Source organism: Streptomyces sp. NPDC005408 (genome assembly GCF_040606445.1).
Taxonomy (GTDB): Bacteria; Actinomycetota; Actinomycetes; order Streptomycetales; family Streptomycetaceae; genus Streptomyces.
Genome location: NZ_JBEXEX010000001.1, coordinates 114112 through 344797 on the forward strand (window position 1 = coordinate 114112; position 230686 = coordinate 344797).

The following is a 230686-nucleotide window of genomic DNA, read 5'->3' on the forward strand; positions in this document are numbered from 1 at the left end:
AGGAGACGCTGCTGCGGATGTTGAAGCTCACCGAGGAGGTGGGTGAGGTGGCCCAGGCGATCATCGGGGCCACCGGCCAGAACCCCCGCAAGGGCAGCACGCACAGCTGGCGGGACGTCGAGTCCGAGCTCTGCGACGTGATCATCACGGCGATGGTGGCGCTGAGGACGCTGACGCCGGAGGCGTCGGAGGTCTTCGGGGCGCATCTGCGCGGCGTGGCGGAGCGCTCGCTGAAGGCCGCGTCGTAGCGGAACGCCGCGTCATGGAGCAGGAGGCTCCCAGGGCAGCGCCTCGACCGTGCCCAGCGGCCAGCGGTGATCCCGCTCTCTCGACGGATCGTAGGCTTCCGCCTCACTCGCCTGCTGTTCCCGCCACCGCACCTGTTCGTAGTGCAGCGCGGGCCTGGACAGTCTGCCGACCGACGAGTGGCAGGCACCGATGACCAGCGCCAGTACGAGCGCGGCTTCCGCGTCGCTGCCGGGGCTCCCGGGCCGGTCGTGAGGTACTCCGTACCACTCGGCGACCGTCTCCAACGCCCGGCCGCCGGACCGGAAACGATCAACATGCCGGTCCAGGATCAGCGGGTCGCAGACCGGAAACAGCCCTCCGGGGCCTCGGTCGGACAGCGGTCGCAGCCCGTGGCGCAGCAACTCGGACTCGAGGAAGGTGAGTACGTACGGGGCGTGCCAGGCGACCAGCGGGTTCTTCGTCGCCAGCTGCCCCGCCAGAACCGTGGCCAGCTCGTCCAGTGCCCGGTCCACCGGAACGCCGTGAGCGGCTGCCTGGTCCAGGGTGATGCCATGCGTCCTGCCCGCGGCGATCGTGAGGCCCGGGCCCGGGTCGATCAGCCAGTCCTGGTTGTCTCCGTCGGTGGTGCGTACGGCCGCGGCGAGGATCCGGTCGGTCGCGGTGCGATTGCCTGTCGTCGCGATGTCCACGGCCATGAGGCGACGGCGGTGCCATCCGGGGTGCGTGCCGCGGGGTGGCGGAGCGGGCTCGCGCGCATGCTCGGGGTGGTAGACCTCCCAGCCGCCGTGTGCGCCGGGCTGCAGGATCCCCTCTCCTGCGGGCACGGCCCGGCCGCACACGAGGCACGAGTCCTCGTAACGGTTGGTCCGGCCTGAGGGATTCACAGGGCGCGCCTCTGTCCCGGTCGGGGGGGCGGCAGACGAGCTGGGCTGTACGCCGGGTTCTGTGCCCCGGGACCTCGCGGTCGTCGGGGCGACGGCCATCCATCTAGGACCGGCGTTGCCACCGGCCTCGTGCGGTCTACCCGCGGACTCGGGCGGGCAGCCCTCGAACGTCCGCGCAGAGCCGCCTTTTACAGCGGCTCCTCTTGACCTTGCTCCAGGTGGGGTTTACCTAGCCGCCTGAGTCACCTCAGGCGCTGGTGGTCTCTTACACCACCGTTTCACCCTTACCGAGGACCGAAGTCCCCGGCGGTCTGTTTTCTGTGGCACTGTCCCGCGGGTCACCCCGGGTGGCCGTTAGCCACCACCCTGCCCTGTGGAGCCCGGACGTTCCTCGGGGAGATCCGTGAGGATCTCCACGCGGCCGTCCGCCCGGCTCGTCTGCCGTGGCGACCATGCTACCCGGCGTGGACGGGGCACGACGCCTACGCGGGTGCGAACTGCACCTTCGCCGTCCCCGGGTCCGCCTGCGTGAGCCTGACCCGCAGCCGCTCCCCCAGGGGCAGCGCATCGCCGCCGGCGATCCTCGCCACCACCGCCGGGTCCTCCAGATGGACCGTGCCGACGGCCGGTTCGCCCTCCTTCACATCCACCACGTACGCGTCGAAGACCTCGCCGACCCGTTCCTTCAGAAGCGCCGCCTCGACGATGTCGACGCACTCGCGCTCCACCGTGTTGGCGCGGCGGGAGCCGTCCGCCATCTCCTTGGGGAGGTCGTCCAGTGCGGCCAGTACCCACTCCGGCACCCCCTGCCCGGCGCAGAAGGCCACGCACAGTTCGCCCGCGTACCTGTCAACGAGCCGCCGCAGCGGCGCCGTGCAGTGCGTGTACTCGTCGGCGACCGCCGCATGGACGGCGGGCGAGGGCAGTTCGCCGCCCGTGAAGGAGCTGTAGCCCGCGCCGCGCAGCAGGCTCGTGCACTCCTGCAGGAAGGCGGCATGGCGGGCGTTGTGCGGGTCGAGGGAGCGGACCACGTCGGCGTACGAGACATGGTGCGGCCAGTCGATGCCCAGGGCCTTCGCCGAGCGGCGCAGCCGTGCCACCGCGCCGTCCGGGGCGGTGGGCAGGGTACGCAGGATGCCGGTGCCCGCCGCGATCATGAGGTCGGCCGCGGCCATGCCGGTGAGCAGCGAGATCTGCGCGTTCCAGGAGTCGGCGGGGAGCGCGGCGCGGTATGCGAGGAAGTACGCGCCGTCCCGCTCGACGACCTCCTGCTCGGGGACGTTGAGGGAGATCCCGCCGCGTTCGCGCTCCAAGTTCTCGCGCAGCAGCCCGATCTCCTTGAGCAGCGCCAGGGGTTCCTCGGCGGTGCCCGCGTCGATCTGCCGCTGCACGCCTTCGTAGTCGAGCTTGGCCCGGCTGCGTACGAGTGCGCGCCGCACGTCGGTCGCGACCGTCCGGCCCTCGGCGTCGAGGTCGATCTGCCAGAGCAGCGCGGGCGCGGTCTGATCGGGCAGCAGGCTGGCCGCGCCCTCGGAGAGCACGGCCGGATGCAGCGGAGTTTTCTCGTCCGGGAAGTAGAGGGTCTGGACGCGGCGGTGGACCTCGGCGTCGAGCAGACCGCCGGGTGCGACGAAGGCGGCGACGTCGGCGATCGCGTACTGCACCCGGAAGCCACCGTCGCGGCGCGAAAGGTACATCGCCTGGTCGAGGTCGACGGAGGTCGGCGGGTCGATGGTGAAGAAGGGGACATCGGTGGCGTCGCGGTCCGGCAGGCGCGGGGACCCGGCGGCCGACTCCGCCTCGGCGACGACCTCGGGCGGGAAGTCCTCCGGCACGTCGAGCGTCGTACGCAGCTCTCGCAGGGCGGCCCGCAGCGGAGCCTCGGCTGCGCCGGTCACATGCATCTTGCGACGGGGCATGGACCGAGCGTATGGCCGGGTGCGGACGTTGGCACCCCGTACGCTGGCGCGGGGGCCGCACCCCCCACCCCCGTACGTACGAAGGAGTTGTGCCGTGCTCGTGCTGTTGCCGCCGTCGGAAGGTAAGGCCGCTTCCGGGCGCGGGGCTCCGCTGAAGCCGGAGTCGCTGTCGCTGCCGGGTCTGGCCGGGGCGCGCGCCGCGGTGCTGGACGAACTGGTCGAGCTGTGCGCCGCCGACGAGGACAAGGCGCGGGAGGTGCTCGGGCTGAGCGAGGGCCTGCGTGGCGAGATCGCGAAGAACGTGGAGCTGCGGACCGTAGGGACCCGGCCGGCCGGGGAGATCTACACGGGCGTCCTGTACGACGCGCTGGGCCTCGCGACGCTCGAGCCGGACGCACGGCGCCGGGCGCGGCAGTCGCTGCTGGTGTTCTCGGGGCTGTGGGGTGCGGTGCGGATCGCCGACCGGATTCCGCCGTACCGCTGCTCGATGGGCGTGAAGCTGCCGGGGCTCGGGGCGCTGGGGGCGTACTGGCGAGGGCCGATGGAGTCCGTCGTGCCGGAGGCGGCGGGCGACGGTCTTGTACTCGATCTGCGGTCCTCGGCGTATGCGGCGGCGTGGAAGCCGAAGGGCAAGGTGGCGGGGCGTACGGCGACCGTGCGGGTGCTGCATACGCAGATGGTCGACGGGGTCGAGAAGCGGTCGGTGGTCAGCCACTTCAACAAGGCGACGAAGGGCCGGCTGGTACGGGACCTGCTGACGGCGGGCGCGAAGCCGTCCCGTCCTGCTGAGCTGGTGGAGGCGCTGCGGGATCTGGGGTACGTGGTGGAGGCGGAGGCGCCGTCGCGTGCGGGGCGGGCGTGGGCGCTGGATGTGGTGGTCACGCAGATCCACTGATTGCACCCTCTGCAACGATCGTTGCGTCACGTGTGGCCGCCCGGCAGGATGGGGCCATGACCTCCGTCCTGGACCTCGCGCCCGTCGTTCCCGTCGTCGTCATCGAGGACGCCGCCGATGCCGTACCGCTCGCGCGGGCGCTGGTCGCGGGCGGTCTGCCCGCGATCGAGGTGACCCTGCGGACGCCCGCGGCCCTGGACGCGATCCGCGCGATCGCCGCCGAGGTCCCGGACGCGGCGGTGGGCGCGGGCACGGTGATCTCGCCGGAGGGCGCGGACGCGGCGGTCTCGGCCGGGGCACGGTTCCTGGTGAGCCCCGGCTGGACGGAGAGGCTGCTGGACGCGATGAAGGCGTCGGGCGTGCCGTTCCTGCCGGGGGTCTCGACGACGTCGGAGGTCGTGGCGCTGCTGGAGCGCGGGGTGAGCGAAATGAAGTTCTTCCCGGCCGAGCCGTCGGGCGGCACGGCATACCTCAAGTCCCTTGCGGGCCCGCTCCCCCAGGCCCGCTTCTGCCCGACGGGCGGCATCTCACTGGCGTCGGCGCCGTCGTATCTGGCACTGCCGAATGTGGGCTGCGTCGGAGGTACGTGGATGCTGCCGCCGGCCGCGATCGCGGCCGGCGACTGGGCGCGGGTCCAGTCCCTGGCCGCGGAGGCCTCGGCACTGCGCGACCGGGTCTGAGAGCGCGGGGGTGCGGGGCACCCCGTCGACTCCCGGAAACCGCGCCGCCCTCAGCTTCGCGCCGCAGGCCGGGCGGACGCGGCCCCTGCGTTCGGCGCGGCCGCCCCCTCGTCGTCAGCGCAGGTGCGACGTGTCGTTCAGCAGGCGCACCGATGCGTTGCCGTCGCCGTAATACGCCACCGCCGAGATCGACGCCGCCGAGAGTTCCATCCGGAACAGCGATTCCGGCGGGGCTCCCAGGGCCAGGCGGACCAGGGTCTTGATCGGTGTCACATGGGTGACCAGCAGGACCGTACGGCCCGCGTAACGCTCGGTCAGTCTGTCCCGCGTCGCCGCCACCCGGCGGGCCACCGTCGCGAAGCTCTCGCCGCCGCCCGTCGGTGCCACCTTCGGGGAGGCAAGCCAGGCCGACAGGTCGTCGGCGTAACGCTCCTGGACCTCCGCGAAGGTCAGGCCCTCCCATGCGCCGAAGTCCGTCTCGCGCAGGCCGTCCTCGATACGGACGTCGAGGCCCAGCCGGGTCGCGACCGTCTCCGCCGTCTCGCGGCAGCGCTTCAGCGGGGAGCTGACGATCTCCTGGACCGTGCCGCGCGCGGCGAGGGCGGTTGCGACCGCCTCCGCCTGGCGCTGGCCCGCCGGGGACAGGGACGGGTCGGTGCCGCCGCTGCCCGAGAAGCGCTTCTCCGGGGTGAGCGGCGTCTCGCCGTGTCGCAGGAGCACGAACGTCGCCGGCGTACCCAGGTCGGCGGGCCCCCACCCGACCGTCGGCGCCGCCGCGGAAGGCGCGGCCACCGCGTCGTCCGCAGCGCCGCGGCCCGCAAGCGCCGCCCTCGCCTTCGCCGCTCCCGCCGTCGCGTCGCCGACCACCCGCGCCGCCTCGGCGTCGCGCGCGTCAAGGGCCGCGGTGGAGCGCGACGGCTCCCACTGCTTGCCCTTCTTGCCCGCGTCCATCGCCTCGTTGGCCAGCCGGTCCGCGTGCTTGTTCTTCTCGCGCGGGATCCACTCGTACGTGACCTGCGAGGACGGGAAGATCCGCGCAGCCTCGGCCGCCAGCGGCTTCATGTCCGGGTGCTTGATCTTCCAGCGGCCCGACATCTGCTCGACGACGAGCTTGGAGTCCATCCGGACCCGGACAGAGGCATCGGGATCAAGAGCCTTCGCGGCCTTCAGCCCCGCGATCAGGCCCTTGTACTCGGCGACGTTGTTCGTCGCGACACCGATGTACTCGGCCGCCTCGGCCAGCGTCTCCCCCGTCTTCGGGTCGATCACCGCCGCGCCGTACCCCGCGGGGCCCGGATTCCCCCGGGAGCCGCCGTCCGCCTCGACGACGAACTCCCGCATTACAGACCCGACTCGGAGGTACGGACCAGAATGCGGCGGCAGTTCTCGCAGCGCAGCACCGTGTCCGGGGACGCCGCCTTGACCTCGTTCACCTCGGTGATGTTCAGCTCCAACTGGCAGCCCTCGCACCGGCGCTGGTAGAGGCGCGCCGCGCCCACCCCGCCCTGCTGGACACGCAGCTTCTCGTACAGCTTCAGCAGGTCGGCCGGCACGGAGCCCGCCACGACCTCGCGCTCCTTGGTGAGCGAGGCGATCTCGCCGTCGATCTCCTCCTGCGCGGCGTCCCGGCGCGCGGTGGCGTCGTCGACCTTGGCCTGGACGGAGGAGACCCGCCCGGTCAGCTCGGCGACACGTTCCTGCGCGGACTCGCGGCGCTCCATGACCTCCAGGACGACGTCCTCCAGGTCGCCCTGGCGCTTGGCCAGCGAGACGATCTCGTGCTGCAGGTTCTCCAGGTCCTTGGGCGAGGTGACCGCGCCCGAGTCGAGGCGCTGCTGGTCGCGTACGGCGCGCTGGCGGACCTGGTCGACGTCCTGTTCCGCCTTGGTCTGCTCGCGGGCGGTGTCGCTCTCCTCGGTGTGCGCGGCGACCAGCAGGTCGCGCAGCTGCGTGAGGTCCTTGGTGAGCGACTCGATCTCGGCGTGCTCGGGCAGCGACTTGCGCTTGTGGGCGAGCTGCGACAGCCGTACGTCGAGTGCCTGGACGTCGAGAAGTCGGATCTGGTCGGCGGGCGCGGCGTTCAGTTGGGGGCTCCAGGAGAAGAGTGGTGGGAGGACCAGGGGTCGGTGACCGTGTGCGAGACGTGGACCCGAAGGCCCCAGCCGTGCCGGTCGGAAATCGCGTCGAGCTGGGCGGCCGCCTGCTCGCACCAGGGCCATTCGGTGGCCCAGTGCGCGGCGTCGACCAGCCCCAGGGGTGAGTGCTGGGTGGCCTCGGAGGCCGGGTGGTGGCGCAGGTCCGCGGTGAGGAAGGCGTCCACGCCCGCGGCCCTTACGACGTCGAAGAGGCTGTCGCCGGAGCCGCCGCTGACCGCGACCCTGCGCACCAGGGCGTCCGGGTCGCCCGCGATGCGGATGCCCTGCGCGGTGGCGGGCAGTCGCTTGGCGGCGCGTGCCGCGAACTCGGCGAGGGTTTCGGGATGGTCGAGCTCACAGATCCGGCCGAGGCCGGTCTCGGGTACGAGGGGGCCGGTGACCCGCAGGTCCAGCGCGCCCGCGAGGGCGTCGGAGACGCCGGGATCGGCGGTGTCGGCGTTGGTGTGCGCGACATGCAGGGCGATGTCGTGCTTGATCAGGGTGTGTACGACCCGGCCCTTGAAGTGGGAGGCGGCGACCGTCGTCGTACCGCGCAGATAGAGCGGGTGGTGCGTGACGATCAGCTGGGCCCCGAGCCCGATCGCCTCGTCGGCGATCTCCTGGACCGGGTCCACGGCGAACAGGACGCGGGTGACCTCGGCGTCGGGGTCGCCGCAGACGGTGCCGACGGCGTCCCACTGTTCGGCCCGCTCGGGGGGCCATAGGGCGTCGAGCGCGGCGATGACTTCAGACAGACGGGGCACGCAGACAGGTTACCTGCGCTCCGTGCCCCGGTGGCCTGGGCTCCTGGGCCCGCTGTGTGACCCTCGGCTGCTTCTGCGCCTCTCGGGGCTGGTCGGGTGCCTGCGCGTACACCTCAGGCACCGGATTCCCGCTGAGCACACTCGCCCCCTGCCCCTCAGGCGAATCCCGGCTTGGCCACCCTTATGTGTGAAGTGGGCGGTCTCGTGTTGTTCGGCAGGAAGTGCGATACCTAGCTTCGTGGCCGGAGGTGACGAGCCGATGACAGTCTGTGCCATTGAGACCGCCGCGGAGGACGGAGCCGTGGCGAGTACGGGGTTCACGATCACCGCAGGCGGGTCCTACGCAGCCCGGCTGGCGGGGGCCGGTGAGGCCCTGTTCCCGGAGCGGTGGACGCTCGACGGGCCCGAGCCCTATGCGGTACCCCTGCCGCTGGGGCAGCCCGAGGAGCGGGACGCCGAAGTGCTGCCGATGGCCGACGGGCGGGTGCTGATCCGGCGGCGGGTGGAGCGGCGGCACGCGTTCTCGCTGCTGTATCCGACCGGCCCCGGGACCGGTGAACTGCCGCTCGGCGGGGTCGAGTCGGCGGAGCTGACCCTTCTTCCGCCCGCGCCGGACGGTGTGTGCGCCTACGCCCTGGCGCCGGGCGCGAAGTCGACCGCGATCTGGCTGGTGGCGGGCGGGGCGTTCGGTCCCGAGCAGGTCGCCGAGGTGCCGGGGCGCTGCTCCGGCGGGGTGTGGCTGGACCGTACGGGCCGGCTGCTCGCCCTGGACCGGCAGGTGGACGACGGCCCGGTCAAGGCGGTGGCGGTCGACCTGGAGCGGGGCGGGGAGGTGACGCCGCTGCTCCAGATCACCGAGGACAGCGACGACCGGCTGCTGCTGGCCGACCCGGACAGCGGCCTGCTCCTGATCCGCTCGAACGCGCCGGGCCACGACCGGCTCGGCTGGGGTGTACTGGGCAGCCTGCGTCCGGTGCGCTTCCCGGAGTGCCTGCGGCTCGCGGACTGCGCGGTGACGCCGTTCGCCGTGCAGCCGGGTCAGGTGCTGATGCCGGAGAGCTGCGGCGTGGCGCTGCGGATCGACGGGGCGGCGGGGAGCTGGCTGGGCATCTGGCGCCCGTCGGGGCGGCGGCTGCACCAACTGGCCGCGCCGGACGGGTGGTTGGCGGGTGCCGGGCTGTGGAGCCGGGAAGGGGTACTGCAACTGCCGTACGCGACGGGGGCGGTGCCGTGCGGGGTGGCACGGATCGACGCGTCGGCGCTTGCGCACGAGGTGATCACGGAACCGGCACAAGCGGAATGCGCAGGTGGGGAACCGTCCGGGGGTGCGGGGACTCCTGTTGTGCGCAAGCCGGTTCCCTTGCAGCAGGCGCCTCTCACCGGGCGTACGGCCGCTGGTTAAACTCTGCGGCCGGGGCGGCCGGTGCCGGGTTGTGACCGGGGCCTTGTGACACGAAGTCAGCGATATCAACGGGGTGAACGTTCCACATGTCTGAAGCCCGAACCGACACGGCGACGAGCCAGGAGCGTCCGCGACCGGCGGGCGGCGGCGCCGGGGGCGAAGCCGGCGGCGCCGGAAAGCACCGGGGTGGTGCGGCCACGACGGAGGACTCTGCGACTCCGTCGCACGGCAAGCACCGGCGGCCGGAGGGGGGCCGCCGGGGCTGACGCGGGTTCTGGGGTGGGGTCGCCTGCGGCGGGCCTGCCCCCACCCCGCCTGAACTGGGGCTCCGCCCCAGACCTCGCGCCTCAAACGCTGGCGGCCTCCCCCCGCTTCAGGCCCAGGACCTCCGCCGCCGCGAAGGTCTCGCCCGCCGGCCGTTCCGCGTAATACGCGCCCAGCACCCCCTCCAGCTCCTCATAGCTGAACGCCTCCTTCGACGTGTCGAACTTCGCCGCCACCCTGGGGCGTTCCACAACCGCCACCATCCCGCCGTGCACCACCAGCAGCTGGCCGTTGACGTTTCCCGAAGCCGGGGAGGCGAGGTAGCCCACCAGTGGGGCGACATGCTCCGGTGCCAGCGGGTCGAGGCCGCCGTCGACCGGTTCGGCGAAGCCCGCGAAGACGTCTTCCGTCATACGCGTACGAGCCCTCGGGCAGATCACATTGGCGGTGACGCCGTACTTGGACAGCGCCAGGGCCGTGGACGTGGTCAGGCCCACGATGCCGCCCTTCGCCGCCGCGTAGTTCGGCTGGCCCGCCGAGCCCGCGAGGAAGGCCTCGGACGAGGTGTTGACGATCCGGCCGTAGACCGGGCCGCCCGCCGTCTTGGAGCGTTCGCGCCAGTGGACCGACGCGAAGTGGGTCGTGTTGAAGTGGCCCTTGAGGTGGACGCGGATCACCGAGTCCCATTCGCTCTCGGTCATCGAGAAGACCATCCGGTCGCGCAGGATGCCCGCGTTGTTGACCAGGATGTCGAGCTTGCCGTACGTCGTGACGGCCAGCTCGACGAGGGCGCGCGCCGACTCGAAGTCGGAGACGTCGCCGAGGTGGGCCACGGCCCGGCCGCCGGCGGCGCGGATCTCCGCGGCCACGTCCTCCGCGGGTGCGGCGGACGCCTCGCCCGAGCCGTCGCGGCCCGGGCGGCCGTAGTCGTTGACGACGACGGCCGCGCCGAGCCGGGCGAGTTCGAGGGCTTCCGCCCGGCCCAGGCCGCGGCCCGCGCCGGTGACGATCGCGCTCAGGCCCTCAAGTGGGAGTGACATCAACGTCCTCTCAGATCTCGATGCAGGTGCGCAGCGCCTCGCCCGTACGCATCTGGGCCAGCGCGTCGTTGATCTCCGCGAGCTGTACGCGGTGGGTGATGAGGCCTTCGAGGTCGATTCGGCCCGCCCGCCACAGGACGATGGCCCGTTCGTACGAGGTGAGCACGTCCCCGCCCCCGTACATGGACGGCAGGATCCGCTTCTCGTCGAAGAAGAGCTCGAACATGTTGAGCTGGAGGTAGTCGTCCATGGCGCCCGCGCCGACGATGCACAGGGTGCCGCCGCGCCGGGTCGTCTCGTACGCGGTGCGCGCGGTGGCGGACTTGCCGACGACCTCGAAGACGTAGTCGAAGCCCTCGCCCGCGGTCACGCGCTGCTTCGCGTCGGCGAGCTCGTCGGGCGAAACAGCCTCCGTGGCGCCGAACTTCAAAGCGGATTCGCGACGCGTCGCCACGGGGTCGACCGCGATGATCTGGGCCGCGCCCTTGAGCCGCGCGCCCTGGATCGCCGAGATGCCGACGCCGCCGCAGCCGATGACGGCGACCGACGAACCCGCCTCCACATCCGCGGTGTTGATGGCCGCGCCGAGGCCCGTGGTCACTCCGCAGCCGATGAGCGCGGCGATGTCGTAGGGCACGTCGTCGGGGATCGGCACGGCGCATCCCGCGTCGACGACGACTTCCTCGGTGAACGTTCCGGTGCCGGCGAAGCCGAACAGATCGCCGCCGGGGCGCTTGAAGTTGGGGGTGCCCGCGTTCATGAATCCGGCGAGACACAGTTCGGTCTGGCCGCGCTTGCAGGCGGGACAGACGCGGCACGCGGGCAGCCAGCACAGCAGCACCCGGTCGCCCTGGCCGAGGCCGTCCACGCCGTCGCCGACGTCGATGATCTCGCCCGCGCCCTCGTGCCCGGGGATGAAGGGCGCGGGCTGCGGCAGTACGCCGTTCATGGCGGAGATGTCGGAGTGGCACAGTCCGGTGGCCCGGACCCGGATCTTGACCTTGCCGGGGCCGAAGCCCACCGCCTCGACGTCGTCGAGGACTTCGAGCTTGTCCTGCCCTATCTCGTGCAGTACGGCTGCGCGCACGGTGCGGCTCCTCTCGGAAGAACTCGGAAGGACTCAGAAATGTTCGACGACGGTGTCGGCGAGGACGGGCGCGTCGTCCCTCTCGACGGCGGTCACCGCCACCTGGACGCGGCCCTCGTCGGCCCACATCCGGATACGCAGGGTCTCGCCGGGGAAGACCACCCCGGCAAAGCGTGTGGTGTACGAGCGGACCCGGCCGACGTCCCCGCCGAGCACGGTGTCGACGACCGCCTTGAGCGTCATTCCGTACGAGCAGAGCCCGTGCAGGATGGGCCGGTCGAAACCGGCGCGCGCGGCGAACTCGGGGTCGGCGTGCAGAGGGTTGTAGTCGCCGGATAGCCGGTAGAGCAGCGCCTGGTCCTCGCGGATGCCGCGTTCGACGGTCTTGTCGGGCTCGCGCTCCGGCTGCTCCACGCGTACGGAGGGTCCGCGCTCGCCGCCGAAGCCGCCTTCCCCGCGTACGAAGATCCGGGAGTCGTTCGTCCACAGCGGCCCGTCGTCGTCGGCCGCCTCGGTACGCAGCACGAGGACCGCGGCCTTGCCCTTGTCGTAGACGGCGGCGACGCGCGAGGTCGAGACGGCCTTCCCCTCGACCGGGATCGGCCGGTGCAGCCGGATCGTCTGTCCGCCGTGGAGTACGGATGCCAGGTCGATCTCGAGTCCGGGGCCGCTGAGTCCGCCGACGACGCCCTGGCCCGCGCCCGCGACGGTGGCGAAGCTCGGCAGCACATGCAGCTTCGATTCGAGGGTGTAGCGCAGTTCATGGGGGTCGGTGGCGGGGATGCCCGCGCCGAGGCCGAGGTGGTAGAGCTGGACGTCCTTGCGGTCCCAGCGGATCTCGGCGCTGCGGGGTTCGGCGGCGACGGCCTTGGCGGCATCAATGGGCATGAGGAGGCTGCTCCTTGATGAGTGGAAGACCTCGGCGCGGCCGTCCGCACCGTCGGCCGCACCGAGGTCGTACGGGACCGGCCCGGCGCCTGTTCTAGAACGCGTTCTAGGGTCGGTGGCCCCTATGTATAACGCAGCGCCCAATACTTGTGAAGACTGCTGACGGCATGTCAGAAGCACTGGCCCACCTGCCGGGTGACCTGCTGAGCCACCCAGGACATTTGTCACTGCGGAGTCCGTACATGCGCATCTGCCGGGACCCGCCGCCCGCTCCGTAGCGTGATCCACATGACGCAGACAACAGACCGCGAGACGGCGGTGAACTTCGCCGGGGCGGCCAAAGCCTTCGGCGATGTACGCGCCGTCGACGGCATCGACCTCGGCATCCGGCGCGGCGAGACGGTCGCCCTGCTCGGCCGCAACGGCGCGGGCAAGTCCACGGCCATCAGCCTGATGCTCGGCCTGAACGAGCCCGACACCGGCCGGGTCGAGCTCTTCGGCCGGGCCCCCGAGCACGCGGTCGCCGCGGGCCGGGTCGGCGCGATGCTCCAGGACGGCCGCCCGATCCCCCGTGTGACCGTGCGCGAGGTGGTCACCTTCGTGACCCGCACCTACCCGCGACCGCTGCCGGTCGCCGAGGCGCTGGAGCTGGCCGGGCTCACCGATCTCGCGGACCGCCGCGCCGACCGGCTCTCGGGCGGCCAGGTCCAGCGCGTCCGCTTCGCCATCGCGCTGGCGGGCAATCCGGAGCTGATCATCCTGGACGAGCCGACCGCCGCCCTCGACGTCGAGGGGCGGCACGCCTTCTGGAAGTCCATGCGCGGATACGCCGCCCGCGGCAACACCGTGCTCTTCTCCACCCACTATCTGGAAGAGGCCGACGACAACGCCGACCGGATCGTCGTCGTCGACCGCGGCCGGATCGTCGCCGACGGCAGCGGCGATCAGCTCAAGCGCTCGGCCGGCGGCAATCTCGTCTCCTTCGATCTGGCGGGCCGGGGCACCGAAGGGCTCACCCTGCTCCCCGGCGTCACATCGGTGGAGGTCCGCGGCGACCGTGCCCGGCTGCGTACGGAGGACTCCGACGCGACCGTCGTCGCACTCGCCGGGCTCGGCGCGATCCGCTGCCTCGAAGTCGCCCCGGTCTCACTCGAAGACGCCTTCCTCGCCCTCACCTCGGCCTCCGACTCGCCCGAACTGGAGACAGCACGATGATCACCGCGTACGTGACCCTGGAAGTCCGCCGCACGCTGCGCGACACAGGATTCGTCGTCTTCGGCATCGCGATGCCGGTGATGATGTACCTGCTCTTCACCAACCTCGGCGAGAACGCATCCGAGTGGAAGACCGCCTCCATGGTCGGCATGGCCGCGTACGGGGCGGTCGGCGCGGCCCTGTCCACCGGCGGCGGGGTCGCCGAGGACAAGGCTCTCGGCTGGCTGCGGCAGCTGCGGATCACGCCGATGAGCCCGCGCCAGGTCGTCACCGGCCGTGCGATCACAGGCTCGGTGACCGTACTGCCCTCGATCATCGGCGTCCTCGCGGCCGGCGGTCTGCTCAACGGCGTACGGCTGGACCTCTGGCAGTGGCCGGCGCTCACCGTGCTCCTCTGGCTCGGCGCACTCCCCTTCACGCTGCTCGGGCTCGGCAACGGCTACCGGCTCTCCTCGCAGACGACGGGCGTGGTGAACATGGCCTGCAACCTGGGGCTCTCGGTGGTCGGCGGACTGTGGTTCCCGGTGGAACTGTTCCCCGGCTGGCTGCGCTCGCTGTCGCAGTACACCCCGGCCAACCGCTTCGCGGACCTGGGCTGGTCGACGACGAACGGCAGCGCTCCCGGACTGACCACGGTGGCTGTGCTGGTTGCCTGGCTGCTGGCGTTCGGCTCGTACGCGGTGATCTCATACCGTCGGGCCGCGAGGACGGCGTGACAGGAGTGATCATGCGCTGGCAGCACAAGAGCCGCACCCGCCGGACGGGCGCCTTCACATGGGAGTGGAAGGCGGACTGGCCTGGGCGCAAGGCGGAATGGCGCGCCATGGGGAACAGGCGCAAGGCGGGCGGGCGCGCTCCCGAGGAGATGGGCCCGCCCAACGGCTTCGCGCTGCTGCCGTGGCTGCTGATGGGGATGGGCGCGTTCTCCAACCTCCTCCAGGGCAAGACCCCCAACCCCTGGATCGGCGGCCTCGGTCTGCTGGTCTTCAACTCCCTCTATATCTCCGTGGTGTTCCGCGCCTTCCATAAGGAGGCGCGTGAGGCGCCCGCCACCCGCCGGCTGCTGGTGGCGATGACCGCGGTCACCTGCGGGCTCGCCATCGGCTACGGCGGCACCTGGCTGCTCTTCTTCCCGCTCCTCGGCCTGGCCGTCGGCTCGGTCGTACGAGGGCGGCGGCTCGGCCCCACCGTGCTGGGGCTGAGCGCCCTGGCCGGGGTGATCGCCGGGGTGCGGGACGGCTGGGGCGCAATCAACGTGGCGTACGGGACGTTCATCTCCGGCATGGTGACCGCCGCGATCCTCGCCCTGTCCGAGACCGTGCGGGAACTGCGGGAGACCCGGCAGGAACTGGCCCGAACCGCCGTCGAGAAGGAACGGCTGCGCTTCTCCCGCGATCTGCACGATCTGCTCGGCCACACCCTCTCGGTGATCGTGGTCAAGTCGGAGGCCGCGCGCCGCCTCGCCCCGCGCGACATGGACGCCGCGCTGGTGCAGATCACGGACATCGAGTCGGTGGGCCGCCAGGCCCTGACGGAGATCCGCGAGGCGGTGACCGGCTACCGCGAGGGCAGCCTCGCCACCGAACTCGACCGGGCCCGCTCGGCGCTCACGGCCGCGGGCATCGAACCGGTGGTGCGCCAGTCGGGCCCGCCGCTGGAACCGCAGACGGCGGCGCTGCTGGGCTGGGTGGTCCGTGAGGCGGTGACCAATGCGGTACGCCACAGTGGCGCCGCCCGGTGCGAGATCACCCTGGAGGGCACGCCGGAGCGGGTGCGCCTCACCGTCAGCGACGACGGGCGCGGCGCCGATGTGGTGCCCACCGCCGGCGGCAGCGGTCTGAAGGGGCTCACCGAGCGCCTCGCGGCCGCCGGCGGTTCCCTGGAGGCGGGTCCGTCGCCGAGGGTCGGTTTCCGGGTACGGGCCCAACTCCCCGTGGACGCACTCCAGTCGGCGCCGAGCTGCTGATCGTCCCCGCGCCGGGACCGCGTTGACCTGCTACGCCGGGCCGCCGAAACCCGCGATCCGCCATACGCTTACGCCGTGGAAGAGATGCCCCAGGATCACCGGCCCGCCAAGTCCGTACGTGTACTCCTCGCCGAGGACCAGGGCATGATGCGCGGCGCGCTCGCGCTGCTGCTCGGCCTCGAGCCCGACATCGAGGTCGTCGCCCAGGTGGGCCGGGGCGACGCCATCGTCGATGCCGCGCTCACCTCGCGGCCCGATGTGGCGCTCCTCGACATCGAACTGCCCGGCCGCAGCGGCCTGGACGCGGCCGCCGACCTGCGGGACGAGGTGCCCGACTGCCGGGTGCTGATCCTCACCACCTTCGGGCGCCCCGGCTATCTGCGCCGCGCAATGGAGGCCGGGGCGGCGGGCTTCCTCGTCAAGGACGGGCCCGTCGAGGAACTGGCCGCGGCGATCCGCAAGGTCCTCACCGGCGAGACGGTGATCGACCCGGCCCTGGCCGCTGCGGCCCTGAGCGCGGGCCCGAGTCCGCTGACGGCGCGGGAGCGGGATGTGCTGAACGCGTCGGTGGACGGGGCGACGGTCGCGGACATCGCGGGGACGCTGCATCTGTCCGAGTCGACGGTACGGAACTACCTGTCGTCGGCGATCGGCAAGACGGGCACGCGCAACCGCATGGAGGCGGTGCGCTCGGCACGCCAGCAGGGCTGGCTGTAGGCGGTGCGGGGGCGCCTGCGGCGGGCTTCACCCCACCCCGCCCTCCCCCTACGGCCTGGCGGCCGTGGGAGGTACCCCCATCCCGGCTGTGACATTTGCGGCTCCGCCGCGTGGGGCGGCAAGCCCCCAGACCCCGTACGCGCTTCGCGCGTGTCCTCAAACGCCGGACGGGCTGAAGAATTCCCCCGCGATCCCTACGCGTCCCGCCTCCCCGGCAGCCACAACAGCATCAGCACCGCCGCTCCCACCAACACACCCGCCCCCACCCGGAACGCCAGCCCGTACCCCGACGCCAGCGCCTCCGCCCCCGTGCCCCCCGCCGTGCGCGCGGCCGCGACCGTGGAGAGGATCGCGAGGCCCAGCGCGCCGCCCATCGTGCGCGAGGTGTTGATCAGGCCCGACACCAGGCCCGCGTCCCCCGGCGCCGCGCCCGACGTGGCGAGGGCGGCGAGCGGGGTGGCCGCGAGGCCGACGCCCATCATCATCAGGATGCCGGGGCCGAGGATCGCCGTGAGATACGTGCCGTCGGCGGTCATCGTCGACTGCCAGCCGAAGCCGGTCGCGGCGACGAGCGCGCCGAGGACCGCGACGTTCCGCGCACCGGCCCGCACCATCATGCGGGGCGCGAGCTTCGAGCCGACGATGACGCCGGCCGAGCTGGGGATGAGCGCGAGGCCCGCCTCGAGCGGGGTGTAGCCCAGCACGTTCTGCGCGTACACCGTCATGAAGAACCACATCGCGAAGGACGCCGAACCGCACACCAGCATGGCGGTGTTCGCCGCCGAGACGGCCCGCGAGCGGAACACCTTCAGCGGCATCAGCGGTGCCCCGGTCCGCGCCTCGACCGCCACGAAGAGGCCGAGCACCGCGAGCCCTCCGAACAGCGGCAGCAGGGTGGCGGGCGCGCTCCAGCCGGACTCCTCGGTCTGCACGATTCCGTACGCGACCGCCGCGAGGCCGCCGGTGACGAGCACCGCCCCCGGCAGGTCGAGCCTGCGCCCGTCACCGTCGCGGCTCTCGGTGAGCCAGATCGCCGCGCCGACCAGCACCAGCGCCCCCACCGGGACATTGATCAGCAGCACCCAGCGCCAGGACAGCAGGTCGGTGAGCACACCGCCGACGAGCCCCCCGGCCGCGCCGCCCGCCGCGCCCACGGCCGTCCAGGTGCCGATCGCCCGGGTCCGCGCGGGGCCCGGCGGCACGGCAGCCGTGACGATGGTGAGGGTCGCGGGCGCGAGCACCGCCGCGCCGAGCCCCTGGACGGCCCGGGCGACGAGCAGCTGCCAGCCCTCCTGCGCGAGCCCGCCCGCGGCGGACGCGGCGGTGAACAGGCCGAGCCCGACGAGGAACATCCGCTTGCGCCCGAAAATGTCCGCGGCCCGCCCGCCGAGCAGCATGAACCCGGCGAAGGCGATGGAGTACGCGTTCAGGACCCACTGCAGGCCGGTCGTGGAGAGCCCGAGGCCGGTGCGCATCGAGGGCAGAGCGACATTGACGACAGACACATCGAGCACGACGAGGAACTGTCCGGCGCACGCGGCGAGAATGACCGCCCAGGTCCGCGCGGACCGGGCGGTGGCTGTCGGTATGAGGGACTGGCGGGCGTCTGACGGGGCTTGGACCATGACCGTCATGGTCGCAGCCACCGAGTGGTCCGTACATCCGAAAATCGATGTACGCGGCAGACGCCCAGGCCCTAGGACTACCGCAGGAGGGTGACCACCGCGGCCCCGCCGAGCCCGATGTTGTGCGCGAGTCCCACTCGCGCGTCGGCAACCTGCCGCGGGCCGGCCTCGCCCCTCAACTGCCGGACGAGTTCGGCTGCCTGGGCCAGCCCGGTCGCGCCGAGCGGATGGCCCTTGGAGATCAGACCGCCGGAGGGGTTGACCACCCACCGCCCGCCGTAGGTCGTCGCCCCGCTCTCCACGAGCTTGCCCGACTCGCCGTCCGCGCACATGCCGAGCGCCTCGTATGTGAGCAGCTCGTTGATGGAGAAGCAGTCGTGCAGCTCGATGACGTCGACGTCCTCGATGCCGAGCCCGGAGGTTTCGAAGACCTGCCGCCCGGCGGCCCGTGACATCGGCTTGCCGACGACGTCGATGCAGGACCCGGAGGCGAAGGACTCCTCGGTGTCGGTGGTCATGGACTGGGCGGCGATCTCCACGGCCCTGTCGTGCAGACCGTGCCGGACGACGAAGCGCTCGGACACGACGACGGCCGCGGCCGAGCCGTCGGAGGTCGGTGAGCACTGGAGCTTGGTCAACGGCCGGTGGATGGTCTTCGCGGCGAGGATCTCGTCGACCGAGTACACGTCCTGGAACTGAGCGTCGGGGTTGTTCGCCGAGTGCCGGTGGTTCTTGGCGCCGACGGCGGCGAGCTGCGCCTCGGTGGTGCCGTAGCGCTCCATGTGCTCGCGGGCGGCGTTGCCGAAGATCTGGGCGGTGGGCGGACTCATCTCGAAGCCGTGCGCGGCCGCCATGACCCCGTAGTGACGGGCGACGGGAGACGTTTTGCCCCCGACATCAGCGGCTCCGCCGCGGGCGCCGCCGTCGGCGCCCGCGCCCAGCGCCCCGCGCGTCATCTTCTCGAAGCCGAGCGCCAGTACGCAGTCGCTGATGCCGCCCTCGACGAACTGCCGCGCCATCATCAGCGCCGTCGAGCCGGTCGCGCAGTTGTTGTTGACGTTGTAGACGGGCACCCCGGTCAGGCCGAGTTCGTACGCGGCGCGCTGGCCCGCCGTCGAGGCCTGGAAGCAGTACCCGACGGGCACCTGCTCGACGAGGTCGTACAGGATCCCCGCGTCGGCAAGCGCCTGCGTCCCCGCCTCCTTCGCCATGTCCCAGTACTGCCAGTCCCGCGTCTCGGGCTTCTCGAACTTCGTCGTACCGACCCCGACGATGTACGCCTTCATGTCTTCCTCTCAGTCCCTGGGCAGGCCGAGGATGCGCTCGGCGACGACATTGAGCTGTACCTGCGTGGTGCCGCCCGCGATGGTCAGGCAGCGCGACATGAGAAAGCCGTGCACGGCCCGCGCGCCTGCTCCTTCGCACAACGCGCCCTCCGCCCCGAGCAGTTCGAGGGCCAGCTCGGCGGTCTTCTGCTGGTGCACGGTCTGGACGAGCTTGCGTACGGACGCACCCGCGCCCGGTTCGAGCCCGGACACCTGTCGCATCGTGGTCCGCAGGCCGATGCAGGCGAGGGCGTGCGCCTCGGCGGCCAGCGCCCCGATCCGCACCCGGTCCGCGCCGTCCAGGCCGGTCGCCCGCGCGAGCAGCGCCTCAAGGCCCGTGTCGAAGGTCAACTGGTCGGCCATGTGGACGCGTTCGTTGCCGAGAGTGTTGCGGGCGACCTTCCAGCCTTCGCCGATCTGCCCAACGACGGCGTCGCCGGGCAGCAGCGCACCGTCGAAGTAGACCTCGTTGAACAGGGCGTCGCCGGTGATCTCCTTCAGCGGCCGGATGTCGATTCCGTCCGTCCGCTTCATGTCGACCACGAAGTAGGTGAGCCCTTTGTGCTTGGGCGCGTCGGGGTCGGTCCGGGCGAGCAGGATGCCGTAGTCGGCCTGCTGGGCGGAGCTCGTCCACACCTTCTGGCCGCTGATGAGCCAGCCGTCCCCGGTCTTCTCGGCCCTGGTGCGCAGACTCGCCAGGTCCGATCCGGCGCCCGGCTCGGAGAACAGCTGGCACCAGCGCAGATCGCCGCGCAGGGTCGGCCGCAGGTATCGCTCCTGCTGGGCGGGCGTCCCGTACGCGATGAGCGACGGCACCACCCAGGTCGCGATGCCGAGATCGCTCACCTGCACCCCGGCGGCCGTCAACTCCTCCTGTACGACGAGCTGCTGGACCGCTCCCGCGCCCAGGCCGTACGGCTCCGGCAGATGCGGGGCGGCATACCCGGTGGGTGCGAGCTCTCGGCGTACGGCGGCCGGGTCGAGCCCTCGTACGCTCATCGCCGCCGCCCGGGCGGGTCCCCGGTAGGCCGCGGCCTCGGTCGGCAGCTCCAGCCTCAGCTCCCGCCGCGCCCCGCCCGCCGCGAGCCGGACCGCCCGCAGCCGGTGGCTGTCGCCGGGTCCCAGGAGCTGGCGCGCGACAAGGGCCCGGCGCAGATACAGGTGCGCGTCGTGCTCCCACGTGAAGCCGATCCCGCCGAGCACCTGGATGCAGTCCTTGGCGCAGGAGTACGCGGCGTCCAGCGCGACGCCCGCCGCCAGCGCGGCCGCGAGTCCGCGCACCTCGGCGCTCTCGTCCACCGCGCGTGTCGCGTCCCATGTCAGTGCGCGCGCCTGCTCGACGCGCACCAGCATGTCGGCGCACAGATGCTTGACCGCCTGGAACTGCCCGATGGGCCGCCCGAACTGCTCGCGCACCTTCGCGTACTCGGCTGCGGTGTTCAGCGCCCAGGATGCGGTCCCGCACGCCTCGGCCGCGTACAGCACGCAGGCGAGGTCCCGTACGAGCGCGGTGTCGATGTCCAGTACGCGGCCCCGGGGCACGGTCACACCGTGCGCGGTCACCTCGGCGGTGGGCCGGGTCGGGTCGGCGCTCTCGTGCACTCGGACGGTGAGCTCGTCCGCGTCCACCGCGATCCAGCCGGTCCCGGTTTCGAGTACGAGCAGATCGGCCTGCCCGGCGCCGAGCACGGGCGGCGCGGTGCCGTCGAGCCGGTAGCCGTCCTGGGTCTCGGTGACGGCGAGCGTCCCTGGGCCGAGCGCGACGGCCCCGATGCGCTCCCCGCCGGCGAGTGCGCTCGCCAGGTCCCCCCGGCCGGCCCGTGCCAGCACGGCGGATGCGAGGACGCTGGGCAGATACGGCCCCGGCAGCGCGGCCCTCCCCGTCTCCTCCAGCACGACGGCGAGGTCGGGCACCGTCCCGCCCCCGCCGCGCTGCTCTTCGGCGAGGTGGACGCCGAGCAGCCCCTGTTCGGCCGCACCGTCCCAGTAGCCGGGCCGCCCGGTCCCGTCGCCGGGCGCGTCGAGCAGCTTCCGCACGGCCTCGGGCGGTACGGCCCGCGCCAGCCAGCCGCGTACGGCCTGAGCCAACTCCCGTTGCTCGTGCGTGATTCCGATGCCCATGAGCCCAAGACTAGAACACGTTTCAATCTGACGGTAGGTCAGATACTGGCTGAAGGATCGATACAGCTACACCCGTTCGAGTGGGTGGCACATCACGTGACGTCCACAGGGGAAGCGGACAGAGGGTCCGAAGCCCACACACGAATGGACGCTCATGCGACTTCGCAAGACCGTGGCCGCCGCCGTCGGCGCCCTCGCGCTCGCACTGCCTGCCCGCCTCCTCGGCCAGTGCCGCCACAGGGGAGTTCAACTACACCTACCTTGATGAGGACGGCGAACTGCAGACCACCACATTCGGCGACCCGGAGAGCGGGGCGTGCATCACCCTGCCGGAGGTGGCGGACGACGAGGTCCCGCCCGCCCAGGCGCCCAAGAACCGCACGGACGCGACCGCAACCGTCTTCCTCGACGCGTACTGCGACGGCGGCGTCTACTACACCCTCCGGCCCGGCGGTGGTGCCGGCGATCGGCTCAAGCTGCGCTCGGTGGTCTTCTCCTGAGCGCTGCTGCTGTCCATTCCGCCCCGGTACGAGCCAGAACCGGGGCGGAGCTTGTCAGAGACCGCCGTGGGCGGCAGCAGCGACGAATGCCGCGAAGGCGGCCGGGGTGACGGCGAAGGCGGGGCCGTCGGGGTTTTTGGAGTCACGGACGGCGATACGGCAGGGCTGGGCGGCGACCTCGACGCAGTCGCCGCCGGTGTCGCCGCTGTAGGACGACTTACGCCAGTCGGTGGCGCCGAGGGGGGCGCACTCGATGCACTGGCCGCCGGTGTCGCCGCTGTACGACGACTTACGCCACCGCGCGCCCGTCAGGTCCTGGTTCGTGGCCATAACGCTCCTCCATTACGCGGGCGATCAGTGCCGCCGAATCCTCCACGGGGAGCGCGGCGGCCTGCAACCGGCACCCGGCGGCAAGACGATGTGGTTCGAGTGCGACGCGTGAGGCACGATGGGCGGCCGGACACCCCGTACGACCTGGAGGAACCATGGCCGCCGCGCCCAAGCCGGAGACCCTCGCCGCCTTCGAGGCCGCCAAGGGCTTCATGCCTGTACGGGAGGGTCTCGCCCTGTACGCCGCCGCGACGGAGGCGGGCGCGCTCGGTCTGCCGCTCCTTGAGGTCGGCACGTACTGCGGGCGTTCGACGATCCTGCTCGCCGACGCCGCGCGTGAGGCGGGCACGACGGCCGTCACGGTCGACCACCACCGGGGCAGCGAGGAGCAGCAGCCGGGCTGGGACTACCACGACGAGACCGTGGTCGACCCGGAGGTGGGCAGGATGGACACCCTGCCGACCTTCCGCCGCACCCTGCACAAGGCCGGCCTGGAGGACCACGTCATTGCGGTCGTCGGCCGGTCACCACAGGTCGCGAAGGTGTGGGGTACGTCACTCGGACTTGTCTTCATCGACGGCGGCCACACCGACGAGCACGCGGGCGGGGACTACGAGGGCTGGGCGCCGCATGTTGCCGACGGCGGCCTGCTGGTGATCCACGACGTGTTCCCGGACCCGGTCGACGAGTGGACCGGCCAGGCCCCGTACCGCGTGTACCTGCGGGCACTGGCGTCCGGCGCGTTCACCGAGGTCTCCGCGACGGACTCCCTGCGCGTCCTGCGCCGTACGGGAACGGGGATCTGAGCGGCCCAGCTAGGTCCTGTCCGGTCGATCAGGCCGGATCAGTGAGCGGGGTCTGGCGTGGTGCATCGCAAGGCGGAGGAAGGAGCCGACGCGGAGCGTCGGCGACTGACGACAACGCAGCGAGGTGCCGTGCCAGGGCACGCGAACCCGGCAAGACCGGCCGGACAGGGCCTAGCATCGCGAGGGTGTCGTACGACGAGAACGAGCCCTCCGCCCGGCCGCGCCGCATCGGTCGCGGCAATCTCACCATCGCGATCGCCGCGCTGGTGCCGACCGCGCTGGCGGGGTGGCTGGTCTGGCAGACGATGAGCGGCCCGGACGAGAACGAGCCGCCGAAGGTGCTGCCGCTGCCGAGCGGGCAGACCACGGCGGGCAAGCCGGGCGCGACGGCCTCCGGGCCTGCGTCCTCCCCCGGCACCTCGCCGTCGACGTCGCCCGCGAAGTCTCCCTCGGCGGGGAAGAACAGCGGGGCGAGGCCGCTGGCCGGGAAGGTCGTGGTCGTCGACCCCGGGCACAACCCCGGCAATTTCAAGCACACGAGCGAGATCAACAAACTCGTGGATATCGGAACCAATCGCAAGGAATGCGACACGACGGGCACGGCGACCGCCGACGGTTACACCGAGGCCGAATTCACCCGCGATGTTTCACAACGTCTTCGCACGCTCCTGGAAAAGCAGGGCGCAACGGTCACATTCACCCATGACAACGACCGGGCGTTCGGTCCGTGCGTCGACGAGCGGGCCAGGATCGGCAACAAGGCCGGAGCCGACGCCATCATCTCCATCCACGCGGACGGCGCGGCAGTCGGCGACCGAGGCTTCCATGTCATCCTTCCCGCCCTGGTCAAGGCAGGTGCGGCGGACACCACGAAAATCGTCGGCCCCTCGCGTGAACTGGGCGAGCGCATCGCCGGACGCTTCGTGTACTCGACCGGCAGCGCACCCTCCAACTACGTCGGCGACGGAACCGGGTTGGACGTACGCAAGGATCTGGGCGGCCTGAATCTGTCCACCGTGCCCAAGGTGTTCATCGAATGCGGCAATATGCGTGACCCGCTGGACGCTGCCCTGCTGAAAAACTCGGCCTGGCGCCAACAAGCCGCGCAGGGAATGGCGGACGGCATCACCGGCTACCTCGTGGGGTAACACCAGCCACCTCGTGCGGTAACTGCGATACCCGGCAGACGGCCGGATCGGGCAGACGATAGATTCACCTCTACGATGGGGAGTCACCCCCGAGCTCCGCGCCGTGCACACCGCCGCACCGGCGGCAGCGACGACCGCCCCGATGAGACGACCGACGAAGGACTTTTACGTGAACATCCGCTCCCTCACTCGAGGCGATGGCGTGGTGATCGGAGCAGCGGTGTTGCTGTTCATCGCCTCGTTCCTCGACACGTTCGACTGCTCCGGTTCCAACTGCGGCGACGTGCCGACCGCCTGGGACAACGGGTCCCTGCTCCTGGGTGTCTACTTGGCGGGCATCATCGGCGCGGCACTGATCGTCACCTCCCGTGCGCTGCCGCAGCCGCCGAAGGTCATCGGTCTCGACCTCGGCCAGCTCGGTGTCGCCTTCACCCTCTTCACGGCCTGGAGCTCGCTCGGCGCGATCTTCGACCCGGCGGGCTCCCTGGACGTCGGCAGCAGCGTCGACGCGGGCACCGGCCTCATCCTCGGCTTCATCGCGGCGCTCGCGCTCGCGGCGGGTGCGGTCTGCTCGCTGCTCGTCCCGGCCTTCAAGGCTCCGCTCGTCGGCGCCCCCAAGCCCGCCGCGGCCCCGTACGGCGCGCAGCCGGGCGTCCCCGGCGGCTACGGCTACCCGGGCGCCCAGCAGCAGCCCTACGGTGCGCAGCCGGGTCAGCCCCAGCCGTACGGCGCCCAGCCGCAGCCGGGTCAGCAGCAGCCGGCCCCGGCCGCGCCGCAGCAGGCCGGCGGTCCGGCCGACTTCACGCCGTTCTGGTTCGCGGTGCCGGTGGCCCGTCCGCTGTTCGGCGAGGACGGTGCGCCGACCCCGATCGCCGAGCTCGCGCCCGGCACCTGGTACCTCGCTGTCGAGCAGCGCGGTCCTGGCCTGGTGGCCCAGACGCAGGACGGCCGTCGTGGTGTCCTGCAGGACACGAGCGGCATCCAGCGCGGCTGACGCACTGAGTACCGCGGCCCCTCGCCCTTCCGGGCGGGGGGCCGTTGTCGTACAGTCGCTTGCCTGACTGACGCACCGTCAGAAACGTACTGGAGGGGACCTGGTATGCGACTCGGACTCGCCCTCGGCTACTGGGGCCGCGGCCCGGACCCCGCCCACTTGGAGCTCGCCCGCGAGGCCGAGCGCCTCGGCTACGACTCCGTATGGACGGCGGAGGCCTGGGGCTCCGACGCCTTCACCCCGCTCACCTGGATCGCTGCGCACACCTCCCGGATCCGCCTCGGCACGGCGGTCGCGCAGATGGCCGCCCGTACGCCGACGGCCACCGCCATGCACGCGCTCACCCTCGACCATCTCTCCGGCGGCCGGATGATGCTCGGGCTCGGTCTTTCGGGACCGCAGGTGGTGGAGGGGTGGTACGGACGCCCGTTCCCGAAGAGCCCGCTCACAGCGACGCGTGAGTACGTCGACGTCATCCGCCAAGTCCTCAGGCGGGAGGCCCCCGTTGAGCTGGCGGGCCGCTACCACTCCCATCCGTACCGCGGCGACGACGCCACCGGCATCGGCAAACCACTCAAGCCGATCACGCATCCCCTGCGCGCCTCGCTGCCGCTGCTGCTGGGCGCGGAGGGCCCGAAGAACATCGCCCAGACGACGCGCATCGCCGACGGCTGGCTCCCGCTGTACTGGTCCCCGCTGCGGACCGATGTGTACGAGGCGTCGCTGACCGGATTGCGCGAGGGCTTCCTGATCGCCCCGATGGCCCGCGCCAAGGTCTGCGACGACGTCGCCGAAGGGCTGCTGCCGGTCAAGGCGATGCTCGGCTTCTACATCGGCGGCATGGGGCATGCGGCCCGTAACTTCCACGCTGACCTGATGGCGAGGATGGGATACGAGTCGGAGGCCAGGCACATCCAGCAACTGTTCGCCGAAGGCCGCCGCGAGGAAGCGGTGCTGGCGGTGCCCGACGCCTTCGCCGACGAGATTTCACTGGTCGGGCCGCGCGGGCGGATCGCGGAACGGCTGGAGTTGTGGCGCAAGGGCCCGGTCACGGACCTGCTGGTGACGGCGCCGGACCCGCACACGCTGCGCGTACTGGCGGAGCTCAACTCCTAGCCTCAACTCCTAGCCTCAACTCGAAGGCTAGCCGCCCAGTTGGGACGTGCTCGGCACCTTGTCGGTGACCACGGCGCCCGCGCTCTTGCCCGCGTCCTTCACGTTGGTGATGACGTCCTCGAAAGCGCCGACGTCGGCGGCGCTCGCGTCGCCCTTGCGGAGTTTCGTACCGAGGCTCTTCAGCGACTCGATACCCGCGGTGAGCGGGGCGACCGCCTTGGAGAGCAGCGGGTCGCCCTTGGCGTTGTTCACGGCCGCCTTGAGCCTGTTGTACGCGAACGTCCCCGCAAGCCCCGCCTTCACCAGGGCGAACGTCCGGCCGTCCGCGCCCTTCTTGAACTTGCCTGCGCGGTACGGCTTCACGATCCACTGGTACGTCGCCCCGGCGGCGAGACCCGCGTTGGCGACGAACCTGGTCTTGGCGAACTTCTGCGCCTGCGCGGAGCCGGTCGGGGTCGCGGCCGAACTGCTGCTGTCGTTTCCGCAGGCCACGGCCCCGCCGAGCAGAGCGCAGCACATCAGCAGCGCGATCAGGGCGCGGCGTATCGGACCGGAACCGGACATGGCAGACCTCCCTGATACATGTGGCGCCAGCCTCGCCCGGGGCGGGGCGTTGCGCCACTCGGGCGAGCCCGAACGGGTGACGCAGGTCCGCCGGTCCTGGTTTCACAGGCTCACAATCGGCAACCCGATGCGTATGAGCCCAAGTCATCGCAACGGAACGCAGCAGGCCGCGAAGGTCATCACGATCGTGGCCGATGTCATGGCCGTCATCCTCGGCCTCTGGATCCTGATGTACCTGCTCGACGCCAACCGCGCCAACGACCTGGTGGGTTTCATCCAGGACGCGGCCCGCTGGCTGGCCGGCTGGTCCTACGACCTGTTCACGTTCGACGAGGCGTGGGCGAGGGTGGTGGCCGGGTACGGCCTGGCGGCGGTGGTGTATTTGGTGGTGGGGCACGGGGTGGCGGGCCGGTTGCGCAGGTAGTGGGGTTGCCGCTGCGCAGCCCTAGCAGCAGTCCGGCGTCAGCCCCCGCGGCAACCGCTCCCCGCCGAACACCGCAACCGTCGCCTCGTCGCCCCCGAGGGCCGCCACCGCCAGCAGCAACGCCCCCGCAGTCCACGTCGTGACCTCCTCCGGCCACACCGCCCTGTTCCCCTTGAACACGTACCCCGTCCAGTACATGCCCCCGTCCGCGCGCAGATGCTGCACGGACTGCAGGATCTCCAGCGCCCGGTCGGACTCCCCCATCACCCACAGCGCCAGCGCGAGTTCACAGCTCTCGCCACCCGTCACCCAGGGATTGGGCAGCACACACCGCACCCCGAGCCCGGGCACCACGAAGTCGTCCCAGAGCTCTTCGATCCGCGCCTTCGCCTCGGGACCGGAGAGCGCACCACCGAGAACCGGGTAGTACCAGTCCATCGAGTACCGGCTCTTGTCGAGGAAGCGCTCCGGGTGCCTGCGGATCGCATGCGCCAGGGCCCCTGCCGCCAACTCCCAGTCCGGCTGCGGCTCTTCACGCTCCTCGGCGATCGCCAGCGCGCACCGCAGCGCCTGGTGCACCGACGAACTGCCCGTCAGCAGCGCGTCGTTGACCGGGGTCCCGTCCGCCTCGCGCTTCCAGCCGATCTGGCCGCCGGGCTGCTGCAGCCCCAGTACGAACTCGATCGCCGCGAACACGGCAGGCCACATCCGGTCGAGGAACACCTCGTCACCGGTGGCCAGATAGTGGTGCCAGACGCCGACGGCGATGTACGCGCAGAAGTTGCTCTCGCGGCCACGGTCGGTGGGCCGGTCCGCCTCGCCGTCGTGGTATGCCGCGTACCAGGACCCGTCCGGGTTCTGGTTCCGCAGCAGCCACTCGTACGCACGGGCCGCGGCCTCGTGCTCACCGGCCGCGTCCAGCGCCATGGCCGCCTCGGTGTGGTCCCACGGGTCGAGGTGGTGCCCCCGGAACCAGGGGATCGCACCATCCTCGCGCTGCACCGCGCGTATGCCGGCGACGGTCTCGGCGGCCTGCTCGGCGGTGAGCACCCCGGGCAGGACAAGGTGTTCCGTTCGCCCGGGAGACGTCACTTGGCAGCCACCGCGGGCAGATGCGGCTTGGTCGCGTACGCCACGAAGCTCTTGCCGACGACCGGGTTGAGCGCCTGCTCCGCGAGCCGGGTGACCAGGGGCTTCTTCATGATGTCCCAGACCAGCAGCTTGTGGTACGCGCGGACGGGCAGGGCCTTGTCGTTGTCCACGCCGAAGGCGCACTTGAGCCACCAGTACGGCGAGTGCAGCGCGTGCGCGTGGTGCGTGCCGTACGGCTTGAGACCGGCTTCCTTCATCTTGCCGAGCAGCTCGTCGGCCTTGTAGATGCGGATATGGCCGCCCTCGACCTCGTGGTACGCGTCGCTGAGCGCCCAGCAGATCTTCTCGGGCCCGTAGCGGGGCACGGTGACGGCGATGCGTCCGCCGGGCTTGAGCACCCGGACCATCTCGGCGAGTACGCCCTTGTCGTCGGGGATGTGCTCCATGACCTCGGAGATGATCACGACGTCGAAGGACTCGTCCGGGAAGGGCAGATTGAGGGCGTCGCCCTCCATGGCGGTGGCGGTGGCACCCTCGGGGGCCTCACCGGCCTCCTTCATGGCGGCGAACCACTTGGCGACCTCGCGGATCTCCTCGCCGTTCTGGTCGAGGGCCACGACCTGGGCGCCGCGCCGGTAGCACTCGAACGCGTGCCGCCCGGCGCCACAGCCGAGATCGAGCACGCGGTCGCCTGCGGCGAGCGGGAAGCGGGAGAAGTCGACGGTCAGCACGTGGACCTGCTTTCGCGGTCGGGGGCGGTTCGAGTTGCGGGGGCCGCGGCCGAGCACGCCCGGGGCTTGCGGCCCACATCCGTGGCCGCGGAGGGGCCGGGATACGGGGCCGCGGAGCGGGCAACGCCGACGGGGCGCCGGGCACCTGCTCGGGCCGTGGGCCTCCGGCCCACCTCGGTGGCCGCGGAGCGGCCGGGAAGCGTGACCGCGGAGCGGCCGGGAAGCGTGACCGCGGAGCGGGCAAAGGTCACCGAGCGACCCCCCGCACCGAACGGCCCCGCGCCGCGATCGCCTCGCGGTACAGCTCCGCCGTGCCCTGCGCGGCCCTCGCCCAGGTGAAGCGCGCCAGTACCCGCTCCCGGCCCGCCGCCCCCAGCCGGGACCGCAGTTCGGGATCACCGAGCAGCCGCCCGAGAGCGGCCGCGAGCGCACCCGCGTCGCCCGGCGGCACGGCGAGGCAGGTCTCCCCGTCCGGCCCGGAGACCTCCGGGATCGCGCCCCCGGTCGTGGCGACGAGCGGCGTCCCCGTCGCCATCGCCTCGGCGGCGGGCAGCGAGAAGCCCTCGTACAGCGATGGCACGCACGCGATCTGAGCGCTGCGTACGAGATCGACGAGCTCGGCGTCCGTGATGCCCTTGACGAACCGGACCGCGTCCTTCAGCCCGTACCGCTCGATGAGCTGCGCGACCGGCCCGTCCTCCGCCCGCTTGCCGACGACGACGAGGTGCGCGGCCGGGTTCTCCGTACGGAGCTTCGCGAGCGCCTCGACCAGGTGCACGAGGCCCTTCAGCGGGACGTCCGCGCTGGAGGTGGTGACGATGCGCCCCGGCACTTCCGCCACCGCCGGATTCGGCGAGAAGAGATCGGTGTCGGCCCCGATGTGGACGACCTGGATGCGCTCCGGCCGTACACCGAGGTGGTCGACGATCTCCTGCTGTGAGGAGCCGGAGACGGTGAGTACGGACGGCAGCCGCCGCGCGACCCGCTTCTGCATCCGCGTGAAGCCGTACCAACGCCGTACGGAGGCCCGCCGCTTCCAGCCCTCCGCGGCGTCCAGTTCCAGCTGCCGGTCGACGGTGATGGGGTGGTGGATCGTGGTGACCAGGGGCGCACCGAGGTCGCCGAGCAGCCCGTACCCCAGGGTCTGGTTGTCGTGGATGACGTCGAACTCGCCGCGCCGCGCGGCCAGATGACGCCGCGCACGCAGCGAGAAGGTCAGCGGCTCGGGAAAGCCCCCGGTCCACATCGTCGCGACTTCGAGGCCGTCGATCCAGTCGCGGTACTCGCCGCGCCTGGGCGTGCGGAAGGGGTCCGGGCTGCGGTACAGGTCGAGGCTGGCCAGCTCGGTGAGCGGCACGCCCTCGTCCAGTACGGGATAGGGCTGTGCGCCGATCACTTCGACACTGTGCCCGAGGCGGGCGAGTTCACGCGAGAGGTGGCGTACGTAGACGCCCTGACCGCCGCAGAAGGGGTTGCCCTTGTAGGTGAGGAGCGCGATGCGCAGCGGCTCGTCACCGCCGCCGGACCGACCCGTACGAGGGCCGGCCTCTATGGCCTCAGCGGTCACTCACGGCCCCCTTCTCACTGCGTTTTCGCCGGAGCGTAACCGCTCACGCTAATCTAGAACAAGTTTCAGACTTGATCGTTCAAGGAGCTTCGAATCTACCGGCAGGTAGCGCCGCTGTAAGGGCCGGATCAGGTGATTCGCGCCACGACGGGCACGCTGCCATGCTGTGCGATCCGGACTCGCGCATGGAACGGGACATATGACAGCGGAAGCCAAGTCGGCGGGGCCTGCGTCGGCGCCCCTGACAGAACGCCAGGAGGCGCGCCGCCGTCGCATCCTGCACGCCAGTGCGCAGCTGGCCAGCCGCGGCGGCTTCGACGCGGTGCAGATGCGCGAGGTCGCCGAGGCCGCAGGCGTCGCGCTGGGCACGCTCTACCGTTACTTCCCGTCCAAGATCCATCTGCTGGTCGCCACCATGCAGGACCAGCTCCAGCACATGCACACGACGCTGCGCAAACGCCCCCCGGCCGGTGACAGCGCGGCGGAACGGGTCTCCGAGACGCTGATGCGGGCCTTTCGCGCGTTGCAGCGCGAGCCGCATCTCGCGGACGCGATGGTGCGGGCGCTGACCTTCGCGGACCGCAGCGTCAGCCCCGAGGTGGACACGGTCTCGCGGCAGACGACGGCGATCATCCTGGACGCGATGGGCCTGGAGAACCCGACGCCGGAGCAGCTCTCAGCGGTCCGCGTGATCGAGCACACCTGGCACTCGGCGCTGATCACCTGGCTGTCGGGGCGTGCGTCGATCGCCCAGGTGAAGATCGACATCGAGACGGTCTGCCGCCTGATCGACCTGACGAGCGTGCCCGCCGCGGGACCCGCCGCGGGACGAGGGCCTGCTGCGGGACGAGAGGTCAGGCGCCGTCCAGCGTGATGTCCGCGGTGGCCACCCAGTAGCCGGTGAGAGCACCTGCGGTGATCCGGACCATGGCACGTCCGTTGATGAAGGCACGGCGGCCGAAGGGTGCGTTGGAGTTGTTGGCGAAGCGGACGGTCCTGGTGCTGGTGACGGTGCCGTCGGCGGCGAACTTGTAGCAGGTGACCGTGACGTTCGCGGGGAATGTCGCGGTGCGGTCCGGACGGTAGACCGTGGTGCAGTACTCCCCGCGCAGGTAGACCCTCGGGAAGCTCTCGGTGACCCACCAGCCCGCATACGCACCGGAGTTGATCCGGTAGCAGATCCCGCGCCCTCTGATGCGGCGGCGCACACTGGACGGCAACTGCGTGGCGCTGGAGAACGTCACGGTCCGCTGGGCCAGTTGTGCGTCGTTCCGGGGCTCGGACCAGCCGTAGCCCGGGGCGCCGAGCGTGTCGAACCGGTAGAGCGTGTGCGAGCCGGAGGCGAAGGCGATGACTCCGGACGTGACCGGCGGGGGAAAGTCGTCGAGGAGCTGGTCGTGCTGCCGGGCGATGGCGGTGCTGCCGGTCTGCCAGTGCGCCTGACGGAAGACATTGATGTGGTGCTGGTGGTAGGTCGGCGTCGGAATCCGGTGGGTGTTGCAGTAGTACGAGTACCAGCGGGGGTTACGGATCCGGGGGAAGTAGTCCCGGATCGTGGTGAGCCCACCGTCGTACAGCTGCTCCGCCAGCGGATTGCCGGTCGCTACGAAGTAGTCCCAGAGCCCGAACATGGCGAAGACCATGCCGTTGTAGGTGTAGTCCGACGTGCCCGGGGCGTCGATCGGATACACCTGGATCCACACGTATCCACCGGCATCCTGGTTCACCACCCACGGCTTGCCGTCGTTGGCGAGCAGCAGCGAGGCGAAGGCGCCGTCGGCAGCCGTCCTGTAGAGCGCGCGCTCCTGCGCCGTGATCCCGGCGAGCTGCGAGAGCTGGAGGAAGAGGCTGATCGCTTCACCCTGCGCCATTCCCGAGTACCAGGGCGCCTTGTAGGAGATACCGCTGTGGGTGCCGTGCGTGAAGTCGAACGGGTACGGGAAGTACCAGGCGCCGCGGGCCTCCACGCGCTTGTCGATCAGGCGGCCCGCCTGCGCCTTGGCGCGGGTGAGGAAGAGCGCCTTGCGCGTGGGGTCCGTCTCGGTGCGGTAGGAGGCCACGCAGCCGAGCCCGAACTGCGCCTGGGTGACCGGCTGGTCGTACCCTGCCGTGGTCCTGCTCTGCCGGTACTGGATGACGCCCTGGGCATCGAGGTAGGTGTTCTCGGTGTTCGGCGTGATGTCCGCCCACTTGACGGGGCGGTCACGCCACGGCCGCATGGCCTCGGGCAGGTCGGTCACGCACCGGAAGCCGGACGTCCTGAAGTCGAACGGCAGATCCTCCGGCACGGCTTCCCGGACGGCCTGCGGGTTCACCGGCCTGTCGGCGTACGGGATCACCGTGCCGGGGGCGGGCCTGCAGATCGTGCCCTCGGCCAGCTGCTCCGGCAGCGGCGGGAGCGGCAGCGGCACCGGCGGCTCGATGCCGCCCGGAGTCCCGGGCAGACTCAGCACGAGCGAGCGCGGCATGCCGTCCGCGACGGCGGGGGGCGCGCCGCTCCCCGCAAGGGCGACCCCGGCGAAGGTGCCGGCGGCGGCACGCATGAGTGCTCTGCGGCCAACGCCCGAACGCCTGTCTCCAGCCATGACTCAAACCCCCGTGATATAGGGCATATCGCCGAACGGGGGTGATCCTTGCACAGACCCGCCGTGCCGCCGTGGCGGCGTACGGCGAGTCCGCAAAGAAATAGCGCCGGGGGACTACCCCTCGGGACCAGTGCGCGGGATTACCGCGCAGGACTGGCGCACGGGACTACTCCTCGGGCGGGAAGACCGGCTCCCCGCTCTCCAGCAGCGTGATCGCGATCGCCTCGACCGGGCAGTTCTCGGCGGCCGCGAGAATGCGCTCATTCGCATCGGTGTCGTCGGCCCGCGGATGCGACTGCCGCCCCGAGTCGAGCTTGAAGCCGTCCGGGGCGTGCCCCACACACATCCCGGAGCCGATGCACACGCTCCGGTCGACCTCGACGTGCCAGCGGTCCCCCATCAGTTCTCCCCATATCCGGCGGGCAGGTGGATCATCTTGTGCTCCAGGTACTCGCCGTACCCCTCGGGCCCGAACTCCCGCCCCAGACCGGAGTTCTTGTAGCCGCCGAAGGGCCCGAGCATGTCGAGACTGAACGTATTGATGTTGTACGTCCCCGTCCTGACCTGCCGTGCGAAGTCGATACCGCGCTCGACGTCGGCCGTCCAGACGCTGCCGCTGAGCCCGTAGTCGGAGTCGTTCGCGATCTTCACGGCCTCGCTCTCGTCCCCGTACGGCAGCAGACAGATGACCGGTCCGAAGATCTCCTCGCGGGCGATACGCATGGAGTTGTCGACCCCGCCGAAGAGGGTCGGCTCGACGTACCAGCCCTGGTCGAGACCGGCCGGACGCCCGCCGCCGGTGAGGATCTTGGCGCCTTCCTCCTGGCCGATCCGGATGAAGTCGAGCGAACGCTGCTGCTGGCGCCGGGCCACCAGCGGCCCGACCTGGGTCGCCGGGTCGAGCGGATCGCCGACCACCAGCGCGGAGGCGGCGGCCGCGAAGGCCTCGGCGATCTCGTCGTAGCGGCTGCGCGGCGCGAGGATACGGGTCTGGGCCACGCACGCCTGCCCGTTGTTCATCCAGGCGGCGGGCACGATCCCGGCGACCGCCGACGCCAGATCCGCGTCCGGCAGGATGACGGCCGCCGACTTGCCGCCGAGCTCCAGAGTGACACGGGTGAGATTGCGCGAGGCGACCTCCATGACCCGCTTGCCCGCGGCGACGGACCCGGTGAAGGACACCTTGTCGATCCCGGGATGCCCGACCAGATACTCACTCACCTCGCGGTCCGCGGGCAGGATCGACAGAACGCCCTCCGGAAGCCCGGCCTCCCTGGCGATCTCGCCGAGGATGTACGAGTCGAGGGGCGACTCGGGCGAGGGCTTGAGCACGACGGTGCACCCGGCCAGCAGCGCGGGCCCCAGCTTGGCGGCGGCGGTGAACTGCGGCACGTTCCACGGCACAACGGCCGCCACAACCCCAACGGGCTCCCGCCGCACCAGAATCGGCCCGAGCACCCCGGCCCGCCGCTCCTCGTGCTCGTAGCCCCGCGCGACGGTGATGGCGGCGTCCCAGACCATCATCGCGCCGAGCGCCTGGGCAAGCACGCTCCAGGAATACGGGGAGCCGTTCTGCGAGCTGATGGACCGGGCGATCTCCTCGTGCCGTACGGCGATCGCGTCCTTGATCCGCGAAACGACGCCGATCCGCTCGTCCAGGCTCATACGCGGCCAGGGCCCATGGTCAAAGGCCTCGCGCGCGGCGGCCACGGCCCGGTCGACATCCGCGCGGGAGGCGTGCGGCACGCGCCCGATGACCTGCTCGGTGTGGGGCGAGACGACCTCGATGGCGTCCCCGCCGAGGGGATCGGCCAACTCCCCGCCGATGAACAGCTTTCCGTGTTCCACAAGCTCGGTCATGGCTGCTGCCTCCCGCTGCCCGGCGCTTTCTGACACTGTTTCAGAACTGATATCAGTTCTAGTTCAAGTAGTCCACGGCAGTGACCGAAGAGCCCCCGACCAGTGGTTTCCCCACCAGCCTCAGCCCGCCATCGGCGCGTTCGGCGGCTGGGCGGCCCAGTCCGGCCGACTCCCCATGAATAACGGTCGACTTGGGCGACTATTGGAACCAGTTCTAGTTATAGTTGGCCGATGGCCGTGCCGCCGAAGAGAGATGAGAGCCTCATGACGCAGGTGATCGACCACGGCGGTGGCGTCTGGTCCATCGAGGTGCCCATCCCGGACAATCCGCTCGGCCACACCCTCGTCCATCTGCTCGACACCGACCGCGGCGCCGTCCTCATCGACACCGGCTGGGACGATCCGGCCTCCTGGGACACGCTTGCCGCCGGGCTCGGGTCCGTCGGGGTCGCCGTCGCCGAGGTGCACGGCGTGGTCATCACCCACCATCACCCCGACCATCACGGTCTGTCCGGGAAGGTCCGCGAGGCGTCCGGTGCGTGGATTGCGATGCATGCCGCCGACAGCGCGGTGGTGCGGCGTACACGCGAGGCCGAACCCGGGCTCTGGCTCGACTACTTGGCCGGCAAGCTCACCAGAGCCGGGGCGCCCGAGGAGCACATCGCCCCGTTGCGTGAAGCCCGCGCATCGGGGCGGATGCGTACGTTGCCCGGGCTGCGCGCGGCAATGCCCGACCGGGAGATCGTGCCCGGTGAGCTGCTCGATCTGGCGGGGCGGCGGCTGCGGGCGATCTGGACGCCCGGGCATACACCCGGACATGTCTGTCTGCATCTGGAGGAGGATCATCCGGCGAACCGGCCCGGGAACGGCAGGCTGTTCTCGGGTGACCATCTGCTGCCCGAGATCACCCCGCACATCGGCCTGTACGAGGACCCGGACGACGCCACCGTCACCGACCCGCTGGGTGACTATCTCGATTCGCTGGAGCGCATCGGCCGCCTCGCCCCCGCGGAAGTGCTCCCGGCGCATCAGTACGCCTTCGCCGACGCCGCCTCCCGGGTACGGGAGTTGCTCGCCCACCACGAGGAGCGCCTCGCTGGTCTGCTCGCGCTGCTGGCCGAGCCGCTCACGCCGTGGCAGGTCGCCGAGCGGATGGAGTGGAACCGGCCCTGGGACCAGATTCCGTACGGATCACGGAACATCGCGGTCTCGGAGGCGGAGGCGCATCTGCGCAGGCTGGTGAAGCTGGGGAGGGCGGAGGTGCGGACGGACGGCGTCCCCACGTCGTACGTCGCAGTCTGACCTCGCCCGTCGCATCACACGCCCGGCGCTCCCTGCGAACGGCTTTCCGCGCGGCCGTGCGCCGGGGGATGCGCCCCTCAGGGTGCCGGTGACCGGCCGGTAGAGTGTGCGAGTCGTCATCACACCCGTACGGGGGGAAGCCGGTGCAAATCCGGCACTGACCCGCAGCCGTGAGCCGCCGTCGCAGGCGGTGAGTCGGAATGCCCCGTGCACCGGTGTGACCGGCTCGTGCCACCGGCAGCCCGCCGCGTGGCCGGCACCGTCGAGGTATACGGAGCCGGAGCCTGGTACCTGAGCGTGCCTGCGTCCGGCTCCCCAGTGGAGAGGCACCGCCCGCCATGACCGTTCGCCGCAGCGCAGCCGCGCTCGCCGCATCCGCCGTGCTCTGCGTGGCCGCCGCCCCTGCTGCCTTCGCGGCGCCCACCCCGTCGCCGACGCCGTCCGCCGTGCAGCCGTCCGGCCTGTACGGCACGGGCGACCCGACCTACGACGGCGTCTGGCGGCAGTCCCTCGCCCTGCTCGCGCAGGACACGGTGGGCGTGAAGCCCGCGGCGAAGGCGGTCGACTGGCTGGCCGGGCAGCAGTGCGACGGCGGGGCCTTCCCCTCGTACCGCGCGGACGCGGCCAAGCCGTGCGACGCCAAGCTGCCGCTGGACTCCAACGCCACCGCCGCCGCGGTGCAGGCGCTCGCCGCGCTCGGCGGTCAGGACGCCGCCGTGAAGAAGTCGGTGGGCTGGCTGAAGTCCGTACAGAACGCGGACGGCGGCTGGAGCTACAACCCCGGCGGGGCCAGCGACGCCAACTCCACGTCGATCGTGATCGGCGCCCTCGCCGCGGCGGGCGAGAAGCCGGACGGCGTGAAGTCGAAGGGCGGCAAGACGCCGTACGACGCGCTGCTGACGTTCGCGCAGCCGTGCGGCGGGAAGAACAGCGGGGCGTTCGTCTACCAGCCGAAGCAGCCGGGGATCGTCGCGGACTCGACCTCGGCAGCGGTGCTCGGGGCGCACGGCAAGGAGCTTGTGGCGACCGCCGGAGCCAAGGACACGAAGGGCGCGGCCTGCGAGAAGGCGACGACGGTCGAGGGCGCGGCGCACAACGGCGCGGCGTTCCTCGCGACGGCGCTCGCCAAGACCGGTCATCTGGACACGCCCCCGATGCCGGGCGCAACCGACCCGAAGCCGCAGCCGGACTTCGGGAACACCGCCGACGCGGTCGTGGCGCTCAGCGCGCAGGGCCTGGGCGACCAGGCGAAGAAGCCGCTGGAGTGGCTGGAGCAGAACTCCGCGGCGTGGGCGAAGGGCGCGGGCCCGGCGGCGTACGCCCAGCTGATCTTCGCGGCGCATGCGGCCGGGGCCGACCCGAAGACCTTCGGGGGTACGGACCTGGTGGCGGGCCTGAACGCGACGGGCCCTGCGCCGGAGAAGGCGACGCAGAAGGCAGCCGCGGAAAACGACTCCGACTCGGGTGACGGAGTGTGGTGGATGGTTGCCCTCTTCGCCGCGAGTGCGGGCGTGGGCATCCTGATCAGCGGCCGCCGGAAGAACCAGCAGCGCTGATGCGTACGCGACTTCTCTCGCTGGCCCTCGCGCTCGGCGCCGCGCCGGCGTTGCTGGGTGCGGGGCCGGCGCAGGCGGCCGGTTACCGCTACTGGTCGTTCTGGCAGAGCAGTGGCGCTGCGTGGACGTACGCCACAGAGGGCCCGGCGACCGCGAGGCCCGAGGACGGTGCGGTGAACGGCTTCCGCTTCTCGGTGAGCGCGGACAGTGCGGACTCGGCGCAGCCGCGCAGGGCGCCGGACTTCAAGGCGATCTGCGCCGGTACGCCCCCGAAGGCGGACGCCAAGAGGATCGCCCTGGTCATCGACTCCGGCACCCCGGCCGACGCCCCGTCGGGCGAGACGCCGCCCGCGCTGCGCGTGGTGTGCGCGCAGGTCCCGAAGGAGGCGACGAGCGCGGAGGCACTGGCGTCGATGGCGAAGCCGCTGCGCTACAACAGCCAGGCGCTGCTGTGCGCGATCTCCGGTTACCCGAAGTCGGGTTGCGGCGAGCAGGTCGCCGCGTCCGAGCCGAAGCGCTCCACCGGGAGCGAGGACGGCGGCGGCCCGTCGCTCGGCATCATCGCGGGCATCGCGGCGGTGCTCGCGCTGGGCGCGGCGGCGCTCTGGCAGTCCCGCCGCAGGCGATGACGACGAACCGCGGCCTGCGGCCGGGCCCGGCCTTCCGGTGGGCGCTGCCCGGCCAGGGGGTGTTGACCGCTGCTGCCCGGTGGACGGCCTCGTGTACCGGCCCCCGCACCGCGGACGCCAAGGCCCGGCGGCTCAGGCTGCGCGCGCCCGAAGCAAGCCGCAGCAACGCGCTGCACGCCGGGGCATGGTGGCTGTGGGCACTCGGGCTCGCCATTGCTGCCTCCAGGACCACCAATCCACTCCTCCTCGGCCTCATCGTCGGCGTCGCCGGGTACGTCGTCGCCGCGCGCCGTACCGACGCCCCCTGGGCCCGGTCCTACGGAGCCTTCGTCAAGCTCGGGCTCGTCGTCATCGGGATCCGCGTCCTCTTCTCCGTCGTCCTCGGGTCACCCATCCCCGGTACGCACACGCTCCTCACCCTCCCCGAAGTCCCCCTCCCCGACTGGGCGCGCGGCATCCGTATCGGCGGCCGGGTCTCCGCCGAGCAGCTGGTCTTCGCGCTGTACGACGGGGCGAAGCTCGCCACCCTCCTCATCTGCGTCGGCGCCGCCAACGCCCTCGCCAACCCCGCGCGCCTCCTCAAGTCCCTCCCGGGCGCCCTGTACGAGGCCGGTGTCGCCGTCGTCGTCGCCATGACCTTCGCGCCGAACATGGTCGCCGACGTCGTGCGCCTGCGTACCGCCCGCCGGCTGCGCGGCCGCCCCACCGGCGGGATCAAGGCGCTCGTCCAGATCGGGCTGCCCGTTCTGGAGGGCGCGCTGGAGCGCTCCGTCGCCGTCGCCGCGTCGATGGACGCGCGCGGATACGGGCGCACCGCCCACGTGCCGCCCGCCGTACGGCACACCACGACCGTCCTCACCCTCGGCGGGCTGCTCGGCGTCTGCGCAGGGTCGTACGGACTACTGGCCGCCGCGGGCGCCTCGTACGGGCTGCCCTTCCTCGTCGCCGGGCTGATCGCCGCCCTCGCGGGTCTTCGCCTCGGCGGGCGCCGCTCCGTGCGCACCCGCTACCGCCCCGACCACTGGGGCCTGCGGGCCTGGCTCGTCGCGGGCTCCGGCGCGGCGGTCGCGGCCCTGATGATCTGGGCGAACGCGTACGACCCCGAGGCCCTGCACCCCGGCGTCGTACCGCTGACCGCGCCCACACTTCCCCTCTGGCCCGCGGCAAGCGTCCTCATCGGCCTGCTGCCCGCCTTCGTCGCCCCCGTCCACGCTTCGCAGGAGAAACCGTGATCCGCTTCGAAGACGTGTCGGTGACCTACGGCGACGCGGACGCGCCCGCGATCCGCGGCGTCGATCTGACCGTCCCCGAGGGCGAGTTGGTGCTGCTGGTCGGCCCGTCGGGCGTCGGCAAGTCGACCCTGCTCGGCGCCGTGTCCGGGCTCGTCCCGCACTTCACCGGCGGCACCCTGCGCGGGCGCGTCACCGTCGGCGGCCGCGACACCCGCACCCACAAGCCCCGCGAACTCGCAGACCTCGTCGGCACGGTGGGCCAGGACCCGCTCGCGCACTTCGTCACCGACACGGTCGAGGACGAGCTGGCGTACGGGATGGAGTCGCTCGGCCTCGCGCCGGAGGTGATGCGCCGCCGTGTCGAGGAGACGCTGGACCTGCTCGGCCTGGCCGAGCTGCGCGACCGGCCGATCGCGACGCTCTCCGGCGGTCAGCAGCAGCGGGTCGCGATCGGCTCGGTGCTGACCCCGCACCCCAAGGTGCTGATCCTCGACGAGCCGACGTCGGCGCTGGACCCTGCGGCGGCGGAGGAGGTGCTGGCGGTGCTGCAGCGGCTCGTCCACGACCTCGGTACGACCGTGCTGATGGCCGAGCACCGGCTGGAGCGGGTGGTCCAGTATGCGGACCAGGTCATCCTGCTGCCCGGGCCCGGCGCGGTCCCGGTGGTCGGGGCGCCCGCCGGGATCATGGCCGTCTCCCCCGTCCACCCCCCGGTCGTGGCGCTGGGGCGGCTGGCGGGGTGGGACCCGCTGCCACTGTCGGTACGGGATGCGAGGCGCAGGGCCGGTGGCTTGCGGGGGCGCCTGGCGGGTTCTTTCCCCCACCCCGCCCCTCCCCATAACTGGGGCTCCGCCCCAGACCCCGCCGGGGCTCCGCCCCGGACCCCGTTCCTCAAACGCCGGAGGGGCTGGATCTCGCGGACCGCGACCGAGGAGACCCGCACCGGACCGCTCGCCGAGGTCACCGCCCTCGCCGTCCGGCATGACCGCGTCGAAGCACTCCGTGACGTCACTCTCACCGTCGCCCCCGGCGAGGCCATCGCCCTCATGGGGCGCAACGGCGCGGGGAAGTCCACCCTCCTCGCCGCCCTCGTCGGGATGATCGAGCCCACCTCCGGCACCGTCCTGGTCGGCGGGCACACCCCCCACCGCACCCACCCGCGCGAGATGGTCCGCCGGGTCGGGCTCGTGCCGCAGGAGCCTCGGGATCTGCTGTACGCGGACACCGTGGCCGCCGAGTGCGCGGCGGCCGACGCCGACGCGGGCGTCTCCCCCGGCAGCTGCCGCGCCCTGGTCGGCGAGCTGCTGCCCGGTGTGGCGGACGCCACCCATCCCCGCGATCTGTCCGAGGGGCAGCGCCTCGCGCTCGCGCTGGCCGTCGTGCTGACCGGGCGGCCCCCGCTGCTGCTGCTCGACGAGCCGACCCGCGGCCTGGACTACGCGGCGAAGGCCCGGCTCGTCGCCGTACTGAAGGGCCTCGCCGCCGAGGGGCACGCCATCGTCCTGGCCACGCACGACGTGGAACTGGCCGCCGAGCTCGCGCACCGCGTGGTCATCCTGGCCGACGGCGAGGTCGTCGCGGACGGCCCGACCGCCGAGGTCGTGGTCTCGTCCCCCGCCTTCGCGCCCCAGGTCGCCAAGATCCTGGCCCCGCAGCCGTGGCTCACCGTGACCCAGGTCCGGGAGGCCCTGTGAGCGCCCGCCCGGTCAGGCTGGGCCCCCGCGCCATCGCCGCCCTCGCGCTCATCAGCGGGACCGGCGTGATCGCCTTCGGCTGGCCGCTGCTCGCCGACGCGGCCTCCGGGCTCGCCCACTCCGCCGACGCCCCGTGGCTCTTCGCCGCGCTGCTGCCGCTTCTCGTCGCCGTCGTCGTTGCGACGATCGCCGACAGCGGCATGGACGCCAAGGCGGTGGCGATGCTCGGCGTACTGGCCGCGGTGGGTGCCGCGCTGCGCCCCCTCGGCGCGGGTACCGCGGGCCTGGAGCCCATGTTCTTCCTGATGGTGCTGAGCGGCCGGGTCCTCGGCCCGGGCTTCGGCTTCGTACTCGGCTCGGTCACGATGTTCGCGTCCGCCCTGCTCACGGGCGGTGTCGGCCCCTGGATGCCGTTCCAGATGCTGTCGATGGGCTGGTTCACGATGGGCGCCGGGCTCCTGCCGGGCGCGGACCGCCTGCGCGGCCGCGCGGAACTGCTGATGCTCGGGGTCTACGGAGCCGTCGCCGCGTTCGCGTACGGCACGGTCATGAACCTGCAGGGCTGGACGTACATCGGCGGCCTCTCCTCCGGTGTCTCCTTCCATCCCGGCGATCCCGTGCACGAGAACCTGGTCCGCTTCCTGGCCTACTGCGCGGCGACCTCCTTCGGCTGGGACCTGGGGCGCGCCGCGCTCACCGTCGTACTGACCCTCACCATCGGCTCCACCGTCCTCAAGGCGCTGCGCCGTGCCACACGACGCGCAAACTTCGAGGCGCAGGTCACATTTCAGGCCCCTGGGAGGGTCCCTCCGGGGTGAGGCGCCCCACAGGACCTTGGTCCCGTACTAAGCGGAATAGGAGCCGTCCGACACTCCGGACAAACCCTCCCATTGTCTGCGCGACCTGCACGAATGCGTCTCGTCAAGACCCCCGGGCATTTCGCCCCTGGTGCGATCTCCACTAGTAACAACGCTCGTTGCCACGGCCTGTTCGGCTCGCTACAACTGTTCACGTCGCAAGGCGCAGCCAGTGCTCGTCGCAGAGCAGCAAGCGCCACTCAGGCGGCCGGAATCCCTCTCGTACGTACGAGAGTCCGGCACGCCCGGGCGACCGCCCTGTTCCCGACGTTAGGACTCTCTGTGTCCCGCTCGATCATCCGCCGCATCGCCAACCGTCCGAAGACCGCCCTGGTCGGCTCCGCCCTCGTGGTGAGCTCCGCCGCCATGGTGCTGGGCGCCAACCCGGCCTCGGCCGCTGCCGCCCCCACCGCTCAGACGGGGTCCGCGAAGGTGATCGCCCAGCAGATGATCAAGGACGACGCTCAGTTCCAGTGCTTCAGCAACATCGTGTCGCACGAGAGCGGCTGGGACGCCGGCGCTTCCAACCCGTCCTCCGGTGCGTACGGCCTGGTCCAGGCGCTGCCGGGCAGCAAGATGGCCTCGGCCGGTGCGGACTGGAAGACCAACCCCAAGACGCAGATCAAGTGGGGCCTGGACTACATGAACAGCCGCTACGGCAGCCCGTGTGGCGCCTGGTCCTCGTGGCAGGCCCAGGGCTGGTACTGATCCAGCCCGACACCCTTCGGGTGCGTACTCGATCGCCGGACGGGCTCCATGTGGAGCCCGTCCGGCGATCGGGCGTTTCCCGGTCTACAGCCGCTGAATGATCGTGCCCGTCGCCAGTGCACCCCCCGCGCACATCGTGATCAGCGCGAACTCCTTGTCCCTGCGCTCCAGTTCATGCAGAGCCGTCGTGATCAGCCGCGCCCCCGTGGCCCCCACCGGGTGCCCGATCGCGATCCCGCCGCCGTTGACGTTGACCTTCTCCAGGTCCTGCTCGAAGACCTGCGCCCAGCTCAGTACCACTGACGCGAACGCCTCGTTGACCTCCACGAGGTCGATGTCCCTGAGCGACATCCCCGCCTTGCCCAGCACCGCCCGTGTCGCGTCGATCGGGCCGTCGAGGTGGTAGTGCGGGTCCGCCCCGACCAGCGCCTGGGCGACGATCCGCGCGCGGGGCTTCAGCTTCAGCGCACGGGCCATCCGCTTGGACGCCCACATGATCGCCGCGGCGCCGTCCGAGATCTGTGAGGAGTTGCCCGCCGTGTGCACGGCGGTCGGCATGACCGGCTTCAGCCTGGCCAGCGCCTCCATGCTGGTGTCGCGCAGCCCCTCGTCGCGGTCGACGAGCCGCCACATGCCCTGGCCCGCGGCCTGTTCCTCCTCCGTCGTGGGCACCTGCACGGCGAACGTCTCGCGCTTGAAGCGCTCCTCGGCCCAGGCGACTGCGGCCCGCTCCTGCGACAACAGCCCCAGGGAGTCGACCCGTTCGCGGGTGAGCCCGCGATGGCGCGCGATGCGCTCGGCGGCCTCGAACTGGTTCGGCAGATCGACGTTCCACTCGTCGGGGAAGGGCTTTCCGGGCCCGTGCTTGGACCCGGATCCCAGCGGCACGCGCGACATCGCCTCGACACCGCAGCTGATGCCGATGTCGATGACCCCGGCCGAGATCATGTTGCCGACCATATGACTGGCCTGCTGCGAGGATCCGCACTGGCAGTCCACGGTCGTGGCCGCGGTCTCGTACGGAAGCCCCATCGCCAGCCAGGCGTTGCGCGCGGGGTTCATGGACTGTTCGCCGGCGTGGGTGACGGTGCCGCCCACCACCTGCTCGACGCAGTCGGCGTGGATGCCGGTGCGGCCGAGTAGTTCGCGGTAGGTCTCGCCCAGAAGGTAGGCGGGATGGAGGTTGGCGAGCGCGCCTCCGCGCTTGCCGATCGGTGTGCGTACTGCTTCGACGATGACGGGTTCCGCGGCCATGAGCTCGTCCTCTCCTCACACAGCCGCTGGGCGTCCCGGCGCCTCGCAGCTGGAACTAGTACGCGTTCTAGTTCTCAGTGCAGTCTTATGAGAGTTACCCCCGGTACGCAAGACTCTTGCACGCCTCTGCTGCACCCGCCGGACGCAACAGATCCCGCCACGACCCTTGCCACTTGTAGAACTCGTTACTACCTTTCGGTCAACTTCTGATGGGTCGTCAGACAAATCCGTGTCACCGACACCGCCGCCAGACCTGGAGTTGCCGATGTCCTGCCCCCATCTGCCCGAAGGTTTCGACTTCACCGATCCCGATCTCCTCCAAGCCCGTATCCCGCACCCGGAGTTCGCCGAGATGCGGCAGACCGCCCCGGTCTGGTGGTGCGCGCAGCCGGCCGGTATCTCCGGTTTCCAGGACGAGGGCTACTGGGTCGTTACCCGGCACGCCGACGTCAAGCACGTCTCCACACACCCCGAACTGTTCTCCTCCAACACCAACACCGCCGTCATCCGCTTCAACGAGTCGATCAGCCGCGACCAGATCGAAGTCCAGAAGCTGATCATGCTCAACATGGACCCGCCGGAGCACACCCGCGTACGCCAGATCGTCCAGCGCGGCTTCACCCCGCGGGCGGTCCGGTCCCTGGAACAGGCCCTTCGCTCCCGCGCGCGCAGCATCGTCGAGACCGCGCTGGCAGGCGCGAAGGACGACGGCACCTTCGACTTCGTCACCAACATCGCCGTCGAGCTCCCGCTCCAGGCGATCGCCGAACTCATCGGCGTACCGCAGGAAGACCGCGCCAAGATCTTCGACTGGTCCAACAAGATGGCGGCGTACGACGATCCCGAGTACGCCATCACCGAAGAGATCGGCGCCGAGGCGGCGATGGAGATCGTCTCGTACTCGATGAACCTCGCCGCGGCCCGTAAGGAGTGTCCGGCCAAGGACATCGTCAGCCAGCTGGTCGCAGCGGAGGACGAAGGCAACCTGTCCAACGACGAGTTCGGCTTCTTCGTGATCCTGCTGGCCGTGGCGGGCAATGAGACGACGCGCAATGCCATCAGCCACGGCATGCACGCCTTCCTCACTCACCCCGAACAGTGGGAGATCTACAAGCGCGAACGCCCGGAGACCACAGCCGAGGAGATCGTGCGCTGGGCGACGCCCGTCGTCTCCTTCCAGCGCACCGCCACCCAGGATCTCGAACTGGGCGGTCACCAGATCAAGAAGGGCGACCGGGTCGGGCTCTTCTACTCCTCGGCCAATAACGACCCCGAAGTCTTCGATGCACCCGGGCAGTTCGACATCACCCGCGACCCGAACCCGCACCTCGGCTTCGGCGGCGGAGGCCCGCACTTCTGCCTCGGCAAGTCACTCGCCGTCATGGAGATCAACCTGATCTTCAACGCGATAGCGGACGTTCTGCCCGATCTCCGCCTGGCGGGCGACCCCCGCCGACTGCGCTCGGCCTGGCTCAACGGCATCAAGGAGCTCCAGGTCAGCCACGGCTGACGAGCCGAGCCGTGGGAGGCAGGGGCTCCGACCCCCACGCCCCGCCCCTGCCTCCCGCCGGGACGTCCACCAGCCCGTCCGTCCGCCAAGTGGCGGAACCGGCGCCGGGGGCGGATCCTGACAAGAACGCGACGATCCACCCCAGGGGGTGCGGGACTTCCCGTACTCCCTGGGGCCACGCGTGTTCGCGTCGTGTTACTTCGGCGCGGCCGCGACCGGCTCTTCCGCCTGCGCGGCGGCGCCTGCCCTCGCGTGCGGCAGCGCGCCTCCCGGCAGCCTCAGCTGCCGCCGCCCGGCCAGCAGATACGTCAGGCCGAAGCCCGCGCCGACGACGGCCGCACCGCCCGCCGCGTCCAGAACCCAGTGGTTCGCCGTGGCCACGATCGCGCAGACCGTGAACAGCGGGTGGAGCAGGCCGAGCAGCTTCATCCACAGCTTGGGCGCGAGGACGACGATGACCAGCCCGCACCACAGGGACCAGCCGAAGTGCAGCGAGGGCATCGCCGCGTACTGGTTGGTGACCGCGGTCATCGCGCCGTAGTCCGGGTTGGCGAGGTCCTGCGGGCCGTGCACCGTGTCGATGAACTCCATGCCGGGCATCAGACGCGGCGGGGCCAGCGGGTAGAGCCAGAAGCCGAGCAGCGCGAGGAGCGTGGCGAAGGCGAGGGAGGCGCGCGCCCAGCGGTAGTCGGCGGGGCGGCGGACGTACAGGACACCGAGGATCGTCAGCGGCACCACGAAGTGGAAGGACGTGTAGTAGAAGTTGAAGAAGGCCTTGGCCCACTCCGCCTTCAGTACCGCATGGTTGACCCACTGCTCGATGTCGATGCCGAGCGCCTGCTCGATGGCGACGATCTGCCGGCCGTGCTCCTCGGCAGCGGCGACACCGCCGGTCGCGGCGGCGCGGATGTGCGAGTAGGCGGAGTAGCCGACCCGGATCACCAGGAGTTCGAGCAGCAGGTTGGGGCGGCTGATCACGCGCCGCCAGTAGGGCAGCAGCGGCACCCGGCTCCAGCGGGCCGGGGCTGGGATCGCGTACCGCGTCGGGACGGGCCGGCGGAAGTACGGCGAGGTGCGCGGCAGGAAGGGCACCGCGCAGGCCGCGGCGACGGCGGCGATCAGCAGGACGTTGTCGCGTACGGGATAGAGCACAGCCACGTTGGGCACCAGCATCTTCCCGGGCAGCGTCATCGCCAGGATGATCAGGACCGGCCACAGCATGCGGTCGGAGGCGCGCTTGCCGACGCGGCCGACGACCGCGAGGAGCACCCACAGGAGCTGGTGCTGCCAGGCGGTGGGTGAGACGGCGACGGCCACGCAGCCGGTGAGGGCGACGGCGAGAAGGAGCTGGCCGTCCTGGGCGTAGCGGACGGCGCGGCGCAGGCCGAAGTAGCAGACGGCGGCGGCGAGCGCGACGTAGAGGGCGATCTCCAGCGGGCCCTGGAGGCCGGAGCGGAGCAGCGCTCCGTGGAGGGACTGGTTGGCGAGGCTGTCCGGGCGGGCACCGAGCCCGGCGCCCGCGACATGGTGCACCCAGTACGTCCAGGAGTCGCTGGGCAGCGCGGCCCAGGCGAGCGCCGAGCAGGCGGCGAACGTGCCCGCAGAGGTGACGGCGGCGCGTCTGCGCCCGGTGAACCAGAGCAGGGGCGCGAAGAGCAGCACGGTGGGCTGCAGGGCCGCGCCGACACCGATCAGTACGCCGGAAGATCTCTCGCCGCGGGCGGCGAAACAGCCGAGCAGGACGAGCAGGACCGGGATTATGCTGGTCTGCCCGAGGTAGAAGCTGTTGCGCACGGGCAGCGACAGCATCAGCAGGCTGATGGCGATGGGCGCTGCGAGCAGGCCGCTGCGGCGCGAGACCGGGCCGGGCAGGGCGCGGGCGACGACCAGGCCGAGGCCGACGACCAGCAGGAGTGTGCCGAAGGTCCAGGCGACGCCGAGGCTCTGCTCGGCGGAGCGGGCGAGTGGTTTGAGCACCAGTCCGGCGAAGGGCGTACCGGTGAACTTGTCGGCGTCGTAGAGCGAGCCCTTCACATGCAGGACGCCGTTCTCGCCGATCCAGGTCTCCAGGTCGGTGAGCCGCTCACCGGGTGGCTGCCGGAGCACCGCTGCCGTCTGCCGTATCGCGAGTACGGCGGCTACGAGCCACAGGGCGGCCCTGGCCGCGCCCATCCTCGAGTCCGTCGTTGCACTCCCGCTCACGCTGTGCTCCGCGTTCGCCACGTCGCGCCGAGCCTCCCCTGCGTTGTGTCGTCCCGGATCGTTGTGCCGTCCGGGATTTGTGGTCCGTTGAGGGTCGCACTGCTCCATGAAGGAGACTCAGGCAACCCCCTCTTCGCCTGAGTGTCACCCCGTTTTGACTGAATATCTCGCTGAGCGGCGCTGGAACCGTGTGATCCACGGCGTCGTCAGAGCAAGCATGCGGGGGAACATACAAGACTTCAGGCGTGGCCACATACCGGGTCGTAAGCGGCAGAAGATTCTGTTGGTGGTGCTGGCACTGCTGGCCCTTCAGCTCGGATCGCTGATCAGCCCGGCGTACGCCTGCGGCTGCGGGGCGATGGTCCCGGACAGGGGGTCCCACATGGCCGTCGACCGGGAGACATCGGTGGTCGGCTGGGACGGCCGTACGGAGCAGATCGTCATGCGCTTCACGGTTGACGGGGACGCCCCGAAGGCCGCGTGGATCATGCCCGTGCCCAGCCGGGCGACGGTGGAGCTCGGCGACGGAGCACTCTTCGACGAGCTGGAGACGCTCACCGGGCCCGAGCACCGCAAGCGGTACCACTTCTGGCCACGGGACAAGGACTGGCCCTTCGCGGGCTCGGACACGGACAGTGCGGGCGCTCCGGCGCCGAGCGCCGGGGCCCCGGTGGGCGTGGTGGGGCGCGAGCGCCTCGGCGATTTCGATGTCGCACGGCTGACGGCGACGGACCCTTCGGCGCTGCGAAGCTGGCTGGAGAAGAACGGCTTCGAGCTCCCGGACGGGCTGGCCGCCGAGCTGAAGCCGTACGTGGCGCAGAAGTGGGAGTACGTCGCCGTGCGGCTGGCGCCCGAAGCCGAGGGCGCGGTGCTGCGCGGCACGCTCGATCCGCTGCGGCTGCGGTTCGCAAGCCAGAAGCTGATCTACCCGATGCGACTGTCGCGGCTCGCGAAAACCGCGCAGTCGCTCGGCCTCTACGTGCTCGCGCCGCACCGGATGGAGCCACAGAGCTGGATCGGCGGGAACCGGCCGGTGGTGACATACGCGGGCAAGGTCGAGACGGACGGGCCGCTGGCCGGGCTCGCGGGCAGCGGGGAGACCTTCCTGACGGCGCTGGACCAGAGCTTCCCCGAGCCGAAGCGGATCGACGGCGACCATGAGCTGCGGGCCTCGGACGCGGACACCCCGTTCCGGCGCGTGGTGTACGAGGACGAGCTGCTGACGGCGGGCGGTGTGCCGGTATGGCTGCTGACGGTGGGCGGGAGCCTGGCGGTGCTCGTGGGCGCGGGGGTGTGGCGGGCGACGGCATGGCGAAGGAGGCCGGTGGTGCCGCCTCCGCCGGTTCACGCGCCGCCGCCGTTGTCCTGAAAGCCGCGCTTGCCTGAAATAGCGTGGACGTATGACCCAGGAGCAGTGGAACGCAGTCGACCGCTATGTCACCGATCTCCTCGTACCCGCCGACGAAGCGCTGACCGCGGCGCTCGCGGCGAGCGAGGCGGCCGGTCTCCCCGCCATCAATGTCGCGCCGAACCAGGGCAAGCTGCTGCATCTGCTGGCCGGGATCCAGGGGGCGCGAACCGTGCTCGAGATCGGCACGCTGGGCGGCTACAGCACGATCTGGCTGGCCAGGGCGCTGCCGGAGGACGGCAGGCTGATCTCCCTGGAGTACAACCCGGGCCACGCGGAGGTCGCCCGTGCGAACCTCGCGCACGCGGGCCTCGACAAGATCGCCGAGGTCCGCGTGGGCCCGGCCCTGGAGACCTTGCCGAGACTGGTCGCCGAACCGGGCGCGGGGCCGTTCGACCTGGTCTTCATCGACGCGGACAAGCAGAGCAACCCGCAGTACGTGGAGTGGGCGCTGAAGCTCACCCGCCCCGGCAGCCTGATCATTGTCGACAACGCGATCCGGGGCGGCGCGGTGGCGGACCCGGAGAGCACGGACCCGGGGGTCGTGGGGACGCGGCGGATGTACGAGCTGGTGGCGCGGGAGGCGCGGCTGGAGGCGACAGCGGTGCAGACGGTGGGCGTCAAGGGCTGGGACGGCTTCCTGCTGGCGCGCGTGGTCGCCTGATGCGCTCAGGCCCTGTCCGGTCGGGACCGGACAGGGCCTGTGTTGTGTGACCCGGCCCGGGGACGGGGGCGACCCCGGGCCGGGAGTTCAGGCGCCGCTCTCCGCGTCGGCGCGAGCCTGCTCGTCGATGCGCCGCTTCGCGTCCTTCCAGGAGATCGGCAGCTCCTCCACCGGCACCTCCCAGAACGTGAACGTCGATCCGCTCATCGTGGACCGCAGGCCGGTCATCACGCTCTTGTGGGGCTCGGTCCGCGCGTACCTGTACAGCGCGTCCCTGTCCTCCCACGCCGAGAGCGTGAAGAAGACCCCCTTCAGGAGCCGGGCCTCCAGGGACGCCCCGAGCGCTCCCGGCGCGGAGCGCACCTGGCCCCAGGCGGAGAGGGACTTCAGGAAGAAGCGCGGCACGTGTTTCTTGGACTTCACCTCAAGACGCGAGGCCATCACGAAGGCGCGGGTGTTGGGTCGGGCAGGGTTCGGCGTCGTCCAAGGAAGAGTCGGCACGGTATCCTCGCATCCACAGTTGGTGAGTGGCAGTATCTATATTAGACAGTAGGGCTGCCCAATTGCCAGTGGGAAGCGGGATCAGGTGCGAATTTCCGAGTTGAGCCGCCGCAGCGGGGTGTCCACTGCCACGATCAAGTACTACCTGCGCGAAGGGCTGTTGCCGCCAGGCCGGCCCACGGCCGCGACCCAGGCAGAGTACGGAGAGTCGCATGTCCAGCGGCTCCGGCTGATCCGCGCTCTGATCGGGGTGCGCGGACTGACCGTCAGTGCCGCGAAGGACGTACTCGACGCCATCTCCGAGGTCGAGACCGACACCCATGAACTGCTCGGGCTCGTCTTCGGCGTCTGGCCGGTCGCCGGCGCCAAGGACGAGGACCCCGACCCCGACAACTCCGAAGTGAGCGCGCTGCTGGCCGAGATGGGCTGGAAGGTCACGGAGCACAACCCGGCCCGGCATGTCATAACCCAGACACTGCACACCCTCAGATCGCTCGGTATGGACTACGACTGGCAGTCCCTCATCCCCTACGCACAGCTCGCCGGGAAGACCGCCGCCCTGGACCTCGATCAGCTCCAGGATCCGGCCGATCCGATCGAAAAGGCCGAGCGTGCCGTCCTGTTGACGTTCCTCCTCGAGCCGGCGCTGCTGGCCCTGCGCCGGCTCGCGCAGGAAGCCGAGTCAACCGTCCGGTACGGCGGCTGACCGCTCCCCGCGAGGAGCTTGTGCCGACCACTTCACCACGCCGCGCCCGCGCGTACGTGAGTGATCAGTACTCACTTGGCTGGAAAGTCACGTGCCCCGAGCGACGCCGCACACCCCGGTCGGGGCGGCGAAGGTGAGTACCCGCGACTCAGGCCCGGCCTGCCGCCCGGGTGGTCTGCTCGTGAGCTGAACGCAGCACGGCGAACGCCGTGGACAGCGCACGGGGAGGCAAGAGCATGCAGTTCCGGATTCTGGGCTCGCCCGAGTTGTACGACGAGAAGCGGCACCGGCGCATACCGCTGACCAGTCCCAAACAGAGACTGCTGCTGGGCACCCTGCTCTCCCGCCCCAACTCCCCCGTACCCAGGGAGCGGTTGATCCGGGAACTGTGGGGCGCACTGCCGCCGCTGAAGGCTCGCAACACGCTCAACGCCCATGTTTCCGGGCTCCGCAAGGCCCTCCTCGATGTGGAGCCCGAGCGGGCCGGCGCACCGCGCCTGGTGGCCCGGGCCGCCGGCTATCTCCTGGAGGCCCGCCCGGCGGAGACCGACAGTGGCCGGTTCTGCCTGGCGGTGGCACAGGCCCAGCGCATCGCGCCGGACGATCCGCAGGGCGCGTACGACTCGCTGCGCAGGGCGCTCGGGCTCTGGCGCGGTACCGCACTGGAGGGCGGCTCCCACGGTCCCGTCTGCGCGGCGCTGGTCGCCCGACTCGAGGAGGAGCGGCTGCAGGCTCTGCAGATCCTCTTCGACTGCGCCCTGCGCGCCGGGGAGCACCGTCGCATCATCCCGGAGCTCGAGGAACTGACCGCCGCCCAACCGCTGCGCGAGCGCTTCCACGACCAGTTGATGCTGGCACTGTGCCGCTGCGGGCGCGGGGCCGACGCGATCCGTGTCTATACGCGGGCCCGTCAGCGGCTCACCGCGGCGCACGGCGGTACCCCGCTGCTGACCGCCCGCCTCGAGCAGATCAGTGTGCAGGCCCCCGCGTTGTTCGCCCCGGAGAGGGAGGGGCCGGACGGCTGGGCACGCGCTCATGTGCCGGCGCCCTCGGAGGGGAGAGGGGAAGTCGCCCGGCTGCGACGGGAGATGAACCAGATCGAGGCGGAGCAGCAGACGGCCCGGTCGGTCGTCGGCTATCTGACGAACATTCTCAGCGGGCAGGCTCTGCGCACCGGCGGCGCGTGATCCCCCACGCACAGAGCGCCCCTGTGTACCGGATGCGGTACGCAGGGGCGCTTTGTGTGTCGAGCGATCAGAGTTCGCGGATGAGCTGGGCCGCGATCTCCATTCCGGAGGAGTAGCCCGCCTCGTGGGAGCCGATCTGGTCAACGCCGTGCCGCTTGGCGTGGAAGTAGGACCCGCACAGCTTCACGCGGGTGCCCTCGTTCACGTTGTAGATGTCGTTCTGCATTTCGCGCACATCGACATTGATGATCGGGTGGGTGTAGGGGAATTCGGCGATCACCGTGTCCGGGTCGACCTCTCCCGGATAGTCGAGCGTGACGAAGTAGTCCTTCTCGGCCGTGAATCCGTGCAGCTTGTTCATGTAGTACGCGACGTACGTCTTGGGCTGTCCGCCGACCTCGACCTTGCCGTAGTTCCAGGCCTCCCAGCGGCTCTTGTCCTCGGGCACCACCGAGGGGTCCGTGTGCAGGATGACCGTGGAGGAGTTGTACTCCACCTTGGAGAGCACCTCGTGCTGGCGCTCGGTGGGGTTGTCGAGCATCGCGAGCGCCTCGTCCGCGTGGGCGCCGACCACGACGTAGTCGAACTTCTCGCTGCCCTTGTCCGTGGTCACCGTGACGCCGTCGGCCTCCTGGTGGATACGGCTGACGGCCTCGCCGGTGCGGACCTCGGGGCCGATCGCGGCGATCGCCTTGCGTACGTAGGAGACCGAACCGCCGCCGACGGTGCGCCAGTCCACGTGCCGGCCGCCCAGACCGCCCTCGTCGTGCCCCATGAAGAAGGCGATCGCGGTGCTCGCGGGCATCTCCCAGATCAGCTCGGCGGGAATCGACCAGACCGCCGAGCAGAGCAGGATCACATACGAGTGACGGAAGGCCTGGCTGTATCCGCCGCGGTCGAGGTATTCGCCGAGCGGAATGTCGGCCCGCTTGCGGACGAAGTCCTTGCGGCCCTCGGTGTGGAAGCGCCTGGCCTCCTGCCAGATGGTCAGGAACTCCTCGGAGTAGCGCCCGGCCACCTCCTCCTCACTCAGGCCGAGCTCCTTCGTGCCGTACTCGAGACCGGAGTCCAGGTCGAAGAAGTTGAAGGCCCCGCGGTGCTCGACCGCCTCGACTCCCAGCTCGTCGAAGAATTCGCAGAGGTTGGTGTAGGCGGGACGGTTGAAGACGACGAACGCCGTGTCGATACCGAGGATCCTGCCGTTCTCCTCGACCTCGACGGTGTTGGCGTGTCCGCCGAGGCGGTCCTCCCGCTCGAAGACGGTGATACGGGCGCGGTCGCGCAGGTGATACGCGGCGGAGATGCCGGCGACGCCGGCACCGACGATGGCGACACGTGGGGTGGTGGGCTGCGGCATGAGCTTGTCCTTCATGGTCGGTCTCATACGTACGAGATGTCGGAGAGCGAGGAGTCGAAGAGCGAGAGGTCATAGAGGTCTGTGCGGCGCAGGGCTCCTGGCCGCCCGTCCTCTGTGGCGACGGCCAGGACGTGCCCCGGGCCGGGATGGAGCAGGTCGAACCACCAGCGGGCATCGGTCCCCGCCGGCTGCTCCGGGTCGTGAACGGCGATACGGTCCGCGGCGCGGGGCGCGAAGGAGAATCCGCCGAGGCTCCGGGACAACCCGGTGCCCAGGGCCTTGAGATACGCCTCCTTCAGCACCCAGAACTCACCGGCCAGGGCCGCGCGGACGCCGGGAGCGGCGGCGGCGAGCTCCGCGCGTTCGGCGGGGGCGAGCCGGTGGCCGAGATGGGACACCAGCTCGGCCCGCGCGGGAGTGGGGCCCACGTCGACACCGCATGCGCGCCCCTGGGTGACGACGCAGGCGATGAGGCCCTCGGTGTGGGAGAGATTGAACCTCACGCCCTCCTCGTCCGGTTCGGGTTCGGGACGCCCGAAGCCGCCGATACGGAAGCGCCACCGGTCCAGTGGACGGCCGGTGCGGGCGCTGAGCGCGTAACGGCACAGCAGCCGCGCACCGAGGTACCGGCGCCGCGCACCCGCAGTCAGCCGTCGTTCCATCGCGGCCTGCTCCTGCGCCGTGAGCAGCCGTGTGCCGCCCAGCGCCGCGGCGAAGTCGTCCACGGCACGCTCGGGCAGGAGCCACAGGAACGTCGGGTCGGGATGCATGGGCGTCGGTCCCCGGCCGGTCAGAGTCGCGTTGCGGCGGCGTCGACGGTGCGCTCGGCGAGCGGGAACTGCCAGTGCGAGAAGAGCAGGTTCTCGCGATGCAGATGACGCAGTACGCGCATCACCTCGTCGATGACGGACTGGTCGGTGACGGACTCCTGCGGGTAGAGGTGCTTGCGCAGCCGTTCCAGCTGGAGCAGCAGAAGAGCGCCGCTGGGCAGCGGGTCCTCCAGCGCGTCGTGCGAGTGGACGAAGGTGAGCACGCAGGCCGCGGTGGCGTGGAGCAGGCAGTACTCCTTGGACAGCTCGAACAGCTCGGTCGACTGGGCGTAATCGCGGCCCAGTTCGGCCTTGAGCGCCGCGGCGCGCTCCGCCATCGTGCCGGCCCGGCCGAGCAGTTCGCCGGCCACGTCGGCCGCCTTCAGCAGCCAGTCGCGCTCATTGCCCTTGACGTCCTCGGCCAGGACGCGCAGGCTGCGTACGCCGTCGGGTCCGGCGAGGACCGCGTCGTCGAGCCCGCGGCTGAACATCTCCTGCTTCACCGGCTCGTACGGCGGCAGGCCGCTGTCCATGCCGAAGAGGGTGGCGGCGTTCTCGGCCGATGCCTGAAGGACCTCGGGGGCGGCACTGCCGGCGCTGGTCAGCAGAGCGTTCAGCTGCTGGCCGATGTTGCGCAGGTTCACCACGGTGTTGCCGTCGGCGAAGTTGGCGACCATGAGGTCACGCAGCATCTTCTGGTGCATGCCGTAGTGCGGGTGGTCCCGCAGGAAGAAGCGGGCCCCGAGGACCACGTTCAGCTGCGACATGGTCTTTTCCAGCAGCGTCGGCACCAGGTACTTGACCACCGACGACCACACGCTGATCTGCTCGGGCGCCGCCTGCAGTGCGCGCACCGCGCCCAGGCTCACCGCGTCGGCCAGCATCAGATCGGCGAAGGCCTCCGTCAACTGGCGGCGGCTGTAGGGGACATCGCTGACCGTGCCGCCGAACAGCACGCGGACCTCGGTGAAGTCCAGGACGAGCCGCAGCGCCGTGTCGGTGGCCGACATCGCGAAGCTGCTGATCACGGCGCGTGCCAGCTGGCCGGACTTGAGTGCGAGCTCCAGGCCCTGGCCCTCGGCTCCGATCCGCGCCGAGTCGGGGACGAAGGCCCCCTTCAGGCGCAGCCCGCTGAGGTCGAGGGCGCGCAGCCCGTGCAGCTTCTCGACGGGCAGTTCCTCGACCGTTTCGGGGTCGAGGAGCCACTTGTCCACCATGAGGATGGTGTGGGCGGCCGGGCCGCCGCGCTTGCCGGTGCGGGCGTGGACGGCGACCTTGTCGCAGACGGTGGCGTTGCCGATCAGCCACTTCTCGCCGGTCAGCAGATAGCCGCCGTCGACCTTCTCGGCGGTCACCTCGTTGGCGAGCAGATCGCTGCCGTGTTCGCGTTCCGTCAGTCCCCAGGACAGTCCGCGGCCGCGCTGCATCTCCTCGATCAGACCGCGCTTCTGCTCGTCGGTGCCGCCCACCCACGCGGGCAGGAAGCCGAGGACGTTGATGACCAGGGCAGTGGCCGTCGTGACATCGCGGCGGGCGACGAGCCGCATCAGGTTGAAGCCGGTCTCGATGTCGTCGGCCTTGGCGCCGTGTGCGGCAGGAAGGGTGTGGTCGAGGACGCCCCAGCGGCGGAGCTGGTTGACGAAGGCGTGCGGGTACTCCTGGTTCTCGTCGTGGTCCAGCACCCGGGTGAAGGGGATCCGGCTGCCCGCGTCGTGCGGGTCGCCGAGGTGTTCCTCCAGCCGCGCGGCCAGCGCGGTCAGGTCGGCCTTGGACATGAAGAACTCCTATCGGGTGGTGGCCAGTCGGACGGGCAGGGCGGAGAACAGCCGGTCGGTCTCCCGCAGCGCCACGACGGCGTCGAGCGCAGGTGTCAGTACGGCCCCGTGCCGACGGGGGTCCACACCGTCGGCACGGGCGAGGAGGTAGCCGAGCGTCGCGCCCAGCCAGCCGGCGGAGCCGGGCTCGGTGTCGTACAGCGACCGGTCCCGGTTGGCCCACCACAGGTGGACGCAGGACGCGGCTGCGTGCAGCCAGGCGTACCGCTCGGCGGCGTCCACCAGCGCGTTCGGGTCGGCGCCGCGCTCCCGTGCGGCCCGGGTCAGATCGCCGAGCCCGGCCACGGCCTCTGCCAGCTGCCCGACCAGCTCGACGACCGGGGCCGCGCTCTGGTCGTCGTCCAGGGCATCGGACACGTCCGTGGCGGCGTCCGGGAGTCCGGCGAGCACCGGATCGACACCGCGGGCGAACATGTCGAGCCTGGCGGGTTCGTACGCGGGCAGCTCCGCGTCGAGCGAGTAGACCGCGGCCACGGCTGCCGGGTCAGGTTCCCCCGCACCCTCCGTCAGCGTGGGCAACTGGCCTGCAAATGAACGGAGGTTGGCCTGGGTGCTCGCGTCGATCACCCGGACCACCGCCGAGTCCCGCTGGAGCTTCTGGAACAAGCCCGCCCCCCGCTCGCCCTCACGCAGGACCGAGCGGGTGGCGAGCACTGTGCCGCAGCGGCGGATCAGCTCGTCGGTAGCCTCCGCCACTACGTGTTTGGCGGCCAGTGCCCAGACGCTGAACGCCTCGGGCACCACATGGACACCGCGGGCGGCGGTCAGCGCCACCACGTCCGCTGCCAGCAACGCCGAGGCGGCGACGGCCAGTTCACGCCGGGGGTGCGGCGACTCGGTGAGGACCGCGCGGCCGATCGTGCGGGTCGTGGCGAAGTCCAGCGCGAGCCGTACCGCCGTGTCGGCGATGCCCAGGCTGCCCGCCATGCTCATCAGCCGTACGGCCTGCTGGGCCTTGACGGCCGCCTCAAGTCCCTCGCCCTCCTTGCCGACCAGCGCCTTCTCGGGCACCATCAGGCCGTTGAAGCGCAGCCGGGCGAGGTCGATGCCGCGCATGCCGCCCGTACGGACGGCCGGAGTGCGCTCCAGCTGTCCGTCGGGGATGTCCGCCAGGTCGAGGAGGACCGCGGAGAAGGCGCCGGGGCCGCGCTCACCGGTGCGGGCGATCACGTACACCGCCTCGCAGCTCATGCCGAGGCCGACCATCCACTTCTCGCCGTTCAGCTCCCCTTCCGGGGTCAGCCGGACCTCGTTGGTGAGCAGGTCGCTGCCGTGCTCCGCCTCGGTGAGCGCGAAGGCCACGGCACCGCCGCCGGTCAGGATCTCCGCCGCCCGGCGCTGCTGCTCCGGTGTCCCGTGCAGTTGCAGACAGGTCGCGGCGATGATGCTGAACATCGTGCCGGGCATGATGTTGACGTCCCGGCGGGCGGCGGCCCGTACCAGGGTCAGACTGCGGTCGAAGGACTCGAGCGCGCCGCCCCACTCCTTGGGCAGGTAGTTGAGGTGGAAACCGGCCCGGCGCAGCAACTCGCAGAGCGCGGTGGGGAATTTGTCGCGCTCGTCGCGCTCGACGGCGGCGGCGAAGCCGTACGGATTGGTGTTGTCGCCGGGGTCGCCGAGCAGCGCCTCCAGCTCCTCCGGGGTGAGCAGGGTCATCGCATACCCGCCGGGGAGCCGTGCGCCGGGGTCTCCAGCGGCACCGGGCGGTAGTCGCCCGCCGTCGACGGAATGTGCACACCCGCGCTGCGCAGCTGGGCGAGCCGGGTGTGGAAGGCGGCGCCGAGCATGAGGTGGTGGGCCACATCGGCCACCCGCCGGTTGCCCGGGGTCTTCAGATAGCTGCCGGTCACCCAGTCGTTGAAGCTGCCCATCGCCGGGCCGCACCAGATCTGGTAGTCCATGGCGCGGTCCTTGTCGCCGACGACCGCCCAGCGCGACGACATGCCCAGGTACCAGCGGAAGACCAGCGCCATCCGGCGCTTGGGGTTGCCGGCGGCGCGGGTGAGCTGCTCCGGGTCGCGCCGCTCGAAGTAGCCGACGCACTCCTGCCAGACGTCCTCCAGCGGCCGCCGGAAGACCTGCTGCTCCAGCTTGGCCCGGTCGGCGGCGGGGATCGACTCGAGGCCGTCGTACGCCTGGTAGATCTGGTAGAGCCGACGGGCCCGCATCGGGAAGAGCGTGCCCTTCTTCAGGACCTGGAGGTCCACCCCCATCTCGAACATGTCGGCGGCCGGCGCCATGTCGACATCGGCAATGCCCGCCTCGGCGAGCATCGCCTTGGACTCGGTGGACGCCCCGGACTCCAGGCAGGACTGGTTGACGGAGCCGGTGACGACATACGCGGCACCCATCGCGAAGGTCGCGGCGACCGCGACCGGTGTGCCGAGGCCGCCGCCGGCCCCGACCCTGATCGGCACGGCGTAACGGTGCTCGCGCTGGACGGTGTCGCGCAGCCGCAGGATCGTCGGCAGCAGCGCGGGCAACGGGCGCCGGTCGGTGTGGCCGCCCGAGTCCGCCTCGACGGTGATGTCGTCGGCCAGCGGCACATGGTGGGCAAGTGCGGCCTGGTCGTGGGTGATCAGGCCCTGCTCCAGCAGGGAGCTGACCAGGGTGGCCGGGGCCGGGCGCATGAAACGCTCGGCGGTCTCGGAGCGGGAGATCTTGGCGATCAGCCGGTTCTCGGCGACCACCCGGCCGTCCTGGTCCGTGCGCAGTCCGGCCAGCCGGTAGCGGACGACGTGCGGGGTGAGGTCCATGAAGGCGGACGCCTCCACGCATCGCACGCCGTGGCGCAGGAACAGATCCACGGCCTCCCGCTCGAGACGGTCCTCGCTGGGACTGTGAATGAGATTGACGGCGTACGGAAGTCCCGGGATCTCGGCGGCGAACCTGCCGAGCGCCTTCTCGATGGTCTCGGGCAGCAGCCCGGCCGCACCGTAGGAGGCGAGGAAGCCCTCGCGGGCGAGGGCGATCACCATGTCGGCCGAGGCGATCCCGCCGGCCATCGCACCCGCCATGTACGGCTGGCGCACCCGGTGGGCGGCGAGGAAGGCGGCCGAACCCAGCCGCTGCGGCGGCAGCGGCTGGGCGGCGGCGAGCAGCGGCAGGCCGTCGCCGCCGCCGGTCACGGAGCCGCCGGAGACGGCACCGATCCCGTCCGGGGTGACGACGACGAAACAGGGCTGGTCAAGGTCGGCCAGCGCGTTGTAGATCCCGGCCGGGTCGGTGCTGGGGTACCGCTCTCCGGTCCACCGGAGAGGGGTCTCGCGAATATCCATGGGGAAACGAAGCTCCTTGGGCTGCGCGGGGCGCGGGCGGGCCGTCAGGCGGTGGTGGAACGGACCTCGATGGCCACGTCGGTGAGTTCGTAGATGCGCAGGCCCGGCTTCGAAAGATCCGCGTCGGCAATGATCAGCAGGCGGTCCGCCTCGCGCCGGACCTCCTTGATGTGCACGTCGAACTGGAGCTCGCGGTCGTGGCGCAGGATCTGGCCGCGGTACTTCCAGGACATCTCCACATCGGTGGCCAGCGCGAAGCGGGGCTGCTCGATGCCGTCGGCGAGCTTCTGGTCGATCACGAAGAGACGCATCGCCTGGAGGATCGCCTCGACGCCGAGCGAGCCGGGCATCACCGGGTCGCGGTGGAAGTGGCAGTCGAAGTACCACTCGTCGGGGCGGATCTCGCGGTACCCGTGCAGATAGCCGTGGCCGTGCCGGCCGCCGTCCTCGACGACGTCGACCTGGTCCACGAGCGCGAACCGGCCGCCGGGCAGTCGCAGACGGCCGCCGTTCGGGTCGGTGAACGCCGGCGCGCCTTCCGGCAGTTCGATCCGGCGGACCCTGGACGCGTCGACGTTCTCGGTCTCGATCCACGGAGCGACGTACGTGCCGTTGTCGAGGCCCACCTGGTTGGCGAGGGCCGCGTCGCTGAAGTAGCCGAACAGCGACTCGCCGGTGTAGAAGACCTCGCCGTCGGCGGAGAGTTCGTAACTGAAGTTCTGCAGGACAGCACCGGAGACGGCGCTGGTCATCAGCAGCTTGGAGTGGTGCCGGATGGTCTTGCCGCGCAGGTCGATGTCCTTGACCAGGGTCGCGCGGCCGTCCAGGTTGCGGATCGCGTACTGCTCGTCGGGCCGGGTGAGCGTGGCACCGAGGTAGTAGCCGAGGAAGATCGCCGCCTGGAGGGAGCTCTCCATGTAGACGGCGTTGGGCATGTGCGGGTGGGAGTTCTGCTCGTAGTACCAGGCGTCGGCCGGGGAGTCGTACTCCGTGACCATCTCCGAGCCGGGGCTCAGATCGCCGCGGGTGCCCTTGAGGGACATGACGCGGTCGACGAACTGGAAGGCTCCGTTGGGGATGTACGGTGCGCGGCTGTTGCGGTAGACCTCGAACTCCGGTCCCATCGCCATGTCCAGCTGTCCCTTGGCGGCGTGCGCCAGGTGCAGCTCGTTGATCATCGCCGCTTCGCCGTCGCGGTTGCGGCGGCCCAGGAACTTCGGCACTCCGCCGGCCTCGGGGCGGTAGGGCGTGCCCTCCTTCTCGCGGACCTGGAGGCCGAGGCCCTTCATCTTGATGACCGGCTTGTCGCCCAGGTAGATCAGCACATCGGCGATCACCGTGGCGCGCGGCAGGAGCGTGAGCTCCATGACCTCGACCTCGTAGCGGATCTCCTCGTGCGCCTGGGTGATCTGGCCGCGGACCTGGACCTCGATCGGGACGTCGGTCACGCACTGGAAGGCCGCGTCCGGCAGCGTCAGATGCATGCCTTGGTGCATCAGGTAGATCTGCAGCAGCTGCACCGCGCCCTCGGCGACCAGCGAGCCCGCGAGGACATGGTCGTCCGGGAAGTGGCATGTGAAGTACCAGGCGTCGGGCGTGAGCTTCTTGATCGCGCTGAGCGTGCCGAGGCCGCGCGGGCCTGCCTTGCGGTCGATGGTGACCTCGTCGACCATCCGCAGCTTGGCGTCGGGCAGCCGGATCGCCGGGTTGATGCCCGGGTCCTGGGCATGGTCGGGGCCGAAGACCTCGCCGATGCGGCCCTGGGCGAGCAACTCCAGGTCCGCGGAGGTCAGATGGTTCTTCTCGGTGTACGCGAGCGGCTTGAACCAGCCCTTGGTGAGCTTGGCCCGTTCGGCCTTCTCCTTCTCGGTGATGACGACGCCGAGCGGGGTGTCGAGCTCCGCCTGGCTGAAGAACCCGGCGCAGGCGTCGTGGAGTTCGAGGATCAGCTCACCGTCGGCGTAGCACTTGTAGCTGAAGAAGAAGAGCGTGGTGTCGCCCTGGTGGACGAAGCGGTCGATGGAGATGTCGTAGCGCAGGGTCTGGCCGACGCGGGGCAGATTGCCGCGGAAGATCAGCGTGCTGTCGAGCAGCCGGTAGACGCGCTCGCCCTTGTTGCGGAAGTCGATACCGAGGTAGCTGACGAGCAGCAGGTCGCACTGACCGGCCTCGACGGTCACGGCCGGCGGCACTCCGCCGTCCACGGCGTACCAGGCGTCCTCGGGGACGTCGTACTCGGTGGTGATGGTGGCGGGCTTGAACTCGCCCGTCGTACCGCTGAGTTCGGTGACGCGGGTGACGAAGTGATACGGGGGTGCGGGCAGCCGGACGCGCTTGGCGTACCCGTCGATGACGCCGAACTCCGGGCCGAAGACCTTGGCGACGGAGCCGACGGCGAACTCCAGCAGATCCGCCTCGTCCCAGATCACGCCTTCCTTGATCACGCCCTCCTTGACCTCCCGGTCGGCGGGTGAGGCGGGCGCGGGCGGGGCCGGAGGCGTGGCGGAGCCGCCGGACGCGGAGAGCGCCGCGGGGACGGCGGGGGCCGCCGGAGGCAGGGCCGGGCGGACGGCCTGGTCGGATGCGGCCGCCGTCAGGGCGGGCTGCTGTGCGACGTCGGCGGTGCGCGGGGCGGGCGCCGGGGCCGTGGTGGTTCCGTCGAGCAGCGCCTCCATCCGGCCGAGCGTGGCGCCCTGGAGGATGCGCTGGGTCTCCATCACCACCGAGTGGGTGGCGACCATCTGCCGGCGGATCTCACGGACCAGCTCGGCGGCGGGATCAGCCGAGACGGCGGATGCGGTGGCGGGCGCAGCAGTGGCAGCGGCGGCGGGCGTCGCGGGCGACTGGGGCACGGCGGCGACGGGCACGGCGACAGGCGCCGCGGGCACGGGGCCGGAGGCAGCGGGCCCGGCTGCTCCGGGCGCCGAAGGAGCCCACGGCAGGAAGGAGATCGGGGTGCCGTCGAAGGCGATGACCTCCGCGTCAGCGAGAGTCGGGTCGGCAGGCATGACGGGGTCCTCCGGCGGTACGGACGGGACGGGCACGGGCTGGACAGGGACGTGGGCGGACGGGACAGGGGCGGATGCGGCGGGCGCTGACGTGGGCGCCGTGGCGGAGACGGGCTGGGGTGCCTGAACCGGCTCGGCCACGGGCCGGGTGGCCGCGATACCCCGGGCGACGCGCGCGGGCACCGGGTCACCGCCGCCGACCCGGAACCGGGAGGCGCGGGCGGACCTGGCCGGGGCCTCGTCGGCGGTGCCCAGCAGCGGGCTCAGATCCAGCTCCAGACCGTGGCCGACCAGACGGGCCACGAGCTGGGCGACGGACTTCGTGGCCGGCGCCCCGCGCCGGTCCACGGGCAGCGCGACATGGGCCGCGTCGCCGAGCGTGTCGTGGATCCAGCGCGAGCAGGTCGCGCTGGGGCCGACCTCCAGGAAGTAGCGGAATCCACGGTCGTGGGCGCCTTGCACAAGACGCGGGAAGTCGATCGGGGAGCGCAGGGTGTGGGCGATGCGCCGCGCGATCTCCTTGCGGTCCAGGCCGGGAAGCGCCTCGTAGTCGTAGGCGCTGAACAGCTCCAGATCGCCGAACGAGCCGGTGGGGTAGTCGTTCAGACCGGCCAGGCCGCCGACTTCGGCGTCCACGACCGGGCAGTGCATGACCGCGTTGACGGGAGAGCGCGCCGCGGGGCAGCCCAGTTCCTTGACGAGGGCCTTGCACTGGGCCGGATCTCCGGCGATCACCAGCTCGTTGGGCGTGTTGATGTGCGTGAGGTGGACCCGGTCGTACCGGGTCAGCGCGTCGCGCACGGTGTCCGCGTCGGTGAGCAGCACATGGCTGGCCCACACCTCGCCGTCGGGGACGGACTCGGGCAGATCCCAGTACTCGCGCACCGTACGCTTCGGTCCGCACAGCCGGTGCTTGAAGATCGGCGTATCGCTGATCAGCTCGTCGCGGCGGCTCTCGGGCAGCCAGCCGCGGGTGGCGAAGAGCATGCTCGACTCGCCCAGGCTGTAGCCGAATCCGCCGTGCGCTTCGACGCCGAGCACCTCCCGGACCAGGTCCGTGTAGAGGATCGCGAAGCTGGTGCCGGTGGCGAGCATGAAAGGGATGTCCTCGCCCAGTCCGGCCTCAAGGCCCATCAGTTCACGCCGCCCGGGGGTGATCTGGGTGCGCGGGTAGAGCGAGGGCGAGCGCAGATGCCGCGCGGGCTCGTCCGCCAGGCTCTCGAACCGGTCGAGGAGCCCCGGGAAGGCCCGGAAGAAGTCCTGGCCGAGCCCGGGGTAGGAGTTGAACGCACCCGGGTAGACCAGGGCGACCTTGCCGTCGGGGCCGATGGGCCGGGCGGTGAAGAAGCTCCCGGCCGGGGTTGCCCACTCGCCGCCCTCGGCGTTCACGGCGGGCAGATCCCGTACGGCGAGCGCCAGTTGGGCCCGCAGCTCGGCGCGGCCCCGGCCGACGAAGACCGCGCGCAGCTTCTTCCTGCCCGCCAGCTCCTTGGCCGCCTCGCGGGCGAGAGCGTACGGATCGGCGACTTCCAGCAGCTCCACATGCTGCTCGATCGAGGCGTGCAGCGCCTCGAAGGAGTCGGCGGCGAGGGGCAGTACGACGGGGCCGCCCGCGCACTGCCAGTCCGACTCCGTGGCCCTGCCCCGGGTGGCGTCGGCGGAGAGCACGAGATGGCCGTGCGCGCCGGAGGCGCCGATGAAGCTGACCGCCGCGTACCGGCGGGCGTCCTTGGTCTCGCGCAGCCACGGACGGGACGCGTCCGGGACGTACAGCGCGGAGGCCGCGAAGTCGTCGGCCAGCTCACCGTCGGGGCGGCTCCAGCCACTGGTGCCGGGCAGGTAGCCGTGGTGCAGGCAGAGCACGGACCGGATGAGCCCGGCCATGGTCGCCGCGCAACCGGCGTCGCCGATCTGCGCCTTGGCGCTGCCGAGGGCGACACTGCCGCCGTCGGCCGGGTAGACCCGGGCCAGGGCGGCGATCTCGGCACGGTCCTGGAGCTCGGTGCCGCCCGCGTGAGCCTCCAGGTAGCCGATGTCCGCGGCCGTGACACCCGCGGCGGTCAGTGCCGCTTCCGCGGCGGCCGTCAGGGTCGCGGCGTCGGCCTCGGGCACCGCACCGTCCACCGGTGCGGCATGCCGGATGGCGACCGAGTCGAGGCGCGCGTACACCGGTGCCTGGGACTCGCCGGGCCGGGTGACGACGATCGCGCCGGCACCTTCGCCGATACGGCGGCCTCGGCTGCCCTCACCGAAGGTCAGCCCCGCCTCGGCGACCACGTCGGGCCGCAGCAGCAGATTCTCCGCCGAGCCCGCCAGGTCGACCGCGCCGACGAGGACCGCCTCGATGGTGGGGTCGAGCAGCAGCAGCCGCGCGACCTCGAGGGCCTCGGCGGTGCCCGAACCGTCGGAGGAGACGGTGAAGGACGGTCCGGTCAGGTTCCACAGCGACGAGATACGGCTGGCCATGACGTTGCCGATGAAGCTGAGGACCTCGTTGGCGACGATCGGGTCGACCACCGCGTCGCGGCCCACGGCCGTCAGCGCGGCCAGCTGCTCCTCGTCGATCGCGACCCCGGCCCGTGCGAACTCCTCGCGTACGAAGGCCCCGAGCGTGCGGCGGGTGAGCCGCAGATGCGTCATGGGCTCGATCTCCATGGCCACCACGACCGCGATCCGGCGCGGTGCGGGCGCGGTCTGGCCCTGGGACACGGAGCGGCTGAAGCCGGCGTCCTGCAGGGCCGCGTCGGCCACTTTGGTGGCGAGCGCGTGCTGGAGGTTGTACGTCCGCAGGTCCGACGGCGGGATCTTGAGGTCCACCGGGTCGATGCCGAGTCCGTCCACGAAAGCGCCGTGCGGGAGCGCGTCGGGCGAGACGCCGGTGCCGTGCTCCAGCGAGCCGCCCCGGGTCTGGTCGAGTCCGCGCCAGCGGCGTTCGGGCAGCGGGCCCAGTGCGTCGCTGCCCGCGTGGACGGCCCGCTCGAAGGCGTCGAGGGAGTCGAAGGAGCCGAAGTGCGCGCCGAGGCCCACCACATCGAGGGCGGGCACCGCGGCGGCAGCAGCCTCGGTGACCGCCTCCGTGACCGCCTCGTCCGTCGGCTCGGAGAGCACCACATGCGCGTTGGTGCCGCCGAAGCCGAAGGCGGAGACCGCTCCCCGGCGGGGATCCTGACCGCGCGGCCATTCCCGGCCGGTGCGGACCAGAGCGCCGTCGCCGACCCGTCCGTCCTTGGAGGCGACCGGCTGATCGATGCCGATGGTCGGCGGGATGTGGCCGTTGCCCATGGCCAGGATGACCTTGAGCAGACTGCTGAGCCCGGCCACGGTGAGGAGGTGGCCGATGTTGCCCTTGACCGAGCCGATCAGGGGAACCTTGCCCGCGTCGCCGAAGAACGCAGCCACGGAGTCGGCCTCGGTGGAGTCGCCGATGGGGGTGCCGGTGGCGTGGCACTCCAGGTAGTCGATGGTGGTCGGGTCGACGCCCGCCTCCTCGTACGCGAGCTCGTACGACTGGAGTTGGCCGCCACCCTGCGGGACCAGCAGATGCCGTCCGCTGCCGTCGTTCGTCAGACCGATCCCGTCGACGACGGCGTGGATCCGGTCGCCGTCGCGCACCGCGTCGGCCAGCCGTTTGACGGCGACCATGCCCGCGCCCTGGCCGGTGAGGATGCCGCCGGACCTGTCGTCGAAGGGCTGGCTGAAGCCGTCCCGGGGGTAGGCCTGCAGGTCCGAGAACGACAGGTGGATCAGCGTCGGGTCAGGTGCGCACACACCGCCGGCCAGCACCAAATCGGCCTGTCCGGCCGCGAGATGGTCGCAGGCCAGCTTGAGGGCGTACAGGGCGGAGGAGCAGGCGGCGTCGAGCGCGTAGCGGGGGCCGCCGAGGCCGAGCGCGGTCGCGGCGACCGAGGACGGGGAGCCGCTGACCCGCAGGTCCTCCGCCTTCAGTCCGTCGCGGTCGATGCGCAGGTCCTGCTCGGCGAGCGCGCCGAGTGCCGGGTGTCCGGCCCGGCGCAGCCCTTCGAGCACCGCCTCCTGGACCAGCGGCACGCTGACCTGTGCGGAAGTGGGCGTGGGGAAGGAGTAGTTGCCCAGGATCAGCCCGGTGCGGGCCAGGATCTCGGGGCGGTCGGCGTGTCCGCTGTCGCGCAGCGCCTCCCTCGCGACATGCAGGGACCAGTGGAAGATCCGGTCGAGCCCCGCGAGATGGCCGGGGTCGATGAGATAGCCGGACGGATCGAAGTCGAAGTCGGTGATGAAGCCGCCCCGGCTGCAGTAGATGCCGTGCTGCGGGTCGGTGTCCCGGGCGTCGAGGGCGGGGCCGAAGACCTCTTCGCCCCCTTCCTTGCGGCTGTCCGCCCCGGTACGGAGGTTCTGCCAGAACTCGGCAGGGGTCTCCGCTCCTGGAAACAGGCAGGAGAGGCCAACGATGGCGTACTTGCTCATGAGAGCTCTGGGGTCCCTTCTGAGGGGCGGCCGGCCCGGACGGCTGGGCACGGTGAGCGCCGTCCGGGCCGACCCGATCGCTTGCGTCAGCTACGAAGCGGAATCAGCTGCTGATGAACTTGGCCGCCAACTGCGGGGCCGAGACCACCGATACGCCGTCGAAGCGGGTGAGCACCCGTCCGTCGGGGGCGCAGGCGGTGATGGTGAGCGAGGCACCGGATCCGTTGCCCGCCGAAGCGGGCTCCACCACGATCAGGAACGTCTCACCGTCCGGCAGCGGGTGGTGCAGATCGGCCCGGCCCACGGAGAGGGGCAGCCCCGCGGTGCCGCGGAACAGCCTCACCCACACAAGGCCCGCCTGGAGCAGCAGGTCCGCCGTACCGGGCGCGAAGCGGGAGCCCCCGAAGGCGCCTCCGGCGGGCCGGAGTTCGGGCAGCGCGCACTCGAGGACCAGCCGGGACTCGTCCTCGGCCAGCACCCGGCGCACACCGCGCAGGGCCGGTCCGTGGAAGAGAGTGCCGTCGCTGTAGAAGCCCGCGGCGTCCCGGCCCGAGCCGAGCGCCGGCAGTCCGTTCACCGTGGCATCGGCGAGCGTGGTCCCCGGGGCGACGACGGCCGCGTAACGCGGTCGTGCGACTCCTTCGGCGTCGGTCGCGCGGATGGCCACCTGGACGGCGTCCCCGGCCGGGGTCGTCGTCAGGCTGACCTGCTCGGGCTGCGTACCGTCGAAGACGATGCCCTTGTGGACCGAGAAGTCCCGGACCTGGCGCACCTCGGTGGCACCGGCCCGCTCGACCGCGCCGATCGCCCAGCCGAGCGCGACGGCCGCCGGGAGCACCGGCGCATCGCCGATCACATGGTCGGTGACGATGGGGTCGCCCGCCAGCTCGCCGAGGCTGCGCTCGACGGTGACCGCGGCCGTGACGGCGGTCCGCTCGGGCTCCGAGAGGGGCGTCGTCGGGCCGAGTACGGTCACCACGTCGCCGGCGTGCTCAGGGGCGAACTGCTCGGTGAACATCCGGGCCCCGGTGTCCGCCGGGATCAGTACGATGCCGCGCTCCTGGAAGACGGCCTTGACCTCCGGGGAGACCATTCCGCTGTCCCAGGCACCCCAGTTGAGCGAGGTGACGCGGGCGGCCGGGTGGCGCTGCTTCCAGGAGGAGGCCCAGGCGTTCAGGACCTCGTTGGCCATGGCGTAGTCCGACTGGCCCCGGTTGCCGAAGAATCCGGCCACCGAGGAGAAGAGCACCACATGGCGCAAGGCGTCTGCGGGCAGTGCGGCGGTCACCGCGCGCAGTCCGGCCAGCTTGGGCGCGAAGACCCGCTCGATCTCGGAGGCCTTCTTGTTGGCGATGAGCTGGTCGGCCAGGACACCCGCACCGTGCACCAGACCGCTGATGCGGTCCTTGTGCGGCGCGAGGGCGGTGGCCACGGCGGCCGGGTCGGTGATGTCCACCGCCAGGTACTCGACCTGGCTTCCCGCGGCCCGTACGTCCTCGATGGTCTTACTGATCTCACGGGCACCCACCACGGCCCGGTAGAGCTGCTCGACGCGCTTCGGGGTGGGCTTCTCGCCCGCCGCCTTCAACTGGCCCGCGGCCGCGGCCTTCAGACCGGGAGCCTCGACGCCGCGCGCCCACTGGGGCTCGTCGTCCAGCGGGGTGCGGCCCAGCAGCAGCAGTCCCGGCTTGTACTGCTTGGCAAGCTCGATCACGCAGTCGGCGGTGATGCCGCGCCCGCCGCCGGTGACCACCAGGACGTCGTCGGAGGTGAGCGCTGCGATGTCGGCGCGCGTTCCGGTCAGTGGCTGCTCGGCGAGAGTGAGTCCGACCCGGCGCGAACCGTCGTGGCCCACCTGCACCGTGTCGGTGACGGCGTCGTGGACCTCGTTCAGGATGAGGGCCGCACCGGCCTCCGGGGTGAGGGCGGGAGCGAGGTCGAGGGCCCGGGTGAACAGCTGGGGCGCCTCCACCGCCAGGGTCTTGACCAGGCCCGCCACACCGCCGGCGGGGGCGAGCTCCTCGTCGACTCCGCCGAGGCCGAACGCGCCGTCGAGACGCGTGACGGTGACGAAGCCGGCCCGGCCCGTGGCGGCCGCGGTGTTCAGCGGCTCGACCGCGTGCTTCGCGACGAGCAGCGTGTGGGCGAGGCGGCGTACTCCCTCGGTCCAGTCGGTGCCGTGTGCGGCGGAGAGGTCGAGGACCAGGCTGATCCGGTCGGCGAGTATCTCTTCCATGCGCTCGGCGAGTTCGGTGACTCCCCAGCCGGACAGGGAGTGGTCCTTGACGCCGCTGATGCGCTGGGCCACGCCCGGCAGCCGCAGTACGTGCACGTGGCGGCCCGACTCGATGAGGCGGCTGACGACGACCGGTGCGAGGTCGGCACCGTCGTCCACGACGAGCGCGCCCGAGCCCTCCTGGTAGGCGCCGACCAGCAGGTCGGGGCTGGCCAGGGTGACCAGCGCGGCCTGGGCCCGGCCGATACCGGCGGGGGTCTTCTCGGCGGCGGGCTCAGTGGCGGCCGGGTCGGCGGCCTGGGGCGCGGAGGTCTGGGCGGCGACTGACGTGTCAGCGCCGCCCGCCATGAAATCCACGATGTGGCGGAGCGTGCGCAGTTCACCGAGCTGCTCGGGTCCGGCGGAGAGCGTCTCGCCCAGGCGCTCCTGCATCACGCCCATGATCTCGACGCGCTTGATGGAGTCGATACCGAGATCCGCCTCGATGTCCATGTCCAGCTCAAGCATGTCCGCCGGGTAACCGGTCTTCTCACCGACCACCTCGAGGAGCGCTGCCTCGACACCGGCGGCGTCGAGACCTGCCGGGGCGGCGGCGGCCTGCGGTGCAGCGGCCGGAGCGGCGGCAGCGGCCTGCGGGGCGGCGACGGTGCCCGCGGCCTCGGCCATGAAGTCAACGATGTGGCGCAGGGTGCGCAGTTCACCGAGCTGCTCGGGACCGGCAGCAACCGTCTCGCCCAGACGCTCCTGCATCACGCCCATGATCTCGACGCGCTTGATCGAGTCGATACCGAGATCCGCCTCGATGTCCATGTCCAGCTCAAGCATGTCCGCCGGGTAACCGGTCTTCTCACCGACCACCTCCAGCAGAACCACCTCGACATCCACCGCAGGCTTGGCAACAACCGCCGCCGCCGGAGCGGGGGCGGGAGCGGAAGCAGAACCCGCGGCCTTCGCCATGAAGTCAACGATGTGGCGCAGGGTACGCAGTTCACCGAGCTGCTCGGGACCGGCAGCAACCGTCTCGCCCAGACGCTCCTGCAACACGCCCATGATCTCGACCCGCTTGATCGAGTCGATACCGAGATCCGCCTCGATGTCCATGTCCAGCTCAAGCATGTCCGCCGGGTAACCGGTCTTCTCACCGACCACCTCCAGCAGAACCGCCTCGACATCCACCGCAGGCTTGGCAACAACCACCGCCGCCGGAGCGGGGGCCGGAGTGACCGGGACCGGGGCGGCGACGGCCGGAGCGGCGGTCAGCGCCTGCGGTGCGGCGGGAGCCGCGGCCGGGGCTGCCGTCAGGGCGGCCGGGACCGGAGCGGGAGTCACCGGCTGCGGGGCCGTCGCGAGGGCGGCCGCTGCGACCTGCTGCGGGGCGGTCTCGCGGACCGGCGCGGGGGCGTTGCCGAGCTCCAGGCCGGCCAGATCCCGCAGGATCTCGTTGGCCCGCAGGTGGCTGCGGCCGATGTCCAGGCCGTGCTCCTTGACGGCGTTGACCCCGGCCAGTACCTGGCCGAGCTGCCCCTGGTCGGCGGCGCGCTCCAGCAGACCGGTGAGGCGTTCGGCGCTCTGCAGCTGGCCGTTGAGGTAGTCGTCGTGCAGGGAAAGATGGTCGGCCACAAGATCGGCCAGGCGGTCACTGTCCACGTGGGCTGTCTCCATGACGGTGGGAGTGGGGGCGGGTGCGGGCGCCGCCTGAACGGGAGCGGGTGCGGTGGCGAGGGCGGTGCCGGTCCTGGCCGCAGCCGGGGCGGCCGCGATCGCCGGGGCGGGGGACGGGGCGGGGCGCGGGGCGTGGGCGACCGCCGGGGCGGGGGCCGAAGGCGATGCGACCGCCGGGGCGTGGGCGACCGCCGGGGCGGGGGCCGAAGGCGATGCGACCGCCGGTCCGCCGGGGCTCCGCCCCGGGCCCCGGTCCTCAAGCGCCGGAGGGGCTGAATGTGCCGGTGCGGCGATGCGGTAGCCGTTGTCGATCGCGTCGCGGTACGCCGCCCTGCGCTCGGGCGAGACGTAGTTGATGCCGTTCAGGAGGATCGACATCCCCTTGGTCGGCCCGTTCTGCACCGGTGCCGCCACATAGCGGTCGGCGGTGGCCAGCGGCAGGCCGAGGACCGCGAGCTGGGCGACGGCCTGCTTCAGTGCGACGTCCGCGTCGCGTCCGGGACCGGCGTCGAGGTTGACCACGGTGTGCTCGCGGTCGCCGAGGATCCGGCGTACCAGCTGGGTGAGCACGCTCTTGGGGCCGAACTCCACGAAGACCCGGAACCCGGCCGCGTACATCTCCTCCACGCGGGCGGCGAAGTCGACGGGGTTGATCAGCTGCTCGGCCAGGACCTTGCGATTGGCGGCGATGTCGTCGCCGTAGACCGCGCCCTTGGTGTTGGCGAAGACGGTCCCGTTCGGCAGGCCGACCTCGACGCGCTCCACATCGCCGCGGAAGGCGTCGACCGCGTGGCCGACGAACGGGGTGTGGAAGGCTGCCGACACCGGCAGGCGGCTGGTGCGCAGGCCCGCGTCCTTGGCTGCCGCGACCAAGCGCTCCACCTCGTCGGTGCCGCCGCCGATCACGATCTGGTCGGCCGCGTTGCGGTTGCAGACCACCAGACCGGCCCGGTCGGCGAGGAGTTCGGCCACGCGCTCCTCGGGAGCGGAGACCGCGGCCATCGCACCGGCGTCGAAGCCGGTCTCCGGCGGCGGGGCCATCGCCTTGCCGCGGGCTCGCGCCAGCGCGAAGAAGGCGTCGTCGTCGAGCGCGCCCGCGGCCCACAGTGCGGTCAGCTCACCGAAGCTGTGGCCGAGGAACCCCTCGGCGGCGAAGCCGAGTTCGGAGAGATAGCGGAACTGCCCTGCCGACAGCGCGCCGATCGCGGGCTGCGCGTAGGCGGTCGCCTGGAGCGCTGTCTCCTGCGCCTTGCGTGCGGCGTCGCCGAACAGCGGCGGCGGGAAGGCGATACGGGACAGCGGCTCGGCACCCTCGAAGTGCAGGTTGGCCCGGTCGAAGGCGGCCCGCAGCGGCGGCAGCGCCATGACGGCGCTCTGGCCGAGGTTGACGTACTGGCTGCCCTGACCGGCGAAGAGCGCGGCGACCTTGGCGGCCGGTGCGGCGCTGCGGCGGAAGTGGACGCCCTTGGGGTGCGACCACGCGTCCGCCTCGGGCCGCGCACGCAGTTCGCCGAGCGCCAGCTCGCGCAGCGTCTTCAGCTCGTCCTCGGTGCGGGCGACCAGCGCGACGCGGGCGTGGCCGTCGGGGGCCGGGCCTCCGGTCGCGGGCGCACCACTCGCGAGGGCGTCGGTGAGGGCGGTGGTGTCCGGGGCGTGCCACAGGTGCACGGCCGCGACCGGGTACCTGACCTGCAGGTCGTCGCCGTCGCCGTGCTCCTCGAGGACCATGTGGAAGTTGGTGCCGCCGAAGCCGAAGGAGGAGATGGCGGCGCGGCGCTTGGGCCGCTCCGGGTCACGGATCCAGGGCCGCGCCTCGGTGTTGACGTAGAACGGGCCGGAGTCGAAGTCGATGGTGGGGTTGGGCTCGTCCACGTTGATGGTGGGCGGCAGCAGCTTGTGGTGCAGCGCGAGCGCCAGCTTGATCAGACCGGCCGCGCCGGCGGCCGCCTTGGTGTGGCCGATCTGCGACTTCACGCTGCCGACGGCCGCGTACTGACGGCTCTCGTTGCCGTCGGAGACCACGGCCGACAGGGCGCTCAGCTCGGTGGCGTCACCGACGGCGGTGCCGGTGCCGTGCGCCTCGAAGAGTTCGATGCTGCCCGGCGCGCAGTCCGCGTCCTCGTACGCGCGGCGCAGCGCGACCATCTGCCCTTCCTTGCGGGGGGCGTAGATGGACTTGAACCGGCCGTCGCTGGAGGTGCCCATGCCGCGCAGGACCGCGTAGATCTGGTTGCCGTCGCGCTCGGCGTCGGCGAGGCGGCGCAGGGCGAGCATGCCGATGCCCTCACCGATCAGCGTGCCGTCGGCGTCCTTGTCGAACGGCCGGATGCGCCCGGACTTGGAGAGCGCGGGCGTCTTGCTGAAGCACAGGTACATGAAGATGGTGTTCTCGGCGTCGCAGCCGCCCACCAGCATCGTGTCGGAGCGGCCTTCGAGCAGCTCGCTGGCGGCGGCGCGGACCGCGCCGAGCGAGCTGGCGCAGGCGGCGTCGATCGTCATGTTGATGCCGCCGAGGTCGAGCCGGTTGGCGACCCGGCCGGCGACCACGTTGCCGAGCATGCCGGGGAAGGAGTTCTCCTCCCAGGGCGCGTACGCGAGACGGAACTTGGCGACGATCTCCTCGGCGTCCTTGGCGGACAGACCGCAGCTGCGGACGACCTCCTTGAGCACTCCGCTCTGGAGTCGCGCGGTGAGGGGCTGGGTGAGCTGGTTGGCGCCGGTGATGCCGAGGATGACGCCGGTGCGCGAGGCGTCGTACCAGGGCTGGTCGGCTCCCGCGTCCTTGAGCAGATCGCGCGCCACCACCAGGCTCAGCAGCTGGAGGACGTCCGTGACCTCCAGGGTGTTGGGGGGAAGCCCGAACTCCAGCGGGTTGAAGGGCACGTCGGGGATGAACCCTCCGCGCTTGGAGTACGTCTTGTCGGGCACCGAGGGGTCGGGGTCGAAGTGCTCGTCGACGTCCCAGTGGTCCGCGGGCACATCGTCGATGCAGTCGGCGGCCGAGACGACGTTCGCCCAGAAGTCCTGCACGTTGCTGGACTTGGGGTAGAGCGCGGAGAGGCCGACGATGGCGATGGGGTCCCGGGCGAGCCGACGGTCGAGGTCGGATTCCTGCGATGAGTTCACGGCAAGTCTCTCTGGATCTGGGCGAACAGGGACTTCGGTCTCGGCGCCTTCGGCACTCGGGCCGGCGGCGCGAGCGAGCGGCGCGCGCCGCTGTCAGGGGCGGTGGACCGGGTCAGCGTCGTGCGGGGACGCCTGGTGCGATGCGGCGTGCTCGGCAAGGCCGTTCGGGTTCCGCCGGCCGGGCGTCTCGTCCCACGGGACGGCGGACGGGGCTGACACGGCCCGTCCCGCGGGACGAGGCCCTTGGGGCCTGCCGGCACCGGCTGTACGGATTCAGGGCGCCGGCATACGGACGGGGCCGGTCGCGCTGTCGAGCGGCGCCGACCAGTGCGACCGGCCCGGCGCCACCTCCGCTACGCCGCGGCGGTGCGCTGCTCGCTCTCTTCGGCGATGTGCGCCGCGAGGGCCTCGATGGTCGGGTGGTACCACAGCGCCGTCGTACCGAGCTCGAAGCCGAGCCAGCTCTCCATCTCACCGGCGATGATGAGCGCCTGGGTGCTGTCCAGGTCGAGCTCGTCGAAGTACTGGTCGGCCGGAACCTCTGTCGGCTCCACACCCAGGCGCTGTGCGATCTCGTCGATCAGCCATTTCTGGGCTTCTTCGGCCGTAACGTTCGCCATTTCCCATCCTCTCCCAACGGCTTATTGCACGCCTTACGGGGGACGCTTGGCATTCCCCGTAAGGGCGCCTCACACATGGAGGCGCAAAAATTCATCAGCAAGGGCCGGAAACCGGCCACTAATCGGGACTTGACCCGCGAGCTTTGACCATAGGTCTGAGCCCCTGTCCGGGCAACCGAACTCCGCACCGCCAAAGGCCGATTTACCTGTGGGTAAAGAATCCTTCGGCCTGCACTGTGCGGAATTCCCGTGCTGAGCTGCGGTGTTTCCGTGGGAGAAGACGGGAAGAGACGTCCTGTCAGCCTCGCGCAAGGCTGTCAGCGGTCATGTCAGCCGTGGCCAGCGGCCGTGCCCTCCATTGCGTGCCCGGCTCGAGGTCACCGACTGCTTGGAGCGCAGCGCATAGGAATGGTCCGCCGCCCTTCGCGCGAGTTCGGCGACCAGTGCGTGGATCGAGAGGTGCGGTGTCGCCGCCAGCCTGGCTACGGCCATGCGCAGCTCCAGCGGATACTGCCCGCAGACCGCCGCCAGTTCGGCCGTGGCCTCGGGCTCCGCAGCCGTACGCTCCGGACCGAGATGGGTCTCGATCAGGGCGTACGACTCCGCCGCCGACAGGACGTCGAGGGCGATGGTCTGGGCGCCCTCGCGGGTCACCAGATCCATGAGCGGCGATCTGCTGGTCACCAGCACCAGGTTTCCCGGAGTGCCCGGGAGCAGGGCACGGACCTGCGCCGCGTCCGCCGCGTCGTCCAGCACGACCAGGAAGTGGCGGCCGGCGAGCTGGCTGCGGAACAGGGCGGCCGCCTCCTCCTGGGTGTCCGGTATCCAGGTGTCCGGCACACCGAGGGAGCGCAGGAAGCGGGTGAGCACCGTGCAGGGATCCACCGGCCGGCCCGAGGCGTCCGCGCTGCCCTGCAGATCGGCGTAGAGCTGCCCGTCGGGGAACTCCTCGTGCCGGTGATGGGCCCAGCGCACCGCCAGTGCGGTCTTCCCGATCTCGGGCGGTCCGTGGATGGCGGCGATGCCCACGCAGGGGTGCCCCTTGCGCTGGTGCGACAGAAGGCCGTCCAGTACCGCCAGTTGCTCCTGGCGCCCTATGAAAGGCGTGATGACCGGCGGAAGTTGTGCCGGTGGAGCGAGACTTCGGGGACGGGAATCGGATTCTGCCGGCATGCGGGGCGGCGGCGGGGGCGCGGGCCAGGAGTCACGGGCGGTGCCGTACCCCTGCACCGTCACCGCACAGGGCGGTTCCAGGGCAGCCGGATCGGTGCGCCCGTCGGGGCCGTCGTGCATCAGGATGGCGTTCCGCGCCTGCCAGATCTCTTCGCTCGGCTCTACGCCCAGCTCCTTCTTCAGCCGCATCCGCAGCTCGGTGAAGAGTCGCAGTGCGGCCGCCCGCCGCCCGGACCCGGCGAGCGCAAGCATGATCCGCGCCTGGAGTGCCTCGTGCAGCGGCTCCTCGTACGACGCGACCCTGAGATGCTCGACCGCGAAGGCGGAACGGTTCAACCGGATTGCCAGATCGGCGAATTCGATGGCCACATCGATGTGCCGCTGCGCCACCCTGACGACGGCGGGGTGCTGCCACAGCTGGGACAGATCCTGTAGCAGCCGCCCCTGCCAGCCGCGCAGGGCCTGTCCGAAGAGTTCGAGTGCGGCCATCGGATCGGCTGCCGCTGTCTGCGAGGCCAGTGCGCTGCGCTCCTCGAACTGACGGAGGTCCAGCTCAACGCCTCTACTGTTGAAGACGTACCCACCGCGCACGGTGCTGATCCGGCGGGTGCTTCTGCCCCCGTGACGTCCCTGCCCCGGCTCGATGAGGCGGCGCAGCCGCGCCACATAGGTGTGCACCAATTTCTGGTACGCGGGCGGCGCTTCACCGCTCCAGAGCACATCCGCTATCTCTTCGTGGCTCACGGTCTGGTCCGGCTGTACGGCCAGCAGCCCGAGCAGTGCCCGCTGCTTCAGCGGCATGGCCACGGGCAGCCCCGTGCACAGGACCGTCAGCGGCCCCAACAGGCGTATCTCGTAGAGGAATCCGGGCTGGTCCGGCCGCGGCTCCGTATCGGACTCACGGCCCGGGGCTGCGGCCTCGTAGTCGTATCCGACCACCTCGGCCATCCGGGCCAAGGTCTCATGGCGCGGATTCTGCACCTGTCCACGTTCAATATGGCGAACGGTCCTTACGCTGATCTCGGCCCTTCGCGCTACTTCGTCCTGTGTTAATCCTGCCTTGATGCGTGCGGCCCTCAGGCCGTCCCCCCTGGCAATCCTCAACCATCCCCCCACCCTTCAAGCGCATTTGGCGACGCCAGTTCGAATAGGACTGGCATGCGGCCTCGCCACCGGTCACTCTATTGTGAAGATTACGCGGAAGCGAAGACTCCGATTTTGTAATTGCCAACTCTCTTACGAAACACGGCCCCAGGGTGTTGACACCAAGTGACCATGAACTGTGGCGTCGTAGGAATCCAGTCGAACCCTCAACCAAATTCCCTGGGTCCGCCGGCCGGCAACCGGCGGACCCACGCACCACGATCAGGCGGTCCGAAGCGGACCTTCCGCCGCCGCCGGCTGCCCGTCGTGCTCGGGAATTCCGGCATCCGGCTGCTCGGCTGAACGGCGCACCAGTACCAGGACGAGCACTCCCGCCAGCGCGGCCGCGACACCACTGATCAGGAAGACCTGGTCGAGTCCCGCAGCCCAGGCGTCCTCGATCGCGGTGGTGGCGGCGGCCCGCGACTGCTCGGGGAGAGAGGCGACCACGCTCGACGCCTGACCGCTGGTGACCAGTTCGGCCGCCTCGCCGACCCCGGAGAACGACGTGCTGTCGTCGAGGTTGCGGCCCACCACGCCCGACAGGATGGCGCCCACGACCGGGATACCGACCGCGAAGCCGAGCTGACGGAACGTGTTCGCCGCACCGCCGGCCATGCCCGCCCTGCTCGCCGGCGCAGCGGCCAGCGCGGCCGATGCGAGGGTCGGCGAGGCGATACCGACGCCGATACCGGTGACGATCATGCCGGGAAGCAGCGCCGTCCAGCCCGAGTCGCCGGTGACGAGCATCTCGAGCAGCGTGCCCGAACCGATCAGCAGAAGGCCGATACCGATCGGCCACTGCGGGGCGACGCTCGCGAGGAACCGGCCCGCCAACCCGGCGGCCAGGAAGGACATTCCGCTCAGCGGCGTGAGGATCAGACCCGCCTTGACCGGGCTGAGGTCGAGCACGGACTGCGCCCACACGGAGACGAACACCAGGTTGGCGAAGGCCGCGGCACTGAACACCACGGCTCCCGCCATCAGCCCGCCGAACGACGGCGTACGCAGCAGGGCCAGGTCCAGCATCGGATCCCGCTTGCCGCGCTCCACGAGCACGAAGGCGACCAGCGCGATCGCCGCACCGCCGAACAGGGCGAGCGTGATGTTCGCGCCCCAGCCGTCGTCGCCCGCGCGGATCAGGGCGAAGATCAGCAGAGTCGCCATCAGAGTGAAGCCGATGGTGCCGGGCAGGTCGATACGGCGGTCGGTGCGGGTGGCCGAGCCCTCCAGGTGCTTGCGGCCGACGATCAGCGCGAGCACGGCGACCGGCAGGTTGACCAGGAAGATCCACCGCCAGTTCAGGTGCTCGGTGAGCAGTCCGCCCAGGATGGGTCCGGCGGCCGCGGCGGCGCCGTTCACAGCGCCCCACAGGCCGAACGCGATACCGCGGTCACGGCCGCGGTAATTGCTTGCCAGCAGGGCGGTGTTGGTGGCGAACATCGCCGCGGCGCCGAGGCCCTGAACACCGCGAGCCGCGATCAGCTGACCGCTGTTGTCCGCGAGGCCGCAGGCCAGGGATGCGACGGCGAAGACGGCAAGGCCGACGAGGTAGACCTGCCGGGCGCCCTTGAGGTCGGACAGCGAGCCGATCGCCATCAGCAGGGCGGCGAGGACCAGCACATAGACGTCGACCACCCACTGCAGATCGGAGAACGACGCGTCGAGCGAGTCGGTCATCTGGGGCAGGGCGACGCTGACGATGGTCACGTCGATCAACAGCATGAAGGTGCCAAGGCAAACCGCCAGCAGCGGCATCCATTTGCGCATGACGCGGAGCCTCTCAGATTCCGGGACAGAAAAGGGACAAATGCATCGGCCTGCCGGTCGGGTCGGCCGGTGGCCGGGTAGTTCACTGCTGCACCACGGCCGGTGCCCGCAGGACGCGGCACCGGTGACGAGCGGTCTGTGCGGGCATCTCTTAGACAGTGACTAATAGGTTAGGCTGACTCTATGCCCTGCGGGTCGCCGGGCGTCAAGTCGCTTCGGTCACACCCCCTCAGCGTTAGGTTTTTAGTCATGTCTGGGTCAGCGCCCCGCCGCCGTTCTCGAGCATCGGCAGGCCTGCCGCCCATCACGGCGGACAAGATCATCGATGCCGCGGTCGAACTGACCGCCGAGCACGGACTCGACGGCTGGTCGATCCGGCAGATCGCCACGAAGCTGGATGTCTGGCCGGGCGTGGTCGCGCATCACGTCGGCGACCGCGAGGCGGTGGTCATGGCGGTCACCGACCGGGTGATCGCACGTATTCCCGTGCCCGACGTGGACGTGCCGTGGCGCGACTGGTTCAGCGCGCTGATGCTCGAAGGGCGCGCCGTGCTGCGGCAGTACCCGGGTGTGGCGCGCCGTCTCGTCCTGGTCGGCCCGAACGTGCCGTCCGCGCTGCCGACCATCGACATCGGCATCAAGGTGCTGCTGGGCGCGGGGTTCGGTGAGCACGCGACCGAGATCTACCGGTACTTGCTCAACAGCGCGTTCATGCTGGTGGCGGTCGAGGACGACCGGGACAGTTACTTCCCCGCGGCGCGCGCGGAAATGGGGCGCGCCATGGCCGCGTTCGTGGCGGACAAGACGCGCCCCGGACTGGCGGCGGCGGGTGCGCAGGCGGTCGCGAGCGACGACCCGGCGGATCTGGCGGCGCAGGACTTGGCGTTCTTCAAACTGACGGTGGAACGGTCACTGGACGGCGCGGAGGCGTTGCTCAAGACCTGACGCGAGCTGTACGCCGGGGCTCGGCCGCACATTCAGTCCGTCCGGCGTTCGAGAACACGCGCGGAGCGCCTCCGGGGGTCTGAGGGCCTGCCCCCCCACGCGGCGGAGCCGCAAAGTGTCACAGCGGGAAGCGGCGGGTAGGGGAAAGCCCGCCGCAGGCGCAACGGGTCCGGGGCGGAGCCCCATGGGTACGGGGCTCCGCCCCGGCGGGCGGTCGGGGGTCGGCCCCCAGTCAGGCGGAGGCCCGGTCCGAGGCGTCCGCGTTAGCGACACCCTCCCCCAGCACTCCCGCCAAGAACCCCGCAATCTCACTCACCGTCGGGTAGTTCCACAGCAGCGTCGCCGGCAGCGCCACCCCCAGATCCCGTTCCAGCGCGACCCTCACCGCCGTCGCCAGCAGGGAGTCGACACCCGCCTCGGTGAGTGGGCGGTGCACGCCGACCGCCGCCGGCTGGACGCCGAGGACTACGGCGACCCGCTGGCGTACGTCGTCGAGCAGATACGCGGCCAGCTCGTCCCCGCTGAGACCGACCCAGTCGGGCACCTCGGCGGGCTGGGACGCGTCGGCCTGGGCCAGTTCCGCCAGCAGGGCGGGCCTCGGGCCGGTGTGGCCGCGCAGCAGGCTCAGTACGGTGACCAGCGCGCTCGGCGCACGGCCCACCGTCTGGTCGAACGCGCGCAGCGCCTGGTCGGGGGCGATGTCCGCGGTGCCACGCGCGGCCAGTTCGGCATCGGTGGCCGAGGCCGCCGTCGCCATGCCCATACCGCGCCAGCTGGTCCAGGCGATGCTCACCGACTCCTCGTGCCCGGCGGCCCGCCGGTGCGCGGCCAGTGCGTCCAGGAAGGCGTTCGCCGCCGCGTACGCGCCCTGGCCCGGAAGTCCGAGCAGCGGGCCGCAGGAGGAGAACAGCACGAAGAAGTCCGTCGACCCCGGCGGGAACAGCTCGTGCAGCACGAGCGCGCCGTCCACCTTGGGCCGCATGACATCGCGCAGATGCCTGGCGTCGAGCCGGTGCAGCAGCGCGCTGTGCACGGTGCCCGCAGCGTGGACCACGCCCCGGATCGGCGGCAGTTGGAGCGCGTCGAGCGCGGCCCGCGTGGCGCCGGGGTCGGTGATGTCGGCGGCCACGGTGGTGACGGTGACTCCGGCGGCCTCCAGTCGGCGCAGCGCGGCGACCCGGGGGTCGTCGTCGGACCACTGTGCGCGCGGCGGCACCGCGGTCCGGCCGAGGAGCACGATACGGCGGGCGCCGCGCTGGGCGAGGTGCTCGGCGAGCACCAGGCCGAGCACGCCCAGACCGCCGGTGATCAGATACGTACCGTCGGCCCGGCAGGTGAACGCCTCGCTGTCCTCGGCCAGTTCGGCAGGTACGAGCCGGGGCACCCGCACCTCGCCGTCGGTGACGGCGAGTACCGGCTCGGCCGGGCGCAGGTGCAGCAGGCTCAGCAGCAGCCCGGCGGGCAGTTCCTCCAGCGGCCCGGCGGGCAGGTCGACCACGCCGCCCCAGAATTCAGGGTGTTCGCTCGCGGCCACCCGGCCCATGCCCCACAGCGGGGCGTGGTTGAGCTCGTCGGCCGAGGCCGCGTCCCGTACCCCTGTGGTCAGGCACCACAGCGTGGGCTTGCGGCCGGGCAGCGCGGCGATCGCGCCGACCAGTTCGGCGAAGGCCACGGCGACGTCGGCCGCGGGTATGGCGTGCGGGGCGAACAGCACATGGTCGGCGCTGTCCAGTTCGGCACGGTCGACGCTGACCGTCGCACCGTGCTCGGCGCACGCGGGGACCAGCGCACGGGCCAGGCCGGCCGGGCCGAGCACCAGCACGGTGCGGTCCGGGAGCGTGGTGTGCGCGGCGGTGTCCACCGGGAAGGGCTGCCAGTCCAGTTCGAAGCGGCCGCCGGTGCTCTGCTCCTCCCCGGACAGGTCGCCTTCGAGCTCGCTGTAGCGCAGCCCGCGCAGGGTGAGTACGGACTCGGCGCCGTCGGCCTCACCGCGGATGTCGACGTGCACGGTCGTCGGGTGGTCCTCGTCGAGCCGGACCGAGATCGTCGCCGTCCGCGGCGGCAGCCCGGTCCGGGTCACCTGATCCACGTACGAAGGCATACGCAGCACACCGGGGCCGGGGAAGATCACCGAGGCCATGGAGAGGGCGGCGTCCAGGACGGCGGCCCAGCTGCGGTCCAGTTCGGCGCTCGCGGTGGCGGTCAATGTGCCCTCGCCGCGGCGCAGTTCCTCGATCCGCCACGGATACCCCATGTCCGCGACGCCCAGTTCGGCGAGCCGCTCGATGACATGGCCGGGGTCGAGGGTCTCGGGGGTCTGTCCGATGCGTACCGGCTTGGCCGGCTCTCCCCCGCCGACGGTGGCCAGGGTGTGGGTGGACCAGGCCGAGTCGGGTGCGCCGAGCCGGCGGGAGACGAGACTCAGCGCGGTGTCGTCGCGGACGATCTGAAGCTCTCGCGTCTCCTGCTCCGGCACCACGACCGGCTGGCGCAGCCGCAGATCGGTCAGCACATCGGTGCGGCCCGCGGTGAGGAAGGTGTTGACCAGCACGGCGGCCGGGACGATCTCGGTGCTGAGCACCGGGTGGCGGCGCGGGTAGGGCCGGGTACGCAGGTCGAGTGTGGTCTGCCAGACCCGCAGCCTGGAACCGTGCACCCCGGTCTCGGTGCCGAGCAGGGTGTCCACAGGTGACTCGGTACCGCTCCGTGCGTCGACCCAGTGCCGGGCGTGCTGCCAGGCGGTGGTGGGCAGCTCGGTGCGGATCCCCGAGGGCTGCAGGACCGACCAGTCGACCGGGACGCCCTGGCAGTGCAGTGCGGCGAGCGAGGTGAGCAGGGTGGTCCGCTCCGGGCGGTTGCGGCGAAGGCTGGGCGTGACCAGGGTGTCCCCGGCGCCCGAGAGGGTCTCGTTGATGGAGTGGCCGACCACGGGGTGTGCGGAGATCTCCAGGAACAGCCGGTGGCCGTCCTCGAAGGCGGCCTGGACCGCCTCCTTGAAGCGCACCGGATTGCGCAGGTTGGCCGCCCAGTAGTCGGCGTCCTGCCGACGCTTCGACCTGGGGTCGTCGAGCGCGGTGAGGTAGAGCGGCACCTGTGCGGGCCCGGCCTGCAGATCGGCGACGGCGGCCGCGAGGTCACCGCTGATCGCGTCCATGTGCGGGCTGTGGAAAGCGACGTCGGAGTCGACCCTGCGTACCGTCCAGCCCAGTTCGCCCCACAGTTCGGCGGCTTCGTCCACGGCCGGGATGTCACCGGCGACGACGGTGGACGAGGGAGCAGCGGCGATGGCCGCGCAGAGGGTGTCGGTGGCACCGATTGCCTCCTGCACCTCGTCGAAGGGCCGGTCGACCATGATCATCGCGCCTCGGCCCGCCACCTTGCGCAGCAGTCCCGAGCGGCGGCAGACCAGCCGTGCGCCGTCGTCCTCGGACAGCACTCCGGCCACCACCGCCGCGGCGATCTCGCCGACGGAGTGCCCGATCACCGCGCCCGGCGCTACGCCGTAGCGGCGCCAGACCTCGGCGAGGCCGATCTGCATGGCGAACAGCATCGACTGGATGATGTCGACCGAGCCGAGGTCACCGCTGCTGAGCACCTCGCGCGGGGTGACGCCCAACTCCTCGGCGTAGATGGGGCCGAGCCGGTCGATGGCCGCGGCGAACACCGGCTCCTGGGCGAGCAGGTCCTGGCCCATGCCCGACCACTGCGCGCCGTGTCCCGAGAACACCCAGACGGGCAGGCGCGGCGGGCCGGACGTCTCGCCGGTGACCAGGGCGGGATGAGTCTCGCCCTCGGCCAACGCGCCCAGGCCGTCGGCGAGTTCGGCCCGGTCGGCCGCGACCACGACGGCGCGGGCGGACAGGTGGGCCCGGCGGTGCGCGAGGGTGTGCCCCACATCGGGGAGCGTGTGCGCGTGCAGGGCCTCGCCCAGCCGGGCGGCCTGCGCGGCGAGCCCGGGTGCCGTCGCCGATGACAGGGGGTAGGCGGTGAGCCCCGACTCGCTCTGCTCAGTCCGCTCGGGCTCATCGGCGACCGGAGCCTGCTCGAGCACGGCGTGCGCGATCGTGCCGCCGTAGCCGTAACTGGCCACTCCCGCGAGCCGCGGCCTGCCGGTCTCCGGCCACGGCGTGGCCTCGCCGACCAAGCTGAGCCCGGACTCCGCCCACGGGATGTCCTTGCGCGGACCGTCCACGGTCAGGGTCGGCGGGATGATTCCGTACTGCATGGCGAGCGCTGTCTTGATCAGCCCGGCGATGCCCGCCGCCGCCTCGCAGTGCCCGATGTTCGTCTTCACTGACCCGATGAGGCACGGACGTTGTCCGGGGGCGCGGTCGCCGACGACCTGGGCGAGCGCGGCTGCCTCGATCGGGTCGCCGACCTTGGTGCCCGTGCCGTGCGCCTCGACGTAGTCGACCTCGTGCGGCGCGACGCCTGCCGACTCGTACGCCTTGCGCAGCAGATGCGCCTGGGCGGAGGAGCTGGGCGCCATGATGCCGTCGGTGCGGCCGTCCTGGTGCACGGCGCTGCCGCGGACCAGGGCGATGATGCGGTCGCCGTCCCGCTCGGCGTCGGCGAGGCGCTTGAGTACGACGATGCCGCAGCCCTCGCCACGGCCGTAGCCGTTGGCGGCCTCGTCGAAGGCCTTGGAGCGGCCGTCCGGCGAGATCGCCCCGGCGATGTCGAGCACGGTGGTCAGCCCCGGGCCCGCCATCAGCATGATTCCGCCGGCGAGAGCGACCGGCACCTCGCCGCGCTGCAGGCTGGCGCACGCCTGGTGCAGCGCCACGAGCGACGACGAGCAGGCGGTGTCCACGGCCACGCTCGGACCGCGCAGATCGAGGGTGTACGAGATCCGGTTGGGCACACCGCACAGCGAGGAGCCGATCCCGGTCCAGGCCTCGACTCCGGGCAGGTCCTCGAGCAGCCGGCGGCCGTAGTCGTCGGTGCCGACGCCGACGAACACGCCGGTGTCGCTGCCCGCGATAGTGGAGGCGGGGATGCCCGCGTGCTCCAGCGCCTCCCAGGCCACCTCCAGTGCCATCCGCTGCTGCGGGTCGAGCTGGCGGGCCTCGGTGGCCGAAATACCGAAGAAGGACGCGTCGAAACCGCTGATGTCGCCCAGGAACGCGCCGTTGGAGGTCACCCGCGACAGCACCGCGGCGTTCTCGCGCGACTGGGCACGCTGCGGCGCCCAGCGGTCCTCGGGTATCGGCCCGGACGCGTCGACCGCGCCCATCAGCAACTCCCACAGTTCTTGTGGCGAGTTGGCGCCACCGGGGAAGCGGCAGCCGATGCCGACGATGGCAGTCCGGTCTTCGGGGGCCGGCGGCAGGGGGGTCAACTCACTCACCATGGGGGTCACCGCTTACGGGTCGGGCGTCGTCCACGGTGGACGGCGACGGGACAAGGAGAAGTCGGCCGGAATCGGCGGGGCGCGCCCGGAGGCCTGCGCGGGCGGGCAGCGGGAGGCGGCTCATGCGTACATGACCGCCTTGTCCCAGTCCTCGCCCTCGCCGAACAGATAGCGGGCCTTGAGGATGTCGCGCTGCGCCGTGAGCGCCTCGCGGGGCACCAGCGTGCCCAGCGGCAGTCCGGTGATGCGGTGCGGTACGCCGAGCTCCCGGTCGATCAGTTCGGCCAGCTCCTTGACCGCCTGGTCGCGACTGTCGTCCGGCGCCTCGAACTCCACGCGCAGCACATCCGCGTGTGCCATGGCCCGCCAGAACATCACCTCGTAACCCCCTGGGAGGCGGAACACCAGCTCTTCGAGCCGCTGTTGGGTGACGGTCGAGCCGCCGACCGGATAGCCGGTCCCCGACCGCCCGAGCACCCGGACCGTCGGCAGCTTCCAGCCGCAGGGGCACTCCGATGTGGACACCTCGACGTCGTCGGCGAGGTTGTAGCGCAGCAGCGGCATCGCCTCGCGGTAGAGCGGGGTCACCACCAGCTGGCCGCGCCCGGACTCCGACAGCGCACCGGTCTCGGGGTCGAACACCTCGAAGATCGCGCGGTCCGCCCACAGATGCAGGGCGCCGTGCGGGCACTGTCCCGCGATGGTGCCGGTCTCGGTCGAGCCGTACTCCTCGACGACCGGTATGCCGCCCCAGATCTCGCTGAGCCGGCGGCGGCGCACCTCGGTCAGCGGTTCCGCCGCGGTGAACATCGCCCGCAGGGCGGGGAAGTCCTGGTCCGGGCGCAGCCCCGCGGCCTTCGCCGCGGCGGCGAGCATCATGATCTCGGTCGGGTTGCACCAGGTCAGCGAGACGTCCAGGGCCCGCATGACGCGGATCATCCGGGGCAGCGGGGTGGCGAGCGAACGGGCGTCGCCCGGCACGATCGTGGCGCCGCGCAGCCGTCCCGCGGCCTGCGCGAGATGCGCGGTGATCACCAGGCCGTACGGCGTGCGCACCAGGAAGGTGTCCGACGGGGTGATGCCGACCCACTTGCGTGCGTAGCGTTCGGCGAGGTCGGCCCAGTCGTCGTCGGTGTAGTACGAGGCGGTGGGATCCCCCGCCGTGCCGCTCGACTCGTGGTAGGTGGCCAGCTTCTCGCGGTCCACCGCGAGCAGTCCGAACGGGTACTGGTCGCGCAGATCCTGCTTGGTGGTCAGCTCGATGCCGGCGAAGTCCTCCGCGTCGCGCGGCACGCTGCGGCCGTCATGGCGGGCGGCGTAGAACGGCGAGCGCATCGCCTGGGCGAGCACCCGCGGCAACTCCGCCCGCTGCAGCTGCGTGAGTTCGGCGGTACTTGACCAGTCGCCCAGTTCCGGACGCGACCACGACATCGGATCTCCTCGTCTGTGCCGGGGGCCGCGGGCGGACGGCACGCGGCGGCTACCCGCCCAGCACACACCGCGGTTCGAGCCCGGGCCCGAGTAGTCGCTACTCAAATCAGCCAACGGGGCCCAGGCCGGCGGGGAGCGGATCCCCTGCGCAGGGGACCCTTACCCAACCCCTTTGTTAGACAGTGTCTAATACGTCCGATTGAGTAGCGCCTACTCATGAGGCCCGTTCAGCCACCGTGTTGGCTTGCCGCGAAGGCATCCACCCCACGAAGGAGTCGGCGCGATGAGGACCGAGAACCTGTATCTCGCCGGGATCGGCAGCCATCTGCCGCCCCTGTACCCGGCCGAGCGCGCGGTCGCGGAAGGCCTGTACGACGAGGCGAGCCGGCAGGAGTCCGGCATGCGTTCCGTGGCCGTAAGCGAGTCGACACCCGCCCCCGACATGGCGATCGAGGCGGCGAGGGCCGCGCTGTCCGGATCCGGCCACGGGCCCGAGGACATCGGCATCCTGCTGCACAGCTACACCCACCACCAGGGCCCCGACGGCTGGTCGGCGGTGCACTACATCCTCAACAACACCGTCGACCGCCCGGTGCCCGCCGTGGAGATCAAGCAGGGCTGCCTCGGCATGCTCGCCTCCGTGGAGGTGGCAGCCAACCGGCTGACCGCCAACCCCACCCATGACGCCGCCCTGATCACCACGGGCGACAACTACTCAACTCCGGGCTTGGAGCGGTGGCGTGCCTCCGGTCTCTTCGTGCTCGCCGACGCAGGCTCCGCGGTGGTGCTCTCGCGGCGGAGCGGCTTTGCCGAGCTGCTCGCGGTCGGCTCGCTGTCCGACTCCTCGATGGAGATCCTCCACCGGGCGGGCGAGGAGCTCTTCCCGCCGGGTGTCACGCGCGGACGCGGCCTCAACTTCGGCGAGCGGGCCCAGAAGGTCCGTGAGCAGTGGGCGGCGGGCCAGGCCCCGCCGATCAAGAACTTCGGCGACAAGGTCGCCGAGATCGCCGAGCGCACGCTCAAGGAGGCGGACCTGACGCTCGATCAGGTCGCCAAGGTCTGCCACGTCGGCTTCGGCCGGCCCGCCCTGGAGGCGATGTTCCTGCTGCCGCTGGACGTCGACGAGGACAAGGCCGTCTGGGAGTACGTCAACACCATCGGGCACACGGGCGCGGCCGACCTGTTCCTGGGTCTTGAGCACGTCTGGCGCACCGGCCAGGTCAAGCCCGGCGATCACGTACTGCTGATCGGCGCAAGCACCGGCATGGAGGCCGGCGCCGCCGTCGTACGCATCACCGAATCCGCACCCGAATCCAAGTAGGAGCTCCTGAATGCTTGCCGGATGCACTCCTTGGCCGTCCGATGTCGCACAGCGCTACCGCGAGCAGGGCATCTGGCGCGGTGAGACGCTCGGCGCGCTGCTGCGAGGCGCCGCGCGGCGGTACGGCTCCGCCACCGCGCTGGTGCACGGCGGCCGCCGGATCAGCTACATCGAACTCGACCAGTGGGCCGACCGGCTGGCCGCCGGGTTCGCGGCGCACGGTGTGCGCGAGAACGACCGGCTCGTGGTGCAGCTGCCCAACGTCCCGGAGTTCGTGGCGATCGCCTTCGCCCTGATGCGTATCGGCGCGAAGCTGGTCTTCTCGCTGCCCGCGCACCGCTCCACCGAGATCTCCCACCTCGTCGAACTCAGCGGAGCCACCGGTTACGTACTGCCGGAGACCCACCGCGGGTTCGACCACCGCGAGATGGCGCTGGAGATCCAGGCGGAGTCCCCCGAGCTGCGCACGCTGTTCGTGCTCGGCGAGAAGAGCGAGGGCTTCGTCGCGGTGACCGAGCTGGAGCTCGCCAACGCCGAACCGGAGCCGCTGCCCGAACCCGACGCTGCCGATGTGGCGTTCTTCCTGCTGTCGGGCGGGACCACCGCGCTGCCAAAGCTGATCCCGCGCACCCACGACGACTACGTCTACCAGTCGAAGCGCGCGGCTCAGGTGTGCGAGCTGACCAGCAGCGACACCTATCTCGCCGTGCTGCCGGTCGAGTTCAACTTCGCGTACGGCTGCCCCGGAGTGATCGGCACCTTCCAGACCGGCGGAACCGTCGTCCTGGCCGACACCCCCAATCCGCTGGACTGCTTCCCGCTGATCGAGCAGCACAGCGTCACCGTCACCTCGATGGTGCCCTCGATCATGCAGCTGTGGCTCGAGGCCGCCGAGTGGAGTGAGGACGATCTGAGCAGCCTGCGCCTTGTGCAGGTCGGCGGGGCGCGGATGACACGCGAGTTCACCGAGCGCATCGCGCCGACCCTGGGCTGCTCGCTCCAGCAGGTGTTCGGCATGGCCGAGGGGCTGTTGACCTTCAGCAGGCCCGACGACCCGGCCGAGTCGGTGCTCACCACCCAGGGCAAGCCGATCTCGGACGCCGACGAGCTGCGGATCGTCGACGAGGACGGCAGGGTGCTTCCCGCCGGCTCCATCGGCGAGCTGATCACTCGCGGCCCGTACACCCTGCGCGGCTACTACGGGGTGCCCGAGTACAACAAGCGCGCGTTCACCGAGGACGGCTTCTACCGCACCGGTGACCTCGCCCGGCTCACCGAGGACGGTGACCTGGTGATCGAGGGCCGCATCAAGGACATGATCATCCGCGGCGGCGACAAGATCTCGGCCGGCGAGGTCGAGGACCATCTGCTCGCGCTGGCGTCGATCGCGCAGGCCGCCGTGATCGGCGTACCCGACGAGTTCCTCGGCGAGCGGATCTGCGCGTATCTCGTCCCGGACGGCGAGCAGTTGGCCCTGGCGGACCTCAAGCAGGCCATTCACTCCCGCGGCGTCGCGGACTACAAGCTGCCCGACGTGGTGCGGTACGTGGCCGAACTCCCGCTGACGCCGCTGGGCAAAGTCGACAAGAAGGCGCTGGCCGTCATAGCCGCGTCCGAGCAGGAAGGCTGACGTGGACATCACTCCGACCCCTACTGAGCTCGATCTGCGCGCAACTGTCGCGCCCCTGCTGGGCATCGAGCCCGACGCGATCGAGCCGGACGCCAACCTGGTGGTCCTCGGGCTCAGTTCGCTGGAGATCATGCGGCTGGTCAGCCGCTGGCGCAAGAGCAGGATCCCGGTGCAGTTCGACGAGCTGGTCGCAGCGCCGACGCTGAACGGCTGGCTCGCGCACTTCGCCACCATCGCCCCGCCCGCGTCGACCGAGCCCGGGGTGGCGTGATGAGCGTCCAGTTGATCACCGGTGGCACCGTATACACCGCTGACGCCGAGGAGAGCGTGCACGCCCCCGGCGCGGTGCTCACCGTGGACGGCATGATCGCCGCTGTCGGCGGCGCGGCCGAGGTCGATGAGGCGGTCGCCGCTCTCGACCCGGCGCGCAGGGCCGGAATGAAGAGGGTCGACGCGAGCCGCATGATGGTGCTGCCCGGGTTCGTCAACGCGCACTGGCACGAGATGTTCGCCATGCGCTTCCCGATGCGCGGTGCGCTGCGGCCCGTCTCCGACCGGGACGACCAGGTCGCGTTCATGGGCGGCGGCGGCGACATGCACCAGATCTCCGCCACCTTCGACCGGTTCGACGCCCTCATCGACGGCATGACCCCGGACGAGGCACAGGCCATCGCCGAGTACTCGATGTGGACGCAGCTGCGCAGCGGGGTGACCACGCTCGGCGATATGGGCTCGCTCAACCGCCCGCACTCGATGGTCGCCGCGGCGCAGCGCCTCGGTATCCGCTTCTCGGCGAGCACCTGGGCGAGTGACGCGATCTGCCCGCCCGACCAGGACACGTATCTACGCACCAGGGACGCCGACGGCGTCCTCGCGAACTTCGAATCGCTGCTGCAGCTGGTCGGCAAGGACACCTCGGGGCGTATCAGGTGCCGTCCGAGCATCGCCTACGTCACGAACATGACCGACGAGCTGGCGCGCGGCATGGCCGAACTGGTCGCCGCGCACGACCTCGGGTTCGCCACGCACGTCGGCGCGCTGCGCAACGAGGTCGAGCTGATGCGCACCTACTACGGCGAGACGGGTGTGCGCCGGCTTGCCGAACTCGGCCTCGTGGACGAGCGGTTGATGGCGGGGCACTGTGCGTTCCTCGACGAGCAGGAGCAGAAGCTCCTGCTCGAGGCCCGCGCCCACATCAGCCACTCCCCCGGCAAGTACGGGCCGTCCGGCGAGTCGACGCTGACCGAGACCGGTGCGGTCCCGGCGCTGCGCAGGGCGGGCCTGGATGTGTCGCTGTCGACGGACGGCTCGTCGATGCCGAGCGCGGGAATCGCCGAGACGATGCGGGCCGCCTGGCAGATGTACAACGAGATGAGCGCCGACCAGACCGAGGTGCTGCCCAGCGACGCGCTGGCGATGGGCACCCGGATCGCGGCGAAGGGGCTGCGCTGGGACGACGCGGTGGGCAGCCTGGAGGTGGGCAAGCAGGCCGACCTGGTGCTCGTGAAGGCCGACGACTGGCGCTATCTGCTCAACCCCCGGCCGCTGGAGAGCTTCCTGTGGCTGGCCGGGTCGGCCGATGTGGACACCGTGATCGTCGGCGGCCGCACTCTGCTGTCCGGCGGCAAGGGTGTCGAGGTCGACGAGGCGGGTCTGCAGGAGCGCTATCTCGAAGCGCTCGGCGCGTTCACGACGCGCACGCTGCGGGTGCCCGGCGAGGTCGTCGGGCGCGTACTCGGTCAGGTGACCCGGTGAGCGGCGGGCTGTCCGGCGTCGCCGTGGTGACGGGGGCGGCCGGCGGGATCGGTGCCGAGATCGCCAGGGCCCTGGTGGCGGCCGAGACACCGGTCGCGCTGCTCGACCGTGACGTACTGGCGCTGTGGGAACTGGCGGCGGAGCTGGACTCGACCGGCGTAGGCGTGCTCGCCGTCGCCACCGACGTCACCGACAGCGGCGACGTGGACAGCGCGGTGGCCAAGGTCGAGGTCGAACTCGGCCCGATCGAGTACCTGGTCAACGCCGCCGGGGTGCTGCGCAGCGGCCAGGCCGCCCAGCTGACCGACGAGGAGTGGGACACCACCTTCGCGGTCAACGCGGGCGGGGTGTTCCACACCAGCCGGGCCGTTGCCCGCGTGATGGTGCCGCGCGGCAGCGGGTCGATCGTGACGGTGGCCTCCAACGCGGCGGCCACCCCGCGGATGTCGATGTCCGCCTACGCGGCGTCCAAGGCGGCCTCGGCGATGTTCACCAAGTGCCTCGGCCTGGAGCTGGCCGCGCACGGCATCCGCTGCAACGTGGTCGCCCCCGGCTCGACAAGGACCCCGATGCTCACCGCCCTGCAGGGCGACGCGGCGGAGCGTGCCTCGATCGAGGGAGTGCCTGACGCCTACCGGGTCGGCATCCCGCTGCGCCGTATCGCCGAGCCGGCCCATATCGCCGACGCCGTGCTCTTCCTGCTCTCGGAACGGGCGTCCCACATCACCATGCACGACCTGACCGTGGACGGCGGCGCCGCGCTCGGAGCCTGACCGACCGATGAGAAGAGGACACGACCAGTGGCGATTGCGCCGATCGACTCCTATCCGATGCCGCGGCCCGTCGACCTACCGGCCAACACCGCAACATGGACCGTCGACACCCGCAGGGCCGTGCTGCTCGTGCACGACATGCAGCACTACTTCCTCGCCCCGTACGCCGAGGGCAGGCAGCCGCTGACCGATCTGATCACCCACGTCACCGCTCTGCGCGACAGCTGCGCGGAGCAGGGCGTCCCCATCGTCTACACGGCCCAGCCGGGCGGCATGACGCCCGAAGAGCGCGGTCTGCTCCAGGACTTCTGGGGTCCAGGCATGTCCGCGGCGCCCGAGGACCGGGGCATTCCCGACGCCGTCGCGCCCGCTGAGCGCGACACCGTACTCACCAAGTGGCGGGCCAGCGCCTTTCACCGCTCCGGGCTGCTCGACCTGATGACCGAACAGGGCCGCGACCAGCTGATCATCTGTGGGATCTACGCGCATGTCGGCATCCTGCTCACCGCGTGCGACGCCTTCGCCCACACCATCCAGCCCTTCGTGGTGGCCGACGCGATCGCCGACTTCACGCCCGAGTTCCACCGGATGGCGCTGCAGTACGCGGCGACCCGGTGCGCAATGACCCTTCCGACCGCGACGGTGCTCCAGGCGCTCGCGACGGTGACCACCGCGTCCGTAGGAGACTCATGATGACCCCCCTCGACGAACTGGCCGGGGGCGGAAGGCCGTTCGCGGTGCTGCACCGTCCCGAGAGCGGCCCGGACCAGATGGTCGATCTGCTGCTCGGCGAGTTCACCGAGGTCGCAGGCACGGCCGAGCTGCCCGTCCCGGACTTCGGCGAGCCCGGCACCCACGAGACGCTCGTGCTGCTGCCGTACCGGGTGATCGGCGAGCGCGGTTACGACCATCACGACGACGGCGAGCCGGTGCTGGCGATGCCCGTCGACGAGCAGTCGCTGCTGCCCGTGGACGAGGTGCTCGACCTGGTGCTGCGCTGGCCGATCGAGATGGGTGAGGGCACCTTCGACCTCGACGACGAGGAGTACGGCGATCTGGTGCGCCGGGTGCTCGCCGAAGAGATCGGCCATGGCGCAGGCGCCAACTTCGTGCTCAAGCGCACCTTCGTCACCGAGATCCCCAACTGGTCGGTGCGCACCGCCCTGGCGTTCTGGGGCCGGCTGCTGCGCGCCGAGCCCGGTGCGTACTGGACCTTCCTGATCCACACCGGCGAGCGCACCTTCATCGGCGCCAGTCCGGAGCGCCATGTCAGCCTCGACGACGGCGTCGCGGTGATGAACCCGATCAGCGGCACCTACCGCTACCCGGCGGGTGGCCCGACCCCGTCCGGGGTGCTGGACTTCCTCGCCGACAGCAAGGAGACCAACGAGCTGTACATGGTGCTCGACGAGGAACTGAAGATGATGAGCCGGGTCTGCGACGACGTGCGTGTGGTCGGACCGCAGCTCAAGGAGATGGCTCACCTCGCCCACACCGAGTACCGCATCGTCGGGCACAGCAGCCGCGACGTACGGGAGATCCTGCACGAGACCCTGCTCGCGCCCACGGTGACGGGCAGCCCGGTGCAGAGCGCCTGCCAGGTGATCGCCAAGTTCGAGCCGGACGGGCGCGGTTACTACTCCGGCGTCGCCGCACTCATCGGCCGGGACGCCTCGAACCGGCGGCGGATGGACTCCGCGATCCTGATCAGGACCGCGGACGTGGACCTGAAGGGGAAGATGCGGATCGGCGTCGGCGCGACGCTGGTGCGCGACTCCGACCCCGCCAAGGAGGCCGCGGAGACCGCGGCGAAGGCCGCCGGGCTGCTCGACGCCCTGAACCGTGTCGCCGAACACGCCCGCCCCGCGGGCCTCGACGGACAGCCGCAGATCAGAGCCGCCCTCACCGACCGCAACAGAGCGCTGTCGGACTTCTGGCTCGCACCCGCCGTGCCGCGGATCGCGACACGCGGCAAGCTGCTGATCATCGACGCCGAGGACAACTTCACCGCGATGGGGGCGCTGCAGCTGCGGGCGCTCGGTTTCGATGTGGCAGTCCGCCGGTTCGACGAGCCCTACCGGCTGACCGGTTACGACCTGGTCGTACTCGGCCCGGGTCCCGGCGATCCGCGCGACGAGAGCCACCCCAAGATCGCGTATCTGCGGGCGGTGACCCGCAGCCTGCTCAATCTGCGCGTGCCGTTCGTATCGGTGTGCCTGAGCCATCAGATCCTCAGCGGACTGCTCGGCCTGCCCCTGCACAAGCTCGGCTTCCCGAACCAGGGCGTCCGCCGCACGATCGATCTCTTTGGCGACCAGGAGCCGGTCTACTTCTACAACGCGTTCACCGCGCGCTCCGGCAGCGACCTGCTGGACAGCCCCCTGTGCCCGGACTTCGTCGAGGTCGCGCGCGACCCGGTCACGGGCGAGGTGCACGGCCTGCGCGGTCCCGGCTTCACCTCCGTTCAGTTCCACCCCGAGTCGGTGATGACCCGTCACGGATCGGCAATCCTCGACAGCCTGGTCACGGGTGCGCTCGCGCCGGTGCCTCACAGAGTGGAGCTCACGGCGTGACCCCCATGGTCGACGTCCCTTCCGCACACGCCGGTCAGACCTGGCGGTCGCTGCCGGCCAAGCAGCAGCCCCAGTGGCCGGACCCCGCCGCACTCGAGTCGGCCGTCGAAACCCTGACCGGCAGCCTGCCGCTGGTCGTCCCGCGCGAGTGCGACCTCCTCAAGAAGCGGCTGGCCGCCGTCGCCCAGGGCGAGGCGTTCCTCGTCCAGGGCGGCGACTGCGCCGAATCCCTCGACGCGGTGAACGCCACGTCGATCAGTCGCAGTGCGAGCACCCTGCAGCAGCTGGCCACGGTGTTCGGGTACACGATGTCGCTGCCGGTGGTCACGGTGGGGCGCATGGCCGGGCAGTACGCCAAGCCCCGCTCGTCGACGACCGAGACCCGGGACGGCGTCGAGCTGCCCGCGTACCGGGGCGACGCGGTGAACGGGTTCGCGTTCACCGCCCCGGCACGTACCCCCGATCCGCACCGGATGGTGCGCGTCTACAACGCGTCCGCGGCCACCCTGAATCTGGTCAGAGCCTTCGGCGCGGGCGAGTCCGCCAGTCTCGGGCACGCGCTGGAGAGCATCAAGAAGTTCGCCGTGGACTCGCCCGACCGGGCCCGCTACGAGACGCTCATCGCCGAGATCGAGGAGGCCGGAGGCTTCACCGGAACCGACGGATGGCACACGCCCGGCGAGCTGTTCATGTCGCACGAAGGGCTGCTCCTGGACTACGAATCGGCGCTGACCAGGACCGATTCGAGCACCGGCAGGCCGTACGCCACCTCGGGACATCTGCTGTGGATCGGTGAGCGGACCCGGCAGCTCGACGGGGCGCACGTGGAGTACTTCTCCGGCATCAGCAACCCGATCGCGGTCAAGATCGGACCGACCGTCGACCAGGACGAACTGCTGCGTCTGATCGACCGGCTGGACCCGGAGCGCGAGCCGGGCAGGCTCACCCTCGTCGTCAGAATGGGCGCCGCAAAGGTGCGCGCCGTTTTGCCCGGCCTGGTCGAGCGGGTCAGGGCCGAGGGTCTGCCGGTCGCATGGGTGTCCGACCCGATGCACGGCAACACGATCAGCGCGCCGTGCGGGCGCAAGACCCGCAGGTTCGACGACATCCTCGACGAACTGTCCGGGTTCTTCGAGGTGGTCGGCGGACTCGGCGCGCACCCCGGCGGCGTACACCTGGAGCTGACCGGTGACGATGTGGCCGAGTGCGTCGGCGGCGGCGCGGGGCTCACCTTCGACGATCTGCCCGCGCGCTACCGGTCGGTCTGCGACCCCCGGCTGAACCGCGAGCAGTCGCTCGACCTCGCGTTCCGGCTCACCGACCTTGTCAACGCACGGACCTTCGGGTGACCGGTACCGCTGGGGTCAGCACCGTGGCGGAGCAGGTGGCCGCCACGGAGCTGACCCATCTGTGGCTGCTGCCCGAGCATGCCGTCGATTCCTTCGCCGGGGAGCTGGGCGGCACCCGTCTGCTCACCCAGGACGAACAGGCCCGGATGGACCGGCTGTTGACGGCTCCGCTGAGGAGGCGGTTCCTGGCCCGCAGGCTGCTGTGCCGCTATGCGCTCAGCGACCGCACGGGCCGGCCACTGGACCGGTGGCGCTTCACGGCCGGACCGCACGGGCGGCCCGAGGCCGAACCGGACGAGGACGGTGTGCGCTTCAGCCTCTCCCACACCGAGGGGCTCATCGTCTGCGCGGTCACGCAGGGGCGCGTCTGCGGAGTCGATGTGGAGCGGCTCCCCACCACCTCCGAAACGGCCGACTACGTGAGCCGCTACTTCGCCGCCGACGAGCGCGCGGAGCTGGCCGCTCTCACCCCCGCCGGGCGCATCGTCCGGGGCAGCGAGCTGTGGGTGCTCAAAGAGGCGTACCTCAAAGCTCTCGGCACCGGTCTGCACCGGAGCCTCGACGGATTCTCCTTCGCCGCGCAGGCGGGGGGAACAGCGAGACGGATCACCGTCAACGACCCCGGGCAGCGAGGGAGATCCGGCGACGGCTGGTCCTTCGAGCTGCTCCACCCCGGCCCCGAGCACATCCTCGCCATCGCCGTCGAGGGTCCGCACCCCGGTGCACTGCAACGGACCGAGTTATCCGGCATTTAGCGCAGACAGCGCAGAGATTGGAATCCCCCATGAACCGAGAACTGCACATGAGCGTTGCCCTCTTCCCCGGGCAGGGCGCCTACCGGCCCGGCACTCTCGCGGGGTTCTGGGAGCGCGGCGACGACACCGTACGCGACACCTACGAAGAGGTGGACGCGGTCGCCAAGGAGAAGCTCGGCCGCGATGTGTCGTCGACGGTCTTCCGGCCCTCGCCGCCCAGCCCCGCCGTCCTGCTGGCGTCCGCCCCGGACACCCTGCAACTGGCAGTCTTCACCACCTCCGTCGCCACCCACCGCCTGCTCGCCGATCGTGGCGCGCAGGCTTCCGTGCACCTCGGTCACAGCCTGGGCGAGCTGGCCGCGCTGACCTGCGCGGGCGCCTACGACCTGGCGGATGCAGCGGCGGTGCTGTGCGAGCGGATCTCCGTGCTGCGCGAGCACGACCGCAGCGGCGGTGCGATGCTCGCGCTCGGCTGCGGGCGTGAGCGTGCCGAACGCGTCGTGGCCTTGATCGACCACCCCGACCTGGTCCTCGCCGTCGACAACAGCGCGGCCCAGGCCGTCGTCTCCGGACCCGCGGACGCCATCGCCACGGCAGCGGCGATCGCCGCGCAGCTCGGCATCAACTCCACTCAGCTGCGCTCCCCGCACCCGTTCCACAACCCGCTGCTGGCCGAAGCGCGGCGTCAACTCGCCGTCCGTATCGCGTCGTTCCGCACCCGTCCGCTCACGGTCCCGGTGTACTCGCCGATCCTGGGCCGCTTCTACCGCGACGGGGACGACCTCGCCGAACTGCTGGCGCTGCACCTGGTGACGCCGGTCGACTTCCGTACGTCGATCACCGCACTGCATGACGCCGGTGCGCGGGAGTTCGTGGAGACAGGCGCGGGGCGCGTGCTGACCGCGCTGGTCACGGAGGCCCTTCCCGGGGTGCATGCGGTGGCGCCGCTGGCGGGCCGCGACGACGAGGCGGGCCTGGCGAAGGCGGCCGACGCGCTGCGGGATCCGCTGAGCGCGGGCGCGGTGGCGGTGGCGCAGACGGCCCCGGTGACGGCGGTGGTGCCGGTCGAGGCCCCCGCACCGAGTGCCCCGGCACCCATGGGCCGCACCGAACTGACCTCCCAGGTCCGGGCCTTGTACGCCGAGGCGATGGAGTACCCCGACGAGGTCTTCACCGACGACGTGCTGCTTGAGGCGGACCTCGGGATCGACTCGGTCAAGCAGACCGAACTGATGAGCAGGCTCGGTGAGCGCTTCGGGCTCGGCGCTCCGCCGGCCGGACTGCGAGTGGCGGACTACGACACCTTCGGCAAGGTCGTCGACTTCGTGGCCGCCGGGATCGCCCCGTGAGCCAGCACCACCCCACAACAGGTGGGGACTTGGAGTTCTCCGGGCGGATCGCTCTTGTCACCGGCGGCGCCGGAAGTGTGGGCCGGGTGATCGTCGAGCGGCTCGCCGAGCGCGGCGCCACGGTCCTGCTCAACTGCTTCCACTCGTACGACTCCGCCAAGGAACAGGCCCACGGCCTGGTCGAACGCGGCCTCGACGTCCGGGTGGTGCGGGCCTCGGTGGCCCGCCCCGGCCAGGTCGAGCGGATGTTCGCGGAGATCGGCGAGGAGCACGGCCGACTCGACATCCTGGTCAACAACGCGGCGGCGGGCTCCTTCGTCTCCTTCGACGAGATCACCGAGGACCTCCTCGACCGGACCTACGCCACGAACGTCAAGGGCCCCCTGTGGTGCGCCCGGTACGCCCGCCCCCTGCTCGCCGCGGCGCGGGGGCGCGGTGGCTCGGTGGTCAACGTCTCGTCGCTGGGCGCGGTCACCACTCCGGCCAACTATCTGCCGGTCGGCGTTTCCAAGGCTGCCCTGGAGGCGCTGACCCGCTATCTGGCGGCCGAGCTGGCCGGGGACCGGATCCGGGTGAACGCCGCGTCGTGCGGCCTGATCGACAACCCGGTCGGCCAGATGTTTCCGGACTTCACGGGCGTGAGCGCCAATACGGTCGCGGCCACGCCGCTGTCCCGCCTGGGCCGCCCGGAGGATCTGGCCGAGGTCGTGCTGTTCCTGGCCTCGGAACGCTCTGGCTGGGTCACGGGTCAGACGGTCCTGGCGGACGGCGGCCTGACACTGCTCAGGTCGGCGATGTCCCCGACACCGGAGACGGCCGTCTCGGCCGCATCGGAGACGACCACTTCGGCCACGTCAGCCCCCTCGACACCCTCGGCCGTTGAGCCCCAGGCCGGGCTCATGGCCGCAACCCGGCCCAGCGTTGCGGGCGAGCCCCGCATCGAGACCCGGGCCGATCTTGTGGGCCGGGCTTCGGCCGAGGCATGGGCCGATGTCGTGGCGGACGCCGTGATAGAGCCCGAGACCGCACCGGCCGACGTGGCGGCGCTTGCCGATGTGCCGGAGGATTCCGGACGGTCCGGGACCGAGTTGGCGGCGCGCCGACCGGGCGCGGAGCCGGTTGCGGCCGACGAGGCAGCCCCCTCCTCGCGCCGCGAGGACGGGACCGCCGACGAGGCCGACCCCATCGCCGTCGTCGGCATGGGCATGGCCGTCCCCGGCGCCTCGTCCCCCGAGGAGTTCTGGCGACTCCTCCTGGACGGCGCCGAGCTCTTCGTCGACGCTCCCGCCGACCGCTGGGACATCGCACGCTTCCATGCCACCGACCGCGGCGCCCCGGACAAGACGTATCAGCGCCGTTCCGGCTTCATCACCGATTTCCGCCCGCACGAGCGGCTGCGCGCGGAGGGTCTGGCCGATGCCGGTCTCGATCACACCGCGCTCTGGCTGCGGCACAGCCTCCACCAGGCGCTCGACGGTGTGCGACGACACGAGCAGGACCGGTTCTCCTTCTGTGTCGGCTACACCCCGGACGGCAGCCAGCACTTGGAGGAGGCTTTCGTCCTGCGCTCCTCGCTGGACACCCTGGCCGAGGACGGCGACGACGCCGTCGACGGCCCGATCGGGGACGCGCTGCGGCGGCGCTTCAGCCGCGGCGACGACCCGTCGGCCTCGTATCTGCCCCACCGCATCGGCCAGGACGCCATGGCGGGCATCCTGCCGCCCGCCACCCGGCTGCACATGGTGGACACCGCCTGTTCCTCCTCGCTCTACGCGATGGATCTCGGCGTACGCGATCTGCTCTCCGGACGCAGCGACATCGCCGTGTGCGGCGGTTCCTTCGCGCTGGCGCCCAGCGGCTCCATTCTGTTCGCCAAGCTCAACGGCCTCTCGGCGGGCGGTGCAGTACGCGCCCTGGACGCGGGCGCGGACGGTGCGCTGTTCTCGGACGGCGCCGGGCTCGTGGTGCTCAAGCGGCTCTCCCGCGCCCGCGCCGACGGCGACCAGGTGCTGGGCATCGTCTCGGCGATCGGTCTCTCGGCCGACGGCCGCGGCAAGGCGATCTACGCCCCCGCCCGCGCCGGTCAGGAGCTCGCCATCGAGCGGGCCTTCGACCGCAGCGGGCTCGGCCCGGACGACGTGGACTGGATCGTCGCCCACGCCACCGGCACCCCGGCGGGCGACGAGGCGGAGTTCACCAGCCTCGGCCAGCGCTACGCCGGTGACCGCAAGACCCTGGTGACCTCCAACAAGTCCCTGGTCGGGCACTGCGGTTGGGCCGCCGGCGTGGTCTCGGTCATCCACACCCTGCTCGCCCTGCGGCACGGCACGATCCCCGCGCAGTACCGCTTCGAGCGGCTGCCGGACGCTCTCGTGGGCCAGGCGGAAGGGCTCACGGTTCCGGAGCAGCCGGTGCCGTGGCCCGCCAGTGCGGAGCGCCCGCGCCGTGCGGCCGTCTCCGGCTTCGGGTTCGGCGGCACCAATGCCCACATGATCATCTCCGAGGACCACCGGGGCACCCGGTCCGGCCACCCCGCCGCGCTGCCCGCCCCGGTCGGCGAGGATCTCGTCCTGGTCGGCTGGTCGTCCCACCAGCCCGGCAGCCCCGATGCGGATGCGGTCGCGGCCTGGGCGGCCGGTACCGGCCAGGATCCCGAGCCGTCGTTCGGGACCACCTATCCGGTGCCGCCGTTCCAGCAGTTGCGTATGCCGCCGCCCACGGCACGTGCCACGGACCGTACGCAGCTGATGATGGTGCGCTGCATGCAGGAACTGGACAAAGCGGTACGTCAGTTGTGCCTGGACAACCACAAGACCACCGGAGTCGTGGTCGGGCACACCGGCGCCACCCGTAACGCCCTCCTCTACAAGACGCGTGCCTATCTCGACGAGATCGGCCATGCGGTGGCCGGTGCCGACGAGCGGGCCACGACGGCGAAGTTCCTCCAGCGGCTCGAAGAGCGGGCCACCGGCCTGATCGCCGCGCCGACCGAGGACTCGTTCCCGGGCGAGATGCCCAATGTCATCGCCGCCAGGCTGTCGAACTACTTCGACCTCCGCGGCCTCAACATCACGGTCGACGCGGGCGAGGCCTCACTCATCGAGGCATTCGACGTGGCGGGCTCCTACCTCGACTTCCGGGAGATCGATGTCGCCCTGGTGGCCGGGGTCAACGGAACGGCGCTGCCCGGCTGGAACGACACCGCGGGACGGAACGCCATCGAGGGCGCCTTCCTGTTCGTCGTGACCCGCAGGTCGCTCGCCGAGGAGGCCGGTCTGCCCGTGCTGGCCGTCATGGAAAGGAGCGTGGGAGTGTGAGTGCCCCGCGTCAGGGTTCCACCACCCTGCTGGGCGCCGAGGGCGCCCGTGAACTGATCGCGTTCCTCACGGCCCCCGCGCCGGCCGGGACCGCGGTGATCGAACGCGCCGTACAGGACGGCGGCCCGCTCCACCGGCTGCAGCTGCACCACCCGGAGGCTGCTCAGGCCGCGGCGCCCGTCCCGGCCGCGGTCCCCGCACCCCGTATGGCGGCCGCTCCAACACCCCGGACCCGCACCGAACCGGCGGCCCCGGCCGAGCCCCATCTCCTCGACCGGCACGTCCTCAGGCTGGCTCCCGCGCCCCGTACCGCCGCCCGCGCCGACGGACCCGTACCGCCACTCTTCCCGTCCGGCACCGCCGTCCTGACGCATCGTCAATCAGTACTGGACCGCATGCGGCTGCCCAGCGACAGCATCCTGCTCCAGGACGACGACACCCTCGAGGCCGACGTCCTGCGCGCCCGGCCCCGGCATGTGCGGGTCCTGGTCGACCTGTCTTCCGAGGACCGGGACACCGGGCCGTCGGACCGCCTGCTCCACCTGCACGACGCGGTCTTCCGTACCGCCAAGGCCTGTGCCGAACTCACCGAGCGGCCCGAGTCGTTCGTCGTGCTCGTCCTCGGCGGCATCGACACGGTGAGGGTGCCGCACCCGTGCACCGGCCTGTTCACCGGGTTCGCGAAGAGCCTGGCGCTCGAATGGCCGGACTCCGCGGTGGTCGCCGTCGTCCACGAGGCCACCGACCTCGCGTCCGCCGAGCCGGACGCCGCGGCCGAAGCCGTGGCCGAACAGCTGCTGCCTGTCGTCTCCTTCGCGGGGGGCACCCGTCTGCTGTGGCGGGCGGCCCCGGATCCGGGCGAGACCAGGGCCCAGCGACCCGGACCGGACAGCGGAACCACGGAGTACACCGTCGTCGCAGCCGGCGGCGGACGCGGCATCGGCGCCGAGCTCCTCGCCGCGCTGGCCCGCCGCGAGCGCCCCCGCCTCCATGTCATCGGCTCCACCCGTCTCGACGCGGTCACCACGGCCGAGGCCGACCTGACCCGCAAGGACTTCATCCGCACCCGGACGACAGGTCCCGACCGGCTCACCGTGCGCGAGGCGAACGCCGCCTTCGACCGGCTCTCCGCCGCCCGCGAGGTCACGGCGAACCTGAAGACCCTCGAAGAGATCTGCGGGAGCGGCCGGGTCACGTACCACGCCTGCGATCTCCGGGACCGCACAGCCGTGGACGAGGTCGTCCAGCAGATCACCGACGGTGGCCGCGTCGACCTGCTGCTCAATATCGCCGGAACCAACCGTGCCGCCTCGGTGGACCAGAAGAGCCTCGGCGACTTCCGTACCGTCCGCGACCTGAAGGTGCGTACGTACGCCAATCTCAAGGCCGCCTTCGGGAGCAGCCGGCCGCGACGCTGGTGCAACTTCGGCTCCTTCGTCGGGTTCACCGGGCAGACGGGCGAGACCGACTACGGCGCGGCGAACGACTACTTCAACACCGCGGCTCTGTACAGCACTTCGCGCGGCGTACGGGAGTTCACCATCGGCTGGACCCTGTGGCGGGACGTCGGCCTCGGCGCGACGCCCATCATGCGGACGTTCCTGGCGAAGAGCGCGCAGTTCACCGCCATGCCCACGGCCGAGGGGATCGACCACTTCCTGCACGAGCTCGACCAGCCCGAGCACACGCCGGTCACGGTCCTGTTCGGAGACCCGGAACGAGCCGCCATCGAAGCGGCCGCCCCCGGCTATCTGGACTTCTGCCGCACTACTCCAACGATCCCGGCTCTCCCGGACTTCTTCGTCGACGACATCGTCGACCGTGCTCCCGACCGGCTCACCGTCGTCCGCACCTTCAACCAGGACCGGGACGCCTACCTCCACGAACACGTGGTCAACGGCTTCCCGACACTGCCCGGCACCTTCGTGCCCGAACTCGCCGCCCAGGCCGCCATGCACCTCGTACCCGGCCGTGTCCCGGTCGTCTTCGAGGACATCCGGCTCGACTCCTTCCTGCGCGTCTACAAGCCGGGCCGCGACGAGACCAAACGCATCAAGGCCCACCTCGTCAGCCACGGACCGCAGGAGTCCGTCGTCGACATCGAGGTGACCGGTGACGTCCTGGCGCCGGGCGGGCGGCTGCTCGTGAAGGACCGCCGCCACTTCTCCGCCCGCGTACGGCTGCGCGACGAGCATGTCGCACCGCCGCGCTGGGACCACTGGGACGACCAGGGCGCCGAGCGCATGGCCGACCCGTACCACGTGCCCAATCCGGCGGTGCTGCTCAGCGGAGTCTTCGTCTCCACCGCCGACACCCGTACGCATCCCAACGGCCGACGCGCTCGCTACGTACCCGACCGGCCCGGCATCGAGCGATGGTTCTCCTCACTCGTCGTCCCGTCCGTCCTCCTGGACGGCCTGGCCCGCGTCTCGGTCCTGGACCGCAGCGACGGCGACTGGACCCCGCTGGCCGTGCCGCGCACCATCCGCCGTATCGATCTGTACGGCGGCCACACCGACGCCACACTCGCCGCCGCGGGCACCCCGGTCGAGCTCTACTCCCTGCCCTCGCGTCTCGATCTCGAGAGCGAGGAGGACAACCGGGCCCTCGCGGTCACCGCTGACGGAGACGTCGTACTCCAGATCAAGGACATGACCGGCGTCGTGCTCGGCCATGTGAACCAGTCCACCGGCGAGTACCGCGAGCGCCGGCGCCCTGCCGAGGAGGCAACAGCGTGACCGAGGAAAACGTGAAGAAGGGCGTCTGCCCGGTGACCGGTGCCGGGGCCAGGCAGGTCGAGGGGCCCACGGGCTTCCCGATGTCCTCGCCGATCATCTCCACCGTGCGGTACGCCGCCGATCCGCCGGGATTCTCGCTGCGTGCCCAGAAGGATCACGGCACCGTCGTCAAGATCCCGATCCTGCCCCACAATCCGACGGTCCAGCTCTCCTCGCCCGAGGCGATCCGGCGCGTCCTCCAGGGCAACGCCGACAACTACTCGCGCGGCGCCTACTACGAGGCGTTCGAGCTGTTCATGGGCAGGGGGCTGCTCACCCTGGACGACGGCGACTGGCGCGGCCACCGCAAGGTCGTCAATCCCGCCTTCACCCCGAACGCGATCGCCGCACGCGCGGCCGAGTCGGATGCGGCCGTCGCCGATCTGCTCGACCGCTGGGCGGAACACGCCAGGGCGGGCCGCTCGTTCGACCTGTTCACCGAGTCCATGAAGCTGACCTGCCGGGTGATGGGCCATGCCCTGGTCGGCAAGGATCTGTCGCAGGACGGCGGCGAGTTCGCCGAAGCGGTGTCCGTCGCCCTGGAGGCGATCTTCAAGAACGTCGGCTCGGTGGACAAGGCGATCCCCTCGTTCATCCCGACTCCGTACCGCCGCAGGGTGGCCAGGGCACGGCGCACCTTGGAACGGGTCATCGCGGAGGCCGCCACGAACGTCGACCTCGGCGTGGGCGGCGAAGTGGCCACCCTCATCCGGGAGTCCGACCTGCCCGACGACGCCCTCTGGGCGGACCTGGTGACCCTCTTCCTCGCGGGCGTCGAGACCACGGCACTCTCCCTGTCATGGACGCTCTACGAAATCGCCCGCGACCCGGCGGCCCGCGACCGTCTGGAGGAGGAGACGGACCGTGTCCTCGGCGGCCGGATGCCCGTCACCACGGACCTGGGCGAACTCCCGTACGCCGGGATGGTCGTGGACGAAGGGCTGCGGATGCACCCGCCGGTCTGGCAGTTCACGCGCGAGGCGATCGAGGACGACGTGCTCGCCGACCATCACATTCCTGCGGGCACGCCCCTGCTCGTCTCCGTGTACGGGGCGCACTACAACCCGGAGCAGTGGGAGGACCCCGAGCGCTTCGACCCGGAGAGGTTCCGGCCGGGCAGTGCGCCCAGCCAGGACCGCTCGGCCTATCTGCCCTTCGGCGGCGGGCGCCGCCAGTGCATCGGCAAGAAGATGGGGCTCGCGCTGCTCCAGCAGGCGGTCGCCGCGGCGTGTGGCCGGTTCCGGCTCACGCTCGCGCGCGACGACGCCTCTTCGGGCGCGTTCATCACGCTGTTCCCCAAGGGCGGTATCCATGTGATGGCCGAGGAGCGGCACCGATGACGACCACTGGTCCACCGGCCGCGAATCTGTGGCCGGCGATCCGCCCGCACCTCTCCTCTTTCGACCCGGACGCCTTCGTGCGGCCGGTGGACCGGTTCATCTGGGAGCCGGTCCATGTCCCGCACACCGGGCCGCAGGAGGCCCGTCCGCTCTCCGGCCGCCGGCTGCTGCTCGTCGGCGAGTCGGCGGGCCTGGTCGGCGCCGTGGCCGACGAGCTGGGCGAGCGCGGCGCGCTGGTCGTACGCTCCGATCCCGATACGCAGCTGCGTGCGGACGGCTGGGACGGCATCGTCGACCTCAACGTCACGGGCGAGACGTACGAACTGGGCGACACCACCTGGCGGTCGGCGCTCGCGCGCACCACCGAGGCCGTGCGCAGCGCGTATCAGCAGTGGGCCACGGAGCCGCGGTTCGGCCGCCACGTCTATCTCGCCGTCACCCATCTCGGCGGGCACGCGGGCCACGGCGAGGGGCAGGTGCCGCAGCCCCTGGGCGGTATCTGGGCCGGTTTCGCCAAGTGTCTGCCGCGCGAACTGCCCGCCGCCGGGATCGTTGTCGTGGATCTGGACCGTGCGGACGCGGAGGCGATCGCCGACGCCGTGGAGCGCGAGTACATCCGTCCCGGGCACTTCGAGGTCGGCTACCGGGCCGGCCGCCGCCATGTGCTGGTCGGCCGTCCGGCTCCTCTCGGCCCGCCGGGCGAGCGGCCGCCCGGCCCCGACGACACCGTCCTGATCACGGGCGGCGCACGCGGTGTCGGCTTCGCGGCGGCCCGCGCCTTCGCCGAGTCCTTCGGCTGCCGCGTCGTGGTCACGGGCCGCGGCGAGCGTCCGGCGGCGGACGAGGTGAGTTCCCTGGACGACGAGGAGTTCGCCGCCTGGCGCCGCCGACGGCTCTCCGGTGCCCGTACACCGCAGGAACTCGCCACGGCCCGCCGCGAGATCAGGCGCGCGGACGAGGACCGCACCGTCCACCACAACCTCACGGGGGCCGCGGCGGACGGGCTGCGCATCGACTATCTGCGCTGCGACTGCACCGACGCCGAGCAGGTGGAGCAGGCCTTTGCCGCGCTCGGCGACGGCCCGCAGTTCGTGATCCACAACGCCGGGATCGACGATCCGGTCCGTTTCGACCGCAAGTCCGCGGACAGCGTGGTGCGTACGGTCGACGTCAAGGTCACCGGCTTCGCCAACCTGGTCGCCGCGATCCTCGCCCGCCCCGAACGACGCGACCGGCTGCGTCTGTTGAGCAATGTCGGTTCGCTGGCCGGCCGCATGGGCGGAATGGTCGGCCAGATCGACTACGCGGCGGGCAACGAGGCCCTGGCCCGCCTCGGCTTCTGGGCGCGCGACAACCTGGGCCTGCCGGTGCAGACGCTGTGCTGGCCGACCTGGGAGCGGCTCGGCGTGATCGCGAACTACTCCGCCGCCGTCCGCTATGTCTCCACGCTCGACCCGGCGGAGGGCGCGCGGCGCTGGACCGAGGAACTGGCGTCCGGCCACACCGACGAGGCCGTGTTCCTCGGCAGGATCGGCGCGGTGCTCGCCCCCGGCCAGCTCCGCGGCTTCGGCATGCTCACCGGCCACCCCGATCTGCCGCGCCTCCACGCGCTCGACCATCACCTCGGTGATGTCGAGGAGTACGAGATCTTCCGCTCACTGCGCACCACGCTGCGTCTGAACTCCCGGCAGCATCCGTGTCTGTCGGACGTACGCGTCGGCTCGGCACCCGCCGTCCCCGTCAGCGTCGTTCTGGAACACGCGGTGGCGGCGGGCGACTGGGTGGTGCCGGAAGGCTGGCCCCTGCTGCATCTGCGCGAGCTGCGCGATCTCCATGTACGCCTCGACGGGCTGCGGTTCACCGGTGGGCATCTCGATCTGCACCGCGAGGCGCACGGCGGCTACACCGACGGCGAGTGGTGCGTCGACGTGACCATTCGCGACCGGGACGGCGCGGACATCGCGTCGGTCACGCTCGTCTACGGTGCCGAGCCCGCCGGGCGGAGCGAAGTTCCGGACGACGACGGGAGCGGCAACTGGCCCACGGAACAGGCTGGTTGGCTGCGCTGGTCCGGAGTGGTCTTCCCGGATGCAGCGGCCGCGACGGCAGGCGGCGGGCTGCGGCTCGATCTCGCGCCCGTACTGCCCGCCGATCTGTGGACGGTGCCCTTCCCACCCGATCCGACCGTCGCACCGGCGGCCGTCGAGGCGATTGTCCGCGAGACGGACTGCCGGACGGTGCGGGACGCAGCCGGGATGCTGACGATCCGCCGGCTGGTGCTCTGCCCGGGCGCACAGCGCGTCGAGCGCCTGTATGCCACGGCCGGTCTGGATCGCTGGACGGGGACCCGTCAGGGAGTTGGCGTACTGCTCGCCGAGGGCGTCGGTCTGACGGGATGAGCCCGACCCGGGGCGGCGGACGGTACGCACATGCGCGTCGCCCCGGGGCCGGTCAACGAGGCAGGCTCATTCGGGGTCGGGGCGCCAGCCGGAGACGACGGCGCGCAGGGTGGCTTCGTAGCAGTCGCCGATGTCCAGACCGGGGGGCTCGTTGCCGGACAGCTCCAGCGATACCAGCCCGTGGGCGGAGCCCCAGCAGGACAGCGCGATGACCTCGGCCGGGGCGTCGGACTTGAACTGGCCGGCCTTCTGCCCTCGGACCACCGCGTCCACGAGCGGCTGAATGGTGTCTCCGACCTCGCTCTTGCGCTCGTCCGTCGGCTCGTACTCGACGGTGCGGTCGGCGAACAGGATCGCGTACAAATGCGGGTTTGCGAGTGCGTACTCGCGATAGGCGACGCCGAGCCGAATCACATCGTTGGCGGGATCGTCGCTCGAATCGACGGTGGCCAGACGCGCGACAAAGAGCCGAGCCGCCTCCCGATAGAGGCTGTCGAGCAAACCAGCCTTGTTCCCGAACAGCGAATAGACCGCCGTGGTCGAGGTCTTCACATCGGCTGCGAGCCGACGCAGGCTCAGCGCCGCGGTACCCCGGTCGAAGACCGTGGCGGCGGCGCGGTTGATCAGCCTGAGTCGGAGTGCTTCGTCGTAAGTCTTGAGCCTGGCCATACGTGAAATGTACCGCAACAGTGTTTTACAAGATGGCCCGCTCTGCGTAGACACGGCACGCTTCACTCATCCCGAGGAAATCACCTCTACCGTTTACGCAGGTCAAGGGCCACTTACTCGTGCTCGCGACTCGCCCACACCACCCATCTCCTCCCGGAAGACGATTGATAACGGTGTTACTGTTGCCGTACCGTCGAGGCCAGGCAAGGCAACCTGCGCTCGCTGACGATCTAGGGAGAACGTGATGTTCGAGGGGTTGGGGCGGTTCATTCACCGGGGGCGCAAGCCTCTGCTGATCTTCACGCTGTTGTTCGCCGTACTGTCCGGGGTCTATGGGGTCGGCGTCTTCGGCGACATGAAACCGGGCGGCTTCGAAGACCCGAAGTCGGAGAGCCGCCACGCGGCCCTCCTCGCCGAGAAGGCATTTCCTCAGCGGGCGCCCGACGCGGTCGTGGTCTACCGCAACGACGATCTGACCGTGGACGATCCGGCCTTCCAGAAGGCGGTCACCGACAAGGTGAACTCACTGCCGCGCTCGGTGGTCACCGGGTCGGCCCACTTCTGGATGACCAAGATGCCGGAGCAGGTGAGCCGGGACCGGCACGCGACCTATGTCGCGATGAACCTGCACGGCAGCGACGACAACATCAAGGAAGAGTCCTACAAGGCGATCAAGGACAAGCTGGATGTGCCGGGCTTCAAGACCCTGCGCGGCGGCCCGGTCCCGACGGGCCATCAGGCCGGCGAGGAGATCGGCGAGGACCTCGGTGCCGCTGAGGGCTTCTCCTTCCCCGTGCTCTTCCTGTTCCTGGTGCTCGTGTTCGGCGGACTGGCCGCGGCCAGCCTTCCGCTCCTCGTCGGCGGTCTCTCCATCCTCGGATCCATGGCGGTCCTGCGGGTGATCGCGCAGTTCACCGATGTCTCGGTGTTCGCGATGAGCCTGGTCACCGTTCTCGGTCTCGCGGTCGCCATCGACTACGGCCTGCTGATCGTCAGCCGCTACCGGGAGGAACTGGACCGGGGCCGCACCGGATCGGACGCCCTCTCGCGCACCGTCGCCACCGCCGGACGCACGGTGGTCGTCTCCGGAATCACGGTCGCGGTGGCCCTGTTCGGAATGACCTTCTTCCCCTTCGCCTTCCTGAAGTCCATGGCGTACGGCGGTGTGGCCGCGGTCGTCCTGTCCGTCTTCTTCTCGATCATCGCGCTGCCCGCGGCCCTGGCGGTCATGGGGCCGAAGGTCAACGCCCTGTCCCTGCGCCGCAAGAAGCGTGCTGCGCGGACACCGGCGCCGGCCGATGGCGAGGGTGCCTGGTACAGGCTGGCCCATGGTCTGATGCGCCGCCCGGTGGCGATCACGGTGGTCACGCTGGGCGTGCTGATCGCTCTCGCCTCGCCGTTCCTGCGGATCGACTTCGGCGCCAATGACGCACGGCAGCTCCCCAACACCGCGGAGGGCCGCCAGGTTCACAACATGCTGGAGAAGGACTTCGACGGCGACGGCGTGAAGTCCATCGACTCGCTGCTGACGCTGGCGGGCGACGCCACGTCCAAGGAGCAGGGCGCAGCGCTCCAGGCGTACGCCGACAAGCTCGGCAAGGTGCCCGGCGCGAAGGGCGCGCAGATCACCGGAGCCGAGGGCACGACCGCGCGGGTCTCGGTGAAGTTCGACGGTGTCGCCGTCTCCAGCCCGGCCCGGGACCTGGTGAACGATCTGCGTGAGGTGACGCCCCCGCCGGGCTCCAAGGCGTACTTCGGCGGTGAGACCGCGGTGTTCGACGACACGCTCGACGCGCTCGCCGACACGCTGCCGATGATGCTGCTCTACATCGCCGTCGCGACGTACATCCTGCTGTTCCTGGCCTTCGGCTCGGTGCTGCTGCCGCTGAAGGCGATCGCGATGAACCTGCTGTCGCTCTCGGCGACCTTCGGAATCCTGGTGTGGATCTTCCAGGACGGGCACCTCGCCGATGTGATCGGCTTCGATCCCACGGGCAACATCGAGCCCAACATGCCGATCATGCTGTTCGCGCTGATCTTCGGACTCTCCATGGACTACGAGGTGTTCCTGGTGTCCAGGATCCGGGAGCAGTACGACCTGCTGGGCGAGCCCACCGCCGCGGTGGCCACCGGACTGCAGAGCATCGGCAGGCTCATCGCCAGCGCCGCGCTGCTGATGTGCGTGCCGCTCGCGGCCATGGCGACCAGCGGTGTGCTGACCATGACGCTGTTCGGTGTGGGCATGGTGATCGCGATCCTGCTGGATGTGTTCGTGGTGCGGATCCTGCTGGTGCCGGCCGTCATGAAGCTGATGGGCCGGGCCAGTTGGTGGGCTCCGGGCCCGCTGCAGAAGCTGTACTCCAAGTACGGCATCAAGGAGGGCGACGGGGTCGAGGCTCCGGACTCCACCGAGCGTGTGCCCGTTCCGAGTTGATCCGCTCCCTATCGCTCCCGGGCCGAAGTGCCGTATCCCCCACGGCACTTCGGCCCGGGCCCGGCCTTCGGCCGTCCGCGCCGGTCACGGGTGATGTCCGGCACTACATAACCCCTCTCAACGCTTGACGCACCAAGTCGCGCGTCGGGTACAGTCATTCCATCTATTAGACACCGTCTAACTGAGGCTCTGGAGGACCGGATGGCCGCGGAAAAGGCCGCACTTGGCGAGATTCTTCGCCCGATCAAGGGACGGCTACGGCTGGCCGTCGCCGCCCAGGCCGTCTCGGCGGCCGCCGGCGTCGTCCCCTTCATCGCCATCGCAGAACTGGGCCGGGTGCTGCTCGACAACGAGCCCGACCGTTCGAGCGATGCCTGGACCATCACCGCGATCGGCGCGGGCGCCCTGCTGGTGCGGCTGATCTTTCTGCTGGCATCGGGCGCCATCTCCCACTTCGCGGACAACGAACTGCAGCTGCACATCAGGCGCAGCCTGGTGGACCGGCTCGGCCGGTTGCCGCTGGGCTGGTTCAGCGCCCGCAACTCCGGCTCGGTGAAGAAGGCCGTGCAGGACGACGTGGACGCGATGCACCACATGATCGCCCACTCGGTGCTCGACATGACGGCCGCGACGGTCGTCCCCGTCACCTCGCTGGCGTATCTGTTCTGGGTCGACTGGCAGATGACCCTGGTGACGATCGCCCCGCTGGTCATCGGGCTCAGTCTGTACAGCATCACGATGGCCGGGATGGCCAGCCATCTGCCCGAGTACGACAAGGCGATGGAGCGGATCAACGGCAGTGCCGTCGAATTCGTGCAGGGCATCGCGGTGGTCAAGACCTTCGGCCAGACCCGCCGGGCGCACCAGCAGTTCGGCGCGGCGGCCGACGACTTCTCGTCGTTCTTCCTCTCCTGGGTCCGCTCCACGCTGAACTCCAAGGCCGCGGCCGAGATCGTGCTGTCCCCGATCGCCGTACTGGTGGCGGTCCTCACCGGCGGCGCGGTGTTCGTGACGAACGACTGGATCGCCGCCGTGGATCTGCTGCCGTTCGCCCTGCTCGGCATCGGCCTCACCGCGCCGGTGCTCGCCCTGTTCTACGTCAGCTACGAACTGCGCTTCGCCAAGGCCGCCGCCGAGCGCGTCAGCGAGATCCTCGCCACCGACGAACTCCCGGTCTCCGAGGCGCCGCGCACCCCGTCCGGGAACCACGTCAGCTACAAGGACGTGCGGTTCTCCTACGACGGCAAGAAGGAAGCCGTCGCGGGAGTCGATCTGGAGCTGGCGCCGGGCACGGTCACGGCCCTGGTCGGGCCCTCGGGTTCGGGCAAGAGCACCCTGGCCACCCTGCTTCCGCGCTTCGGCGACGTGACCGGCGGCTCCATCAGCATCGGCGGCGTCGACATCAGGGAACTGGCCCTGGAAGACCTGTACAGCCGGGTCGCGTTCGTCTTCCAGGACGTCAGGCTGACCCAGGACACGGTCGCCGAGAACATCCGGATGGCACGGCCCGACGCCGATCTGTCCGAGGTCAAGGCCGCGGCCCGCGCTGCGTGCGTCCACGACGAGATCGAGGCGCTGCCGCGCGGCTACGACTCCGTGATCGGTGAGGACGCACGGTTCTCCGGCGGCCAGGCGCAGCGCGTCTCGATCGCCCGGGCCCTGCTGGCCGACACCCCGGTCATCGTGCTCGACGAGGCGGCCGCCTTCGCCGACCCGCAGTCCGAGGCCAAGGTGCAGGACGCACTCTCGGAGCTGACCCGGGGCAAGATCGTGCTGCTGATCGCCCACCGGCTGTCGACGGTGGTCGACGCGGACGTGATCGCGGTGCTCGACGACGGACAGATCGTCGAGCGGGGCACCCACCCGGAACTGGTCGCCCGGGGCGGCAGGTTCGCGCGGATGTGGCACGCCCATGAGAAGACGGCTCAGTGGCAGCCCCACCAGCCCACGTTGATCACGACCGTGAGCGCCGCTCCGGTGGGAGGGAACAGCTGATGATCCGCCAACTGCTCAATGTGGTGGGCCCCGAGCAAGGGAGCCCCCTGCGCAGGATGCTCGTCGCCCTGGCGGTGGGTGCCGTTCTCCAGGGCTTCGCCTTCGCCCTGCTCGTCCCCATCCTCGAGGCGCTCTTCGGCTCCGACCCCGACTCGGTCTGGCCGTGGATCTGGGCGCTGCTCGGTGTCTCCTTCCTCTACTGCGTGGTCTATTACGACAGTCTGCGCACCGGTTTCCAGGCGGGCGCGACTCTCTCCAAGACCCTGCACCACCGGATCGGTGACCAGGTGGCCTCGCTGCCGCTGGGCTGGTTCGCACCCGAGCGGGTCGGACAGCTCGGCCAGCTCGCCACGAAGAGCGTCATGGACATCATGGGCGTGCCGGCGCATCTGCTGCGGCCCCTGGTGACCAGCTTCCTCACTCCCGCAACCGTTGTCCTGGTGATGTACGCCTTCGACTGGCGCCTCGCGCTGGCGGCCACGCTCACCGTGCCGGTGATCGTCGTGGTCTACCGGTGGAGCGCCGGCCTCAACCAGAAGGCAGACGAGGCACGGACCGCGGCGCACGCCGTGACCGGCGGCCGGGTGGTCGAGTTCGCCCAGCTCCAGCCTGTACTGCGGGTGTTCGGCCGGGGCGGTTCGAGCACCGGGACGCGCGGACTCGACGACGCCCTGCACACGCAGTACGAGGCGTCCCGCCGGGTGCTTATCACCGGCGTGCCCGGTCTGGTCAGCTTCGCCCTCGTGGTCCAGGCGGCGTTCACGGTCATCCTGGTGACCGGCACGTATCTGGCGCTCGACGGGGGCCTGGACGTGGCCAAGCTGCTGGCGATCCTCGTCCTGTCGGCCCGGTTCACCGAGCCGATCGCCGAGACCGCGGTGCTGGGATCGACCCTGCGTACGGCACGCTCCGCGCTCGACCGGGTCTCCGAGCTGCTTGCGCAGCCCCAGCTCCCCCAGCAGGACGACCCGCGGCTGCCGCTGGGCAACGCGATCGAGTTCGAGAACGTGTCCTTCAGCTACGACGGGACTCCGGTGCTCTCCGGGGTGTCGCTGATCATGGAGGAGGGCACGATGACCGCGCTGGTCGGTCCCTCCGGTTCCGGCAAGACCACGGTCAGCAAGCTGATTCCGCGGTTCTGGGACGTGGACTCCGGTGTGGTGCGGGTCGGCGGCGTGGACGTACGGGACATCGATCCCGAGGTCCTGATGTCCCGTATCTCGGTGGTGTTCCAGGATGTCTACCTCTTCGAGGGCACCATCATGGAGAACATCCGGGTGGGACGCCCCGAGGCCACCGACAGCGAGATCCGCGAAGTCGCCCGGCTGGCCCGGGTGGAGGAGATCGTGCAGCGGCTGCCCGACGGCTGGGACACCAAGGTCGGCGAGGGCGGCGCCCTGTTGTCGGGTGGTGAACGGCAGCGCGTTTCGATCGCACGCGCGATCCTCAAGGACGCTCCGATCGTGCTGCTCGACGAGGCGACCGCTTCGCTCGACCCGGAGAACCAGCAGGCGGTCCAGGAGGCACTCGGTCATCTCACCGCCGGCCGGACGCTCCTGGTCATCGCGCACAGGCTGCAGACCGTTGCCGCCGCCGACCAGATTCTGCTGCTGGACGACGGCAGGATCGCCGAGCGCGGCAGGCACGAGCAGTTGATCGCCGCGGATGGCCGGTACGCGGACTTCTGGGCGGAGCGGAGCCGTGCTCAGCGCTGGCGACTGACCCGCCAGTATTCCTGACGGATATTCAATTCAGCCATGGCGAGGCCCACTTGTCCCCGGTCCTGGACCGGGGACAAGTGGTATCCGGCCCGGGCCCGAACGGGGCCACTCTCCCCCAAGCCGGGTAAACGGAACCCTCCGGCAGAATGCATGGCTTGAAGTCCCCTCAACCGGAGTGTTGCCCTACGGGATGTCAGAATTGCCGGTCCGGCTTGCCGCTCCCCTGCCGCGCCGAACCTGAATACCGGAACCACCAGGCAATTCAACAGCTGCCGCCCCCGCCAGAATCATTCAAGTCCCGCTTGCAACATGCCGGTCTATACTTGCAATCGTCCTGCTGACCCACCAGGTCCGAGTGACGGAAAAACAGCGCTGGTTTTCAGCCGACTGGGGAGCAGAGTAGTTGAAGAGGCACGTTTCTCCCTGGTTACAGGCCGATTAACCGGCCGGCACATCAAGACACCTGAGGGTTCCGGGACATTCATCGAAGGGTGCTGACATTCTTCCTGCGGGGGCTTGAGAACATATGTCAACAGATGTTGTTTTTCACTGGCCAATAACTGCGCGAGATACCGAACTCCACGCCGTGGAAACTGCCCTGGGTCGGGGCAGTGGAGCGATTCTGGTCGGCGGCTCCGGCGTGGGAAAAAGTCTCCTTCTCTCCACCGCACTGGAGCGAGCCGCCGACGAAGGCCGGACAGTGCTGTCGGTCGGCGGAGCGAGCTGGAACAGCGGCACACGTGCCAAGGGATTCGGATCGCTCGCCGAATGCCTGGAGTCCGTCGAGCCGTCCACGCTGGACGGCGCCGCGACCGACCGCCCGGTCGTCGGCATCGACGACGCCCATCTGGTCGACGCGGCCTCGGGCCACCGCCTGCACCGGCTCGTCGCCGCCGGCCGGCTCAGCGTGCTCGCCACCAGCCGCAAGGACGCGATCACTCCGGCGGGAATCGACAAACTCTGGGTCGACCGGCTCATCGACCACGTGGAGGTGGCTCCCTTCGACAGCACCGCGCTGGGCGACGTTCTACGCGCGCGGCTCGGCGGCCACACCGACACCGCGACGCTGCAACGCCTGTGGGCAGCCACCCACGGCAACGCCCTCATGCTGCGCGAACTCATCGAGCACGCCCTCGAGGACGAGTCACTGCGCTGCATCAACGGGACCTGGGTCTGGCAGGGCCTGACCGAACGCCCGGGCAAGCGCCTGTCCGACGTCATACGGCTCGGACTGCGGGACCTCAGTCACGACGAGAACGAACTGGTCAACATGCTCGCCGTCGCCGAGCCGCTGGAGGTCGACATCGCCGCCGCGTCGGGCCTCGCCCACGCGGCGGAGTCGCTCGACCTGCGCGGCATCGTCAAGGTCGAGCGCACCGGGGCACGCGTCGACCTGCGGCTGGCCGTACCGCTCAGCCGCGTGGTGGTGGCGTCCCGGATGTCCGACCTCACCGCACAGCGGCTACGCCGCCAGGTCGCGGACGCCCTGGAACGTACGGGAGCCCGCCGGGTCGAGGACGTCCTGCGCATCGTCTCCCTGCGGATGGAGGCGGGCATGGTCCCGGAACGGGACCAGCTACTCGCCGCGACCCGCACCGCGATCCAGCGCCGGGACTTCGCGCTCGCGGAACGGCTGTGCCTGCTGGCCCTGCGCGACACCCCCTCGGAGGCCGACTCGGCGCCCTATCGCCCGGTGCCGGACTCCGTGGAGTACGGAACCGACCTCTGCCGCGTGGTGACCCGCGCGGCCAGGAGCTCCGAGCGGAAGGACTGCATCCGCGCGGCCCTTCTGCTGGGCCAGGTCCTCGTCGGCAAGGGGTCCTACCAGGAGGCCGAGGCGGTCCTGGCCACGGCACTCGAATGCGGGGTCGAAGTGCCGCACTCCGAGTACATCGCCGCGGTGCACACCCGGGTGATCAACCTGGCCTGGAGGCTGCGGCGGGTGCCGGACGCCGGTGCCGTACTGGCCCACGCCATCAAGGCCGTCGGCTCCGAGCACGCCGGCGTACTGCACGGCAGCCGCGCCATGATCGCCGTGATGTCCAACCGGCTCGAGGACGCCGTCGCCATCGGTGACACCGTGCTCAACGCCGACAACGCCGGACTCCCCGTCGCCCAGGCGGTGGTGCCCGTGGTCGCCTTCGCCCGGACCGAACTCGGCGACCCGGCAGGCGCCCTGGAGCTGCTGAACAGCTACCGGGACCACTCGTACGACTGGGACACCGACGCCCTGGTCCTCGTCGACGCCGTCGCCGCACGCTGCTCCTACCTCTCGGGCAATCTGCAGGAGGCGGCCGACACCCTGGACGCCCCGCGCCGGTACGACTCCACCGACCGCTGGCCCGTACTGGTGCAGAGCATCATCGCCAGGTCCCGGCTGCTGCGTCTGCTGGGCCGGCCCCAGCGCGCCGTCGTTCTGCTGCGGCAGGCGATCGCCTTCGAGACGGGTCACGAATGGCCGGCGACGCGGGCCTGGCCACTGGCCCAACTGGCGGGCGCGCTCGCCGAGTCGGGGATGCACTCGGAGGCCCTGCGTACCCTCGTCGAGGCCCGACTGGTGCAGCGCGAGGCCGTCTCGCACCCGATCGCCGAGGACGAGATCGCGCACGACCGTGCGCTGGTCCTCGCCCACACCGGGGACCGCTCGGGAGCCGTCGCCCAGGCCGTCGAGCTGGCCGAAGGGGCGGCCGCGTCGGGGCGTACCGTCACGGCGGTGATCGCCCTGCACCTGGCGGCCAGGCTCAAGGAGAGCGCCGCCTGCCGGTTCCGCAACCAGGCCAAGGCGCTCGCCGCGAAGAGCACCGGGGGCCTGGTGCGGGTCATGGCCGATCACATCCAGGCGCTCGCCGAGGCGGACGGCAACGCGCTCGCCAAGGTTGCCAGGCAGTTCCGCGACATGGGCGCACTCCCGCTCGCCGCCGAGGCGGCGGCGCAGGCGGCCCGCGCCTACCGGGCATCCGGCCAGCGCCGCAAGGGCCGTGAGGCCTGGGCCGCCTGCCAGGAGATGCTCCGCGGCTTCGGCGGCACCCTGCCGCCGTGGATGGTGAGCGAGAGCCGCGGCGAGAGCGACATCGCGCCGCTGACGCCGCGGGAGCGGGAGGTCGCCGCGCTCGCCGCGACCGGTATGTCGAACCGCGACATCGCGAACCAGCTGGTGGTCTCTGTCCGTACCGTGGAGAACCATCTGCACCGCATTTACCACAAGTTGGGCATCACGGCCCGGAACAATCTCAAGCAGGGACTGGAGCAGGCGACCACGCAGTCCGAGGGCACGAACCGGATGACGCCGATGCAGCTGATCCGGTCGGCCGAGCCCGAATGTCCGGCCACTGACGAGTCGGAGACCGATCGCCACTCCCGCGAGTCCAGCTTTCGCTTCGTCGACCGGCCCGCCTCCTGAGGTCCGCTGACATGACGGTGTCCCTGACATGACGGTGTCCCGCGAGGAAACTCGCGGGACACCGTCGTTCTGTCAGCGCTTCACAGACAGGGGTCGGGCAGGACGTCATGACGGACGAAGTACGCCACATAGGCGGCGAACACCTTCTCGTCGATGCTCGGGCATTGGACCCCGGAGCCGCTCAGGAACTCGCGGGTGTCACCGTCCGCGAATTCCGCGACCTCGACCTTCTCCAGGTCCACGATCATGGCCATCAGCGGATACATGGAGTTGTTGACGTCGGCCGAAATGGCCTTCATCCACTTGATGATGCTGACTTCCTTCAGCTCGTACCCGGAGCTGCGGATGAGGCCCAGGATCTCGTTGGAGTCCAGTGACCCCGGGCTCACCTCGTGGAACGCCCTGCCGGTCGACGCCGGGTCCCGGGAGATCGCGACGATCGCGGCGCTCACATAGTCGACCGGCACCATGTTCATGTCGAGCCGGAACTTACGCGGATACAGGCCGGCCTGGATGGATCCCTTGATGAACCGCCACACGAAGTCGTTGGGCTGGCAGGCCCCGGTCCGCGTGTCGCCCCACACCTGGCCGGGGCGGTGGATGGTGATGGGCACACCCCTGCGCCCGGCCTCGCGCACCAGCTGCTCGGCCACCCACTTGCTCTTGGTGTACCCCAGCGACAGCGTCTCGGGCGGCCCGGTGGGGTCGAGCTCCCGCCTCGGCCCCAGGGCGGCCTTGGGCTCGAAGACACCCGTGGTCGACACATGGTGCAGAGCGGCCTTCGCCGCGCACGCCAGCCGCAGGATCTCGTGGGTTCCGTCGACCGTCGACTTGCGCAGCCACTTGTACAGCGTCAGGAAGTTGACCTTGGCCGCGGAGTGGTAAATGGCGCCGATCCGCCCGGCGAGTTCCGTATACGCGGACTCCTCCATACCGAGCCGGGGCTTCGTCACATCCCCGCGCACCACCCTGACCCGGTCCAGGTCGAGGTCGTCGATTTCGTACGTACTCAGATTCTTCTTCAGCCGCTCGAGGCCCGCTTCGGCGTCCGCGGCTCGCACCAGGCAGTGCACGACAAGGCCGCGCGCCAGCAGTTCTTTCAGCAGAAATGCCCCGAGAAAACCGGTCGCGCCGGTGAGGAACACTTCGGATACGTCGTGCGGATCCGGAGCCGTGAAACCGGTGATGTCTTCGTGCAGGACGACATCTTCGGCGAACTCCTCGGTGACTTCTGAATGCGTGAGCGAAGTCATCAGTTATCTACGTTCCTTCCCCGGGACTTTCGTCCGGTTCGGTGCCGCGGCTAGGGGGCGTCTTTCGGATCAGGCTGGATCAGTGAGCGGGTCTGGCGATGGGGGCACCTCCCGTGCCCGAAGGGCTACGGGGGAGTGCGTGCCAGGGCACGCGAACCCAGCAAGATCCGCAAGGCACCCCCTAGGCGCCGGCGGCGGCCTTTGCGATCGCGCCGGCGAGCAGTGACAGCGCCTCTTTCACGTCCTCGTCGGTCGCGACGATCGGCGGGAGCAACCGCACGGTCGTCGGACGGCTGATGCAGGGGGAGACGACCAGACCGCTCTGGGCGAGTCCCGCGAGAACATCGCCGGACAGCTCGGGCGAGCGGAAGTCGATGCCCCACAGCAGGCCACGGCCTCGCACGGCGACCACGATGTCGCTGTGCTCCTCCTGGATCTGCGCGAGCCCTTCCGCCATCGCCGCGGCGATGCGGGCGCCGTCCTCGGCGTGCAGCTCGATGGTGTCCAGCGCCACCGGAATCACGGCGGTGCCCAGCGGATGGCCGCTGAAGGTGGCGGTGTGCCTCATGGGATCGGTCAGCAGGGGCTCGAAGAGCCGGTCCGTGCCCACCGCGGCCGAGACCGGGACGACACCGCCGCCCAGGGGCTTGCCCAGCAGTACGGCGTCGACCGGCAGCCCTGCCTCCAGCGCCACGGACTTGGCGCCGCACCGCCGCAGGCCGACCTGGATCTCGTCGGAGATGACAAAGGCACCGTGCTCGTGGGCGTCGCGGCACCACTGCGCCAGGACGGCTTCGTCCAGCACCTGCACACCGTTCTCGGCCTGTACGGGCTCGAAGACGACGGCCGCGACGTCCTGTTCACGGATGACCCGGGCGACCGCCTCGGGGTCGGACGGGTCGACATGGACGACACCCTGGAGCAGCGGCTCCAGGCCTGTCCTGAAGCGTTCGTTGTGGGTCAGTGCGAGGGCGCCGAGGGTCTTTCCGTGGAAGGCTCCGTCGACCGCGATCACGGTCATACGGCCGGTGGCCATCCGGGCCAGCTTGAGGGACACCTCGACGGCGTCCGCTCCGCCGCATCCGAAGTAGACCCGGTTGAGGGCTCCTCCGAAGTACTCCGTCAGGCTCTCGGCGGCCAGCGGGGACACCGGGCTCTGGACCGTCCTGGTCGACGTCGGCATGACATCCAGCTGGCTTCGTACGGCGTCGACTATGGCCGTGTTCCGGTGGCCGAGGAGGGCGACGGCGTACGAGCCGAAGTCAAGGACGGACCTGCCGTCCGAGAGGGTCACCCGGCAGCCGTCCGCCGAGGACTCGACGGCGCCCTGCCCGGAGAATTTACCGGCCACCGAAAGCGCCGGAGAGAAATGGCGCTTCACGCGCCGGAAGGTTTCCTTTGCGTCACCCGAGCGAAGGTCACTCATTGCTTCTCCTCCTAGAGGCTCTGACTGACAATCCCCTGCTGGTAGCCTTCCAGCGCTTTGGCCACCGCGGGATGAATCATTTCAGCCACCATCGGCAGGCCGATGTCGAATTCCACGTTCAGTTCGAGACCGACACCGTCGCTGCCCTCGACGACCTGCCAATAGCCCTCGTAGTGGGCGAGATCCCCGTCGGTCTGGCGGAACTCGAGCCGGCGCAGGTCGGGATGGATGACATCCTCCTGGTCCCACTCCATCTCGGAACCCTTGAGTTCGACCACCCAGCTGCTGGTCCTGCGACCGTCCTCCTCGCCGGTGATCGTCACCTCATTGACACCCTCCATGTACGAAGGGAACGCCTCGCAGTCCAGAAGTACCTTCCACACCTGGTCGGGTGTCCCGGCACTCTTGTGAGTCGTGTGCAGTACGGCCACGGAAATCTCCTCTCAGAAAATTGAATTCAGACCACTCATCAGCGATTCGCATCGTAGTTTGAGGCGCCACTCACCCGGGCATTCAAATGGGCACATCTGACACGCAATTGACAGGCTGACAACCGGCCGGACAAACGGGCCCGACAGGCGGCCGCCAGATCATGAGATCCGGCTCACGCGAGCCGGATCACGCGAGCCGGATCACGCGGAATCCCTGCGCCGTCCGGGCGCGCGCTCTTCCACGAGCGCCATCAGGCGGTCGAGTTCCGAGCGGAGGGTGTGCTGTTCCGAGGTCAGCTGGTCGACCCGTCGCCGCAGCCGCAGCAGCTCGAGATTGCTCGCGCCGTCGCGGTGGGCGGAATCACCGTCTGCGTACTCCTCCGCCACCGCATGCTCGACAGCACCGTGCCCCTGCCACCGGCTCCCCACCTCGTGGATCTGACGTACGGGAGCGGTCAGCACCGGTGCCGCTCCGGCACCGACCTCGGCGGCGCGCCGCCGTCGTACCGTGTCGCGCACCGTCCGCGCCTCGCCCGGCCGGCCGCTGCGCTGGAGCGAGAGGGCCAACTGGTCGCGGAAGCGCACCCGCAACGGATGGTCGGCGACCAACTCCTCCAGCTGGGCGATCACTTGGCGGTGCTGGCCCATCCGGAGCGAGGCGTCGCAGAGGTCTTCCAGAGCGAGCAGCCGCTCCTCCTCCAGCCGCGCGGCGACACCCGCGCTCAGCGGGCCGTGGGATCCGCCGGCCAGGGCCGGGCCGCGCCACAGCTTCAGGGCCTTGCGCAGCAGGACGCACGCGGAATGCGGATCGGACTCCAGCTGCCGCTGGGCCCGCGCCACAAGGAGCCGGAACTGCACGCTGTCGAGTTCGTCGGGCCGCGCCTGCAGCAGATAACCGGAGCCACGCGCGACAAGCCGCGGCGTATTGGCCCGGGAGGGTTCCACCTCGATCAACTGCTGCCGCAGCCGGGACACATGCGCCTGCAGCGCGTTGATGGCCTTGTCCGGTGCGTTGCGTCCCCAGAGCTCGTTGATCAGCGCTTCCGTGGGCACCGGAGACCCCATCCGGACCAGTAGCGCCCCGAGCAGCACCCGCTGCTTGGGGCTGGTCAGCTGGACGCTCCGTTGTCTGACCTCGTCATAGATCTCGGGAGTCCCCAGTACACGGAATTGCATCCAAACCTCCACCGGTCGTCGCGCGCTGCACCGCGCGGCGCCATGAGCTGACCACGCGCCGGGACCCGGCTTCATGAGTACTCAGGTACTCAAACCTTTTCCGCGGCCCGAGTTGGCGGCGCCCCGGCCCCGGTGCCCCGACCCGGCGCATGACGGTCCTCCCCAGAGGCAACGGCCCGACCGTGAGGGGCGGCCGGAAGGTGAGTAGCCGGTACTCAGGCCTGCGCGCGGGGGCGCGTGGTCGTGTGGACCCTTGGCACCTGACGACAGGCGGGAGTGAGTGACATGACTCGATGGGACGCTGAGGCTGCGGTCGTGGGACTCGGGGCATGGGGCGCCTCGGCACTGTGGAAGCTGGCGGCCCGGGGCATCGACGTCCTGGGGTTCGAACGCTTCACACCGGGCCATTCACTCGGTTCGTCCCACGGGGGCGCCCGGATGTTCCGCCTCACCTGCCTCGAAGACCCTCAACTGGTCCCGCTCGCGCAGCGGTCCCGGGAGCTGTGGGCGGAGCTCGAAGACGCGGCGCAGGAGCAGCTGTTCGTCCCCACGGGCGGGCTCCTGATCGGCCCGGAGAACGGACACATCGCGGGAGGGACCCTCCGCGCGGCCCGTGAGCACGGCATCGACGTCCGCACCTTCACGGCCCGCGCCCTGCGCTTCCAGTACCCGCGCCACACCGCCGTGCCCGACCATCACATAGGCGTCTGGGAGCCGTCCGCCGGGATCGTACGCCCCGAAAGGGCCGTGCGCTCCGCGGTCGCACTCGCCCGGCGCGCGGGCGCCCGCGTGTACGCCGACACCCGGATCACCTCGATCGAGCCGGTGGCGGGAGGCGTCCTGCTGCACACCGCGCAGCAGACCGTACGGGTGCGGCAGGTCGTCGTGACGGCCGGCTCCTGGCTCTCCTCCCTCGTGCCCGGGCTGCCGCTGGAGACGGTACGTATGCCGATCACCTGGTTCCGGCAGCTGGAGCCGGACGACAGCTTCACCCTGGAGAGTTTCCCGGTCTTCATGCGCGAACTGGACGACGTCCGGGTCCTGCGAGGCAGCGGAATGGGGGGCGGTCACGACGTCCAGCTGAGCCTGGAGGACCGCAGTGTGTCGGCCAAGCCGATCGATCCCGACGACAGCGACCGGTCCGTGGCGTCCGAGGACTGGTCCGATCTGGCGGGCATGCTGCCCGCCAGGATTCCCGGCCTTGAGCCGGTGCCCGCACGGGTCGCGGTCTGCATGGCGACGCGGACTCCGGACGGGCAGTTCGTGATCGGCCGCCCCGGAGGCGACCCCCGGGTCATCGTCGCCGGCGGCGACAACGCCCACGGCTTCCAGCACGCCACGGGCATCGGCGAGGCCCTCGCGGACCTCGTCCAGGCCCGGCCCACCAGGGTGCCGCTGGACTTCCTCTCCCCCGACCGCTTCGCCTGACGGCTGCTCCCGACCGCCGGAAATCATTGGCCAAAGGCTGCCGCCTTCGGGTACAGAAATCGTCATGACGACCTGGACCCTGGCCCCCGAGGCCTTCGACTCCTCCGACGCGAGCGCCTTGCGGCGCGAGTACTACGACGAGGTCGCGAGCCGCTACTGGAAGCGGCCCGCGACCACCGAGGAGATCGACGAGGGCCTCGCGGGTGACGGCGTCGAGCAGCTCGTGCCCCCCACGGGCCAGTTCGTCGTCGGCCGCCACGAGGGCAAGGCGGCGGCCTGCGGCGGCATCCTGATGCTGGACGCCGAGCGGGCGGAGCTCACACGGGTGTATCTGCGGCCCGCGTTCCGCGGCAAGGGGGGTGCCGGTCTGCTGATGGAGCTCCTGGAGACGGAGGCGCTCACGCTCGGCGCCGGCCGGATGGTGCTCAATACGCGCCTTGATCTGATCGAGGCGCGCACGCTGTACGTGCGGCACGGGTACGGGGAGATCCCGGCGTATTGCGCGGGCCCGTACATGGAAATCTGGTACGGCAAGGAGCTGTAGGGGGCGCCGACCATTCCAGCCCCGCCGGCGTTTGAAAATCCAGCCCCGCCGGCGTTTGAGGCGCGGGGGTCAGGGGGCGGAGCCCCCGCACGGGGCCTGGGGCGGAGCCCCGGTGGGGGGCTGAGGGCTTGCCCCCAGGTCGGGAAGGGCGGGGCGGGGAGTCTCACGCCGCATGATCCCTCGGCGGCGGCGGACTGTACGGCCTCTCCGCGTCCGACCCGCACAGCTCCACCGTCAGCTCCTTCACCAGCTGCACCAGATCCGTCGGCCGCTCCGGCCCCCACCAGTCCCCCAGCAGCTCCGCGAGCGACTCTTCCCGCGCCTTCGCCAGCTGGGCGGTCGTCTCCACGCCCCGGTCGGTGAGCAGCAGTTGCAGCCCCTCGCGCCGGGCGAGGCCCCGCTCCTCCACCTGCCGGGCCGCCTCGGTGATGGCGCGCAACGGGACCGGCGTGGTGTCGGCGAGCAGCGCGGGCTGCACCGTCCCGTGGCGGCGGATGCGCAGCAGCAGCCAACTGGCCGCGGGCAGCAGGTCGTACCCCGCCTTCGCCGTGATCTTCTCGTAGATCTGCCGCCGCCCCTCGCGCTCGCCGAGCACCGACAGCGCACGCGCCACCTCCTCGTGGGAGGAGCGCTCGACCGGGTTGGACGCCAGGGTCTCGCTGGGATCGGGCGCGGTGACCGAGCCGCGGAGCTTGTCCTCCTTGAGGAACCAGGCGACGAGGAACGCGAGGAGCACCAAGGGCACCGCGTACAGGAAGACGTCCGTGATGGACGAGGCGTATGCGTGGAGCACCGGCGGCTGCAGCGCGGGCGGCAGTTCGGCGATGGCGCGCGGGTCGGCGGCCAGCTGTCCGGGATCGAGGCCGGCCGGCACGGACTGTCCGGCGAGGGCGTCGGAGAGCTTGTTCTCGAGCCGGTTGGTGAAGATCGTGCCGAAGATGGCGACGCCGAACGAGGCCCCGATGGAGCGGAAGAAGGTCGCGCCGGAGGTGGCGACGCCCAGGTCCTCGTATCGGACGGCGTTCTGCACGACGAGTACCAGCACCTGCATGACCAGGCCGAGTCCGGCGCCGAAGACGAAGAAGTACGCGCTCATCTCCCAGGTGGAGCTGGACTCGTCGAGCCGGTGGAGCAGTATCAGGCCGATGGCCGTGATGCCGGTGCCCGCGATGGGGAAGACCTTCCAGCGCCCCGTCCGGCTGACGATCTGCCCGGACGCGGTGGAGGTGAGCAGCAGGCCGAGCACCATCGGCAGCATGTGCACACCGGACAGGGTGGGCGTGACGCCCTGCACGACCTGGAGGAACGTCGGCAGATAGGTCATCGCGCCGAACATCGCGAAGCCGACGATGAAGCTGATGACCGCGACGAGCGTGAACGTGCGGATCCGGAACAGCTTGAGCGGCAGCACCGGTTCCGCGGCGCGCTGCTCGACGTACACGAAGGCGACCAGGAGTACGGCGCTGAGAACGGCGAGGGAGATGATCTGCGCCGAGCCCCAGGCCCAGGTGCTGCCGCCGAGTGAGGCGACGAGGACCAGACAGGTGGCGACGGATGCGATGAGGAAGGTGCCGATGTAGTCGATGGTGTGCCGGGTCGGGCGGGCCGGGATGTGCAGTACGGCGGCGATGACAGCGAGGGCCACGACGCCGATGGGGAGGTTGATGTAGAACACCCAGCGCCAGCTGAGGTGTTCGGTGAACAGGCCGCCCAGCAGCGGGCCGAGCACGCTGGTCGCGCCGAAGACCGCGCCGAACAGGCCCTGGTACTTTCCGCGTTCGCGCGGCGCGACGATGTCGCCGACGATCGCCATGGACAGCACCATGAGGCCGCCGCCGCCCAGTCCCTGGAGCGCGCGGAAGCCGATCAGCTGCGGCATGTTCTGGGCGACACCGCACAGCGCGGAGCCGATGAGGAAGATGACGATGGCGGCCTGGAAGAGCTTCTTGCGGCCGTATTGGTCACCCAGCTTGCCCCACAGGGGCGTGGCGGCGGTCGAGGCCAGCAGGTAGGCGGTGACCACCCACGACAGATGGTTCAGGCCGCCGAGTTCGCTGACGATGGTCGGCAGTGCGGTGGAGACGATCGTCTGGTCGAGGGCGGCGAGCAGCATGCCCAGCAGCAGTGCACCGATGGCGACCATGACGGCCTGCGGCTTCTGCCCCTCGCCGGGGGCCGGGCTCACGGCCTCGGTGCTCATTTCCTGAGCCATGCCGTTCACTCCTCGCCGGTCTCCTGACCACTGTCTTCCCCATCCTGGTGGTTGTGGCCGGTTATGGCCTGCCGAGCGTGCGGGGCTGAAGGCCGGGCGGCGTTGGGCGGCGCGAAGGGCCGCTGCATAATCGCTCGCAGCTCAAGGGGAGGGAATCAGCCATGACCGGACACCTGTGCCCTGAATGCGGTACGCCGCGCGGTACCGAGGGCAGAGCCGGGCCCGGCTGCGTCTGCGCGGAGGGGGCAGAGGTATCGGCGGCCGAGGTCTTCGATCCGCTGCGGGTACGCCCGTATGTGACGCTGCAGAACGTCGCCGAGAGCGGGGCCGCACCGGACGGGGATACGGTGCCGCCGGAGCAGTCCTCGTCCCCTGCCCCTGCCGACTCGTCCGCACCTGCCGCCCCGTCGGCCCCGCCGCCCACGACGGCGCAGGCCACGGCTTCGGTGTCCGTGGCGCCCCAGACTCAGGGGGCGGGCACGCTACGCAGCGGGGACAGCGGACCGGCGGTCGTGGAGCTCCAGCAGCGGCTGGCCAAGCTGCTGCTGTACACGGGCCCGATGGACGGGGAGTACGACCAGTCCGTCGGGGACTCGGTCCGTTTCTTCCAGAACAGCCGGAAAGTCAAGGGCGATCCCAAGGGCGTCTACGGCCCGAAGACGCGGCGCGCGCTGGAGGCCGAGACGCGGTAGCCACGAGGCGGAGTGGACGCGCAGACCTCCTCTTTGTATCGTGGTTGAACAAAGTGGTTCCGCCCGTATTCCCTGACCGGCGGGCGGAGCCGCTTGTTCTCTTGTCCCGCGCCCTGGAGTACGCCGATGCCGGCAACCGCCCCGTCCGTCCTGACCGCCCGCGCCCTCCTGCTCGACATGGACGGCACCATCGTCAACTCGGACGCGGTGGTGGAACGCTGCTGGCGCCGGTGGGCGATCGAGCACGGCCTGGACCCGGAGGCGGCGCTCAAGGTCGTCCACGGCCGCCAGGGGTACGCCACCATGGCCGCGCTGCTGCCGGACCGGCCGATGGAGCAGAACCACGCCGACAACCGCGTGATGCTCGCCCAGGAGACCGCGGACACCGAAGGCGTGGTCCCCGTCGCGGGCGCCCCGGCCTTCATGGCCGCCATCGCCGGGCTCCCGCACGCCCTGGTCACCTCGGCGGACGAGACCCTCGCCCAGGCCCGGATGACGGCGGCGGGCCTGCCGATGCCGGAGACCCGCGTCACGGCCGAGCGCGTCGGCGCCAGCAAGCCGGACCCCGAGGGCTTCCTCAAGGGCGCGGCGGAACTGGGCTTCGCCCCGGAGGACTGCGTGGCCTTCGAGGACTCCGAGGCGGGCATCGAGGCGGCGCGCTCGGCGGGCATGCGGGTGGTGGGCGTGGGCCCGCGCGCGGCGGCACTCACCCCGGACGTCCACGTCCAGGACCTGACGTCGCTCCGTGTGGAGTGGGCGCCGGATGGCACGATCCGCCTGATTTTCAGCCCCGTGGACTGACTTTCAGCCCCGCCGCAGGCGACCCGCACCACGGGCGCCCGCACCACCGGCCCCGAACCGCAGGCTCTAGCCCGCCACCGCCTCGAACAGGCTGAACCCCGCCAGCGCCAGCATCAGCCCCGCCGCCACCCTCGTGATCAGCCGCAGCGGCACGTACTTCATCAGCGTCCGCCCGCCCAGAATCCCGATCCCCGCCACCGCCCACAGCGCCAGCACAGCCCCGACTCCGACCGAGACCGGGCTGTCGTAGCGCGCCGCGAGATTCGCGGTCATGATCTGCGTCAGATCGCCGAACTCCGCCACCAGAATCAGCATGAAGCCCGCCCCGGCGACCTTCCAGAAGGACTGGTCCGCCGGGGCCTTGATGTGTTCCTCGTCGCCGTCGTCCTTCTTCAGGAGCAGCATCAGCGCCCCCGCCAGGAAGAGCAGGCCGACCACCGCCTGCACCAGCCGGTGCGGCAGCAGGGTCAGCACGCTGCCCGCGGCGATGGCGAGCGCGACATGGACGGCGAAGGCGGCCGCGACGCCCGCGAAGACGTACGAGGCGCGGTAACGGGTGCCGAGCATCAGACCGGCGAGCGCGGTCTTGTCGGGCAGTTCGGCGAGAAAGACGACGCCGAAGGTGATCGCCATGACGGTGAAGCTGATCACGGATGATTCCTCAATCGGTCGGGCGCGGCCCTGCCGAGAGTCCTGAGCGTTTCAGGGGTCGCTTCGGCACGGCAGCGCCATGAATGAACACATGGGCACTGCGGCCGAAGGTCTCGCTGGCGGGCCTCACCGAGGCCGCCTCCGGGCGCCGGCCGGGCACGAGGCCCGGCAGTATGTCGACGTTCCGGCGAAGAGCTACTCCCCTTCTGCTCCGTTCAGGGTACGGCACCACACCCTTCACGCCGGATCCCGGTACAGCCGCCCCCGCGCCACCAGTTCCAGTACCAGCGACACCGCAACCGCCTGCACCGCCATCAGCGCGACCAGCACAAACAGCTGCACCGCACCGGCCAGCAGCGGGGACGCTCCGCCGAGCAGCATGCCGACGAACGCGCCCGGCAGTGTGACGAGCCCCACGGTCCTGGTCTGGTCGAGCCCCGGCAGCAGCGCGTCGGACGCGACCGGGCGCGCGACCTCCATCCGGGCGTCGCGGTCGAGCAGCCCGAGCGCCATCCCCGCCTCGACCTCGCCGTGCCGCAGCCCGAGCTCGTCGAGCGCCCGCCGCCCGCCGAGCACGGTCGCGGTGAGCGCGCCGCCGATGAGGATTCCGGTCACCGGGATCAGCGCGATGCCCTTGAGCGGCACGAGTCCGGTGAGCAGCAGGGCGCAGACGACGGGCGCGACGCCGGCGGCGATCGGCAGCCAGGCCCACCACCAGGTGCCGTTCTTGGTGATGCGCCGCCCTGCCGTGCGTACGGCGACCGCGTACATCAGCAGCAGAAACGCGATGAGCAGCGGCAGGGAGTTGACGACCCAGCGGATCACCAGGGAGACGGCGGCGAGTTGGACCGCCGCGCGGACGCCGGCGACGGCGATCTCGCGGGCCCGCCCGAGGTGAGCCACGGCGGCCACGGTCGCCGCGACGGCCAGCAGTACGGCGAGTACGACCCCGAAGGTGACATTGACCGTCAGCAGCACCCGGCAACCCTACGACGCAACAAGGCATGTGCCGGGGCGTCAGAACACTTGATGTGACGTGCCCATGTCGCCACCCTGTTACCTGGCGCACCCCCCACGGAAACCTGGCGCCGCAACCATGGCCACGCCCGAACGGCCAAGCTCCCCCCACATCAAAGGAGTTCGCATGCCTGGTGTCTACGCGCGTAACAGCCGCCGTATAGCCGTACTCGCCGCAACCTCCGCACTTGCCGCCACCGGCCTGCTGGCCACCGCCCCCGCAGCTCAGGCCTCCCCTCCCACCCCGGTCAGCGCCGCCACCGCACGTACCTACCTCGGCCAGCTCACCGTGTCGGCCGAAGGCTCCTCCACCGGCTACAGCCGCGACAAGTTCCCGCACTGGATCACCCAGTCGGGTGCGTGCAACACCCGTGAGGTCGTCCTCAAGCGCGACGGTACGAACGTCGTCCAGGACTCCAGCTGTGCGGCCGTCAGCGGCAGTTGGTTCTCCGAGTACGACGGCGCCACCTGGACCGCCGCGTCCGACGTGGACATCGACCACATGGTGCCGCTCTCCGAGGCCTGGAAGTCCGGCGCGAGCAGCTGGACCACCGCCCAGCGCCAGGCCTTCGCCAACGACCTCACCCGTCCGCAGCTGATCGCCGTCACCGACAACGTCAACCAGTCCAAGGGCGATCAGGACCCGGCGGAGTGGCTCCCGTCGCGCACCTCGTACCGCTGCATGTACGTCCGGATGTGGGTGCACGTGAAGTACTACTACAACCTCAAGGTGGACTCGGCCGAGAAGAGCGCCCTCCAGGGCATCCTGAACGGCTGCTGACCAGCGACTGTCGGTCCGGCCACGATCACGGCCGGAACCTGGTGGCCCTCCCCTGTCGTTCCGTACCGTACGGGGCGACAGAGGAGGGCACACATGGCCGGGCTGCGCCTGGGACCACTACTGCGGTACGTCGACTGGGAGTCGGGCGGGAGCGCGACCGTCTGGGTCGAGGCCGACCGGCCGTGCACGGCCGAGGTCCGGTGCGCGGACGGTGCTGAGGGCACCTCGCGCACGTTCCAGATCGCAGGACACCACTACGCCCTGGTCCCGGTCACGGGACTGACGCCCGGCACGTCGACTGCGTACGAAGTGCTGCTGGACGGCCGCCGCGTCTGGCCGCTCGAAGGCTCCCGCTTCCCGGCGAGCACCATCCGTACACCCGATGTGCCCTCCGAGGGCGTCACCGTCTCCTTCGGCTCCTGCCGCTGGTCGTCCGCCCCCGCCGGTGAGCACGACCCGGTCGGCCCGGACGCACTCGACACCCTCGCCGCAAAGCTCGCCACCGAACCCACGGCCGAGCGGCCCGATGTGCTGCTGCTGCTCGGCGACCAGGTGTACGCGGACGCGACGTCCAAGGCGACGCAGGCATGGCTCGCCGCCCGCCGGGATCTGCGCGAGCCGCCCGGCGCGGAGGTCGCGGACTACGAGGAGTACACCCGTCTCTACGACGAGTCCTGGCTCGACCCCGAGGTGCGCTGGCTGCTCTCCACCGTCCCCAGCTGCATGATCTTCGACGACCACGACGTGATAGACGACTGGAACACCAGCGCGTCCTGGCTGGCCGAGATGCGCCGTACGCCGTGGTGGCCGGAGCGGGTGCTCAGCGGGCTGATGTCGTACTGGGTCTACCAGCACCTGGGCAATCTCTCCCCCGCCGAGCTGGAATCGGACAAGCTGTACGCGGACGTGCGGGCGTCGCCCGACGGGACCGACCGGCTGAGGAGCTTCGCCGCCGAGGCGGACGCCGACCCGGCCTGTGTGCGCTGGAGTTACCGCCGCGACTTCGGCCGGACCCGGCTGCTGATGGTGGACACGCGCGCCGGCCGGGTCCTGGACGAGCAGCGGCGGGCGATGCTGGACGCCGAAGAGGCCCGCTGGCTGCGCGACCAGGCGCTGGCCGGCCGCGGCTCGTACGACCACCTCCTGATCGGGACCTCCCTGCCCTGGCTGCTGCCGCCCCTGATCCATGACGCGGAGAGCTGGAACGCCGCGCTGTGCCGGGGCGAGCGTGGCGGGCGCTGGGCGCGCTTCGCCGAGGATCTGCGCAGACGGGCCGACCTGGAGCACTGGGCGGCCTTCCCCGAGTCCTTCGAGAAGCTGACACGGCTGATCGCGGAGGCGGGCAGCGGCCCGGACGCCCCGGCGACGGTGTGCGTGCTGTCGGGCGATGTGCACCATGCGTACGTCGCCGAGCCCGAGTGGCCCGGCGATACGCCGGACGCCCGGGTGCTGCAACTGACCTGCTCGCCCGTGCACAACTCCATCCCGCGCTCCATACAGCTCGGCTTCCGCTTCGGCTGGAGCCGGGCGGGACGACGGCTCGGGCATGCCCTGGTCCGTCATGGCAGAGCGGGCAGGCCGCCCGTCGACTGGCGGCGGACGGGCGGTCCGTGGTTCGGCAATCAGCTGATGACGCTGACGCTGCGCGGGCGTTCGGCGGGGCTGCGGCTGGATCAGGCGCGGGCGGTGGGAGCCGGTCGTGGCATGGGTCCGGGCGGTGGTGCGCGGCTGGTCACGGCGGACGAGCGGGAGCTGACCGCGCACCGTGATCCTTCCCACAGCGGAGGGTGATCCTCCGCCCCAGGGGTTCGACTCACGGCGCGCCCCCGGCATGATGAGGCGGACACTCCGCTTCAAAGCACCCCACATGCCCCGGGAGTTCCCGTTTTGTCCGACGTGCACGACGTGCGATCAGCAGCCATCCCCCACACCCGCGACGCCATCGCGGTCGTCGGCGCGGGCCCGCGCGGCACCTCCGTCCTCGAGAGGCTCTGCGCGTCGTTGCCCGAGCTCACCCCTGGGACACGGCTGACGGTTCACCTGGTCGACCCGGCACCGCCGGGCCCCGGCCGCGTGTGGCGGACAGATCAGTCGGCGGAACTGCTGATGAACACGGTGGCCTCGCAGGTCACTTTGTTCACGGACGACAGCGTTGTCTGCGAAGGCCCGATCCGCCCGGGTCCGAGCCTGTACGAGTGGGCGGCGGCGCACACGGACGAACGGCTGGGCCCGGACGACTACCCGACGCGGGCCTGCTACGGCCGCTACCTGGAGTGGGCATTCCGCAGGACGGTGGATGCGGCACCGGACACGCTGACGGTCCGGGTGCACCGGGCACGGGCGGTACGGCTCGAGGACGACCGGTACGAGGTGGCGCGGGAGGCGGGGCCGGGGGCGGGACTGGGGGCGGGACTGGGGGCGGGCCGCCAGGCGGCTCGGGACGCGGGGCTCGGGTCGGCGCGCCAGTCGGCCCGGGACTCCGGACTCGGGGCCGCGGCCCGCGCGGCGGAGGCCGACGCCGCGCACGGGGCCGCCCGGGCCGACGCACGAGACGAGTCCGCGCGCCCGGCCGCACCGCGGCAGACCCTCACGCTCGACGACGGCACCACCCTCACCGGCCTGTCCGCGGTGATCCTCGCCCAGGGGCATCTGCCCGCCGTCTCCCGCCAGACCCAAGCGCACCTCGCCGAGTACGCCTCCCGCCACCCCCGCCTGCACTACTACGAGCCCGCCAACCCCGCCGACCTCGACCTCTCCGCCGTCGCCCCCGGCGAATCGGTCCTGCTGCGCGGCCTCGGCCTCAACTTCTTCGACCACATGGCCCTGTTGACGACAGGCCGCGGCGGAGCCTTCGTACGCGACGCGGACGGCGCGCTCACCTACCGCCGCTCCGGCCGCGAACCGCGCCTGTACGCGGGATCGCGACGCGGCGTCCCGTACCAGGCACGCGGCGACAACGCGAAGGGCGCATCAGGGCGGCACGAACCGCTCGCCCTCACCCCGGATGTGATCGCCGTCTTCCGCAAGCGCGCGGACGAGGGCGATCCGCCGGAGTTCCTCACCGAGATATGGCCGCTGGTCGCCAAGGAAGTGGAGACGGTCCACTACGAGGCGCTGCTCGCCGGCCCCGACGGCATCGCACCCCACGCCTTCCGGGACCGCTATCTCGACGCCCCCCACGGCAGCGCCCAAGAGGCCGCCGTACTGGACGAGTTCAGAATCGCGCCCGCGGACCGCTGGTCCTGGGACCGGATTTCGCGCCCGTACGACGGCGTCAGCTTCAGGACCCCGGCCGAGCACCGCAGCTGGCTGCTCGCGCATCTGCGCCAGGACGCCGCCCAGGCCGCGCTCGGCAATGTCGCCGGACCGCTGAAGGCCGCCCTCGACGTACTGCGCGACCTCCGCAACGAACTGCGGCTGATCGTGGACCACGCAGGACTCTCCGGCACCTCCAGGCGCGACCACCTGGACCGCTGGTACACCCCGTTGAACGCCTTCCTCTCCATTGGCCCTCCGCGCCGCCGGATCGAGGAGATGACGGCGCTGATCGAGGCGGGCGTACTGGACGTGATCGGCCCGCGCACCAGCTTCGGGACGGCGGACGGGGTCTTCACCGCCGAGTCGCCCGGCGTACCCGGGTCGCTCGTCACGGCGACGGCGCTGATCGAGGCGCGGCTGCCGGAGCCGGACCTTCGGCGGACGTGCGACGAGCTGCTGGGGCGGCTGCTGACGACGGGCCAGTGCCGCCCGCACGCGATCGACGGTTACGAAACCGGAGGACTGGACGTGACGCAGCGCCCGTACCGCCTGATCAACCGTCAGGGCCGCCCGCACCCCCGGCGTTTCGCGATCGGCGTGCCCACCGAGGGCGTGCACTGGGTGACCGCGGCCGGGGCCAGGCCGGGCGTGGACTCGGTGACGCTCTCCGACGCGGACGCGGTGGCGCGCGCCGCGCTGCGCACCCTTCGGGAGCCGGAGGCGACCGACCGCGACACGGATCGGGATTCGGAAACGGAATCCATGGCGGAAATCGACCGCCGACCAAATGTTGAACTTGCAAGCATTGATTAGGTTCACCTAACCTAGGGCCTCCCCTCATCGGTTCACGTCCCCAGACCGAAGGAGCCCCCCATGGCCCATCCCTCGCTGTCCACCCGTCTGAACAAGGCGCAGCCCTACGCGCTCGGCCTGTTCCGCATCGTCGTCGGCCTGCTGTTCACCTGCCACGGCGCCTCCTCGCTTTTCGGCGTACTCGGCGGCGACAAGATCGCGGCCGGCACCTGGCCCGGCTGGTACGCCGCGGTGATTGAGCTGGTCGGCGGCGCACTGGTGCTGCTCGGCCTGGGCACCCGCAGTGCCGCGTTCATCGCCTCAGGCTCGATGGCGTACGCGTACTTCAACGTCCACCAGCCCGGAGGCCTCTTCCCGATACAGAACAGCGGCGAAGGTGCCGCGATGTTCTGCTGGGCCTTCCTGCTGCTGGTCTTCACCGGCCCGGGCGCGCTGGCGCTCGACCGGCTGTTCGTCCGCGGCGAGAGCCGGGCGGCGGACGAGGAGCGCAAGGAGCAGGGCGCGGCGGTCGCGGCCTAGCACCCCCGGAACGCCCGGATCCTCTTCGAGAGAGGATCCGGGCGTTCCGTTTTGCCCGGGACGTGACGATCACAACACCCGCCCCCTGGCGATCCTCGAGGGAAACCCCAGGCGTACGCTGTACAGCTGTACTTGCCGCCCCTGCCGCTCCCCTGCGACGTCGCGGCCTTTTCACGAAACCGGGGAGTTCGGGTGCTCGAGAGTATGGGGTCGCTGACCGGCAGCCCATGGATCTACGCCGTGGTGGCGCTGTCCGTACTTCTCGATGTCTTCCTGCCCGTGCTGCCCAGCGGAGTCCTGGTGATCACGGCTGCGACCGCGGCCGCGGCGGGTTCGACCACCGCCGCAAGCGGTTCCGTCCAGACCGCCGCCGGGCAGGTCCCGCACGAAGTGCCCTCGCTGCTCGCCCTGGTCCTGTGCGCGGCCACCGCTTCCGTACTCGGCGACCTCGCCGCGTACCGCGTCGCCTGGCGCGGCGGCGACCGGCTGGACCGGGCCATCGCCCGCTCGCGCAAGCTGACCAGCGCGCAGGAACGTCTTGGCTGGGCCCTCAGCCGCGGCGGCGGAGCGCTCGTCGTGATCGCACGCTTCGCCCCCGCGGGACGCTCGGTCGTCTCGCTCGGCGCGGGCGCGGCCCACCGCAAGGTGCGGGATTTCCTGCCCTGGTCCGCCCTGGCGGGTGTGGCCTGGGCGGGCTACAGCGTGGGCCTCGGCTACTTCGGCGGCCAGTGGCTCGGCGCGACCTGGATCGGCGCGGCCGTGTCCGTACTCGCCCTGTTCGCCGCGGGCGCGCTGGCGGCCTACGTCATGCGGCGTCCGAAGCGGTCACCGGCTCCGGAGACGGCCTCCTAGCACCACCGGACCCGCGCACCTCAAGCCCTTCGAGCAGCGTGCGGGTCGCCTCGGCTATCGCCTCGACGGCCTGCTCGAAGACCTCGCGATTGTGCGCGGCGGGGGCGCGGAAACCGGACACCTTGCGTACGTACTGCAAGGAGGCGGCGCGGATGTCCTCCTCCGTGGCCTCTTCGGGGAGGACGGGCGGGCGGAGAGTCTTGATGCTGCGGCACATGTCTTCAGTGTGCCTCGCGGGTCTGACAGTCGTCGGAGACCGGCCGTCCGAGCCGTCCGCCCAAAGCACCGGGGGCCGGTCAGACTGCGGCCGCCGCCCGCACCACCTCCCGCGCCAGACGGTCGTTCTCCGCGGCCCCGCCACCCGGCGGGAAGGCGAAGCGCCGGCGCACATAGCCGTACGCGACACCCGTGGTCGGGTCGGCGAAGCCCATCCCGCCCGCCGCGCCGCTGTGACCGAAGGCGTCCGGGGCGAGGAACGGATACCGCACCCCCATCGCCTCGAAGCCGAGGCCGAAGTGGTCCACCTCGCCGGTGACCACATCCGTGCCCGCCGTGTGGAGGCGGCCGAACTCCGCGATCGTCTCCGGCTTCAGCAGGGGCGCCCTGCCGTCGACCTCGCTGACCGCCGCCGCGTACATCCCCGCGACACCGCGCGCGTTCCCGGCCCCGCCCCCCGACGCCTGGCCCAGTGCCCGCGCGTCACGCCTGTTGGCGAAGCGCACCAGATCCGTCGGCGGTTTGGCGTGGGCGTTGAAGGCGATGCCCATCAGGCTGTCGCGCCCCGGGGCGTTGGCCACCAGCTCGGCGAGCTGCTCCCGCGTGGGCTCCATCGGCTGGGCGTCGAGCCAGCGCGCCTCGAGCGGCTCGGGCAGGCCGAGGTAGAAGTCGAGACCGTACGGAACCCTGATCCGCTCCTCGAACAGCTCCTGGACCGACTGCCCGGTGACGCGCCGCACCACCTCTCCGGTGAGCGCGGCGATCACCAGGGCGTGGTAACCGTACGCCGTGCCGGGCTCCCAGAACGGACGCTGGCCCGCCAGCCGTTCGGCGATCAGCCCGTCGTCGGCGAGCTCGGCCTTGCTGAGGCCGCCGTCCGACCCGATCACCCCGGACTGGTGCATCAGCAGCTGTCGCAGGGTGAGAGCACCCTTGCCCTCGGCGGCGAACTCCGGCCAGTAGTGGGCGACTTCGAGGCCGAGATCCAGCGTCCCCTCCTGCACGAGCATCGCCACGATCAGATGCGCAGCGCCCTTGGTGACGGAGTAGACGGCGGTGAGCGAGTCGCCCGCCATGCCGTCCCCGGCCCACAGATCGACAACCTGGCGCCCGCCGACGTACGCCGCGAGCTGAGCGCCGGACGTGGTGATCCCCTCGTCGAGTACGGCGGCGAACTCCTCCCGTACGCCCTCGAAGCCCACGGCCACGGTCCCCTGCACACCGACTTCGGCGGCCATGCGTCCTCCCCAGTGATCGTCGCACCGCAACATACGGCACGGCGCCTGCCGCGTCCGGCAGTTCAAGGGCGAACTGAGCGCGCTTTCGGGGCACCCACGAGACCGCGCGTCGCCTTGCCGAGCGAGTCCGGCCCGGCGAGGACCTAGTTCTCCTGGAGGAACTTCTTGGCGAGGGAGTCGCCGAGGCTCACCGCGGCGCTGTGGCTCTCGATGGGCGAGACCTTGGAGTTCTTGAACAGGATGTACGTGACTCCGGACTCCGCGCCGCCGGTCTCCGGGTTCGGGTCGATGCCCAGCGCCTGGGCCGTGGCGTACGACGCCTCGCCGATGATCTTGTTGGGACCGGTGTCGCCGACGACGGCGTACTCGACCTTGTTGTTGTAGATGACGGCGACGACACCGCCGCCCTTGATCCCGGCGCTGGAGTAGTTCCAGATGCTGCTGCTGCTCGGCACGACGACGTACGGCAGCTTCTCGGCGTTGAGCGGCTTGCCGTTGGACTGGTGGAACGCTGTGTCGTCCTGGAACCAGGGGTCGGTGTCGGCGTTGCACTTGCTGGTGACCTGGCCGTCGCAGTCGACGTCCATGTCGGCCTTCCAGAACACCGCGCCGTTCTTTCCGCAGACCGGGATGTTGGCCGAGGTCTCGGTGTCCGACTTGTACTTGCCGTTGGATATCTGCGAACAGTTCTTGACCTTGGCCAGCAGGTCGGCCGCACTGACCGAGCCCTCCCGGGTGCCGAGAGTCTTCGAACCGACTGAGGACTGCGGGGTGTTGGCGGTAGCGGGCAGCGCGGCGGCGGCGAGCAGGGCGGCGCCGGAGGCGGCGGCGATCGCGAACGTACGAGTACGCATGGGGGGTTGGTCTCTCTGTTAGGAAAGTTTCCTTACTCGTTCGCGGTCAAATGTGAGCCCTTTACATGACCGCGTCAACCCCTGTGCGGCAGCCGCGACCGGCCCGCGGCCGTCCCGCGGCGGCGGAATCGGCCGAAACGGCCGAAGAGGCTCTGCACGTACTCCTCCAGGCGCCCAGCGAGGAGGCCGGCCGTCAGATCCGTTCGCCCCAACTTCCGCCAGGGACGGCGAGTTTCTCCCCGTCGGGTGCGTACGCGAGGGCGTCCAGCAGCCGCCAGTACAGATGATCCGCGCGGAGCGTATCGCCTCGACGGGGGTTGACAGTGGGTGCCCCGAGAGGCATGCTCAACCTATCGGTTGAACAACTGGATGGTTGATTACGAGATGGCAGACGACCCGCTCAGCACCACGTTCGGCGCCCTCGCCGACCCGACCCGCCGGGCCATCCTGGCGCGCCTCGCCGACGGCGCGGCGACGGTCAATGAGCTGGCAGAGCCGTTCGACATCAGCCTTCAGGCCATCTCCAAGCACCTGAAGGTGCTGGAACGCGCGGGCCTGATCACGAGGGGCCGCGACGCCCAGTACCGCCCCTGCCATCTGCGGGCCGGCCCGCTCAAGGACGTCACCGCGTGGCTGGAGAGCTACCGCAGGTTCTGGGAGGAGAGTTTCGGCCGGCTCGACGAGTATCTGATCGATCTTCAGGAAAGGCAGCGGAACAATGACATCGAAAGCCAGTGAGCACCCGACGACGCTGACCACACCGTCGGACCGTGAGCTCGTCATCACCCGCGTCTTCGACGCCCCCCGCAGCCTCGTCTTCGAGGCCTGGACCAAGCCGGAACACGTCCGCCAGTGGTACGGCCTCCGCTCGATGACGACGTCCGTCTGCGAGATCGACTTCCGTGTGGGCGGCGCCTGGCGCTGGGGCCAGACGGGCCCCGACGGCAACGACGTCGTGTTCTCGGGCGAGTACAAGGAGATCGTGCCGCCCGAGCGCATCGTCTACACGGAAATCTTCGAACAGATGCCGGGCCCCGCGGTCCTGACCACCCTCACCTTCGACGAGAAGGACGGCCGGACGACACTGACCAGCACCTCACTCTGGCCGTCGGCGGAGATCCTCGCCAATGTGATCGCCATGGGCATGGAGGCGGGAGTGGTCGAGCAGTACGAGCGCCTCGACGAGCACCTGCGGACGATGGCCTGAGACCGGGCCGGCGGCACGACGGTGCGCGCCCGCCTCCCAACTGGGCGAACGGTGGCCGCTCCGTCAGTCTTTGGCCGGGAACGAATGGTGTTCGTTCGCCACGACCCAGCGCCCGCGTTCCTTCCGCAGCCCGACCGTCAGGCGCAGACGGTTTTCGGAGTCTTCTTCCAGCTCCTTCTGAGTCCCGCAGCGCAGCAGTGCGTACGCGAAGGCGACGTCGTCCCCTGCTGTGACGTCGAGCGAGACAATCTCAAAAGAGGCGCCCTGCCGCTGCCATGTGAAGAAGGGCGGCCACGTCGCGCGGTAGGGATCGATCCCCCGTACCCCGTCACTCGGTGGCGGCACGTCGAACATCACGATGTCCTCGGCATGTTCAGCGAGAACCCCCGCCAGATCACCGGCGTGCACGGCTTGTGCCCAGCGCTCGATCAATGTCCGGATCTGCGTCTCATCGTCAACCACGGCTGCGCCCTCCAAGGATGCCGCCCGTGGGCGGGCTTCTTCGAGTCCGTACATATTGAAGACCGCCGCGGCGACCGGAACTCATCCACCTCCGCACGCCCTGACCGGGATCAACCCGGGTCCGTCAGCGCTCCTTCCATTCCTGCGAACCGAAGGCCCTAATGGTAGATTCAATCTACGTAAGAATTGTTCTACCTATGCCAGGGAGGCAGTCATGGACTTCCAAGGCCGGGCTGCGGATCTGGAGATGCTCAGTCATCAGCTCAGCGAGGTCGCGAAAGGTCGCGCGGCCACTCGGGGCCGGGCCGTGATCATGACAGGGCGCCGACGCGTGGGGAAGTCGCGCCTGGTCCAGGAGTTCTGTGACCGGTCGGGGGTGCCCTACGTGGTGTTCCAGGCGACGCGGGGCCGTAATCCGGCCGCCGAGCGGGCGGACTTCACAACAGCGCTGGGACAGTCACCGCTCCCGGGGGCGGATCTGGTCTCCGGGTTGCAAGCGGGGGACTGGAACCAGGCTCTGCGATCGCTGGCTGTGGCAGTTCCGGACGACCTGCCGAGCATTGCCGTGATCGACGAGGTCCCCTGGCTGGTCGAGCAGGACCAAGAGTTCGAAGGCGCTCTGCAGACCGTGTGGGACCGGCATCTGTCGGCCAAGCCCGTCCTGCTGGTGCTGGTCGGCAGCGACATGTCGGTGATGGAGGCGTTGCAGTCGTACGGGCGTCCGTTCTTCGGACGGGCGGCGAAGATGACCGTTCAGCCACTGCACCTGGCCGACGTGCAGGCCATGACTGGCCTGGACGCGGCAGAGGCGGTGGACGCGCTGCTGATCACCGGTGGCTTTCCGGAGATCGTGCAGGCATGGCGGCCGGGCATGAACCGACTGGACTTCATGCGGGAGTCGGTGGCCAATCCGCTGTCGCCGCTGCTGGTGGCGGGAGAGCTGACGTTGCTCGGCGAATTCCCCGAAGCCTCGCATGCGCGGGCGGTCCTGGAGGCGGTGGGCAGTGGCGAGCGCACGTTCAGCACCATCGCCGCTCAGGCCGGCGGCGCCCGCGCGCTGCCCTCCGGCACGCTTTCGCCGCTGCTGAACATGCTGCAGGCCAAGCGGGTGCTGGCCACCGACCTGCCGCTCTCGACCAAGCCCGACACCAAGAACAAGCGCTACCGCATCGCCGACCCCTACCTGCGCTTCTGGCTGGCATTCCTGCAGCGCGCCATCCCGCTCATCGAGCGGGGACGGGGCGATGTGGCGCTGGAGCGCATCGAGCGGTCGTGGCCGACCTGGCGTGGGCGCGCGGTCGAGCCAATGATCCGTGAGTCTCTGATGCGGCTGCTGCCCAATGCCGACTGGCCGGAGACGGAAGCGGTGGGAGGCTGGTGGAACCGCCAGAACAAACCCGAGATCGACCTGGTCGGCGCCGATCGTGAGCCGGTCGGCAGGGAGGTCCACTTCATCGGCTCGGTGAAGTGGCTGGAAAGCCAGCCTTTCGGTCGCCGGGAGTACGACGCCCTTGTGCGCGACATGCTCGCCGTCCCGGGTGCCGAACCGGACACGGCACTGGTCGCGGTCTCCCGCTGTGGGGTGGCGGACGGTCTGCCGCTCGCCGCGCACTGGGGACCGGAGGACCTCGTACGAGCCTGGCAGCCGCGGTAACTGCAGTGGCGCGTACCGCCTCCGCGCCCCTGCCGGAAAATGGCAGGCGGGTAGCCCTACGTCCGGATGGCCGCGCTCCCCGGGCAACCCGGTTCCCGTGCTGATCAACTGAAGGCATCCGCGGCAATCAAGGGACAGCGGGTTTCAGCATGGCGATCATCATCACCTTCGATTTTCCGGGCGGTACGCAAGCCCAGTACGAGCAGGTCACCAACAAGTTGACCGGCGGGCGCGGCTCGGTCAAGAAGCCCTCGGACTGGCCGGTACCCGGTCTGATCTCCCACGCCACCGGGCCCAGCCCCACGGGCTGGTTCGTAACAGACGTCTGGGAGACGAAAGAGGCGTTCCAGCAGTTCGGAGAGAAGCTCGCGCCCCTGCTGCGGGAGGCCGGAATGCCCGACGTCGAGCCGAAGATCTACGAGGCGTTCAACGTGGTGACCCCATAGCCCCACCCGCGTGCGCTCCAGCGCCCGCAGCACTGCCAGACGAACAAGGCCCAGGCTCCCGGTTGCTGCCGGTTACCTGGGCCTTTGCCGTGCTTCCTACTGGTGGGCACGGACGGTTTCGAACCGCCGACATCTGCTTTGCAAGTTCGTTGGCGGCAACTGCCCCGTCCGCAGCCAGGTAGCGCGAGTCGCCGATGCGCACCGAGTCGGCACCACCCCGCGACAACTTGGCACCGTAACCCGCCCATCCCTCGCCCGCCCCTGACCTGCAACGACGGACCCATCTGTCAGCTCGGAACCCCACCCCGCGCCACGTGTCGCACCTTCAGGCTTGCTAGTGGCACCACAATGGTGCCACTATGGCGTCATGGACCTCACGCCGTACATCGAAACACTCCGCAGGGAACTGGCCGTGGCCGCCGAAGCCGGGGGTGACGAAGCCCGCGAGCTCGCCGAGCGGCTCACCGCTCCGCTGGAGTCGGCCACCCGCCTGACCATGCTCAATGTGCTCTCCGCCGCCATGGACGAGATCACCCGTGAACTCGCCCCCGGCTCGGTCGACGTACGACTGCGCGGCCTCGACCCCGACTTCGTGGTGGTGCTGCCGCAGCACGAGGACCGGACCGAACCGCTCGACGCACCGGCGCCCGCACCGGCCCCGGTCCCCGCCGACACGGACGAGGGCGGCACCGCCCGCGTCAACCTGCGCCTGCCGGCCCACCTCAAGGCGCGCGCCGAGGAGGCCGCGAGCCGCGAGGGCCTGTCGGTCAACGCATGGCTGGTGCGGGCCGTGTCGGCCGCGGTCGACGGTGGCACGCAGCCGCGTACGACGGAGAAGACCCGCACCATCGGACAGAGCTTCACGGGCTGGGTGCGCTAGCCGCGCCCGCGCCCGCCTCACTTCACCCACGCCACGTCCCACGAGGGACGCCCCAAGGACTCATGAGGAGAGCACAGCCATGCCTTCTTTCGACACTCCCGAACCGATTTCGGTCACCGCACACGTGTCCGCCGGTTCCATCCAGTTCACCGCGGGCGACCGCCTCGACACGGTCGTCGAGGTGCGGCCCCGCGACCCGAAGAAGGACCAGGACGTGCGGTCGGCCGACCAGACCGAGGTCACATACGCGAGCGGCGTCCTGACCGTCAGGACGCCCAAGCAGCGCTATCTCGTCGGGCGCACCGGCACCGTCGACGTGACGGTCGAACTGCCCACGGGCTCGCGCGTCGACATGACCGGCGCCTGGGCCCAGGTGCTCGGCGAGGGACGGCTCGGCGAGGTCCGCGTGAAGACCTCGTCCGGTGACGTCCGCCTCGACACGACCGGGCCGCTCCAACTGACCGCCTCCCACGGCTCGATCACCGTCGACCGGATCGAGGGCACGGCCGAGATCACCACCAGCTCCGGCAGCCTGCGCGTCGGCACCGTCGACGGCCCCGCCGTCCTGAAGAACTCGCACGGCACCACGACCGTCGGCACCGCGACCGGCGACCTGCGGGTGAGCGGCGCCAACGGCGACATCGACATCGCGCGCGCCGAGAGCTCGGTCGCCGCCACCACCGCCCACGGCACTCTGCGCGTCGCCGAAGTCGCCTGCGGCACCGTCCAGTTGGAGACCTCCTACGGCGCCATCGAGGTCGGCATCCGCGAGGGCACCGCCGCCTGGCTCGACGTCAGCTCCGGCTCCGGGCAGGTGCGCAACACGCTCACCGCCTCCGAGACCCCGGAGAAGACCGAGGACACCGTCGAGGTCCGCGCCCGGACCCGCAACGGCAACATCGACGTGCGCCGCGCCCGGGCCTGAGCACCGGCCCCGCCAACTCGCCCACCCCCCAGTCACTTCAGCCTTCGATCGGGAGGGCCTCATGCCTTCATCTGTCATGCCCATGTCCAGGGGCGGCAACGGCCAGGAGCCGCCCGCCGCCGTCTCCACCGTCGGCCTGCGCAAGTCCTACGGCGACAAGCTCGTCCTCGACGGGATCGACCTGCGCATCCCGGCAGGCACCGTCTTCGCGCTGCTCGGCCCGAACGGCGCCGGCAAGACCACCGTTGTCAAGATCCTCTCCACTCTCATCTCCGCCGACGCCGGCTCTGGCGACATCCGCGTCGGCGGCCACGACCTGGCCGCCGACCCGCAGGCGGTGCGCGCCGCGATCGGCGTCACCGGGCAGTTCTCCGCAGTCGACAACCTGATCACCGGCGAGGAGAACATGCTCCTCATGGCGGACCTGCACCACCTCTCCCGCCGCGAGGGGCGGCGCACCGCCGCCGAACTGCTCGAGCGCTTCGACCTGGTGGAGGCCGCGAAGAAGCCCGCCTCCACCTACTCCGGCGGCATGAAGCGCCGCCTCGACCTCGCCATGACGCTGGTCGGCAACCCGCGGATCATCTTCCTCGACGAGCCGACCACCGGCCTCGACCCGCGCAGCCGCCACAACATGTGGGGGATCATCCGAGAGCTCGTCACGGGCGGCGTCACGGTCTTCCTCACCACCCAGTACCTGGAGGAGGCCGACGAACTCGCCGACCGTATCGCGGTGCTCAACGACGGCAAGATCGCCGCCGAGGGGAGCGCCGACGAGCTGAAGCGACTCATCCCGGGCGGGCACGTGCGGCTGCGGTTCGCCGACCCGTCCGCGTACCAGTCCGCCGCCGTCGCCCTGCGCGAGGTCACCCGCGACGACGAGGCGCTGTCGCTGCAGATCCCCAGCGACGGCAGCCAGCGCGAGCTGCGCGCCATCCTCGACTGGCTGGACTCGGCCGACATCGAGGCGGACGAGCTGACCGTGCACACCCCCGACCTCGACGACGTCTTCTTCGCCCTGACCGGCGGCGCCGCCGTCCCCAACCAGCCCAAGGAGACCGTCCGATGAGCTCCCTCTCCCTCGCCGTACGCGACTCGTCCACCATGCTTCGCCGCAACCTCCTGCACGCGCGGCGCTATCCGTCCCTCACCCTGAACCTGCTGCTCACCCCGATCATGCTGCTGTTCCTCTTCGTCTACGTCTTCGGCGACGTGATGAGCGCGGGCATCGGCGGCGGCGGTGCGGACCGCTCCGAGTACATCGCGTATATCGTCCCGGGCATCCTGCTGATGACCATCGGCGGCACCGTGGTCGGGACCGCGGTGTCCGTCTCCAACGACATGACCGAGGGCGTCATCGCCCGCTTCCGCACGATGGCGATCCACCGCGGCTCGGTGCTCGTCGGGCACGTCGTCGGCAGCGTGCTGCAGTCGATCATGAGCGTGGTCCTCGTGGGCGCCGTCGCCGTGGCCATCGGCTTCCGGTCCACGGATGCCGGCGTCCTGGAGTGGCTGGCGGCGTTCGGGCTGCTCGTGCTGTTCGCCATGGCGCTCACCTGGGTCGCGGTCGGCATGGGCCTGATCAGCCCGAACGCCGAGGCCGCCAGCAACAACGCGATGCCGATGATCCTGCTGCCGCTCCTCTCCAGCGCCTTCGTCCCGGTCGACGCGATGCCGGGCTGGTTCCAGCCGATCGCCGAGTACCAACCGTTCACCCCGGCCATCGAGACGCTGCGGGGGCTGCTGCTCGGCAGCGAGATCGGCAACAACGGGTGGCTCGCGATCGCCTGGTGCCTGGGGCTCGCCGTGCTCGGATACTTCTGGTCGACCTCGAAGTTCAACCGCGACCCGAAGTAACCGCCATGACGGCGCGGGCTGCCTCCCGCAGCTCGTCCCGCCCCAGGGCGGCAGTGAGCCATCTGGACCGGATGCTCAAGCGGCGGCCGGTCGTCAATGACCGCCCCCGGTTGATGTCAGAACTGGATGTCAAAGGCCCCCAGCCATGATCGACTGGGGGCCTTTTCACTGGTGGGCGCGGACGGCTTCGAACCGCCGACATCTGCTTTGTAGGCCTGGCACCGATCTCTGAGACGTTCGCCCAGCTCATCCCGCCTCCGCGCGGCCGCCGTCACGGGGTGCAGGCTGACACCGCCGCTACCCCCGACTGACCGCTACTGCCCGGCCGTTCTGGCACGGCAATGGCACGCCGCGGGTGTCTACCAGTCGCGCCACTTGTCGGTGATCTCGTACGGGCCCAGCCCATGGCGTGCGGTGAGCGCAGGAACGTCCACGCCGCACTCTGTGAGCGCCTGGTCGATGTAGTCGCCGAGTTCTTCGCGTTCGCCGGTCTCGTAGGCGGCCCCCAATCGCTCCCGTGAGGGCAGAGAGCTTCCCGTCATGCTGGGACAGGCGCTTAGAAGGCGCGTGGCTGTTGATACAGTCCGGGGCACCTGACCTGGTTGTCCTGGCTCCTGCGCCTTGGGCTTTGAGATTTCTTCGACACGCATTCGACAGGCGTGATTGTCAGGCAGGCCGAGGCACGATGCTCACGGCGCGGTAGTCGTACCCGTCCTGTTTGAAGCCGGGGGCATCCCACTTGAGGTCTACCTGCTGCCCGGGCGACAGCGTGCGGAAACCCACCATTTGGATGGCGGAATAGTGGCCCCAGCACCCGCCGGGAGTCTCGGGAGAGTCGAGCACGCCCCACCCTTCCTCCTCGCGCCACTCGCGGACAGTCGCAGTCACCATGGTGGGGACCTTACGGGGCCTGCGGCTCCGACGGGACGCTGAGGAGCTGAGCAGTGACCTCTCTGCTTCGCCTCCGCTGGTCAATAGGTGTGGAGCGGCAGCAGGCCGGCGGCCGAGGGTCCACACGCCCCAGTTGGCCGAGGTTAACCCGGCAATCTGACACGGACTTGGCACGGAGGCCAAGTGCCCCTGCGGGTCGGTAACTTGATCGGCAAGTCAGGCCGCCCCTCGATGTGAACTATCAGCACGGCTGCATCCACGGCGGCACGGACGGAGGACGAGATGTTGCTGCCCTGATCACTCGAGGAGAGGCTGAGCGGGACGTCACCAGGTCTCAGCGAGCGTGGACGAGACCGCGCCGGTCGTGGTGGACGGAAGGAGCAAGCGATGAGGGTCATGCTGAGAGCGCATCTGGACACCCAGATTTCGAATGAGGCACTCAAGAACGGCACACTGCCGAAAATCATGCAGTCGATGACGGAACGGCTCAAGCCCGAGGCGGCCTACTTCGGCCCCAGCGAGGGCGGGCGGTCCTGCACCTTCGTCTTCGACATGCAGGACAGTTCGCTGCTGCCCACCATCGCGGAGCCGCTCTTCGAGGGACTCGGCGCGAAGATCGAGATCCAGCCGGTAATGAACAGCGAAGACCTGCAGAAGGGGCTTGCCGCGCTGCAGCAGGGCTGACCTCTTCGGCCGCCCACGCTCAGTCCGCTGACCCGAATTCGCGATGCGTGAGAGCGGCTGGACCATCTGGGTGCGAGCGTGCCCATGCGGTCGGTGGAGTCTCAATGGCCGAGTCAAGGGCCTTCGAGCGCCTGCCCGCCGGGTCCCCGACTGACCGGGCGCGCTTCGGGCACGTAGCTGAGGTGGTCGCCTCGACCACTTCGTCATCCCGGATAGTCGGTTCGCCATGGGTAGTCGAAGGCTGCGACGCCGCCGTACTGTGCCGCTGCTGATTTGAGCTCGTCCTCTCCGCGCGAGGAGGCGCGGTGGAGTGTGTGCATGAGCGCACCTTTGTGGTCGGCGTATTCGAAGGCGCGTTCCAGCGCGGGAAAGATGCCGGTGAGCGTGTCGCGGAGCCGGTTGAGCATGCGGACGCGGTCGGCGATCAGGTCGGATCGGTGAGCGGTCAGCAGGGCCAGGTCGGCGGTGAGCTGGGCGGGCACGGCGATGGAGCTGAAGTCTCGCCGCAGGCGGGCTGTGTCGGCGATGACGTAGGCGTCACGGGCGTCGGTCTTGGCTTCGCCACGGTAGGCGCCGGACATCCGGTTGACCGTCCGGCCGGGAACGTAGAGGGCCTGTTGGCCATGGGCAGCGAGTAAGGCCAGCAACAGCGCGGACGCTGTGCCGGCGATGTCCACAGACCAGTGCACTTCGTCCGCGAGGTTGAGGATCTCGCCGAGCGCGGTCAGTATCGCGGCCTCGTCGTTGTGAACCTTCTTGCTCCAGATTGTTGCACCTGTGTCGTCGACCGCGGCGAGCCAGTGATGGGCTTTGCCAGCGTCGATACCGACCCAAAGGTGGGGCAGATGGTCGGCCATGTGCGTCTCCTCAAATTCGGGCGGCATGCCGTTCGGTCCGAGGAACACCCGCCGTCAGCTCCGTAAACAGCGACCAATGCGCACATCTCAATCAGCGGCCAGGGCGTCCCGGAGAGTCGGGCGGCCACTCCACCGGAGCCACCTACGGGCAAGCGGTTTTAGAGCCACACCCGACTCCCCCGGACCGCCAACCAACTTACGGAGCGGCTTTGGGCGGGAGCTGCCATGGGGCGAGAGATCATGGCCCCTTACGCTGGCCGCGAATCGGGCTGGCTCCTCGCCTGCCCGCAATTGCCCGATCGGGGCCATGATCTTGGAGGCTCGCCCCATGGTGGCTGCCTAGAGCCGTGGAGCCGACCGCCCCAGCCACAGCGGGCTACCGTCTCGCATGTGGTGCTCGCTCGAGCGGAGCGAGCCGCCTTTATTGGAGTAGGGAAACTTCCACCGCGGCCGGTGCGAGCCTCTTCTTGCTGCCTCGCCAGCGCAGCCTCACCGACTGCCGTCAACTACTACCGTCAACGCCCCCCACAGCGGTCTTGAGTTCTAGCGGTCATCGCAACACCCGACCTCCGGGGACCCGATGGCCTTCGAGATCCGCAAGATCCGCTCATCGCAGGGACGCAAGAAGCTGGTTCGTGAGCGGGATGAATACTTCCGGCTCATGGATCAAGGTGTGAGCAGCCGGGAAGCGTGCCGGATCGTCGGCATCAACCGGCGGACCGGCAAGCGATGGCGCAACGGAACAGCTCCAACGAAAAACAGACCCGGCTTGCCCGCACACAAGGTGCGGGCAAGCCGGGTCGTTTCGTCGTCTCGGTACCTGACACAGGAAGAGCGGCTCTACATCGCCGACATGGTGCGGGAGAAGACCACGGTCCGGAAGATCGCGGCGGACCTGAAGCGGAGTCCCTCGACCATCAGCCGTGAGATACGCCGCAACCGGCATCCCACCAACGGCCAGTACCGCCCCTACGCGGCGCAGGCCCGAGCCGAGTCCCGCCGGCCTCGCCCCAAGCCGAGCAAGATAGGCCAGGACCCCGCACTGCGGGACTACATCCAGGAGCGCCTGAGCAGGCGCTGGAGCCCGGAACAGATAGTCCAGCACCTCCGCCGGGACTTCCCGACCGCCCGGAGATGCACGTGGTCCACGAGACGATCTATCAGGCCCTCTACATCCAGGGCCGCGGCGAACTCCGCCGCGAGCTGGCCAAGGCTCTCCGCAGCGGACGCGCCCGCCGCAAACCCCGCCGCCAGGCACAGCAACGACAGCCGCGCTACTCCCACCCCATGGTCATGATCAGCGAGCGTCCCGCCGAAGCCGACGACCGCGCAATCCCGGGGCACTGGGAAGGCGACCTCATCATCGGCAAGGACGGCGTCTCGGCCATCGGCACCCTCGTCGAACGAACCACCCGCTACGTGATGCTCGTCCATCTGCCCGGCGACCACGGTGCCGTCACGATGCGCGACGCTCTGCTGGAGACCGTAAAGACCCTCCCACCCCACCTGAAACGCTCCCTGACCTGGGACCAGGGCAGCGAGATGGGACGCCACCACGAGTTCGCGATGGCCGCGGACATGCCCGTCTACTTCTGCGACCCGGCCAGCCCCTGGCAACGCGGCTCCAACGAGAACACCAACGGCCTGCTCCGCCAGTACTTCCCCAAGAGCACCGACCTCAAGACCCACACCCGAGAGCACCTCGACACCGTCGCCTCCGAACTCAACGGCCGCCCACGCAAAACGCTCGGCTGGGAAACCCCAGCCGAGCGCCTGCATAAACTCCTCACCACCACACGTCAGTGATCACGTGTTGCGACGATCTCTAGAATCCGCCGGTCGCAGCGGAGGGCGTTTTCACTGGTGGGCGCGGACGGTTTCGAACCGCCGACATCTGCTTTGTAAGAGCAGCGCTCTACCCCTGAGCTACGCACCCGTGGATGAGGGAACAGCGTACATGGCAGATGGGGCCGCCCTGCAAACCCGTTCCCGGTGGCCGGGGGCCCCGACACCCTCCGGCTACCAGTACTGGGGCTACCCCCACCCCGCACCCGGTGGTCGCCCGGATCGTTCCGCACCCTCCTCACTCCATACGGTGAAGGCACACCGGCGACACCGGCAGAACCAGACCTGGGGGAACGATCACCATGGACGCACTTCGCACCGGCACCCGCACCCGCACCCGCGCGCTCGTCGCCCTTGGCGGGGCCTCTCTGCTCACCCTCGCGCTGACCGGGTGCGGCAGTGCCGATGCCGGGGAAGCGCCCGTCGAGAAGCGGGCGTTTCCGTTTACGGGGAAGGCGCTCACCATCGACAGTGACGACTCCGCCATCGAGCTCGTGCCCGCCGATGTGAAGGACGTGCAGGTCACCAGGCAGGTCGACGGGTGGGTGTTCCTCGGGGACGGGCCCGAGCCCACCTGGAAGATGGAGGGCGGGAAGCTCACCCTCCGGGTGAAGTGCGATGCCGTCGCCAGTGACTGCGAGGCGCGGCACACCATCAAGGTGCCCCGGGGCGTCGCCGTGACCGTTGAGGATGACAACGGGAGCGTGACCGCCAGTGGGTTCGACACGGCGCTGACGATCCGGTCCGACAACGGGGCCGTGACCGTACGGGACTCCAGCGGGCCGTTGAAGCTCGACAGCGACAACGGGAAAGTCGTCACCGAGCGCGTCAGCGCGAAGACTGTGAGTGCCAGTTCGGAGAACGGGGCCGTACGGCTCGGGCTCCTTGCCGTGCCCGATCGGGTCGAGACCGACAGTGACAACGGGTCGATCCTCATCGAGCTGCCGCGCGCGGGCGCTCCGTACGCCGTGACGGCCAAGAGCGACAACGGCGATGTCAATGTCGACGTGCCGAACGACAGCAGCAGCTCACACGTTGTGAAGGCGCGCAGCGACAATGGCAAAGTGACGGTGCGAAGCGCGAACTAACAGGCCCGTGTGTTCGTCCTTACCTGGTGGGAGAATGAACCGGGCAGGGCGACACAGCACGGGAGAGGCATGTGACGGCGACACACGCGCGGCCGCACGACAGAGCGCAGGCGCGAGCAAGTGCCGTCCGGGATGTCCTCGCGCTCGTGCTGCTGCCCCTGCCGTTGATCGCCGTGGCGCTGCCGGGCGCCTTCGCCAGCGGGGGGACGCGGCGCTGGTTCGGCGGGCGGGGTGAGAGTCACCGGGCCGATGCGCAGGCCGCAAAGGATGCCGCCGCCGCTGCGTTCTACGAGCTGGACACCGCCCAGCGCGACCTGCGGATCTCGATCGAGACGATCAGTGCCGTCGACAACACGCCGGGGGCCCGCCGGGCCGTGGACGACTTCGCCGCGCTCGGGCAGCGGATCGACGACGCGAGTAACACGTACATCACCGCCGTCGACGCGCACGATCTCGACCGGGACGATCTGGAGGCGCCGGTGGCCGCGCGGGCGCGCGGGGAGCTGGACCGGGCCAAGGACGAGCTCGTACGGGTCAAGGGCGATCTCGACCGCTTCGCTCAGGGGCTCGGGCCGCTGCTCGACAAGGCGGAGACGCAGCTCGCCCGGCTCGCTCCCGCCGTCGAGCGGGCGAGGCAGGCGCTCCTTTCCGCGAGCAATGCTCTCGATTCGGTGCGGAGCTCCGGTCTGCGAGCGGACGATCTCGCGGCCCGGCTCGCCGCCCTCGCCCCCGAGCTGACCATGCTCAATCAGGGCGCCGGCCGCCACGGCGTCGCCGAGACGCTCCAGCGCGCCGACCGGGTCCTGCGGGACGCCGAAGCCGTACGGGCCGAGGCCGAGCGGCTGCCCGAGCGCGCCGCCGACACCGACAAACGCCTCGTGTCCCTCCGTACACGCGCCCAGGCCCTCACCAACCGCGCCGGATCCGTCGAGCCCGTCCTCAGCGAGCTGCGGCGGCGCTTCTCCGCCGCCTGCTGGCAGGATCTCCAGCCCGTCCCCGAGCAGGCCGCGATCAGCGTCCGCCAGGCCGAGGAGAAGCTCAGGGAGGCGGCCAAGGCGCGCGACGAGCAGCGGTGGGCGGATGCGACGGCCCTGCTCAGCACGGTACGGGCGCTGCTGAACGCCACCGATGAGGCCGTCTCGGCCGCCGGCGACCGGCTGCAGCGGCTCAACGCCGTGGCCAAGGACCCGCAGCACGAGATCGAACGCACCCGTTTCGCCATCCGGGACGCGCAGCGCCTCGCCATGGCCGGGCGCAACACCCCGGATCCGCGGCACGCGCGGCCGCTGGACGACGCGGTGGCGCGGCTGGAGCGGGCCGTCACCGGGCTCGAGGGCCGCCACCCCGACTACTGGCACTTTCTTATGGAGACCGAGGCGGTACGGAACGCGGCCGCGCGCGTGGTCGAGCAGATCCGCGAGGAACGCGGCGCGCACCACGCCTGAGCCGGGCCGGGGAGGACCTGAGCCCGTCGGGCGCGGATTCCCGCACGGATGCCCGGCGCTGATTCCCGGCACGGTTTCCCGGCGCTGATTCGCCCCGATGATTTGAACGGTCACGCCCTCAGGCGGATCCTGTCAGTACGGCGGATCCTGGGAGTACGTACGTCCAAAGGAGGCCGGACATGGCCACACACGTACCCGTCCCCAAAACCAACCGCGCCGGGCCCCGGCTCGACGAGCACCTCCCGGTAGACCATCGGCTCAGCCAGTTCTACCGCGTAGGTGCCGGGCTGATGGGGCTCGTGCTGCTCGCCTTCGGAATTCTCGGGCTCATCGACGAAGTCGGCTTCTTCGACACCCACGGCGACACCGTCGCTGCCCTCAACACCAACGGCGCGCTCAGCGTGCTCTCCATCTGCATCGGGGTACTGCTCTTCGTCGGCATGGTCATCGGCGGGAACTTCGCGTCGACCCTCAACATGGTCCTCGGCATCGCCTTCATCCTCAGCGGCTTCATCAACCTCGCCCTGATCGACACGACGTTCAACCCCCTCGCCTTCAAGATCCAGAACGTCCTGTTCAGCTTTGTGGTCGGCGTGCTGCTGATGTTCTTCGGGATGTACGGCAGGGTCAGTTCGACGCTGCCGCACGACAACCCGTACTGGAAGGCACGCCATCCCGACCGCGCGGCTCCGGAACAGCCCGCCCGTCCTGCCGCATCACCTGCCGAACCAGGCCCGGCGCTGGACAAGGGACAACAGGGCTAGGCAGGGGAGCTAGCCTGAGGCCATGCCTCGTTACGAATACCGCTGCCGCAGCTGTGGCGACACCTTCGAAGTGAACCGGCCGATGGCCCAGTCCTCCGACCCGGCGAGCTGCCCGGCCGGGCACGAGGACACCGTCAAGCTGCTCTCGGCCGTCGCCGTCGGCGGTACGAAGTCCGCGCCCGCCCCCAGCGGCGGAAGCGGTGGCGGAGGCGGCTGCTGCGGGGGCGGCTGCTGCGGCTGACCCGCACCGGCCAAGGCCCGTTGGCCCTCACGCACCCAGAGCATCTCCCCCAGCACGTCCCGCTCCCGCGCTGTCAGCCTGGAGAGCGGGACGTGCGCATGCTGCGGGCGAGCAACTGCCGTACGACATCGGGGGCGAAGGCCGCCCGGCCCGCCCGTGGACGGGGTACGTCTCCGCCTACTCCAAGGCGGTGCTCGTTGCGGCGGTGCTCGCCGTGCTGGTCTTCGCGGGCGTACGCCTGCTCAGGCCGGGGGCCGGGTCGCGGCGTGGCTGAAGCGGCGCAGGATCTCCTCGCCCGCCGCGACGCCCGACTGTGGCAGTGCGTCGACGTGCGGTGCACTCCAGCCGCTGTCGGCCAGTTCGCCGTGGCCCGGCCGCCAGCCGCGGTCCGCGGCGAGCAGCAGATCGGCGTCGAGGAGAGAGTCCCCGGCCGCGAGGATGTGCTTCGCGCCTGTGCGGCGGGCGACTTCGCGTACGGCCGCGCTCTTGGTGAGCGGCTGCGGCACGGCGTAGATCTTGCGGCCCTGGAGGGAAACGGTCCAGCCGCGGGGTTCGGCCCACTCCGCGAGTTCCTTGACCCAGTCCTCCGGCAGCAGGGCACGCTCGACGACGAGATAGACGAAGAGGTCCTCCGCGATCCTCTCCTTGCGCAGCCAGGCCGGGTCGGCGGTGGCACTCAGATGGGCGCGGACCTCCGCCAGCGGGGCACATTCGTCGGCGAGGGTGCCGGCCACACTGCTCCGCCAGTCGCCGTCGGACACACCGTCGACGAGCAGATGTCCGCCGTTGGCGCAGATCGCGAACCGCGGCGCGGCACCGGGAAGCCGGATGCGCTGGTACTGCTTGCGGGTGCGAGTCGTCGTCGGTACGAAACAGGTGTCGGCGGTGAGGTGCGTCAGCAGCCCCGCCGCGCTCTCCGTCATGTACGACAGCGGCTTGCGCTCGTGCACCTCGACGCAGAGCAGGCGCGGGGCCTCGGCGTCGGGCATGGTCAGCCCGAGGGCCGCCGACGAATAGATCAGCGTACGGTCGAGATCGCTGGCGATGAGGACGCTCACTTGGCGGCCACCGCCTTGCCGTCGGCACCCGTCGCGCCCCGTGTGTACCGGGGGTGGATCAACCCGACGCAGGTGTACGGGAGTTCGTCGACCTCCTCGACCGGTACGCCGCGCTGCTCGGCGAGCATCCGGACATGGTCGAGGTCGGCGCCCGCACCGCGCTTGGCGAGGATCTTCCAGGGGACGCGGCGCAGCAGGACGCGGGTCGTCTCGCCGACGCCCGGCTTGACGAGGTTCACATCGTGGATGCCGTACTCCTCGCTGATCCGCTCGACGGCGGCCCAGCCCTCCCAGGTGGGGGCGCGGTCCGCCGCGAGCAGCTCCTTGACCTCGGCGTCGACGGCGGCCTCGACCTCGTCGAAGCGGGCGGCAACGGTGTCCAGGAAGTGTTCCGAAACATCGCCGTCGGCGAGTTCGCGGTAGAACTTCGCGCCGTGGAAGTCGTGCGGGCCGACCAGGTCGGCGCGCAGGACCGTACGTGAAATCAGGCCGGAGACGGTGGAGTTGAGGCAGGCGGAGGGGATGAGGAAGTCCTCGCGGGTGCCGTAGGTACGGACGCAGCCGCCGGGGTCGGCGAGGACCGCGATCTCTGGGTTGAAGCCCTCGAACTCCTCGAGTGCGTCCGCCAGTTCGCGGGTGATCGCGCCCTTGCCGGTCCAGCCGTCGACGAACACGACGTCGGCCGGGTCGTGGTGCTGCTTCAGCCAGCGCAGGGCGTTGGTGTCGATGCCGCGGCCGCGGACGATGGACACGGCGTAGTGCGGCAGGTCCAGGCCGTGCCGGTGCTGTGCCCAGCGGCGCATCAGTACGCCGACGGGCGTGCCCGCGCGGGCCAGCGACACAAGGACGGGGCGGGGGGAACGCTCGGCGATGACGGTCTCGGTGACGGCGCCGACGGCGCGGGCGATACGGGCCGCGGAAGTCTCCAGAGCCGCCTTGAACAGCTCCTGGTACCGGGCGCTGGGCTGGTACTCGACGGGCAGGGACTCGGCGTAGTGCGCGCCGCCGCTCTGTATCGCCTCTTCGCGCTCCTCGGTCGGGGCCTCGAGCTCGGCCTCGGACAGATCCTGGAGCAACCAGCCGACCTCGTCCGGGGCGTAGGAGGAGAAGGCGGGGCCACGGAGGGGCTCGGGCAGCATGGAGGCCCTTTCGGGTGCTTCGGCTACGTCAGGTTCTTCGGGTGCTTCGGGTGCTTCGGGTGCTTCGGGTACGTAACTCGGGACGACGGCCAGGACGACGTGCGGGACGTGCGCGGCGAGCTGGGCCAACAGGCCGTCGGGGGCGTGCAGTCGGGGCGTGTCGGCGGCCGAGTCGATGACGGCGACGACGGCGTCGAAACCGGCCCCCGCGACGTTGTAGGCGAACCGCTCGCCGGGGCCGTCGGCGGGGTCGTCGTGGGCGGGGAAGACGAGCCGGGTGCGTATGGCATAGCCGGGGTCGTCGACGGCGAGGACAGGTGAACGGGTGGTGGTGGAGTAGCGGACCTCGGCGTCGACGGCCTGCTCAAGGGCGGTGCCGAGGCGCAGGGGCGCGTACATCAGCTCCTCGAAGCCGAGCACGAGCACGCGGCGGGCGTCGCCGAGCGCGTCGGCGGTACGGGCCGCCATGCCGGGCAGGGCGTCCTCGAGCGCGGCGCGGTGGGCAGGAGTGAACCCGTGCCGCCCACCGTCGGGCACGCCGCTCGGCCACCCGAGCTCCACCCGCGTGCAGGTGCCGGGCGCCGTGGACGGGCTGTCGCCGGACGCGGGCCGCGTGCGGGGTCCGGTGCCGCCGGGCGCGGCCGATGTCGGCGCAGCCGGGGCAAGGCCGCCCGGCTCCCCGAGCCCGGTGCCGTCCGACACGGCCGGAGTGCCGGACCCGGCGCCGTCGGACGCGGCCGACGCCTCCTGTTCCGCGACCAGCGCCTGCCCCTTCTCCAGGACTCCCTCCGGGAGCCGGACCGTCCCCGAGGCCAGCGCCACCAGGTCGACGCGCGCGCCGATCTCCTCGGCGAACTGCGTGAAGCGCTCGCGGTCCCGCTCCGAGCGCATGTCGACCAGCGCCACGATCACGTACCGCTCCCGCGGGTACCGCTCGTGCAGGTCGCGGATCGTGTTCAGCACCGTGTTTCCGGTCGAGAACTCGTCGTCCACCAGGACCAGCGGTCCGTTTCCCGCCAGCAGCCCGGCATCCTCCGGCAGCAGCAGGTGCGAGGTCGCGTGCGAGTGGGACTCCTCGAATCCGCCCGCCTTCTCGACCCCGTCGACCGGGCGGCGCGTGGAGTGCAGATACGGCGCGAGGCCCACCCCGTCCGCCACCGAGTGGCCCAGACCCGTCGCCGTCTCCGCGTAGCCGAGGACGACCGCGCGGGCCGCCTCGTCGTCGCCGAGCAGCTTGCGGACCTGCTCGCCGAGCCCGTACCCGGCGTCGTACACCACCGACGGCGACTGCGGCACATGCTTGCCCAGCACGTTCGACACCAGCAGATGCGCCCGCTTGGGGTTGCGGCGCAGGGCCAGTCCCAGCAGGCCGCTCAGTGTCTCGTCTCCGACGAGCCCGACGCCCAGCCGCTCAGCGACCCACGTTCCCGACCACACCACTCTTACAGTCTCTTCCTTCGTCATGTCAGCCGCGGAGTCCGCCGGACTCAGCCGGGGAGTCCGGCCGTGAGCAGCTCCACGAAGCCGACGTCTTCCCTGGCAACCCCGAAGACCTCCGCGCGCAGCAGAGTGCGCTCGGCCCAGGCCCGGTGCGGCTTCACTTCGTTCATCTTGTTCGTGTACGAGGAACGCATGACGCCTCCCCCGCCCCGCTCCGGCCGCAGGATGTCCTGCGCGTCACTGAACTCTTCGTGACTGACCACTGACAGTGCGTGCACGGGCAGTACGTGCGAGGGGTGGATGCAGGTCTTGCCCTGCAGTCCGTTGGCCCGGTCCAGTTCGATCTCGCGGAGCAGGCCGTCCAGGTCGTGCTCGATCAGCGCGGTGCGCAGCTCCTCGGCCCGGCCGACCATGAAGGGGCTCCGGCGCAGCTGGGGCTTGAACATGCGCTCCTGGAGCCGGAAGTACTCCCATACGGGTCCGGTCACCGTGAAGCCGGTGCCGTCCGCCCGTCCCAGCACGTTCACCACGTCGGCGATGACCGCGGCGACGATCTGGACGTCGTAAGCCGTCATGTCGGGCGATCTGCGCAGTCCGTACGCCGAGCAGAAGTCCGTGACGCCGAGCCGCAGCGCGAGGACGTGCTCGCGGTACTTGTCGACGGTGCCGGCGATGCCGGTGAGCGTCTCGGTGCGGGTTTCCAGGTGGAGAAGTTCCGGGGATTCCAGGACGGGCATCGCAAAAAGCCGCTGTCCGCTCGCGGTCTCCGCGGCGGTGAGCGCCTCCAGGAACGGAACGCCCCGCTCTTCCGTGAACTTGGGAAGTACGAAACCGGACAGTCGCCGGACCGAGGGGCCGAGCCGGGCCACGAGGTCCGGGATCTGGGCGGGTTCACGGACCCGGATGAAGAGCAGCGGCAGTTCCTCGCCCCGCGCGTCCAGGTCCGCGAACTGCCGGACCAAGTTCTCCTCGGCCGCGGCGACATCCGCGTCGCCGATGGAATCCTCCAGGCAGAGGACCATGGAGACGACTCCGCGGCCGACCAGCTTGAGGACGTCGTCGGCGAGCCGGGGCCGGGTCGCGGGACTGTAGAGGGTCGCGCCCAGCGCCGCCGCGAGGGTGCGGGCGGGCGAGGCCGCGGTGAATTCGCACGGCTCCTGATGGAACAGCCTGTCACGCACAGCAGGCGAAAGATGCCCAAAGTGACGCATATATTTCCCCCGTACTGCCTTGGCGGCCCAACTGGCGTGGCCGGTAATAGTACGTACGACAATGTGTCAAGAGTTCCCCAAGCCCATGAATTCCAGGTAACCCGCTTGCACCATGCCCATGTCCTGGCCGGACGACAAGGGCCCCGCGTTGTCCGGGCGGCCAACGGGAAGGCAGGATGGCCGACATGACGCACGCGATGCTGAAGGGCTCGAACGCTCCTCTGGATGCCACGGCCGTACGGGCCGTGCTGCGCTGGACCCCGGGCGCCGGGGTCCCCGACGTGGACGCCTCGGCCCTCTTGCTCGGCACCGACGGGCGTGTGCGCTCCGACGAGGACTTCGTCTTCTACAACCAGCCGCGCCATCCCTCGGGCCTGGTGCGGCGACTGCCGAAGAAGCGCGTCGCGGAGCATCTGACGGACACCGTCGAAGCGGATCTCTCCGCCCTCGACCCGTCCGTCGACCAGGTGGTGCTCGCCGCCTCGTCCGACGGCGACTCCTTCCAGCATGTACGGGACCTGCGGATACTGCTCTACGACGCGTCCCTGGCCGACAGTGATCCGCTGGCCGTCTTCGATGTGAAGCCGGAGACCGGCGAGGAGACGGCGATCATCTGCGGCGAGCTCTACCGGCGCGGAGAGGGCTGGAAGTTCCGCGCAGTGGCGCAGGGTTATCCGACCGGTCTGGTCGGTCTGGCCACGGCGTTCGGCATCTCGGTGGACGAGGCGGAGGCGGCCGCCGAGCCGTCCGTACAGCCCGTGCCGCAGCCCCAGCCCGCTCCGCCCGCACAGCCCCCGGCCCAGCCCGCCTACGGTTACCCACAGCCCGCGTACGGCTACCCTCAGCCCGCGGCGACCCAGCCGGTCGCGCCCTCGTCCCAGCCCGCGTACGGATACCCGCAGCCGGCCGCCGCGGCAGCACCGGCGCCCGACCCGAACTTCCGGCTGCCGCCGATGGGCCCCCAGTTCGTACGCCCCTGAGGCGCCTCCGAGTCGCTGCTGAGCCGCCGCTGAGCCGGCAGGACGCGACCCGCTACACCCGGTTCTTGTAGCCGCGTCCCCACTGCAGACCCCAGCCGTACAGCCGGTCCAGCTCCGCCTGGAAGCCGTACACGAACTTCACCTCGCGGCGCACGACCAGCTCGCCCTTCACGTTCTCCATGGAGAAGACGGCGCACGAACGGGCCTGTGGCGCCCGCTCGTCGAGCTCTATCTCCACCCGCGGGCCGTTGCTCGGGTAGAGCGTCACATGCGCGTGCGTACGGTCGAAGGCCGGTGTCTGGTCGTAGATGTACGCGAAGAACAGCAGCCGCTTGATCGACTCACGGTGGTCGAGATTGACGTAGATCGTCTCGCCCGACGGGGAGCCGAACCGGTCGTCGCCGCTGAGCTTCACATAGGGCGGCTCGTTGATGTTGCCGAAGAAGCTGCCCAGCGGCTGCACGACGCCCTTGCTGCCGTCCGTCAGCTCATAGAGACAGCCCAGGTCGAGGTCCACATTGACCACGCCCTGGGTGTGCGCCTGGACCACATCGGGCTGGAAGAGCTTGAAGGGGTGCCGCAGCAGTCTGCCGCTCTGCTTGGACCGGCCCTCGATGTCGGACGTACGCATCCGCCAGGAGAGATTGACGCGCAGATTGCCGGTGGCCGCGCCCTGTTTGGTGAGCGAGACCGTCGGGTGCCGCTTGGTCAGCTCGATGGAATTGGTCGCGGCGCTCCCTGAGTCGAACTGCGGTGACCTGCCCCGCCACAGGCTGTCCCAGAAGGCCATACCCCACCCCCACGTGCATCGATGAACCCCGCGGGGCGGCGCCGAGGCCGGTGCCTCGGAGCCGCCCCGCTCAGAGCGTTCCTCAATCCCCGCCGGGTCACACCCCGGAGGCGACTTCTTGCTTCTCGTCGGAGTTGTCGCCGTCCTCGGCCGCGAGCGCCTTGTTGCGGCGCACCGAGGACCAGAAGGACCAGGCGATCAGCACGACGCCGACGAGACCGGTGATGACCTCGTGGATCTCGTACTGGATGGTGACGAGCAGGATCACGGCAAGGGCGCCGATCGCGTAGTGCGCGCCGTGCTCCAGGTAGACGTAGTCGTCGAGGGTGCCCTGGCGGACCAGGTAGACGGTGAGCGACCGAACGTACATGGCGCCGATGCCGAGGCCGAGCGCGATCACGATCGGGTCATTGCTGATCGCGAACGCGCCGATGACGCCGTCGAAGGAGAAGGACGCGTCGAGCACTTCGAGGTACAGGAACATGAAGAAGGCGGCCTTGCCGACGAGTTTGACGGCAGAGACCGGCTTGCCGGCCTTCCTGGCTTCCTCCTCGGCCTCGTGCTCGCGCTCCTCCTCCTCTTCGAGCTTGTTCTCGAAGTAGCCGGAGAGCCCGCCGACGACCATGTACGTGATCAGGCCGGCGACGCCGGCTGTGAGCACGGTCTGCGCCTTGTCGGCGTGCTCGCCGCCGTACTGGTGAGCGTGGACCGCGAATGTCGCGGCCGTGATCAGCAGGACGATCAGGGCGATGCAGGCCGAGAGCATGTCGACCTTGCCGAGCTTGGCCAGCGGCCGCTCCAGCCAGCCCAGCCACTTGATGTCGCGGTCCTCGAAGATGAAGTCGAGGAAGATCATCAGCAGGAAGATGCCACCGAAGGCGGCGATCGCCGGGTGGGCGTCGGTGACCAGCTGCTCGTACTGGTCGTGGTTGTTCAGCGCGAGATCGACCGCCTCGATGGGCCCGATCTTCGCCGTGATCGCGACGATCACCACGGGGAAGATCAGCCGCATGCCGAAGACGGCGATCAGGACACCAATGGTGAGGAAGATCTTCTGCCAGAACTCGCTCATCTTCTTCAGCACGCCGGCGTTGACCACCGCGTTGTCGAAGGAGAGCGAGATCTCGAGAATCGAGAGGATGGCGACAAGCCCGAAGGCCGCCCATCCTCCGTAGAACACCGCCGCGACCAGGCCGAGCGCAGTGACTGCGAACGACCAGCCGAAGGTTTTCAGTACCACTGGCTAACCCAATCGTTGTGTACGGGTCTCCCCCGCGCCGAGTACGGGTCCTCCCCGGGCCACGCGCGGCTTTACGCTGCATTACCCCGGGAGACGACCCCCGGACCCCCAGCAGACACCCCCGGGGGTCGGCCCGGGTCTTGGATCAACCCGGACACGAGCTTTAGGAAACATTGACCCCGAAGTCTAGAGCGATGCCCCGCAGACCCGACGCGTACCCCTGCCCCACGGCCCGGAACTTCCATTCGCCGCCGTACCGGTAGAGCTCGCCGAAGATCATCGCCGTCTCCGTCGAGGCGTCCTCGCTCAGGTCGTAGCGCGCGAGCTCCTGGCCGTCCGACTGGTTGGCCACCCGGATGAAGGCGTTGCTGACCTGGCCGAAGGTCTGGCCGCGGTTGTCGGCCTCATGGATGGAGACCGGGAAGATGATCTTGTCGACGTTGGCCGGCACCTTGGAGAGGTCCACCAGAATCGATTCGTCGTCCCCCTCGCCCTCCCCGGTGAGGTTGTCACCGGTGTGCTCGACGGAGCCGTCGGGGCTCTTGAGGTTGTTGTAGAAGACGAACCACTCGTCGCCGAGCACCCGGCCGGACTGGCAGAGCAGCGCGCTGGCGTCGAGGTCGAAGGGCGCTCCGGTGGTGGAGCGCGCGTCCCAGCCGAGCCCGACCAACACCTGTGTGAGGTTCGGTGCGGCCTTGGAGAGGGAGACATTGCCTCCCTTGGCGAGCGTGACGCCCATGTTTGTGGTCCTCCCCGAGGTGATGAAGCAAAAGCAAAAGGTGGTACAGGCGCGTCCGGCGCCGCACTGTCACATGCGGCGCCGGACAGGGATGAACCGCTGGTTCAGACGTTCACACCGAAGTCCTGCGCGATGCCGCGCAGACCCGAGGCGTACCCCTGGCCGATGGCACGGAACTTCCACTCGGCGCCATTGCGGTAGAGCTCACCGAAGACCATCGCGGTCTCGGTCGAGGCGTCCTCGCTCAGGTCGTAGCGGGCGAGTTCCTTGTTGTCGGCCTGGTTGACGACGCGGATGAAGGCGTTGCGCACCTGGCCGAAGGACTGCTGGCGGCTCTCGGCCTCGTAGATCGAGACCGGGAAGACGATCTTCTCGACATCGGCCGGGACCGAGGCGAGGTTGACCTTGATCTGCTCGTCGTCCCCCTCGCCCTCACCCGTGAGGTTGTCACCGGTGTGCTCGACGGAGCCCTCGGGGCTCTTGAGGTTGTTGAAGAAGACGAAGTTGCCGTCGTTGGCGACCTTGCCCTCGGCGTTGGTCAGCAGGGCGCTGGCGTCGAGGTCGAAGTCGGTACCGGTGGTGCTGCGTGCGTCCCAGCCCAGGCCCACGGTGACCGCGGTCAGGTTGGGCGCGGCCTTGGTCAGCGAGACGTTGCCGCCCTTGCTGAGGCTGACTCCCACGAGTCCCTCCATTGTTTGTCAGGGGCAGCGCCCCCGTCGTGCGGTGATGTACAGGATCAACGAGTGGATCCTAGTGACCGGTTCCCGCTCAAAACAGACTTTGGCGCAGGGGTCGCCCGATCCGTCAGAGGGCGTCGAGCGCCTTGATGTAATCGTTCAGGTCGCGGGCTTCAGGCAGGCCGTTGACGACGGTCCAGCGGACCACGCCCTCCTTGTCGATGATGAAGGTTCCGCGCACGGCGCACCCCTTCTCCTCGTCGAAGACTCCGTACGCGCGCGAGGCGTCGCCGTGCGGCCAGAAGTCCGAGAGCAGCGGGTACTCCAGATCCTCCTGCTCGCCGAAGACGCGCAGGGTGTGGATGGAGTCGGTGGAAACGGCGAGCAGCCGGGTGTCGTCGTTGACGAACCGCGGCAGCTCGTCACGGAGCGCGCGCAGCTCGCCCGTGCACACGCCGGTGAAGGCGAAGGGATAGAAGAGGAGCACCACGTTCTTCTCACCCCGGAATTCGGCAAGGCTCACGGTGCGGCCGTGGTTGTCCCTCAGCTCGAAGTCCGGGGCCTTGGTGCCGACCTCGATCGCCATGACATGCGTCCCTTCACTGTGCGGAGCCGGACTCGTCCGTTCGGGTGGTGGGTCCACCCTACGCAGAGGGCCCCCGCCGGCAGATGCCGACGGGGGCCCTCGGGGCTTTGGGCGCTCAGCGCTTGGACTTGGGTGCGCTCAGCCGGGTGCCCGACCAGTCCTTGCCCGCGTTGATGCTCTTGGTCTGGGAGAGACCGGAGGTCTGCGCGGCTTCGTTGATGTCGCTCGGCTCGATGTAACCGTCCCTGCCGGTCTTCGGCGTCAGCAACCAGATGTCGCCGCCTTCGTCCAGCAGGCCGATGGCGTCCACCAGCGCGTCCGTAAGGTCGCCGTCGTCGTCACGGAACCAGAGCACGACGACATCTGCGACGTCCTCGTAGTCCTCGTCGACGAGTTCCTGGCCGATAACAGCCTCGATGCCCTCACGGAGCTCCTGCTCGACGTCGTCGTCGTAGCCGATCTCCTGGACCACCTGTCCGGGCTCGAACCCCAGCCTGACGGCCGGGTTGGTCCGCTCCTCCGCGTGGTCCGCGGTCGCGCTCACGGCTTGCCTCCTGATCATGTTTGGAAAAATGCTGCAGCCCGCGCGTGCGCGTGGCGTTGGCCGTAGTCCACACGGGCGGGGCGGATCGCGCAAGTACCCGGCCGTTCAGACCGCCGAAACGGTGACGTTTGCGGCCGTCTCGACGCAACTCCAGACACGCTCGACGGCCACTTGAGATTCATGCCACACCATTCGGCCATCTTTGCGGCATTCTGCCCCTTCGGTGCGTCAATCGGAACCGAACAGGCAAACGAAACGCTTTGACGCCTTGGGCGTAAGGTTGCGATTTGACCGGTCCCGGAACCGGGGTTTGGTCAGGATGTCAGTAAGAACAAGGGTTACCCCTCGGTAGAGATGACGTTTGCCTCCCCGCGGTACACGATGGAGGCGGTGTGACACCGCTCAGACTTCCCGTACATCCGCAGGGGCAGAACCCACCGAACAGCGAAGGAATAGCGTGGCTTCCGGATCAGATCGCAACCCGATCATCATTGGCGGCCTTCCCAGCCAGGTCCCGGACTTCGATCCTGAAGAGACCCAGGAGTGGCTGGACTCCCTCGACGCCGCCGTCGACGAGCGGGGCCGGGAGCGCGCCCGCTACCTGATGCTCCGCCTGATCGAGCGAGCCCGCGAGAAGCGCGTGGCCGTGCCCGAGATGCGCAGCACGGACTACGTCAACACCATCGCCACCAAGGACGAGCCGTTCTTCCCCGGCAACGAGGAGATCGAGCGCAAGGTCCTCAACGCGACCCGCTGGAACGCCGCGGTGATGGTCTCGCGGGCCCAGCGGCCGGGCATCGGCGTCGGCGGCCACATCGCCACCTTCGCCTCCTCCGCCTCCCTCTACGACGTGGGCTTCAACCACTTCTTCCGCGGCAAGGACCAGGGCGACGGCGGCGACCAGATCTTCTTCCAGGGCCACGCCTCGCCCGGCATCTACGCCCGCGCCTTCCTGCTCGACCGGCTCAGCGAGAAGCAGCTCGACGCCTTCCGCCAGGAGAAGTCCAAGGCCCCCAACGGCCTGTCCAGCTATCCGCACCCGCGGCTGATGCCGGATTTCTGGGAGTTCCCGACCGTCTCCATGGGCCTTGGCCCCCTCGGCGCGATCTACCAGGCGCGGATGAACCGCTACATGGAGGCTCGCGGCATCGCGGACACCTCCAAGTCGCATGTGTGGGCGTTCCTCGGCGACGGCGAGATGGACGAGCCCGAGTCGCTCGGCCAGCTGTCCATCGCGGCCCGTGAGGGCCTGGACAACCTGACCTTCGTCGTCAACTGCAACCTGCAGCGCCTCGACGGCCCGGTACGCGGCAACGGCAAGATCATCCAGGAGCTGGAGTCGCAGTTCCGCGGCGCCGGCTGGAACGTCATCAAGCTGGTCTGGGACCGCTCCTGGGACCCGCTGCTCGCGCAGGACCGCGACGGCATCCTGGTCAACAAGCTGAACACCACGCCGGACGGCCAGTTCCAGACGTACGCCACCGAGACCGGCGCGTACATCCGTGACCACTTCTTCGGCAGCGACCAGCGGCTGCGCAAGATGGTCGAGGGCATGACCGACGAGCAGATCCTGCACCTGGGACGTGGCGGTCACGACCACAAGAAGGTCTACGCGGCCTACACGGCGGCCAAGGCGCACAAGGGCCAGCCGACGGTGATCCTCGCGCAGACGATCAAGGGCTGGACCCTCGGTCCGAACTTCGAGGGCCGCAACGCCACCCACCAGATGAAGAAGCTGACGGTCGACGACCTCAAGCGCTTCCGCGACCGGCTGCACATCCCGATCACGGACCAGCAGCTGGAGAGCGGCGCGCCGCCGTACTACCACCCGGGCCGGAACTCCGAAGAGATCCAGTACATGCACGACCACCGCAAGGCGTGCGGCGGCTATGTGCCGACCCGTGTGGTGCGCTCGAAGCCGCTGGTCCTGCCGGAGGACAAGACCTACGCGACCGCCAAGAAGGGCTCGGGCCAGCAGTCGATCGCCACGACCATGGCGTTCGTCCGCATCCTGAAGGACCTCATGCGGGACAAGGAGATCGGCAGGCGCTTCGTGCTGATCGCGCCCGACGAGTACCGCACCTTCGGCATGGACGCGTTCTTCCCGAGCGCCAAGATCTACAACCCGCTGGGACAGCAGTACGAAGCCGTGGACCGCGAGCTGCTGCTCGCGTACAAGGAGTCGCCGACCGGGCAGATGCTGCACGACGGCATCTCCGAGGCGGGCTGTACGGCATCGCTGATCGCCGCCGGTTCGGCGTACGCCACGCACGGCGAGCCGCTGATCCCGGTGTACGTCTTCTACTCGATGTTCGGCTTCCAGCGCACCGGCGACCAGTTCTGGCAGATGGCCGACCAGCTCGCGCGCGGCTTCGTCCTGGGTGCGACCGCGGGACGTACGACGCTGACAGGTGAGGGCCTGCAGCACGCGGACGGCCACTCGCAGCTGCTCGCCTCCACCAACCCGGGCTGTGTCGCGTACGACCCGGCCTTCGGCTACGAGATCGCGCACATCGTCAAGGACGGTCTGCGGAGGATGTACGGCGAGAGCGCCGAATTCCCTCATGGCGAGGACGTCTTCTACTACCTGACCGTCTACAACGAGCCGATCCAGCACCCGGCCGAGCCGGAGAACGTGGACGCCGAGGGCATCCTCAAGGGCATCTACCGCTACAGGGCGGGCGAGGCCGGTGGGATCCCCGCGCAGATCATGGCGTCGGGTGTCGCCGTGCCGTGGGCGGTCGAGGCGCAGCGGATCCTCGCCGAGGAGTGGAACGTACGCGCCGACGTGTGGTCGGCGACGTCCTGGAACGAGCTGCGCCGCGAGGCCGTCGAGGTCGAGCAGCACAACCTCCTGCACCCGGAGGAGGAGCAGCGCGTCCCGTTCGTCACGCAGAAACTGTCCGGCTCCGAGGGCCCGTTCGTGGCCGTCTCGGACTGGATGCGCGCGGTTCCGGACCAGATCTCACGCTGGGTGCCGGGCACGTACCAGTCGCTCGGTGCCGACGGCTTCGGCTTCGCGGACACGCGGGGCGCGGCCCGTCGCTTCTTCCACATCGACGCGCAGTCGATCGTGCTGGCGGTGCTCACCGAGCTCGCGCGCGAGGGCAAGGTCGACCGCTCGGTGCTGAAGCAGGCAGTGGACCGCTACCAGCTGCTGGACGTGGCTGCGGCGGACCCGGGCGCGGCCGGCGGCGACGCGTAGTCGTTATTCGGTGAAGGGCGGCGGGACCCGGCCGGGTCCCGCCGCCCTTACGCGTCTCTAACATGCAGGCATGAAGCAGCGAACAGCGCAGGTCCGGTGGGAACAGCGCATGCAGACCCCCCTGCTGGCGCTCGCCATCGCGTTCGCCCTCGCGTACGCCGTGCCGATCGTGGCGCCCGACGCCAAGAGCTCGGTGATAACCGTCTGCACGGTCACCGAGTGGGTGGTGTGGGGGACGTTCGCCGTCGACTACCTCGTACGGCTGGTGCTGGCGCCGGCCAAGTGGCTGTTCGTACGCAAGCATCCGCTGGATCTGGTGGCGGTGGTGCTGCCACTGGTGCAGCCGCTGCGGCTGCTGCGGGTCGTCTCGACACTGCTGCTGGTGGGCCGCCGGGCCAGGATGGCACCGCAGATCACGCTGACGACGTATGTCGGGGGCGCGGTGGTGGGGCTGATGATGTTCGGCTCGCTGGCCGTGCTTCATGTGGAGAGGGATGCGCCGAACGGGAACATCAAGACGCTGGGCGACGCGGTGTGGTGGTCGTTCACCACCATGACGACGGTCGGGTACGGCGACCATGCGCCGACGACGGGTCTGGGGCGGGTACTCGCGGTCGGGCTGATGATTTCGGGGATCGCGCTGCTCGGTGTCGTCACCGCCAATATCGCGGCGTGGTTCATCTCCCGCTTCGAGCGGGACGATGTCGAGGAGCGGCGGCAGACAGCGATGTTGGAAGCGCTGACCGCCGATGTGAAGGCGCTGCGCGAGCAGGTGGCAGCGCTCTCGGGAGCCGGGGCGGGCGCCATGCCCACCCCGGTCGGTCCGTCCGAAGAGCCTGCTGTGCGTGGCTGACGATCACCACATCCCGCTCGCGGGAACCGTGGCTCCCGCAAGCCAGACGATCGCCAGCAGGGTGTCGATGCCACCCAGCACGACGGCGACCAGTGCCGGGACCGGCTGTGCGCCGTTCCAGCGGCGGCCCATCCCGAGCCATCCGCTGACGATCGCAATCGGGCCGAGGACGATCCCCAGCACGAAGAATCCTGCGATCGCGCAGATCAGACCGATGATTCCGAGTGCCGCGCGATCCGGCCCGCTCCGTGACCAGTTGCGGCCGCGTGAACGGGGGTGCCGGCGCGTGGTGTGTCCGAAGCCCGCCATCATCACTCCTTGAGTCGTCGAATCGGGGCTCGGACAGCGGGTACCCCGGTTCAGCGCTCCCAGACCTTGAACGCCCTGACCTGGTACGGGGTTTGAGGCACCCAGGTGCCGCCGCCCTTGCCCGGGTACGTGTCGAACTCGCCCGTCTCCTCGCACTCCGCCGACTGGTACGTGGTGACGGGCCGCCCGGTCCGGTTCGCGAGCGCCTGTGCGGTGGTGCCCCGCGGCAGCGGGACACAGCTCTCGACATCGATGCCGTACAGCTCATGGACCTGGCGCGTGCCCTTGAAGTTCCCCTTCTCCCAGAGGCAGAGCTCGCCCGCCGCGCACTCCCCGAGGCGGGGCGGCGCGGCGGCCGCCGTCTGCGGCGCCAGCACTGCTGCGGCCAGGACTGCTGCAGCCCCGGCTCCGGCCGCGTATCCGGCCGTGACGATCTTGCGCATATCGGTAACCCCCATGTCGTACTGATCACTTGACCGCACCCTGACCTGCGGCGAGCGGGTCGGGGAAGGGGGTCCGGGCTGCATCACCCGGATAGGCGACAGCCCCGCCGGGCGGGCCCGGCAGGGCTGTCGTATGCACGTGGTTGACGCGCGGTCGCCGTCAGATGTGGGCCGCACCCGCCTCGGCGTTCGCGCCGCGCTTGGTCAGCAGCGCGACGAAGACCGCGACCGCCGCGACACCGGCGGCGACCAGGCAGGCCAGGCCCATGCCGGACATGAAGGTGTCGTGCGCGACGCCGACGATCTTCTCGGCGATGGCGGGCGGTGTTCCCGGCGCCACCGGCGGCACACCCACCTGAACGGCTTCAGAAGCCTGGTCCAGCTGGGCGGGGGTGAGCGGCGGGAGCTTGGCGTCTGCCCAGTTGCCCGCGAGGTCGGTGTCGACCTTGGACGCCATGACCGCGCCGAGCACCGCCGTACCGAGGCTGCCGCCGATCTGCATGGCTGCCTGCTGCAGGCCGCCCGCGACACCGGAGAGCTCCATCGGGGCGTTGCCGACGATGACCTCGGTCGCGCCGACCATGACCGGCGCGAGGCCGAGGCCCAGAAGCGCGAACCAGACCGACATCGGGAAGCTGCCGGTGTCGGTGGACAGCGTCGACATGCCGAACATCGCGACCGCCACCGAGTCCCACTTCGTCGCCGCGGTGCGTGGACGGCCCGCGGAGGAGGGGCCGTTCGAGGCCCTGCGCAATGCGGTGCTGGGGGCGTGGGACACGATCGGTGAGGCGATCGAGGAGATCATCCCCGTCGATCTGCACATGCGCAGCTACCAGATGATCGAGTCCACGCCCGCGCTGCTCGCGGTCCATCTGCGCCGCTCCACCGAGCTGGAGGAGGAGATCGCCCAACTGATCGCGGCCCGCGAAGGCCTGGACGTCGACGCGGACCCGCGCCCGAGGGTCGCGGTGGCGGCGTTCAGCGGGGTGATGCGGGTGACGGGCAGGCTGTGGGGCCAGGGCGAGGACGTGAGCCCGGAGGCGATCCGGGGCCTGACGGAGGCGTATCTGGACCACCTCGGGCCTGCGCTGGCGGAGAACTGGCGGGTGGGGAGCCGGGGTTAGGGCCTGTCGTTTGGATCAGGCCGGATCAGGGAGCGGCCCGCCGCGGAGTGGCCCGCCGCGGAGCGGCTGATGTCACTGCGGTGCGTGCGATCGCAAGGCGGAGGATGGAGCCGACGCGGAGCGTCGGCGACTGACGCAACGCAGCGTGGGGGCACCTCCCGTGCCCGAAGGGCTACGGAGGAGTGCGCGCCAGGGCACGCGAGCCCAGCAAGATCCGAACGACAGGCCCTAGGCGGCCCAATCAAGCCCCCGCCGGCCATTGAGGCGCGGGGTCCGGGGCGGAGCCCCGGGCCGGACGGAGCGTACGCCCTGCGCGTACGGAAGGTGACGACTTTCCCCCCGTACGCCCCCTGAACACGTGATCTGCCTCACGGTCTTCGCGAGCTCCCTCGCCCGTCTCCTAGGGTGTCCCGCAGTGACTTCCTTCGACTCCTCCCCCACTCTCACCGCATGGCGCGCTCTGCTCGCCCTCGCGGTTGTGTTCATGATGCTGGCGACCACGGGATGGACCGCCATACGACATCAGAACGGTCCCCGTGACGCTTTCGAGGCCGAGCTGGCCGGCTGGGCCAAGGCCCGGGTCGGGGCGCGGGTCCTGCCGGATCCGGAATCGGCGCCGCAGCGGCTCGCCGCCTTCTTCGGCTCCATCGGGGGCACCCAGCGGGCCCGCCTCGCCGACCAGTACCCCCTCGTCGTCGGCAATCTCAACGGCGCCCCGGTCACCCTGCGCTACCGCGCCAACCGCAAGGCCCTCGCGCACTCGCTCGCGGAGGAGCGCAAGCGCGTGAAGGACGTCAACCTCACCGCGGACGGCCATCACCAGGCGGTCAGGCGTATGCACCGCTTCGAGGCGCTCATGAGCGCCGGGCGTCAGATCCTCGCCTTCGATCCGTCCGGCCCCGGCAAGGTCGCCGAGGTATTCGGCGATCTCGACCACGCCCAGCGGGTGTCGGTGATCGTCCCCGGTGTCGACACCAATCTGCTCACGTTCCAGAAGACCGCCAAGAGGTACACGGCGCCGGTCGGCATGGCGGAGTCGCTGTACGCCGCCGAGCGGGCCGCGGCCCCTCGTACGCGTACGGCGGTCATCGCCTGGGCCGACTACACCGCGCCCGTCGGCGTCGGCGTGGACTCGGCCATAGGCCGCCTCGCCGAGAACGGCGCGGTGCGCCTGACGGCGCTCACCGGCGCGCTGCCCGGCACCTCCAAGGTCGCGCTGATCTGTCACAGTTACGGCTCCGTCGTGTGCGGCGTCGCCGCCCGTCGGCTCCCGGCCCGCGTCAGCGACATAGCGGTGGCAGGCAGTCCCGGCATGCGTGCCGAAAGCGTGACCGGACTCCACGCACGCGCCCGCGTCTGGGCGATGCGCGACAGTGACGACTGGATCCAGGACGTCCCGCATCTGGCGGTCGGCGGCCTCGGCCACGGCGAGGACCCGGTGACACCGGACTTCGGCGCGCGCGTCATGTCCGCGGCGGGCGCCGTCGGCCACACCGGCTATTTCCAGCCGGGTACAGAGAGCGTCAGCAACTTCGCCGAGATAGGCGTCGGTTCGTACCGCAGCGTGACCTGCGCGAGCGGCGACGACACATGCCGCAGTGGTATTTACGGAGACGAGGAAGCCTGACGCGCGTAGAGCATCGTGGGCGGGGCTGGGCACCGAGGGGCGACGCGCGACCGCACGCCGCCTACGATGATGCGCATGGGTGATGTTCTGGCCGGAATTCAAGCCACTTGGGAGTTCGAGACCGACTCCGTGCTCATCCGCTTCGAACGGGGGCTCCGCGCGCCGAAGCTGTTCCAGACGCTTCGCGAACGCCGCATTCCCCACGAGGCGTTGGCGTCGGTGACCCTCTCCCCGGGCAAGCGCGGCACGGTCGTGCTGCACGCTGCGCCCAGACCCGGCGCCGATCCGCTGATGGAGGCGGCGGCCGGGCAGCTGAAGGAGGGCTGTGACCCGTACCGGCTGGTGCTGCCCGCCGAGCGCGAGACGCTCGCCGAGTACTACGCCGACGAACTGCGCGCGCTGCTCCCCGACGACGCGGACACCCCGGCCGAGCGGTACGCCGTGGCCGCGCCCGAGGGGCCGATGCACTTCAAGGCGTACGACGGAAAGGCCTTCTTCGACGGCTCGATGGTCTCCTTCCGCTGGTCACGGACGGCCGCGTCGTCGGCCAAGTGGAGGGCGGGCGACCAGAGTTTCCCGGTGGCGGAGCTGAGCGGCGTCGAGTGGCGCTCGCCGGAGGCGTTCGACGGGTATCTGCGGCTGCTGCGCCGCGGTGAGGATCCGGGCGAGGAACCGGCCGGGCTCCGGCAGGTGGACCAGGACCCGGCGGCGGTGCTGTTCGGGGTGAGCCGCGGGCCGGTGCACGAGTCGCTGCCGTTCGCGGCCGCGGTGCTCGAGTCCGTACGCAACAGCGGCTCGGCGCCGGCGATGGCGCTGCGGGCGGGGCGGCGCGACCCGGCGGACATCGCGGAGCGGATACGGCACCTCGGGGAGCTGCACCAGGCGGGTCTGGTGACGGACGAGGAGTTCAGTACGAAGAAGGCGCAGTTGCTCGCAGAGCTGTGAGTCCCACGGGGTCATCCTCGCGGGTCATACCGGGGCATGACATGGCGTGCGGCTCCCCGGTATGACGCCGCGCGGCGGCCGGGCTGCCTACGCTGATCACGTCATGTCTGAATCATCCCCCCGGGAGTCCGGGTCCCCCCGACCCTCCTCTCGGCGCTCGCGCGCGCTGCGCGCCGCGCGGCAGAATCTGCGGCTGCTCGCCGCCGATCTCGTCACGCCGTCGGAGTCCACGGCCCCGCTCCTCGGCTCGGCCGAGAAGCGGTGGCTGCGGGCGCTGCCGTACGCGGTGGTGTTCGTGTTCGTCGTCGCGCTGCTGCCGGCGACCGTCTCGGTGCTGACGCAGGAATACGAACTGAACGGTGCGCTCGCCGGCGCGCTCGCCACCGCCCAGACCGCGCCGCTGCTGCTCGCCGTGACCCGCCCGCTGCAGGCGTGGTGGATCATTTTCGCCGCGGATGTGGGGGGCGCGTTCGCCCTGATGGACGCGGAAGGGACGATGGGCAGGAGCTGGCCGTGGACCCCGATGGTGGTCGTCGGCTATCTGGTCCTGATGATCTGCCTGGGGCTGCGGGAGCCGCGCCGCAAGCTGCTCGCAGTGTGGCTGGCGACGGGCGCTGCGGGTCTACTGTTCGAGCTGTTCTCGCAGAGCCGGAGCGACGGCGTCCATCTGCTGCTGTTCGTACTGAGCGGAGTGGTGCTCGTCGTCACGGGCGCGCTGCGGGAGCGCGGGGACGCGCAGCGGCGGCTGGTGGTGCAGGAGACCATCAGCGAGACGGAACGGGCGCAGCGCACCCTGCTGGAGGAACGGGCCCGTATCGCGCGTGAGCTGCACGATGTGGTGGCGCACCACATGTCGGTGATCACGGTGCAGGCGGACTCGGCGCCGTACCGGATCGAGGGGCTGCCGGACGCGGCACGCGAGGAGTTCGGGTCGATCGCGGCGGGCGCGCGGGAGTCGCTGGCTGAGATGCGTCGGCTGCTGGTGGTGCTGCGCAGCGACGGCTCGGAGGGTGAGCGGGCGCCGCAGCCGGGACTTGACCGGGTGCAGCAGCTGGTTGAGGCGACGGTACGGGCGGGAGTTCCGGCGGAGCTGTCGCTCGCGGCGGAGCTGGGGCCGGTGCCGCAGGCGGTGGATCTGTCGGCGTACCGCATCGTGCAGGAGGCGCTGGCGAACGTGGTGCGGCATGCGCCGGGGGCGCCGACACGGGTTTCGGTGACATCGGACGGTACGGACCTGACGGTGCTGGTCGTCAACGGGGCCGCGGCGGACGGTACTTCGCATCGCCAGTCGCCGCTCGAGACGACCGGGACCGGACACGGCCTGGTCGGAATGCGTGAACGCGTACGGTTGACCGGCGGCACGCTGGACACCGGTCCGCTGCCGGACGGCGGTTTCCGGGTCGCGGCCCGCCTCCCTCTGACGGTGAAGGAATCCCCGTGACGATCCGCGTGATCATCGTCGACGACCAGGCCATGGTGCGGGCGGGGTTCGCCGCGCTGTTGTCCGCGCAGGCGGACATCGACGTGGTGGGCGAGGCGCCGGACGGCCGCGCCGGGGTGGCGGTCGCGCGGTCCACGCACCCCGACGTGGTCCTGATGGACGTGCGCATGCCGGAGATGGACGGTCTCGCGGCGGCGCGTGAGCTTCTGTCGCCTCCGGCCGGTGTGGTGCACCGCCCGAAGGTGCTGATGCTGACCACCTTCGACGTGGACGACTACGTGTACGAGGCGCTGCGGGCCGGGGCGTCGGGCTTCCTGCTGAAGGACGCCCCGCCGGCGGACCTGATCGCGGCGGTCCGGGTGGTGGCGGCGGGCGAGGCCCTGCTGGCGCCGTCGGTGACGCGCCGCCTGATCGCGGACTTCGCGGCACAGCGCCCGGCCGCGCGGAAGGGCCCGGCACTGCGGCTGAACGGGCTGACGCCGCGGGAGACGGAGGTGCTGGAGCTGATCGCGAGGGGCCTGTCGAACCAGGAGATCGCGGAGCATCTGGTGCTGGCGGAACAGACGGTGAAGACGCACATCGGGCGGGTGCTGGGGAAGCTGGAACTGCGGGACAGGGCGCAGGCGGTGATTTTCGCGTACGAGGCGGGGGTGGTGAGGCCGGGCGACGCGGGGCAGTGACTTTTCCCCACCCCGCCCCACCCTGCCCACCCCGCCCCTCCCCGCTGTGACATTTGCGGCTCCGCCACGTGGGAGCCAAGCCCCCGAACCGCCGGAGCGGCCCACCCCCTACCCCGGTATGACCCGCAACCTGGCCCCCCAGTGTGACGCACCGTCACCCACCGTCTTCTTACCTTCCTCTCCGTCAGGCCGACGGACCAGCGAGAGGGAGACGGAAACATGCGCCGCTACAAAAGGACCCTGGTGGCCGTGGCGTTCGCGACGACCGTGGTGGCCGGGACCGCCGGGTGGGCGTCCGGGAACGGGCAGCAGGCCGTCACCGGGCCGCCGCCCGGCAGCAGCGCGTGGGTTGCCGATCAGTCGCTCGGGCGCCGCCTGCCCGATCCCGCCACCGCATCGCCCACCGAAGTCGCCGCGTTCTTCGGGACGTTGAGGGCGAAGGACCAGCAGGACCTGATCCGCCGCCACCCCCTCGTCGTGGGGAACCTCGACGGCGCGCCCACAGCCCTGCGGTACGAGGCCAACGCCCAGGCCCTTCGCGGTACCCGGTTCGAGCGGCTCGCCGCTCCCGGGCGGCAGATACTCGCCTTCGATCCACGCGGGCGCGGCCAGGTCGCCGAGGTGTACGGGGATCTGGCGCACGCCCGCCATCTGTCCGTCATAGTCCCGGGGTCCGACATGGACGCCGACACCTTCGACCGGGCCAAGGACCCCTACGGCACCCCCGCCGGCATGGCCAGGTCCCTGCGCGCCGCGACCCACAACCGGACCGCCGTCATCGCCTGGACCGGCTACACCACGCCCGTCGGTGTCGGCCTGGACGCCGCCACCGGCGATCTCGCCGAGGCCGGGGCCGTACGCCTGACCCGCTTCACCGAAGGCCTCGCAGCCGTCCATGCCCCCGCGCCCGCCCTCTTCTGCCACAGCTACGGCTCCGTCGTCTGCGGCCTGGCGGCCGCCGACCTCAAGGCCAAGGACCTCGTGGTCTTCGGTTCACCCGGCATGCGCGCCGAGAACACGGCCGATCTCCGCACCACCGCCCGCGTCTGGGCCGCCAAGAACCCTTCCGACTGGATCTCCAAGATCCCCAACGTCGAGTTCGCCGGACTCGGACACGGCAACGACCCCGCCGACCCCGCCTTCGGCGCCCGCCCCGTCCCCGCGGCCGACGCCCAGGGCCACACCGGCTACTTCGCCCCCGGCACCGACTCGCTCCGTACCTTCGCCGCCATCGCCGGCGGAGCAGCGTGATGAAACTCGTCGAGAAGATCGAGGCGCGGACTCCCGCCCACCGCGACCGCGCCATCGACGGGCTCCGCGCCCTCGCCCTGCTCGCCGTCCCCACCGGACACTGGCTGCTCGGCGGCTTCACGCTCGACTCCGGCGGCGCCCTGCACAACGCCAGCCCCCTCGCCGCCTTCAGCTTCTTCGCGCCGGTCAGCTGGGTGCTCCAGATGCTCGGCATCTTCTTCCTGGTGGGCGGGTACGCCTCCGTGCTGTCGTACGGCAGGCGGAAGGGGACGACAGGCGAGTGGCTCAGGCAGCGGATCGCCCGGCTCGGGCGGCCCGTCCTCGGTGTCACCGCCGTCTGGGCCCTGATGGTCCCCGTCCTGTACGCCCTCGGCGTGCCCGGCACCACCTTGCGCACCGGATCGACCCTCGTCGTCCAGCCCCTGTGGTTCGTCGGCGTGTACACCGTGGTCACCGCCCTGACCCCGTACTGCGTACGCGCCGCCCACAAGCTCGGCCCCTGGGCCGCGGCTCCGCTCATCGCCACCGTCGCCGTCGTCGACTTTCTGCGCTTCGGCCCGTACGCCGATGCCATGCCCTCCTGGCTGAGCGTGATCAACATCCTTCCGGGCTGGCTCTTCGCGTACCAGCTCGGCGTCTCCTGGAGCGAGGGCAGGATCACCGCGCGCCACGCGCGCGTGCTCCTCGTCGGCGGCGCGGCACTCTTCGCCGCACTGCTGCTCGCCTTCCACTACCCCGCCTCGATGGTCGGCGTCCCCGGCGAGACCCGTACGAACTCCCACCCGCCGTCCCTGCTGGTCCTGGCCCTCGCCGCCGCGCAGAGCGGCGCCGCGATCCTGCTGCGGGACCGGATCGCGAAGCTCCTGAAGCGCCCAGCCCTGTGGGCACCGGTCGTCGTCATCAATCTCTCCGCGATGACGATCCTGTGCTGGCACCAGACGGCCATGCTGGCTGCGGCCGTGCCCGCCTCCTTGATCGGCCGTGTCGGGGGGCTGACCACGGCCCCCGACTCGCTCGGCTGGATCCTCGCCCGGCTCGCCTGGATGCCGCTGTTCGCCGGGCTGCTGATCCTCATCGGGCGGTACGCGCGCGGCTTCGAGGCCCCGTGGGCAAGGACGACGAAAGCCCGCCGCGCGGCAGTTGGTCTGTTCGCGGCGGGCTTCGCTGTCTTCGCGTTGGGGCTGGCGTAATGCCGTACGGACTACTCCCGCGCGGCGTAATGCCGTACGGACTACTCCCGCGCCGCCGACGTCGACGACATGTCCGTGTAGCGGTCCCCCGCCACCTGGCCCGCAATCGGCTCCAGTGCCGCCAGCTCCTCGTCGGTCAGCGTCAGCCGGGTCGCCCCGGCGTTCTCGAGCAGCCGGGTGGTCTTGCGGGTGCCGGGGATCGGCACCACGGCGAGCGAGTGCACCTCGGCCCGCTGCTGCACCCACGCGAGGGCCACCTGCCCGGCCGTCGCCCCGTGCGCCGCCGCGATCTTGTGGACCGGCTCCAGGAGCGCGGCGTTGGTCTTGGCGTTGTCGCCGTTGAAGCGCGGCTGGGCCCTGCGGAAGTCGCCCTCCGACAGTTCCTTGCCCGCGTCCGCGAAGGCCCCGGTGAGGAAGCCACGGCCCAGCGGCGAGTACGGCACGACGGCGACGCCCAGCTCGGCCGCCGCGCCGACCGCGCTGCGCTCCACGTCCCGGCTGAACAGCGACCATTCCGACTGCAGCGCGGCGATCGGATGCACGGCGTGCGCCTCACGCAGCTCCGCGCCGGTGACCTCGCTCAGCCCCAGGTGCTTGACGAGTCCGCGCTCCACGAGTTCGGCCATCGCGCCCACGGACTCGGCGAGCGGTACGGCCGGGTCGCGGCGGTGCATGTAGTACAGGTCGATGACATCGGTCTTCAGCCGCCGCAGGCTCTCCTCGACGGCCTTGCGGATGTACGCCGGGTCATTGCGGATGGCCCGGTACTGCGGGTCGTCGGTCCGCTCGATGGCGAACTTCGTGGCCAGGGTGATCTCGTCGCGGTGCGCTCCGACGAACGGCGCGAGGAACTCCTCGTTCGCCCCCCGCCCGTACACGTCCGCCGTGTCGAAGAGCGTGACGCCCGCCTCCAGCGCGGCCTCCAGGGTGTCCCGGGCGGCCGCCTGGTCGGTGTCCCCGTAGAACTCGCTCATCCCCATGCAGCCCAGGCCCTGTATGCCGACCAGCGGTCCACCGGTCCCGAGCCGCACCTGTGCGATCTTGCCGCCGTTCCTCAAGGATTCAGCCATCAGGATTCAGAGCCTCTCCGACGCCCGCCGGGCGTCCGCATAAAAGTCGATCTTGTGATCCAGCACCGCGAGTGTGTCCCGGAGCTCCGCGATACGCGAGCGGACATCGCGCCGTGTCTGCTGCAGCAGCTCCTGCCGTGCCTCGAAGGTGTGCTCGCCCTCGCGCACCAGCTCGGCGTAGCGGACCATGTCCGCGACCGGCATCCCGGTCAGCCGCAACTTGCCGACGAAGGCGAGCCAGTCCAGGTCGCGATTGGTGAAGCGCCGCTGTCCGGTGTGCGACCGGTCGACGTGCGGCATCAGCCCGATCCGCTCGTACCAGCGCAGGGTGTGCGCGCTGAGCCCGGTGAAAGCGGCGACCTCGCTGATCGTGTAGCGGTCCTGGCCCTCGGGGCGGGGATGTGCGCGGGGAGCCGACTTGCAGAGGTCCACTCGTACCGGCGTGCTCTCGATCAGCGTCATGTCCTCAACGCTAAAACCTTGGAGTGCACTCGAAGCAAGCGGAAATGGATGGCAGTTTTCCTGCGGCGCGAAATAGCCTCCGAACCCATGAGCCTCGCACGCCGCGCCACGCCCGACGACGCCGAAGAGCTGGTCCGCCTCCGCAAGGTCATGCACGACTCGTATGCCGGCCACAGTCCGGATGTCGGCTGGCAGCCCGCCGCCGTCGACACGCTGCGCAAGAAGCTCACCGACCCGGACGGCGATCTGACCGCGTTCGTCGTCGAGCGCCCCGGCGGCCTGGCGGCCTGTGCGGTCGGCACGATCGAGTACCGGCTCGGCGGACCCGGCAACCCCCACGGCAGGTCGGGATATGTCTTCAGCGTCGCCACCGACCCCGACCTGCGCCGCCGTGGCTACTCCCGCGCCTGCATGGAGGCGCTGCTCGGCTGGTTCCGCGAACGCGGCGTACGCAAGATCGACCTACGGGCCTCCGCCGACGGCGAGCCCCTGTACACCTCGCTCGGCTTCGTCCGTACCCCCGATCCGGCGATGAGGCTCACCCTTTAGTCTCGTACGCATGCAGAGCCTGGCGATGATCGAGAACTGGCCGGTACCGACCGCGGCGGCCGCCGTCGTACGAGCGGACGGCACCGTCGCCGGATCGCACGGACCCCTCTCGCACCGCTTCCCGCTAGCCTCCGTCACCAAGCCGCTCGCGGCCTACGCGGCGCTCGTGGCGTACGAGGAAGGGGCGATCGAGCTCGACGAACCGGCGGGCCCCGAAGGCTCCACGGTCCGCCATCTGCTCGCCCACACCTCGGGCCTGGCCTTCGACGAGCACCGGGTGACGGCCCCGCCCGGCACCCGCAGGCTGTACTCCAACGCGGGCTTCGAGGTGCTCGGCGACCACATCGCCAAGGCGACGGAGATCCCGTTCGCGGAGTATCTGCACCAGGCGGTCCTTGAGCCGCTGGGTATGACGTCGACCACCGTGGAAGACTCCCCCGCGAAGGACGGCGTCTCGACGGTCGGCGACCTGGTGCGCTTCGCCGCCGAGGTGCAGGCGCCGTGTCTCCTGGATGCCCGTACGGTCCTTGAGGCGATGACGGTCGTCCACCCGGGTCTGTCGGGAATCCTCCCCGGCTACGGGCACCAGAAGCCGAACGACTGGGGTCTCGGCTTCGAGATCCGGGACGCCAAGTCCCCGCACTGGACGGGCGGTTCGTCCTCGCCCCGCACCTTCGGGCACTTCGGCCAGTCCGGCACGTTCCTGTGGATCGACCCGGACGCGGGCGTGGCGTGCTTGGCGCTCACGGACCGGGCCTTCGGTGCGTGGGCGATCGAGGCATGGCCGCCGTTCACGGACGCGGTGCTGGCGGAGCTGCGCCGAGGGTAGAACCGGGGCTCAGAACTCGCTCAGCTCCCAGAGCAGAACCTCGGCAGCCCCTGCCGCAGCCAGCTCCAGGCCGTCCGCCTCCGTGATGCGTGCCGCATCCCCAGGCCCCAAGTCCGCACCATTCAGGCGGACTTCACCTCGAACCACATGTACGTACACCCCTGCAGCGTCCGGCACCGCGGTGCGTTCGCCCGGGCCCAGGCGGCGGACGTGCAGCATCGCGCCCGCCTCGGGCAGTGCGTACGGCGTCGAGTCCGCGATGCCGTGCACGATCTCGTACGAAGGATCGCCGCCCGGCGACAGCGGGGCGAGCCACATCTGCACGAAGGTCAGCGGTACGTCCGCGTCATTGCGCTCCACATGACGGACGCCGTCCGCCGAGCTGAGCCGCTGGACGTCGCCGGGCCGGACGACGGTCGCGTGGCCCGCCGAGTCGCGATGGGTCAGCTCCCCCTCGACGACCCAGGTGACGATCTCGGTGTGGCTGTGCGGATGCTCGTCGAAGCCGGAGCCGGGCTGGAGACGCTCCTCGTTGCAGGCGAGGATCGCGCCGAAGCGGAGGTTGTCGGGGTCGTAGTGCCGCCCGAAGGAGAAGGCGTGCAGGGATTCGATGCCCGAGGCGGGGTCGCCGCCGCGGAAGCGGTCGGCGGAGCGCCGTACGTCAATCACGGGTCCACGTTAGCCCCGCGGCGACCGTCCGTTCGCCGGACGCACTCCGCGCGGCGAGCGGTGTCACGGCTGCCTGGCGCTCGCCGTGCCACGAGCCGCTCATCCAGCGCTTCCGGCTCGCGGCCCGCAGCCGCGCGGCGCGGCGCCGGCAGGAGGACAACGAACCCCGCCACTCCGTTCCCCCGTCCCGATAAGGCACTCTTGTCCCCGTGCCCGAACCTGCAGCGAACTCCGCCCACCCGCATACCGCGACCCTGCGCCGTCTGGAGCAGTCATCCGGCCGGCTCGCCGCGAACGCCATCGCACGCATGGACGAGACGCTGCCGTGGTACCGGGCGATGCCCCCGGAGAACCGGTCGTGGATCGGCCTTGTCGCCCAGGCCGGTATCGCCGCGTTCACCGAGTGGTTCCGGCATCCGGAGACCCCGCAGGCGATCTCGACCGACGTCTTCGGCACCGCTCCGCGCGAGCTGACCCGCGCGATCACCCTGCGCCAGACCGTCGAGATGGTGCGTACGACCATCGAGGTCATGGAGTCGGCGATCGATGAGGTCGCGGCCCCGGGTGACGAGTCCGTGCTGCGCGAGGCCCTGCTCGTCTACGCACGTGAGATCGCCTTCGCGACCGCCCAGGTGTACGCGCAGGCCGCCGAGGCCCGCGGCGCCTGGGACGCCCGTCTCGAATCCCTCGTCGTGAACGCCGTACTGTCCGGCGAGGCCGACGAGGGCGCGGTCTCCCGCGCCGCCGCGCTCGGCTGGAACTCCCCCGAACATGTCTGCGTCATCCTCGGCACCGCACCCGACGGTGACAGCGAACTGACCGTCGAGGCGATCCGCCGGGCCGCCCGGCACGCCAAGCTCCAGGTCCTCACCGGAGTCCTCGGCGACCGGCTCGTCGTCATCGCGGGCGGCAGCGACAATCCGCTGAATGTCGCCAAGTCCCTGATCGGGCCCTATGCCGCCGGTCCTGTGGTCGCCGGACCCGTCGTCCCCGACCTGCTCGCCGCCACCAGGTCCGCGCAGGCCGCGGCCGCCGGGCTCAAGGCGTGCTCCGCCTGGCAGGACGCCCCGCGCCCCGTCCTCGCGGACGATCTCCTGCCGGAGCGCGCGATCGCCTCGGACCCTGCCGCGCGGGAGCAGTTGGTGGAGGAGATCTACAGACCGCTGGAAGAAGCCGGGTCGGCACTTCTGGAAACCTTGAGCGTCTATCTAGAGCAGGCGAGTAGCCTCGAAGGCGCCGCAAGGATGCTCTTCGTCCACCCCAACACCGTGCGCTACCGGCTGCGACGTGTGACCGACGTCACCGGATGGTCACCCTCCGATGTGCGCTCCGCGTTCACGCTGCGGATCGCGCTCATCCTGGGGCGTCTGGCCGATGGAGATTCGCAGTCCTAGACTTTTGTCGAACACCAACAATTCCCCTGACGTTTCTTGGTCCCTGTCCCCACGGGCGGTTGGAGCCGTCCACAAGAGAAAGTGTGAGGGTGCTCGTACTCGTCGCTCCCGGCCAAGGCGCTCAGACGCCCGGCTTCCTGACTCCCTGGCTCGAACTCCCCGGCGCCGCCGACCGCATTGCGGCCTGGTCCGACGCCATCGAGCTCGACCTTGCCCACTACGGCACGAAGGCCGACGCGGACGAGATCCGCGACACCGCCGTGGCACAGCCGCTCCTCGTCGCCGCAGGCCTGCTCTCGGCCGAGGCGCTCGGTGACGTACGCCCCGGCGCAGTCGCTGGTCACAGCGTCGGCGAAATTACGGCGGCCGCGTTCGCCGGTGTCCTCGACCACGCCGCCGCACTCGGTTTCGTGCGCACCCGCGGCCTGGCCATGGCCGAGGCCGCCGCGGTCACCGAGACCGGCATGTCGGCCGTACTCGGCGGCGACCCCGAGCAGGTCGTGGCCCACCTCGAAAGCCTCGGCCTGACCGCGGCGAACGTGAACGGCGCCGGCCAGATCGTCGCCGCAGGCACCGCCGAGCAGCTCGCGGCGCTGGCCGAGAACAAGCCGGAGAAGGCCCGCGTCATCGCACTCAAGGTGGCCGGCGCGTTCCACACGCACCACATGGCGCCCGCGGTCGCGACGCTCCAGAAGGCCGCCGCGAAGCTCACGGTCTCCGACCCGCTCCTGCCGTACATCTCGAACAAGGACGGCCGCACGGTCTCCACCGGCGACGAGGTCATCGCCCGGCTGGTCGGCCAGGTCGCCAACCCGGTCCGCTGGGACCTGTGCATGGAGACCTTCAAGGAGCAGGGCGTCACCGCCCTGATCGAGGTCTGCCCCGGCGGCACGCTCACCGGCCTTGCCAAGCGCGCCCTGCCCGGCGTGCAGACGCTCGCACTCAAGACCCCCGACGACCTCGACGCGGCCCGCACGCTCGTCGCCGAGCATTCAGCCTGACAAGGAGCCGTAGAGCATGTCGACGAAGATCAAGCCCAGCCAGGGCGCCCCGTACGCACGCATCATGGGTGTCGGCGGCTATCGCCCCATCCGGGTCGTGCCCAACGAGGTGATCCTCGAGACGATCGACTCCTCCGACGAGTGGATCCGCTCGCGCTCTGGCATCGCCACGCGCCACTGGGCATCCCCCGAGGAGACCGTGAGCGCGATGTCGGTCGAGGCGGCGGGCAAGGCGATCGCCGACGCCGGGATCACCCCGGAGCAGATCGGTGGCGTGATCGTCTCCACCGTCTCGCACTTCAAGCAGACCCCGGCCATCGCCACCGAGATCGCGGACAAGATCGGCGCGGTCAAGCCCGCCGCGTTCGACATCTCCGCGGGCTGCGCCGGTTTCGGCTACGGCCTCACCCTCGCCAAGGGCATGGTCGTCGAGGGCTCGGCGGAGTACGTCCTTGTCATCGGCGTCGAGCGGCTCAGCGACCTGACCGACCTGGAGGACCGCGCGACGGCCTTCCTGTTCGGCGACGGCGCGGGCGCGGTCGTCGTCGGCCCCTCCAAGGATCCGCAGATCGGCCCGACCGTGTGGGGCTCGGAGGGCGACAAGTCCGACACCATCAAGCAGACCGTGCCGTGGGACGACTACCGCAACGGCACCGTCGAGAAGTTTCCGGCGATCACGCAGGAGGGCCAGGCGGTCTTCCGCTGGGCCGTGTTCGAGATGGCGAAGGTCGCCCAGCAGGCGCTGGACGCGGCCGGAATCAGCGCGGACGACCTGGACGTCTTCATTCCGCACCAGGCCAATATGCGGATCATCGATTCGATGGTGAAGACTCTGAAGCTGCCGGAGCACGTCACGGTCGCCCGTGACGTGGAGACCACCGGCAACACCTCGGCCGCCTCGATCCCGCTCGCCATGGAGCGGCTCCTGGCGACCGGACAGGCCAAGAGCGGCGACACCGCGCTCGTCATCGGCTTCGGGGCGGGTCTCGTCTACGCAGCCACGGTCGTTACCCTCCCCTAGGCAACCGGATCTTCCGGACGCCACACCCTCTGATACAACACCGAAGGAGCGCCACATGGCCGCCACTCAGGAAGAGATCGTCACCGGTCTCGCGGATATCGTCAACGAGATCGCCGGGATCCCGGTCGAGGACGTCCAGCTGGACAAGTCCTTCACCGACGACCTGGACGTCGACTCGCTGTCCATGGTCGAGGTCGTCGTCGCCGCCGAAGAGCGTTTCGACGTCAAGATCCCGGACGACGACGTCAAGAACCTGAAGACTGTCGGCGACGCCGCGGACTACATCGCCAAGCACCAGGCCTGAGCCTGAAACGCGTTTGTCGCCACCCGGCGGTGGCGCCGTGAAAATTCAGCACCCTCTACACGTGGAGAAAGAATTCCTGTGAGCTCGACCAATCGCACCGTGGTCGTCACCGGTATCGGCGCAACCACACCGTTGGGTGGCGACAGCGCATCGACCTGGGAGGGTCTGCTCGCCGGGCGCTCCGGAGTGAAGCCCCTCGAGGGCGAGCGCTTCGCCGAACTCCCGGTCCGGATCGCCGCACCCGCGGCGGTCGACCCGAGCGAGGTCCTGCCGCGCCCGCTCGCCCGCAAGCTGGACCGCTCGGCGCAGTTCGCGCTGATCGCGGCCCGCGAGGCCTGGGCGGACGCCGGTTACACCGCTCCCGCCGGCGAGGACGAGAAGGTTCTCCCCGAGCGTCTGGGCGCGGTCATCGCCTCCGGCATCGGCGGCGTAACGACTCTGCTCGACCAGTACGACGTGCTCAAGGAGAAGGGCGTACGCCGTGTCTCCCCGCACACCGTGCCCATGCTCATGCCGAACGGCCCCTCCGCCAACGTCGGCCTGGAGGTGAACGCCCAGGCGGGCGTGCACACTCCGGTCTCCGCCTGTGCGTCGGGCGCCGAAGCGATCGGCTACGCGGTCGAGATGATCCGCACCGGCCGCGCCGACGTTGTCGTCGCCGGTGGCACCGAGGCGGCCATCCACCCGCTGCCCATCGCGGCTTTCGCCAACATGATGGCGATGTCCAAGAACAACGACGAGCCCGAGAAGGCCTCTCGTCCCTACGACACGGCCCGTGACGGCTTCGTCCTCGGCGAGGGCGCGGGCGTCGTCATCCTGGAGTCGGCCGAGCACGCCGCCAAGCGCGGTGCGAAGGTCTACTGCGAGGTGCTGGGCCAGGGCCTGTCCGCGGACAGCCACCACATCGCCCAGCCCGAGCCGACCGGCCGCGGTATCGCGACGGCGCTGCAGAACCTGCTGGACGCGACGGACCTGAAGCCGTCCGAGGTCGTGCACCTCAACGCGCACGCCACGTCGACCCCGCAGGGCGACGTCGCCGAGATCAAGGCCCTGCGCAAGGTCCTGGGCGACGAGCTCGACCATGTCGCGGTCTCCGGCACGAAGTCGATGACGGGCCACCTGCTGGGCGGCGCGGGCGGCATCGAGACCGTCGCCACGGTCCTCGCGCTGTACCACCGCACGGCCCCGCCGACGATCAACATCGACAACCTCGACGAGGCGGTCGACGCGGACATCGTGCGCGGCGAGCCCCGCAAGCTCCCCGATGGCACGATCGCGGCGATCAACAACTCGTTCGGCTTCGGCGGCCACAACGTGGTCCTCGCGTTCCGTACTGTCTGAGCCCGTTCACGCGTGAGGCCCGCCCCCTTCAGGGAGGCGGGTCTCAGCCACGTCCGCCGGACGGAGTCGGACGCACGGAAAAGGGGCCAACTCGTTCGGCTTCGGCGGCCACAACGTGGTCCTCGCGTTCCGTACCGTCTGAGCCCGTTCACGCGTGAGGCCCGCCCCCTTCAGGGAGGCGGGCCTCAGCCACGTCCGCCGGACGGAGTCCGAACCGTCTGAGTTCTCGTACTTCTCGTACGCGCACGAAAGGGCCCCCACCCTCCGGTGGGGGCCCTTTCGGCTACCTCGTTCAGACGACCTGGTGCAGCCAGCGGACCGGTGCACCCTCCCCCGCGTACCGGAACGGCTCCAGCTCGTCGTCCCACGGCTTGCCCAGCAGCTTGGAGATCTCCGCCTCCAGGTCCGTCTCGCCCTGGATCGAGCGCGCCAGCGCGGCGCGCAGCCGGTCCTCGGGGATCAGGATGTCGCCGTGGATCCCGGTGACTGCGTGAAAGATCCCGAGCTCGGGCGTGGCGCTGTAGCGCTCGCCCTCGGCGGTCGGGCACGGTTCGGCGGTCACCTCGAAGCGCAGCATCTGCCAGCCGCGCAGCGCCGAGGCGAGCTTGGAGGCCGTGCCCGCCTCGCCCTGCCAGGAGAACTCGGCTCTCCAGGTGCCGGGCGACGCCGGCTGCCGGATCCAGTCGAGCTGGACCCGCACGCCAAGTACACCCGCGACCGCCCATTCGACGTGCGGGCACAGCGCGCGCGGTGCGGAGTGAACGTACAGAACGCCACGTGTCGTCACCCGGACCTCCAGTGTGGGACGAGGATCGGCTTCCCAGCGGCCTCAGTAAACAGCATCGGGAGTCAAACTCCACAAAAGGGACAGCATGTGACGTGATGTAATTTACCGGGGCCGATGGGCACGATGCCTCTGGGTCGACGGAGAAAAGCTACCGTGAGTAGGTGTCTCAGGGGTGACGTAATGTCGGTCCGGGGGCCCGTACGCACCAAGCTTTCACTCGGCAGGACGTCTGGGACCGGTGATACGGAGGGGAACTGGGGATGCGGGAGACAAGTCGGACACGCCGCTCGCACACCGCGGCGGCGGCCCTGACGGCGGCTTTCCTCCTCATGACCGGCGCACTGGCCGGGTGTGACTCCTCCTCGGACCCGAGCGGACACGGATCCCCCGCCAAACGGCGGCCCTCCCCCACCCCCTCCCCCGCCTGGGACCGCAGCCCGGACTCGATCGCCGCGGTCGGGGACTCCATCACCCGCGGCTTCGACGCGTGTGTGGTGCTCTCCGACTGCCCGGAGGTGTCCTGGGCGACCGGCACGGACGCCAAGGTGCGCAGCCTGGCACTGCGGCTCATCGGCGAGCCGGCCGTCGCCGAGCGCAGCTGGAACTACGCCCGCTCCGGGGCCGATGTCGCCGATCTGCCCGGTCAGATGGCCCAGGCGGCGGCGAAGAAGCCCGAGCTCGTGACGGTGATGGTCGGCGCTAATGACGCGTGCGCGGACTCGGCCGAGAAGATGACGACGGTCGAGAACTTCCGCCGGTCCTTCGAGGGCGCGCTGAAGGAGTTGCGGCGTACGGCGCCGAAGGCCCAGGTGTACGTCTCGAGCGTGCCGGACCTCAAACGCCTCTGGTCGACCGGTCGCGGCAATCCGCTGGGCAGGCAGATCTGGAAGCTGGGCATCTGCGCGTCGATGCTGGGCGACGCGGACGACGTGAGCACCCGGGCGCAGGCGCGGCGTGCGCGGGTGCAGGAGCGGGTGGTCGAGTACAACAAGGTGCTGAAGGACGTCTGCGGCAAGGACCTGCGCTGCCGGTACGACGGCGGGGCGGTGTTCGACTTCCGCTTCAGCGGTGAACAGTTGAGCCGCTGGGACTGGTTCCATCCGAGCAGGGACGGCCAGGAACGCCTGGCGGAAATCGCCTACCGCAACGTGACCTCGGCAAAGCCGCCGGCTTGACCCCGGGGCTCCGCCCCGGAGCCCGGCTCCGTTCGGCCCAACTACCCCTGCGCGTCCACCGTGGCGCTCAAACGGCCGTCCGCCAGCGACCGCCCCGCCCGGACCTCGTACGCCCCCGGCACAAAGCTCCACCCGCCGCTCTCCTCGTCCCAGATCTCGAACGCCCGCCGCCGCAGCGGGATTTCCACCTCAGCGCTCTCTCCCGGCCGGGCCTCGACCTGCGCGAAGCCCGCCAGCCAGCGGGCGGGCCGCTCCACACTGTCGGCCTGGGGCGCGAGGTAGACCTGGACGGTCTCGCGGCCCGCGCGCGTACCGGTGTTGCGCACCTGGACCTTGGCCGTGGTCGGGGTCGCCTCCAGGGACTCGTAGTCCCAGGTCGTGTAGCCGAGCCCGTGACCGAAGGGGTACGCGGGCGCCGTACCGGCCCGGTCCCAGGCCCGGTAGCCGATGAACACACCCTCCGTGTAGTGGAGTTGACCGTCGGCCGGGGTGACCTCGGTGACCGGCGCGTCCTCGAAGGCGGCGGGCCATGTGGTCGGCAGCCGCCCGCCCGGCTCCTCCATGCCGAGCAGCACATCGGCGAGCGCCGCCCCGCCCTCCTGCCCGGGGAACCAGCTGAGCAGCACCGCCGCGACCTCGTCGCGCCACGGCAGCTCCACCGGGGAACCGGAGTTGACGACCACGACGGTGTTCGGATTGGCCGCGGCCACGGCCCGTACGAGATCGTCCTGGCGGCCCGGGAGCTTCAGGTCCCGCCGGTCGAAGCCCTCCGACTCGACGCGGTCGGTCGTGGCGACCACGACGACGGCGGTGTCGGCGGCACGCGCGGCTTCGGCGGCCTCGGCGATCAGCCCGTCGGCGGCGCCCTGCGGGCCGAGGTGGGTGAGGGAGAACATGATGGCGGACAGCGGCGTGCCCGGCGCCTTGTTGACGGGGTGGGCGAGCGAGATCTGCACCGGCTCGCCCGCGGTGAGGACGGCCCGGCCGCGCTCGGTCGGAGCCCCGAAGAACGCCTCGAACGGATCGGCCTCGTTGTCCTGCTTCTGGACGCCGTCCCACAGCACAGCTCCGCCGACCGAGAGCGTGAACGCACCGAGGCCGCGGGTGCCGAAGGCGTGTTCGCCGCTCTCGCGCGGGACGAACGTACCCCTGATCTCGATGCTGCGGAGCGTCGCGAGAGTGACCCCCTCGGGGAGGTCGTCGCCGATCCACTGGACCTGACCGCTGGGCAGGGAGCCCTCGCCGATGATGCGGCCCGTCGCGTCGCGGCACAGGGCACGGAGCTCGAAACCCTCGCCCGCGACGGCGAGTTCATCGCTCGGATGGGCCCCGACGGCATACGTCAGGGCCCCCTCGGGAAGCGCGGCGGTCAGGCCGTCGAGCGGAGAGACGACACGCTCGGGGAAGACGGTGGCGGAGCCGCCGCCCAGCACCCGGGCGTCGCGGGCCGCGGCCCCGATCAGCGCCACCGTGCGGACCTCGGTGGTGTCGATGGGCAGCGCCCGGTTCTCGTTGCGTACGAGGACGAAGGAGCGGCGGGCGATCTCGCCGGCCAGCGCGTCGCCGTCGAGCGCGGCCGGCAGCTCGGTGACCGGCACAGCGGGCTCGACTCCTTCGAGAGCGCCGACGCGGGCGGCGAGCCGCAGCACATTGCGTACGGCGTCGTCGACGACGGACTCCTCCACCTCGCCCGCGCGGACGGATTCGGCGAGCGCGTCGCCGTACACGGTCTTCGGTCCCGGCATGGCGATGTCGAGGCCGCCCTCGATGTCGCCGACCGTCGATCGGGCGGCCGTCCAGTCGGAGACATTGACGCCGTCGAAGCCCCATTCGCCGCGCAGGACTTCGTTGACGAGGTAGCGGTGCTCGGTCATCGTCGAGCCGTTGACCTGGTTGTAGGCGGTCATGATGCCCCAGGGGTGGGCGTTTTCGACGATGGCCTCGAAGGGCGCGAGATAGAGCTCGCGCAGGGCACGCGGGCCGACGACGTTGTCGACGGTGAAGCGCTCGGTCTCGGCGTCGTTGGCGACGAAGTGCTTGACGGTCGTGCCGACGCCGCCGCTCTGGACGCCCTGGACATAGCCGGTGCCGATCTCGCCGGTGAGGTACGGGTCTTCGGAGTAGCACTCGAAGTGACGGCCGCCGAGGGGCGAGCGGTGCAGATTGACGGTGGGGGCGAGGAGTACGTGCACGCCCTTGCGGCGGGCCTCCTGGGCGAGCAGCGTCCCGGCCCTGCGGGCCAGCGCCGGGTCCCAGGTGGCGGCGAGCGCGGTCGGGGAGGGCAGGGCGACGGACGGGTCGTCGGCGGTCCAGCGCACTCCGCGGACGCCGATGGGGCCGTCGGACATGACCAGGGACTTCAGCCCGATCTCGGGGAGCGCGGGCAGTGACCACATGTCCTGGCCGGCCAGGAGCCGTGCCTTCGCGTCGAGATCGAGCTTGCCGAGTGCCACCTCGATGGTCGCATCAATGCTCGCGTCAGACATGCCGCCTCCTCTGTCTCGCCCGGCTGATGCTTCCATCGTGGCGCGTTTACCTGTAGACCGGTAGGGTTCGTGATCTTTTCGTGATCCACTGATATCGTACGGTCCTTTCGGTACGGACCGAGGAAAGGGACCGACGGGGATGGCCAGGGCCAGAAGTGAGGAGAGACGGGCGGAGATTCTCCGCGCCGCGCTCGAAGTGATCGCCGAGCGCGGCTACCGCGGTGCGTCGCTGGGCGCGGTCGCCGAGCGGGTCGGACTCACCCAGCAGGGACTCCTCCACTACTTCCCGACCAAGGAGGCGCTGCTCGTCGCCGTACTGGAGGAGCGCGACCAGTGGGACACCGGGGGCGGCTCCGGGGGAAGCTGGCGGATGGAACTGCTCGGCTCGCTGGTCGAGTACAACGCGATGCGGCCGGGGATTGTGCAGACCTTCTCGGCGCTGCTCGGCGAGAGCGTGACCGAGGACCATCCGGCGAGGGAGTTCTTCACCCAGCGCTATGCGCAGGTGCGGCAGGAACTGGCCGGGATGCTGCGCACGGAGTACGGCGAGAAACTGCCGGGCGGTCTCACACCGGAGCGGGCCGCGCCGCTGCTGGCAGCGGTGATGGACGGACTGCAGTACCAATGGCTGCTGGATCCGGAGGCGGTGGACATGCCGGAGGCGTTCCGGGACTTCCTGAGGCTTTTGGGGCCTGCGCGGCCGGAGTGACGTACTGGCCACGGTGGTGGGGCGGCGGGGATACTTCCGCCACCCGACGGAAGGAATCCCGTGTCCCGGATACGCGTCCGCCTGCACGTAGTTGGCGCCGCCCTCGTCACCCTCACCCTTGCCGGCTCACCTCTTGCCGCGGCCGATCCCGCACCGGCTCCACCACCCACCGTGGAGGAGCAGCGGCTCGACCGGGCCGTGCCCCAGGAGATCCTTCGGCGCAGCGGATTCGACGCCGTGGCACCGCGGTTCGCGGATGCGCTGGCGGGGGCGGGGTCGTACCGGCAGGCCGAGCGGGCCGTCGTACGCCAGGGCTCACAGCTGTGGGACAGGGCCGTCGACCGTGCGCAGGGCCGGGGCCCGGCGCGTGGTGATCTCAGCCGGGACGACGACCGGCCGCTGTACTGGGCGCGGCTCGGCATGACCCGCGAACTGCGGCAGTGGCAGCCGGAGTTCGGGCTCTCCGACGCGCAGCGGGCGCGGCTGCTCGACCGTCTTGAGCGCTCGTCGCGGGGCCAGGACTCGATGAACCTCCCTGCGGGCAAGGGCATCAAGCGCATTGTGATGACGGGCTTCGACCCGTTCACGCTGGACCGTGACATCCGGATCAGCAACCCGTCCGGGGCGACGGCGCTGGCGCTGGACGGCACCTGGATCCGTACGGCGGACGGCCCCGCGAGGATCGAGACGGCGGTCTTCCCTGTGCGCTGGCAGGACTTCGCGGACGGCACGGTCGAGCGGACGCTGCGCCCGCAGCTCCCGAAGGCCGATCTGTTCACGACGGTGAGCCAGGGCCGGGTGGGCCGTATCGACATCGAGCGCACGAACGGCGCGTGGCGGGGCGGCTTCGGCGACAACGAGAACGTCTCGCGTACGGAGACGGTGCCGGTCGACGACCCGGCGTCGCAGCCCCAGTGGACGACGACGACGCTTCCGTACAAGGCGATTGTGGCGGGCCCGACGGGACGCTTCCCGGTGTACGACAACACGACGGTGACGGAGATCCCCTCGGGCGGCACGGACCCTGTGGTCCGCCCCGAAGGACCGACGCCGGGCTCGACGGCGCGCTCCGGGGGCGGCGGCAACTACCTCTCGAACGAGATCGCCTACCGGGCGACGCTGCTGCGGGACCGGCTGGGGCTGAAGATCCCGGGAGGCCATGTGCACACGCCGGTACTGGAGTTCGGCGCGGGCAACACGACGGAGATCACGGACCCGGAGTTCGTCCGGAATCGCCTGGACATCATCGCCCAGGTCCGGTCGATCATCCGCGTGGCGGCGGAGTCGTCCGACTGACGACGGCTGGGGGTACGCCTGCGGCGAGCGGGCCGCAGGCGTACGTACAGGCCGCCCGCCCAAAGTCCCGGCTGCAACGGGCCGTTCGGGATTGTTGGGCGCCGTGTCGCCATGTACCGTTCAAGCGCGCTTGGTTCCGCTGTTCGCCGCACGCTGTTCTACGCGCGAAGAATCGGCGCCCGCACCGCCTCTCCCACTCCCCACGGAGGTACTGCCGGATGCTTGGATCCAGAACCCCCACACGCCGCAGACGTGGCATCGTCAGCGCTCTCGGCGTCTTCGGCGCCCTCGTCGCCGCGACCGCCGTCCAGGCCGCCGCCGCGGCCCCCGCTCCCGCCGCCGCCACCCCCCACCGGATTCTCTTCGACAACACCAAGGCCGAGACCGCCGGCAACGCCGACTGGATCATCGGTACCAGCCAGCCCGACCCGCTGGGGCAGGACGCGACGCCCTCCGCGGAGACCGACTGGACCGGCGCCATCTCCGCCTGGGGTGTCGCGCTGCAGAAGACCGGCAACTACCAGCTCAAGACGCTGCCTTCGGGCAACAGCATCACCTATGGCACCACCGGCGCCCTCGACCTGCAGAACTTCGACACCTTCGTGCTGCCCGAGCCGAACATCCTGCTCAGCGCGGCGGAGAAGACAGCCGTCATGAAGTTCGTGCAGAACGGCGGCGGGCTCTTCCTCGTCTCCGACCACACCGGCGCCGACCGCAACAACGACGGCTACGACGCCGTCGAGGTCATCAACGACCTGATGAGCAACAACAGCGTCGACAGCACCGATCCGTTCGGCTTCTCCGTGGACACCCTCAGCGTCAGCACGGACAATCCTCGCGCCATCAGCGACACCACCAACCCGGTGCTCAACGGCTCCTTCGGCAAGGTCACCGGCAGCATCATCCGCAGCGGTACGACCGTCACCCTCAAGCCGGCCGACAACCCCGCCGTCAAGGGCCTTGTCTACCGCACCGGTTACTCCGGAAACACCGGCGCCTTCTTCGCCACCAGCACCTTCGGCAGCGGCCGGGTCGCGGTCTGGGGCGACAGTTCACCCATCGACGACGGCACCGGCCAGTCCGGCAACACCCTCTACGACGGCTGGAACGACACGGCGGGCACCAACGCCGCCCTCGCCCTCAACGCCACCCAGTGGCTCGCCGGCGGCACCGGCGGAGGAGGCGGCGGCGGCACCTGCACCGCCGCCCAGCTGCTCGCCAACCCCGGTTTCGAGTCCGGCGCCACCTCCTGGTCCGCCAGCAGCGGCGTCATCACCACCGACGCCGGTGAGGCCGCCCGTACCGGCTCCTACAAGGCATGGCTGAACGGCTACGGCTCCGCCCACACCGACACCCTGTCCCAGTCGGTGACCATCCCCGCGAGCTGCACGGCCGCCGCGTTCAGCTTCCATCTGCACGTCGACACGGCCGAGACCACCACGAGCACGGCCTACGACACCCTCAAGGTCCAGGTCCTGAACAGCAGCGGCACGGTCCTGGCCACGCTCGCCACGTACTCCAACCTCAACGCGGCGAGCGGCTACAGCCAGCGCAGCTTCAGCCTCGGCGCGTACGCCGGGCAGAGCGTCACGCTCAAGTTCACCGGCACGGAAGGCTCGCAGCTTCAGACGTCGTTCGTCGTCGACGACACGGCACTCTCTGTGAGCTGAGGCCGCCTGCAACGGTCTCCCTCAGCACGCCAGCTGGGGGAGACCGTGTCCGATAATGGGCGCATGAAGATAGCGGCAGCGCAGTTCACACCCGTACCGGGCGACATCGAGGCAAATGTCCGCTCCATGGCCGATCTGATCCGTGCGGCGTCCGGGCAGGGCGCCCGGCTCGTCGTCTTCCCCGAACTGGCGGTGACGGGGTACGAGCTGAAGCTGATCGCCGACGACCCGGGGCTCTGTGTGGCGCAGGACGATCCGCGTCTGGAGCCGGTCAGGAATGCCTGCCGCGCCACGTCTGCCGCCGCCGTGGTCAACTGCGCGGCGCGCACGCCCGGCGGGCGGCCCACCATCGCCTCGCTCGTCGTCGGCCCGGACGGCGAACTGCTCACCCGTTACGACAAGCTGCATCTGCACGGCGACGAGCTCGACCTCTTCGAGGCGGGCACCGAGGACGGCCGGTTCACTCTCGACGGCGTACGGTTCGCGCTGGCGATCTGTTACGACAACCGCTTCCCGGAGCTTGCGGAGCGGGCCCGCGCCGACGACTGCCGGGTGTATGTGGCGAGTTCGGCGCTCGAGGTGGGGAACGACTCGTTCGACGTGGTCTACCCCGTCCGAGCCAGGGACAACGGCCTGTATGTGGTCCTGGCCAACCCGGTCGGACGGAATGAGGTCGGCGAATGCGGGGGCGGCAGCGCGATCTGGGGCCCGGACGGTGGGGTGCGCGCCGACGCGGGCGCGGAGTCGCCGGGGCTGGCGGTGGCGGAGCTTCCGAACTGGGGCTCCGCCCCCCGGACGGCCGCCTAGTCCTTGTTCAGGCTGAACGGCGCGCGGGCGCCCGGGTCCGGCCCGCCCGGCTCGTCCGGCGGCGCCACCAAGTCCCGCACCAGCAGCGTCGCTCCCGCCACCGCCCCCGGCATCAGGAACACCGCCACGAACGGCACCAGGAAAGCCAGGGCGAGCGGGACCCCGAAGCCGAGGGTGAGCAGTCTGCGGCCCCTGAGCAGGGTGAGGCGCTCCTTCAGTTCAATGCCGCGACGCTGGAGCGCGACCGCGGTGAGCTCTTCCGCCAGGAAGAACCCCGAGACGCAGAAGCCGATCACCGGGACCACGGTCTGGCCGACGACCGGGATGAAGCCGAGGCCGAAGAGCACGACGCCGTAGAGCACGACGCGCGCCAGGACCCGCAGGGAGTCGCGTGCGGAGATCCACAGTTCCCGCCAGAGCGGCAGACCGGACTGCGGCACGTCTCCGCCCTCGCTGCGGTCGACCTGCTCGGAGAGCGACTCGTAGAAGGGCTGGCCGATCAGGAGCGTCACCGCGGTGAAGGTGATCACCGCGGTGAACAGCCCGAAGCCGAAGACGAGCACGGTCAGGAAGCCCCGGAACAGGCCCTGCCAGGGCGAGGTCCAGTCGTCGGCGAACGGCGTCGCCCACGCGGTCACATCGTCGGCGCCGTAGCCGAGACCGACCAGCGCGGCCGCGTACAGCACCAGGGTCACAAGCCCTGGCAGCAGCCCGAAGCCGAACCACCGGCCGTGCCCGCCGACCCAGCGCTGTCCCTTCATCAGATAGCCGAAGCCCACCCCAAGATCACGCATGGGGGTCACCCTATCGGGATGCCTGCCGGCGCCCGGCGAGGACCGACAGCACACGGCGGAGCCGGGGCCGGAGCCGGGTCAGGGCCAGGGCCGGGCCGGACCTCTGAGGCACCAACGTCCCCTCGTGGCACTCTTGTTGCCATGGCCCCGACAGGGTAGACCCTCCATTCATGGCACTCCTCAGACCTCTTCTCACGACCACTGGCACCGCCGTTGTCGCCGGGGCCCTGCTGATCGCCCCCCTGTCGGCGGCAGCCGCTCCCGGCCACGACAGCCCGCGCCCAAATCCCGTACGCGAAGGGAGCGGGCGCGACACGACGGTCGCGAAGACTCCCCTCGCGGCCGCCGTCAACGCGCTGCGGACCGGTACCGGCACGGCCCCGGGGCTCGCGAAGAGCGGTGGCTATCCGCGGCGTACCGGCCTCGACGTGCCGCCCGTGAACCCGGCCGACAAGTCGATCAAGCTGGGGCTCGCGCCGTACCACTCGCTCGCACCGCGGCTCAACGCCCTGCAGAAGCTGGGCGACCGGGTCAGTGTCGAGGTCGCCGGGCAGTCCGCGGGCGGGCACGATCTGTATCTCGTCACCCTCACCGCGCCCGAGAGCTCCCAGCAGGCGCGGGAGCAGGAGCGGATGCGGGAGAGAATCGAGAACTCCCCGGCCGCAGCCGCCAAGGACCAGCACATCAAGGCCTCGTACAAGACGCCGGTGTTCATCAACAACAACATCCACGGCAATGAGTGGGAGGGCACGGACGCCGCCGTGAAGCTCATCGAGCAGCTGGCGAAGGCCAAGGACGGCACGACCCGCCAGCTGCTCTCGAAGAACCGTATCTACCTCAATGTGACGGCCAACCCGGACGGCCGTATCGCGGGCACCCGTACCAATGCCAACGGCTTCGACCTGAACCGTGACTTCATCACCGGATCCCAGCCCGAGGCGCGCGCCATCCGGCAGATCGCCATCGACAAACAGCCTGCCCTCATGCTCGATCTGCACGGCTACGTCAATGGCACGCTGATCGAGCCGACGACTCCGCCGCACGGCGAGAACTACGAGTACGACCTCTTTCTGAAGAACGCCTACGCCAATGCGCTGGGGATGGAGAAAGCGGTCAACGGGCTCGGCTACACGCCCGCGAAGGACGGTGTCGAGCCCGCGATCATCCCCTTCCGGGACCAGCAGGAGGGCTGGGACGACTGGCCGCCGATCTTCACTCCGCAGTACATGCCGTTCCAGGGCGCGGTCGCCGCGCACACCATCGAGTTCCCGATGACCGTCAACAACGAGGAGTACGACTCCCTGCCGGTCGCCGAGCTGCGCCGGCGGGCCGGGATCAACACGGCCATCGCGGGTGCGGCGATGCGCGCGACGCTCGACTACACACGCACGCACCGCACTTCGGTGATCGCCGACCAGATCGAGACGTTCCGGCGGGCCGCGGCGGGCGAGGCGCAGCGGCCGGTGTCGGAGAAGACGGTGCCGGGCGTGCCGGGCATCGGTCCCGAGGATGTGTACACGACGACGTTCCCGCGCGCGTACGTGATTCCGGCGGGGCGCGGACAGCGTTCCGCGACCGCGGCGGCCCGGCTTGTGGACCACCTGGTCGCCAATGACGTACGGGTGGAGCGGGCGGTGCTGCCCTTCCGGCTGGCGGGCCGCACCTATCCGGCGGGTTCGTATGTCGTCGACATGCACCAGTCCAAGCGGGCCATCGCCAATGTGATCCTGGCCGAAGGCCGGGACATCAGTGCGGATGTTTCCACGATGTATGACATCTCGGGCTGGAGCCTCGGGCTGCTGTGGGGCGCGACGGTCGACAAGGCCGTCAAGGGCGGACTGCATGTGGTGGGCCGCCCGGTGCATGCCGCGGCGCCGACCGGCTACGCGGCCCCCTTCGGTGATCTGCGGCTGCGGCTCGACGACCCGAAGGAGATCGCGGCCCTCAACGCGCTCCTCGCGCAGGACGTGAAGGTGCGGCGGGCGGCGGACGGCTCAGCGGTGGTGCCGGGCTCGGCCCGCGGCGTGGCGTCCGTGCTCGCCGACCGTCTCGGGGTGGCCTTCTCGGCGACCAGGGAGAAGGGCACGACCCTGCTGAAGCGGACCCGGGTGGCCGCCGCGGTGACGGCGGGCGAACTGTTCGCGCTGCGCGAGATGGGCTTCGAGGTCCAGCCGGTGTCGACGGCCACGCTCAACGCGGGCCACGACTGGTCGAAGACGGATGCGCTGTATGTGTCGACCGGTCTGGAGTACGGGAGCCTGAATCCGGCGGCCCGCGGCGCGCTGGACGCCTTCCTCAAGGGCGGCGGCGGTGTCGTCGGCCTCGGTTCGGAAGGTGCGGCCTTCAACGCCGACGCGGGATTGCTCGCGGCCAAGCCGGTCGCGGGCAACGGCGATGCGAACGGCGTGGTCCGGGTGGCCAACGCGGCCGGCAGCCCGGTCACCGGCGGCGCGCTCCCGCACACCTTCGTCTACTCGCCGCTCTGGTTCACCGACCTGGGACCGGGGGTGCGCGTGGAGCAGTCGTACGCCACCGGGAACCCGCTCGTCGCGGGCCACTGGCGTACGAGGGAGGACGGAAAGGGAGGCCCGAAGGACGCGGCCGGCCAGGCGTCGATCGTCAGCGGCGTGAGCGCGAACGGCGCGCCGGTGGTGCTGTTCGGCACGGAGCCGCTGTTCCGCGATCACCCCAAGGGCGTGTTCGCGCAGGTCGGCCGGGCGCTGATCGCGCACTGAGCACGCGGTGATGACGCAATGAGGGCCGCACCCCTGCCGGGGTGCGGCCCTCATGTACGAGCCGGTGCTCAGACCGCGAGGTCGACCGTGATGTTGCCGCGGGTCGCCTTGGAGTACGGGCAGACCTGGTGGGCCTTCTCGATCAGGTCCTTGGCGGTGGCGGCGTCCACATTCGGGATGGTCGCGGAGATCTTGACGATGATCCCGAAGCCGTCGTCGTTCTTGCCGATACCGACCTCGGCGGTGACCTTCGAGCCGGAAATATCGGCCTTCTCCTGACGCGCTACGACACCCAGCGCGCCCTGGAAGCAGGCGCTGAAACCGGCGGCGAAGAGCTGCTCCGGGTTGGTACCCGCACCGGAACCGCCCATCTCCTTCGGCGGGTTGACGACGACGTCGAGCTGACCGTCGTGCGTGGCGACGCGGCCGTCACGGCCGTTCTCCGCGGTGGCGACGGCGGTGTAGAGGACGTCGGAGTGCTGGATGGACATGTAGAGATTTCCTCCTGCTGGTTCACCGCGGCTCGCGCCCACGACCGCGGTGGCTGAGGTCGAGACTACTGGGTGAGCGAAACGATCATCTTGCCGGTGTTCTCGCCGCGCAGCAGACCGAGGAACGCGTCGTAGCCGTTCTCGATGCCCTCGACGACGGTCTCGTTGTACTTGAGCTCGCCGGAGGCGATCCAGCCCGCGACGTCACGGACGAACTCCGGCTGGAGGTCCTTGTGGTCGTTGACGAGCATGCCCTGCAGGCGCAGCCGCTTGCCGATGACCATGGCCAGGTTGCGCGGGCCGGGGGTCGGCTCGGTGTTGTTGTACTGGGCGATCATGCCGCAGATGGTCGCGCGGCCGTGCGCGTTGAGCGAGGAGATCGCGGCCTCCAGGTGGTCCCCGCCGACGTTGTCGAAGTAGACGTCGATGCCGTCGGGGGCGGACTCCTTCAGCTGCTGCGCGACAGGGCCGTTCTTGTAGTTGAACGCCGCGTCGAAGCCGTACTCCTCGACGAGGAGCTTGACCTTCTCGTCGGAGCCCGCCGAGCCGATGACGCGGGAGGCGCCCTTGAGCTTGGCCATCTGGCCGACCTGGCTGCCGACCGCACCGGCAGCGCCGGAGACGAAGACCGCGTCGCCCTCCTTGAAGGAGGCGACGTCGAAGAGGCCGGCGTAGGCGGTGAGGCCGGTCATGCCCAGCACACCGAGGTACGTGGAGAGGGGAGCGAGGGAGGCGTCGACCTTGGTGGCGTACTGGGCGGGCACCTCGGCGTACTCGCGCCAGCCGAGCCCGTGCAGAACGTGGTCGCCGACGGCGAAGCCCTCGGCGTTCGAGGCGATGACCTCGCCTACCGCGCCGCCCTCCATGGGGTGGTCGAGCTTGAAGGGCGGGGTGTACGACTTCACGTCGTTCATCCGGCCGCGCATGTACGGGTCGACCGAGAAGTAGTGGTTGCGCACGAGGATGCGGCCCTCGCCCGGCTCGGTCACCGGAGCCTCACGCAGAGCGAAGTCCTCAGCCTTGGGCCAGCCGTGCGGACGGGCGATCAGGTGCCATTCACGGCTGGATGTGGGAAGTGCGGACATGCTGCGTTCCTCCTAGAAAAAGCTTCACCATCTGAAACAACCATGCGCCTGGATATTTGATGTTGTCAAGTAACTGGGTATCCTGGTGCCCATGGCCACTGAACGAACAGACCCCCTGACCCTCGAAGTCGTCGAGCTCATCGGCACCGTCGTGGCCCGCTACTACACGGAGTACGAGCAGGCCGCGGCCAAGCATTCACTCACCGGGGCACAGGCCCGGGTGCTGGGACTGCTGGCCCTTGAGCCCCTGCCCATGCGCCAGGTCGCTCAGACGCTGAAATGCGAGCCGTCGAACATCACCGGCATCGTCGACCGGCTGGAGGCGCGGGGCCTGGTGGAGCGGCGGCCCGATCCGGGCGACCGCAGGGTGAAGCTCGCCGCGCCGACGGAGGACGGAATGGACACCGCGCGGAGGCTGCGGGAGTCGCTCGACTTCGCGCGCGAGCCGCTGGCACAGCTCTCGGACGAGGAGCGGACGGTACTGAGGGACCTGCTCAAGCGGATGCTGGGCGACCAGGCACCCGCGGTGCCGTAGTCCCCCGAAGCCGCGGCCTCTTAAATGCACCACCAGAGGAACTTGTTGCAGGTCTCGGTGGGAGTGGGGGTCGGCGTCGGTTCCGCGGGCGGCGGAGGCTGGGCCGAGCCCGAAGCGGACGGCTGACCGGAGGCCGACGGCTGCGCACTGCCAGAGGGGTCGGCGGCGGACGACGAGGCGGACGGTGAGCCGACAGAGCCGGACCCGGTCCCCGTCCCGGTCGGCTTTCCGGTACCAGTGCCGCCCGTGCCGGGGCCTGACGCGGTGCGCCTGGGGCGTGGGGAAACGGACGAGGTGACCGGCGCTTCCGTCACCTCGTCGGGACCCTGCGGAGTCACATCGTCCGTCGGCTCCGGAGCGGAGCTCGTCTCGACGCTGTCCTCTTCCTTGACGGCGGTGGCTGCGCCGTCGTCGCCCCCGCTCTCGTACGCCAGCTCGGCAAGGCTCAGCGCACCCGCGGCGAGGACCAGCCCGACCGTGCCGAACAGCACCTTCCGGCCACGCTTCTTACGGGCGCGGCGCCCGGCCGGAGCCTTCCGGCGGGGTGGAGGCTGACGCCGCGAACGCCGATGGCCCACGGGCTCGGACACCTCGTCGAATTCGAAGACGGGCTCCGCCGCGGGCGCACTGGGGGTGTGATGCCGTAGCTCCTCGACGGGCGTGCCGCAGCCTGCGCAGGCCAGAGCGCCGTTGAGGTGCCGTCGACACTGGTGGCAGTAATCCATGGCGCCCGCAGGCTATGCGGCGGGAGGGGACCAGCGGTGAATGACTCTGTGAGGGTCTTGTGTGGAATCTTCGCCTCAGCGGCGAGTCGCTTCTCATGATTGACGGTGCGTTCGATCACGGCGGCGGGGCAGGATGTCGGGCATGACCCCTGCCGCACCTTTCGGGCCCCGCGACTTCCAGCTGGTGCTGCTGCGCCGCATGGCCGACCACCAGCCGGGGCTCGTCGAGGACGCCCGCCGTGAACTGGCGGCCTCGCTCACCGAGATGCGCGAGGCCAACCGCCGCTGGCAGGCGATGGTGCGGGCGCCGAGAAGCCGCGGCTCGCTGGCCCGCTACCGCTCGGTGCTCGGCGAGCCGGAACAAGTCGTACGGCGGAAGATCGGCGATCTGGAGTGCGACGCGCTGCTGTGGCCACTGCCGCTCTGGCCGGATCTGCGCTTCGAGGTGCTGGCGGCGGACGGCGGGGCGGTGTGGAACGAGTGGCTGGTCCGCGCGCCGGGGGCAGCGGGCCCGTCGCTGCGGACGGAGGACGACCTGAAGCCGTGGTCGTGCACGGTGGACGAGGCGGCGAGGGCGTTCCCGCCGGCCCGACCGATGGAGGGCTCGGCCCCGACGAGATGGCAGCTGGAGCTGACGCTGCCGGGCGGGGAGCAGCGCGTGGCGGAGTTCACGTGGGGCCTGCTGCAGAGGCTGCGCTAGCCGGGCCGTCCAGCAGCCGGTTTGTCCTCAGTCGCCGTACGGGCTCCACTTGAGCCCCTTCCGGCAGCCGGGCCGCGGGCGTCCCCGGGCCGGAACCCCCCGAACGGCGGAGCAGATCTGGCGGGTCGTCAGCTCCGTACCCCCGACCGGCTCACCCAGCGCGCGTACCTCCCGTGGCGATCGCACGATGCGAACAAGTACCGCACTCGGGAGGATCCGCCGTGACCGTCAGCCTTGAGCAGTTGCGCCGTTGCCATGTCGCAGTCGACCTGGGAGCAGCGAGAACCAGGGTCTTCGTGAAGGGGGCCGGGCTCGTCGTCGACGAGCCGAGCGTCGCCGCCGTCAACACCCGTACCGGCGCGCTGATCGCGGTCGGTTCGTTCGCCGAGAAGATGACGGGCCGTACGCCCGACTACATCCGCGTCGCCCGCCCCGTCTCCGGCGGCACCGTCGTCGACATCGAGATGGCCCAGCGGATGCTCCGTCACCTTCTCGGCGAGAAGCTCCGCCGCCAGCTGCGCCGCAAGCCCCGGCTGCGCGCCGCCGCCTGCACCCCGCACGACAGCGACCCGCTCGCCCAGCGCGCCGCCGTCGAGACCCTTGTCGGACTCGGCGCCCGCCGGGTCGAGCTCGTGGACACCCTGATCGCCGCGGCCGTCGGCTGCGGACTGCCCGTCGAGCAGCCCGTCGCGACCATGATCCTGGTGTGCGGCGCGGCGACCACGCAGGTCGCCGTGCTCTCACTCGGCGCCATCGTCACCGCCGAGCGGATCCCGGTGGGCGGCAACGCCATCGACCACGCGGTGATCCAGCACCTGCGCCACCAGCATGAACTGATGCTGCCCAGCCAGTCGGTACGGCCCCTGCAACTCGCCCTGCACGGCAATGGCCTGACCCCCCACGGCCCCACGTCGACCGAGATCCACGGCCGGGACGTGGCCACCGGCCTCGCCCGTTCGGTGCGCGTGGACACCGCCGCCGTACGGGACGCCATCCACACCCCGCTCACCTCCGTCCTCGACGGCATCGGCAAGGTGCTGCGGGACTGCCCGCCGGACCTGGTCGCCGATCTCGCCGACCGCGGGATCATGATGGTCGGCGGCAGCGCGCTGCTGCCGGGCCTGGACCAGATGCTGCGCGACGCGACCGGCATGCCGGTGCACATCGCCGAACGGCCCGACATCTGCGCCATCCTGGGCCTCGGTTCGATGCTCGAGGGCAAGATCCAGCCGCTGGCTCTCGATCCCCTCGCCGAGGCCGACTGAGGACAGGTAAGGGGTACGGCGTGAGCCATCCGGACCGGACCGCGTCCGGCCTGCCGATGCTGCTGGAGGCCGTGCTCAGCGTCGGCACGGACCTCGAACTGCGCGCCACCCTCCAGCACATCGTCGACAGTGCCTCCGATCTGACCGGTGCGCGGTACGGCGCGCTCGGGGTCGTCGACCCCGAGCGCGGCCGTATCACCGAACTGTTCACCGCCGGGATGACCCGCCAGGAGCGGGAGCGGATCGGCCGGCTGCCCAGCGGACAGGCCGGACTGATCGGCGCACTCATCCAGAACCCGCAGCCGCTGCTGCTCGACGACCTGACGGCCGATTCCCGGTCGTCCGGAGTGCCGGAGAGTCACCCTTCGATGCACTCCTTCCTCGGTGTGCCGATCCGCGTGCACACCGAGGTCTTCGGCAACCTCTATCTGACCGAGAAGCGCAGCGGATCCTTCACCGACGAGGATCTGGCGCTGCTGCGCGTGTTCGCCTCGCAGGCCGGGATCGCGATCGGCAATACCCGGCTGTACGAGACGGCCCGTCAGCGGGAGCGCTGGATCGAGGGGGCCGCGGCCGTCACGGCCGCGCTGCTCACCGGCGAGAGCGCCGACGACGCGCTGATGACGGTCGCCGAGAGGGCCCGGATCCTCGCCGACGCCTCCGCCGGGGTGGTGCTCCAGCCCACCCCCGAGGGCGGCATGGAGATCGTTGCCGCGTCGACCCTGGACGATCCGGGGGACCTGATCGGCACGGCGATCGCGCCCGGCTCACCGGTACTGGTCCAACTCCTCGGCGGGGAGCCGGTGTTCATCGAGGACTCGGCGACCGATCCGCGGATGACGACGCAGGTACGCCACCGGTTCGGGCCGAGCATGATGCTGCCGCTGCAGAGCGGCGGCAAACTGATCGGCACGCTCGCACTGCCGCGTCGGCGCGGCGGCCGTCCCTACACGGCGGTGGACCGGCTGCTGGCCTCGCAGTTCGCCTCCCAGGCCGCGCTCGCGCTCGTACTGGCGGACGCGCAGCACAACCGGGAGCAGCTCGCGGTGTACGAGGACCGCGACCGGATCGCCCGTGATCTGCACGACCTCGTCGTCCAGCGGCTGTTCGCCACGGAGATGATGCTGGAGTCGACGCGCCGGCGGCCGGGTGTGTCGTCGATCGAGGTGGATGTCGACGCGACGGTGCGGCTGCCCGACGGGCGGGACGGGGTACGGCTCGTGGTCAGGGACGACGGGACAGCGGAGAGCGGGGAGCGCGGCACGACGGTCACCTGGCAGGTCCCCCGGTAGCTGCACGCAGCGCGATCCGGGTGCTGGACTGGGCGACGCCCGCCTCGCGTTTGAGGGTGCGCAGCAGCGCGTCCAGTTCGGCGGCGTCGGCGGCTCTGGCCCGTACGAGATAGTCGTGCGCGCCCGTCACATGCACCACCTCGGTGATGCCGGGCAGCTTCAGCACCACCCGCTCGAACTCCTCGTTCGTCGTGTCGAGCCGGAGCGTGATGTCGATGAAGACGACGAGGGCCGCGCGGGAGTCGGCGGTGGGATCGACGATCGTCGTGAAGCCACGGATGACGCCGTCGCGGAGCATCCGGCGCACCCGCTCGGCCGTGGCGTTGGCGCTGAGGCCGACGCGTACGCCGAGATCGCGGTAGGAGATCCGCGCATCCTCCCGCAGCACACCGAGGATTTCACTGTCGAGGCGATCCATACCGCGATTGTCGCAGTACGAGGCGTAATCCGGCCGCGTTGACCACAGCCGGAACCGGACAGTGTCCGCCATGACCATGTGGACGACGGCGATGGCGGGCGCGGCAGCGGGCCTGGGAGTGGCGATGCCCGTGGGGGCGGTGGGCGTGCTGCTCATCCAGCAGGGCATGCGCGACCGCCGCGGAGCCGTGGCCGCCGCGGCGGCGGTCGCCGTCGTCGACTGCGCGTATGCCGCGGTGGCGACCGCACTGGGCCCGCTCGTCGCCTCCGCCCTGTCCGGCGTGGAGGCCTGGGTCCGGCTGGTCTCGGCCGCCGTACTGGCGGTGATCGCGGTGCGCGGGCTGATCGCCTCGCGGCAGACGGCGCCCGCCGGGGAGGACGGGGGCGCGGGCGCGGGGCCGGTGCGGACGTTCACCCGGTTCGCCGCGCTCACTCTGATCAACCCCACCACGGCGCTGTACTTCGCCGCGCTGACCACCGCGCAGGGAGCGACGCTGAGCACGGGCGCGGCCGGGGCGGTGTTCGTCGGCGCGGTGTTCGCCGCCTCGCTCCTCTGGCAGCAACTGCTGGTCGCGGCCAGCGGGTTCGCGGGCACACGGATCTCGGACACCGCCCGGGCATGGACCTTCCGGATCGGGTACGGACTGGTGGCGTTGTACGCGGTACGGGTGGCGCTGCCGCTGCCGTAACCGCCTTCGGCCGTGTCAGCCGTATGGAGCAACTGGGCGCGCCCGTGCACCGCCGCCGCCCTTGACTGACCGTGTGGACACCGCCGCCAAGCCCTCCCCCACCGCGTACCGCAATCTCGCCGTGGCCACGGTCGGTTTCACCCTCACCTTCTGGGCCTGGGACCTGATCGCGCCGCTGGGCAGCGACTACAAGGACCGGCTCGGGCTGAGCTCCTTCCAGCAGTCGCTGCTCGTCGCCGTGCCGGTGCTCGTCGGCTCGCTGGGCCGGATCCCGGTGGGTGCGCTCACCGACCGGTACGGCGCGAAGCTGATGTTCCCGCTGATCTCGGCGCTCACGATCGTGCCCGTACTGCTGCTGATCCCGGCACGTGACTCGTACGGCCTGATGCTCGTGGTCGGCTTTCTGCTCGGGCTCGGCGGTACGACGTTCGCGATCGGCGTTCCCTTGGTCAACTCCTGGTTCCCGCCCGCCAGAAGGGGCTTCGCGATCGGCGTCTTCGGCATGGGCATGGGCGGCGTGGCGCTGTCCGGCTACTTCACGCCCCGCATGGCCAAGCACGGCGAGAACCTGCCCTTCATCGTCGTCGCGATCGCGCTGGGCGTGTTCGCGGTGCTCGCGGCGCTGCTGATCACCGACCGGCCCGACCGGCGCGTGCCGACCGCCTCACTGGGCTCCCGGCTGGGGCAGGCCGGGCGGCTGCGGGTGACGTGGGAGTTGTCGGCTCTGTACGCGATCGGCTTCGGCGGGATCGTCGCGTTCGGCGTCTATCTGCCGACGTATCTGAAGACCTGGTACTAGCTGGACCCGACGGACGCGGGGACCAAGGCGGCCGGGTTCGCGCTGGTGACCGTGGCGTTCCGGCCGTTCGGCGGGTGGCTCTCGGACCGTGTCCACCCGGCCCTGGTGACCGCGGCCGCGCTGGGTTTCGTGGCCCTGGTGGCGATCGTCCAGGCCTTCGACCCGAAGCTGAACCCGGGCGGCACGATCTGCCTGCTGTGCATGGCGGCGGGCCTCGGCACCGCGAGCCGCAGCGTCTTCGCCCTGGTTGCCCAGGTGACGCCGCAGCCTCAGGTGGGCAGCGTCACCGGGATCGTCGGCGCGGTGGGCGGTCTCGGCGGCTTTGTGCCCCCGCTCGTGATGGGCGCGATCTACAGCGCGAAGAACTCGTACTCGATCGGCTTCATGCTGCTGTCGGACCTGGCGCTGGCAGGGTGCGTGTACGCGTACGGGGCGTCTGCGGAACATCCGCCCGACGGCGGCGGAACCGGCCGCGTCCGATCGGCCGGTGGCCGGATCGTCCTCCGTCTCCGGACAGGTTTGACCTTCCGCCGCGGACCGGCGGACGTTCAGCCCCGCCGGCGTCTGAGGCGCGGGGTCCGGGGCAGAGCCCCGTTACATGACGAACGCCCTCCACGCCCGCGCGGCCAGACCGAGCCGCGGCGAGTCGGGCATGCCGAGCCGCCGCTGCCCGTCGGCCACCCGCCGGGCGACCTGCTCGCGGGTCTCCCCCACGATGTCGGCCACCGCGGGATGGCTGCCCGTGTCGATGTGAAGGCCGAGGAGATCTGGCGGGGCACCGGCACCCCGGCGTTCACCGGCTACTCCGCAGTGGACCCGCTGCACGAGATCCCGGTCGTCGAGCCGGTCGAGTCGGTGCTCGGCATCAATATGACGCTGACGCCAGCGGGCATGGAGACGATCCCGGTCAAGTAGTCAGCAGAAAGGGCCCGGTACCGCCGTACCGGGCCCTTCCTTCATGCCGGTTGCTACTTCTTCACACCCACGGCGCGGATGATCTCCTGCTTGACCGAGCCGCCTTTGTCATCGGCGGCGGAGGCCCGCAGCGAGATGTACTGCGCGTTCCCGGGCACCCGGATCGAGCCCTCCCAGGCCGCCGACTTGCCTCGTACACCGTCGAGTTCGACCTTCGTCCAGGTCTTTCCGTCGTCGTACGAGACCTCCAGCGTCCCGCCGGTGATCTTTCCGGTGTCCGGGGCGCCCTTGACGTACTCGGAGAAGATCCCGAGGTCGAGACTGCGTCCCGCCCGGACGTCACCGCTCAGGTCGGTGTCCACGTCGAAGCCGAGGTTGAGCAGGGGCAGGAAGGTGTAGCGGTCCGCCGGGGTCTCCTTGGACCTGAAGGTCCACTCGGAGTGGCCCTTCGTGGACAGCCGCCACCGCTCCGGGTCGAGGGTGGTGTCCGTGACGACCCTGAAGTTCTGCTCGGTCGGCTTGACGTCCCAGGCGTACGCCCCCGAGCTCATCCGGCGGTCGACCCGCACCCCGTCCACGTAGACCTCGGTGAACTGGGTCATCGAGTCCTCGCTCCATACATCACCGAAGCCGGTGTGGTCGGGGCCCGAGTCGCCCCAGCCGGGGGTGTTGAACTGGAGGCTGTTGCCGTTACGCTCCTGGCCCCAGCCGAGACCGGTCCCCAGCCACGGGTGCAACACCGGCTTGAACCAGTTGACTTCGGGGTGCGTCCCGCCGCGGTAGGTGTTGAGACCGCTGCGCTCCTCGATGGCGCCGGGGCCGTTGGTGACCGACTCGTGCCAGAGCTGGCCGGGGCCGGTGCTGACATAGTCCGTGCGCTCCACCGGGTATGCGATCTTCTCCGGGAAGCCGAAGCCGACCCGGAACGTGCCGGTGATGGAGTAGCGGAACTCACCGCCGGGCGCGGGCTTCGCCGCGTGGAACTTCGCGTCCAGGACGGCCAGTTCGCTCCTGCCCGGCTTGTAGACGAGGTCCCTCGGGATGGCACCCGGGTGACCCTCGGAGAGGTCGTACACATACGGCGTGTACTGCGTGCCGGTCAGATCCAGCTTCTGGTGGCGGCCGGCGGCCTCGACCAGCCGTGCGGCATCGGCCGTGTTGACAGTGGCAACGTGCAGCGGGCGGTCCTCGTAGGCCTCTGTGCCGAACCAGGCCATCAGGCGGCCGGGCACGTCATCGGTGACGAACAGGGCCTTCGCGCCCGCGTCCTGGGCGTTCTGCGCGAGCTGCGCAGGGCTGATCGCGTCGGTCCGGCGTGCGACGACGGCCTTGCCCTTCACGTCTTTGCCCTCGTAGTCGGCGGGGCTGCCCGCGCCCGCGTCCACGACGTCCAGCCGCTGCCGCCCGTCGAGGACGGCCGTGCCGGGCTGGACGATGCTCTCGCCGAGCGGCTTGCCGCCCGCGGTGACGTCGAGCAGCGCCTTGCCGAGACGCCAGACCGTCCGGTACTCGAAGGTGCCGGTCGCGGGCTTGCGGGTGGGCGCGGCGAAGATGCTGTCGTACTTGAGCGGCACCTGGAGGGCGCCGCCGTAGGAGGCGCCGTTCGCGCTGCGGCCGAACTCCATCAGCAGCTGACGGGTCTCGGTGCGCTTGTCGACCTCGGCCCGGATCTCCCGCAACTGCCGTGCGTCCAGGGTGATCTCACGGTCGCGGTCCATCGTGATCTCGGGCTCGGTCAGGAAGCCGAGGCCGAGCGAGTCCTTGCCCTTGCTGCCGCGTACGTCGAGGAAGGAGGAGACGGTGTACGTTCCTGGCTGCAGGCGCAGCTGGAGCGTGCCCGACTCGCCGACCGTCGCCGGGAAGGGGTCATAACCCTGCGCGAGCCTCTGAACGCCGAGGTGTGCGGCCGTCGGAGCACCGTCGCGGTCCTTGACGTGGACGGTGAGGTTGTACCGCTCCTCCTCCTTGACCAGGCCGAACGCGGTGTGGGCGACGACCTTGTCACCCGCCTTCGCCACGATCCGGCCGGAGGTGTTGCCGACGGGCGCCCCGGCGCCGTCGCCCGTGACCGTGGTCTGCGCGGTGCCGTGCGCGGGCACGGTGAGCGTGGAGTCGGCGAGGGTGACGACTCCCGCAGGCGCGCCATCGGCGGCCAGGCTCAACGTGACTGCCTGGTCGGAGGAGTTGGCGTAGGTCACCGTCTTCGTGACCGGCTTGTTCGCCTCGTACGGCCAGCCGTAGAAGCCCAGGTCGGCGCTGCCGGTCGCGGTGACGGTCGCGGCCATGGCCGACGGGACGTCGACGCGGCCCGCGCCGAGCTCGTAGGGCGAGGCGGCGAGCTGCTTGGACGAGCTCATCAGCGCGTCCTTGAGCTGCCGGCCGCTCCAGTCGGGGTGCTTCTCGGCGAGCAGGGCCGCGACGCCCGCGACATGCGGGGTCGCCATCGACGTACCGCTCATCGAGGTGTACGGGCCGCTGCCCGCGGTGAGCTGCGAGCGCGCGGCCAGGATCTCGACACCCGGCGCCGACAGATCCGGCTTGAGGGCGTTGTCGCCGTAGCGCGGGCCCTGGCTGGAGAAATACGCCATCTCGTCGGCGGAGTCGACCGCACCGACGGTCAGCGCGGAGTCGGCGGAGCCGGGCGAACCGATGGTGCCCGGGGCGCCGGAGTTGCCCGCCGCGATGACGAAGAGCGCGCCGGTGTCCTTGGAGAGGGAGTTGACGGCCTGGGCCATCGGGTCGGTGCCGTCGGTGCCCTCCTGGGAACCGAGGCTCATGGAGACGATCTTGGCGTGGATGTCCTTCGCGGCCCACTCCATACCGGCGATTATCTGCGACTCGCTGCCGGAGCCCTCATTACTGAGGACCTTGCCGACGGCGAGGTCCGCGCCGGGGGCGACGCCCTTCTCCTTGCCGCCCGATGCCGCGCCGCTGCCGCCGACGGTGGAGGAGACATGGGTTCCGTGGCCGTTACGGTCGGCGACCTCCTGCCCCTCGATGAAGGACTTCGTCTCGCTGACCCGTCCCTCGAGGTCGGGGTGGCCGGCATCCACGCCCGTGTCGAGCACGGCGACCTTGACGCCCTTGCCGGTGAGTCCGGCCTCCCACGCCTGGGGGGTGCCGATCTGCGCGTTGCTGTCCGCCATGGCGGCCTTGACCCGGCCGTCCAGCCAGACCCTCTGTACGCCGTCGGCGAAGGCGGACCGGGCCTCTCCGGCGGCGACCGTACGCCAGAACTCCCCGGACTTCGCTGCCTCGACGGCCGCGCCGCCCACGCTCGGCAGCGCCCGCACCTGCTCGGTGCCGCGGGGCGCACTGCGGGAGTTCTTGGTGTACGTGACGATGAGCGGCAGCCCGTCGGCGTTGCGGTCGTCGAGTCCCTGCTCGATCAGAGCGGTGACATCGAAGAGCCGCTTGTCGAGAACGCCGCTGCTCAGGTAGTCGCGGGCCTCGTCCGGGACCACGGTGACCCGGCCGCCCGATATCTCACTGCGGACCGCGCCGGTCGCGCCCTTCGGACGCTGCACGGCGACGGACTTCTTGCCGCCGTCGAGATCGGTGACGGTCACCTTGTCCCCGGTGACCAGGGTGACGGTGTGCGTGGCACGGACGGCGGCCGGGGACTGCGCGGCGGGGTGGTGCGCGGCAGGGTCGACGGCCGCAGCCGCCTGTCCGGCGGGGAGCAGTACGAGCGAGAGCCCGGCGGCCGTCAGCAGCCGGGCTCCGCGTCTCGCGGGTGCTCTGGTCATGGGTAACTCGCCTCGTACACCAGATGAAGGAGTGGTTCCGGTGCTGCGAAGAGTCTCGGTGCTCACAAGTTGCTTGGGGATACGGTTGCTTGGCGGGTAACTGCCATGGCGGCGAACCGCCAGCTTTGCTTGCTAGGGCGTCGGATTGCGGGCGTCGTAGCGCGCGAACCCCCTCCAGCGCAGGGCGAGTAGGCCGAGCGCCAGCACACAGGCGATTCCGCCGCCGGTCACCGTGACGGTCGGCGACGTCAGATCGGCGACGCTGCCCGCCAGGAAGTCGCCGAGGCGCGGGCCGCCCGCAACAACCACGATGAACACGCCCTGGAGACGGCCGCGCATCTCGTCCGGAGCGGCCACCTGCATCATCGTGTTGCGGAAGACCATCGACACGGTGTCCGCGCAGCCCGCCACGGCCAGGAAGAACAAACCCAGCCAGAGATTGCGGGTGAGCCCGAACACGGCGATGGCCGTCCCCCAGGCCCCGACGGCAAACAGAATCGCCAGCCCGTGCCGGCGGATCCGCCCCTGCCAGCCGGAGAACACCCCGCCGAGCAACGCACCCAATGCCGGCGCGGCGGCCAGCATTCCGGTGGTGCGGGCGTCGCCCCCGTACCAGGCGACGGCGACGGCCGGGAAGAGCGCGCGCGGATGAGCCACGATCATCGCGCAGAAGTCCGAGAAGAACGTCATCCGCAGATTGGGCCGCGTGGCCAGAAACCGCAGCCCCTCCAGCACGGACGCCTTCTTCGCCCCGACGGCGCGGTCCGGGCGCATGGAAGGCAGCCGCCACATCGCGTACAGCGAGGCGGAGAAGGCGACGGCATCGATGAAGTACGCGCTCTGGTATCCCGCGAACCCGACGATCAGCCCGCCGAGCATCGGCCCCACCAGAAACCCCGACGTCGTCGTCATCGAATTGAGCGCATTGGCTGCGGGCAGCTGCTCGGGCGGCAGCAGGCGGGGGATCATCGCGCTGCGGGCCGGGGAGTTGACGGCGGCGCAGACGGCCTGGAGGGCGACGACGCCGTACAGAAACCAGACATGCTCAAACCCAGCGAACGCGCCGGCCGCGAGCGCCGCGGACAACACGGCGGACCCACTGGCACTGACGAGCCCGAGCCTGCGTCGGTCGACGGTGTCGGCAACGGCACCGCCGTAGAGCCCGAAGGCGACGAGCGGCACGAGAGAGAAGAGCCCGACGAGCCCTACGGCGAAGGTGGAACGGGTGATGTCGTAGACCTGGAGGGAGATGGCGAGGGTGGTCATCCCCTGCCCGATCCAGGAAATGGTGTTCCCGAACCAGAGCCGCCGGTAGTGGACGGAGGTACGGAGGGGCGTCAGATCGGCAAGTATCCGAGGCCGGTTCCGAGGCCGGTTCCGGGGCAGGGAGGGGCGGGCGGTCTCGGTCATGGGGGGAGTATAGGAACGGGAGGCGGGGTGGGTCCTTACGTTTTTCGGGGCCGACTCCCCCACACCCGGCCCTTGCGGCAACTTCGCGCAGCAGTGCCGCACGCCGTTGCACCGGGTCGTTCAGCGAGTGGGGGGACGCGGGCAGTTCGGGCCGCGGGCGGCTTGTCCCCCACCCCGCCCCTCCCCGAAAACAGTCCAGGACACGAGCCCCGAAGCGGCCCCAGACGGCAACCAACGCGGCCCGGGCAAGCCCGAAACCCGCACCCCGGACCCCCGCGCCCCCACCCCGTGCCGCGGCCGCGCGCGGTGAGGCGGTCAGCCTCACCGCGTGCGTTCCCCCGTTGCCGCGTTCACCACTCTGCCCGGGCCCCGGGGCTCCTTCCTCATCCCGTCGCAGGATTCCCCTCCGCCTCGCGGGGGACACCGGCACCAAGGGCGACCGTCACACCCCGGACCTCCGACGGCAGCAAGCTCGTCAGGTCCGCCGGGCGCACCCTGAGCACGCCGTCGGAGCCGGAGCCGGAGTCGGAGCCGGAGCCAGATCCGGGACCAGAGCCGTCGTCGTTGACGCGGCGTACGCTCGAGCCGGTCTCGCCATACCCGTCCGGCCCGTCCGACCCGTCCTGCCCTTCCTGCCCGTCCTGCGACGACGCGTCCGGCGGCGCACCCGCCCCGTCGGGCCCGCCCGAACCCCCCGCCGGCGGCACGTTGACCTCCTTGGTCGAGGGACGCCCCGTGTCCCCACTCGGCCTCACCCTCGGCACTCCAGAGGCAACGTTGTCAGTGGCCCACTGCTGCGCCGTCGACCCGTCCCTGACCTTGACCACCACCGCCGAACCCGCCTCGGGCGACGCCGGCACCACGGCCAGTCCGTCGTTCCAGCGCGGGATCACATCACCCTGGATGGTCAGGTCGTACCGCACATCCGTGGCATTGCCGGCGGACGGCTCCGCACACGCGCCCAGCTCCGCAACCCCGTCCAGCTCATGGGAGTTGAGGCACAGATCGACGGCCGCCGCGCTGCGCAGCAGCCCGTCCGACTCGTACACCCACTTCTGCGTCACGGACGCCGAGCACGTCGCCATCATCGCGTCCGCGCCCTCCTCCACCCGCTGGTCCTTGATGTCGACGCACAGGTCGGCGTCGACATTGCGCAGCCTGGTGTTGAGCGGGCCGGTCGGCAGCCCGGCGGAGGTGGCCGACGGCTCGGGGCCCGGGTTCGACGGAATACGGGACCCGGGCGCCGGCACCGCCGAGACGGAGCCGCTGGGCACGGCGGGCCCCGCCTGGCTGCCGTCGTCCGACCAGAGTTCGGTGACGACGGTCGCGACGACGAGCAGGCCGGTCGCGATCCCGAGCCCGGTGATGACCGTGCCGCGCCCGCGCTGGGACAGCGAGATGCGGGGCAGTGCGCGCGGGCGTCCGCCCCGCGAGTGCCGTCCGGCGCTGCGCATCGCCTCGCGGACTCCGCCCACCCCCGCCGTCCCCGCGGCCTTGGCCGTCCTCGCCTGGAAGCGGGCGTTGTTGCGGGCGGGCCGCGAGTCGAGGTAGGGCTGGGCGGCCCGGCCGAGTACGGACTCGGCCAGCAGCAGGGCCAGCCGCCCGCCGTCCTGGTCGAGCTGTTCCGCGGCGAAGCGGCAGTGCTGACACTTCGCCAGATGCGCCTTGATGTCCGGGATCAGCGTGCCGCCACGCCGCAGCGATACGTCGAGCAGCCTGCTGAAGTGGCGGCATTCCTTGTCCGGGGCCGTTTCCAGATGGACCCGCACGCACCCTGTCCGGAAGATTTCCCGCGCCTGCTCCAGCTGCGCCGCCGCACCACGTGGATCAATGGCCAGCAAACCAGCCGGTACGGATATGCCCTCGCCCTCGACCTCGGCGTGCCAGAGCAGGCATTGGGCGGGCCCCGGCATTGCCTGGAAAGCCCGCGAGACCAGGGCCCGATTCTCCGAGACGGTGAACATGTCGACCGGTACGGAGCGGCCGGTGTCCGGATTCTGGAGTTCGGGCAGGGCGGTGATGCGCTCGTCGGCCGCCCACGCCTTGCCGATTTGACGGGCAGTCACCAAAAGAAGCGGACGAAGCGCGGATGTCGTCCGCACCTGCCGGAGATTCTCCAACACCTTGTTGCAGGCGGCCGTGGCGAGCATGGATGCCCCCGTGGCCGAAGGTGTGCAGATCGACGCGTAGTCGAAGACGGGTTGCCAGTGCCTCGCCAGCAGCACTGCTACGGGACGTATCTCGTCCGTCCCCCCGCTGGTCCGCAGTGTCGCCGCGAGACCTTCGTCGGAGTCCCCGGAGCTGAGGCCGGTGCGAGAGGGAGGGACGGGACCCGGAGTACGGGGATTCTGCATAGACGTCTTTCCATCCAGGGCATTGCGGTGGGGGGTTGAGCGGTTGCCGGTTCCCCGGCCCGCGTTAACGGGCCGGGGATATTTCTGTCGCTTGAAAGGGTGCGCCTACTTGGTCTATACCGCAGCGAATTCGAACGATTGAACAAAAATCGCCATGTTCAGACGTGAGGAAGCTCACCCTTACACAAAACCCAGTCATGGAACAAGAGTTCCGGAACCGCGACCATTCACACCGCATCCGAGAAAAAGAAAGTCGTAGTCGACTCTTGTTCAGAGCTGGCCGGTTTCTACGGTGGAGTAGGAGTGCGCACCCGTCTCCGCGAGTGCCCCGTTGTCGACGATCAGGTACTCGTCCCGGATGGGCACCCCCGCGAGCCAGGATTCCAGGGCTCCCCTCCGCTCGGCGGTCACGGCTCTACAGCGTCACGATCACGGCCTCCGTCGCCTTGACGCTGGTCCATACGGAAGTTCCGTCGGCGAGGCCCAGTTCGGCGGCCGCCTGCGGGGTGATCTCGGCGACGAGGTCCGGCGCCTTAGGCGAGGCGATCAGGATGCGCAGCCGGCTGCCGCTGGCGGTGATCTCCCGGACAGTGCCCGGCCAGACGTTGCGCGGGCTGCCGCCGGGCTTGTCGCGGTGTACGGCGACCGCTTCCGGCGCGATGATCGCCAGCGCCTCGGTGCCGACGGGCAGCGGATCGGCGACGACCAGCAGCCCACCGCCGGGCAGGGCGAGTCCGTCCGCCGTCGCCGTGCCCGGCCAGGCGTTGCGGCCGAGCATCCGGGCGACCCACGGGGAGCGGGGGTGGCGGGTGACCTCGGACGGCGGGGCGTCCTGGAGGGCGCGGCCCTCGTCCAGTACGAGAACCCGGTCGGCGAGCGAGACGGCCTCCACCGGGTCGTGGGTGACGATCAGGCAGACGCCGCCGAAGCCGTCGAGGTGGGTGCGCAGGGTGTGGCGTACATGGGCGCGGGTGGTCTGGTCGAGTGCGGCGAGCGGTTCGTCGAGCAGCAGCAGCCGGGGGCGGGCGGCCAGCGCGCGGGCCAGGGCGACGCGCTGGGCCTGGCCGCCGGAGAGCTGGGCGGGCCGGCGGTGGGCGAGGTGGCCGACGCCAAGCCGGTCGAGCCAGCTCTGGGCGCTGCGGCGGGCCTGGTCGCGCGGGACGCCGTGGGCGCGCAGCCCGTACGCCGTGTTGCTCAGGGCACTCAAGTGCGGGAAGAGCGCGCCGTTCTGGGGCACCCAGGCCACGCCCCTGCGGTGCGGGGGCAGTTCGGTGACATCGGCGTCGCCGAGGCGGAGTGCGGCGGCGTGGGCGCGCGAGGTCAGGCCGAGGAGGGCGCGCAACAGGGTGGTCTTGCCCGCGCCGTTGGGGCCGACGACGGCGATGGTGGTGCCGGGCTCGGCATCCAGGGTGAGCTCGTTGAAGCCGGTGACCTGGGCGTGCAGCGGCCAGCTCTCGTCCAGTACGGGGACGTTGAAGTCCTTGGCCGGTACGGCCGGGAGCGGTTCTGCGTCGTCCGTCACCGGCGCGGGTTTGCGTGAGCGGTCGCTCGGTACACCGGCCCAGCGGCCGCGCAGGGCGATGAGCACCACCATGGCGATGGCGAGCAGAAGCAGGGAGACGGAGGTCGCCGCTTCCGGCTCGTTCTGGAGGAGCAAGTACACCTGGAGGGGCAGGGTCTGCGTGGTGCCGGGCAGATTCCCGGCGAAGGTGATGGTCGCGCCGAACTCACCCAGCGCACGGGCCCAGGTCAGGGCCGCCCCGGCGACGAGCCCGGGAGCCACCATGGGGAGCGTGACGGTGAGGAACACCCGCAGCGGAGAGGCTCCGAGGGATGCCGCGGTCTCCTCGTAGCTCGGACGCAGGCCCCCGATGGCGCCTTCGAGGCTGATGACGAGGAACGGCATGGCGACGAACGTCGCCGCGACGACGGCGCCCGAGGTGTGGAAGGGCAGCGTGATCCCGAAGGCGCTCTCCAGCCAGGGCCCGAGCAGCCCCCGTCGGCCGAACCCGAGAAGCAGCGCCACGCCGCCGACGGTCGGCGGCAGCACCATCGGCAGCAGGACCAGGGAGCGTACGAGCGCCTTGCCTGGGAAGTCGACACGGGCCAGCAACCAGGCCAGCGGAACCCCGAGCAGCAAGGAGAGACCCAGCGCCCAGAAGGAGACGAGCAGCGACAGTTGCAGCGCCTCGGTGACGCCCGGGCTGGTGAGATGCGTACCGAGATCGCCCCAGGCGGTGCGTGCGAGAACGCCGATCAGCGGCATGAGCAGGAACGCGATCGCGAGGAGCGCGGGCACGGCGAGTGCGACCGGGGTGCGGGTGCTGCGTATGCGCAGACGTCTCATCGAAGGTTCCCGGGGGTTGCGAGTCGCGGTCGGGCTGCCCGGTCCCCCGTACCGGGCAGCCCGCGTACGGGGGTTACGGCTTCTGGAAGCCGGCGTCCTGGAGGATCTTCTGCGCCTCCGGCGTGGACAGCCACTGCACGAACGCGGCGGCGGCCTCGCTGTTCTTGGACGTCTTCAGGGTCGCGGCCGGGTACTGGGCGACGGCGTTCTGCGCGTCGGGGATCTCGACGGCGTCGACCTTGTCGGTGGCCGTGGCGGCGTCCGTCTTGTAGACGAGACCGGCGTCGGCCTCACCGAGCTCGACCTTGCTCAGGACGGCCCGGACGCTGGGCTCCTGGGAGACCGGCTTCACCACGATCTTCTGGGCGTCCAGGATCTTCTTGCTGTAGCGGCCGACCGGGACCTCGGGGGCGGCGAGGACCACCTTCAGCTTGGTGTCGGCGAGGTCCTTGAGGTCGTCGACCTTCTTCGGGTTGCCCTCGACGGTGGCGATGACCAGACGGTTCCTGGCGATGACCGTCGGGGCGTTGGTGTCGGACTTCAGACTGTCCATGGTCTTGGTGTCGGCGGTGACCAGCGCATCGGCGGGGGCGCCCTGCTTGACCTGCGCGGCCAGCTCCTGCGACCCGGCGAAGGAGAACGTGACCTTGGTGCCCGGGTGGGACTTCTCGTACGCGGCACCGGCCGTCTTGAAGACGTTGCTGAGCGAAGCCGCCGCCAGCACGGTCAGCTTGGCCTTCGGAGCGCCGGCGACGGACTCACTGGCCTTTGCCCCGCTGTCCTTCTTGCTGTCGTCGTCGCTGCCGCAGGCGGCGAGCGGCAGAAGCAGCGCCGCGGTCAGTACGGCGGCACCGGCGCGACGCCGGCTGAAGGTGAAGGACATGAGAGTGGCACTCCTTGGTGTAGCGGTGGGATCAGGCCGCGTCGGGGACGGGCGACGCCGCTGCAAGGGAATGGATACGAAAGGCGGTTCAGGCGCGGTCGATGTGCACGCTGGTCGACTTCACGCGGGCGGTGGCCTGCATGCCGACTTCCAGGCCCAGCTCCTCCACGGCTTCCCGGGTCAGCAGGGAGACGAGCCGGTGCGGGCCTGCCTGGATCTCGACCTGCGCGGCGACATCGCCGAGCTTGACCGCGGTGACGATGCCGGGGAAGGCGTTGCGGGCCGAGGTGTACGAGGCGTCCTCCTCGCCGGCGGCGTTCTGGGCGACCTCGATCGAGAACGCGGCCAGATCACGGCCGTCGATGAGGCGGCGGCCGCTTTCGTCGCGATGGGTGGCGACCTTGCCGGCGTCGGCCCAGCGGCGTGCGGTGTCGGGGCTTACGCCCAGCAGACGCGCCGCCCGGCCGATCGTGTAGGACTGCATATGCGACAAGGTAGGCAGCATGGGCCCGCATTTACAAGCCATCGTGCTCTGGTCCGTAGCAAATGCCAGATCGCTTGGAGGATGCCCCAAGCGCGCCGACCGGCTGTGGCCCGCGCCCATGGCTACGGTGTTTGCATGAGCCTGAGCATCCGCAACCAATTCCCCGGCACGGTCGTCTCGGTCACGCCCGGCGAGGTGATGGCGACCGTCAAGGTCCGTCTGGAGGGTGGCCAGGAGGTCACCGCCGCGATCACGCTGGAGGCCGCGCAGGAGCTGGGCCTCGCGCCGGGGTCCGTCGTCCGCGCCCTGGTGAAGTCCACGGAGGTCTCCCTGGCGACCGCTGCGGTCGAGGGTCTGAGCATCCGCAACCAGATCCCAGGCACCGTCACGGGCGTCGCCACGGGTGGCGCGATGGCGAGCGTCAAGGTGGGCGTGGTCGGCGGCGAACTGACTGCCGCGATCACCAAGGACGCGGTGGCCGATCTGGGCCTGGCGGCGGGGTCCTCGGTCGTGGCGCTGATCAAGTCGACGGAGATCTCACTGTCGACGGGCTGATAGGAGGTGTGAGTTTGGCCGACACGACATGCGAGACCACGACCGAGACGATCACCAACGGCATGACGGTGAGCCCCTGTGACCCGAGCAGCAGGGTGGCAAGCAGGACCGAGATCAGCGGAAGTCTGAGCATCGCGGCGCTCATCGCTCCGATGCCCATGGCGAACCCCGCGACGAGGGACAGCCCCGGGACGTGGGAGAGCAGGATGCCGCCGGCCGCTCCCACGAACATCGCGGGAAAGATGGGGCCTCCCCGGAAACTGCCGAGCGATGCGGAGTAGGCCAGGCCCTTGCACAGCAACAGCAGGACCACCGCTCCCACCGAATACGCGGCGTTACCTGTGAGGAATGGATCCAGCGCCGTCTGTCCCGAGTACAAGACGTCGGTCGCGGGCTTGCCGGTACCCTCCGCATAGCCGATCGCCAGCCCCGCCACGACCAGTCCCATGACCACCGTGGCCGGCACACGTCGCCGTTCGACGTGCGTCTTCAGCCGAACGGCGAGCCATCGGATTCCCACGCCCCCGAGGGCGGCTGACAGTCCGACGACCAGCGCCCAGCCGAATTCCGCGACCGTCGGGGTCGCGGCCTCGGGCACATCGTGGAGTGCCAGCGAGTACGTGCCCAGCCCGGTCCAGGATCCCAGGCCGACGAAGATGAGCGCGCCGATGCCCGCGGCGAGCAGGCCAGGCACCAGCACCAGGGCCAGCATCGGCCCGCCGAGCCCCGAGGCCTCCATCAGGAGAAACGCTCCGAGCAGTGGCGATCCCAGCAGAGAGCTGATCGCCGCGAAACTGCCTGCCGCGCCCATCATCCCGCTCACCCGCTCCGGGACGTCACGTTTGACGAGGCGCACGGCGCCCGCGGCCAGTCCGCCACCGAGAGCAATGAGAGGGGCTTCCGGTCCGAGGACCGCACCGAAGGCCAGAGTCGCCAGGGCGGCGAAGAAGATGCCGGGAAGCTCGACGGGTGTGGGCGGGCCGGCGGCCTTGAACCCGTCCGACGGTTCGTGGCCTCCGGGCCCCGGCAGGTACTGCACCGTCAGCCCCACGAGCAGTCCCCCGACGGCGAGCAGGGGCAGCGGCCACCACGGCGGAGTGCCGTGGAATCCCAGCGCCTTGGGCAGATCGGTGTAGAGCATCGGCTGGAGTTCGTCGACCAGCGCGAGGAAGCCGAACGCCACCGCGGACACCGGTACGCCGACCACCGCGGCCATCACCAGAAGCACCACGTAACTGCGGCTCCGGAGGATCGTAAGCGGATCCGGCGGTGACGCGTCCGTGGGTCCTGCCTTGGCGACCGGCATGCGCCTTGCCTCCTCGCGACGCGGAACCGATACGTCGTCTCACCCGGCTGCCCTCAGCGAACCCCGACCGCCCCATCGCCCGCTCCGGGCGGCGTTTTCCCACGCTGGCACACCGTCCTCACACCGGCATTCCAAGGCCGTCCATGCGGGTCACGAATTTCCCGCACCGGGTGAGCAGCGGCCGTCCTACTCCAGCGTTCCCGCGGTACCCCGCCCGCCCGGGGCCAGCAGGACGACCGTGTCCCCCGGCCCGGACAGCGGTGTGAAGGCTTCCGTGACCGGTTCGAGGCGACCGTCCGGGCGTACCAGGAACAGCAGGTCGCAGCCGTGCGGCAGGGCAGCGCCGGCGGGCTGCGCCAGGACGGCTGCCCCGTGCTCGTATCTGCGGGAGAAAGCCGGCCAGGTCAGATCCGCGCCGAACAGGACCTCGCCACCGATGAACGGCGCCACCACGCCGTGGCTTTCGGGCGGTGCACCGAGGTGGTGGACCACCCCCTCCACGCTGCCGCGCAGAATCGCTGCCGCCAGTGCGTTGAAGTCGTCCTCGGCGGTGAGGAAGAACACCGCCGTGATGCCCTCCAACTCGGCGCCCTTGCCCGTGACGGCGGCCAGCAGTTCACCGGGCGCGAGCTCGATCCCGGCCTGCCCGATGCGTTCGCGCTGCTGCTCGTGCCCTGCCCACATCAAGACCTCCAGCCCCGCCGACTTCAGAGCCACACCGAGGTCGATCACCCACGGGTCCCCGCCGACCAGCAGCGGACGCGAGCGGGAGGGGCGCACGACGCCCAAGCGCCTGGCCACGGGCGAGGCGGTCAGACCGTAGAGCGTCACCGTCGCGACGATGACCACGAACGTGGCCGGAAGGATTTTTGACGCGCCGCCGATTCCCTTGGCCACGAGGCCGGCCGAGAACGTCGACGCGGTGGCGGCCGCGACGATGCCGCGCGGCGCCATCCAGCCGATGAAGCCCCTCTCGCCGCGTGTCAGGTCGGTGCCGAGGGTGGACACGGCCGCGACCAGCGGTCTGACGGCCAGCACCAGAAAGGCGGCGAGCCCGAGCGCGGGCAGGCCCACATGACGCAGCGACTGGGGGGTGACGGTGGCCGAGATGGAGATGAAGAGCAGGCCGAGGATCAGGCTGGCCAGGGTCTCGAAGAAGGGCCGGCGCGCCGGGGCGTCGATGCCGGGGAGGTTGGCGACGGCGAGGCCCATCATCACGGCGGCGATGAGTCCCGTGTCGTCGCGCAGGACGTCGCAGAGCGCCGCTACCCCGATCACCGCGGCGAGCTGCGCCGTGGTGCCGAGTACCTCGCCGAGCCGCAGTACCCGGAAAAGCCCCCACAGCAGAGCCGCCCCAACCACTCCACCGGCCACTCCGATACCCATGCTGGCCAGGAAGCCCGCGGCCCCGCTGCCGACGTGGTGCTGCGTGCTCGCCGTGACTGCGTGGAAGACCAGTGCGCCCAGAATCCCTCCGACCGGGTCGATGAGGGAGCCTTCCCAGATCAGGATGTGCTGGAGACGGTCCTTGGGGCGTACGAAGCCGAGCAGTGGTCCGACGACCGTAGGCCCCGAGACCACGAGGATCGCGCCGATCATGATGGCCGCCCGCTGGGACATGCCCAGCAACGGAGCGGCGAGGAGCGCGGCGAGGCCCCAGGTGATCAGAACCCCGATCCAGAGCAGCCCGACGACGACGCGGCGGGTGTGACCCTTCAGCCTCGCCAGGTCCAGCTCGAGGCCCGCGTCGTAGAGGATCACGGCGACGGCCAGCGACACCAGCGGCGAGAACGCCGCCCCAAGCAGCTGCTCGGGGTTGACGTCGTCGATCAGCGCGCCGGCGGCGAAGCCGACCGGCAGCAGGACGATGAGGGCTGGGATGCGCAGACGGCTCGCCAGGAGCTGTGATCCGACGGCGAGGACCAGGATCAGGCCCACTCCGATGAGCACCTGGTTCGTCGTCACGAGTGGCCCTTTCGGTGCGTGGTGGCGGTGGCATCTTGGTCTGCATGACCACGGCCGCGGCTGCGGCGACCATGTCTGCCCCAGGGATGCACCGGCGCGGCGCCCCTCAGAGGTCAACGTCGAAGGGTGGTCCTCGGCCCGATGAGAATCAGGTCGAGGGCCATGACGTCGCCGTCATTCCTCCCACGGCGTGATCCCCCAGCGGACGGTGTGCCGCTCGCCGGGGCCGAGGCTGACGAGCGCCGTCCCGCTGCGGAAGGCGTCCGGCGGGCAGGTCATCGGTTCGACGGCGACTGCTCGACGGCGCTCCCCCGGCGGGAGGGTGTCGCCGGTGAAGAGCTGCACGTAGTCGGCGCCCTCGCCGAGCCACACGTCCGTACCGAACGCACCCGACGGGTGGGCCAGGCGGACCACGGCCCGCCCGTCCGCGTCCCGGTCGAGGTCGCCGAACGGGGTGTCCAGTTGGCGCGCTCCCACATTCTGCGGCGTACGCAGGTCGTACGCCGTCCCGGCGACCGGCTCGGCGGTCACCGGCAGGCCGCGCTCGTCGGTGCGCAGCCACGTCCGGGCGGGGACGGTCAGCACCGACTGGTCGACGACCGCGGTGCCCGCCTTGACGTAGGGATGCTGGCCGAAGCCGTAGGGTGCGGCGCTCGCGTCGAGGTTGCGCGCGGTGACGGCGACTTCGAGCCCGCCCTGGCCCAGGGCGTACTCGGCGCGGACGTGGAGATGGAACGGGTAGCCCGGCTGCGGCCACAGCGAAACGTCCAGGACGGCCCGGCTGTCGCTCGCCTCCACGACCTGCCACGAGGTCCAGCGGAGCAGTCCGTGGATGGCGTTGCCGCGGGCCGGCTCGGTGAGCGGCACCTGTAGGTCCTGTCCGTCCCAGCGGTAGCGGCCGTCCCGGATCCGGTTGGGCCACGGCACCAGGATCTGGCCGCGCCCGCCGGTGATCCGGTCCTGTGCGGCGAATCCGTCGACCACGGCGCGTTCACCGACCGTGTACGACCGGAGCGCCGCGCCCAGCTCGACGACGACGGCGCTGTGCGCGCCGTGGCGGAGAGTCAGTTGCCGTCCGGTGCGGCTCTGCTGCACGCGTGGCCTCCTCGGTCCGCCCGGCCGATGTCCTCGGACGTGGGCGTGATGGTGGCCTGCGGTCTTGGCCCCCTCGTCGGGAGCGTGCGGTCCTGCACCGGCTCGGTCAAGCGCGACACGTTCCTGCGGGCGGAATCGCCCGGCACGTTCGCCCACTGGGGCCACAGGCGGCGGAGCCACCGCACCGCCCGGCTGCGGGGTCGGCCGGTCGGCGCATGGGTGAATGTGCCGCTCCGGGACGGGACGGCGGGGTCAACTGCTGCCCGAGCGCCCGCTGCGTCGGCTGATGTACCGCCAGGCAGCCCGCTGGAATCTGAGCGTCAGCACGCCCACCACGATCAGCAGCACGATGTTCAGCAGGAGTTGGGCCAGGGATCCGCGCGCCTCGCTCCAGCTGGAGAACGCGCAGGAGACACCGATGTCGGCGGCGGCCGGGATGGTTGTGATCGAGATGAACACGCCGAGCAGCGCGCTCGTTCTGGCCTGGGTCAGCGACACGATCCCGACAATGCCGGCCAGCACCGCGACGACAACGGAGAAGATGTTGGGGGCGTCGATCAGTGTGGAGACCGGCCTGATGCCCAGGTTGAATGCCTTGGGTTGGAGGCCGAGGCCCCTGATCGCCCACGAGAACAAGAACGTCACCACGATGGCCAGCAGGAATCCCGCGGTCAGGGCGAAGAGGCCCTGCCGGATCCTGGTGCCGTTGCCACGGTCGATGCCCAGGGCGACGCTGGTGATGGCGCCGTACTCCGGTCCGACGACCATCGCCGCGACGATCAGGATCTGGGAGTTGGTGAGGATTCCCACCGCCCCGATGACGCCTGCGATGACCAGATAGAGATAGAAGCTCGGCACGTAGGTGCCCTCGGCGCGAATCCGCGCTTCGACCTCCTCCCAGACGGGCGCGTGCGCGAGCGCCCCGAGCTGCTGCTGCTCCGCCTCGGCCGCGATGCTCGAGAAGGCCATCTCGACCGGCTCGATGACGATGGATCCGCGGCGGTCGAGTTCCAGCTCGCGCAGACCGCGCAGCACGGCATTGGCCCCTCCTGTCAGGACGTCGCACTCGACCGCGTCGCCGTCGGGGTTGCGCGCCAGTTCGGGAAGGACCATCAGGTTGAAGACGGAGTGGTCGCCTGCCAGCAGCCCGACTGCCCGAGGAGTGAGATCAGGGGGGCTCACCAGTCGGACGTGGATCATCTCCATGCACAACCTCCGTCGATCGGCCGGCGGCCCCACCGAGGCGCTGCGGTGCCTGTCCACGGGTCGGGGCCCACCTGCAACGGCCGACTCCAGCCAGTAACGCCCGCCGTGAGGGCGGTCGGCAAACCGAGTGAGGCACCCAGGGCCTGTCGTTTGGATCAGGCCGGATCAGTGAGCGTGCGCACCAGGGCACGCGAACCCGGCAAGATCCGAACGACAGGCCCTGGGGGGCCGCAGTCGCTTGGGCCGCACGGCCGGCCCGGCTGCGGCGGGCCTGCGGCCGGTCGCCGTTGCGCCGTACGGGTGCCGGCCCGCGGATCGTCGTCGCCGACGGCCCTGGGCGTGCTGTCGTTGACCGCTACGGCGTGGCAATGCCCACCGGGTAGCCGGATAGTGGACGTAGGGGGCCTCTTCCGAGACTTCGGAGCAGCCATGGACCGCTACCCTCCCATCGCCGAGCACGGCCTGGTGGGTGACCTGCAGACCGCCGCCCTCGTCTCGTCGCAGGGCGTCGTCGACTGGTTCGCCGCTCCCAGGTTCGACTCCCCCAGCATCTTCGCCGCGCTGCTCGACCACGACGGCGGCGGGTACTTTCAGCTGGCCCCCGAGCACCCGGACTCGACCTGCAAGCAGCTCTACTACCCCGACACCGCCATCCTGGTGACCCGGTTCATGTCACCGGACGGCGTGGGCGAGGTGGTCGACTTCATGCCCCCGGACCAGACCCGCACCGCCACCGACCGGCACACCCTGGTCCGCGTGGTCCGTGCCGTGCGGGGGACGGTCGCCTTCACACTCGAGTGCCGGCCGCGCTTCGACTACGGCCGGGCCGAGCACGAACTCGAACTCGGAGAGAACGGCGCTCTGTTCCGGGCCCCCGGGATCGACGGGCACCTGCAGTCCACCTTCCCGCTGAAGCGGGACGGCAAGGACGTACGCGGGAAGGTGACGCTGAACTCCGGCGAGTCCGGCGGCGCCGTGTTCACCGTCTGCGCGTCCGGCGGCGAGGCGCCCCCGCCACCCACGGTCGACGGGCTCACCGGGCAGATGGGGGAAGTCGGCCTGTTCTGGCAGCACTGGCTGCGCCAGTCCCGCTACCGGGGACGGTGGCCCGAGCTGGTGCACCGCTCGGCCATCACCCTCAAGCTCCTCACCTACGCCCCCACGGGCGCCCTGATCGCTGCGGCCACCATGGGCCTGCCCGAGCAGGTCGGCGGAGAGCGGAACTGGGACTACCGGTTCACCTGGGTGCGTGATGGCGCGCTGTCCGTGCGGGCCATGCTGAACCTCGGCTTCGTCGAGGAGGCAACCGCCTTCGTCCACTGGCTGGTGGACAGGCTGCGTGAGCGCGAGGGCAAGGAGGAAGAGCCGCTCCAGACGATGTACCGGATCGACGGAAATCCCGACCTGCCGGAGGAGACACTCGATCACTTCGAGGGCTACCGCGGCTCCTTCCCCGTCCGCATCGGCAACGGCGCCGCCGACCAGCTCCAACTGGACATCTACGGCGAGGCCCTCTACGCAGTGTCCCAGGGGCGCGAGATCGCGCAGCAGGCCAGCTTCGAGGGATGGCAGACACTCGCCAGGACGCTGGACTGGTTCGCCGACGCCTGGGACCGGCCGGACGAGGGCATCTGGGAGACCCGCGGCGGCCGCCAGGACTTCACCTACAGCCGGGTGATGTCGTGGGTTGCCTTCGACCACGGGCTGCGCCTGGCCGAGTACTTCCGCAGGCCCGCCGACGTGGAGCGGTGGCGCAAGGCGAGGGATGCCGTATTCGATCAGGTCATGGAACGCGGCTGGAGCGAGAAGGAGCGCGCCTTCGTCCAGCACTACGACGGCGACGTCCTGGACGCCTCACTGCTGCTCATGCCGAGGGTCGAGTTCATCGCTCCCCGGTCCGAGGCCTGGCTCTCCACGCTGGACGCGATGGACCGCAAGCTCGTCTCGGACAGCCTCGTCTACCGCTACGACCCGGCGGCATCACCGGACGGGCTGCGCGGCTCGGAGGGCACCTTCAGTCTCTGTACCTTCCTCTACGTCGACGCGCTGGCCCGGGCGGGGCGGCTGTCCCAGGCCCGTTACACCTTCGAGAAGATGCAGACCTACGCCAATCACGTCGGGCTGTTCGCCGAGGAGGTCGGTCCGAGCGGGGAGCAACTGGGCAACTTCCCCCAGGCGTTCACCCATCTGTCCCTGATCATGGCCGCCATCACCCTCGACGAAGCGCTCGACGCGGAGCACGGGCGCTGACCCATGGTCACGCATGACCGTCCGGCAGGACCGCCACGGCTGACCGCGGCCGAGTTCGACGTGCTGTACCGGCGCCTGGTCTCGCGCTCCGCCTGGGCCAGGGGCGACCGGGGTGCGCTGGACGCACTCACTCCCGCCCGGGTGCTGGCCGCCACCCGCGAGGTGCGGACCGGACGGACGGTCACGCTCGCCGCGCCGGTGGAGACGTTGCCCGGCCCGGACAACCCGGAGCCCGCGAGGCACCGGATGAGCGGGCAGCCGGCGGAAGTCGCCTCGAGCGGGCTCCACTTCGCGATGGACAGCTTCGCGATGAATGTGCACGGTGACGCCGACAGTCACATCGACGCCCTGTGCCATGTGATCTACGACGGCACGCTGCACGGCGGCGTGGCCGCGAGCAGCATCACGTCGGGCGGCGCCACGGCGCTGTCCATCGAGGCGGCTCGCGACGGGATCGTCGGACGCGGCGTACTGCTGGACATCCCGCGACTGCGCGGCGTGCCGTGGCTCGAACCAGGCGATCACGTGACCGCCGACGACCTCACAGCGGCCGAGACCGCCCAGCACGTCCGCGTGACCGAGGGCGATCTCCTGTTCGTCCAGGTCGGCCACCGCCGACGCCGCGCCGAGCTGGGAGCGTGGCACGCGGCGGATGCGCGCGCGGGGCTCCATCCGTCCGCGCTGGAGTTCCTGGCGGAGCGGCGGGTCGCCGTACTCGGCGGCGACGGGAACAACGACACCGCCCCGAGTTCCACCGAGGGCGTCGACTTCCCCGTGCATGTGCTGGCGGTCCACGCCATGGGCCTTCATCTGCTGGACTACCTGCAGTTCGAGGATCTGGCGCCGGTCTGCGAGGCGGGGGGGCGCTGGTCGTTCCTCGCCGTGATCGCCCCACTGAGGCTGCCGGACGCCACCGGCTCACCAGTCAACCCGATCGCCATCCTCTGAGGTCTCCGGCCCGGATCCAGGTCAGGGCTTGCGGGGCAGCACGACGTTCTCCACCGGCTCCCCGGCCAAGTGGTGCAGCACTTGCGTGCGGATCAGGCGCAGCGCCCGGGGCAGAAAAGCCGAGCTGTTGCCTCCGACATGCGGGCTGATCAGCGTGTTGGGCGCGTGCCAGAGCGGATGCCCGGCAGGGAGTGGCTCGGGGTCGGTGACGTCGAGGGCTGCGCTCATCCGGCCCGTCATGAGCTCGGCGAGCAGCGCGTCGGTGTCCACCACCGCACCCCTGGACACGTTCACCAGCAGGGCGCCGTCCGGCATCAGCGCGAGGAAGCCCGCGTCGACCAGGCCACGGGTGTCCTCGGTGAGCGGGACGGTGAGCATCACGATGTCGGCGCGGGGCAGGAGCTCGGGCAGATCGATGAGCGCGTGGACGGCCCCGCGCGGAGCGGTGCGGGCGGTCCGGGCGACTCGCAGGACCTCGCACTCGAAGGGAGTGAGCCGGTCCTCGACGGCGGCGGCGATGGAGCCGTAGCCCACGAGCAGGACGGTGCGGTCGGCCAGCGCCGGGCGGAAGCCGGACCGCCACTCCCCGGCGTCCTGGGCTCGGGCGAAGTCGGGGATGCCGCGGAGCGACGCGAGGGCGAGTGACACGGCCAGTTCGGCGGTGCTGGCGTCGTGAACTCCCCTGGCGTTGCAGAGAACGGCACCGCTGGGGACGTACTTCACGAGGTCGTCGACGCCGGCGGACAGGGACTGGACGACTCGCAGCCGCGGCAGGCGCGGGAGCAGAGCTACGGCAGCATCCGCGAAGGTGTAGGGGACGACGAAGAACTCCACAGCCGCCAGGCTCTCGACGCCGGGCGGAGCTCCGGTACCGTCCCACACCGCGACGGGCAGACCATCGGGCAGGCCGCCGACCCGCGAAGCCGGGTACGGGAGCAGAAACCGGGCGGCGCTCGGATCGGCGGGACGGTCCATGGGGCTCATGGGCCGAATCTAGCTTTTGACCAGCAGGTTCCCCCGATCTCGTCGTCGGACATCACCTAAAGTACGGCCGAGAGGGTGTTCAGGCCTGTCGTCACACAACGGGTCTGGAGCCTGCCGGGGCTCGCCGGGTCCCGTGCTGTCGGCCGGAATCGGACAGGCGCCACCTCGGAGGAACGTCGTGCGGACAACTCCCACGGTGCCCACGGTCGTCGTGGTCATGGGTGTCTCAGGTTCGGGGAAGTCCACCGTGGGTGGACTTCTCGCGCAGCGGCTCAAGGTGCCCTTCCTGGAGGCGGACGACCTCCACCCGGACGCGAACCGCGCCAAGATGGCCCGGGGCCGTCCACTCGACGACGAGGATCGTCGGCCGTGGCTGCTGTCCCTCGCCGACTGGATCCGGGAGGCGACCGACTCCGGCCAGGGCGGGGTGATGGCGTGCTCGGCTCTCAAGCACGAGTACCGGGATCTGTTCCGTCGGGCAGGCGCCGGCGTGTGGTTCCTGGACCTGGCGCTCGACCGGGCGACCGCCGGCGAACGGGTCGCCGGACGCGTGGGCCATTTCATGCCGGCCCGGCTGATGGACTCCCAGTACGCCGCGCTCGAACCGCTGCGACCGGACGAGCCCGGGCTGACCGTCGACGCGGCAGCCGACCCGCAGGCCATCGTCGACGAGGCGGCGAACGCCGTGCGGGCGATCGGCTGAGTGCGCACCCGTTCGGCTCCCAGCGGGTCGCCGCCACCGGAACCGCCCGATAGCTTCAAAATTGGCACTGAACGTCCCGATGGCGCGGATGCGCGTCCGGCACGGTGCAGCGCACAGCGGGCCCTCCCGGGCGATATGGCCAGGACAGTCAACGACTCCTAGAACCGGATCTCCGCATGCCCGACGATCACCACTACGACGTCATCGTCATCGGTACGGGAGCGGGCGGCGGTACGCTCGCCCACCGGCTGGCCCCCACCGGCAAGCGGATCCTGATCCTGGAGCGAGGCGACTACCTGCCGCGGGAGCGGGACAACTGGGACTCCACCGCCGTCTTCGTCAAGGGCAAGTACCGTGCCCCCGAGTTCTGGTACGACAAGCACGGCAACGAGTTCCCCCCGGAGGTGAACTACTACGTCGGGGGCAACACCAAGTTCTACGGCGCCGCGCTCTTCCGGCTCCGGCCCGAGGATTTCGGCGAGCTGCGCCACCACGACGGCATCTCACCGGCCTGGCCGATCCGATACGAGGATCTGGAGCCGTACTACACGGAGGCCGAGCAGCTCTACCTGGTGCACGGGCGGCATGGCGAGGACCCCACCGAAGGTCCGGCCAGCGGCCCGTATCCACACCCCCCGGTGGAGCACGAGCCGCGCATCCAGCAGCTCAGCGACGACTTGGAGAAGCAGGGACTGCACCCCTTCCACCTGCCCATCGGCGTGAACCTCACCCAGGACGAGAACGGCCGGGCCGCCCATTCCAGCGTCTGCATCCGCTGCGACCGGGTCGACGGCTTCCCCTGCCTGATGGGCGCCAAGTCCGACGCGCAGGTGATCTGCGTCGATCCGGCTCTGAAGCACGACAACGTCACGATGGTGACGGGCGCCAACGTGCGGCACCTGGAAACCGACCCGACCGGACGCACCGTCACCAGTGTCGTTGCCGAGCTGGGGGACGGATCGAAGCAGGGATTCAGCGCCGACATCGTGGTGATCGCCTGCGGCGCGGTCAACTCGGCCGTCCTGCTGCTCCGTTCGGCCAACGACAAGCACCCTGGCGGTCTGGCCAACAGCTCGGACGTGGTGGGACGCCACTACATGCGGCACAACAACCTTGCGCTGATGGCGGTGTCGAAGGAACCGAACCCCACCAGCTTCCAGAAGACACTGGCACTGCACGACTGGTATCTGGGAGCGGACGACTGGGAATTCCCGCTCGGCGGCATCCAGATGCTCGGTAAGTCGGACGCCGACCAGATCCACGGCGAGGCGCCGCGCTGGGCCGGCGCGGTCTCGCCCGACATGCCGTTCGAGACGCTGGCGCACCATGCCGTCGACTTCTGGCTGTGCGGGGAGGATCTCCCGCTGCCCGAGAACCGTGTCACCCTCGACAAGGACGACGACATCCACCTGGCTCTCGACGAGAAGAACAACATCGCCGGGCTGAAGCGCCTCCAGCACAAACTGCAGGGAATGCTGAGCCACCTGGGCATGCACGAGCACCATC

Annotated in this window: 181 protein-coding genes, 1 tRNA gene, 1 other RNA gene, 7 pseudogenes and 1 riboswitch (2 of these 191 running past the window's edge); of the genes and pseudogenes, 103 read left to right on the forward strand and 87 right to left on the reverse strand. The window is 70.5% G+C overall.

From position 1 onward, the window contains the following. Nucleotides 1–248, forward strand: partial view of a MazG-like family protein gene (locus tag ABZS64_RS00510; protein WP_355821525.1) — the 3' portion only. The gene continues 85 nt to the left of window position 1, outside the view; only the last 248 of its 333 coding nucleotides appear in the window; its start codon lies off the left edge, out of view; its stop codon occupies nucleotides 246–248. A 12-nt stretch (nucleotides 249–260) separates the two neighbouring features. Here ABZS64_RS00510 and ABZS64_RS00515 read toward each other — a convergent pair whose 3' ends face one another. The 3 genes from ABZS64_RS00515 to ABZS64_RS00525 all read right to left on the reverse strand — a co-directional run bounded on the left by ABZS64_RS00515 (nucleotide 261) and on the right by ABZS64_RS00525 (nucleotide 3052). After that, on the reverse strand, nucleotides 261–1133 hold the full coding sequence (locus tag ABZS64_RS00515; protein WP_355821526.1) for a 3'-5' exonuclease: 873 nt from the start codon (nucleotides 1131–1133) through the stop codon (nucleotides 261–263). Between the two features lie 32 nt (nucleotides 1134–1165). Further along, nucleotides 1166–1570: RNase P RNA component class A (rnpB, locus tag ABZS64_RS00520), an RNA gene on the reverse strand. Nucleotides 1571–1615: 45 nt separating this feature from the next. Beyond that, a complete protein-coding gene (locus ABZS64_RS00525; RefSeq protein WP_355821527.1) occupies nucleotides 1616–3052 on the reverse strand; it encodes an RNB domain-containing ribonuclease in 1437 nt (478 codons plus the stop codon). 94 nt (nucleotides 3053–3146) lie between these two features. Here ABZS64_RS00525 and yaaA point away from each other — a divergent pair, with 94 nt between their 5' ends. Both yaaA and ABZS64_RS00535 read left to right on the forward strand, forming a co-directional pair. Continuing rightward, the gene (yaaA, locus tag ABZS64_RS00530; protein WP_355821528.1) at nucleotides 3147–3947 is read left to right on the forward strand and encodes a peroxide stress protein YaaA; all 801 of its coding nucleotides are present in this window, start codon (nucleotides 3147–3149) and stop codon (nucleotides 3945–3947) included. A gap of 56 nt (nucleotides 3948–4003) precedes the next feature. Next, on the forward strand, nucleotides 4004–4627 hold the full coding sequence (locus tag ABZS64_RS00535) for a bifunctional 4-hydroxy-2-oxoglutarate aldolase/2-dehydro-3-deoxy-phosphogluconate aldolase (protein WP_355821529.1): 624 nt from the start codon (nucleotides 4004–4006) through the stop codon (nucleotides 4625–4627). Between the two features lie 114 nt (nucleotides 4628–4741). Here ABZS64_RS00535 and ABZS64_RS00540 read toward each other — a convergent pair whose 3' ends face one another. The 3 genes from ABZS64_RS00540 to ABZS64_RS00550 are packed head-to-tail and all read right to left on the reverse strand — an operon-like array spanning nucleotide 4742 to nucleotide 7526. After that, entirely contained in the window at nucleotides 4742–5968 is a 1227-nt protein-coding gene (locus ABZS64_RS00540; protein ID WP_355821531.1) for a bifunctional RNase H/acid phosphatase, read from the reverse strand. Next, a complete protein-coding gene (locus ABZS64_RS00545; protein ID WP_355822075.1) occupies nucleotides 5968–6711 on the reverse strand; it encodes a C4-type zinc ribbon domain-containing protein in 744 nt (247 codons plus the stop codon). The genes ABZS64_RS00540 and ABZS64_RS00545 overlap by 1 nt, the downstream gene beginning before the upstream one ends. After that, nucleotides 6708–7526 carry a Nif3-like dinuclear metal center hexameric protein gene (locus ABZS64_RS00550; RefSeq protein WP_355821533.1) on the reverse strand — a complete coding sequence of 273 codons (819 nt, stop codon included), beginning with the start codon at nucleotides 7524–7526 and terminating at the stop codon, nucleotides 6708–6710. Before ABZS64_RS00550 ends, ABZS64_RS00545 begins: the two co-directional genes overlap by 4 nt. Nucleotides 7527–7785: 259 nt before the next feature. On the opposite strand from ABZS64_RS00550, the gene ABZS64_RS00555 reads away from it, so the two are divergent. Further along, entirely contained in the window at nucleotides 7786–8928 is a 1143-nt protein-coding gene (locus tag ABZS64_RS00555) for a hypothetical protein (RefSeq protein WP_355821535.1), read from the forward strand. Nucleotides 8929–9275: 347 nt separating this feature from the next. Here the strand turns inward: ABZS64_RS00555 and ABZS64_RS00560 are convergent, their stop codons facing one another. Genes ABZS64_RS00560 through ABZS64_RS00570 form a run of 3 tightly spaced genes read right to left on the reverse strand, consistent with a single transcriptional unit; the run spans nucleotide 9276 to nucleotide 12207 of the window. After that, nucleotides 9276–10232: a 3-oxoacyl-ACP reductase gene (locus ABZS64_RS00560; protein ID WP_355821537.1), complete on the reverse strand. Its 957-nt coding sequence runs from the start codon at nucleotides 10230–10232 to the stop codon at nucleotides 9276–9278. A gap of 10 nt (nucleotides 10233–10242) precedes the next feature. Further along, nucleotides 10243–11319: a Zn-dependent alcohol dehydrogenase gene (locus ABZS64_RS00565; protein ID WP_355821539.1), complete on the reverse strand. Its 1077-nt coding sequence runs from the start codon at nucleotides 11317–11319 to the stop codon at nucleotides 10243–10245. Between the two features lie 33 nt (nucleotides 11320–11352). Then, on the reverse strand, nucleotides 11353–12207 hold the full coding sequence (locus tag ABZS64_RS00570) for a MaoC/PaaZ C-terminal domain-containing protein (RefSeq protein WP_355821542.1): 855 nt from the start codon (nucleotides 12205–12207) through the stop codon (nucleotides 11353–11355). 288 nt (nucleotides 12208–12495) lie between these two features. Between ABZS64_RS00570 and ABZS64_RS00575 the strand changes: the two genes are divergently transcribed. The 4 genes from ABZS64_RS00575 (at nucleotide 12496) to ABZS64_RS00590 (ending at nucleotide 16105) form a co-directional block, all read left to right on the forward strand. Continuing rightward, a complete protein-coding gene (locus tag ABZS64_RS00575; RefSeq protein WP_355821544.1) occupies nucleotides 12496–13422 on the forward strand; it encodes an ABC transporter ATP-binding protein in 927 nt (308 codons plus the stop codon). After that, entirely contained in the window at nucleotides 13422–14138 is a 717-nt protein-coding gene (locus ABZS64_RS00580; RefSeq protein WP_355822077.1) for an ABC transporter permease, read from the forward strand. Before ABZS64_RS00575 ends, ABZS64_RS00580 begins: the two co-directional genes overlap by 1 nt. A 107-nt stretch (nucleotides 14139–14245) precedes the next feature. Next, complete coding sequence (locus tag ABZS64_RS00585; protein WP_355822079.1) at nucleotides 14246–15388, forward strand: sensor histidine kinase; 1143 nt, start codon at nucleotides 14246–14248, stop codon at nucleotides 15386–15388. A gap of 84 nt (nucleotides 15389–15472) precedes the next feature. Next, a complete protein-coding gene (locus tag ABZS64_RS00590; protein WP_355822081.1) occupies nucleotides 15473–16105 on the forward strand; it encodes a response regulator transcription factor in 633 nt (210 codons plus the stop codon). Between the two features lie 194 nt (nucleotides 16106–16299). On the opposite strand, the gene ABZS64_RS00595 is transcribed toward ABZS64_RS00590, so the two are convergent. The 3 genes from ABZS64_RS00595 to ABZS64_RS00605 all read right to left on the reverse strand — a co-directional run bounded on the left by ABZS64_RS00595 (nucleotide 16300) and on the right by ABZS64_RS00605 (nucleotide 21176). Continuing rightward, nucleotides 16300–17739, reverse strand: coding sequence for a DHA2 family efflux MFS transporter permease subunit (locus tag ABZS64_RS00595; RefSeq protein ID WP_355822083.1), 1440 nt, complete (start codon nucleotides 17737–17739; stop codon nucleotides 16300–16302). A 68-nt stretch (nucleotides 17740–17807) separates the two neighbouring features. Continuing rightward, nucleotides 17808–19016 carry a lipid-transfer protein gene (locus ABZS64_RS00600; RefSeq protein WP_355821546.1) on the reverse strand — a complete coding sequence of 403 codons (1209 nt, stop codon included), beginning with the start codon at nucleotides 19014–19016 and terminating at the stop codon, nucleotides 17808–17810. 9 nt (nucleotides 19017–19025) lie between these two features. Next, nucleotides 19026–21176, reverse strand: coding sequence for an acyl-CoA dehydrogenase (locus tag ABZS64_RS00605; protein WP_355821548.1), 2151 nt, complete (start codon nucleotides 21174–21176; stop codon nucleotides 19026–19028). Nucleotides 21177–21511: 335 nt separating this feature from the next. Here ABZS64_RS00605 and ABZS64_RS00610 point away from each other — a divergent pair, with 335 nt between their 5' ends. Further along, nucleotides 21512–21676 (forward strand): hypothetical protein, encoded by a 165-nt coding sequence (locus ABZS64_RS00610; RefSeq protein ID WP_355821550.1) that lies wholly within the window; start codon nucleotides 21512–21514, stop codon nucleotides 21674–21676. 54 nt (nucleotides 21677–21730) lie between these two features. Here the strand turns inward: ABZS64_RS00610 and ABZS64_RS00615 are convergent, their stop codons facing one another. Together ABZS64_RS00615 and ABZS64_RS00620 are read right to left on the reverse strand one after the other, a co-directional pair. Then, nucleotides 21731–22006 (reverse strand): DUF397 domain-containing protein, encoded by a 276-nt coding sequence (locus ABZS64_RS00615; RefSeq protein WP_355821552.1) that lies wholly within the window; start codon nucleotides 22004–22006, stop codon nucleotides 21731–21733. Further along, a pseudogene (locus ABZS64_RS00620) lies at nucleotides 21966–22073 on the reverse strand (XRE family transcriptional regulator); the annotation flags it as partial. The pseudogene ABZS64_RS00620 and the gene ABZS64_RS00615, both read right to left, overlap by 41 nt. Nucleotides 22074–22161: 88 nt before the next feature. Here ABZS64_RS00620 and ABZS64_RS00625 point away from each other — a divergent pair. From ABZS64_RS00625 to ABZS64_RS00640, 4 genes are all read left to right on the forward strand, one after another. Beyond that, entirely contained in the window at nucleotides 22162–22812 is a 651-nt protein-coding gene (locus ABZS64_RS00625; protein WP_355821554.1) for a class I SAM-dependent methyltransferase, read from the forward strand. A 185-nt stretch (nucleotides 22813–22997) separates the two neighbouring features. Next, the gene (locus tag ABZS64_RS00630) at nucleotides 22998–23960 is read left to right on the forward strand and encodes an N-acetylmuramoyl-L-alanine amidase (RefSeq protein ID WP_355821556.1); all 963 of its coding nucleotides are present in this window, start codon (nucleotides 22998–23000) and stop codon (nucleotides 23958–23960) included. 169 nt (nucleotides 23961–24129) lie between these two features. After that, on the forward strand, nucleotides 24130–24954 hold the full coding sequence (locus tag ABZS64_RS00635) for a hypothetical protein (RefSeq protein WP_355821558.1): 825 nt from the start codon (nucleotides 24130–24132) through the stop codon (nucleotides 24952–24954). Between the two features lie 105 nt (nucleotides 24955–25059). Next, nucleotides 25060–26070: an LLM class F420-dependent oxidoreductase gene (locus tag ABZS64_RS00640; RefSeq protein WP_355821560.1), complete on the forward strand. Its 1011-nt coding sequence runs from the start codon at nucleotides 25060–25062 to the stop codon at nucleotides 26068–26070. Between the two features lie 27 nt (nucleotides 26071–26097). On the opposite strand, the gene ABZS64_RS00645 is transcribed toward ABZS64_RS00640, so the two are convergent. Continuing rightward, entirely contained in the window at nucleotides 26098–26634 is a 537-nt protein-coding gene (locus ABZS64_RS00645; protein ID WP_355821562.1) for a hypothetical protein, read from the reverse strand. A gap of 133 nt (nucleotides 26635–26767) precedes the next feature. On the opposite strand from ABZS64_RS00645, the gene ABZS64_RS00650 reads away from it, so the two are divergent. Continuing rightward, complete coding sequence (locus ABZS64_RS00650) at nucleotides 26768–27058, forward strand: hypothetical protein (RefSeq protein WP_355821564.1); 291 nt, start codon at nucleotides 26768–26770, stop codon at nucleotides 27056–27058. Nucleotides 27059–27079: 21 nt separating this feature from the next. Here ABZS64_RS00650 and ABZS64_RS00655 read toward each other — a convergent pair whose 3' ends face one another. The 3 genes from ABZS64_RS00655 to ABZS64_RS00665 all read right to left on the reverse strand — a co-directional run bounded on the left by ABZS64_RS00655 (nucleotide 27080) and on the right by ABZS64_RS00665 (nucleotide 30448). Then, nucleotides 27080–28150 carry a prenyltransferase gene (locus tag ABZS64_RS00655; protein ID WP_355821566.1) on the reverse strand — a complete coding sequence of 357 codons (1071 nt, stop codon included), beginning with the start codon at nucleotides 28148–28150 and terminating at the stop codon, nucleotides 27080–27082. After that, on the reverse strand, nucleotides 28147–28881 hold the full coding sequence (locus tag ABZS64_RS00660) for a class I SAM-dependent methyltransferase (RefSeq protein WP_328678432.1): 735 nt from the start codon (nucleotides 28879–28881) through the stop codon (nucleotides 28147–28149). The genes ABZS64_RS00655 and ABZS64_RS00660 overlap by 4 nt, the downstream gene beginning before the upstream one ends. 247 nt (nucleotides 28882–29128) lie before the next feature. Further along, entirely contained in the window at nucleotides 29129–30448 is a 1320-nt protein-coding gene (locus tag ABZS64_RS00665; protein ID WP_355821568.1) for a glycosyltransferase family 4 protein, read from the reverse strand. Nucleotides 30449–30647: 199 nt separating this feature from the next. On the opposite strand from ABZS64_RS00665, the gene ABZS64_RS00670 reads away from it, so the two are divergent. After that, entirely contained in the window at nucleotides 30648–31322 is a 675-nt protein-coding gene (locus ABZS64_RS00670; RefSeq protein ID WP_355821570.1) for a TetR family transcriptional regulator, read from the forward strand. Here the strand turns inward: ABZS64_RS00670 and ABZS64_RS00675 are convergent. The 3 genes from ABZS64_RS00675 to ABZS64_RS00685 form a co-directional block, all read right to left on the reverse strand. Then, nucleotides 31303–32991, reverse strand: a complete 1689-nt coding sequence (locus tag ABZS64_RS00675; RefSeq protein WP_355821572.1) for a D-glucuronyl C5-epimerase family protein — start codon at nucleotides 32989–32991, stop codon at nucleotides 31303–31305. The two genes, ABZS64_RS00670 and ABZS64_RS00675, sit on opposite strands and share 20 nt — an antisense overlap. Nucleotides 32992–33199: 208 nt before the next feature. Next, complete coding sequence (locus ABZS64_RS00680) at nucleotides 33200–33433, reverse strand: ferredoxin (RefSeq protein WP_355821574.1); 234 nt, start codon at nucleotides 33431–33433, stop codon at nucleotides 33200–33202. Next, on the reverse strand, nucleotides 33433–34893 hold the full coding sequence (locus tag ABZS64_RS00685; RefSeq protein ID WP_355821576.1) for an aldehyde dehydrogenase: 1461 nt from the start codon (nucleotides 34891–34893) through the stop codon (nucleotides 33433–33435). The genes ABZS64_RS00680 and ABZS64_RS00685 overlap by 1 nt, the downstream gene beginning before the upstream one ends. 264 nt (nucleotides 34894–35157) lie before the next feature. On the opposite strand from ABZS64_RS00685, the gene ABZS64_RS00690 reads away from it, so the two are divergent. The 7 genes from ABZS64_RS00690 to ABZS64_RS00720 all read left to right on the forward strand — a co-directional run bounded on the left by ABZS64_RS00690 (nucleotide 35158) and on the right by ABZS64_RS00720 (nucleotide 42871). Continuing rightward, complete coding sequence (locus ABZS64_RS00690) at nucleotides 35158–36195, forward strand: MBL fold metallo-hydrolase (protein ID WP_355821578.1); 1038 nt, start codon at nucleotides 35158–35160, stop codon at nucleotides 36193–36195. Between the two features lie 92 nt (nucleotides 36196–36287). Beyond that, a riboswitch (cobalamin riboswitch) is annotated at nucleotides 36288–36422 on the forward strand. A 111-nt stretch (nucleotides 36423–36533) separates the two neighbouring features. Beyond that, nucleotides 36534–37751, forward strand: a complete 1218-nt coding sequence (locus ABZS64_RS00695) for a prenyltransferase/squalene oxidase repeat-containing protein (RefSeq protein ID WP_355821580.1) — start codon at nucleotides 36534–36536, stop codon at nucleotides 37749–37751. After that, a complete protein-coding gene (locus ABZS64_RS00700; RefSeq protein ID WP_355821583.1) occupies nucleotides 37751–38380 on the forward strand; it encodes an SCO2322 family protein in 630 nt (209 codons plus the stop codon). Before ABZS64_RS00695 ends, ABZS64_RS00700 begins: the two co-directional genes overlap by 1 nt. Continuing rightward, nucleotides 38377–39612, forward strand: coding sequence for an energy-coupling factor transporter transmembrane protein EcfT (locus ABZS64_RS00705; RefSeq protein ID WP_355821585.1), 1236 nt, complete (start codon nucleotides 38377–38379; stop codon nucleotides 39610–39612). The genes ABZS64_RS00700 and ABZS64_RS00705 overlap by 4 nt, the downstream gene beginning before the upstream one ends. After that, nucleotides 39609–41306, forward strand: coding sequence for an ATP-binding cassette domain-containing protein (locus ABZS64_RS00710; protein WP_355821587.1), 1698 nt, complete (start codon nucleotides 39609–39611; stop codon nucleotides 41304–41306). The genes ABZS64_RS00705 and ABZS64_RS00710 overlap by 4 nt, the downstream gene beginning before the upstream one ends. Further along, nucleotides 41270–42124 carry an ECF transporter S component gene (locus ABZS64_RS00715; protein WP_355821589.1) on the forward strand — a complete coding sequence of 285 codons (855 nt, stop codon included), beginning with the start codon at nucleotides 41270–41272 and terminating at the stop codon, nucleotides 42122–42124. The genes ABZS64_RS00710 and ABZS64_RS00715 overlap by 37 nt, the downstream gene beginning before the upstream one ends. A 321-nt stretch (nucleotides 42125–42445) precedes the next feature. Continuing rightward, nucleotides 42446–42871, forward strand: coding sequence for a transglycosylase SLT domain-containing protein (locus tag ABZS64_RS00720; RefSeq protein ID WP_355821591.1), 426 nt, complete (start codon nucleotides 42446–42448; stop codon nucleotides 42869–42871). A gap of 84 nt (nucleotides 42872–42955) precedes the next feature. Here ABZS64_RS00720 and ABZS64_RS00725 read toward each other — a convergent pair whose 3' ends face one another. Next, a complete protein-coding gene (locus ABZS64_RS00725; RefSeq protein ID WP_355821594.1) occupies nucleotides 42956–44125 on the reverse strand; it encodes a steroid 3-ketoacyl-CoA thiolase in 1170 nt (389 codons plus the stop codon). Between the two features lie 265 nt (nucleotides 44126–44390). On the opposite strand from ABZS64_RS00725, the gene ABZS64_RS00730 reads away from it, so the two are divergent. After that, nucleotides 44391–45635, forward strand: coding sequence for a cytochrome P450 (locus ABZS64_RS00730; protein ID WP_355821596.1), 1245 nt, complete (start codon nucleotides 44391–44393; stop codon nucleotides 45633–45635). A gap of 195 nt (nucleotides 45636–45830) precedes the next feature. Here ABZS64_RS00730 and ABZS64_RS00735 read toward each other — a convergent pair whose 3' ends face one another. Continuing rightward, the gene (locus ABZS64_RS00735; protein WP_355822085.1) at nucleotides 45831–47807 is read right to left on the reverse strand and encodes a bifunctional glycosyltransferase 87/phosphatase PAP2 family protein; all 1977 of its coding nucleotides are present in this window, start codon (nucleotides 47805–47807) and stop codon (nucleotides 45831–45833) included. A gap of 247 nt (nucleotides 47808–48054) precedes the next feature. Between ABZS64_RS00735 and ABZS64_RS00740 the strand changes: the two genes are divergently transcribed. Together ABZS64_RS00740 and ABZS64_RS00745 are read left to right on the forward strand one after the other, a co-directional pair. Beyond that, nucleotides 48055–49206, forward strand: coding sequence for a DUF2330 domain-containing protein (locus tag ABZS64_RS00740; RefSeq protein WP_355821598.1), 1152 nt, complete (start codon nucleotides 48055–48057; stop codon nucleotides 49204–49206). Nucleotides 49207–49237: 31 nt separating this feature from the next. Then, nucleotides 49238–49909 carry an O-methyltransferase gene (locus ABZS64_RS00745; protein ID WP_355821600.1) on the forward strand — a complete coding sequence of 224 codons (672 nt, stop codon included), beginning with the start codon at nucleotides 49238–49240 and terminating at the stop codon, nucleotides 49907–49909. 87 nt (nucleotides 49910–49996) lie between these two features. On the opposite strand, the gene ABZS64_RS00750 is transcribed toward ABZS64_RS00745, so the two are convergent. After that, the gene (locus tag ABZS64_RS00750; RefSeq protein WP_355821601.1) at nucleotides 49997–50410 is read right to left on the reverse strand and encodes a DUF3291 domain-containing protein; all 414 of its coding nucleotides are present in this window, start codon (nucleotides 50408–50410) and stop codon (nucleotides 49997–49999) included. 85 nt (nucleotides 50411–50495) lie between these two features. Here ABZS64_RS00750 and ABZS64_RS00755 point away from each other — a divergent pair, with 85 nt between their 5' ends. Together ABZS64_RS00755 and ABZS64_RS00760 are read left to right on the forward strand one after the other, a co-directional pair. Further along, entirely contained in the window at nucleotides 50496–51116 is a 621-nt protein-coding gene (locus ABZS64_RS00755; RefSeq protein WP_355821603.1) for a MerR family transcriptional regulator, read from the forward strand. 236 nt (nucleotides 51117–51352) lie between these two features. After that, entirely contained in the window at nucleotides 51353–52303 is a 951-nt protein-coding gene (locus tag ABZS64_RS00760) for an AfsR/SARP family transcriptional regulator (protein WP_355821605.1), read from the forward strand. 67 nt (nucleotides 52304–52370) lie between these two features. On the opposite strand, the gene ABZS64_RS00765 is transcribed toward ABZS64_RS00760, so the two are convergent. The 10 genes from ABZS64_RS00765 to ABZS64_RS00810 form a co-directional block, all read right to left on the reverse strand. Further along, the gene (locus ABZS64_RS00765) at nucleotides 52371–53675 is read right to left on the reverse strand and encodes an FAD-dependent oxidoreductase (RefSeq protein ID WP_355821607.1); all 1305 of its coding nucleotides are present in this window, start codon (nucleotides 53673–53675) and stop codon (nucleotides 52371–52373) included. Nucleotides 53676–53683: 8 nt separating this feature from the next. Then, nucleotides 53684–54430, reverse strand: a complete 747-nt coding sequence (locus ABZS64_RS00770; RefSeq protein WP_355821609.1) for a 4'-phosphopantetheinyl transferase superfamily protein — start codon at nucleotides 54428–54430, stop codon at nucleotides 53684–53686. A 20-nt stretch (nucleotides 54431–54450) separates the two neighbouring features. Then, entirely contained in the window at nucleotides 54451–56244 is a 1794-nt protein-coding gene (locus tag ABZS64_RS00775; protein ID WP_355821611.1) for an acyl-CoA dehydrogenase family protein, read from the reverse strand. A 9-nt stretch (nucleotides 56245–56253) separates the two neighbouring features. Further along, nucleotides 56254–57960, reverse strand: coding sequence for an acyl-CoA dehydrogenase family protein (locus tag ABZS64_RS00780; protein ID WP_355821613.1), 1707 nt, complete (start codon nucleotides 57958–57960; stop codon nucleotides 56254–56256). Then, nucleotides 57957–59582 carry a PfaD family polyunsaturated fatty acid/polyketide biosynthesis protein gene (locus ABZS64_RS00785; RefSeq protein ID WP_355821615.1) on the reverse strand — a complete coding sequence of 542 codons (1626 nt, stop codon included), beginning with the start codon at nucleotides 59580–59582 and terminating at the stop codon, nucleotides 57957–57959. Before ABZS64_RS00785 ends, ABZS64_RS00780 begins: the two co-directional genes overlap by 4 nt. A gap of 44 nt (nucleotides 59583–59626) precedes the next feature. After that, nucleotides 59627–67033, reverse strand: coding sequence for a beta-ketoacyl synthase N-terminal-like domain-containing protein (locus ABZS64_RS00790; RefSeq protein WP_355821617.1), 7407 nt, complete (start codon nucleotides 67031–67033; stop codon nucleotides 59627–59629). Between the two features lie 103 nt (nucleotides 67034–67136). Next, nucleotides 67137–74057, reverse strand: a complete 6921-nt coding sequence (locus tag ABZS64_RS00795; protein ID WP_355821619.1) for an SDR family NAD(P)-dependent oxidoreductase — start codon at nucleotides 74055–74057, stop codon at nucleotides 67137–67139. 353 nt (nucleotides 74058–74410) lie between these two features. Next, entirely contained in the window at nucleotides 74411–74677 is a 267-nt protein-coding gene (locus ABZS64_RS00800) for an acyl carrier protein (protein ID WP_355821621.1), read from the reverse strand. A 324-nt stretch (nucleotides 74678–75001) separates the two neighbouring features. Beyond that, on the reverse strand, nucleotides 75002–76966 hold the full coding sequence (locus tag ABZS64_RS00805) for a BTAD domain-containing putative transcriptional regulator (protein WP_355821623.1): 1965 nt from the start codon (nucleotides 76964–76966) through the stop codon (nucleotides 75002–75004). 249 nt (nucleotides 76967–77215) lie between these two features. After that, nucleotides 77216–78763 (reverse strand): MFS transporter, encoded by a 1548-nt coding sequence (locus tag ABZS64_RS00810; RefSeq protein WP_355821625.1) that lies wholly within the window; start codon nucleotides 78761–78763, stop codon nucleotides 77216–77218. 249 nt (nucleotides 78764–79012) lie between these two features. On the opposite strand from ABZS64_RS00810, the gene ABZS64_RS00815 reads away from it, so the two are divergent. Next, nucleotides 79013–79708, forward strand: coding sequence for a helix-turn-helix domain-containing protein (locus tag ABZS64_RS00815; protein WP_355821627.1), 696 nt, complete (start codon nucleotides 79013–79015; stop codon nucleotides 79706–79708). Nucleotides 79709–79940: 232 nt separating this feature from the next. Here ABZS64_RS00815 and ABZS64_RS00820 read toward each other — a convergent pair whose 3' ends face one another. Continuing rightward, nucleotides 79941–85061, reverse strand: coding sequence for a type I polyketide synthase (locus tag ABZS64_RS00820; RefSeq protein WP_355821629.1), 5121 nt, complete (start codon nucleotides 85059–85061; stop codon nucleotides 79941–79943). Nucleotides 85062–85181: 120 nt separating this feature from the next. Continuing rightward, nucleotides 85182–86492 carry an AMP-binding protein gene (locus ABZS64_RS00825; RefSeq protein WP_355821631.1) on the reverse strand — a complete coding sequence of 437 codons (1311 nt, stop codon included), beginning with the start codon at nucleotides 86490–86492 and terminating at the stop codon, nucleotides 85182–85184. A 283-nt stretch (nucleotides 86493–86775) separates the two neighbouring features. Here ABZS64_RS00825 and ABZS64_RS00830 point away from each other — a divergent pair, with 283 nt between their 5' ends. From ABZS64_RS00830 to ABZS64_RS00895, 14 genes are read left to right on the forward strand one after another with little or no spacing between them, the layout of a single operon-like run. Continuing rightward, nucleotides 86776–87813: a ketoacyl-ACP synthase III family protein gene (locus ABZS64_RS00830; protein WP_355821633.1), complete on the forward strand. Its 1038-nt coding sequence runs from the start codon at nucleotides 86776–86778 to the stop codon at nucleotides 87811–87813. Between the two features lie 10 nt (nucleotides 87814–87823). After that, nucleotides 87824–89443 carry an AMP-binding protein gene (locus ABZS64_RS00835; RefSeq protein ID WP_355821635.1) on the forward strand — a complete coding sequence of 540 codons (1620 nt, stop codon included), beginning with the start codon at nucleotides 87824–87826 and terminating at the stop codon, nucleotides 89441–89443. Between the two features lies 1 nt (nucleotide 89444). Then, the gene (locus tag ABZS64_RS00840) at nucleotides 89445–89714 is read left to right on the forward strand and encodes a phosphopantetheine-binding protein (RefSeq protein ID WP_355821637.1); all 270 of its coding nucleotides are present in this window, start codon (nucleotides 89445–89447) and stop codon (nucleotides 89712–89714) included. Beyond that, nucleotides 89714–91198, forward strand: coding sequence for an amidohydrolase family protein (locus ABZS64_RS00845; RefSeq protein WP_355821639.1), 1485 nt, complete (start codon nucleotides 89714–89716; stop codon nucleotides 91196–91198). The genes ABZS64_RS00840 and ABZS64_RS00845 overlap by 1 nt, the downstream gene beginning before the upstream one ends. Then, the gene (locus tag ABZS64_RS00850) at nucleotides 91195–91971 is read left to right on the forward strand and encodes a 2,3-dihydro-2,3-dihydroxybenzoate dehydrogenase (protein WP_355821641.1); all 777 of its coding nucleotides are present in this window, start codon (nucleotides 91195–91197) and stop codon (nucleotides 91969–91971) included. Before ABZS64_RS00845 ends, ABZS64_RS00850 begins: the two co-directional genes overlap by 4 nt. Nucleotides 91972–91998: 27 nt before the next feature. Further along, nucleotides 91999–92664, forward strand: a complete 666-nt coding sequence (locus tag ABZS64_RS00855) for an isochorismatase family protein (protein ID WP_355821643.1) — start codon at nucleotides 91999–92001, stop codon at nucleotides 92662–92664. Beyond that, nucleotides 92661–94544, forward strand: coding sequence for an anthranilate synthase family protein (locus ABZS64_RS00860; protein ID WP_355821647.1), 1884 nt, complete (start codon nucleotides 92661–92663; stop codon nucleotides 94542–94544). The genes ABZS64_RS00855 and ABZS64_RS00860 overlap by 4 nt, the downstream gene beginning before the upstream one ends. 5 nt (nucleotides 94545–94549) lie before the next feature. Continuing rightward, nucleotides 94550–95893 carry a 3-deoxy-7-phosphoheptulonate synthase class II gene (locus ABZS64_RS00865; protein WP_355822087.1) on the forward strand — a complete coding sequence of 448 codons (1344 nt, stop codon included), beginning with the start codon at nucleotides 94550–94552 and terminating at the stop codon, nucleotides 95891–95893. Further along, nucleotides 95890–96648, forward strand: a complete 759-nt coding sequence (locus tag ABZS64_RS00870; protein ID WP_355821649.1) for a 4'-phosphopantetheinyl transferase superfamily protein — start codon at nucleotides 95890–95892, stop codon at nucleotides 96646–96648. Before ABZS64_RS00865 ends, ABZS64_RS00870 begins: the two co-directional genes overlap by 4 nt. A gap of 29 nt (nucleotides 96649–96677) precedes the next feature. Continuing rightward, nucleotides 96678–97997, forward strand: a complete 1320-nt coding sequence (locus ABZS64_RS00875; protein ID WP_355821651.1) for an acyltransferase domain-containing protein — start codon at nucleotides 96678–96680, stop codon at nucleotides 97995–97997. Beyond that, the gene (locus ABZS64_RS00880) at nucleotides 97994–101314 is read left to right on the forward strand and encodes an SDR family oxidoreductase (RefSeq protein WP_355821653.1); all 3321 of its coding nucleotides are present in this window, start codon (nucleotides 97994–97996) and stop codon (nucleotides 101312–101314) included. The genes ABZS64_RS00875 and ABZS64_RS00880 overlap by 4 nt, the downstream gene beginning before the upstream one ends. Beyond that, the gene (locus ABZS64_RS00885; protein WP_355821655.1) at nucleotides 101311–104052 is read left to right on the forward strand and encodes an SDR family NAD(P)-dependent oxidoreductase; all 2742 of its coding nucleotides are present in this window, start codon (nucleotides 101311–101313) and stop codon (nucleotides 104050–104052) included. Before ABZS64_RS00880 ends, ABZS64_RS00885 begins: the two co-directional genes overlap by 4 nt. Then, complete coding sequence (locus tag ABZS64_RS00890; RefSeq protein WP_355821657.1) at nucleotides 104049–105431, forward strand: cytochrome P450; 1383 nt, start codon at nucleotides 104049–104051, stop codon at nucleotides 105429–105431. The genes ABZS64_RS00885 and ABZS64_RS00890 overlap by 4 nt, the downstream gene beginning before the upstream one ends. Then, nucleotides 105428–107830: an SDR family NAD(P)-dependent oxidoreductase gene (locus ABZS64_RS00895; protein WP_355821659.1), complete on the forward strand. Its 2403-nt coding sequence runs from the start codon at nucleotides 105428–105430 to the stop codon at nucleotides 107828–107830. The genes ABZS64_RS00890 and ABZS64_RS00895 overlap by 4 nt, the downstream gene beginning before the upstream one ends. A gap of 66 nt (nucleotides 107831–107896) precedes the next feature. On the opposite strand, the gene ABZS64_RS00900 is transcribed toward ABZS64_RS00895, so the two are convergent. Beyond that, complete coding sequence (locus ABZS64_RS00900) at nucleotides 107897–108499, reverse strand: WHG domain-containing protein (protein ID WP_355821661.1); 603 nt, start codon at nucleotides 108497–108499, stop codon at nucleotides 107897–107899. Between the two features lie 244 nt (nucleotides 108500–108743). Here ABZS64_RS00900 and ABZS64_RS00905 point away from each other — a divergent pair, with 244 nt between their 5' ends. From ABZS64_RS00905 to ABZS64_RS00920, 4 genes are all read left to right on the forward strand, one after another. After that, nucleotides 108744–110933 carry an MMPL family transporter gene (locus tag ABZS64_RS00905; protein ID WP_355821663.1) on the forward strand — a complete coding sequence of 730 codons (2190 nt, stop codon included), beginning with the start codon at nucleotides 108744–108746 and terminating at the stop codon, nucleotides 110931–110933. 201 nt (nucleotides 110934–111134) lie between these two features. Further along, on the forward strand, nucleotides 111135–112928 hold the full coding sequence (locus ABZS64_RS00910) for an ABC transporter ATP-binding protein (protein ID WP_355821665.1): 1794 nt from the start codon (nucleotides 111135–111137) through the stop codon (nucleotides 112926–112928). Further along, a complete protein-coding gene (locus tag ABZS64_RS00915) occupies nucleotides 112928–114667 on the forward strand; it encodes an ABC transporter ATP-binding protein (RefSeq protein WP_355821667.1) in 1740 nt (579 codons plus the stop codon). Before ABZS64_RS00910 ends, ABZS64_RS00915 begins: the two co-directional genes overlap by 1 nt. A 622-nt stretch (nucleotides 114668–115289) precedes the next feature. Next, a complete protein-coding gene (locus ABZS64_RS00920) occupies nucleotides 115290–118049 on the forward strand; it encodes a helix-turn-helix transcriptional regulator (RefSeq protein WP_355821669.1) in 2760 nt (919 codons plus the stop codon). 80 nt (nucleotides 118050–118129) lie between these two features. Here ABZS64_RS00920 and ABZS64_RS00925 read toward each other — a convergent pair whose 3' ends face one another. The 4 genes from ABZS64_RS00925 to ABZS64_RS00940 form a co-directional block, all read right to left on the reverse strand. Further along, the gene (locus ABZS64_RS00925; RefSeq protein WP_355821671.1) at nucleotides 118130–119302 is read right to left on the reverse strand and encodes a thioester reductase domain-containing protein; all 1173 of its coding nucleotides are present in this window, start codon (nucleotides 119300–119302) and stop codon (nucleotides 118130–118132) included. A 181-nt stretch (nucleotides 119303–119483) separates the two neighbouring features. Then, entirely contained in the window at nucleotides 119484–120728 is a 1245-nt protein-coding gene (locus ABZS64_RS00930) for an aspartate aminotransferase family protein (RefSeq protein ID WP_355821673.1), read from the reverse strand. Between the two features lie 11 nt (nucleotides 120729–120739). After that, complete coding sequence (locus ABZS64_RS00935) at nucleotides 120740–121159, reverse strand: SRPBCC family protein (RefSeq protein WP_355821675.1); 420 nt, start codon at nucleotides 121157–121159, stop codon at nucleotides 120740–120742. Between the two features lie 201 nt (nucleotides 121160–121360). Beyond that, a complete protein-coding gene (locus tag ABZS64_RS00940; RefSeq protein ID WP_355821677.1) occupies nucleotides 121361–122335 on the reverse strand; it encodes a BTAD domain-containing putative transcriptional regulator in 975 nt (324 codons plus the stop codon). 285 nt (nucleotides 122336–122620) lie between these two features. Between ABZS64_RS00940 and solA the strand changes: the two genes are divergently transcribed. Beyond that, on the forward strand, nucleotides 122621–123763 hold the full coding sequence (solA, locus tag ABZS64_RS00945) for an N-methyl-L-tryptophan oxidase (protein ID WP_355821679.1): 1143 nt from the start codon (nucleotides 122621–122623) through the stop codon (nucleotides 123761–123763). Between the two features lie 64 nt (nucleotides 123764–123827). Next, a complete protein-coding gene (locus tag ABZS64_RS00950; protein ID WP_355821681.1) occupies nucleotides 123828–124307 on the forward strand; it encodes a GNAT family N-acetyltransferase in 480 nt (159 codons plus the stop codon). A 163-nt stretch (nucleotides 124308–124470) separates the two neighbouring features. Here the strand turns inward: ABZS64_RS00950 and ABZS64_RS00955 are convergent, their stop codons facing one another. Next, a complete protein-coding gene (locus ABZS64_RS00955) occupies nucleotides 124471–126519 on the reverse strand; it encodes an MDR family MFS transporter (protein ID WP_355821683.1) in 2049 nt (682 codons plus the stop codon). Nucleotides 126520–126680: 161 nt separating this feature from the next. Here ABZS64_RS00955 and ABZS64_RS00960 point away from each other — a divergent pair, with 161 nt between their 5' ends. Both ABZS64_RS00960 and ABZS64_RS00965 read left to right on the forward strand, forming a co-directional pair. Further along, complete coding sequence (locus ABZS64_RS00960; protein ID WP_355821685.1) at nucleotides 126681–127211, forward strand: peptidoglycan-binding domain-containing protein; 531 nt, start codon at nucleotides 126681–126683, stop codon at nucleotides 127209–127211. A 126-nt stretch (nucleotides 127212–127337) separates the two neighbouring features. Further along, a complete protein-coding gene (locus ABZS64_RS00965) occupies nucleotides 127338–128012 on the forward strand; it encodes an HAD-IA family hydrolase (RefSeq protein WP_355821687.1) in 675 nt (224 codons plus the stop codon). A 66-nt stretch (nucleotides 128013–128078) separates the two neighbouring features. Here ABZS64_RS00965 and ABZS64_RS00970 read toward each other — a convergent pair whose 3' ends face one another. Together ABZS64_RS00970 and ABZS64_RS00975 are read right to left on the reverse strand one after the other, a co-directional pair. After that, the gene (locus ABZS64_RS00970; RefSeq protein WP_355821689.1) at nucleotides 128079–128663 is read right to left on the reverse strand and encodes a TMEM165/GDT1 family protein; all 585 of its coding nucleotides are present in this window, start codon (nucleotides 128661–128663) and stop codon (nucleotides 128079–128081) included. A gap of 237 nt (nucleotides 128664–128900) precedes the next feature. Further along, nucleotides 128901–129641, reverse strand: coding sequence for an ABC transporter permease (locus ABZS64_RS00975; RefSeq protein WP_355821691.1), 741 nt, complete (start codon nucleotides 129639–129641; stop codon nucleotides 128901–128903). A gap of 166 nt (nucleotides 129642–129807) precedes the next feature. Between ABZS64_RS00975 and ABZS64_RS00980 the strand changes: the two genes are divergently transcribed. The 5 genes from ABZS64_RS00980 (at nucleotide 129808) to ABZS64_RS01000 (ending at nucleotide 135903) form a co-directional block, all read left to right on the forward strand. Continuing rightward, nucleotides 129808–130461 carry an HNH endonuclease family protein gene (locus ABZS64_RS00980; RefSeq protein WP_355821693.1) on the forward strand — a complete coding sequence of 218 codons (654 nt, stop codon included), beginning with the start codon at nucleotides 129808–129810 and terminating at the stop codon, nucleotides 130459–130461. Between the two features lie 93 nt (nucleotides 130462–130554). Beyond that, nucleotides 130555–132252 carry an alkaline phosphatase D family protein gene (locus tag ABZS64_RS00985; protein ID WP_355821695.1) on the forward strand — a complete coding sequence of 566 codons (1698 nt, stop codon included), beginning with the start codon at nucleotides 130555–130557 and terminating at the stop codon, nucleotides 132250–132252. A gap of 114 nt (nucleotides 132253–132366) precedes the next feature. Next, nucleotides 132367–134532, forward strand: a complete 2166-nt coding sequence (locus ABZS64_RS00990) for an FAD/NAD(P)-binding protein (RefSeq protein WP_355821697.1) — start codon at nucleotides 132367–132369, stop codon at nucleotides 134530–134532. A gap of 60 nt (nucleotides 134533–134592) precedes the next feature. After that, nucleotides 134593–135051, forward strand: coding sequence for a DoxX family protein (locus tag ABZS64_RS00995; protein WP_355821699.1), 459 nt, complete (start codon nucleotides 134593–134595; stop codon nucleotides 135049–135051). Nucleotides 135052–135243: 192 nt separating this feature from the next. Further along, a complete protein-coding gene (locus ABZS64_RS01000) occupies nucleotides 135244–135903 on the forward strand; it encodes a VTT domain-containing protein (protein WP_355821701.1) in 660 nt (219 codons plus the stop codon). On the opposite strand, the gene ABZS64_RS01005 is transcribed toward ABZS64_RS01000, so the two are convergent. The 4 genes and pseudogenes from ABZS64_RS01005 to ABZS64_RS01020 all read right to left on the reverse strand — a co-directional run. Continuing rightward, on the reverse strand, nucleotides 135857–136120 hold the full coding sequence (locus ABZS64_RS01005) for a DUF2277 domain-containing protein (protein ID WP_355821703.1): 264 nt from the start codon (nucleotides 136118–136120) through the stop codon (nucleotides 135857–135859). The genes ABZS64_RS01000 and ABZS64_RS01005 overlap by 47 nt on opposite strands. Before the next feature lie 79 nt (nucleotides 136121–136199). After that, nucleotides 136200–137357 carry a serine hydrolase domain-containing protein gene (locus ABZS64_RS01010; protein ID WP_355821705.1) on the reverse strand — a complete coding sequence of 386 codons (1158 nt, stop codon included), beginning with the start codon at nucleotides 137355–137357 and terminating at the stop codon, nucleotides 136200–136202. Nucleotides 137358–137500: 143 nt separating this feature from the next. Continuing rightward, nucleotides 137501–138211, reverse strand: a complete 711-nt coding sequence (locus ABZS64_RS01015) for a glycoside hydrolase family 75 protein (protein ID WP_355821707.1) — start codon at nucleotides 138209–138211, stop codon at nucleotides 137501–137503. 74 nt (nucleotides 138212–138285) lie between these two features. After that, nucleotides 138286–138500, reverse strand: a pseudogene (locus ABZS64_RS01020) (hypothetical protein); the annotation flags it as partial. A 95-nt stretch (nucleotides 138501–138595) separates the two neighbouring features. On the opposite strand from ABZS64_RS01020, the gene ABZS64_RS01025 reads away from it, so the two are divergent. Together ABZS64_RS01025 and ABZS64_RS01030 are read left to right on the forward strand one after the other, a co-directional pair. After that, nucleotides 138596–138949, forward strand: coding sequence for a metalloregulator ArsR/SmtB family transcription factor (locus ABZS64_RS01025; protein ID WP_355821709.1), 354 nt, complete (start codon nucleotides 138596–138598; stop codon nucleotides 138947–138949). Then, nucleotides 138930–139418 carry an SRPBCC family protein gene (locus tag ABZS64_RS01030; protein WP_355821711.1) on the forward strand — a complete coding sequence of 163 codons (489 nt, stop codon included), beginning with the start codon at nucleotides 138930–138932 and terminating at the stop codon, nucleotides 139416–139418. Before ABZS64_RS01025 ends, ABZS64_RS01030 begins: the two co-directional genes overlap by 20 nt. Nucleotides 139419–139481: 63 nt before the next feature. Here ABZS64_RS01030 and ABZS64_RS01035 read toward each other — a convergent pair whose 3' ends face one another. Further along, nucleotides 139482–139880, reverse strand: a complete 399-nt coding sequence (locus ABZS64_RS01035; protein WP_355821713.1) for an SgcJ/EcaC family oxidoreductase — start codon at nucleotides 139878–139880, stop codon at nucleotides 139482–139484. Nucleotides 139881–140094: 214 nt separating this feature from the next. Between ABZS64_RS01035 and ABZS64_RS01040 the strand changes: the two genes are divergently transcribed. From ABZS64_RS01040 to ABZS64_RS01065, 6 genes are all read left to right on the forward strand, one after another. Then, entirely contained in the window at nucleotides 140095–141534 is a 1440-nt protein-coding gene (locus ABZS64_RS01040) for an ATP-binding protein (RefSeq protein WP_355821715.1), read from the forward strand. A gap of 149 nt (nucleotides 141535–141683) precedes the next feature. Beyond that, on the forward strand, nucleotides 141684–141980 hold the full coding sequence (locus ABZS64_RS01045) for a hypothetical protein (RefSeq protein ID WP_355821717.1): 297 nt from the start codon (nucleotides 141684–141686) through the stop codon (nucleotides 141978–141980). Between the two features lie 367 nt (nucleotides 141981–142347). Continuing rightward, on the forward strand, nucleotides 142348–142860 hold the full coding sequence (locus tag ABZS64_RS01050; protein WP_355821719.1) for a hypothetical protein: 513 nt from the start codon (nucleotides 142348–142350) through the stop codon (nucleotides 142858–142860). A 79-nt stretch (nucleotides 142861–142939) separates the two neighbouring features. Continuing rightward, a complete protein-coding gene (locus ABZS64_RS01055; protein ID WP_355821721.1) occupies nucleotides 142940–143785 on the forward strand; it encodes a DUF4097 family beta strand repeat-containing protein in 846 nt (281 codons plus the stop codon). Nucleotides 143786–143846: 61 nt separating this feature from the next. Continuing rightward, nucleotides 143847–144854 (forward strand): ATP-binding cassette domain-containing protein, encoded by a 1008-nt coding sequence (locus tag ABZS64_RS01060; RefSeq protein ID WP_355821723.1) that lies wholly within the window; start codon nucleotides 143847–143849, stop codon nucleotides 144852–144854. After that, the gene (locus ABZS64_RS01065) at nucleotides 144851–145642 is read left to right on the forward strand and encodes an ABC transporter permease (protein WP_355821725.1); all 792 of its coding nucleotides are present in this window, start codon (nucleotides 144851–144853) and stop codon (nucleotides 145640–145642) included. The genes ABZS64_RS01060 and ABZS64_RS01065 overlap by 4 nt, the downstream gene beginning before the upstream one ends. A 359-nt stretch (nucleotides 145643–146001) precedes the next feature. On the opposite strand, the gene ABZS64_RS01070 is transcribed toward ABZS64_RS01065, so the two are convergent. Continuing rightward, nucleotides 146002–146184: a hypothetical protein gene (locus ABZS64_RS01070; RefSeq protein ID WP_355821727.1), complete on the reverse strand. Its 183-nt coding sequence runs from the start codon at nucleotides 146182–146184 to the stop codon at nucleotides 146002–146004. Between the two features lie 124 nt (nucleotides 146185–146308). Next, nucleotides 146309–146533, reverse strand: a complete 225-nt coding sequence (locus ABZS64_RS01075; protein WP_355821729.1) for a cold shock domain-containing protein — start codon at nucleotides 146531–146533, stop codon at nucleotides 146309–146311. A 387-nt stretch (nucleotides 146534–146920) separates the two neighbouring features. Between ABZS64_RS01075 and ABZS64_RS01080 the strand changes: the two genes are divergently transcribed. After that, nucleotides 146921–147217: a DUF3303 family protein gene (locus tag ABZS64_RS01080; RefSeq protein ID WP_175258747.1), complete on the forward strand. Its 297-nt coding sequence runs from the start codon at nucleotides 146921–146923 to the stop codon at nucleotides 147215–147217. A gap of 317 nt (nucleotides 147218–147534) precedes the next feature. Here the strand turns inward: ABZS64_RS01080 and ABZS64_RS01085 are convergent. Continuing rightward, nucleotides 147535–148074, reverse strand: a pseudogene (locus ABZS64_RS01085) (IS110 family transposase); the annotation flags it as partial. Nucleotides 148075–148654: 580 nt separating this feature from the next. Between ABZS64_RS01085 and ABZS64_RS01090 the strand changes: the two are divergent. Beyond that, nucleotides 148655–149880, forward strand: a pseudogene (locus tag ABZS64_RS01090) (IS30 family transposase). Nucleotides 149881–149935: 55 nt separating this feature from the next. Here the strand turns inward: ABZS64_RS01090 and ABZS64_RS01095 are convergent. Next, nucleotides 149936–150010: transfer RNA gene (locus ABZS64_RS01095), tRNA-Val, on the reverse strand. A gap of 211 nt (nucleotides 150011–150221) precedes the next feature. Here ABZS64_RS01095 and ABZS64_RS01100 point away from each other — a divergent pair. The 4 genes from ABZS64_RS01100 to ABZS64_RS01115 all read left to right on the forward strand — a co-directional run bounded on the left by ABZS64_RS01100 (nucleotide 150222) and on the right by ABZS64_RS01115 (nucleotide 153457). Next, nucleotides 150222–151007, forward strand: coding sequence for a DUF4097 family beta strand repeat-containing protein (locus ABZS64_RS01100; protein ID WP_355821731.1), 786 nt, complete (start codon nucleotides 150222–150224; stop codon nucleotides 151005–151007). 71 nt (nucleotides 151008–151078) lie between these two features. Beyond that, nucleotides 151079–152452: a hypothetical protein gene (locus ABZS64_RS01105; protein ID WP_355821733.1), complete on the forward strand. Its 1374-nt coding sequence runs from the start codon at nucleotides 151079–151081 to the stop codon at nucleotides 152450–152452. 179 nt (nucleotides 152453–152631) lie between these two features. Beyond that, a complete protein-coding gene (locus ABZS64_RS01110) occupies nucleotides 152632–153216 on the forward strand; it encodes a DUF4383 domain-containing protein (protein ID WP_355821735.1) in 585 nt (194 codons plus the stop codon). 22 nt (nucleotides 153217–153238) lie between these two features. Continuing rightward, on the forward strand, nucleotides 153239–153457 hold the full coding sequence (locus tag ABZS64_RS01115; RefSeq protein ID WP_355821737.1) for a zinc ribbon domain-containing protein: 219 nt from the start codon (nucleotides 153239–153241) through the stop codon (nucleotides 153455–153457). A 242-nt stretch (nucleotides 153458–153699) separates the two neighbouring features. On the opposite strand, the gene ABZS64_RS01120 is transcribed toward ABZS64_RS01115, so the two are convergent. The 3 genes from ABZS64_RS01120 to ABZS64_RS01130 are packed head-to-tail and all read right to left on the reverse strand — an operon-like array spanning nucleotide 153700 to nucleotide 158305. Then, entirely contained in the window at nucleotides 153700–154515 is an 816-nt protein-coding gene (locus ABZS64_RS01120) for an HAD family hydrolase (RefSeq protein WP_355821739.1), read from the reverse strand. Further along, a complete protein-coding gene (locus tag ABZS64_RS01125; protein WP_355821741.1) occupies nucleotides 154512–157118 on the reverse strand; it encodes a phosphoribosyltransferase in 2607 nt (868 codons plus the stop codon). The genes ABZS64_RS01120 and ABZS64_RS01125 overlap by 4 nt, the downstream gene beginning before the upstream one ends. A 23-nt stretch (nucleotides 157119–157141) precedes the next feature. After that, on the reverse strand, nucleotides 157142–158305 hold the full coding sequence (locus ABZS64_RS01130; RefSeq protein WP_355821743.1) for an HpcH/HpaI aldolase/citrate lyase family protein: 1164 nt from the start codon (nucleotides 158303–158305) through the stop codon (nucleotides 157142–157144). A gap of 185 nt (nucleotides 158306–158490) precedes the next feature. Here ABZS64_RS01130 and ABZS64_RS01135 point away from each other — a divergent pair, with 185 nt between their 5' ends. Continuing rightward, nucleotides 158491–159285, forward strand: coding sequence for a TerD family protein (locus tag ABZS64_RS01135; RefSeq protein WP_355821745.1), 795 nt, complete (start codon nucleotides 158491–158493; stop codon nucleotides 159283–159285). Nucleotides 159286–159337: 52 nt separating this feature from the next. Here ABZS64_RS01135 and ABZS64_RS01140 read toward each other — a convergent pair whose 3' ends face one another. From ABZS64_RS01140 to ABZS64_RS01165, 6 genes are all read right to left on the reverse strand, one after another. Next, complete coding sequence (locus ABZS64_RS01140; protein ID WP_355821747.1) at nucleotides 159338–160075, reverse strand: Tellurium resistance; 738 nt, start codon at nucleotides 160073–160075, stop codon at nucleotides 159338–159340. A gap of 97 nt (nucleotides 160076–160172) precedes the next feature. After that, nucleotides 160173–161315 carry a DUF475 domain-containing protein gene (locus ABZS64_RS01145; protein WP_355821749.1) on the reverse strand — a complete coding sequence of 381 codons (1143 nt, stop codon included), beginning with the start codon at nucleotides 161313–161315 and terminating at the stop codon, nucleotides 160173–160175. Between the two features lie 163 nt (nucleotides 161316–161478). Continuing rightward, nucleotides 161479–162054: a TerD family protein gene (locus ABZS64_RS01150; RefSeq protein WP_355821751.1), complete on the reverse strand. Its 576-nt coding sequence runs from the start codon at nucleotides 162052–162054 to the stop codon at nucleotides 161479–161481. 104 nt (nucleotides 162055–162158) lie between these two features. Further along, nucleotides 162159–162734 (reverse strand): TerD family protein, encoded by a 576-nt coding sequence (locus ABZS64_RS01155; protein ID WP_355821753.1) that lies wholly within the window; start codon nucleotides 162732–162734, stop codon nucleotides 162159–162161. Nucleotides 162735–162858: 124 nt separating this feature from the next. Next, nucleotides 162859–163317, reverse strand: coding sequence for a peroxiredoxin (locus ABZS64_RS01160; protein ID WP_355821755.1), 459 nt, complete (start codon nucleotides 163315–163317; stop codon nucleotides 162859–162861). 115 nt (nucleotides 163318–163432) lie between these two features. Continuing rightward, nucleotides 163433–163861, reverse strand: coding sequence for a DUF3052 domain-containing protein (locus ABZS64_RS01165; protein WP_326649708.1), 429 nt, complete (start codon nucleotides 163859–163861; stop codon nucleotides 163433–163435). Between the two features lie 457 nt (nucleotides 163862–164318). Between ABZS64_RS01165 and aceE the strand changes: the two genes are divergently transcribed. Both aceE and ABZS64_RS01175 read left to right on the forward strand, forming a co-directional pair. Then, entirely contained in the window at nucleotides 164319–167066 is a 2748-nt protein-coding gene (aceE, locus tag ABZS64_RS01170; protein WP_355821757.1) for a pyruvate dehydrogenase (acetyl-transferring), homodimeric type, read from the forward strand. Between the two features lie 70 nt (nucleotides 167067–167136). Continuing rightward, entirely contained in the window at nucleotides 167137–167919 is a 783-nt protein-coding gene (locus ABZS64_RS01175) for a potassium channel family protein (RefSeq protein ID WP_355821759.1), read from the forward strand. Between the two features lie 3 nt (nucleotides 167920–167922). Here ABZS64_RS01175 and ABZS64_RS01180 read toward each other — a convergent pair whose 3' ends face one another. The 3 genes and pseudogenes from ABZS64_RS01180 to ABZS64_RS01190 form a co-directional block, all read right to left on the reverse strand. Further along, on the reverse strand, nucleotides 167923–168231 hold the full coding sequence (locus ABZS64_RS01180) for a small hydrophobic protein (RefSeq protein WP_355821761.1): 309 nt from the start codon (nucleotides 168229–168231) through the stop codon (nucleotides 167923–167925). Between the two features lie 47 nt (nucleotides 168232–168278). Next, nucleotides 168279–168671 carry a peptidase inhibitor family I36 protein gene (locus ABZS64_RS01185; RefSeq protein ID WP_355822088.1) on the reverse strand — a complete coding sequence of 131 codons (393 nt, stop codon included), beginning with the start codon at nucleotides 168669–168671 and terminating at the stop codon, nucleotides 168279–168281. A gap of 160 nt (nucleotides 168672–168831) precedes the next feature. Continuing rightward, nucleotides 168832–169353: pseudogene (locus ABZS64_RS01190) on the reverse strand (MFS transporter); the annotation flags it as partial. A gap of 4 nt (nucleotides 169354–169357) precedes the next feature. On the opposite strand from ABZS64_RS01190, the pseudogene ABZS64_RS01195 reads away from it, so the two are divergent. From ABZS64_RS01195 to ABZS64_RS01225, 7 genes and pseudogenes are all read left to right on the forward strand, one after another. Then, a pseudogene (locus ABZS64_RS01195) lies at nucleotides 169358–169795 on the forward strand (TetR family transcriptional regulator); the annotation flags it as partial. Between the two features lie 415 nt (nucleotides 169796–170210). Continuing rightward, nucleotides 170211–171422, forward strand: a complete 1212-nt coding sequence (locus tag ABZS64_RS01200) for an alpha/beta hydrolase (protein ID WP_355821763.1) — start codon at nucleotides 170211–170213, stop codon at nucleotides 171420–171422. 75 nt (nucleotides 171423–171497) lie between these two features. Continuing rightward, entirely contained in the window at nucleotides 171498–172367 is an 870-nt protein-coding gene (locus tag ABZS64_RS01205; protein ID WP_355821765.1) for a DUF4429 domain-containing protein, read from the forward strand. Between the two features lie 103 nt (nucleotides 172368–172470). Beyond that, complete coding sequence (locus ABZS64_RS01210; protein ID WP_355821767.1) at nucleotides 172471–173808, forward strand: sensor histidine kinase; 1338 nt, start codon at nucleotides 172471–172473, stop codon at nucleotides 173806–173808. Further along, nucleotides 173805–174488: a response regulator transcription factor gene (locus tag ABZS64_RS01215; protein ID WP_355821769.1), complete on the forward strand. Its 684-nt coding sequence runs from the start codon at nucleotides 173805–173807 to the stop codon at nucleotides 174486–174488. Before ABZS64_RS01210 ends, ABZS64_RS01215 begins: the two co-directional genes overlap by 4 nt. A gap of 219 nt (nucleotides 174489–174707) precedes the next feature. Further along, entirely contained in the window at nucleotides 174708–175739 is a 1032-nt protein-coding gene (locus tag ABZS64_RS01220) for an alpha/beta hydrolase (protein ID WP_355821771.1), read from the forward strand. After that, nucleotides 175739–176929: an acyltransferase gene (locus tag ABZS64_RS01225; RefSeq protein ID WP_355821773.1), complete on the forward strand. Its 1191-nt coding sequence runs from the start codon at nucleotides 175739–175741 to the stop codon at nucleotides 176927–176929. The genes ABZS64_RS01220 and ABZS64_RS01225 overlap by 1 nt, the downstream gene beginning before the upstream one ends. 41 nt (nucleotides 176930–176970) lie before the next feature. On the opposite strand, the gene ABZS64_RS01230 is transcribed toward ABZS64_RS01225, so the two are convergent. Next, complete coding sequence (locus ABZS64_RS01230; RefSeq protein WP_355821775.1) at nucleotides 176971–177999, reverse strand: aldo/keto reductase; 1029 nt, start codon at nucleotides 177997–177999, stop codon at nucleotides 176971–176973. A gap of 6 nt (nucleotides 178000–178005) precedes the next feature. After that, a complete protein-coding gene (locus ABZS64_RS01235; RefSeq protein ID WP_355821777.1) occupies nucleotides 178006–178461 on the reverse strand; it encodes a MerR family transcriptional regulator in 456 nt (151 codons plus the stop codon). Between the two features lie 87 nt (nucleotides 178462–178548). Between ABZS64_RS01235 and ABZS64_RS01240 the strand changes: the two genes are divergently transcribed. Continuing rightward, nucleotides 178549–179010, forward strand: a complete 462-nt coding sequence (locus ABZS64_RS01240) for a GNAT family N-acetyltransferase (protein ID WP_355821779.1) — start codon at nucleotides 178549–178551, stop codon at nucleotides 179008–179010. 10 nt (nucleotides 179011–179020) lie between these two features. Continuing rightward, entirely contained in the window at nucleotides 179021–179839 is an 819-nt protein-coding gene (locus ABZS64_RS01245) for a serine hydrolase domain-containing protein (protein ID WP_355821781.1), read from the forward strand. 9 nt (nucleotides 179840–179848) lie between these two features. On the opposite strand, the gene ABZS64_RS01250 is transcribed toward ABZS64_RS01245, so the two are convergent. Then, entirely contained in the window at nucleotides 179849–180505 is a 657-nt protein-coding gene (locus tag ABZS64_RS01250) for a pirin family protein (RefSeq protein ID WP_355822090.1), read from the reverse strand. A 212-nt stretch (nucleotides 180506–180717) separates the two neighbouring features. On the opposite strand from ABZS64_RS01250, the gene fasR reads away from it, so the two are divergent. The 5 genes from fasR to fabF all read left to right on the forward strand — a co-directional run bounded on the left by fasR (nucleotide 180718) and on the right by fabF (nucleotide 185569). Further along, nucleotides 180718–181902 (forward strand): fatty acid biosynthesis transcriptional regulator FasR, encoded by a 1185-nt coding sequence (gene fasR, locus ABZS64_RS01255; protein WP_355821783.1) that lies wholly within the window; start codon nucleotides 180718–180720, stop codon nucleotides 181900–181902. A gap of 89 nt (nucleotides 181903–181991) precedes the next feature. Continuing rightward, entirely contained in the window at nucleotides 181992–182903 is a 912-nt protein-coding gene (locus ABZS64_RS01260) for an ACP S-malonyltransferase (RefSeq protein WP_355822092.1), read from the forward strand. Nucleotides 182904–182919: 16 nt separating this feature from the next. Next, nucleotides 182920–183924 carry a ketoacyl-ACP synthase III gene (locus ABZS64_RS01265; RefSeq protein WP_355821785.1) on the forward strand — a complete coding sequence of 335 codons (1005 nt, stop codon included), beginning with the start codon at nucleotides 182920–182922 and terminating at the stop codon, nucleotides 183922–183924. Nucleotides 183925–183979: 55 nt separating this feature from the next. After that, entirely contained in the window at nucleotides 183980–184228 is a 249-nt protein-coding gene (locus tag ABZS64_RS01270; RefSeq protein WP_355821787.1) for an acyl carrier protein, read from the forward strand. Between the two features lie 78 nt (nucleotides 184229–184306). After that, nucleotides 184307–185569: a beta-ketoacyl-ACP synthase II gene (gene fabF, locus ABZS64_RS01275; RefSeq protein ID WP_355821789.1), complete on the forward strand. Its 1263-nt coding sequence runs from the start codon at nucleotides 184307–184309 to the stop codon at nucleotides 185567–185569. A gap of 292 nt (nucleotides 185570–185861) precedes the next feature. Here the strand turns inward: fabF and ABZS64_RS01280 are convergent, their stop codons facing one another. After that, nucleotides 185862–186356 (reverse strand): DUF3145 domain-containing protein, encoded by a 495-nt coding sequence (locus ABZS64_RS01280; RefSeq protein WP_355821791.1) that lies wholly within the window; start codon nucleotides 186354–186356, stop codon nucleotides 185862–185864. Nucleotides 186357–186616: 260 nt separating this feature from the next. On the opposite strand from ABZS64_RS01280, the gene ABZS64_RS01285 reads away from it, so the two are divergent. After that, a complete protein-coding gene (locus tag ABZS64_RS01285; protein WP_355821793.1) occupies nucleotides 186617–187531 on the forward strand; it encodes an SGNH/GDSL hydrolase family protein in 915 nt (304 codons plus the stop codon). A gap of 41 nt (nucleotides 187532–187572) precedes the next feature. On the opposite strand, the gene ABZS64_RS01290 is transcribed toward ABZS64_RS01285, so the two are convergent. Continuing rightward, nucleotides 187573–190017, reverse strand: a complete 2445-nt coding sequence (locus ABZS64_RS01290; protein WP_355821795.1) for a glycoside hydrolase family 3 C-terminal domain-containing protein — start codon at nucleotides 190015–190017, stop codon at nucleotides 187573–187575. A gap of 139 nt (nucleotides 190018–190156) precedes the next feature. Here ABZS64_RS01290 and ABZS64_RS01295 point away from each other — a divergent pair, with 139 nt between their 5' ends. The 4 genes from ABZS64_RS01295 (at nucleotide 190157) to ABZS64_RS01310 (ending at nucleotide 194499) form a co-directional block, all read left to right on the forward strand. Beyond that, nucleotides 190157–190726 (forward strand): TetR/AcrR family transcriptional regulator, encoded by a 570-nt coding sequence (locus tag ABZS64_RS01295; RefSeq protein ID WP_355821797.1) that lies wholly within the window; start codon nucleotides 190157–190159, stop codon nucleotides 190724–190726. A gap of 60 nt (nucleotides 190727–190786) precedes the next feature. Further along, nucleotides 190787–192022 carry a pyroglutamyl peptidase gene (locus ABZS64_RS01300; protein ID WP_355821799.1) on the forward strand — a complete coding sequence of 412 codons (1236 nt, stop codon included), beginning with the start codon at nucleotides 190787–190789 and terminating at the stop codon, nucleotides 192020–192022. Between the two features lie 218 nt (nucleotides 192023–192240). After that, complete coding sequence (locus ABZS64_RS01305; protein ID WP_355821801.1) at nucleotides 192241–193692, forward strand: hydrolase; 1452 nt, start codon at nucleotides 192241–192243, stop codon at nucleotides 193690–193692. A gap of 63 nt (nucleotides 193693–193755) precedes the next feature. Next, nucleotides 193756–194499, forward strand: coding sequence for a carbon-nitrogen hydrolase family protein (locus ABZS64_RS01310; RefSeq protein WP_355821803.1), 744 nt, complete (start codon nucleotides 193756–193758; stop codon nucleotides 194497–194499). On the opposite strand, the gene ABZS64_RS01315 is transcribed toward ABZS64_RS01310, so the two are convergent. Continuing rightward, nucleotides 194496–195293 carry an EI24 domain-containing protein gene (locus ABZS64_RS01315; RefSeq protein ID WP_355821805.1) on the reverse strand — a complete coding sequence of 266 codons (798 nt, stop codon included), beginning with the start codon at nucleotides 195291–195293 and terminating at the stop codon, nucleotides 194496–194498. The genes ABZS64_RS01310 and ABZS64_RS01315 overlap by 4 nt on opposite strands. A gap of 170 nt (nucleotides 195294–195463) precedes the next feature. On the opposite strand from ABZS64_RS01315, the gene ABZS64_RS01320 reads away from it, so the two are divergent. Then, a complete protein-coding gene (locus tag ABZS64_RS01320) occupies nucleotides 195464–198028 on the forward strand; it encodes a M14 family zinc carboxypeptidase (protein WP_355821807.1) in 2565 nt (854 codons plus the stop codon). A 68-nt stretch (nucleotides 198029–198096) separates the two neighbouring features. Here the strand turns inward: ABZS64_RS01320 and ABZS64_RS01325 are convergent, their stop codons facing one another. Together ABZS64_RS01325 and ABZS64_RS01330 are read right to left on the reverse strand one after the other, a co-directional pair. Next, entirely contained in the window at nucleotides 198097–198519 is a 423-nt protein-coding gene (locus tag ABZS64_RS01325; protein WP_355821809.1) for an organic hydroperoxide resistance protein, read from the reverse strand. A gap of 65 nt (nucleotides 198520–198584) precedes the next feature. Then, on the reverse strand, nucleotides 198585–199604 hold the full coding sequence (locus ABZS64_RS01330) for an NADP-dependent oxidoreductase (protein WP_355821811.1): 1020 nt from the start codon (nucleotides 199602–199604) through the stop codon (nucleotides 198585–198587). A gap of 91 nt (nucleotides 199605–199695) precedes the next feature. On the opposite strand from ABZS64_RS01330, the gene ABZS64_RS01335 reads away from it, so the two are divergent. After that, nucleotides 199696–200139: a MarR family transcriptional regulator gene (locus tag ABZS64_RS01335; RefSeq protein ID WP_355821813.1), complete on the forward strand. Its 444-nt coding sequence runs from the start codon at nucleotides 199696–199698 to the stop codon at nucleotides 200137–200139. A gap of 20 nt (nucleotides 200140–200159) precedes the next feature. Here ABZS64_RS01335 and ABZS64_RS01340 read toward each other — a convergent pair whose 3' ends face one another. After that, nucleotides 200160–200864 carry a hypothetical protein gene (locus tag ABZS64_RS01340; RefSeq protein ID WP_355821815.1) on the reverse strand — a complete coding sequence of 235 codons (705 nt, stop codon included), beginning with the start codon at nucleotides 200862–200864 and terminating at the stop codon, nucleotides 200160–200162. Nucleotides 200865–200997: 133 nt separating this feature from the next. On the opposite strand from ABZS64_RS01340, the gene ABZS64_RS01345 reads away from it, so the two are divergent. From ABZS64_RS01345 to ABZS64_RS01355, 3 genes are all read left to right on the forward strand, one after another. After that, nucleotides 200998–201564 (forward strand): hypothetical protein, encoded by a 567-nt coding sequence (locus ABZS64_RS01345; RefSeq protein WP_355821817.1) that lies wholly within the window; start codon nucleotides 200998–201000, stop codon nucleotides 201562–201564. 221 nt (nucleotides 201565–201785) lie between these two features. Next, nucleotides 201786–202829: a rod shape-determining protein gene (locus tag ABZS64_RS01350; RefSeq protein WP_355821819.1), complete on the forward strand. Its 1044-nt coding sequence runs from the start codon at nucleotides 201786–201788 to the stop codon at nucleotides 202827–202829. A gap of 56 nt (nucleotides 202830–202885) precedes the next feature. After that, nucleotides 202886–204121: a GAF domain-containing protein gene (locus tag ABZS64_RS01355; RefSeq protein ID WP_355822094.1), complete on the forward strand. Its 1236-nt coding sequence runs from the start codon at nucleotides 202886–202888 to the stop codon at nucleotides 204119–204121. Here the strand turns inward: ABZS64_RS01355 and ABZS64_RS01360 are convergent. Further along, a complete protein-coding gene (locus ABZS64_RS01360; RefSeq protein WP_355821821.1) occupies nucleotides 204099–204539 on the reverse strand; it encodes an Lrp/AsnC ligand binding domain-containing protein in 441 nt (146 codons plus the stop codon). The genes ABZS64_RS01355 and ABZS64_RS01360 overlap by 23 nt on opposite strands. 70 nt (nucleotides 204540–204609) lie before the next feature. Here ABZS64_RS01360 and ABZS64_RS01365 point away from each other — a divergent pair, with 70 nt between their 5' ends. Next, on the forward strand, nucleotides 204610–205227 hold the full coding sequence (locus ABZS64_RS01365) for a LysE family transporter (protein WP_355821823.1): 618 nt from the start codon (nucleotides 204610–204612) through the stop codon (nucleotides 205225–205227). A 61-nt stretch (nucleotides 205228–205288) separates the two neighbouring features. Then, nucleotides 205289–206458: pseudogene (locus ABZS64_RS01370) on the forward strand (MFS transporter); the annotation flags it as partial. A gap of 536 nt (nucleotides 206459–206994) precedes the next feature. Here the strand turns inward: ABZS64_RS01370 and ABZS64_RS01375 are convergent. The 7 genes from ABZS64_RS01375 to ABZS64_RS01405 all read right to left on the reverse strand — a co-directional run bounded on the left by ABZS64_RS01375 (nucleotide 206995) and on the right by ABZS64_RS01405 (nucleotide 218168). Beyond that, the gene (locus ABZS64_RS01375; protein ID WP_355821825.1) at nucleotides 206995–210690 is read right to left on the reverse strand and encodes a S8 family serine peptidase; all 3696 of its coding nucleotides are present in this window, start codon (nucleotides 210688–210690) and stop codon (nucleotides 206995–206997) included. A 132-nt stretch (nucleotides 210691–210822) separates the two neighbouring features. Continuing rightward, complete coding sequence (locus ABZS64_RS01380) at nucleotides 210823–212100, reverse strand: MFS transporter (RefSeq protein ID WP_355821827.1); 1278 nt, start codon at nucleotides 212098–212100, stop codon at nucleotides 210823–210825. A gap of 383 nt (nucleotides 212101–212483) precedes the next feature. After that, the gene (locus tag ABZS64_RS01385; RefSeq protein WP_355821829.1) at nucleotides 212484–214166 is read right to left on the reverse strand and encodes an RICIN domain-containing protein; all 1683 of its coding nucleotides are present in this window, start codon (nucleotides 214164–214166) and stop codon (nucleotides 212484–212486) included. A gap of 558 nt (nucleotides 214167–214724) precedes the next feature. Continuing rightward, nucleotides 214725–214865 (reverse strand): hypothetical protein, encoded by a 141-nt coding sequence (locus ABZS64_RS01390; RefSeq protein ID WP_355822108.1) that lies wholly within the window; start codon nucleotides 214863–214865, stop codon nucleotides 214725–214727. 4 nt (nucleotides 214866–214869) lie between these two features. Continuing rightward, nucleotides 214870–216801 (reverse strand): ABC transporter permease, encoded by a 1932-nt coding sequence (locus tag ABZS64_RS01395; RefSeq protein WP_355821831.1) that lies wholly within the window; start codon nucleotides 216799–216801, stop codon nucleotides 214870–214872. Nucleotides 216802–216874: 73 nt separating this feature from the next. Next, nucleotides 216875–217684 (reverse strand): molybdate ABC transporter substrate-binding protein, encoded by an 810-nt coding sequence (gene modA / locus ABZS64_RS01400; RefSeq protein WP_355821833.1) that lies wholly within the window; start codon nucleotides 217682–217684, stop codon nucleotides 216875–216877. Nucleotides 217685–217772: 88 nt separating this feature from the next. Continuing rightward, the gene (locus ABZS64_RS01405; protein WP_355821835.1) at nucleotides 217773–218168 is read right to left on the reverse strand and encodes a helix-turn-helix transcriptional regulator; all 396 of its coding nucleotides are present in this window, start codon (nucleotides 218166–218168) and stop codon (nucleotides 217773–217775) included. Between the two features lie 135 nt (nucleotides 218169–218303). On the opposite strand from ABZS64_RS01405, the gene ABZS64_RS01410 reads away from it, so the two are divergent. Further along, on the forward strand, nucleotides 218304–218723 hold the full coding sequence (locus ABZS64_RS01410) for a TOBE domain-containing protein (protein WP_355821837.1): 420 nt from the start codon (nucleotides 218304–218306) through the stop codon (nucleotides 218721–218723). Here ABZS64_RS01410 and ABZS64_RS01415 read toward each other — a convergent pair. The 4 genes from ABZS64_RS01415 to ABZS64_RS01430 form a co-directional block, all read right to left on the reverse strand. After that, nucleotides 218689–220029 carry a chloride channel protein gene (locus ABZS64_RS01415; RefSeq protein WP_355821839.1) on the reverse strand — a complete coding sequence of 447 codons (1341 nt, stop codon included), beginning with the start codon at nucleotides 220027–220029 and terminating at the stop codon, nucleotides 218689–218691. The genes ABZS64_RS01410 and ABZS64_RS01415 overlap by 35 nt on opposite strands. A gap of 186 nt (nucleotides 220030–220215) precedes the next feature. Further along, nucleotides 220216–221994, reverse strand: coding sequence for a cation:proton antiporter (locus ABZS64_RS01420; protein ID WP_355821841.1), 1779 nt, complete (start codon nucleotides 221992–221994; stop codon nucleotides 220216–220218). Between the two features lie 174 nt (nucleotides 221995–222168). After that, nucleotides 222169–223089, reverse strand: a complete 921-nt coding sequence (locus ABZS64_RS01425) for an aldose 1-epimerase family protein (protein WP_355821843.1) — start codon at nucleotides 223087–223089, stop codon at nucleotides 222169–222171. Nucleotides 223090–223341: 252 nt separating this feature from the next. Then, entirely contained in the window at nucleotides 223342–224295 is a 954-nt protein-coding gene (locus ABZS64_RS01430; RefSeq protein WP_355821845.1) for a DUF389 domain-containing protein, read from the reverse strand. Between the two features lie 429 nt (nucleotides 224296–224724). Here ABZS64_RS01430 and ABZS64_RS01435 point away from each other — a divergent pair, with 429 nt between their 5' ends. Together ABZS64_RS01435 and ABZS64_RS01440 are read left to right on the forward strand one after the other, a co-directional pair. Then, a complete protein-coding gene (locus ABZS64_RS01435) occupies nucleotides 224725–226545 on the forward strand; it encodes a glycoside hydrolase family 15 protein (protein ID WP_355821847.1) in 1821 nt (606 codons plus the stop codon). A 3-nt stretch (nucleotides 226546–226548) separates the two neighbouring features. Then, complete coding sequence (locus ABZS64_RS01440; protein WP_355821849.1) at nucleotides 226549–227493, forward strand: cyclase family protein; 945 nt, start codon at nucleotides 226549–226551, stop codon at nucleotides 227491–227493. 21 nt (nucleotides 227494–227514) lie between these two features. On the opposite strand, the gene ABZS64_RS01445 is transcribed toward ABZS64_RS01440, so the two are convergent. Further along, complete coding sequence (locus tag ABZS64_RS01445; protein ID WP_355821851.1) at nucleotides 227515–228477, reverse strand: 2-hydroxyacid dehydrogenase; 963 nt, start codon at nucleotides 228475–228477, stop codon at nucleotides 227515–227517. Nucleotides 228478–228655: 178 nt separating this feature from the next. Here ABZS64_RS01445 and ABZS64_RS01450 point away from each other — a divergent pair, with 178 nt between their 5' ends. Then, nucleotides 228656–229180, forward strand: a complete 525-nt coding sequence (locus ABZS64_RS01450; protein WP_355821853.1) for a gluconokinase — start codon at nucleotides 228656–228658, stop codon at nucleotides 229178–229180. 176 nt (nucleotides 229181–229356) lie between these two features. Then, nucleotides 229357–230686 carry the 5' portion of a GMC family oxidoreductase gene (locus ABZS64_RS01455; RefSeq protein ID WP_355821855.1) on the forward strand. 251 nt of this gene lie beyond the right edge of the window, so only the first 1330 of its 1581 coding nucleotides appear in the window; its start codon is at nucleotides 229357–229359; the stop codon falls past the right edge of the window.

Bases quoted from the DNA above. Each gene is read 5' to 3' on its own strand.
- ABZS64_RS00525 (WP_355821527.1), bottom strand. From the start codon at position 3,052: ATGCCCCGTCGCAAGATGCATGTGACCGGCGCAGCCGAGGCTCCGCTG.
- ABZS64_RS00535 (WP_355821529.1), top strand. From the start codon at position 4,004: ATGACCTCCGTCCTGGACCTCGCGCCCGTCGTTCCCGTCGTCGTCATC.
- ABZS64_RS00540 (WP_355821531.1), bottom strand. From the start codon at position 5,968: ATGCGGGAGTTCGTCGTCGAGGCGGACGGCGGCTCCCGGGGGAATCCG.
- ABZS64_RS00555 (WP_355821535.1), top strand. From the start codon at position 7,786: ATGACAGTCTGTGCCATTGAGACCGCCGCGGAGGACGGAGCCGTGGCG.
- ABZS64_RS00560 (WP_355821537.1), bottom strand. From the start codon at position 10,232: ATGTCACTCCCACTTGAGGGCCTGAGCGCGATCGTCACCGGCGCGGGC.
- ABZS64_RS00570 (WP_355821542.1), bottom strand. From the start codon at position 12,207: ATGCCCATTGATGCCGCCAAGGCCGTCGCCGCCGAACCCCGCAGCGCC.
- ABZS64_RS00575 (WP_355821544.1), top strand. From the start codon at position 12,496: ATGACGCAGACAACAGACCGCGAGACGGCGGTGAACTTCGCCGGGGCG.
- ABZS64_RS00585 (WP_355822079.1), top strand. From the start codon at position 14,246: ATGGGGAACAGGCGCAAGGCGGGCGGGCGCGCTCCCGAGGAGATGGGC.
- ABZS64_RS00590 (WP_355822081.1), top strand. From the start codon at position 15,473: ATGCCCCAGGATCACCGGCCCGCCAAGTCCGTACGTGTACTCCTCGCC.
- ABZS64_RS00595 (WP_355822083.1), bottom strand. From the start codon at position 17,739: ATGACGGTCATGGTCCAAGCCCCGTCAGACGCCCGCCAGTCCCTCATA.
- ABZS64_RS00600 (WP_355821546.1), bottom strand. From the start codon at position 19,016: ATGAAGGCGTACATCGTCGGGGTCGGTACGACGAAGTTCGAGAAGCCC.
- ABZS64_RS00605 (WP_355821548.1), bottom strand. From the start codon at position 21,176: ATGGGCATCGGAATCACGCACGAGCAACGGGAGTTGGCTCAGGCCGTA.
- ABZS64_RS00615 (WP_355821552.1), bottom strand. From the start codon at position 22,006: ATGGCCACGAACCAGGACCTGACGGGCGCGCGGTGGCGTAAGTCGTCG.
- ABZS64_RS00625 (WP_355821554.1), top strand. From the start codon at position 22,162: ATGGCCGCCGCGCCCAAGCCGGAGACCCTCGCCGCCTTCGAGGCCGCC.
- ABZS64_RS00640 (WP_355821560.1), top strand. From the start codon at position 25,060: ATGCGACTCGGACTCGCCCTCGGCTACTGGGGCCGCGGCCCGGACCCC.
- ABZS64_RS00645 (WP_355821562.1), bottom strand. From the start codon at position 26,634: ATGTCCGGTTCCGGTCCGATACGCCGCGCCCTGATCGCGCTGCTGATG.
- ABZS64_RS00650 (WP_355821564.1), top strand. From the start codon at position 26,768: ATGAGCCCAAGTCATCGCAACGGAACGCAGCAGGCCGCGAAGGTCATC.
- ABZS64_RS00670 (WP_355821570.1), top strand. From the start codon at position 30,648: ATGACAGCGGAAGCCAAGTCGGCGGGGCCTGCGTCGGCGCCCCTGACA.
- ABZS64_RS00675 (WP_355821572.1), bottom strand. From the start codon at position 32,991: ATGCGTGCCGCCGCCGGCACCTTCGCCGGGGTCGCCCTTGCGGGGAGC.
- ABZS64_RS00680 (WP_355821574.1), bottom strand. From the start codon at position 33,433: ATGGGGGACCGCTGGCACGTCGAGGTCGACCGGAGCGTGTGCATCGGC.
- ABZS64_RS00685 (WP_355821576.1), bottom strand. From the start codon at position 34,893: ATGACCGAGCTTGTGGAACACGGAAAGCTGTTCATCGGCGGGGAGTTG.
- ABZS64_RS00690 (WP_355821578.1), top strand. From the start codon at position 35,158: ATGACGCAGGTGATCGACCACGGCGGTGGCGTCTGGTCCATCGAGGTG.
- ABZS64_RS00695 (WP_355821580.1), top strand. From the start codon at position 36,534: ATGACCGTTCGCCGCAGCGCAGCCGCGCTCGCCGCATCCGCCGTGCTC.
- ABZS64_RS00700 (WP_355821583.1), top strand. From the start codon at position 37,751: ATGCGTACGCGACTTCTCTCGCTGGCCCTCGCGCTCGGCGCCGCGCCG.
- ABZS64_RS00705 (WP_355821585.1), top strand. From the start codon at position 38,377: ATGACGACGAACCGCGGCCTGCGGCCGGGCCCGGCCTTCCGGTGGGCG.
- ABZS64_RS00725 (WP_355821594.1), bottom strand. From the start codon at position 44,125: ATGGCCGCGGAACCCGTCATCGTCGAAGCAGTACGCACACCGATCGGC.
- ABZS64_RS00730 (WP_355821596.1), top strand. From the start codon at position 44,391: ATGTCCTGCCCCCATCTGCCCGAAGGTTTCGACTTCACCGATCCCGAT.
- ABZS64_RS00735 (WP_355822085.1), bottom strand. From the start codon at position 47,807: ATGGGCGCGGCCAGGGCCGCCCTGTGGCTCGTAGCCGCCGTACTCGCG.
- ABZS64_RS00740 (WP_355821598.1), top strand. From the start codon at position 48,055: ATGCGGGGGAACATACAAGACTTCAGGCGTGGCCACATACCGGGTCGT.
- ABZS64_RS00745 (WP_355821600.1), top strand. From the start codon at position 49,238: ATGACCCAGGAGCAGTGGAACGCAGTCGACCGCTATGTCACCGATCTC.
- ABZS64_RS00760 (WP_355821605.1), top strand. From the start codon at position 51,353: ATGCAGTTCCGGATTCTGGGCTCGCCCGAGTTGTACGACGAGAAGCGG.
- ABZS64_RS00765 (WP_355821607.1), bottom strand. From the start codon at position 53,675: ATGAAGGACAAGCTCATGCCGCAGCCCACCACCCCACGTGTCGCCATC.
- ABZS64_RS00770 (WP_355821609.1), bottom strand. From the start codon at position 54,430: ATGCATCCCGACCCGACGTTCCTGTGGCTCCTGCCCGAGCGTGCCGTG.
- ABZS64_RS00775 (WP_355821611.1), bottom strand. From the start codon at position 56,244: ATGTCCAAGGCCGACCTGACCGCGCTGGCCGCGCGGCTGGAGGAACAC.
- ABZS64_RS00780 (WP_355821613.1), bottom strand. From the start codon at position 57,960: ATGACCCTGCTCACCCCGGAGGAGCTGGAGGCGCTGCTCGGCGACCCC.
- ABZS64_RS00785 (WP_355821615.1), bottom strand. From the start codon at position 59,582: ATGGATATTCGCGAGACCCCTCTCCGGTGGACCGGAGAGCGGTACCCC.
- ABZS64_RS00790 (WP_355821617.1), bottom strand. From the start codon at position 67,033: ATGAGCAAGTACGCCATCGTTGGCCTCTCCTGCCTGTTTCCAGGAGCG.
- ABZS64_RS00800 (WP_355821621.1), bottom strand. From the start codon at position 74,677: ATGGCGAACGTTACGGCCGAAGAAGCCCAGAAATGGCTGATCGACGAG.
- ABZS64_RS00810 (WP_355821625.1), bottom strand. From the start codon at position 78,763: ATGCGCAAATGGATGCCGCTGCTGGCGGTTTGCCTTGGCACCTTCATG.
- ABZS64_RS00815 (WP_355821627.1), top strand. From the start codon at position 79,013: ATGTCTGGGTCAGCGCCCCGCCGCCGTTCTCGAGCATCGGCAGGCCTG.
- ABZS64_RS00820 (WP_355821629.1), bottom strand. From the start codon at position 85,061: ATGGTGAGTGAGTTGACCCCCCTGCCGCCGGCCCCCGAAGACCGGACT.
- ABZS64_RS00825 (WP_355821631.1), bottom strand. From the start codon at position 86,492: ATGTCGTGGTCGCGTCCGGAACTGGGCGACTGGTCAAGTACCGCCGAA.
- ABZS64_RS00830 (WP_355821633.1), top strand. From the start codon at position 86,776: ATGAGGACCGAGAACCTGTATCTCGCCGGGATCGGCAGCCATCTGCCG.
- ABZS64_RS00835 (WP_355821635.1), top strand. From the start codon at position 87,824: ATGCTTGCCGGATGCACTCCTTGGCCGTCCGATGTCGCACAGCGCTAC.
- ABZS64_RS00845 (WP_355821639.1), top strand. From the start codon at position 89,714: ATGAGCGTCCAGTTGATCACCGGTGGCACCGTATACACCGCTGACGCC.
- ABZS64_RS00860 (WP_355821647.1), top strand. From the start codon at position 92,661: ATGATGACCCCCCTCGACGAACTGGCCGGGGGCGGAAGGCCGTTCGCG.
- ABZS64_RS00865 (WP_355822087.1), top strand. From the start codon at position 94,550: ATGGTCGACGTCCCTTCCGCACACGCCGGTCAGACCTGGCGGTCGCTG.
- ABZS64_RS00875 (WP_355821651.1), top strand. From the start codon at position 96,678: ATGAACCGAGAACTGCACATGAGCGTTGCCCTCTTCCCCGGGCAGGGC.
- ABZS64_RS00895 (WP_355821659.1), top strand. From the start codon at position 105,428: ATGACGACCACTGGTCCACCGGCCGCGAATCTGTGGCCGGCGATCCGC.
- ABZS64_RS00900 (WP_355821661.1), bottom strand. From the start codon at position 108,499: ATGGCCAGGCTCAAGACTTACGACGAAGCACTCCGACTCAGGCTGATC.
- ABZS64_RS00905 (WP_355821663.1), top strand. From the start codon at position 108,744: ATGTTCGAGGGGTTGGGGCGGTTCATTCACCGGGGGCGCAAGCCTCTG.
- ABZS64_RS00910 (WP_355821665.1), top strand. From the start codon at position 111,135: ATGGCCGCGGAAAAGGCCGCACTTGGCGAGATTCTTCGCCCGATCAAG.
- ABZS64_RS00915 (WP_355821667.1), top strand. From the start codon at position 112,928: ATGATCCGCCAACTGCTCAATGTGGTGGGCCCCGAGCAAGGGAGCCCC.
- ABZS64_RS00925 (WP_355821671.1), bottom strand. From the start codon at position 119,302: ATGACTTCGCTCACGCATTCAGAAGTCACCGAGGAGTTCGCCGAAGAT.
- ABZS64_RS00930 (WP_355821673.1), bottom strand. From the start codon at position 120,728: ATGAGTGACCTTCGCTCGGGTGACGCAAAGGAAACCTTCCGGCGCGTG.
- ABZS64_RS00940 (WP_355821677.1), bottom strand. From the start codon at position 122,335: ATGCAATTCCGTGTACTGGGGACTCCCGAGATCTATGACGAGGTCAGA.
- solA (WP_355821679.1), top strand. From the start codon at position 122,621: ATGACTCGATGGGACGCTGAGGCTGCGGTCGTGGGACTCGGGGCATGG.
- ABZS64_RS00950 (WP_355821681.1), top strand. From the start codon at position 123,828: ATGACGACCTGGACCCTGGCCCCCGAGGCCTTCGACTCCTCCGACGCG.
- ABZS64_RS00955 (WP_355821683.1), bottom strand. From the start codon at position 126,519: ATGGCTCAGGAAATGAGCACCGAGGCCGTGAGCCCGGCCCCCGGCGAG.
- ABZS64_RS00960 (WP_355821685.1), top strand. From the start codon at position 126,681: ATGACCGGACACCTGTGCCCTGAATGCGGTACGCCGCGCGGTACCGAG.
- ABZS64_RS00965 (WP_355821687.1), top strand. From the start codon at position 127,338: ATGCCGGCAACCGCCCCGTCCGTCCTGACCGCCCGCGCCCTCCTGCTC.
- ABZS64_RS00980 (WP_355821693.1), top strand. From the start codon at position 129,808: ATGCCTGGTGTCTACGCGCGTAACAGCCGCCGTATAGCCGTACTCGCC.
- ABZS64_RS00985 (WP_355821695.1), top strand. From the start codon at position 130,555: ATGGCCGGGCTGCGCCTGGGACCACTACTGCGGTACGTCGACTGGGAG.
- ABZS64_RS00995 (WP_355821699.1), top strand. From the start codon at position 134,593: ATGGCCCATCCCTCGCTGTCCACCCGTCTGAACAAGGCGCAGCCCTAC.
- ABZS64_RS01005 (WP_355821703.1), bottom strand. From the start codon at position 136,120: ATGTGCCGCAGCATCAAGACTCTCCGCCCGCCCGTCCTCCCCGAAGAG.
- ABZS64_RS01010 (WP_355821705.1), bottom strand. From the start codon at position 137,357: ATGGCCGCCGAAGTCGGTGTGCAGGGGACCGTGGCCGTGGGCTTCGAG.
- ABZS64_RS01015 (WP_355821707.1), bottom strand. From the start codon at position 138,211: ATGCGTACTCGTACGTTCGCGATCGCCGCCGCCTCCGGCGCCGCCCTG.
- ABZS64_RS01025 (WP_355821709.1), top strand. From the start codon at position 138,596: ATGGCAGACGACCCGCTCAGCACCACGTTCGGCGCCCTCGCCGACCCG.
- ABZS64_RS01030 (WP_355821711.1), top strand. From the start codon at position 138,930: ATGACATCGAAAGCCAGTGAGCACCCGACGACGCTGACCACACCGTCG.
- ABZS64_RS01040 (WP_355821715.1), top strand. From the start codon at position 140,095: ATGGACTTCCAAGGCCGGGCTGCGGATCTGGAGATGCTCAGTCATCAG.
- ABZS64_RS01045 (WP_355821717.1), top strand. From the start codon at position 141,684: ATGGCGATCATCATCACCTTCGATTTTCCGGGCGGTACGCAAGCCCAG.
- ABZS64_RS01050 (WP_355821719.1), top strand. From the start codon at position 142,348: ATGGACCTCACGCCGTACATCGAAACACTCCGCAGGGAACTGGCCGTG.
- ABZS64_RS01055 (WP_355821721.1), top strand. From the start codon at position 142,940: ATGCCTTCTTTCGACACTCCCGAACCGATTTCGGTCACCGCACACGTG.
- ABZS64_RS01060 (WP_355821723.1), top strand. From the start codon at position 143,847: ATGCCTTCATCTGTCATGCCCATGTCCAGGGGCGGCAACGGCCAGGAG.
- ABZS64_RS01065 (WP_355821725.1), top strand. From the start codon at position 144,851: ATGAGCTCCCTCTCCCTCGCCGTACGCGACTCGTCCACCATGCTTCGC.
- ABZS64_RS01070 (WP_355821727.1), bottom strand. From the start codon at position 146,184: ATGACGGGAAGCTCTCTGCCCTCACGGGAGCGATTGGGGGCCGCCTAC.
- ABZS64_RS01075 (WP_355821729.1), bottom strand. From the start codon at position 146,533: ATGGTGACTGCGACTGTCCGCGAGTGGCGCGAGGAGGAAGGGTGGGGC.
- ABZS64_RS01080 (WP_175258747.1), top strand. From the start codon at position 146,921: ATGAGGGTCATGCTGAGAGCGCATCTGGACACCCAGATTTCGAATGAG.
- ABZS64_RS01100 (WP_355821731.1), top strand. From the start codon at position 150,222: ATGGACGCACTTCGCACCGGCACCCGCACCCGCACCCGCGCGCTCGTC.
- ABZS64_RS01110 (WP_355821735.1), top strand. From the start codon at position 152,632: ATGGCCACACACGTACCCGTCCCCAAAACCAACCGCGCCGGGCCCCGG.
- ABZS64_RS01115 (WP_355821737.1), top strand. From the start codon at position 153,239: ATGCCTCGTTACGAATACCGCTGCCGCAGCTGTGGCGACACCTTCGAA.
- ABZS64_RS01125 (WP_355821741.1), bottom strand. From the start codon at position 157,118: ATGACGAAGGAAGAGACTGTAAGAGTGGTGTGGTCGGGAACGTGGGTC.
- ABZS64_RS01130 (WP_355821743.1), bottom strand. From the start codon at position 158,305: ATGCGTCACTTTGGGCATCTTTCGCCTGCTGTGCGTGACAGGCTGTTC.
- ABZS64_RS01135 (WP_355821745.1), top strand. From the start codon at position 158,491: ATGACGCACGCGATGCTGAAGGGCTCGAACGCTCCTCTGGATGCCACG.
- ABZS64_RS01140 (WP_355821747.1), bottom strand. From the start codon at position 160,075: ATGGCCTTCTGGGACAGCCTGTGGCGGGGCAGGTCACCGCAGTTCGAC.
- ABZS64_RS01150 (WP_355821751.1), bottom strand. From the start codon at position 162,054: ATGGGCGTCACGCTCGCCAAGGGAGGCAATGTCTCCCTCTCCAAGGCC.
- ABZS64_RS01160 (WP_355821755.1), bottom strand. From the start codon at position 163,317: ATGGCGATCGAGGTCGGCACCAAGGCCCCGGACTTCGAGCTGAGGGAC.
- ABZS64_RS01175 (WP_355821759.1), top strand. From the start codon at position 167,137: ATGAAGCAGCGAACAGCGCAGGTCCGGTGGGAACAGCGCATGCAGACC.
- ABZS64_RS01180 (WP_355821761.1), bottom strand. From the start codon at position 168,231: ATGATGGCGGGCTTCGGACACACCACGCGCCGGCACCCCCGTTCACGC.
- ABZS64_RS01185 (WP_355822088.1), bottom strand. From the start codon at position 168,671: ATGCGCAAGATCGTCACGGCCGGATACGCGGCCGGAGCCGGGGCTGCA.
- ABZS64_RS01205 (WP_355821765.1), top strand. From the start codon at position 171,498: ATGGGTGATGTTCTGGCCGGAATTCAAGCCACTTGGGAGTTCGAGACC.
- ABZS64_RS01210 (WP_355821767.1), top strand. From the start codon at position 172,471: ATGTCTGAATCATCCCCCCGGGAGTCCGGGTCCCCCCGACCCTCCTCT.
- ABZS64_RS01220 (WP_355821771.1), top strand. From the start codon at position 174,708: ATGCGCCGCTACAAAAGGACCCTGGTGGCCGTGGCGTTCGCGACGACC.
- ABZS64_RS01225 (WP_355821773.1), top strand. From the start codon at position 175,739: ATGAAACTCGTCGAGAAGATCGAGGCGCGGACTCCCGCCCACCGCGAC.
- ABZS64_RS01230 (WP_355821775.1), bottom strand. From the start codon at position 177,999: ATGGCTGAATCCTTGAGGAACGGCGGCAAGATCGCACAGGTGCGGCTC.
- ABZS64_RS01235 (WP_355821777.1), bottom strand. From the start codon at position 178,461: ATGACGCTGATCGAGAGCACGCCGGTACGAGTGGACCTCTGCAAGTCG.
- ABZS64_RS01240 (WP_355821779.1), top strand. From the start codon at position 178,549: ATGAGCCTCGCACGCCGCGCCACGCCCGACGACGCCGAAGAGCTGGTC.
- ABZS64_RS01245 (WP_355821781.1), top strand. From the start codon at position 179,021: ATGCAGAGCCTGGCGATGATCGAGAACTGGCCGGTACCGACCGCGGCG.
- ABZS64_RS01265 (WP_355821785.1), top strand. From the start codon at position 182,920: ATGTCGACGAAGATCAAGCCCAGCCAGGGCGCCCCGTACGCACGCATC.
- ABZS64_RS01270 (WP_355821787.1), top strand. From the start codon at position 183,980: ATGGCCGCCACTCAGGAAGAGATCGTCACCGGTCTCGCGGATATCGTC.
- ABZS64_RS01285 (WP_355821793.1), top strand. From the start codon at position 186,617: ATGCGGGAGACAAGTCGGACACGCCGCTCGCACACCGCGGCGGCGGCC.
- ABZS64_RS01290 (WP_355821795.1), bottom strand. From the start codon at position 190,017: ATGTCTGACGCGAGCATTGATGCGACCATCGAGGTGGCACTCGGCAAG.
- ABZS64_RS01295 (WP_355821797.1), top strand. From the start codon at position 190,157: ATGGCCAGGGCCAGAAGTGAGGAGAGACGGGCGGAGATTCTCCGCGCC.
- ABZS64_RS01305 (WP_355821801.1), top strand. From the start codon at position 192,241: ATGCTTGGATCCAGAACCCCCACACGCCGCAGACGTGGCATCGTCAGC.
- ABZS64_RS01310 (WP_355821803.1), top strand. From the start codon at position 193,756: ATGAAGATAGCGGCAGCGCAGTTCACACCCGTACCGGGCGACATCGAG.
- ABZS64_RS01315 (WP_355821805.1), bottom strand. From the start codon at position 195,293: ATGCGTGATCTTGGGGTGGGCTTCGGCTATCTGATGAAGGGACAGCGC.
- ABZS64_RS01320 (WP_355821807.1), top strand. From the start codon at position 195,464: ATGGCACTCCTCAGACCTCTTCTCACGACCACTGGCACCGCCGTTGTC.
- ABZS64_RS01325 (WP_355821809.1), bottom strand. From the start codon at position 198,519: ATGTCCATCCAGCACTCCGACGTCCTCTACACCGCCGTCGCCACCGCG.
- ABZS64_RS01330 (WP_355821811.1), bottom strand. From the start codon at position 199,604: ATGTCCGCACTTCCCACATCCAGCCGTGAATGGCACCTGATCGCCCGT.
- ABZS64_RS01335 (WP_355821813.1), top strand. From the start codon at position 199,696: ATGGCCACTGAACGAACAGACCCCCTGACCCTCGAAGTCGTCGAGCTC.
- ABZS64_RS01340 (WP_355821815.1), bottom strand. From the start codon at position 200,864: ATGGATTACTGCCACCAGTGTCGACGGCACCTCAACGGCGCTCTGGCC.
- ABZS64_RS01345 (WP_355821817.1), top strand. From the start codon at position 200,998: ATGTCGGGCATGACCCCTGCCGCACCTTTCGGGCCCCGCGACTTCCAG.
- ABZS64_RS01355 (WP_355822094.1), top strand. From the start codon at position 202,886: ATGCTGCTGGAGGCCGTGCTCAGCGTCGGCACGGACCTCGAACTGCGC.
- ABZS64_RS01360 (WP_355821821.1), bottom strand. From the start codon at position 204,539: ATGGATCGCCTCGACAGTGAAATCCTCGGTGTGCTGCGGGAGGATGCG.
- ABZS64_RS01365 (WP_355821823.1), top strand. From the start codon at position 204,610: ATGACCATGTGGACGACGGCGATGGCGGGCGCGGCAGCGGGCCTGGGA.
- ABZS64_RS01375 (WP_355821825.1), bottom strand. From the start codon at position 210,690: ATGACCAGAGCACCCGCGAGACGCGGAGCCCGGCTGCTGACGGCCGCC.
- ABZS64_RS01380 (WP_355821827.1), bottom strand. From the start codon at position 212,100: ATGACCGAGACCGCCCGCCCCTCCCTGCCCCGGAACCGGCCTCGGAAC.
- ABZS64_RS01395 (WP_355821831.1), bottom strand. From the start codon at position 216,801: ATGAGACGTCTGCGCATACGCAGCACCCGCACCCCGGTCGCACTCGCC.
- modA (WP_355821833.1), bottom strand. From the start codon at position 217,684: ATGTCCTTCACCTTCAGCCGGCGTCGCGCCGGTGCCGCCGTACTGACC.
- ABZS64_RS01405 (WP_355821835.1), bottom strand. From the start codon at position 218,168: ATGCAGTCCTACACGATCGGCCGGGCGGCGCGTCTGCTGGGCGTAAGC.
- ABZS64_RS01410 (WP_355821837.1), top strand. From the start codon at position 218,304: ATGAGCCTGAGCATCCGCAACCAATTCCCCGGCACGGTCGTCTCGGTC.
- ABZS64_RS01415 (WP_355821839.1), bottom strand. From the start codon at position 220,029: ATGCCGGTCGCCAAGGCAGGACCCACGGACGCGTCACCGCCGGATCCG.
- ABZS64_RS01430 (WP_355821845.1), bottom strand. From the start codon at position 224,295: ATGGAGATGATCCACGTCCGACTGGTGAGCCCCCCTGATCTCACTCCT.
- ABZS64_RS01435 (WP_355821847.1), top strand. From the start codon at position 224,725: ATGGACCGCTACCCTCCCATCGCCGAGCACGGCCTGGTGGGTGACCTG.
- ABZS64_RS01440 (WP_355821849.1), top strand. From the start codon at position 226,549: ATGGTCACGCATGACCGTCCGGCAGGACCGCCACGGCTGACCGCGGCC.
- ABZS64_RS01445 (WP_355821851.1), bottom strand. From the start codon at position 228,477: ATGAGCCCCATGGACCGTCCCGCCGATCCGAGCGCCGCCCGGTTTCTG.